Raw genomic sequence first — 161897 nt, 5'->3', positions numbered from 1 at the left:
AGCCATATTCGGTGGCAGCAAAAACTCCTGATCGCGCACCACCGGACGATACGAACGAGCCATACCTCATCGTTTCGTGCTCACCGGCCAACACAAAGGACATCCATCGGCATTTCGCAACAGCCACCCAGCGATCGTTTTCACGCACAAATGCTCACGCGCCTGCGGCGAGCCTCGGCGACAGAAGTTGTCGCGCGCCTGCGGCGAGCCTCGGCGACAGAAGTTGTCGCGCGCCTGCGGCGAGCCTCGGCGACAGAAGTTGTCGCGCGCCTGCGGCGAGCCTCGGCGACGGAAGCCCACCCGCTCGCCGCCACCACCCTCTCCGGCGTGACCCTCAAGAAGAACTGCACCAGCGGGCCGATCCCGAATGCGTAGAGGACGGTCCCGACGCCGACCGTTCCGCCGAGTAGCCAGCCGACCGCCAACACCGTCGCCTCGATCGAGGTGCGGACAAAGCGCACCGACAACCCGGTGCGCTCGACCAGGCCGGTCATCAGCCCGTCGCGCGGCCCCGGTCCGAGGCCGGCGCCGACGTAGAGGACGGTGCTGACCGCGTTGAGCACCAACGCGCCCACCATCATCGCGATCCGCACCGGCAGTGACGTGGGCGTCGGCAGCAGCCACAGCGCGGCGTCGACCGTGATCGCGATGACGACGACGTTCGCCACGGTGCCCACACCGGGCCGGTTACGCAGCGGAATCCACGCCAGCAGCACGACCACGCCCACGACCGCCGAAGCCACGCCGATCGTCATCCCGGTGTGCCGGGCCAGCCCCTGATGGAAGACGTCCCAGGGGTCCAGTCCTAGCCCGGCGCGCACCATGACCGCCATCGAGAAGCCGTAGCCGGTCAAGCCGACGAGAAGGACCAGGCCGCGAACGACCCCTCTACGCATGGTGGGGGAAGCGCGCCTTGATGAGTTCGAGTTCGCGGGCCATGCGTTCGACGTCGCGGTCGTCATAGTCAGCGCGCGCGACGGGCTGCTGCCACGCCAGGGTCGCGGCGAGGCGGCGACTCAAGCGAGGTATCCAGTTTAAGCTCATAACCTCCATCGTCGGTTCCAACTGGCTTGCCTTTCAATAGCCAGTCGGTCAATACTGGCCTGTGATGACACCTGAAATGCCCGCCCGAACGCTCAATGTGGATCTTCTGGCCCGCGAATTGGGTAACTGGCGGACGTCCAGTCGGAGCGGACCCGCTTACCGGGGTCTTGCCGACGCCCTTCGTCTGCTGATCATCGACGGACGCGTCCCCGTCGGCGCACGCGTGCCCAGCGAGCGCGCACTCGCCGACACGCTGCGGGTGTCACGCACCACGGTCACCGCCGCTTACACCCAGCTGCAGGAGGACGGATATCTCGTCGCGCGCCGCGGCGCCCGCAGCACCACCGCGTTACCCGTCGCACCTGCAGCGCGCGTCGAGCCCGCCGCGCCGTCGGTGAGCCTAGCCGCGGCAGCGTTGTCAGCTCCGGCCGCCGCGGTGATGGAGGCCTTCACAGAGGCGACCCGCGACGTCACGCCCTATCTGCACGCGCCGGGACACGAACTCGTCGGCGTTCCCGCGCTGCGACAGGCGATCGCCGAAAGGTACTGCGAGCGTGGGCTTCCCACTGAGCCGGACGAGATCATGGTGACCACCGGGGCGCTACACGCCATCGGCCTGATCCTGACGACATATGTTCAGCCCGGTGACCGCGTACTCGTCGAACAACCGACGTACCACGGCGCGCTGTCCTCGATCGCAACCGCAGGCGCCCGCCCCGTCCCGGTCGCGATGACCGAAACCGGCTGGGATTTCGACGCGCTTCAGAACGCGCTGCACCAGATGTCGCCGACGCTGGCGTATCTGATCCCCGACAACCAGAACCCGACGGGTATGACGATGCCCGCCGCGGAACGAAAACGGCTGGCGCGCCTCATCGCCGAGACCCCTACCCGCACCGTCATCGACGAGACCATCCTCGACATGTGGCTCGACGAGCCCGCGCCCGGCCCGGCTGCGGGTGAGATGACGTCGCGGCGCGATCTGGTGCTGACGGTCGGCTCGATGTCGAAGTCGTTCTGGGGTGGGCTGCGGGTCGGCTGGATCCGTGCGGAGCGCGCCACCATCGCCACCATCGCCGCGCTGCGACCGTCGATCGACATGGGCACGGCCGTGCTCGAGCAGTACGCTGCGGCAAGGCTTCTCGCCCGGCACGAGGAGTTGCTGCCGGAGCGGCGCGAGATCTTGCGCAGCCGTCGCGCATATTTGCAGTCGCTGCTGAGTCAGCACCTGCCCGACTGGGAGCCCGGCCCGGGCGCCGGCGGTATGTCGTTGTGGGTGCGGCTGCCTGCCCCGATGAGTACCGCGTTGTCGGCGGCGGCCTCCCGGCTGGGCCTCGACCTGCCCGCGGGCCCGCGGTTCGGGGTGGACGGCACCCTCGAGCGGTTCGTCCGCGTGCCGTACGCGCTACCCGAGGAGCAGTTGGGTGAGGCGGTGGAACTGCTGGCGCGGGCGTGGCGCAGCGTCACCGGATTGTCGGCGCCGGAGCCGACGACCGTCGTCGTCTAGCGACGCTCCGCGTGGGCCCACGCGCAGTCCGTGAGCGACCGTGTTTGTCCCGCGACACGCCGCATTCTCGCGTACAAATGTGGTCGCTCGCGCCCCACGAAAGGCCCTGTTCAGTCGGGGATCTCGACGCGGCGCACCACACCGTCGACGGCATCGGCGGCCTCGATCTCACCGCGCGTGACACCGAGAATGAACAGCACAGTGTCCAAGTACGGCTGGCTCAACGACGCGTCGGCGACCTCCCGCAGCGCCGGTTTGGCGTTGAACGCCACACCCAGACCCGCGGCGGCGAGCATGTCGATGTCGTTGGCACCGTCGCCGACGGCCACCGTCTGCTCCATCGGCACACCGGCCTGCTGCGCGAAATCCCTGAGCGCCTTGGCTTTTCCGGCCCGGTCGATGACGGGGCCGATCACCCGGCCGGTCAATTTGCCGTCGACGATCTCGAGTTCGTTCGCGGCGACGAAATCCATCATCAGCTCATGGGCCAGCGGTTCGATGACCTGACGGAAGCCGCCGGACACGATGCCGCAGTGGTATCCCAGCCGCCGAAGCGTGCGCAGCGTGGTACGGGCACCGGGCGTCAACTCGATCTGGTCGGCGACGTCGTCGAGCACGGACGCGGGCAGGCCGGCCAGTGTCGCCACGCGCCGGTGCAGGGATTCGGCGAAGTCGAGTTCGCCGCGCATGGCGGCTTCAGTGACCTCGGCGACCGCGGCCTCGGCGCCCACCTTGGCCGCCAGCATTTCGATCACCTCACCCTGGATCAGGGTCGAGTCGACGTCGAACACGATGAGCCGCTTGGCTCGTCGCGTCAGGCTGAAATCCTCGAGCGCGACGTCGATCTCCTGGGCGACCGCCACGCGCGCCAGCGTCTGCTGCAGTTCGTCATAGACCGCGCGCGACGGCACCGAGACCCGCAGCTCCAATCCCGTCACCGGGTAATCCGATATGCCACCGATCGTGTCGATGTTGACCTCGAGCCGCGCGAGTTCGCGGGCCACCACCCCGAACTCCTCGGCGGTGATCGGACGACCGAGGACGACGATCGTGTGCGTCGACGGTTCCCGCATGACCGGCTCGCCGTCGCTGCGTTCGATCGTGACGTCCAGGCCCACTTCGCGGATCGCCGCCGTCAGGGCGTCACGAAGCTCGGCGCTTCCCGCGACTTCCGCCGATCCCGCGACCAGCACACCCAGGGTCAGCCGGCCGCGAATCACGACCTGTTCGACGTTGAGCAGCTCGACCTGGTGACGCGACAGCACCTCGAACAACGCCGAGGTCACGCCCGGCTGGTCGCGGCCGGTGACCGTGATCAGCAGCGATGCGCGTTCGCGTGATTTACCGGTCATGCCGCAATCGTGTCAGGTACGAACGTTCGCGTCGTCCAGCCGGGTCACATCGCCGTCCGCGGGCCCATGGCTGCGTCCGACGTGTGCCTCCGCGCGCATCCGCTCCACCATGTGCGGGTAGTGCAGCTCGAACGCGGGTCGCTCCGAGCGGATTCGGGGCAGCTCGGTGAAGTTGTGCCGCGGCGGCGGGCACGACGTCGCCCACTCCAGCGAGTTGCCGTAACCCCACGGATCGTCGACGGTCACCGGCTCGCCGTAGCGCCAGCTCTTGAAGATGTTCCACACGAACGGCAGCGTCGAGATGCCCAGGATGAAGGCGCCGATGGTCGACACGACATTGAGCGTGGTGAACCCGTCGGTCGGCAGGTAGTCCGCATACCGGCGCGGCATACCCTCGTCGCCCACCCAGTGCTGCACCAGGAACGTGACGTGGAACCCGATGAACGTCAGCCAGAAGTGCAGCTTGCCCAACCGTTCGTCGAGCAACCGGCCGGTCATCTTCGGGAACCAGAAGTAGATTCCGGCGTAGGTCGCGAACACGATCGTGCCGAACAGCACGTAGTGGAAGTGTGCGATGACGAAGTAGCTGTCGGTGACGTGGAAGTCCAGCGGCGGGCTGGCCAGCAGCACGCCCGACAGACCGCCCAGCAGGAACGTCAGCAGGAACCCGATCGAGAACAGCATCGGTGACTCGAATGTCAACTGGCCCTTCCACATCGTGCCTATCCAGTTGAAGAACTTGATACCCGTAGGCACGGCGATCAGGAACGTCATGAACGAGAAGAAGGGCAACAACACCGCACCCGTGGCGTACATGTGGTGTGCCCACACCGCGATCGACAGCGCCGCGATCGCGATGGTCGCGTAGATCAGCGTGGTGTAGCCGAAGATCGGCTTGCGGCTGAACACCGGGAAGATTTCGCTGACGATGCCGAAGAACGGCAGCGCGATGATGTACACCTCGGGGTGGCCGAAGTACCAGAACAAGTGCTGATACAACAGCACACCGCCGTTGGCGGGATCGTAGATGTGCGCGCCGAGATGCCGGTCGGCCGCCAGCCCGAACAGCGCGGCGGTCAGCAACGGGAAGGCCAGCAGCACCAGGATCGACGTCACCAGGATGTTCCAGGTGAAGATCGGCATCCGGAACATCGTCATACCGGGTGCGCGCATGCACACCACAGTCGTGATCATGTTCACGCCACCGAGGATGGTGCCCAGACCCGAAATGGCCAGACCCAGGATCCACAGGTCACCGCCGGCGCCCGGTGAGTGGATCGCGTTGCTCAGCGGCGCGTACGCCGTCCAGCCGAAGTCGGCCGCACCACCGGGGGTGATGAAACCGGAGATCGCGATCAGGGCGCCGAACACGAACAGCCAGAACGACAGGGCGTTCAGCCGGGGGAACGCGACGTCGGGGGCACCGATCTGCAGCGGCAGCACCAGGTTGGCGAAGCCGAACACGATTGGCGTCGCGTAGAACAGCAACATCACCGTGCCGTGCATGGTGAACAGCTGGTTGAACTGCTCGTTGGACAGGAACTGCAGTCCCGGCATCGCCAGCTCGGTCCGCATGAACAGCGCCATCAGCCCGCCGATGAAGAAGAAGATGAAGCAGGCGACGCAGTACATGATGCCGATCATCTTGTGATCGGTGGTGGTGATGAGCTTGTAGATCAGGTTGCCCTTGGGGCCGAGTCGCTCCGGGAACGGACGCCGTACCTCGAGTTCTCCGATAGGGGGCGCTTCGGCTACCAACAGGTCCTCCATACATCCAGGTCGGGACATCCCGGGGTTGTCTCGATGAATCCTAGCGGGCCTCCGATCATGAATGCTCGGGGGTCCTACAAAGCGTCGTAATCGGCCAGCACACGGCTTTCGGCCCGGGAGCTGGCCGGATGTTACCGTCGGCGACGTGTTGATCGGCCGAGCGCGCAGGGCCCTCGTCGCCGCCAGGATGCTGGGCCTGGCCGCGCTCGCGACCGCGGTCGGCATGACCGTGATGAGCGGCTGCGGGTCCCCCGATGGGGAGTCGTCGGACACCGCCGCCCCGCAGACGATCGTCACCAGCACGACGAGCATCGCCGGCGCCGGGGTGCTGGGCAATCAGCGGCGCCCCGACGAATCGTGTCCGGCTGAACCGGCACCGGTGGACCCGGGACCCCCCGAGCGCATGGTGCGCCACGCCGCGGGCGAGACGCTGGTACGCGCCGACCCACAGCGCATCGTGGTGCTGTCGGGCGACCAGCTCGACGCTCTGTGCGCGTTGGGACTGCAGTCACAGATCGTGGCCGCGGCGCTGCCCGACGGCTCCGATAGCCAGCCGTCGTACCTGGGCCAGGTCATCCACGACGTGCCGGGCGTCGGCACCCGCAGCGAACCGGACCTCGACGGCATCCGCGCAGCCGCACCCGACCTGATCCTCGGTTCTCAGGCGTTGACGCCGGAAGCCTTCGGGCCACTGTCCGACATCGCGCCGACGGTGTTCTCCGGCCCGCCCGGCGCGGCGTGGCAGGACAACCTGCGCACCGTGGGCGCCGCGACCGGACGACAGGACGCCGCGAACGGGTTGGTCGAGGGATTCGAGCGCGCGGCCGACAAGACCGGCGCCGACAACGACGCCACCCACTTCCAGGCGTCGGTCGTGCAGTTCACCGACACCACGATGCGCGTCTTCGGCGTCGAGACCTTCCCGGGCAGCGTGCTGGCCGATGTCGGCGTCGATCGCCCTGTGACACAACGCTTCACCGACAAGCCCTACATCGAGGTGGGAGTCACCGACACGGATCTCGGAGACAATCCCGACCTGTCGATCGCCGACGGCGACATCGTCTACGTGTCCTTTGACTCGCCGTCTGCGCGCGACCGCGCGCCCGCGGTGTTCGAGAGCGATGCGTGGAAGAAGCTGGGCGCGACGCGGGACGGCCGGGTCTTCGCGGTCAACAACGAGGTGTGGCAGACCGGGGAGAACATCGTGGCCGCACGCGGCATGCTCGCCGACCTGCAATGGCTCAACGCTCCGATCAATTAGCGTTGTCGGCGTGTTCCACGTCCTGAAATCGACCTATCTGCAACCGCCCGAGGTCGTCAACGAGACCCGGCCCGCCCACCTCGAATGGCTCAAGAACGAGGTCAGCGCCGGCCGGATCGTGTTGGCGGGCCGCCTGGAGGACGAGTCGGGCGCAGTTCTCATCACCGGCGACATGGATGCCAAGCAGGCGCAGGACGTCGTCGACCGTGATCCCTATACGGCCGCCGGCGTCGCGCGATACGAACGGCTGTCGTTCAACGGGGCGTTCCGGGCCACCGGTCTCTAGCGGGCCTGGGAGAAAATTCACAGCTTCGGCAGGAATCATCGGGGTAAGCGGCCCTGTTGGTCGTTGCAGGCCGGTCGCAGTGTCAGCGACGGCTTTGTCGATAGTCGATCGGAACGAAAAGAAGAAGGTCGTAATGAGCACCGTTGCCGCATATGCCGCACCGTCGGCGTCCGAACCACTGGTCAAGACCACCATCACCCGACGCGAGGTCGGACCGCACGACGTGGCGTTCGACATCCACTTCGCGGGCATCTGTCATTCCGACATTCACACCGTCCGCGACGAGTGGGGCCGCGCGAACTATCCCGTGGTTCCCGGGCACGAGATCGCCGGTATCGTCACCGAGGTCGGTTCGGAGGTCACGGGATTCAGGGTCGGCGACCGCGTCGGCGTCGGTTGCTTCGTCGATTCCTGCCGCGAATGCGCGCAGTGTCGCGCGGGCGAGGAACAGTACTGCGCCAAGGGCATGGTCGGCACCTACAACGCGATCGGTCGTGACGGTGAGCCGACACAGGGCGGCTACAGCGGCGCGATCGTGGTGGACGAGAACTATGTGCTGCGCATCCCCGACAGCCTCCCGCTCGACGCGGCGGCGCCGCTGCTGTGCGCAGGGATCACGTTGTATTCGCCTCTGCGCCACTGGAATGCGGGTCCAGGAACCCGCGTGGCGGTCATCGGTCTGGGCGGGCTGGGCCACATGGGCGTCAAGCTCGCGCACGCGATGGGCGCACATGTGACGGTGCTGAGCCAGTCGCTGAAGAAGATGGAGGACGGGCTGCGCCTTGGTGCCGACGAGTACTACGCAACCTCTGACCCGGAGACGTTCTCCACGCTGCGCGGATCGTTCGACCTGATCCTGAACACGGTGTCGGCCAACCTCAACTTGGGCCGCTATCTCGGACTGCTCGCACTCGACGGCACGATGGTCGAGCTGGGTATGCCGGAGCAGCCCATGTCGGTACCCGCCGGCGCGCTGATCTCCGGACGGCGCCGCCTCGCCGGCTCACTGATCGGCAGCATCGCCGAAACGCAGGAGATGCTCGACTTCTGCGCCGAGCACGGCGTGCGACCCGAGATCGAGGTCATCACACCCGATTACATCAACGAGGCCTATGAGCGGGTGGTGGCCAGCGATGTGCGCTACCGCTTCGTGATCGATACGCAGTCACTGCGCTCATAGGACCGGTTGCCAGACGCCGTAGGGCCGATCAGAATTGGCGAACGTCTCCGGCGTTGACGAAAAGTCCGTGACCGGTGGCGTCATAAGTGATGCGGGTCCGCAGATTCTCGTCTTGAATGGTCCAGCCGTCGACGTGATATGTCTGCCCGGCGTCCACGACGATGTCTCCGCCGGGGGTTTCGTTCGCTGCGGGGACGACGCCCCGCTCCCAGTACATTTGACCGGTGCCACGCACAACGGCGAGGTTGAGCCGGTTGTTGAATTTCGATGTCTCCCACGGAGCCTGACCCCATGGTTGGCCGTCGACACGCTGACATACCACTATCGGTCCACCGCCGCGCTTCACGTCGTCAGCACTCACCAGGCAGCGGATCGTGCCCGACTGGAGAAGCACCAGCTGTCCCGTATCGGCCGCCGCCGGCGGCGCCAGGACCACCGCACCGAGAATCGAGAGACCCAAAGCCGTCACTGCCCGCCGAATCATGCCCGTCTCCACCGTCGTGCTACGCCATTACCTTCAGCCGGGAATCGTCTCACGGGGCTGATCGTGACAGGCCGATTTCCTACGAAGTCGGCCGGTCGGTGCATGTTTCGAGGTCCCAGTCCTCGTCTTCGGCCACACCGGCCGTGCCGACCACGCAGCGCAACCCGATAAATCGAGCTCCGTGAGCCGTCCCCTCCGCGGCTCACGGAGCAGAGTTGACGCTATGCGCTGCCAGGTCCAGGGAATATAGGGATTTCCCTGGCCTTGGCGGCGACGCGCGGCTGCTGTCCTTCAGAGTTCGCGCCCCGCGGTGAGGCGGGCGTGGACGACGCTGATGCGATCGGCTGGCAGACCGGCTTGTCGGCACATGCGCGCGACGGTTTCGGCGGTATCGGAGCGGAAGACTCCGTAGAGAATCTCATCGCCGGCCGCGGCCACCGTGATGATCAGTTCGATGGGCTCGCCCTCGGCGACCATCCCCCCCGCGCTGTGCTCGAGTGCGGTGGTGAGGGCCTCGAGGTCCGAGGTTCTGAGCCGCGGTTGATACCACTCGGTGAGGAAGCAGCGTTGCCGGTCGAGATGAGTGGTCACCACCGGAGACTATTGATTACCGACGATTTAAGTACCAGGGATTTCCCTGGTATTGGCGTCCGGCAGATGAGTGTGCAGCTGGGAGCGGGAGCGGATGCCGAGTTTTCGGTAGACATTGCTCAAGTTCATCTCGACCGTCTTCGGCGATATGAAAAGTTCTGCAGCGATCTCCCGGTTGGACAACCCGTCTGCGGCACGGCGCGCAACGCGCTCTTCGGCCGGTGTGAGGCCCGCGCCACGAGTCGTACTGCGCTTCAGATGGTTCAGCTCGGCGGCGGCGCGACGCAGCCACAACGGTGCACCGAGCCGTTCGAAAGCGTGATGGGCGGCCACCAGGTGGTCCTCGGCCGGCTTTCGGTGGCGTCGTCGCCGCTGTATCTGACCCAACACCAACCGGGTGCGGGCCGTCTCGAACGGCATGGGTAGTTCGCGGTGGTGTTCGAGCGCGGTGAGAGCCGTCGCCTCGGCAGCCGGCAGATCGCCTCGCGCGGCAAGCCATAGACAGCGTCCTCGCGCGCCGGTGGCGAGCATCCACGGCCGCTGGAGTCGGTTCCCGTTCGTTTCAAGGGCCTCGATCAGCGGCTGCGCCTCGTCGAGTCTGCCAAGTGCGGTCAAGGCTTCGATGGCGTCGGGAAGGTAGCCGCCGCTGATCAGCTCGGTGTCATGGGCGGGGTCGAACGTGCGCAGCAGTGGCTCGAAGGCATTGATCGCCGCGGTGTAGTTCCCGAGCGAGGTCTCGAGGAATCCGAGGCTGGTGAGAGGCGATCGGGCCAAATAGATTCCGCCGGTTGCGTGCGCTAGGGCGATCGCCAGGTCCGCCGCCTCGCGGGCTTCTTGTTCACGTCCGGTGTGGGCGGCGACTGCAGCGCGGCAACTCGCCGCGAACACCCGGGGGTGGTGGCCGTCGATCTCTTCGGCTCGTCGGGTCGCCTCTTCGGCGATCGTGGCGGCATCGTCATATCGACCTGACCAGATGTTGATCATCGTCGCCTGGGTGTCGACCCAGATCGCGTCGATCTCGTTGCCTCGATCGGCGGCGTGCTCCCTCAGGGCCTGTATCACCTGCTGTGCCTGCTGCAGATCGCCGGTGCCGGCGTCGATCACGGCTTTGACCGCGTCGGCTCGATGGTGGACGTGGCCAAACGGTGTGCTGCCTTGCAGGCGGAGGGCCTCGGTGATCGTGTGTTCCTCGACGCCTCGCCCGTACTGGAAGTGCAGCATGGCCGCCAAGGCGCGCGCTTGGCTCTGAAAAGCCGCGTCGGGAATCTGGTCGGCGACGTCGACGGCCTCCCGTGCGTAGGCGAGCGCCTGCTCGAAGTCGCCCGTGATACCGGTGGCGGGTGCGAGAGTCATCAGCGCCTGCAGTCGAAGGTGGGGGCTTTCGACAGCGTCCTCCAAGCCCCGGGTCAAACCCTCCACGGCGGCGGTGAACGAACCGTCGTAACCGTCGATCGCGCCCTGCAGAATCACCACCGCACCGCGGATGGCACCTGGCGGAAGGTCGTCAGAGAGTCCCTTGAGGTGCTGGCGCGCCGCGGCGATGGCACCGGCGTCGAAGTGATAGCGCGCGGCGAGGATCCGCCGTATGGGGTCGTCACCACCGAGCGCGATCGCAAGTTCGACGAGTTCGGCTGCGGCGGTCGGTGCCCCGTGCTCGCGGGTCGCGATTGCGGCGGCGTCGAGGGCCGCCAGAGTTGCCGGGTCGGCGCTGGTAGCCGCCAGCGCGAGATGGCGGGCCTTGAGTTCCGGTGCGTCGACGAGCTCAGCCAGTCGGCGGTGCATCGCTCGGCGGTCTGCAGGTTGGGCGGCGTCGTAAACGCCGGCCGACAGCAGGGCATGCGAGAACTCGATGGCGGTCCCGACGACGGCGACGACGTGTGCGGCCTCCCCGCGTTCCAGCAGTTCCACGACGCGTTCTTCGTCGACTCCCGTCGCTTGGGAGACCATCGCAACGGTCGGTTTCGCCGCGCAGGCGGCGGCGAGCAACAGCGGGGCTGCCTCCTGTTCCAGTCCTTGCAGCCGGGCCGCGACGATCGCGGCCAGCGTCTCCGGAAGCGTCCCGTCGATCCCGCGACCGTCTTCCACGGCTCGGACCAGTTCCAGGGCGTAAAACGGGTTGCCGCCGGAGATTTCTTGGATTCTGCGCATTTGCGGGCGGGGCAGGACTTTGCCGTGACGTTTGGTGACCAGCGCGTGAAGGCCGCCCATGGTCAGTGGCGTCATATGGACGCGGCGGAGGGCGTCCGGATGAGCCATCTGCAGCCGTATCTGCGCTTCAAGGGATCCGGGCTCTCCGCTGCGGGTGGTGACGAGGACGCCGATCGGTCCCTGCACCCGCCGCGCTACGTACCGGATGGCCGTGGCGCTCGGTGTGTCGAGCCACTGCCCGTCGTCGATCGCGATCAGCACCGGTGTCCGGGCCGACAACCACTGCACCACCGACTGAAACGCCGCCGCCGCACCCCGTTCGTCGGTCGCAGCGGGCGCATGATCGTGAAGCAGAAGGCCGTTCACCGTCGCTCGCTGCGTCGAGGACAGACACTCGAATGATTCGTGATCGACACCTGCGAGGAGATCCGAAAGGGCAGCGAAGGAAAACGTCACTTCGCCCGGATCACCTTGTGCTGTCATGACTTTGAACCCGCGAGCCGAAGCGGCCCTGACAGCGTCACGATACAGCGTCGTCTTGCCGATTCCCGGTTCCCCGTCGATGATCAGCCCCGTCGCAGAGACGGCAGCGCTGTCCAGAAACGCTGTCACCGCGGACTGCTCGGCGAGTCGAGTTACCGAGTGCGACCCGCTGAACTCCACGTCAGACTGGCTCGGACCGCCCACCAACATCGGCGCCCTTCCCCCGTCCCCTTCGCTGATCGGTTGTGACGCCACGATAAGCCACAACGGAGCGGGGTTCGCCTTTTCTCGATAGATCCGTGAGCGCTGAACGTGGTCCGGGCTACCGGCACACACGCGCCCTTTCGCATGAGCCGGCTCCGGCTGCGGCTGCGCACGCGACTGGCACACGAATGACACTGCAATGCACGGCATGTCGGACGGTTTGGTAACCGCCGCACCGCACCGCCAGGATTCCTGATGGCGAGCGCATCTCGCGGGTGTAGGCGACGAATACGCGTTTCGGGTGACCGGCGTAATCTGCCGTCGAACGGAGTCGCGCAGCCCGTTGTTTGAAGTGATGCGCCGCGCGCTCGCCATGGTCAGTTCGGCGAAACGAATGCGCTTTCCGACGCGGGATAATTGCACCCGCTGCGCGTAGCGTTGACGTCATGGCGCCGACGTTGCCGGGCTTCGACGAGTGGCTGAATGCCGCTCTGATCGAGGAGGCAGACAGGGTCGGCGAATCCATCGAGACATACATCGGCCGCGCCGTCGCCGCTCGGATGATCATCGAACGGGCGCGCCGCGGTGAGGGCGATGTGCGCGAACTCATGGCGCACGTCAAAACGTTGAACCTGGACACGCACGACCCGGTCACAGCCCTCGCCGAGGGTGCCGTCATCTCCGACCCCGACCGACTGCGCGCGCTCTATGACAGTGGTTTGCTCAACGCGGAACGCGCCCGCAGCCTCGACCGCATCGTCGGCATGGTGGTGGCCGCGGTCGGGGTGCCGTCAGCCGCGGTGACACTGATCGATCGCGACACCCAGTACATGTGCAGCGCAATCGGTCTGACCGGCGAAATGGCGGTCAGACGGCAAGGCCCTTTGAAGGGTTCTCTCGGACGCGAGGTTCTCGTCACCGGCAAGCCGCTCGTCGTCGCCGATGCCCGGAAGGAACCGCTACTGCGCGACCATTGGGCGGTGAAGGAGGGTGTCGTCGTGGCTTACGCGGGCTTCCCCCTGACGGACGCCCAGGGACACACGATCGGCACGCTCATCGCCTGGGACACCCGGCCTCGCCAATGGATGCCCGGCCATGTCCAGGTGATGGAGGACTTCGTTATGGTGCTGCGCGCGCGCCTGTTCGGCGTCAATCCAGACTGACCTCGTAGCCGGCTAGAAGTCCCAGTCCTCGTCTTCGCCTAGGTTCCTCCGCCGGGCAGGCATGTTCCTCCGAGGGCTGCCGAGCACCAGGCTCTGCTGATTCTCGATGGACCGACCGGGTAAGGCTCTATGTTGGGTTGGCTCGGGCGCCGCTCACCCTCGGTTCACGATGGCGGTTGGATGAACAACGGCTGACAGCGCTCCGGAGCTTCCCTTCGCTCGTGGCGCCGCCAATTCAGTGAATGCCAGAATTCGTCTGCGCCTTCGCTGAACGCAACCAGGCGGCGGTCGGGGTGCAGCTGCGCGAGGCGGTCAACGACCTCCCGCCCGATGCCCCGACGTCGGTGCTTCTCCGACACTTCGATCAGTTCGATCTGGAGCGCTGTCGCCCCCAGTTGTGGCGTGTCCACGTAGTACTCGATATAGACGACTTCATCGAGCAGCACCCGGGCCACCTCGACACTGTTTAGGCGCGCCTGGAGATGTCGGTGATCGTCTCCAGCCCTCACCCTTGACCACCAGGCCGCATTGAACCCATCGTGCTTGGAGTACGATGCCACGCGATTCAACTCAAGTAGTTCCAGGTCCACGACAGGCATTGTGGACCCACGAGGGTTGTGGTCGGCAAGGTCCTTCCGCTGCCCATGCTTTGCCTCGTGGCGTTGCCTAGTAAGGCGGTGGTACGCCCACTTGGCCATCTCGCGGTTACGGCCATCGGACCACGTCACGAGTCCATCATCGCGGTGTTTCCGATACGGCGCGTCGTCGGGCTTTTAGAGATCGGGGTCGGTCGTCTCACCCTCGTCGTCGAAGGGGATCAGTTTCTCACACAGCCACAGCAAACCGTCATCTTCAACCGTCGCCGCGTAGCCACGATGGCAGCGATTAACAGGTGTGGCACCGCGAAAGTCGCCGAAGGGATCGGGTTCGCGGTCGGCGGCCCGCATGAAAGCGACGGCTGAAAGCTTCCAGCCCAGTGAGTTGGTCATGTATCCCAACCCCGCCCGCTGGGCACGGATCGTCTCCTCCGGGTGTGGCCAGTAGGGTCCGCGGTCGCGGCCATACTTCAGGAAGACGTCCACGTGAATTACGAACCCTTCGGCGGGGATCGGCAGAAGGCCACGCATCGTCGCCTTCTCCTTTGGCCAGTCGGACCCCCCCGCCGGGGGCACACCGGCAACAAATAGATCATGTTCGGTGCTGAGACGCACGATGTGGTCCACGTTCTCGGCGACGCGTCGACCAGTGAAATAGTGAGGAAGGTCGCTAGGGTCGGTAAGCCAGCGGCCCCCGGCCCGAGCGGAGCGGTTCTCGAACTCCGGATCAACCTCCATCTCCGGCGTTCTGATTAAGTCGAACCGGTAGTGCTCCTCGCCTGGATGACGCTCATCCGGCCCGTGAATGGTGACCTTGGCTCGCTGCATCGCCCGGTTCATAGACTTGATGTAAAACGACGTAGTCGATGTCTCGATCAACCAGTGCCAGCACTCGATGGCGGTGCCGTCGTTGGTCGCCCAGAGAAACTCGATGGCGCGGTGCTCATCCATTCCCGGGTACAGCGGGTCCTCAGTCATCCCTTTCCTCCGCGATCGCTCCCGACTGTCATGCTCAGCATCGCATCCCCGTTAGTACCTGGAGCTTCCGAAACCGCTGACGAGTGCCCCGGCCATCCCAAACGAAACGTCACAACCCCACTGCGCTACCCGATCGTCGTAACATCGACTTGTCGGCGGCGATGTTTTCGGCAGGCGGGTCAGATGTGGGGTAGCTGCCGGTCACGCTCGCAACCCCGGAGACGAGAACTCATGAGCAGACCCAACAGAGTGTCGTCGACACTTCCCACAGTCGGGCGGCGGCTCATAAAGTTGGTGTACTGCGTGCTGGCACTCGGCCTAGTGAATGCCCTCGGTGCATCGCCCGCATTCGCTGAGCCAGGCACCAGGTTCGACGCCCGCGACAATCCGACTGCCGACCTACAAGTTGGAGTAGATGTCTTGCCGGGCATGTGGGTCGGCACGAACGTCGAGGAATACGACTACCCCGGCAACTGCTCGATCATGACGTTTCGTGACTACCCGCCTCGATACACAGAGGACGGAATTGGCGACTGGCTCATCTCAGATATCGGTCAGCCCATGACATACCGGGTCACTCCCGGAGGCAGTGTCAGGTTCGGACGAGGTTGCGTTTGGGTCTGGGTGGGTCAGTAAGAAGATGTTGGTCAGGCGGCTGGCGTTTGCCACCACGGCACCAGGCCCAGCAGGGTGTCGATGACAGACCACCGTCTTGACCGAAACGACATCACTGATCATGACACTTGACCTCCCATCGCCCGTTCATGCCTGACCAGTACGTCTCGCCTCCGTTGTCGATCAGACGGACTGCTTCGGTCTCAGACATGTTGAACTGCTGCGTTAGCCATGCAACGGCGTCGTTGACCTCGAACGGCATCTCGCCGCTGGTTCTATCAAGCTGGCGCTGGTTCTCCGCGCAGAACGCTTCACCGGGTGTCTGCGCGAAGGCGACCGGGAGAGAGGCGACGGCAACCAGACAGCTCAGCGCGGCGGCTGTGCTTACACAAGTTTTCTTCCATGTCATGTCGAACTCCAGCGATAAGAAGTGTTGCCCGGCCCCACACCGGGCGGTCCCCTTGGGGAAGTATGAGGCCGGCGGCTCCCCAGCACTGCCGTTCGGGGGACTGGCCTCCTAGACGCGGTGATACTCGCACAGTCGTCGTCTTAGCTATCTCCCGCAACTGCCTCGAGATCGTCGAAAAGACCTGACATCATGGCCTCATGAAGCGGAGGCTCTTCGGCTGCCTGCTGGCCGTCCTCAGCATCAGCCTGGTCACTGCTGGCCCGGCGTCGGCCAGCGAGGACGCCTTCATTGAGGCTATCGACTCCATCGACTACTACGCGGTCAATTGCCCCGAGTGTGCCGAGGAGGCATTGGAAGTCGGTTACCGGGTGTGCGACGCCTTCGATGCGGGTGGTGGTGCTCAGGGCGCTGTCGCAGAAGTGCTGCGGTCGTACAACGGGCCGGGAAGCCATCCGGGTTACTACGCACACCTGTTCGCGCAATACTCGGCCTATGAGTTGTGCCCGCAGCACAGCGACGTCATCGGGCAAATTTAGGTTGACTCAGACACCGCCACCGCACCACTGACATGGTCTCAGCCTCTCCATGACCTTCGTGGCGATCGAGCGATACCTTCTTGCGCCGGACGACATCGATCCCATAGTCCCCGAGAACGCGATCCGCCATGCGGGCGTCCTTCCGCCCACGCCTCGGATTGGCGTCTACGCCTTGATCCGGAAGGTCTCGGAACCCATCTTCGTCGAAGAGAATCTCACGATCACTGCGTGTGGTCGGTGGGCACGAATCTGCCTTCACGAACGTTTCGACCCGCAGGACTCCCGGTCCTGCTTGGACTGCATCGAAGCCCTCTGCCTTTGAGGCTGCGCAACCATGATGACCTACGAGGGCATCCAGAAGTACTCCTATTAGGTCGTAGCCGACGTCAACCGATCGCCACAGCCTCATACAGGTACCGATACAACGTCGCCCGGGACACCCCGAGGTACTTCGCGATGTCCTTGACGGTGTGGCCATCGTCCTTCATTCGCCGAGCGGTGGCGATGTGCTCGGCGTCGGTGACCTTCCGGGGGCGACCAAATCTGGTGTCGTTAGCCCTCGACGCCCGCTTGAGCGCCGTTCGCTCCTTGATTAGTTCGCGCTCATACTCCGCGAGTGACCCGAGGACGCCGATCCTCATCCGGCCCGCTGGAGCGGAGGAGTCGATGCCGTCGGTGACCGAGACCCGGGTGACGCCTCGGTCAGTCAGGTCCCGCACCGTCTCCAAGATGTGCAGCATGTTGCGCCCCAATCGGTCGAGCTTCCACACCACGACGGTGTCGCCTTCGCGAACGTAGTCCAACAGGGCAGCTAGACCGGGACGGTCATCGCGCGCACCAGACATCACGTCCGAGAACACCTTGGTGACCCCAGCGGAGGGCGAGCGCCTCGTTCTGTTGGTCAAGCGTCTGCGCCACGGTCGAGACGCGGGTGTAGCCCATCCGGGTGCCCGCCGGGTTGCGGGACCCGCTCTCGCCGTGACTCATATTGGTTTGCACGCGAGTATCGAGACATCTATTTCCGAGACCAACATTCGAGACACCACGACCTGGTGCTCCGAGCGATGCGGGGCTTAGGAGCACCCAGTCTCGAATGTGATCCATTTTGAGACAGCAACGTTTGGATCTCTGATACGCCGCTCTACCCCCGTTTGAGGCAGGCGCCGCTTCTTGGCTCAGACCTCAGTTGCCGAGTCTGGCTCGTCCGGCGTTTGCAATTCGAGGTTCTGTTCGGTTGGATGTTCGGCTTCTGCCGCTGCGCGAGAGTACGGACCTTGGTCAGCCAGGCCACTAATCAACAGCCGGATGCGCCCCAGCGAGATGAGGGCGAGAACGAGAGTAAGGCCTAGAACGGCGTGCACCACCAGGCCAAGAATAAAAGGAAAGCTGCAAGCTTTTGGTTCCACCAACATCAGTGAGGTGATCGCAAGGGCGATGGATGCTGCCCCGATAGCAGCGAAGGATGCGACGTTCGCTGGCTTGAGTCCGGTTGGTTGGTCTGACACCCGTGAAATCCGGTCGCCAGCGCCGGAGCCGATCTGGTTTTTCTCCTTTTCACTGAGTCCCTGGGCAGCCTCTAAGAGTCGTCGCTCCAGAATCTGGATCGAATTTACGCGGACAGAGGCTAGTACCAACAGCTGAGTCTGGTAGCAAAGCAGGCCCCATAGTGGCGCTCCGATGAAGGCGAGTGCCCAAGGGTTCTCTACAAAGTCAGTTGCAATCGCTGCGGCAACCAGCGCACCGTATGTGGTGATTACGTACAGCAAGGTCATGTTCGCTTGGTAGATGGCAGACCCATCGGCTCGGTCGGCTAAGTAAATTGTGGTAATCGGGTCATTGGCCATCTGTATAGTTCCGCCCCTGAGTAACACTAGTCCGCCCGCAGACTAGCGGGCCTCCGCTCGTCGAGAACGGTATTCCGAGTGGCCTCTCTACGCATTCTTCATCGGGCCGCGCGGATGGCTGTCTCAGACGCCCTCCCCACAGGTGAGCTACGCGGATGCCGGGCTATTGACGATACCGGTGATGTTCCAGACACATAGTCGTTGCACAACCCTTGAGATCGATACCGCTACACGCGAGATTTCCCTAAGATCGCTTCATCCAACATGGTCCACCATGCGACGCGAAGATTGGCGATGCACGCTATTCCGACGGTGGTCGCCCCTTCCGATGAAAGCCATAATGACGCCAGAGATAGATGAGCTCGTTTTTTGCAATCCACCGCATCGCCCACAGGCGATTGTTCTTCTCCTTCAGCGGCGTAGCGCGGGGTTTTCGTGGCCTAAGACGCTCTTCCTCGATGTCGTATTGCCAATCACGGCCATATACATCACGGAACTCGATGTAACTCTTAAAGCCCGCCATAGTAACCCAATCAAGACCGACGGAGGCCGAAGCTCCAGGTTCGATCTTCGTCGCGAACATGTTGCTCTGAGTCGCTTCTTTCGGCCTATCCCTACCGTGGCTCCTTTTCGCAGCCAGATAGAACTCGTGGGACGGAAAAGCAGCAAGCGTCGGACCACCGAACACAACTGCGCCGCGATAGTTACCGGATCGAGCCGCCGACCACAACGATCGAGGCTTCGGTATCACTCTGACACCGACGATTGGCTTTTCCGAGCGATTGTGCACCTCATACACACCGCTGCCAAGCCCAAAGTATATGAGCGACGCTTGAGCCCACTTCTCCTGTCGCCTGCCCAAGGCGTAGGCAACAGCGGCGATCAGCGCTGCGAGGCCCGTGGCCACGGCCCCGACCCATGCTGCTGCATCACCCCATACATCTGCACGAAACGGATAGTGCGCAAGATCGCCTAAGTCGAACCAATCGGACGTTGCAGCCACCCAGTTCACCGGAAGAATTGTGCACGACCGTCACGCAAACTGGCGGAGAGGCGCACCACACTCCACGCTGAGCCAATTCCAGGCGGATCGACCGTCACATTGGTTCTCGCCGTAAGCTGGGGCCGCCGCCCCCACAGCGCCAGCGAGAGTGCGGGGCCACCTCGGACGTGCTGAATTGCTCTCCATGACTCGATGGCTCACTAGCACTCAGGCAGCTTCCGAGTCGTCCGTGAGCGTGTCCGAGATGTTCAGCGCTATGTACATTGGCCGCCTGCGTGTGCGTGTCCGCAGGATGGGCGGCGACTCTCGCATCACATCGTGCCGAATCTTGCGGTTCGACCGTGACTCACTGAACTGGTCGGGCTTGGACCTCAAACCGTTGACTGACGAGGAGTATGACGCGATGGCCGATGAAATCCCGTGCTGGCTGACAATCAAGCAGGCGGCTGCGTATTACCAGATCAGTCAACACACCGTGCGGAAAATGATCTCGATTGGTGATCTGAAAGCCAAGCGTATTGGCCCCAAAATGATTCGCATTGAACGAGACTCGCTGTTGGAGTTAGGTGATCAAAGATCTTCCCGCCGCTGAAAGGCGCGACACGAGAATCGGTTGTAGCAACAGATGACAACTCCTGAGTTCGGGACTGGAGCCTGGCTCTCATATACCGACTGAAAGCCGTGAGGTCACACGATACTACCGGTCTGTGTCGTCCTTCGGCATCTCGATGTCAACGACGCCTCGCCGCAAACGTTGTTTTAGGACGAACCATTTCAGAGCTTGTCGTCTGCGCCATCGCAATCGTATCCGATCATCGCGGGTGGCTATGTACTCATTCCGTTGTCCCCGAATCTCATCTCGCAGCAGGTTGTTCAGGTCTATGGCGAGCCCGACGCTCAGTTGAAATCGCAGATCGTCGAAGGTTTCCCAGTCTTTCTCGCGTATGGCACGCCTAGCTCCGTCGACAACCCCTTCCATTTGTGCGAAATGGTCGACGACGAGGGGGCTACCGAAGAGCCTCACCCTCATCACTGTGTCAAGGTCAGGAGAAGGTGGATCGTCTCGAAGACCTCGATCACTCCAGCCGTAAATTGTGTGGACCCATTCCTGGAGTTTGAGATAGGTGACCGTCCTTTCCTGCCATAGGTTCTGTTCCCGTATCGCTGACCGCTGGGAACAGTAGGTCACGATCATGCTGACGATTGCCGTGGTCGTGCTCGCCGCTACCGCCAGCGCAGCAATAGCCACCTCTGCGCTCATCGGCGGGAGGTTCGGTTTAGGGTCCGCCGAAACGAAAGGGCGCTGGATATGGCGGGACGCAGGACCTTGAGGGCCTCTTGGCGGGGCAAGCGGAGGTGCTGGACCAAGTAGACCTCGCCCATGCCCCCGGACCCGAGCAGTCGCAGGACCCGGTATCCCGCGAACGTCTCGCCGATCCGCAACGGCATGGGCGAATGTTAGCCGCCGCCAATTTGTAGGCTCACCGATTCAGCTGTCACTGGGTGTCTCGGGGCTGTGATGAAGCCGATGACCGTCACCGGGACTGACTTTCGTGAAGCTCGTAACCCGGCTATTACGAGACTCGGTCGGTACCGATCGGCGGAATGAACTCGGCGTGAACACGTTGGAGATAGTCTCTGCTGGTTTGATCAGAAGACACCAGCTCAAGAGCAGCCTGAAATGCCTGGATTCGTCGCTGTGCTTGGTCTAGGAGCTGGCCCCAGGTGCCGACCCAAATCCGGTAGCGTGAGTTGCTCACAGTTAGGCCTTGGCGAGACGGGTCACTGTATAGGCCCCTGACGGCTTCGTCGATGTCGGTTCCCACTAGCCAGAAGTCCCACGAGTGCGGTGCCCCTACGACCTCCGGGTGCGTAGTAATCGCGGACGCATAGTTGTTGACCTGACTGAATTCGACCATCGTCAGCGTCTTGGGTCGCTTGAGTTCGACGACGAGGTGGCGGGTGCTCTGACTCTCGGGCAGGTGGCGCGAAAATGCCATGTCCACGCGACCGCGCTTGCCATCGGGGAGCCTTACTGGCCCAGACGCGAACTCGACTTCGCTGTTCGCTTCGGCAACGAGGGTTCGCACAAGCCGTGTGAGGCCAACTTCGGAGAGTGCAAGACCCCACTCGTCGCCGAAAATCCACGGCTCATTGACCAACATCGGATGTAGCTGGTCGACCTCTCGGAATTGGGTCCTCGTCGCATTTGAATACAACAACTCTCGAAGACCATGGATGAAGTCGGCGCGATCCGCCACAGTCTGCGCTGACCGAACGATGGAAGCGAGCTTAGTGCGTTCAAGCAGGTCGACGAGGACCTCCTGCTCCTCGTCCGTTAGCTCTAACACCGAGGACAGAATCTTCTTGGTATGCGCCGGCTCGGAGCGTGTCGCTTCCTGGAGTAGTCGAAGAGATAGCTTCTTCTGTTTGACGTCTCGACCGATCGCCGGGCTTGCAACCACTGCCACGATGTCGAAGATTTCTCTCTCGACTTCTTCGGTCGCGCTGCGTGCGTCACCCTCGTATGGATAGACGCCTTCCGCCTTCCACTCTGCGAGAATGCTTCCCTTCTGCTCTTCAAGACGACGCTGTAGATAATCGATGACTGCCCTGTTAGCCGCAGCGAGGAGTTCGCCGTGCTGAATGTCTGGTGCCCGTAAGTCGGCCTGACCCATTAACTCTGGATCCCGAAAACCCTCCCATTGGAGGTATGTAGTCCAATTAAGCGGTGTTGGTGGCAGTCGGCTGAGCTTATAGTCCGAAACCACGCCGCCTCGGTCGTCGCACAAGAACATCGTCTTCGATCGCATGTCCGCCCCCCACTCGACCAAGCGGAGACGCGGAGCAGCTTTGCCATGCAGGACAGACGGATCGAGGTCACCGAGGTCAAGGTCAATATCAGAAACGATGTGGACAGTCGGATTCAGGGGTCCGTTCCGGAATGAAACGTCGACGTCGGGCATCGCAAGAAGTGAAGGCGCCAGCCGGGCGGTGAGCTGCAATGGAAAGCCCTGTTCGACGATGCCTGCGACACGTGGGCTCTGCCGCAGCACCATTTCCACTGTGGTGCCTCGTGGTCCTTGAGATGACCACGGTCCATCGAAGACAAACTGATCAGGGGAATCTCGTCGGCCACGAATCTCGACCTCGGAGTAGTCTGGGTCTGCCTGCGATCTTGACCGCCAATTAACACGATCAGCGATGCTGTACCCGAGAAACCGTCCTCTGCCCAGCTGCCCGTGCAGTGGCCGGTTCAGTTCCGGTGAGAATCGCTTCGTCCGCTTCCAGGAGTCGCCGTGGGTTAGGAAGAACTCTTCGATACGGTCAGGTGGCATCCCCGAGCCGTTGTCGCTGACGACGAGTTCTTCTGGCGCTCCTAGATCTCCGATCGCGACAGTTACCTCGATTGTGGTCGCATCGGCATCGAGAGAGTTCCAAACGAATTCCGCCACTACGTCGACCGCGCTCGCTCGCTCAACGTAGCTGAGGATGGTGTCTCGACCGGCGCGCACCTGCTTGGTCTCCACGGCGCTAGCGTAATGAGCGGCCACGACAAAAAGGGGTAGCCGGGCCGATGCGCCGTCGGATGGACCCGTGTCGACCCGGATCGTGCTGAGATGCGTCCTGCGTGCACGAGTCGGGTGCGGTCCGCGAGGTAGAGGGAGTCGTCAGGAAGGGCGTGATAGCTACGAAACTCAAGTGGATGTCTGAAGGCGTTGCTTCTGACAGCAGCGCCATATACGTCGTCGATTCCAACATCCTGCTGGCTGATCCGTCGCTGGAAGGAATCGCTTGGACGCGCTTGCGGCTGCTCGTCCAGTTCGGGCCGCTGTCAATCGTGGTCCCCGAAGTGGTCGTCCGTGAGGTCGCTCGACGTCGGTACAAGACCTTGAAGCGCTTGCGCAGCGAAGCCGCCACGAAGTGGGGCGAAGCGCTCGCTGCGCTTTGCGCTGCAGGTCTTGAACTACCCGACGGTCTGCCAACGGTAAGGGAACTCCGTAGCCGCCCGATTCAGACTGCCGAACAGCTGGCTGATCGGCTACGCAACGAGTTGACCGAAATGGGAGCTGTCATCCGCCCCGTGCCTACTGCGATCGATCACGACACACTGGTCAACTGGTCCCTTTCGGAGCATCCGCCGTTCGACTCGACTGACAAGGGGTACAGGGACGCGCTGATCTGGGTGACGGTGCGAGAAGTCACTGCCGAGGCGCACTCGGGTTGCGCGGTTGTCTTCGTCACGAATGACAATGACTGCTGCGACGGCAAAGAGGCAATATTGCATCCCGAGCTGACGCAAGACCTAGCTAGTGTCACCGCCAACATGGTTTCGATTGCGAAGTCGATCGATGACGCAATCTCGATTACAGCGATGGACAAAGTCTTGACCGAACTAACGGAGCCGCCACTCGATCTACCGAGTCGTACCGATCAGATTGGAGCTAGCATCGATGCGGCCTGCCAGAACCTTGTGGGGAGTGAACTATTCGATCATCTTGACGTGATGCTGGACCGCGAGCTTGATGAACCGACCGCTTTAGAGGTCTGGCCCGACCTGACAACTCTTAGTCTTGACATTCATGAAGTGTTCGAAGGTGGTACCGAGATCGGTGAAGCAATTGTCGACGCGGAGATCGGTTATGAGGCAACCGTTCTGAAAGAGGACAGCGATGGACCGAACGCGAGTTGGACTGTTGTTGATGAAGAGTATGACGAAGACGCCGTCCTCGTAAACGGCGAGTTCGTCGCCGAAATGACATTCAGCTTCGTCATTGACGATGGAGGTGTCCAGGCGATTGAACTAGTTTCTGTCGTCCGTCGCCCGCAGTAGGCATTAGGCCGCCCCAGGCGGTCACTAGCTTGATTGACGATTGATCATCCAGATATTGGGCGGTCCTGAACCGCTAGTCGAACTCACTTCACCAAGGTTCCTTAACGTCTCGCCGATGCCAACCCCCGGTGACAACGCTCGAGTGCGTAGCCTGCGCGGACGGATCGGCGCTTATGAATCCTGGGCCAGGACGCCCGACCGAGCGGCGCGCTCCTGGCTGGCGTACCTCGACATCGTTAGGGCATCCCGCACTTCTACCGCAACCCTTTAAGGGGTTTTCGCGCTCGCCGGGGTCCGGCGCGGTCGCGGGCGGCTCATCCGCAGAGATAGGTCGTGGCGATCGCCATGTAGGTCGCCATTTCTTGCTTCGTGGACGCACTAGCGGACTTCGTGTCGTAGCCATGCTCCTCGTAGAAGGTGGCGATAGCCTGCTCGCGATCACTCGGGTACTTCTTCAGTACAGCGCACGCCTCATAGCCGTATTTGACCACGGGGCCACCGACCGTCCATGCCGATGGGTCACCCATATACGCGCCGTGGCTACCGGGGATCATGCTGTAGGAAACATGGTTAGGTCCATCGATCGGCGTTCCGTCTAGCGCCGCCAGAAAACTCTGCTCGCGAGCGCGGGCAACCCCCGGCGACGCCTCGCGTTCAGGAGCCTCGCGTGCAGGAATCGAAGACGGCGGCGTGGCTGGCGGAGGCGGGGGTGCGCTGCTTGGGGCAGGCGCCAGCGGACTCGATGTTTCGGTCAACGTGCCACTCCTGGGCGGCATCGTTGAGCCGCTCGATCGGCGTTCGTCCCAGGGCCGCCACACCATGGCGATAAAGCCAACCAACAGAACGATCACAACGATGCTGGCCAGGGCGAGCCGGATGCGTGGAGATGCGCGGGCTGCTGGTTGAATAGGTAATCCGGCAGCGGACGTGGACACAGACTTGCTTGGCTGGCGTGCGGCTTCAGTAGTGGCGTTCGCGGGCGCGCCCATCCTGGAGGACTCGTCGCCCAGGGCCTGCGCGAATGCCGAACAGGAAGGGAAGCGGTCGGAGGCGTTCTTGCTCAGTGCTATTTGGAGTACGTCATCGAGACCAGCGCAGCCGGAGCGGCTGTCGCCCAGCGTCGGCGGGACCGTGTTGAGGTGTCTGCTTATTACCACTGCTGGGTTCGAGTACGGGAACAGCTGGGCTCCGGTCAGGAGGTGGTAGGCGGTGGCGGCGAGGGCGTATTGGTCGACCCGTCCATCCATCTCTTCGCCCAGCAATTGCTCAGGGGCGGCGTAAGCCACCGTGCCCACCGTCATGTTGGTTGTGGTGATGCCGCTGATCTCGTCTAGCGGTCGGGCGATGCCGAAGTCGGCGAGGAAGACACCCGGGTCATCGCTGTCAAGGGCGGTGACGATGATGTTGGCGGGCTTGACGTCACGGTGCAGCAGCCCCTTCCGGTGGGCGTAGTCCAGCGCACTGGCAACTGCAGTGATGATCGACAGGACGATGTCGACCGGCATGCCTGCCGGGTACTTCTGCTCCAGCAGGTAGGCGACGTCGGTGCCGTCGATGTAGTCCATCGCGATCCACAACTGGCCGTCATGCTCGCCTCGGTCGTGGATCCCGACGATGTGGGGATGCCGAAGTCCTGCGGCTAGGTCGGCCTCGCGGATAAACCGCTCGCGGAAGGAAGGATCACTCGATATGTCCGGGCGGAGGACCTTGAAGGCCTCTTGGCGGGGCAGACGGGGGTGCTGGACCACATAAACCTCGCCCATGCCTCCGGAGCCGAGCAGCCGCAGGACCCTGTATCCGGCGAATGTCTCCCCAATCCTTAGCGGCATGGCATCCAACTTGTCGTCGTCGCTGCCACCACTCTTTACCCGCCGCAGGTCTGCATCAGGATCTTTCCCCTCTGTTCGCCACCTATCAGCGCTTCACGGACCTGAGGTGACTGCGGGTTCGGTGTAAACATCACCGTCGGTGTTGATCACCAATCCGCCTCGGCTGACGTCGTACCGGGTGCCATTGTTCGTCACAGTAAAGCCCGATGCGGTAGGCATTGCACCATCAATATCGATCCTGGCTCCGTCCTTAAGACGCAGCCCTTTGTAGGTATAACCGCCAGTGCCATGGTCACAAATGGCGACAGCCGATTGAGTGGTCTGGAGCGTCAGCACTGCGCGGTGTGGGCAGCGGAGACTTTCGTAGTTGGACTGGTAATTCGCGCTGGGCGCAGAATCGGAGGCGGTCGCCACGGGGGGTGGTTGTGGTGCCGAAGCTTGCCCCGGCTCAAGAGTCCAGGTCTGACAATTCGAAGATTTGAAGGCCCGGTCGGTCGGCAGTATCTCGATGACTTGCGGACCGGTGCTGTTGTTGTTGTCGATGATGTCGCTGGTATCGAGGCTTCTCAACCTGGCCCAATAACAAGCAGAGCCGCCGGGCGTGCGGTACATGCCCGGCAGGATGTCGGTCCCGACCAAGTAGGTGCCATCGGTCTCGATCACGGACTTCGGACCCGTCGGCGTCGGGCTGACTACCGGGGTGGGTCCGCTTGCGAAGTCAGAAACAGTGGGCGGACTTGCTGGCGCAGTGACAGTGACTGTGGAGGTCGGCGGGGACGTGGTACTGCAGGCGGACACAGCGACTCCGAGCGCCATCAGGCCGATCTCGATCGATATCAGTCCATTTCGATTCATAGCGCTACATCTTCGTGGTTCAGCACAGGTGCATAGTTGCGGCGTCGTAAACGGTCGGAGCGTCGACGTGAGATACACGGAGTCCGTCACCGTGACTGAGGTTGTATTCGATGGTTGCGCGAGACCGTCCTTGTTCGACTTCTCGACAGACCCACGTTCCGGTCCAAACAGCCTCTACAACGTCGTCGAACTGGTACCGGCAGTCCTCGCCAGTGCCGCGATCGTGTGGGCCGTTACATGGGTGCCCGTCGCGGTCGATTAAACCAGCGGCCCTTAGGGCATCGCCGTAAGCCATCGTGTCGTAGTCGGCAGATGCCCTCGGAGCGAGGCCAAACGCGAGCGATCCCGCCGCTAGACCTAGGAGCACCACTCGGGTGATCTGTGTGGAGTTCATGTCGTTCCTAAATGCGTCTTTCAGGGCCGGTAGAGAACCCATACACCCTCGTGGGAGGGACACCAGATCAGGTGACCGTCCGGTGAGCTGGCCATCATGTTGGTCATCTCTGAGGCGGCGCACGGTTCACCCATGTTGCGGATGCCAGTCGGCTCGACGGAGCGAACCCAACCCATTTGAGTGCAGATGATCTGGCCGAGTTCCGGGTCGTATGCAAGCTTGTTCTGGTCGTTGCATGCTTCGCCGAGTACTGGCGCAACCGGTACCTGAGCAGGTGGTGCTGTTAGCCCTACCGGTGCGAGCCAAAGGGACGCTGCCGTCAGCGTCACCCCCAGCGCAAGACAGCGGTTCCTCCGCAATGTCCGAGCCGCCGATTCTATGCCCGACGACCCCCGTTCTGGGCCGCCACTTGCCTCAACGGACCGGTCAGAGCGCATGGTCGATGCCTCCATGACGTGAGCAAGCGCCTCTGGAAGTGACACTGGATGAGTAGGTCCCATCGGCGCACACGAACGTCGCACTCTCCGGGGGCTGTGAGGAGTCCGTGGGCCGAAGGATGCAATCACCCTGCGAGTTCTCGTACTCGTCGCTGGCACAGCTGGCGATGAACGAGACTGATGCGGTACCGGGGTCAGTTACCGTGGCGGTTGCGAAACCCCCGAGCGCAGCAGCGGTCACGGCAGCCGCTATCAGCGTCTTGCGAAGCATTATGACTCCTGAATTTGCTACTGATGCTGTGGCGCACCAGCCCCGTCTGGTTCCGCCTTGATCAGAACGGTAGGGCGTTCCTAGAAATTTGGAATCAGGGGTTTCCCTATAACTTGTTTGCTGGCTCCGAAACTCGCTCGTCAAACGCAGCCGACTGTGGTGCCGTCCGGATCGCCTGCGAATAGGTGTCCGATGGTCCGGGGGACTTAGTACGGTCCTCCCATGCAAACCGCGAGCCCTGCGTCAGAGGACTTCCGCAGTGTTGTCCTCCGAGGCCGCAATGTGGCCTCCTTCAAGTTCGCCCTCGCGAAGTCCATCCTGTCATTGGCCGAGTCGGGCGCGACGTCAGCTTCGCTGGAGGAATTGGCGGTCCCGTTCAGTCGTGAGTTGTGCGCCCACATCCTGCGGGTGGACACACAGTCGACATCTGCCACGAGCCGGTTCCTCGATGCGTGCCGTCATTTCAACGCGGGCATCATCACTCCCGTGGAACTGGTGACCACCACTGCGCTGCTCGGCTTCGAGAACTTCATCGATGCCTTCCACGTGGTCGGCACCGGCGATGTTGAGACCCGGTTCTTCCACGACGAGCGCAAGCAGTCGCTGCGCGGCATCCGCTTCACCGACGAGTTGCTCGCCATAGCCTCCAATGCAGACGCGAAGCAGCCGCTGGAGGCCGAGGCTGAGTCGCGCTGGCGGCTGGTCGAAAGCACCTGGCACGAGAAGCGATTGACCGGCTCAACCCTGCGGTAGTCTACGACCGGCCGTCCGAGATGATCGTGCGCGGCATGCGCCGCTCCATCACCTGGGTGCGACCGGGCCTGAGCGGGTACAAAGCCGGGGCATGCTTTTATTGTGGCGCGCCGGTGACCCCTCTTCTCGGCCTCGAACACTCCGCCGATGTCGACCACTATTTTCCGCACTCCCTGATGGCACGGGGTACTTGACGTCTCTTCGACTGAGGGTCGGCCCGCGCGGCGGAGCGTGGCGACCAGTACAGGTGTTGGAGGATCTATCACTTCGCCTAGGTGCACGGCCAAAGCACTGCGCTCGAAACCTGACCGTCCCTGCCGGAGCAGGTGATCGACCCGGTTTGGCAAGTTCCCGCGCCATGTTCGAACCTCGCCGGTCAGCTATCCCATCAGTCCGACATGGCCAGTAGGAGCAGGACCACTGAACTGCGGGTTTAGAAGTCCCAGTCCTCGTCTTCGGTGACGACGGCCTTGCCGATCACGTAGCTGGACCCCGACCCGGAGAAGAAGTCGTGGTTCTCGTCGGCGTTGGGTGACAGCGCCGACAGAATCGCCGGGTTGACGTCGGTCTCGTCGCGCGGGAACAACGCCTCGTAGCCGAGGTTCATCAGCGCCTTGTTGGCGTTGTAGCGCAAGAACTTCTTGACGTCCTCGGTCAGGCCGACGCCGTCGTAGAGGTCTTGGGTGTACTCGACCTCGTTGTCGTAGAGCTCGAACAGCAGCTCATAGGTGTAGTCCTTCAGTTCGGCCTGCTTGGCCGCGTCCTCGAGCGCAAGACCGCGCTGGAACTTGTAGCCGATGTAGTAGCCGTGCACAGCCTCGTCGCGAATGATCAATCGGATCATGTCGGCGGTGTTGGTCAGCTTGGCCCGGCTGCTCCAGTACATCGGCAGGTAGAACCCGGAGTAGAACAGGAAGCTCTCCAGCAGCGTCGAGGCCACCTTGCGCTTGAGCGGCTCATCACCCTTGTAGTACTGCATGACGATCTCGGCCTTGCGCTGCAGGTTCGGGTTCTCCTCCGACCAGCGGAACGCGTCGTCGATCTCGGCCGTCGAGCACAACGTGGAGAAGATGTTGCTGTAGCTGCGTGCGTGCACCGACTCCATGAACGCGATGTTGGTGTAGACGGCTTCCTCGTGCGGGGTCAGCGCGTCGGGGATCAGGCTGACCGCCCCGACCGTGCCCTGAATCGTGTCGAGCAGCGTCAGGCCGGTGAACACCCGCATCGTCAGCTGCTTCTCGTGGTCGTTGAGCGTGTTCCACGACGGAATGTCATTGGAGACCGGCACCTTCTCCGGCAACCAGAAGTTGCCCGTCAGCCGGTCCCAGACCTCGGCATCCTTCTCGTCCTGGAGACGGTTCCAGTTGATCGCCGAGACACGGTCAATCAGCTTCATGCCATCACTCACGAGAACCCCATTTCACCTGGTCTTTGGTCCGCTTGACGCGGTTCTGTCGCCCGACATCGACACTACCCCTGGGGGACGACATCCACGGCTAACACAACATCGTGTGTTGGCGTGTCGTTCCCGCCGACGAGTTACCGCTGCCGCCCGTGGGCATTCTGATCGACTCTGCGCGCTGTTTCGGCCGAAATCGCGATCTCGGCGCACACTAGGCAGCCAGCGACGCGCGCTGCCCGCCGAAGAACCGATACTCCGATTTGTCGAACTTGCGGGTGGCCAACCAGTACTGCCATGTCATGCCGCTCCACAGCGTCCGGTTCACGCCGTGCTCGTCGAGATACCAGCTCTGACAGCCGCCGGTGCTCCACACGGTCCCGGACAGTTCGTCCTGCAGCTGCTCGTTGTAGCTGTCCTGCGCCTCGCGGGTCGGCGTCAACGCCTGCGCGCCGGCCCGGTCGACGGCCGCGATCGCCTGCGCGGCGTAGCGGATCTGCGACTCGATCATGAACACCACCGAGTTGTGCCCCAGCGCGGTGTTGGGCCCGAGCAGGAAGAACAGGTTCGGCATGTCGGCGACCGTGATGCCGCGCAGCGCCGCGATGCCCTCGCGGTTCCAGCGGTCCACCAAGTCCTCGCCACGCGGACCCTTGATGTGGACGTACGTATAGGAGTCGGTGACGTGGAATCCGGTGGCGAACACGACGACGTCGGTTGCCCTTTCGACGCCGTCGGCGGTGACGATGCCCGTCGGCGTGAACCGCGCGATGGCGTCGGTGACGACATCGGCCTTCGGGTCGGCGATGCCGCGATAATAGGTGTCGGAGTTCAGGATTCGCTTACAACCGGCCCGGTAGGTCGGAGTCAGCTTGCGGCGCAGCTCGCGGTCCTTGATCGACTTGTTGATGTTCCACTTACCCAGCAGCTCACCGATTTTCAGCAGCCGCGGCTCGCGGGTCATCGCGAAACCGACGCCCTCGTGGATCCAGTAGATGGCCGCCCGCATCAGTTGCCGGGTGCCGGGCACGTTGGTGAACAGGTCGCGCGCCCATCGCGGAATCGGGTTGTTGGGCCGCGGCATCACCCATGCGGGCGTGCGCTGATACAGGTGCAGCGCGCCGACGTCCTTGACGATCTCCGGCACGATCTGAATCGCACTCGCACCGGTGCCGATCACCGCGACCCGTTTGCCGTTCAGATCGACATCATGGTCCCACTCGGCGGAATGAAAAGTGGCGCCGGCGAATTCGTCGAGCCCGGGGAATTCGGGGACGAACGGGATGTGCAGGCCGCCCGCACCGGAGACGACGAACTGCGCGACGAACTCGCGGCCGTCCTTGGTGAACACGTGCCAGCGCAGTTCGTTGTCGTCCCAATGGGCACGGTCGACGTGGGCGCCGAACCGGATGTAGCGACGCAGCCCGTATTTGTCGGTCACGCCCTTGAGGTAGTCGAAGATCTCCGGCTGAAACGACCACATGTGACGCCAGTCGGCCTTGGGCTCGAACGAGAACGAGTACATGTGCGACGGGATGTCGCAGGCGCACCCGGGGTAGGTGTTGTCGCGCCAGGTGCCGCCGATCTCGTCGGCCTTCTCCAGCATCAGGAAGTCGACGTTCTGACGTTGCAGCGCAATGGCCATTCCGAGACCGGAGAAGCCGGTGCCGATGATCAGTGCCCGGGTGTGCACCGGTTGTTGGGCAGTGGTGTCCTCGGCCGTCTGCTCGGCAACGGTCATGGTCTCCCCTATTACCTCAGTTGACGCGTGCACCCTCCGTGGTGGGCACATCCTGGGAACGCCGGTACTGGGTACTTTCCAGTCTCCGGTCCGCGCGAAGTGGTGTCAACGCCGGAGTCAGGCGACGGGCTGCTGCTTGCGAACGGCGGTGTTAATCGGCTGGTCAGGGTCAATCTGGATGCCGAGCAGCTCGGCGGTGCCGTTGATCGCGCCCACCATGATCGTGGTCATGTGCGCGACGAACTGATCGGCGGGCATGCGGCGGGTGCCGTCGTCATCGTCGCCCAGCCACCAGTCCGTCGCCGATGCCGCGGTACCGAAGATCGCATACGCCGCGAGCTCGAAGGCTGCCGGATCCGGCGCCAGATCCTTGAGTTCCTCGCTGATCATGTCGGCGACGGCGAGCGTGATCTCGCTGCCCCGGTTGACGGTCGTCATCGCGGCTGCTGACTTGTCGGCGAACCGACCCTGCAACAGGAACCGCACCACGTTGGGATGCTGCTCGACCAGCTCGACGTAATGCCCGACGCCACGCCCGACGATCTGGCGCGCGGAGTCATGCTCCACATCGATCGACGGGATGATCGCCGCCCACAACATGTCTCGCATGCGCTGGCCGATCTCGCCGAACATGTCGGACTTGTCGGTGAAGTGGCGGTAGATCTTGGGTTTGGCGGTGCCGGCCTCTTCGGCGATCTCGCGCACGCTGACGTTGGGACCCAGCCGGTCGATGGCGCGGAAGGCGGCGTCGACGATCTCGGCGCGCACCTTTTTGCGGTGCTCGCGCCAGCGCTCGCTGCGGGCGTCCACCTTGACACCCGGCTCGCCACTCGACCGTGGCCTGCCCGCTCGTCGCACCCGGTCACTCTACCGCTCAAGCACTGCTGACCAGCTCAGACCACGTCGCATGCGTTTCCGGGCGCCACCTCTGGGCAACTCCGTCCGACAAGAGAGGCAGACGCAGCGCGGGTAATATCGCTGCGACAGCCGATCGACGAGACGAGTTTCATGACGCAGCAATACGACCTGGTCATCGCAGGTGGCGGGCCCTCCGGCTCGGCAGCCGCGTGGCAGGCCGCTCAGACCGGCGCGAGGGTCGTGGTTCTGGACAAGGCCGAGTTCCCGCGGGCCAAGCCCTGCGGCGACGGGCTAACCGCCCGCGCGGTGAGTTATCTGCAGAAGATGGGACTGGCCGACGAGGTGGCCACCTATCACCGGGTGAATCGCGTGACGGTCTTCAGTCCGAGCGAGTGGGAACTGTCGTTCCCGAAGCGGCCCGGTATGCCCGACCACGGCCACACCGTCAGTCGCGAGCGCCTCGACACCACGCTGCTCAAGCACGCCGAGTCCGCGGGTGCCGAGGTGCGCCAGGGCGCGGAGGTTTCCGGGCCGATCCTCGAGAAGGGTCGCGTCGTGGGAGTGACGCTCAAGAGCGGCGAAAAGGTCTACGGCGACGCGGTGATCGCCGCCGACGGCGCCTACTCCCCGATCAAGCGAGCCCTCAAGATCGACTCCGAATACAACGGCTACTCGGCGATCGCGATCCGCTCCGAGATGCACGCCAACCGGCCCGACTCCGACAGCCTCGACATCTATCTCAAGCTCGTCTTTGAGGGCGATCAGCTGCCCGGGTACGGCTGGGTGTTCCCGATGGGCAACGGCATCTTCAACATCGGGCTGGGCTACGTCAACAGCTACAAGAACTGGCAGTCGATCAACGCCACGCAGTTCCTCGGCGATTTTCTCCGCACCCTGCCGCGTGACTGGGACCTGCCGCCGATCGAGGAACTCAAGAAGAACAAGAGCGTGCGGGCGTGGCGACTGCCCATGGGGTTCACCGCGTGGCCGCCGTGGCGCCCGGGCGTCCTGTTCACCGGCGACTCGCTGGGTGCGGGCAAACCGGCCTCAGGCGCGGGCATCTCCAAAGCGCTCGAATCCGGCTTGGCCGCAGGCGAATGCGCGATCGCGGCCCTGCAGAACGGCGGGCCGGACGACTTCACGAACTACGCGCAGCGCATGGAGGCCGCGTGGGGCCGCGAGTATCGCCGCGGCCGCTACATGCACAAGTTGATCGGACAACCCAAGCTGGCCAACGCCGGGGTGAAGCTCATCGACAACGCGATGTTCCGCGACCGGATGCTCAAGGCTCTCTACAAGAAGGCCCAAGGCCCGCAGCACACCATCAAGTGAGACCGTAGGCTTGGCTCACTTCTTGGCGACGACCGTCAACAACACCGCCGAATCCTCGAGAGCGGCAAGGCTGTGACGTTCGTGCGGTATCGGGAGGTAGTCTCCTGCGCTGCCCTCCACCGAGGAGCTCACCGACCGCAGCTGCACCCGGCCTCGCAACACCAACAGCGTTGCCTCCCCGGGGCTTTCGTGGTCGTCCAGGCCATGGTCGGCGGTCAGTGCCAACACGGTTTGACGTAGCGTGCGCCCGCTGCCGCCGTACACGGTCTGCGCGGAACGGCCCGACGAAGCGGCCTTCGCGGCGGCGAGTTGCTCGTCGGCGAGCTGTTGTAACGACAGCGCGGTTGTCGCGGTCATGCGTCTTCCCTTCTCGCCCCGACATTCACCGTTCGGGGCGCAATATCAAACTGACTTCGCACGAGCCACCGTGCGGGTCGGGCGTCACCGACGCCTGATAGCGGGCACCGACGGCGTCGGCGTTCAGGTTGATCACCTCTTGGATGAGACCCTCCTGGATCCCGCGTACGACTTCTGGCGCCGACGCGGCCACCTCGGCCAGCGGGCACGTGCAGATCTGCACCGTCACTTCGCCGAACGAGGTCAGCAACGAACGAACCTGAAAGCCCAGTTCGTTGAGGGTGGCGACCACCATGTCGGCGATTGTGGCCTCGGGGCGCCTGCGGGCCAACCGGACCCGATGGGCCAGGTCCGCACCGATCCGGTGGGCACGTTGTTCGCGCTCCTGCGCCGTTCCGCCCAGGTGGGCGGCGAACAGCGAGACGATGTCGGCGTAGTCGAACCGGGGCGCCGGTTCGTACGTGAGCCGCGGTCGCCCCGCTCGACCGGCCTTGGCCGTGTTGCCCCGCCGGATGAAGCCCTGCTCCTCCAGCGTCGTCAGGTGGAAGCGGGCCGTGGTGATGTGGATCTGCAGCGCGTCGGCGACTTGTTGGGCGTCGACCGGGTCCGCGGCGTTCTTCAGCAGGCTCAACACTTTCTGGCGCTGCTGGCCTGCCGCCCGTTCCGGCTGCGCATCGAGGTCGTGGCGCGACACTGGCATGGTTCGAGTCTGTCACGTCGTCGGCACGACACCGACCACCGCAACCGCGGTCAGTGCGCGCCGATAGCGGTGGAACGTCTTGCGCATACCGATGACCCGCTTGCGCGCGGCAGGCCTGCCGACCAAGTTGCCGACGATGCGTAACGCACCGGTGAGCCCCTCGTCGGCCAGGACCCGCGCTGGATTGAGCAGCGCCATCTTCGCGTGGTCGACGGTCACGACCTCGAATCCGGCCTCGGTCAGCAGCGCCACCCATTCCGACGTCGTCAGCGGCCGCGCGTTGACCTTGATCGCGCGCGCCATGTCGCGCCGGATCTCGTCCTTGGTGTCCTGCGGGAGGTCGTCGGGCTGCAGGCCGAGTTCGTGGATCGCGTAGCGGCCGCCCGGCCGCAGTACTCGGAAGGCCTCGGCGACGATCGCGCGCTTGTCGCGGTCGCCCTGCATCGTCAGCATCGCCTCGCCGATCACCACATCGGCGCTGCCGGAGGGCAATCCGGTCTCGGCGGCGTTGGCCACCACGACCTTGCCGTCGACGGGAGCAACAACGGCGCGCACCGTCTCACTGGTGGCGGCGGTGTCGTCGACCCCGACGTAGGAGCGCGGTTGTTGGGCGACGATGTCGGTGGCGGTGCGGCCCAGTCCCGGACCGAGCTCGACGACGTCGGCGCCGTTGATCTTGGCGGCAGCGAGCAGTCGGCTGGTCAGCTCGAGCCCGCCAGGCCGCAGCACTCGCTTGCCCAAGCGGGCCAGCAGCCAGTGGCCCGGCAGGTCGGCATCGGACCGTTGCGCGAGCGGAAGTGATTCTTTGCCTGTCATTTTTGGATTGTCCTTCCCACGGCGGCGATCACGAAGATCGCCGTGAAAACTGAGCATGCGTAGAGCAGTGCGCCGGTCTGGCCCCACGGCGGCGTGAGCACGGTGTCCTGTCCGGTGGCGTACACCGCGTTCAACAGTGGCATGAAACGCTGGAGCGTCGCTCCGCTCGGCAGATAACCGGCCGCGGTCTCGGCGACAAACGCCCACAACAGGATGCCGCCTACCGCGGCGAGCGGCGAGCGGGTGAGGGCCCCGACTCCCACACCCGCCCCCGCCGCGAACAGCGCCAGCACCGGCACCGTCCACAACAGTCGCAGCCCGACATCGTCGGTCAGCGACACCGGTCCATAGACCATGGGCGCCACGGCCGGCAGGCCCGCGAGCACGACGACGAGGGTCGCGCCGGCCACGAGCGCGCCCAGAGCACCGTAGAACACCCACCGGCCGAGCAACACCGGCCAGGCGTGTGGCATGGCCAGGCATACGTGTTCGCCTGCGCCGTAGCGGCTTTCAGCGGCCTGACCGTCGGCTCCCGCAACGGCCACCAGCGCGACGGTGATCGTGATGACCCAGTAAGCCGCGTTCGAGGTCGTCACCTGCAGCACCGAGATCTGGCCCGGGATCCGCGCGAACGACTCCGCGACGAGCGCGATGCCGAACGTGATCACCACAGGGACGATCACCGCGGCGGGCGCCACCACCGTCCACAGCCGGCTGCGACCGCCGGTGCGAATGATCTCGGCACGCGCGCTGCGCGCCACCGCGACGGCGCTCACGCGCACTCCAGCAGGGTTTCCTCGAGCCATTCCCGGGCGTCGGCACCGTTAGGCGTCAACTGCGCCAGCTTGCCGGCGGCCTGCATCCGGCCGCGGCTGAGCACGGCGACGTGGTCGGCGGTCAGCGCCACTTCGCCGAGCAGGTGGGTGGCGACGACGACCGTGCGGCCCTGGTCGGCGAGCCGACGAAGCAGTGACCGGAACCAGACGATGCCGGGAACGTCGAGACCGTTGAGGGGTTCGTCGAACAGCAGCGTCTGCGGGTCGGCCAGCAGTGTGGCGGCGATGGCCACGCGCTGGCGCATGCCCAGTGACAGCCGGTCGATGCGTATCGAGCGGTGGTCGTGTAGTTCGGTCTCGCGGACGACCTCGTCGAGGCGGGCGCCGTCGATACCCGAAAGCGCTGCGAGCCAAGACAAATGGCGTTGCACGGTATGGCGGGGGTTCATGGAGGTCGGACCCAGGTGGAATCCCAGCAGGCGATGGTCGTGACCGGGGCGACATCCGCAGACGGAGATCGTTCCGCTGTCGGGACGGATCAGCCCGGCGAGCAACCGCAGCAGCGTGGTCTTGCCCGCACCGTTGAGGCCGAGCAGCGCGGTGACGGCGCCGGCGGGAAAGGTGACGGTGACGTCGTCGACGGCGCGGTGCGGTCCGAACGACTTCGTCAACCCAACGACTTCGATCACGCGGACATCATTCGAAATTGCACGGGATCGGCAGGCCGAGAGTCTTGATGCCGTTGCACAGCGACTTGCTCGCCAGCTTCCACTGACCGTCGATCCGGCGCCATTCGGCTTCTACGCGCACGGTCGGCGCCCCCTGCCTACTGGCGTTGATGATCGCGGTGTGGCGATCGCCGTCGTGGGTCTCGGGACCGGTCACCGCGCTCGAACCGCGCGGCGGGCGGAAGAAACCGATCCGGTAGACCATCTTCGGCACCACCACCGCCCGCTCGCCGCCCTCGAGCTGAGCGGCCTTGACCGCGTCCGGGGCGGGAGTGCCGACCAGCAGCCGGATCTGCGCATCGAGTTCGGCAAGAGTCGGGACCTCGGAGGTGATCGCGAATTCATGCGCGGGAGCGGGCTGAGCATGCGCCGCGGGGGCAAATGTGGCGGCGGCGATCGTCGCGGCCGCGAGAACGCACAAGCGCTTGAGCATCATCCGGACTCCTATTTAGAGGAAATCTTTGCGGTTAATGTAGGCGTCGAAGTGAGATGAGGCAAGCCTTACCTGATCAACTACGGGAGCTGTCGTTCGGACACGGCTACAGTTGCGCGCTGTGGGGTCTTCATCACTGCGATTCACCCTCGCTCGGCGGACCCTGTCAGCGATCACCTTTCTGCTGCTCGGTTACGTCGCAGTCCTAGCCCTCCTACCGGAACTGCGTGACAGGATGCCAGCGGGACTGCGCTGGTTCGGGGAGCCGGCCTCATGGGTTTCCATCGCGATCGTCACCGCGCTTCTTATCTTGTTAGGCCTGCTCATTTTTCAGGCGCACGGAGTCCGGCACACAGGGGCGCCGTTGGCGGTCGTGGTCGGCCTCGCGCTGATAAGTCTGACTCTGGCGCTCGCCGCGTACTGGGACTGCCACGACGAATCGCACCCGAGGTTTTTCACACCGTTGATGTGGACGGCCGGCGTCGTCAAAGGCGGCACCGGTGATCAATCGCTCAATTCCGGGACGTGCCCGTCGCCTACGCCCGTGGCGCTCGAAATCGCACGGCTGTGTGCCCTTTTCGCGGTTTTTCTCAGTGTCGTCGGCGTGGCGCTCGCCCTTTTCAGATCGAGAATGGACCGCCTCCGCGTCTACTTCGCTCGATCGGTAACCGCACTTGTCGGAGTCGACGAGGATTCAGAGCCGATGGTCAGCGCCATCGCCCGCACTCTGGGGCACAGCAGCACCCTGGTGGTCGTTACCTCGGTACCGGACACGCAATACGTGAGCGCGGCCCGCCAGCATGGGGCACGCATCGTCACCACCGACTTCGCCCGAGCCGAAGCACTCGCCTCTCTGCCGTTCTGGCACAAGCTGGACCGGCTCTACCTGCTATCGATAGATCCGTCCAGCAATGTCCAACGCCTCGGAATAATCACGAAGCGGCTGAGCGAAGTTGTTCAGCGACAACGGATTCCACTCATCGTCCGGATCGATGACCCGTGGCAAGCGATCGCTTGGCGGGCGCAGCACTTCGGCGGCGCGGAGACGCGCTGGGCAGCAGATACGGTGGGCAAGTACGAGGTGACGGCTCGTCGGCTGCTCGACCAAATCGTCGCCGACCCCCAAATCGAGCGCATCCTGGTATGCGGTACCTCGCCGTTGACGTTGGCCCTGTGTGCGGACATGGCACAACGCCAGTTGGAGCAGGACTACTATTCCGCGCCCGACGCTGCGCCGCTGCCGCGGCTCACATTGATCTCCGAGAACGCTGAAGAGTATCGGCACGACCACGAGTATCTGCGCGAGCAACTTGGCCTGCCGCCTCGCCGGCCCACTGTGGAGGCGCTCAATGAGGATCCATCCGTTGCTCAAGTGATGTCGATGGTCGGCGCTCAGAACGGCCGAGACACCACCGCCGTGATTTTGGTGGACGGGGCGACCAGTGAGGTCAGCAAGGGCACCCGCCTGGCCGCACGGTTATTGACCACGCCGATCTGGGCTTGGGACCCGAACGCAGGGGGGTCGGAGAGTCCGGTCTCGCTGGTCGGAAGGCTGCGCACGTACCGATTGAGCATGGACCTGCCGGGCGGACAAGCTCACGATGCGTGGGAACGGGCGGCCCGACTGATTCACGAGCGCTACGCCGCCGCCGCCGGTCATGCAACTCCCGCATCGGCGCCCTGGGTTGAGCTCGACGAGTTCTACCGGGGCTCGAACCGCCGCCAAGTCCAGAACGCGTTGTGGATGGTCGAAAAGATCGGCGGCCATACGTGGAACACCTTCGGCAGTCCACCTGATTCGCTGTCGATCACCGCACTCGGCGAGAAAAATCCACTCGAACAACTCCTGCTGATGGGATTTGATCGCGAGACAGCCATCGCGATGGCCCGCGCCGAGCATGAGGACTGGTGTCGCTACTACGTCAGGGCCGGCTGGAAGTTCGGAACCCCGCGGGACGACTCCCGCAAGGTTCACGACAAGCTAGTGGACTGGTCTGTCATCGAGGCCGATGCCGCGTTACTGGACAAAGCGCTGGGCAGCCTGGCCGGCACTCTGTTGAAGCTGCGTGAGTTGGGTTACCGGTCAAGACCGAGGGACGACGCAGCTTCGGCTCGAGACGGTGACGACGACCAATGGCGACGGTTTCGCCAGACGGGCACCGTCATGGCCGAGCGACGAGACGAGGCGTGGACGTGGAAAACTCGCTCGGGCCAGACCATGCAGGCCAGCGCCGGGGATTGGGCGGTCAAGGATTCGGCAGATGGGCAGCTGTGGTCGGTTCGCGACGACATCTTCCGCGCCCGCTACGAGCACGTCGACGGCCGCTGTTGGCGACGCTATGGCACGGTCGAAGCACGACCGGCACGAGACGGCGAGATCGTTGACACCCTCGAAGGGCCCGTAACTGCCGCTGCCGGCGACTGGGTAGTGCGCGGCGAGCACGGGGATCACTGGCCGGTTCCCGGTGACGAGTTTGCGCAACGATACGAGGGCCCGCTCCCGCCGTAGTTGCTGAGTTCGATATCTTGTCGCCCCGCGAAAGCCGATCGTGGTAGTTTGCGGGTGATTCGCTGCCGTTGAGGCTCGCGGCGAAACATTTGCCACGCCATTCGGCGAGGGGGTCTGTATGGGTTCCGTCCTGAGGGTGAGAGCCGCGGCGGCCACGCTCGTCGCGGGGGTGGCGGCCATCGCGAGCATGATCTGAGATGCGCTACGACGGCTTCATCTCGTATTCGCATGCGGCAGACGGCCGGTTGGCGCCGTCGTTACAGAAGGCGCTACAGCGACTTGCCAAGCCGTGGTACCGGCGGCGGTCGCTCGAAATCTTCCGTGACGAAACGGGTTTGTCGGTCGATCCGCACCTGTGGGGAGCCATCGTCAAAGCACTCGATGACGCCGCCTGGTTCGTCCTGCTGACCTCGCCACGAGCGGCGCAGTCCGAATGGGTCAACCGGGAGATCGAGCACTGGAAGGCCCATCGCTCCGTCGACCGGATCCTGCCGGTGGTCACCGACGGGCACTGGGAATGGGACGAAGCCGCAGGCGACTTCACCGAGGACTCCGATGCGGTGCCGCCCGCGCTTCGCGGGGTATTCACCGACGAGCCTCGCCATTTGGATCTGCGCTGGGCGCGGGAAGAAGAACAACTTGAGTTGCGCGACAGCAGATTTCGTAATGCGGTCGCGGAGATCGCCGCGCCGATGCACGGCTGCACCAAGGACGAGATCGAAGGTGAGGATGTCCGCCAGCACCGGCGAACCGTGCGCATCGCCTGGTCGGCGGCCGCCACCCTTGCCGTTCTGACCGTTGTTGCCGTCGTGGCAGGCACCATTGCGGTCTACAACGCCAACCGCGCCGAGCAACGGCGGATCCAAGCCGAAGCTCAGCGACTCGCGGCCCAGAGCCAGACGGAGCTCGAACGGCCCGACCTCGCTTTCCTGCTGGCCGCTCAGGGGTACCGACTCGATCCGTCCGTCAGGACCGCGAGCGCTCTACTCACGGCCGTGGCGAATATGCCCGAGATCAAACAACGCATCCCCACCGCCTCGCCGGTGACAGGGGTAGCCATTTCCGAAGCAACCGATCGCGTATGGATCGGTACGGCCGACGGTGACGTCATTGTTCATCGCTTCTCGGACGGCACGGAACTGGCCCGGTCGGATGCACATTTCAATCGCGAGGTCGTGGCGATGGCCAGATCCGGCGACGACTCCGTTGTCGTCACCGACGGCACGGTCATCGCCACCCTCGATGGCGCGGCTGCCACGACGTCACTGCGCACCCCCGACCAAGCGGTTCTCAGCCTTGCTGTGGATGCGTCGGGCCGCATCGCGGCGGGCACCGTCAGCGGCGGGGTTCTCGTCTGGGAGCCTGACAACACCCGGGCGGCCACGACATTCAGGGGGATCGTCGACGGCACAGACGGCGAGTATGCGTGGATCACCGCGCTGGCCTGGACACCCGACGGCGACCTGATTGTGGCGGGTCAGGACGGCGGCCTTCGCCGCTTCAACCCCGCCACGCCCGAGACCCCGGTCTGGCACCAGCAAGACACCAGCGATCCCGGCGGGTGGGTGTCGGCAGTCACCGTCGTCGACGACGGCACCATCGTGACCGGCGGCACCGACGGCTCGACCGGGTTCTGGGATGCCGCGACGGGTGAGCTGACCGACGCCGGCCGGGCCTCGATGCACCTCGACTCGGTGCGCGCCCTCGCGGTCACCGGTGACCCACCCGAAGAGGGGTCTGTGGCGTCGGTGAGCGACGACGGCTCCCTGCTGTACTGGAACCATCTGGTGGGCACGCCGCCGCTACCCCCTATCCGAGTCGACGAGCAGGCCGCGACCTCGGTCGCGTGGGATCCCGCCAACCCGAGCCACGGCGTCACGGGCGGCCAAGCTGGGGGCGCCTTGCTGTTGGACTACGGTGAGGATCAACGTCGTCCGCTCGCCCGCACGCCGAAAGATTTGGGCGATGTGGCGTCTGTGGCGATCTCAGCATCAGGTGACCGGCTGGCCTTGACCCGTGTCAAGGACTGGCGGGAAGGCCGCGAGGGCAGTATCGAAGTCGTCAGCGAACTGTTTATGACCGACCCTGACGAGGTGGCCGCCACCGGCCCGTCGGCGGTGATCGATGCCGACGTCAACAAGCTCGTCTTCACTCCGGACGGCTCGAGGTTGCTGGCCGCCACCGATGACGGCAGCGTGGCGGTGTGGGATGGCAGCGTCCCTGAGGTGACCCTGACCGCCGTAGCCGAAGATCAAGCCGTGAACCGGCTCGCCGTTTCCTCCGATGGCGCCACCGTCGCCACCGGCGCGCTCGACCTGAACACCGAATCGCTCGACTCGGCAACTGTGCGAACCTGGCGGTTGGACGGCAGCAAGCTCGTCGAGAAGGACCGTATCGACAACATGCCGTATGGCTATGGGCTGGCATTCACACCGGACGGCTCGCGCCTGATCGTCGGCGGCGCCAACAAATTGGTAGTCGTCCCCCTGGATGGCGGGGACACGGTCACGGCCGAGTTCCCGGACGACTCAACACGTTCGCTGGCCGTCTCCCCTGACGGCGCGACGGTCGCAGTTGGCCTGTTCAGCGGACCCGTACGGTTGGTCGACACGCAGACCGGCAAGGTCACCGGGGACGATCTACGGGTGGCAAGTCGGGTGAGCGACATGGCTTTTGATCAAGACGGCAAGAATCTCGTCACGGTCTCCGAAGACGGCAGCCTGATCATCTGGGATGTGGCCAGCCGGTCCAGGTTGGCCGACCGGCCCCTAATAGCGGTTGAGCGTAGCGCCGCAGGAGCCGGACGGTTGGCGACAAGCCTCGGAGTTGCTCGAGACGTCGCCGTCACTGCGTCAAACGCGGACGGGCGACTGGCGATCTGGTCGTTGAACCCCGATGATTGGATCGCCGAGGGGTGCGAGGTGCATCGACGGGACCTGTCCGAAGCCGAAAAGGACCGCTTCGACCTCGAAGGCGCCGACCCTGTGTGCGTCGGTTAGGGGCTTGGGAGCCGGGGGCAGACCGCGGGTGTAACCCTCGTTCCTCACGCCGGCTCTACAACATGCAGGACACGCAGCCCTCCACCTCAGTGCCTTCCAAAGCCATTTGGCGCAGCCGGATGTAGTACAGCGTCTTGATGCCCTTACGCCAGGCGTAGATCTGCGCCTTGTTGACGTCGCGCGTGGTGGCCGTGTCCTTGAAGAACAGCGTCAGGCTCAAACCCTGGTCCACATGTTGGGTGGCCGCGGCGTAGGTGTCGATGACCTTCTCGTACCCGATCTCGTACGCGTCCTGGAAGTACTCCAGGTTGTCATTGGTCATGTACGGCGCCGGGTAGTAGACGCGGCCGATCTTGCCTTCCTTGCGGATCTCGACCTTGCTGGCGATCGGGTGGATCGAGCTGGTCGAGTGATTGATGTAGGAGATCGACCCCGTCGGCGGCACGGCCTGCAGGTTCTGGTTGTAGATGCCGTGCTGCTGCACCGACTCCTTCAGCCGATTCCAGTCCTCCTGGTCGGGGATCCGGATGCCGGCATCGGCGAAGAGCTGACGAACCTTGTCGGTCTTGGGCTCCCACACCTGCTCGGTGTACTTGTCGAAGAACTCCCCCGACTTGTACTTCGACTTCTCGAACCCCTTGAACGCGCTACCCCGTTCGATCGCAATGCGATTCGACGCCCGCAGCGCGTGATACAGCACGGTGTAGAAGTAGATGTTCGTGAAATCCACACCCTCTTCGGATCCGTAGAAGATCCGCTCGCGGGCCAGGTACCCGTGAAGGTTCATCTGGCCGAGGCCGATGGCGTGAGAGTCGTTGTTGCCCTGTTCGATCGACGGCACGGACGTGATGTGCGTCTGATCGCTCACCGCGGTCAGCGCACGGATGGCCACCTCGATGGTCTGTGCGAAGTCAGGCGAGTCCATCGCCTTGGCGATGTTCAACGAGCCCAAATTGCACGAGATGTCCTTGCCGATCTTCTTGTAGGACAAGTCCTCGTTGAACTCCGAGGGAGTCGACACCTGCAGGATCTCTGAGCACAGGTTCGAGTGGGTGATCTTGCCGTCGATCGGGTTCGACCGGTTCACCGTGTCCTCGAACATGATGTACGGGTAGCCCGACTCGAACTGCAGCTCGGCCAGGGTCTGGAAGAACTCTCGCGCCTTGATCTTCGTCTTGCGGATCCGGCTGTCGTCGACCATCTCGTAGTACTTCTCGGTGACCGAGATGTCGGCGAACGGCAAACCGTAGACCCGTTCGACGTCATACGGCGAGAACAGGTACATGTCCTCGTTCTTCTTGGCCAGCTCGAACGTGATGTCGGGGATCACCACGCCCAGACTCAGCGTCTTGATCCGGATCTTCTCGTCGGCGTTCTCGCGCTTGGTGTCGAGGAACCGGTAGATATCGGGATGGTGGGCGTGCAGATAGACCGCACCGGCGCCCTGGCGTGCGCCGAGCTGATTGGCGTAGGAGAACGAGTCCTCGAGCAGCTTCATGATCGGGATGACGCCCGAGCTCTGGTTCTCGATGTTCTTGATCGGTGCGCCGTGTTCCCGAATGTTGGTCAGCAGCAACGCGACTCCGCCGCCGCGCTTGGACAGCTGCAGCGCCGAGTTGATGGAGCGTCCGATCGACTCCATGTTGTCCTCGATGCGCAGCAGGAAGCACGACACCGGCTCGCCGCGCTGCTTCTTGCCCGAGTTGAGGAACGTCGGCGTGGCCGGCTGGAAGCGGCCGTCGATGATCTCGTCGACGAGCTTCTCGGCCAGCGTGGTGTCACCGGCGGCCAGGGTGAGCGCCACCATGACTACGCGGTCCTCGAAGCGCTCGAGGTACCGCTTTCCGTCAAAGGTCTTCAGCGTGTAGGAGGTGTAGTACTTGAACGCACCGAGGAACGTCGGGAACCGAAACTTCTTGGCGTACGCCCGATCCAGCAGCGTCTTGACGAAGTTACGCGAGTACTGGTCGAGTACCTCACGCTCGTAGTACTCCTTCTGGATCAGGTAGTCGAGTTTCTCGTCCTGGTTGTGGAAGAAGACCGTGTTCTGGTTGACGTGCTGCAGGAAGTACTCGCGCGCGGCCAGCACATCCTTGTCGAACTGAATCCTGCCGTCGGCGTCGTACAGATTCAGCATCGCATTGAGCGCGTGGTAGTCCGTCTCGCCCGGCAGCGTTGCCGGCGCGGACGTTACAGGCTCTGCAGCTGTGACGGTTGGTGACACGTCTGGTCCTTCCAAAAGTCTTCCAAACCCGAACGGACGGCGGCGACGTCGTCCGGGGTTCCCATCAGTTCGAAGCGGTACAGGTACGGAACGCCGCACTTGCGGGACACGACATTGCCCGCGTAGGCGAACTCGGCGCCGAAGTTGTTGTTGCCCGCGGCGATGACGCCGCGGATCAACGACCGGTTGTGTTCATTGTTGAGGAACGCGATGACCTGTTTGGGCACATAGCCACCGTCGTTGATGTCCGGCGTGGCCCGCCCACCGCCGTAGGTGGGCAGAACCAACACGTAGGGTTCGTCGACCTCGATGCGCCCATGCAGCGGGATCCGGATCGCGGGCAGGCCCAGCTTCTGGACGAAGCGATGGGTGTTCTCCGAGACACTGGAGAAGTACACGAGGTTGCTCATCACGCACCCCCCTTTCTGCCCGTCGAGTACCCGTAGGCCGGCTGAGCCGCTTAAGCCGTTGCCGCGACCGCTCCGAGTGCCTTGATGCGGTCGGGCCGGAAGCCCGACCAGTGCTCGTTGCCGGCCACGACGACCGGGGCCTGCAGGTAGCCCAGGGCCATCACGTAGTCGCGGGCTTCGCTGTCGAGGCTGATGTCGACGGTCTCGTAGGCGATGCCCTGCTTGTCCAACGCCTTGTAGGTGGCGTTGCACTGCACGCATGCGGGCTTCGTGTACACGGTGATCGAGTGCTGAGTCATCTGCGGTTCGGCTCCTCTACAACTGGCCCTGCACGCTGGCTGGCAACTGGTCGGACACTTCTTGTTGCCGAGATTCATGGAATTTCAGCAACCCGCAGACCCGGAAAATTCCTGCCGTCCGAGGCCGCCGCCGCCGTGTCTGGGAAACCCATACAACCGGGGTCGGGGGCTCCGGCCGACCCTCGGAAAGCTTGGGAATCGTGGGGCCTGTCGGTGCTTCGAAACACTACACCTAGTGTCCGACATTGCGAAGGAATACCAGATGTTCTGAATAACAATTCTGGAATTCCCAGGTCGTAAGCTCTTTGTAGCGGCGCGCCTCGGCGTGTCGCACGTCACACCGAGGGCGTGTCGCACCCTCCGCGCTAGATGTGGCCAGCGATGCGCCAGATATAGCAGCCGGTACCGACATAGCTGCCGAACGTGGAATCCCGCCAGCAAAGCCGCCGTGAGCTTCTCAGACCCCGAGCCGACGGCCCTGTCCGCGCCAAACGGTCAGCCGATTTCCGCGACCAGTTTCCCGATGACGTCGCGCAGGTTCGCCGCCACCTCGGCGTTCTCCCGCGGATGCCTCCCGTCGAAGGACTTGCTCGGCACCGACAGCTTGAGATCCTCGATGACCCGCGGTCCGGCGATGGCGAAGCTCTTACGGGTCTCGTCATGCGCCCACTGGCCGCCGTACTGCCCGAGGGCCGCGCCGACGACCGCGAGCGGCTTGTCCTTGAGCGCGCTGTTGCCGTACGGCCGCGACAACCAGTCGATCGCGTTCTTGAGCACGCCCGGGATGCTGCCGTTGTACTCGGGGGTCACGACCAACGCGGCGTCGGCATCGGCGGCAGCTTGGCGCAGCGCCGCCACGGGGTCGGCCGCTCCCCCGCGTTGGGTGTCGTTGTCGATGTCCTCGTTGTAGAACGGCAACTCGCCCAGCCTGTCGAAAAAGTCCAGACGAACACCGTCGGGAGCGGCTTCCAGTGCGAGTTCGACCAACTGCCGGTTGATCGACGCCGCTCGCAGGCTGCCCAGCAACACCAGCACGTTCGCCTTCGCAGTGTCCGACATCTTTCCAGTCCCTTCAATCGCCGATGAAAACATTCGCACAAGAGAACCGGACTGCGGTCCGAATAATTCCGTCTGAACTAAACTGCTGACATGGCCGCCCCTCGTCCGCTCAACGAGCTGCCGGTCACCGACCAGAGTCCCCAGGAACGCGGTGACGCTGCGCGCAACCGCACCTTACTTCTGGACGCCGCGCGCCGTCTCATCGCCGATCGGGGTGCCGACTCGGTCACCACCGACGACATCGCCACCGCGGCAGGCGTCGGCAAGGGCACCTTGTTCCGCCGATTCGGCAGCCGCGCCGGGTTGATGATCGTGCTGCTCGATGAGGACGAGAAGGCGCACCAGGAAGCGTTCCTGTTCGGTCCGCCGCCTCTGGGTCCCGGCGCGCCGCCGCTGGAGCGGCTGCTGGCCTACGGGCGGGATCGGTTGACGTTCGTACACAAGCATCACGCGCTGCTCTCCGACGCCAACCGGGACCCCCAAATGCGGTTCACCACCCCCGCGACGCTGCACCATCGCCACGTTCGGGTCTTGCTGGAGTCCGCGGGCACGACCGGCGACCTCGATGCACAGGCCGCCGCGCTGGTGGCATTGCTCGACGCGGACTATGTGCAGCATCAGCTCCAGGAGCGCGGCGCGACGATCGAGTCGCTCGGTGACGCGTGGGAGTCGGTGGCGCGCAAGCTGTGCGGCCGATGAGTGCGTGCGCGACGAGCAGAAGGCCCCGATGAGACGCTGGGTCCTGCATGTCGATCTCGACCAGTTCCAGGCCGCCGTCGAGATCCGCCGCAAGCCGCAACTGGCCGGGCTGCCGATCATCGTCGGCGGCAACGGCGACCCGGACGAGCCCCGCAAGGTCGTCACGTGCGCGTCGTATCCGGCCAGGACATACGGCGTGCGGGCGGGCATGCCGTTGCGCAGCGCCGCCCGCAAGTGCCCGGATGCGACGTTTCTTCCGTTTGACACCGATGCCTACGACGAGGCCTCCGAGGAGGTCATGGGCTTGCTGCGCGACTTCGGCCATCCCGTGGAGGTGTGGGGTTGGGACGAGGCCTACGTCGGCATCGAGCTGGATGACTCGCAGAGCCCGTTCGAGTTCGCCGAGCGGATCCGCGAGGTGATCGCCGCCGAAACGGGTCTGTCGTGCTCGGTGGGGATCAGCGACAACAAGCAGCGCGCCAAGGTCGCGACCGGCTTCGGCAAGCCGAGACGGGAGCCCGGTGACTCGGCGGGGGTGTACCAACTCACCGACGAGAACTGGATGGCCGTGATGGGCGACCGTGAAGTCGACGCGCTCTGGGGAATCGGCCCGAAGACGGCGAAGAAGCTTGCGACGATGGGCATCAGCACCGTCGCCGACCTCGCCGGCACCGACGCGACCGTGCTCACCGAGACTTTCGGCCCAACCACCGGGCTGTGGATCCTGCTGCTCGCCAAGGGTGGCGGAGACACCGACGTCAGCGCCGCACCATGGGTGCCGCGGTCGCGCAGCCACGTCATCACCTTCCCTCGCGACTTGACCGAGCGCGACGAGATGAACACCGCGGTCGTCGATTTGGCGCGGCAGACGCTGAACGAGATCGTCGAGCAGAATCGGGTCGTCACCCGGGTGGCGGTGACGGTGCGAACCAAGACCTTCTACACCAGGACCAAGATCCGCAAGCTCCCCGAACCCACAGTGGACGAAACGCAGATCACGCGAACGGCGCTCGACATACTCGCCCAGTTCGAACTCGACCGGCCTGTCCGGTTGTTGGGCGTGCGACTCGAACTGGCGCCGCCGGAAGGCGGGTACTGAGGTGCTCACCACGGTCGCCATCCGCGGATACCGCTCGCTGCGCGAGATCGTGCTGCCGCTCGCGCAGCTGACCGTCGTCACCGGCGCCAACGGGACGGGGAAGTCGTCGCTGTATCGGGCGTTGCGCCTGCTCGCCGACTGCGGCCGCGGTGAGGTGATCGGATCGCTGGCCCGCGAGGGTGGGCTGCAGTCGGTGCTGTGGGCGGGTCCCGAAGAACTCGGCGGAGCGCGCCGCACCGGACAGGTGCAAGGCACGACGCGCACGGGTCCGGTGTCACTCGAACTGGGTTTCGCCACAGATGACTTCGGATACCTCGTCGACCTCGGTCTTCCTCAGATGGCGGGCCATGAATCGCTGTTCTCACTCGATCCGGAGATCAAGCGCGAGGCGGTGTTCGCGGGCCCCGTCATGCGCAACAGTTCGACCCTGGTGCGCCGGACCCGTGACTACGTCGAGGCGCGCGCCGAAAGCGGACGCGGATTCGACAAAGTGACGCAAGCACTTCCGGCCTACCGCAGTGTGCTCGCCGAATACGCCCATCCCGGTGCGCATCCGGAGCTTGCGGCGGTGCGGGACCGGTTGCGCAACTGGCGCTTCTACGACGGCTTTCGCGTCGATCCCGCGGCGCCCTCCCGACAACGCACCGTCGGGACCCGCACGCCCGTGCTCTCCGACGACGGCAGCGACCTGGCCGCCGCGATCCAGACCATCATCGAGGCAGGTCACGACGACCTGCAACGGGCCATCGCCGGGGCCTTCGATGGCGCGACGGTGACGATTTCCGTGCACGACGGGCTGTTCGATCTGCAGCTGCATCAGCCGGGTATGCTGCGGCCGCTGCGGGCCGCCGAATTATCCGACGGCACACTGCGATTCCTTCTATGGGCCGCTGCGCTGCTGAGCCCGCGGCCACCGTCGCTGATGGTGCTCAACGAACCGGAGACATCCTTGCACCCCGACCTGGTGGGCCCGCTGGCGTCGCTGATCCGCGCCGCGGCCGACACCACGCAGGTCGTCGTCGTCACCCATTCCAAGGCCCTACTCGGACACCTCGACACCGTTCCCGTCCGCGAGGACCCCGAGAGGGAGGCGGCCGCAGTCGAGATCCCGTTGTACAAGGACCTCGGCGAAACACGGGTCGAGGGCCTCGGCATGCTCACCATGCCCGCGTGGGACTGGGGTAAGCGCTAACCCCGTTGCGCCGACGGTCGCAGCGCCTTGGTGAATAACACGTTCGCCCCGCGCATCGCGACGCTGTACGGCCACCACAACGTGCGCTTGAACAGATAGAGCGCCCTGATGTCGGCCGAGGTGTAGATCAGAAACCGGTTGCGCCGCACGCCTTTGAGGATGCACTCGGCGGCACGCTCGGGCGAGACCGCGTGCCCGCTGAAGCGATCGGTCCACTTCTTGACCCGTGGGTCTTCGCGGTCGACGCCGGCGATCTGAACCGTCTGCACCAGAGGCGTTTTCACCGCCCCCGGAACCACCACCGACACGCCGATGCGGTGGCGGGCCAGATCGAAGCGCAGTACCTCGGACATGCCGCGCAGCCCGAACTTGCTCGCGCTGTAGGCCGCATGCCAGGGCAGCGCGACCAGCCCGGCCGCCGAGGACACGTTGACGATGTGGCCGCCCGTGCCTGCCGCGACCATCCGCGGCACGAACGCCTCGATGACGTGGATCGGTCCCATCAGGTTGATGTCGACCATGGACTTCCAGTGTTGGTGCGTCAGCGTCGAGACGGTGCCCCACGCCGATACCCCCGCGATGTTCATCACGATGTCCATCGCGGGGTGACGCGAATGAATGTCGTCGGCGAACGCGACCACCGCGTCGTAGTCGGAGATATCAAGAGCGCGGTACTCGGCCACTTCGGCACCCAGGGCGCGCGCGTCGGCGACGGTCTTTTCCAGACCTTCGGCGTCGCGGTCGGTCAGATAGAGCTCGGCGCCCTCGGCGGCCAGCTTCAATGCGGTCGCGCGGCCGATGCCGCTGGCGGCCCCGGTCAAAAAACAACGCTTGTTCGCATACCCGGTGTGCGCCATGGCGGTGAGGATACTGACCCTCGGCCTTACCGCTGGCCGGACGGCTGCATGTGCCCCCAGAACGCCGCCACCCACAGCCGCTCGAGGGTGTCCACGGCCCGGCGGGGGTCGATCCCGCGGCCGACGAACGTACTGTCGTGCGTCAGCGTCATCGTCGTGGTCGCGGCCAGTGTCCGGACGAGCGCGGGCAGGTCACCGGAGATCGGGCGCGCGTCGGCGTCGTTCTCCAGCAGCGCGATCAGCTTGTCGATGATGCCGTCGTAGAAGTCGTCCATCATCTCGCGGATCTTGGCGTCGGTGTTGCGCGCCACCGCACACGCGGTCAGCACCGGGTCGTCGTTGGCGTATACCGCTGCCGCGCTGCCCACCATCCGTTTCGCGAACGCCTCGGGCGTCTCCCCCGGCTCGCGGGGTGCGAAGTGGTGGGTGAGGCTGTCGAGCATCTCGCCGGCGCCCGCCAGGATCTCGGCGAGCACCGCGTACTTGGAGTCGAAGTAGAAGTAAAACCCGGAGCGGGCGACACCGGCGTATTCGCTTATGGCGCTGACCGACAGATCCGCGAACGGCTGTTGCTGAACCAGGTCGCGCACGGCGCTGAGGATCGCGTCACGCTGCCGGTCACCGCGGCTGCGACGCGTTTGCGATGCTGGTTGGGCGCTCATCGCCCTAGACCTTTGCACCGCGCCGCGCCAGAACAAAACTTGACATGCGTCAAGTCTGCCATCCAGGATGGTGATGAGAGTGACAACGGCCACATTCCTTTGCATCAGGAGCTCGTGAATGACCGCGACGATCAGCACGACGGACTATCTGCTCGACCAGGCCAAGCGCCGGTTGACCCCGTCGTTCAACAACTTCCCCGGCATGGGAATCGTTGAGCGCAAGCTGCTCAACACGGATTTCCCACAGAAGCCGATGGCCGAGCCGCCCCCGGGCAGCGATCTCAAGCCGGTGATCGGCGACGCCGGTCTGCCGATCCTCGGGCACATGATCGAGATGTTCCGTGGCGGACCGGACTATCTGCTGCACGTCTACCGCAAGTACGGCCCGCTGTATTACGCCGACTCGCCTGCGCTGCCCGCCGTCGCGGCGCTGGGCCCCGACGCCGCGCAGGCCGTCTACTCCAACCGCAACAAGGACTTCTCCCAGCAGGGCTGGGTTCCGGTGATCGGGCCGTTCTTCCATCGCGGCCTGATGCTCCTGGACTTCGAGGAGCACATGTTCCACCGGCGCATCATGCAGGAGGCGTTCGTCCGCTCCCGGCTGGTCGGATACCAGGAGCAGGTCGACCACGTGGTCTCGCAGGTGATCGCCAACGACTGGGTCGTCAACGACGGGCGCTTCCTGATGTACCCGGCGATGAAGGAACTGACCCTCGACATCGCCTCGATGGTGTTCATGGGCCACGAACCCGGCTCCGACAAGGAGCTGGTCACCAAGGTCAACCAGGCGTTCACCACCACGACCCGCGCCGGCAACGCGATCATCCGCAAACCGGTGCGCCCGTTCACCTGGTGGCGCGGTATGCAGGCCCGCAAGCTGCTCGAGGAGTACTTCGAGGAGCGGGTCAAGGAACGCCGCGGCAAGGACGGCTCGGATCTGTTGACGGTGCTGTGCCACACCGAGGACGAGGACGGCAACAAGTTCTCCGACGAGGACATCGTCAACCACATGATCTTCTTGATGATGGCCGCGCATGACACGTCGACCTCGACGGCGACGACGATGATCTACCACCTCGCCAAACATCCCGAGTGGCAGGAGCGCTGCCGCGAGGAGTCCGATCGCCTCGGAGACGGGCCTGCCGACATCGAGTCGCTGGACAAGCTCGAGTCGCTGGATCTGGTGATGAACGAGTCGATCCGCCTGGTGACGCCGGTGCAGTGGGCCATGCGTCAAACCGTGCGCGACACCGAGCTGCTCGGCTACTACCTGCCGAAGGGCACCAACGTCATCGCCTATCCGGGGATGAACCACCGGCTCGAGGAGTTCTACCCCGACCCGATGAAGTTCGACCCGTTGCGGTTCACCGAGCCGCGCAACGAGCACAAGCAGCACCGCTACGCGTTCAGCCCCTTCGGCGGCGGCGCGCACAAGTGCATCGGCATGACCTTCGGCCAGCTGGAGGTCAAGACAATCCTGCACCGGCTGCTGCGCAAGTACCGGCTCGAACTGCCCCGCCCGGACTACACGACCGAGTGGGATTACGGCGGCATGCCGGTGCCCAAGGACGGCATGCACATCGTGCTGCGTCCGCTGCACTGACCCGTCGTTGCCGCGAAATGGCATTCCAGCAGCGATTGTTCGAGTGACGGCCTGCCGGAATGCAATTTCGCGGCGCTCAGGCGGCGGGTCAGATCAGGACGCCACCAGCAGGCGATTGGCACACGCGATGACGGCGCTCAACGCCGACTGCGTGGCGTCCTCGGACAGCCCCATCGCCCACTCCGAATTCAGCCCGTCGGAGCCGCGGATGAAGGTGGCGGTGCGCTCACCGGCGCGCACCTGGTGAAAGGCGGTCATCTCCACCGAGATCCCGCGGTCGTAGAGCATCGAGGTCAGTGCGGCGACGGGACCGGGCGCGGCCGCTGTCGTCGTGCAGATGCGGTCCCCGATGGCCAGCGTCGCCTGATAGTTGCGCGGGCCCAGCCGGTGAGCGGGGCGACTGCCGTCGGCGCAGCTCCAGTTGCCCAGCCTCACCGGTCCCGACGTGGGCGCGTACTCGGCGAGAAAGGTGTCGAAAGACATCGCGTCGGCCTCCTCGCGCAGACCGCGGGGCGGCGGGGCGTCGAGACAGGCCGCGAACGCCGACGGTGCGCTGGTAGCGGATTGTGTTGCAAACGAGGTCATGTGCCGGTCTTTTCTTCCAAGAGAAGTGACCGACTACGTAGCGACGACCCACAGCGAGGGGTCGGTCAGATCAGACCCCGCTGCGGGTTGCTACTACGAGTCGCCTCGGCACGCGTTCGATCGTAGACAACCACCGACCGGGCCGCAAAGAAAAAACCGTTCGCAAACTGACCGTCGGTCCTTCGCCTTCCGACTGTCTTTCTGCGCGGAGGACCGCTGGGAGTGGTCCGACCCCGTCACCAGGATGCACGGCTATCCGCCCGGGAGGCCGCACCGGCGGATCCGCGGCCAGGGCGGCGAGCGCAGCAACGCCTGCTGACTGACGGCGGCCGAGCGAGGCAGATCACAGCGCCTTGAATCTTCGGACGCCACGTGCTGGCCGTAGCGTGACCTTCGATGACGTGGGCCCTGCTGTTCGCCGCCGGCGTTCTCGGCGGGCTCACCGGCAGCATCGCCGGGTTGGCTTCGGTGGCCACCTATCCCGCGCTGCTGCTCTTCGGGTTGCCCCCGGTCACCGCCAATGTGACGAACACCGTGGCGCTGGTGTTCAACGGCATCGGCTCGGTGTTGGGGTCGCGTCCAGAACTCAGGGGGCAGGGCCGGTGGATCCTGCGCACCGCACCGATCGCGGTGGTCGGCGGTGTGGCCGGCGCCGCGCTGCTGCTCACCACGCCCGCCGAGGGCTTCGAGAGATCGGTGCCGATTCTGCTCGGTGTCGCCTCAGTGGCGATCCTGCTGCCCCGCCGGGCTCCCGGTGACGAGCCGAGCACGGGGCGTCGCCGTGCAGCGGTGGTCATCGAGGCGAGCGCGGTGTTCCTGATCTGTATCTACGGCGGCTATTTCGGTGCGGCCGCGGGTGTGCTGCTGCTGGCGCTCCTCTTGCGCACCGGCCACGCGTCGCTTGCGGAGGCCAACGCGGGCAAGAACGTGATCCTGGGTGTGGCGAACCTCGTGGCGGCCGTGGTGTTCGCGATGCTGGCGCCGGTGCAGTGGGGTGCGATGTTGGTGCTGGGCCTGGGCTGTCTGATCGGCTCCCGGCTCGGGCCGGTCGTCGTGCGGCACGCACCCGCCGGGCCGTTGCGTGTGATGATCGGCGCGGCCGGCGTGGCGCTGGCCGTCCAGCTGGCGATCGACACCTACGCCTAGAGCTCGAAGGGGCTGTCGCCCTTGATCACCCGCTTGCCGAGGTCGATGAGGTTCTGGGCGTTGGCATGCAACCGCTCCCCCGCGTCCCGGCTCGCCTGACCGATCAGGAACCGCGACCAGGTGCCCTCGATGACGATCCCCAGCTTGAAGCACGCCATCGCGACATACCAATCGAGGCTTGATGTTTCGCGGCCACCGGCTTCGAGGTAGGCGTCGAGGAGTTCGCGACGGGTGGCCAGTCCGCCGAGCGCGGCGAGCTCTGCGCCCGCGGTGATCGTGTTGGTCTCCAACGGCCAGCAGATCAGCATCCAGCCCAGATCGAGCAGCGGATCGCCGATCGTGCACATCTCCCAGTCGACGAACGCCGCCACCTCTGGCCTGTCGCGACGCAGCAGCACATTGCTCAGGTGCGGGTCACCGTGCAGGACACCCGGCCGACCCTCCGGCGGCAGGTTCGACGCCAGCCACTCGGCGAGTTCGGTCACGGCAAGCGACTCGGGGTCGTATCGGTCGTGGCGGTAGCTCTCGAGCAAACGGAGGAACTGCGGAACCTGGCGCTCCAGAAAGGATCCCGGCCGTTTAAGCTCGGCGAGCGGGCTGCCCTCCCACTCGACCTGCCCGAGCGCGGCCAGGCTCGCCGCATACGACAACCCCACTTGATGGCGCATAGCCGGATCGCGCACGTAGGCCTCCGACATGTCATCGCCGGGGTTGAAGCCGTCGACCACTTCCATCAGGTAGAAGACCACGCCGAGGACGCTGAGATCCTCACAGCCGGCGATGAATCCGGGATGCGGCACCGGTGTCCCCGCCAGCGTCCGCAACGCCGCGATCTCGCGCAGCATCGTCTTGTCGCTCGTCGGCCGCGGATGTGCCGGCGGTCGACGAAGCACCATGGGCCGGTCGTCGATCAGCAAGCGCACCACGATGTTCTGCGTCCCGCCGGTCAGCGGTTCGACGTCGCTGACCGTCGTCCCCAGACCCTGCGCGCGCACCCACTGCTGGAGTGCGGCCTGGTCGTCGTGGCTCAGTGTCGGAAGTTGATGCGCGTCGTCGGGCATGCAGCCATCGTGTCAGGTCGGTCGCGGAAGCCGCACGGGAGTCGGCCGCCTCACCCTATCAGCGATTTCGGTGTAGTTGGTGGCGGTGAGCGCAACCAACTACACCGAAATCCCGCTTCTACTTGGGGGCGAAGCGCTGGCCCGCATCCAGGCGCAGGCACTGGCCGTTGAGCATCGGGTTCTCGACGATCGCGGCCACCAGCTTGGCGTACTCCTCGGGCTTGCCGAGCCGCTTCGGGAACGCCGCGTCCTTGGTCAGTGCCTTGGCGAACTCGTCGGGAATGCCCTCGGTCAGCCCCGTGGCGAACAGACTCGGCGCGATTGCCAGCGCCCGGATGCCCAGGCTGCCCATGTCGCGGGCCATCGTCAGGCACATCCCGGCGATTGCGGCCTTGGACGCGGTGTAGGCGACCTGCCCGATCTGGCCCTCGAACGCCGCGATCGAGGCGGTGTTGATGATGACGCCGCGCTCTTCCTGCTCGTCGTCGACGAGGTCCTGCTGGCTCATCTGCCAGCCGGCCAGCCTGCTGATGTTGAACGTGCCGATGAGGTTGAGGTCCACGCACTTACGGAACGTGTCGAGGCTGTGCGGACCGTCCTTCTTGACCGTGCGCTCGGCGGCGCCGCCGCCGGCCGTCGTCACGATGATGTGCAGCGCGCCGAGCTTGTCGATCGCCTGCTGCAGCACCTTCTCGGTGCCCTCGAAGTCGGTGACGTCCACCTCGAAGAAGGAGGCGCCGATCGCGTCGGCAACTTCCTTGCCCTTCGACTGCGGGCGGTCCAGAATCGCCACGTCCGCGCCGCGTTGAGCCAGCAACTCGGCCGTCGCCTTGCCGAAGCCGGACGCTCCGCCGACGACGATGGCCTTCTTGCCAGAAATCTCCACCTGGGTCTCCCCTTTCCAAAAAGAGCTCGATTCGTAAAGCAACCTAGCTGACGTCACCATTCGGTAAGCCCGTCGGGTCGCCAACGTGAGTACTTTGAGCGGCATGACGTCGCGCAGCACCAAGGCGATGGGCGGCATCGCAGCGGCCGCCGTCGCGCTGGGCGTGACCCAATTGCTGGCGGTCTTCGTCGGGCCGCGGGCCGACTCGCGTACCGCCGTCGGGTCGGCGGTGATCGACCTGACGCCCGCCCCGGTCAAAGAGTGGGCGATCCAGACCTTCGGGATGGCCGACAAACTCGTCCTGTCGATGCTCGTGCTCGCGGTGATCGCCGTCGTGGCCGCCGCCACCGCGGCGCTGGAGACCCGGCGCTTCCCGATCGGCAGCGTCGCGATCGTCGCAGCCGGCGTCGCCGGGTGCGCAGCGGTGCTCTCGCGCGCGGGGGCGACGCTGTTGGACACCCTGCCCACGGTGGTCGGCGCCGCGTGCGGCGTCGCGGTGCTGCGACTGCTGACGTCGGGGCGGTTCACCGACGACGGGCAGGCCGCCACCGACGAGGGACCCGATCCCGGCCGACGGCTGTCGTTGCTCACGCTGGGCTTCCTCGGGGCGGGCGCGCTGACCGGAGTGGGTGGCGTTGTGCTGTCGCGCCTCACGACCTCGGTCTCCGGTGACCGCACGGCATTCGCGCTGCCGCCGGTCGACGTCGCCGCTCCCCCGATCCCCGCGACGGTGCAGCCGAAAGGTGTTGGGCTGCCGTCATTCGTCACCAACAACGCTGACTTCTACCGGATCGACACCGCGCTGAGCGTGCCGCAGTTGAGTCGCGAGAGCTGGCAGCTGCGGATCCACGGCATGGTCGATCGCGAAATCACTTTGCGCTTCGACGATCTCGACCGATTCGACGTGGTCGAGAAAGTGGTGACGCTCACGTGTGTATCGAACCCGGTCGGCGGTGACCTGATCGGCAACGCCACGTGGACGGGATACCGCGTGTCAGACCTGTTGGCCGAAGCCGGGATTCACCGTGACGCGGACATGGTGCTGTCGATGTCGATCGACGGGTTCACCGCAGGCACTCCGGTCGAGGCGCTCACCGACGACCGAGGCTCGCTGCTGGCGGTCGGCATGAACGGCGAACCGCTGCCGACCGAGCACGGCTATCCCGCCCGCCTGGTGGTTCCCGGGTTGTACGGGTATGTCTCGGCGACGAAGTGGGTGGTCGACCTCGAGGTGACGCGGTTCGACCGCGCCCAGGCCTACTGGACCCGTCTGGGGTGGTCACCGCGCGGGCCGATCAAGACCGAGTCGCGGATCGACGTGCCGCGCAGTGGTCAAGACGTGCCCCGCGGGGCGGTGACATTCGGTGGCGTGGCGTGGGCGCAGAACCGCGGGGTGCGCAACGTCGAGGTGCGCGTCGACGGACCCGCCGGACAGGGCGATTGGCAACCGGCCGAACTCGGCGCCGCCTACTCCAACGAGACCTGGCGGCTGTGGAGTTTCCCGTGGCAGGCCGCTCAGCCCGGACCGCACACCATCACGGTGCGGGCCACCGACAACACCGGCGCGACACAGACCGCCGCCATCGCCCAACCGATCCCCGACGGCGCCACCGGCTGGCACAGCGTCGACTTCGAAGTCACCTAGTTCTCTGCTGCGAGCGACCGTTCAGTGTTTGTTCCTCGACACGCCGCTAATAGGCGTGCAATCGCGGTCGTCCCCTACTGGCGTGTGGGCCCACGCGTCCGACGGATGGCCTTTCGCGGCTCAACAATGTCGGACCGGCGTGACAGGCTGAACCCGTGCAGTTACTCGACGTCGCGACGGCGTCCGCCGAGGTCGGTGCGTCCTCGTCGCGGCTGGCCAAGACGGCCAGAATCGCCGACCTGCTGGGCCGCGCCGGCGACGAGGACGACGCCGACCAGGTCGCGGTCGTGGTGTCGTGGCTCTCCGGTGAGCTGCCGCAACGGCAGATCGGTGTCGGGTGGGCCTCGCTGCGCTCGCTTCCGCCCCCGGCGGAGTTCGCATCGTTGACGGTGTCCGATGTCCACGCGCGGTTCACCGAGATCGGGCAGGTCGCGGGCAAGGGCTCGCAGGCACGGCGCGCCGAGCTGCTTGCCGGACTGTTCGGCGCCGCGACCGCAGAGGAGCAGACGTTCCTGCGTCGGCTGCTGGGCGGTGAGCTGCGCCAGGGCGCACTCGTCGGCGTGATGGCCGATGCAGTCGCCAAGGCCGCCGGCCTCCCGGCCGCCGCGGTGCGCCGTGCCGCGATGCTTGGCGGCGACCTGCCCGCCGTCGCGGCCGCCGCCCTGACCATCGGTGAAGCCGCGCTAGAGCGTTTCACGCTGACGGTCGGCCGTCCGGTGGGCCCGATGCTGGCGCAGACGGCAGCCGGCGTGGCCGAGGCACTCGAACGTCTCGGCGGCACAGCAGTTTTCGAAGCGAAGCTGGACGGCGCCCGGGTACAGGTGCATCGGCGAGGCGATGAGGTGTCGATATACACCCGAAGCCTCGACGACGTGACCGCGCGCCTCCCGGAGGTCGTAGACGCCGCGCTGGCGTTGCCGGTCACGACCGTGATCGCCGATGCCGAGGCGATCGCACTCAAACCCGACGGACGCCCGCACCGCTTCCAGGTGACGGCATCGCGATTCGGTCGCTCCGCCGACATCGCCGCCGCCGCGGCGGCCCAGCCTCTGTCGGTCTTCGTGTTCGACCTGCTGCACGTCGACGGCGTCGACCTTCTCGACAAACCGGCCTCCGAGCGCATCGAGGTGCTCGACGCGCTCGTCCCGAAGCTGCACCGCGTCGACCGCCTCGTCACCGACGACGTTGAACAGGCGCGCGAGTTCCTCGAGGTGACGCTGGCCGCCGGCCACGAGGGCGTGATGGCCAAGTCGTTGACCGCGCCGTACGAGGCGGGCCGACGCGGGGCCGGCTGGCTCAAGGTCAAACCCGTGCACACCCTCGACCTGGTGGTGCTCGCGGTCGAGTGGGGTTCGGGCCGTCGCACGGGTAAATTGTCCAACATCCATCTCGGCGCGCGGGATCCGCAGACGGGCGAATTCGTCATGCTCGGAAAGACTTTCAAGGGTATGACCGACGCCATGCTCGAATGGCAGACCACCCGGTTCCTCGAGTTGGCCGACGGGCCGACCGATGGCTCCGGCTCGATGGCCGGCTCGGCCGGCCGTGTGGTGCGGGTCAGACCCGAGCAGGTCGTCGAGATCGCGTTCGACGGCGTGCAGACGTCGACGCGCTACCCCGGCGGGATGGCATTGCGGTTCGCCAGGGTGCTGCGCTACCGCGACGACAAGAGCCCCGTCGAAGCCGACACCATCGACACGGTGCGCGCGTTCTACCAGCGCGGAAGCTGAAGCCCGCGGTTTTGACACGTCGCCGGCGCCGCCGATGAAAGGATCGCCACATGGCATCTCCGACCGCCCCCGCAGAGCGCACAGAGGAAACCCAAGGCGACGTCACTTATATCCGCACCGTCAAGGACCTGCCCCCGGTCGCGATCATCGACCGGTCACCGATCACGGTTCGGCACCGGATCATCTTCGGCGTCATCGCCCTGCTCGGCGCGGTCGCGTGGGCGGTGATCGCGTTCTTCCGCGGGGAGACCGTCAACGCCGTGTGGTTCGTCATCGCCGCGATCTGCACCTACGTGATCGGCTTCCGGTTCTACGCCCGGCTCATCGAGATGAAGATCGTGCGTCCGCGCGACGACCATGCCACTCCCGCCGAGCTTTTCGAGAACGGCACGGACTACATGCCCACCGACCGGCGGGTGTTGTTCGGACACCACTTCGCCGCGATCGCCGGCGCGGGCCCGCTCGTCGGACCCGTCCTGGCTATGCAGATGGGTTACCTGCCGGGAACCATCTGGATCATCATCGGCGCGGTCGTCGCGGGCTGCGTCCAGGACTATCTCGTGTTGGCGATCTCGACGCGCCGGCGGGGCCGCTCGCTGGGACAGATGGCCCGTGACGAACTCGGGACGATCGGCGGTGTGGCCGCCATCGTCGGCGTGCTCGTCATCATGGTGATCCTGCTGGCGGTGCTGGCCCTGGTGGTCGTGGGTGCGCTCGCCGAGAGCCCGTGGGGCGTCTTCTCGATCGCCATGACGATCCCGATCGCGATCTTCATGGGCCTGTACCTGAGGTTCCTGCGGCCGGGCCGGGTGTCGGAGGTGTCGCTCATCGGCGTCGCGCTGCTGCTGCTCGCGGTCGCCTCCGGCGGGTGGGTCGCCGAAACCGCCTGGGGCACGGAATGGTTCACGCTGTCGAAGGTGAGCCTGTCGTGGGCCCTCATCATCTACGGATTCGCCGCGTCGGTGCTGCCGGTGTGGTTCCTGCTCGCGCCGCGCGACTACCTGTCGACCTTCATGAAGGTCGGCACCATCGCCCTGCTGGCAGTCGGCATCGTGCTCGCCCGCCCAATCATGGAGGCCCCGGCGATCTCGGCGTTCGCCGCTGAGGGCACCGGTCCGGTGTTCGCGGGATCGCTGTTCCCCTTCTTGTTCATCACGATCGCGTGTGGTGCGCTGTCGGGCTTTCATGCGCTGATCTCGTCGGGCACCACCCCGAAACTGCTCGAAAAAGAAGGCCAGATGCGCCTGATCGGCTACGGCGGCATGATCACCGAGTCGTTCGTCGCGATCATGGCGTTGATCACCGCGGCCATCCTCAATCAGCACCTGTACTTCGCGATCAACGCGCCCGCGGCCTCGACCGGTTCCACCGCCGAGACCGCCGCGGCCTACGTCAACAGCCTGCCGATCGACAGTCCGCCGATCACCGCCGAGCAGATCACTCAAGCCGCCGAGAGCGTCAGTGAAGAGTCCATCGTGTCGAGGACCGGCGGTGCTCCCACACTGGCGTTCGGCATGTCCGAGGTGCTGAGCAAAGTGTTCGGCGGTGACGCCCTCAAGGCGTTCTGGTATCACTTCGCGATCATGTTCGAAGCGCTGTTCATCCTCACCACCGTGGACGCGGGCACCCGGGTCGCGCGGTTCATGCTCTCCGACGGTCTGAGCAACCTCGGAGGTCCGCTGCGCAAGCTGAAGGACCCGAGTTGGCGTGTGGGAGCGTGGGTCTGCAGTCTGCTCGTGGTGGCGGGCTGGGGCAGCATCCTGCTGATGGGCGTCACCGACCCGCTCGGCGGCATCAACACGCTGTTCCCGCTGTTCGGTATCGCCAACCAGTTGCTGGCCGCGATCGCCTTGACGGTCGTGACCGTGGTGGTGGTGAAGAAGGGCCTACTGAAATGGGCTTGGATACCGGCGATCCCGTTGCTGTGGGATCTGATCGTGACGATGACGGCGTCGTGGCAGAAGATCTTCTCCGGCGATCCGAAGGTCGGCTACTGGACTCAGCATTTCCAGTACCGCAACGCGAAGGACGCCGGTGAGACGGCATTCGGCGCGGCCAAGGACGCCGGCGAGCTCGACGCGGTCATCCGCAACACGTTCATCCAGGGCACACTGTCGATCGTGTTCGCGCTGCTCGTGCTGATCGTGTTCATCACCGGGGTGATCATGGTGATCCGGACGCTTCGCGGCACCGCACCGCCGACGACCGAGGACGAACCGGTGCCGTCCCGGATCTTCGCGCCCTCGGACCTGCTCATGACCAAGCCGGAGAAGGAGGTGGCCAAGCAGTGGGACGCGTTACCAAAAGCGCACGCAAAATCGGCTCGTACTGGCGCACCTTCGTAGGCGACCTGATGGGCGACACCCACTACCGGCGGTATGTCGAGCACCGGGTGCGGACCCATCCGGGTGAACCGGTGCTCTCCGAACGGGACTACTGGCGGATGCGGCACGCCGCAGCCGAGGCCAATCCGGGTGCGCGCTGCTGTTAACCCGGCCGTCGGCCTCGCCGGCTAGCCCGAGGCGACGACCCCCTCGGAAATCCAGGGTGCCGCAGTCGTTTTGGCGCTCCGGAACGCGCTGGGGACGTCGTCGGTGACGGCCCACGTCGCGGCCAATCGGCCCATGCCTACCGCGTACGCACAATGCACGCCGAGTTCGACGAGTTCCTCTTCGGTGAAGTGGCGCCGAAGGTCGTCGTACACGGCATCGTCGATCGCGAGGTGGTCGGTGGCGAACAAGTCGGCGAACCGCAGCGCGCTGCGCTCGGCGTCTGACAGGTCGTCGGCCTCCTCGGGACGTTCCAGTGAACAGACCGCTTCCTCGGTGAGCCCGGCATCGACCGCACTCTGGTAGCGCACCGACATGCAACTGCGGCACTGGTTGTGGAACGCGATGCGCAGTCGCACGAGCTCGACGAGCCTCGGCGACAAGGTGCCGCTGGACTGCAGCGCGGCCCGAAGCGAGCCCAGCGCGGCAGCGACGTCGGGCCGATGGCCGAGTATCGAGGCCACGCCGAGGTTGATCCGATCACCTTGGCCCAGATCGTCGGTCGGAATCGCAGCAAAGGCCGTCGACGGCACAACTCGGGACATGGCCACCTCACATCGCAGCGGTTCTCGGGTGGGGCCACGATATCTCGCGCGGTCGCAACCGTGGGTCAAACCAAGCGCGGGACAACAACCGATTCGGCGAGTATCCGGGCTTCCGCTCAGGCCGTCAGTGAATACCGGATCGGCAGGTGTTTGAGCCCGCCGACGAAGGTCGTCGCCACATACTCGGGGCGGCCCGCCAACTCGACACCCTTCAGGCGGGGCAGCAGCTCGCTGAAGAAGCTGTTGACCTCCATGCGTGCCAACGCCGCCCCCAGGCAGAAGTGCACGCCGTACCCGAAGGCGACGTGCTTGTTCGGGTCGCGGGCGATGTCGAAGCGGAAGGGATCGTCGAACACGTCCTCGTCACGGTTGCCTGAGACATAGGACAGCAGAACCGATTCGCCTGCCGCGATCGGAACGCCCCGCACGGTGGTGTCCTCGGCGGCCGTCCGCATGAAGGCCTTTACCGGCGTCACCCAGCGGATCATCTCCTCGACCGCCAGCGGCATCTTGACGAGGTCGCGGCTCAGCTTGTGGCGTTGTTCGGGACTCTCGATGAGCGCCAGCATCCCGCCGGAGATGGTCGCGCTCGTGGTGTCGTGCCCCGCTGCGGCGATGATCGCGTAGTAGGAGATCGTGTCGATGTCCGACAGCGGTTCGCCGTTGATGGTCGCGTTGGCGATCGCTGATGCGAGGTCAGCGGTCGGGCTCTCGCGGCGCGAGGCGGTCAACGCGGTGAAGTACTCGAACATCTCGACCAGCGCCGACATCTGGTCGGCCTGGTCCGCACTCCGCTTGAATTCGTCGTCGTCACTGCCGAACAACTCCTGGGTGAGCTTGAGCATCAGCGGGAAGTCCGACTCCGGGATGCCCAGCAACGACATGATGACGTAGAGCGGGAAGTTCACCGCGACCTGTTGGACGAAGTCGCACTCGGTGCCGATGTCCAACATTTTGTCGACGTACACCTTGGCGAGTTCGTCGACGCGGATCTTCAACGCGCGCATCGCCTTCGGCCGAAACCAGTCGGCCCCGATGGCACGCACCACGCGATGCTGCGGATCGTCCATGTGGATCAGGGTGCGTACGCCGATCGCCGCCTGCTGCTCGTCGCCCTCCTCGGTGACCAATACCGGCCGCGGATGATTGGTGAACAGCGTGTTGGCCCGCTCGATGTCCATGATGTCGGCGTGCTTGGTGATCGCCCAGAACGGGCGGTAGTTCGGCACGTCGACCCACGAGACGGGCGCGTTGGCGCGCAGATGCGTCAGCGCCGAATGCAGTTTGGTTTCATCGGTGTAGGCCTGCGGGGTGGCAAACACCCTGGCCGCCTCGTCCATAATCGGTGTGCTCACAAGAACTCCTCTGCCGAACCGTCACCTGCCGCGCACTTCCTCCAGCACGGCAGCTATCGTCGTTTCCTCGATCGAGCGCGGAAATCCGATCATCACCCGGTCGATCACGCCGTCGCACCGGTCTGCGATCTTGGCCGCCAGCTTGTCGATCGGGGCGACCACCGCGAATGCCTCCAGAATCTGGTCGTCGATCAGCGTACCCATCGCGTCCCACTCGCCGGCGAGGCTGAGCCGGTGCAGTTCGTCGTGCAGATCGGACCACCCGTGCAGCGCAAGCACTTTGCGATAGGCCGGGGTCGACCCGTAGAAGGCGATCTGCTTGCGGGTGGCGACGGCGGCGTCGGTGACCTGGCGCTCGTCGGCGCCGGTCACTACGAAAATGGGACACGACACCTGAAAGTCGCTGCGCCGCCTGCCCGATCGGGCCATACCGCGTTCGAGCGCCGGGATGGTGACCTCTTGAAAGTAGCGTTTGGTCGTGAAGGCGTGGGCCAGAACGCCGTCGGCGACCTCGCCGGCCATCTCGGTCATCGCCTCACCCACCGCGGCGATGAACACCTTCGGGAACCCGTAGTCATGCGGTTCGGGAGTGAACATCGGCGTCATCAGCTTGTGCGTGTAGAAGTCGCCCTCGAACCGCAGCCGCGAACCGTCGCGCCAGCATGTCCAGATTTCGCGCATCGCGTGCACGAATTCGCCCATGCGGCGCACGGGCTGGCTCCACGGCATGCTGAACCGCTTCTCGATGTGCGGCCGGATCTGTGAACCCAGCCCCACGATGAGCCGGCCCCGCGAATAGTCCTGCAAATCCCAGCCGATGTTGGCCACGGTCATGGGGTTTCGGGCGAACGCCACGGCGATGCTGGTGCCGAGATCGAGGGTTTGGGTGTGCTCGGCGGCGAGCGTCAGCGGCAGGAACGGGTCGTGGGCGACCTCGGCCGTCCAGCACCCGTCATACCCGCGCCGCTGCAGCGTGCCCGCCGTTTCGGCCACGTCGGCGAGTCGACTGGAGACCGCCCCGTCGACCTTCAGGCCGGCGCCGCTAAGCATGGTCGTAGACGCTACAGTAAGCGATTCAGTATGGTCAACGAGGTCATGCCGGTGCGACGATCGCCTATCCATGGACAGGAGTTGTGATGACCAAGGCCGAGGATTGGCATGCCACGCTCGACGAGCTGTCGCGGCGACGTCAGACCGCCTACGACATGGGCGGCGCCGAACGGGTCGCCAAGCACCGCCACAAAGGCAAGCTCGACGCCCGCGCGCGCATCGAGTACCTGCTCGACAAGGGCACCTTCCGCGAGTTCGGCACCCTGGTCGGCGGTGACATCGCCGCCGACGGCATCGTCGCCGGCTCCGGCTATCTCGACGGCAAGCCGGTGATGATCGGCGCCGAGGATTTCACGACACTGGCGGGCAGCATCGGCCCCGGCGGAAACGCCAAGCGGTACCGATTGGCGGAGCTGGCCGTGCGCGACAAGGTGCCGCTGGTGATGCTGCTCGAGGGCGCGGGCTTTCGCCCCAGCGGCGAGCACTACGGCCGCACCCCGACCGACCTTCTCGCGCAAGCCCAGTGTTCGGGCAAGGTGCCGATGGTCGCCGGTTTGCTCGGGCCGTCGGCCGGGCACGGCGCGCTGGTCGCTCCGGTCTGCGACTGGACGATCATGAGCCGCCAGGGCGCCATCTTCACCGCGGGCCCTCCCGTGGTGAAAGAGTCGACGGGCGAGGACATCTCGAAGGAGGACCTCGGCGGTCCGACGGTGGCCCTCGCCAGCGGCGTGATCCACAACCTCGCCGAGGACGACGAAGCGGTGCTCGACGACATCCGCCGCTACCTGTCGTACTTTCCGGCCAGCGCGTGGTCGTATCCGGATTCGCTTCCCGCCGATGAGGCGGCCGCCCCGCGGAACACCCCGGAGCTGCTCGAGCTTGTGCCCCGCGGCAATCGGCGCGTCTACGACATGCGGCGCGTGCTCGACGTCGTCTTCGACCGCCCCGACTGGTTCGAGGTCCAGCCGAAGTTCGGGCCGGCGATCATCTGCGCGCTGGCCCATCTCGGCGGCCACCCCGTCGCGGTGGTGGCCAACCAACCGCAGGTCATCGCCGGTTCCATCGACGCCGACGCCGCGGACAAAGCGGCACACTTCATCACCGTCGCCGACTCGTTCCACCTGCCGATCGTGTTCCTCGCCGACAACCCGGGGATGCTGCCCGGGAGCCGCTCGGAGAAGGCCGGTGTGCTGCGCAGCGGTGCGCGGATGTTCGCCGCGCAGACCGCCGCGACGACGATCAAGCTGCACGTCACACTGCGCAAGGCGTACGGTTTCGGCTCGATGGTGATGTCGCTGTTGGGGTTTGACAACCAGAGCGCGACGTTCGCCTACCCGGGCGCCACGATGGGCGCGATGAGCGCGGCCGCACTCAGCAAGGCCTCACACGCCGCCGAGGATGTCGAGGCGCGGCTTCGCCAGATGGAGGTCGAGGCGTCGTTCCGGTCGGCGGGTCACCTCGGTTTCGACGACCTGATCCATCCCGAGGAGACCCGCAACGCGCTGCTGTGGGGGCTGCAGCGGGCGGTCTACAGCCGCCAGGCTGCCCCCGAACCGGTCGCCCGCACGGTCATCACGCCCTGAACCCAGTCCGCGCTAACCCCAGTCCGCGCGAGCGAGCCTGTCTGCACACGACGCGCCGCCCTTTTTTTCCGCGAACGCGCACGCTCGCGCAGTGGTGAGCGTGCAAATCGCGCGCACTTTTCGCGGCGTGGCGTGTACAGACACGCACGCTCGCCACAAGAAGCGCTGTGGGGTTACTCAGAGGCGCGGTAGGCGGCGATGATCGGTTCCAGTTCGTCGGGCGTCGCGCCGTGCATGATCAGCGCGTCGGCGCCGTAGTCGAACTCCTTGCGGATGCGCTCGACGCACTGCCGGGCCGATCCGGTGGCCGACGGCTCCAGCCATTCGTCGGGGATCAGGGTCGCGATGTGTTCGATCTGCTCGGCCGACGCCTTGTGGTCGATACCGCCGGGGATCGACTGGACGACCTTGTCGTCGCGGAAGCGTTGCAGCACAGCGGGATCCCAGCCGTTGGTGCTGACCAGGAGATCACCGTAGCCCTGCAGGTACGTGGCCAGCCGGGCCACCGTCTTCTTCAACCGCAGCTCTTCGGGCAGATGGTCGCCGACCGTGGCAAAGCATGACCACACCCGCACGCTCGACGGATCGCGGCCCGCCTTCTCGGCGGCGTCCTTGACCGTCTTCACGGCGCGCTGCAGGGTCTCGGGAGTGAAGTAGGTGTGCAGGACGACGTCGTCGAACGCCCGTCCGCCCAGCGCCAGCGTCTGCGGGCCGAACGCCACGATCGCCAGCCGGATGTCTTCGCGGAAGTCCGGGTCGAGGAACAGCACCTGATACTTGCCGATCGGTCCGTCGTGGTTGAAGATCACCTCGCCGTTCCACAGCCGACGCATGACCTGGGCGAAATCCTCCATCTGCGCGGTCGTGACCGACGGGATGCCGAACGCCGCGTACATCGCCGCGACCCCCCGCCCGATGCCCAAGGTGAAGCGGCCGCCCGAGAGGCGGTGCATCGTCGTGGCCCACGATCCGGTGATGAGCGGATGACGTGTGTTGTGATTCGTTGCCGCCGTGGCGATCTGCATGCGCGACGTCACCGCACACGCCGCACCCACCAGCGACGACGCTTCCTTGACGTTCCAGCGTTCGGAGATGAACGCGGTGCCGAACCCGAGCTCCTCGCCGCGGCGAGCCTCGTCCATCAGCGTGGCCGGGCCCTCACCCCCGGCGCCCGCCAACAGGTAGTAGCCCAGCTCGTCGAGCACTTGCTTGGTCACGCCCACACTCCTTGCTTGTAGCCGCAGTTCCACACCTCGACGATTCTGCCGTCGACCACCCGGAAGACTTCCATACTGCCGATCGTGGTCTGCGTCCCGTCCTTCATCGTGATCGGTGACTGGTAGACGATCGCGACGTGCTCACCGTCGTCACCGGCGACCACGAGGTTCAGGTCGAAGCGGATGCTCTCCGACACCTGCCACATATCGACCACCCGTCGCACCGCCTGCTCGTGCGTCAAGACATGCGCCGGCTCCCCCACTTCGTGGCGAATCACCGTCTCGCCCAACAGTTCCTCGGCCAGTGCAAAGTCCGCCTTGTTCCACGCCACCAGGTTGTACAACTCCACCACCTCGCGTGCGGACCGGCTCATGAGAACACCTCCAGGGCGTCGATGGCATCGATCGCGGCCACGGCGCGGTCGGTGAGCGTCAGGCACAGTCGCCGGGACCGTTCCGGCAACGCGTCCCACCCGTTGAGCGTGATGACCGGCAGCACCATCAGATAGACCGCGGCGAAGCGGTAGTGCCGCCACGCCTCCTCGAAGTCGTATGCAGATCCGTGCGCGGCGACGTGGTCGAGGTACTCACGCAGCAGCGCCTCGTCGTGGCCTTCCCGGACGTCGGTCGGCAGGCCCTGAGTGACGAGGTACGCGATGTCGGCCGCACCCGCGCCGCGGGCGGTGAACTGGAAGTCGACCACCTTCATCCGGTCGCCGGAGAAGAAGAGGTTGTCGGCCCGGATATCGCCGTGCAGCACCATGTCCCGTTCGGCGAGCACGGGCAGCGCCGCGACCGCGCGTTCGGCGAACCGTTCCGCGAACGCCGCCACCCCGGGCGGGACTCGCACCGCGGTCTGCGCACGGTAGATCTCCCATCCCGGCCCGAACGCCGGAAGCAGCAGGTCCCTCGCGATCGGGGTGTCGATGCTCGGAAACTGTTCGAGCACAGCCGGTTCGCCCGACCACGCATGCAGGCCGGCCAGTTCTCCGATGCAGGTGCGGGCCCGGTCCATCGTCAGCCCCGCCAGGTGATCGGCGTTGTCCCACTCCGAGAGGTCCTCGAGCAACAGCACGAATTCGACCCCGTCATCGGCCATCCGGGCGGTGTACACCCGCGGTGTGTCCATCGGCGCCCGCCCGGCGACGTCACGGTAGAAGGACACCTCGCGCCGGTAGCCGCCCAGCAGCTCCATCGCGCCGCGCGCCTCCGACACCGCGGGAAGTTTGGCGATCAGCGTGGACGGCACCGCCGCGCCGGTCAGGTGCAGCCGGTACAGCAGCGACGAGAAACCGCTGTCCATCGCGATCTGCTCGGCGCGGACGTCGTCGACCGTCGCGCCGTCCAGCCCCGCGTCGGTGCGAAGCGCCTCGGTCAACCACGCGGCGTCGATCTCGTCGATTCCGCCGGGCACCGCGGCGGCCGTACTCGCCGTCATCGCGCCCCGCTCCCGCTGACCGCCCTGAGGAAGCGTTCCGACGCCCGCTGCACACCGCCCGCGAACAGGTGGCCGACGTGGCTGCCGCGGTGCCAGTACAGTTCGCCGCCCCACCGCTCGTGCAGTCGCTCGGCCGGCTCGCGTCGCGCCATCTGGTCGTGCCACGCCCCGACGATGAGCCGACGCTCGGGCGGAGCCGTGGGCTCGACGGACTGGTAGTCCACGACCGACATCACGCGTTCGACGGGCTCTGACCGCAACAGGTCGACCGTGTCGTGCACCGACGGTCCCCACCGCCCCAGGTGTGCGGCGATCATCGCGTTGAGCCCGAAGATCGGCGTGTAGACCGCGACGGCGTCGACGTCTTCGAGGTGCGAGACCAGGCCGGCCACGGGGCTGCCCATCGAAACCCCTGATACGGCAATCGCACTCGCCTGCGGCCGAAGCCAACGGAGCACCGCCCGCACCTCGGACACCACCCGGATCATGCCCGCCAGGTTGTTCAGCGGATCCATGTTCGGATATGTCGGCCACCGGTCGCGCCGCACCCCGCATCCGGGTTGCACCGGCAGCGCAATGTTGTACCCGAGCTGTTCCTGCAGCCGCCGCGCCCGCGAGAACACCAGGTCGATCGGCAGCCCCTGACCGGCGCCGTGCACCCACACCAGCCACGGCCGCGCCTCGTCACCGCTTCGGCACAGATGGACCACCGCCGTGGCGGGACCGCCGAATCCCTGCAGCGACGACGGCAGGTGGGGGTCGTGCTCGAAGCTCAATTGTTCGTATCGGGATCGGCCGAACCGGCGGTGCCGGATCATTCTGGGCCGCAGCGCATCCGGCTCGACGTGCACACCCCCCATGCCCAAGCCCTCTAGCTCCTCAGCGGCGGCGGCGCAGGACTCGACCGTGCGCTCCAGCCGCGGTGGAGGTGCGGTCAGCGTCATTCCCGTCAGCGCCAGTTCGTCGAGCACGACCTCACCGAGTTGGCGGGCACCGCTGCGCGACAGCGGCTTCCAGTCGCCGGGTCCGGCCACCGCGGCGTGTGCTCTGGGCACCACGCCCGCGAAGTCGCGCCCGACGCGGTACGCGCGTTCGGCGGGTCTCATGCCAGCTTGAACCCGGCGTAGCCGGCGTCGGCGACCTCGTCGCAGCGGCGCCGGTACTCGGGAATGCCCGCGGTGTAGCCCATGTACATCCGCTTCTTGCCCGGTACGTTGCCGCCGTTGTACCAGGAGTTGCACGACGGATGGTCGAGCACCGTCGGCGCCACCAACGACGTCGCGTGTTCGATCCACTCGCGTTGCGCGTCGGGCAACGCTTCGATGCTGCGATACCCCTTGTCCTTCAGGTACCCGATGCAGTCGCCGATCCACTCGACGTGCTGTTCGAGCGCGGTCACGAAATTGCTTGCCGGGGCCGGGCTTCCGGGCGCCTGGATGATGAACAGGTTCGGGAAGCCCGCCACCGCGATCCCCAGGTATGCGTACGGCCCCTCGGTCGTCCAAAAGTCGCCCAGGGACAGCTCGTCGCGCCCGGTCACCGCGATCCTCGTCATCGCCCCGGTCATCGCGTCGAAGCCGGTGGCGTAGATGATCACGTCGAGCTCGTGGTCGCCCTGTTCCGTGCGGATGCCCGTCGAGGTGACCTCCACGATCGGACCCTTGCGCAGGTCAACCAGCGTCACGTTGGCGCGGTTGAATGTCTCGTAGTAACCCTGGTCGATGATCGGACGCTTACATCCGAACGGGTGCGTCGGGGTCAGCGCCGCCGCGGTCTCGGGGTTCTTGACGATGCGCGCCACCGCCTCGCCGTAGAGTTTGGCCGCCATCTGGTTGGCCTCGATGTCGAAGAACACGTCGCCCCAGCTGAGCGCGCCGATGATGCCGCCCTCCTCGACGGCGCGCAGTTGCTCCTCGCGAGAAGCCGACTTCAGCGGCGGTTTGGTCATCATCTCGAACATCACCGAGAACGCGCTCAGCCGGGCCGCGCCCACCGCGTGTTCGCGTTGCGCGGCGCGGATCTGGGCGTAGTTCGCCTTCAACTCGTCGAGTTCGCCGTCGTCGAAGGGGCGAACCTCCCACGGCAGCGTATAGGCCGGCGAGCGCTGAAAGACGGTGAGGTGGCCGGCCTGTTGAGCCACGACCGGGATCAGTTGTACGCCAGTCGAACCCGTCCCGATCACGCCGACCCGCTTGCCAGCCAAGTCCACGTCGTGCTGCGGCCACCGACTGGTGAACAGCGAGACACCCTCGAAGGCACCCATGCCGGGGATCTCCGGCTCCTTCGGGACCGACAGGATCCCCGTCGCCGCCACGACGAACGGTGCGACGAACACCTTCCCGTCCGCGGCCCGCACCTCCCACTCGGAGGCGGTCTCGTCGAAGGTCATCGCGGTGACCTCGGTGTGGAACCGGATGTCGCGGCGGAGATCGAGTCGGTCGGCAACGAAGTTCAGGTACGCCTCGATCTCGGGCTGGCGCGGCATCGTCTCGGTCCACACCCACTCCTGCTCGATCTCCTCGGAGAAGCTGTAGGAGTACTCGATGCTCTCGATGTCACAGCGGGCACCGGGATACCGGTTGAACAGCCATGTGCCCCCGACGTTCTCGGCCTTCTCCAGGACGATGGTGCGCAGCCCCTGCTCACGCAGTCGATGCAGCGCGTACAGCCCGGAGAACCCGGCCCCGACGATGATCGCGTCGAAGCGGGTGGAATCGGATGTCGTCACAGGTGGGCCCTCACGTCCAGGAAGTGGAGATACTGTAACTATTACAGTATTGCGCCGGACCGCAGGCGGATTTCGGTGAACACGACCGGATCGTCGCTGTTCCTGAAACCACTACTGTAAGCTCTTCCATTACTACGCGGATATGGGAGGCGGCGCGGCATGAAAGTACCGTTCACCTGGAAGGTCACCGGTTGGTTCATGATCGGCTGGTCCGCGGAATTCCCCGCGGGCGAGACGCGGCCGCTGCGGTACTTCGGCGAAGACCTGGTCGCCTACCGCGACGAGGCCGGCGAGCTGCACATGCTTTCTGCGCACTGTCGGCATCTCGGCGCGCATATCGGCCACGGCGGCAAGGTCGTCGGCGATTGCGTCGAATGCCCCTTCCACGGTTGGCGGTGGGGCCCGGACGGCACCAACCGCTACATCCCCTACCAGCCCGACCGGCCCAACAAGGCGCTGCGTCTTCGCGTCTTCCCGGTGCGCGAGCAGTACGGCTGCGTGTTCGCCTGGCATCACCCCGAAGGCGAGCCGCCGCGGTGGGAACTGCCGGACTTGTTCCACAAATTTCCGCAGTTCCCGACCGCAGAAGACGCGTATTATCGCCCGTACCCAGAGTTTTCGAGCCGCGCAGAACGCGAGCCGGTGCATCCGCAGATCGTCGCGGAGAACGGCCCCGACAGCGCGCACTTCCACTACGTGCATCACGCGACCGTCACCCCGAAGTGCCTCAACTGGGAGATAGTCGATGAGGAGTGGCGGTTCCTGACCGGGTGGCCCGACGCCTCCAGCGACGATCCGGACAAGATGGCGCTCTACATCCACAGCCACCTGTCCGGTCTCGGGTTCGCGATCAGCGCGTTCGAGGGCTCGTCGAACCACCGGCTGATCTTCGCGTGCACTCCGGTCGAGGACGGCTACTCGGACATGTTCTATTCGATCTGGTGGCCGCGCCTGCCCGGTGACACCTCCGACGTCCCGCCCGAGGAGGTGCGCCGCAAGGTCGAGCGCCAATTCATGGGTACGGTGTGGGACGACCTCAACATCTGGCGCTACCAGGAATACATCGAGAACCCCGCGTTGTCCCGCACGGACGCGAAACCGTATATGGCGCTGCGGAAGTGGGCGACACAGTTTTACGACGTCCCCGCAACGGTATGAAGCCCGCGGTAGCCGCGCAGTGACCGACACCGAGGACCACATCCGCGAATTCGCCAGGGTCAAACCGACTCTGGGTTCTCCGGAGATGGGTCGGTTCATCTCCGCGCTGCGGAGACTGCAGAACATCACGGTCTCCACCGATCCGGACGCCGTGCTGTGGAACGACTCGGCCGCACTGCTCGAGGACATGTGCGAACGTCTGGAAGCACATAAGGCTCCCGCGGGCGTCGCCCCCGCCGGCCGGGCTGCCAATCTGCCCGGCAACGGACACCCGCTGATGCCGCCGTGGCAGGTCGTGACGTCCGGGCCGGACGAGGTCACGATGCGCGGGCATTTCAGCCGCTTCCACGTCGGAGGCAACGACGCCGTGCACGGCGGGGTGATCCCGCTGTTCTACGACTGGCACTTCGGCATGGTGGTCTCGGCGGCCGGCCGCCCAGACAGCCGCACCGCGTACCTGCACGTGGACTACCGGCGAGTGACGCCGATCGAGGTACCGCTCGAGGCTCGGGCGTGGATCGATTCGGTCGAGGGGCGGAAACTGTTCGTGAGGGCGGCGATGACGGACGCGGACGGCAACGTACTATCCGAGGCCAACGGTCTGATGATCAAACTGCTTGCCCACCAGCCTTGAAAGGCACCCCGGAAAGAAACAATGCCTGTGACCACACAGTTCACCGTCCCGGCCGCCGCCGACACCGTCGCCGCCGTGATCGGCGACCGAGAGTTCATCGTCCAAGGCGATCGCCGATACACCTACGCCCAGGTCGTCGAGCGGGCCAACCGCCTGGCCGCGTTCCTGCACAGCCGCGGGCTCGGTTGCCATGTCGAGCGTTCCGAGCTCGCCGGCCACGAGGTGGGCCAGGACCTGCTGGGCATCTACGCCTACAACGGCCCGGAGTACATCGAAGGCATGCTCGGCTCGTGGCGGGCCCGGGTCGCACCGTTCAACGTCAACTACCGCTACGTCAAGAACGAATTGCAGTATCTGCTCAACGATTCCGGGGCCGGTGCGCTGCTGTATCACGCGACGTTTGCACCCCGTGTCGCCGAGGTGCTACCGGGGCTGCCCGACCTTCGCGTGCTGATCCAGATAGCCGACGACTCGGGCAACGACCTGCTCGACGGTGCCGTCGACTACGAATCGATCGTCGGCGACGGCACCGCGGTGCTGCCGCCGATCGAGCCGTCCCCCGACGACCTCTACGTGCTCTACACCGGCGGTACGACGGGCATGCCGAAGGGCGTGCTGTGGCGGCAGCACGACATCTTCATGACCTCGTTCGGCGGACGCAACATGGCCACCGGCGAGCTGATCACCTCGCTAGACGACATCGCCGGCCGGGTCGCCGAAGGCCCGGGCACCAAGATCCTCACGCTGCCGCCGCTCATGCACGGCGCCGCGCAGTGGGCTGCGATGACCGCGATGACCACGGGACAGACCATCGTGTTCATGGCCAACCCCGGCAGCCTCGACGCCGACGAGGTGGTGCGCACGATCGAGCGGGAAAAGGCGCTCGTGGTGCAAGTGGTCGGCGACGCGGTGGCACGTCCGCTCGCCGATGCGATCGAGCGCAGTTCGGCCGACCTCTCGTCGCTCGCTGTGGTGGCCAACGGCGGAGCGCTGCTCACCCCGACCGCCAAGCAACGGCTCATCGACGTGAAACCCGGCCTGATCGTCATGGACGGCGTGGGGTCCTCGGAGACCGGCATCCAGATGAACCACATGTCGGCCCCCGGTGCGGTGTCGACCGGCCAGTTCAACGCGGGTCCCGATACCTTCGTCGCCGCAGAGGATTTCACCGCGATTCTCGAACCCGGCCACGAGGGCATCGGCTGGCTGGCGCAGCGGGGCTTCGTGCCGCTGGGCTACAAGGGTGACGCGGACAAGACCGCCAAGACCTTCCCGGTCATCGACGGGGTGCGGTACTCGATCCCGGGCGACCGCGCCCGCCACCAGGCCGACGGATCCATCGAGTTGCTGGGCCGTGATTCGGTGACCATCAACTCCGGCGGCGAGAAGATCTTCGCCGAAGAGGTCGAGACCGCGCTGCTGTCACATCCCGCGGTCGCAGACGTCGTGGTGGCGGGCCGGCCCAGCGACCGGTGGGGCCAGGAGGTGGTCGCGGTCGTCGCGCTCAGCGAGGGTGCCAGCGCCGACGCCCAGGAACTCATTGACCATGCCGCGAATTCCATTGCGCGCTACAAACTTCCGAAAGCGGTCGTGTTCCGGCCTGTGATCGAGCGCAGCCCCGCGGGCAAGGCCGACTACCGGTGGGCGCGCGAACAGGCGATCAGCGAGGCCTGACCCACCTCAGGCCCGCGTCGTGGATTCTGCGCTGGCCGACATCCACTCCCTGATCGCCGGACGGAGCCAGCGTCGCAGATGTTCGCGCAGTTGATCGGGCGTTCGCGGCGGCTCACCGGGATTGGTCAGAAAGGACTGCACGATCCGCAGCGCCCACTCGACGAGTTCGTCGAGAGCGCCGGGGGCGGGGCTGAGCCGCGTCCAATCGATCGCGGTGTACTCGATCAGTACCGAGGTACCGATCTGGCGTGCCGCCTCAGATGTGACGCTGCGCAACAGATTATGCGACGGTTCGTCAAGAAGGACCTGCAGATACGGCTCGTCGGGCACCGCCGCGACGGTCTGCACCACTCCCTCGATGATCGCGTCGGCCACGTCGTCGAAACCGCTGAGCCGCTCGGCCAGGCGCTGCAGGAAGCGGTGGGTCCCCTCGACCGCCGCCGCCCGTAACAACGCCGTCGTGCTTGGGAAATAGCGGTAGACCGTCGCTCTGCTGACCCCGAGTTCGGTCGCGACGTGAGCGATCGTGGTCTGCCCGCCGCGCTCGGCCACGCACCGGTGGGTGGCCACAAGAATCCGCGCCGCCGCCTCTTCGTCGCTTTTGGGCGGTTCGCCCGACCACCCGTGCGTGCGCATGCCAGCGAATGTACCCCGGCGCCGCGACCGGGCCCTTTACAACGACGATACACTTCTGCTACGACTGTATCGTCAGAGTCTCGGTACGGCTGACGATAGAAGGGCCGGTATTGGCTGTGGACGTGGACAAGATCCCGCAGTACGAGGTCGCGATCATCGGCGCCGGCCCCGGCGGCATCGCCGCCGCGTACAAGTTGCGGCAACGCGGCATCACCGACGTGGTGATCCTGGAACGCGGCCACGACTTCGGCGGCACGTGGCGCGACAACCACTACCCGGGACTGGCGGTCGACATACCGATCCTGTGGTACCAGCTGTCGTTCGCTCGAAACCCGCGGTGGAGCCGACTGTTTGCGCCGGGACCGGAAATCTATCGGTACCTCACCGACACTGCCCGTCGATGCGGGCTCTATCCCCTCCTTCGCCCGAACTGCGAGGTCCTGACTCAACGCTGGGACGCCGGCAACGCGTTGTGGCACCTGACCATCCGCGACCACGAGCCGGTAACCGCCCGGTTCGTCATCAGCTCGGTCGGCGGCTACATCAATGCGCGTCCGACAAGCGATCTGCCGGGCCTGGGCGAATTCACCGGAAAAGTGCTTCGCCCCAACGCCTGGGACGACGACTACGACACGCGGGACAAGCGTGTGGCGGTGATCGGCACCGGATCCAGTGGCGCACAGATCGTCTCCGCACTGTCGGGCCACGTCGCCACCCTCGACGTCTACCAGCGCACCCCGAACTGGATCCTGCCCAGACCGGACTTCGCGATCGCCCCTGTGTGGCAGACACTCCTTCGTGTCCCCGGGGTCGCGGCAGGCCTGCACAACCTCGGCCGGGCCGTGTTCGATCTGTTCCTACTGATCCCGATCGTGCATCTGATGGCACGTGTCCCGGACGACGCGCTGGCACGCCTGCTCAACGCGTACGACGCCGCGACGCGCTTCGCGTACCGCGCGTTGCTACGTGCGGTGGTTCACGATCACTCGACCCGGCGACAGTTGCTGCCGTCGCACGGCATTCTCGCGAAGCGTCCCATCATCTCGAGCAGTTACCTGCCGGCGTTTAATCACCCCGACACGCAGTTGATCACCACACCGATCGAGCGCATCACCGCCACGGGTGTTCGCACCGTCGACGGCATGGACCGTCCTGCCGATCTCATCGTCACCGCCACGGGATACGAACTGTGGACCGACCCGGAGACTTACCGCCGGGGGACGGTGCTCGGCAGTGACGGCTTCGATCTCGCGGATGATTACCGGGACAACGGATTACGCAGCTACGGCGGTACCGCCCACCCGAAGCTCCCCAACCGCTGGGAGATCGTCGGTCCGCTCGCTTTCGTCGGGGTCGGGTGGACTGATTTCGTGGAGACCATGGCCGAGCACGCCGTACGGGTCATCGAGGCCGCCCGCAGCCGGGGCGCCGACGTCGTCGCCGTCCGCGAAGCCGCCTTCGAGGGCTGGACGGCGCGGATGCGGGCCGCGGGCAAGGCCCCGCGGCTCTACTACACGCGGTGCAACGCGGATGTGCACAGCTACTACGTCAACTCGCACGGAGACACCGTGTACCACCGTCCACAGACGATCGCCGGATCACTGCGTTTCGCCTACCGCCCGCCGTTGCGCGATTATCACTTCGAACGCCGTGAGATTCCCGCCGCGCCTTCCCGGGTACTTTCGTGACCGCGGCGATGGACTCGCTGTTCACGACGGCCAGTGCATTACGCGATTCCAGCACGATGATTGCCCGCGGGGTGTTGCGTGATTTGCGTCGAACACCGACGCGCAGCGCCGATCCGGCCGTCGCGCGCACCGACTTCGATCCGACCGATCCAGCGGTGATCGCCGATCCGTACGACAGGCTGGCCGAGCTGCGAAGGCACCGGGTGGTGGTCAACGAGCGCCTCAACGTCTGGATGCTCGCCCGCTACGACGACGTCGTGACTGCTGCCCGCGCGCACGACGTGCTCTCATCGAGCTCCGGAATTCTGTTGCGGTCTGCCCCGTTACCGGGTGTCGTCAGCACGGACGAACCCGACCACACCCGGCTGCGCAGGGTCACCGCGCCGGTTTTCACGCCGGCCGGTGTGAGAAGGCTGCAAACGGCCTTGGAGCAATTCGTCGCTCCCGGCGTGCGGGCGGTCGCGAGCGGTGGTGTGGTCGACGTGGTGCCTGCCCTGACCCGTCCATTGCCGATCTCGGCGATCGCGATGCTGCTCGGCATCGATCGATCTCGCTGGCGCGACTTCGCCCGGTATTCAGACGATTTCACCGCCATGTTCGCCGCGCGTTCGCTGGCCGGGATCACCGGCTCGACCACACGCGCGCTGCCCGGCATGCTCGCCGTGCGCCGCCTGATCCTTGCGGAGCTGAACCGCCGCGCTCCCGGTGACGACGATGTGCTGGGCCGGGTGAAGGCGGCGCTCGAGGACGGTGACATGTCCATGCTCGAGGCGTTGATAGCGGCGATCATCCTGTTGGTGGCCGGTAGTGAGACCACCACGAACCTGCTGGGCATCCTGCTGATGGAACTGGCCCGCAACCCCCGCCTGTACGGGCGGCTTCGGGCGCAGCGCGACCTGATTCCCGCCGCTATCGAGGAGGCGCTGCGCTGGGGCTCCCCCGTGCAGTGGGTCGCGAGGACCACCACGGCTCCCTACCCGGTGGGTGGGGTGACCATTCCCGCACACGCGCGCGTGGTGCTGTTCTACGCAGGCGCCAACCGGGATCCCGAACACTTTGAGAATCCCGACGAGTTCGACATCGACCGGGGCGCGATCCGCCATCTCACATTCGGCCACGGCGCCCATTACTGCATGGGCGCGCATCTTGCGCGCCTCGAGGCCCAGGTGGTGCTCAATCAGATCTTCGACGCCGTCCCGCGTCTCGAGGTGGCCGGACCCGTCGTGTGGACGACCACGCCCTCACTCTCGGGTCCGCGGTCGGTGCCGGTGCAAAAGCGGAGCGAGGCGGCATGAGCGGGCAATGCACTGACGACATCGAGATACTGGCGAACAAGCTGGGATTCAGCTGCGAGCAGGCGGCGCCGGTGCTGCACCTGCGCAACCCCTTCGGATTGGCCAACTGGACGTTGCCGGTTCTGGAACTGCTCATCGTCGTCGGTGCCGCGCTGGCGCTGTGGTGGGCGGTGCGCCGGCTGCGGCGTGACGGCGACCCGGTGAACGTTGTGCTCTGGTTCGCGACCGTTCTGTACTTGTTGATAATCGAGCCGCCACTGTACTTCCCTACGGCGTTCGGTGTCGCGGACACGATCGGAGCGGTGTTCGCGCACAACGTCTTCACCGTGCAGTTCCTCTACGACCGGTTGCCGCTCTACATCGTCGCGCTGTACCCGGCGATGGCGATGCTCGCCTACGAGATCGTTCGCAGCCTCGGCGTGTTCCGCGAGCGCGGGATCGTCATCGGCGCGATCTGCGTCGGCTTCGTCCACCATTGTTTCTACGAGGTTTTCGATCAGCTCGGCCCGCAGCTGCGGTGGTGGACATGGAATGAGTACACCCCCATCAACCAACCCATGCTGGCGTCGGTCCCGATGGCCAGTGTGCTGCTCTTTGCGACCGTGGGGCCGGCGGTGCTCACCGCGATGGTCCTGGCGCCCGTCGGCGGCCGGGGGCGCACGATCGGCACGACGGGCTTGGCTCTGCGTACCCTGTTGGCCGCGGTGCTGATGCCGCTGGCGTTGGTCGTCGTCAACATCCCCATCGCCCTGGCCGACCGCGGAGATCCCGGCGGCGCCCTGCGCTGGGCCGTCTACATCGTGTACCTCGTGCTGTTCGCGGTGCCCGCGCTATGGGTGCTTGTACCACAGGTGCGCGCCCGTGGCGCTGAACCGAACCTCTTCGTGCGCATCTTCGGAACGAGCTATCTGGCGGTGCTGGCCGCGTTGTGGATCGCCGCCTTACCAGACCATTTGGGCGGGTCCGACGGCGTGTCCGCCTCGCTTACCCCGAACGGCAGCATCCCGCACGCCGCAGCGTGTTTCGCGGTGGCGGCGGTGCTCACCGCGTCGGTCTCAGGGCGGCGCGGACCCACACCTCCAAGTCCCGACCCAGCGCCGCACCGAACCGAGGTGACGTCATGACCGATCTGCAGATCCGTCGAATCCGCTTCGCCTTCGACGATCCGATCCCGTTCAACTGGAATCAGGCCAACCCCGCCTTCTCGACGTATATGAACATGGTGTCGATCATGGCCATCTGCTTCGAGAAGATGCTCGTTGCCGCTGTGCGCGAAGCGATGCCCACGATCGCCGATGCGGAGGTGGCCGCGCAGGCCGATGCGTTCCTGCGCCAGGAAGCCCAGCACGCCAGCGCCCATCGCCACCATGTGCGTGCGCTGATCCGAAGCCATCCCGGGCTTCAGCACACCCTCGACGAGGCCATCGCCGCATACGACGAACTCACCGCCACAACCTCGCTGCGCTATCGGCTGGCCTATGTCGCCGATCTCGAAGCGACGTTCACGCCGTTCTTCAAGATGCTGTTGGACAACGAGGACACCCTGTTCCGCCCGGGCGACGATCGGGTCTCCTCACTGCTGCTCTGGCACTTCGTGGAAGAAGTCGAGCACCGTAGTTCCGCGCTGATCGTCTACGACGCCGTAGTGGGCGACAAGGCGTACCGGATGTTCGCACTGCCGCGCATCGTCCGGCATCTGCTACAGGTGACGACGTTGATCACCAACGGCATCAACGACCATGTGCCGCTGGCGGAGCGGGCCATCGACACCAACACCATCAAGCCGTACTACAGAGTGCGTCAGCTCATCCGGGGGCAGAGGTTGACCGGTCTTCCAGACATCCGCCCGGCGCTACACACCGTCCCCTGGAAACAGAAACTGGTGACCGCATCGCGAGTGCTGATGAGCCAGACCCCCATGCACGACCCCGCACACGCGCCCACCCCAGGGTTCGCCGACGAATGGATCACGCGCTACAACCGCGGCGACGATGTCTCGCGGTGGTACGCAAGCCAGGCGAGCTGACCGCTTCACGGTGAGCGCCGGAGTCGACGCCTGGTCCGGTTGCGCGCCAGACGCAGCCCGAGCGCGGTCGTCGCCCGCATCGACGCGGTGAACGGCGGCGCCGCGCGTCCGGTGATGGTGAACGGCAGGTCGGTCCCGACGACGGTGCGGTGGTGGCTGAACGCGTCGAACCCCGCCTTGCCGTGGTAGGCGCCCATCCCGCTGCGGCCCACTCCGCCGAACGGTGCCGCCGACGGAATCATCTGCGCGGCGAAGTCGTTGCGTGCCACGCCGCCGCTGCGGGTGTCGCGCACGAAGCGCCGAAACTCGCCGTTGTCAGGTCCGTACCAGTACGCGACCAGTGGTGACGGGCGCCGATTGATGTAGTCGATCGCCTCGTCGAGGCGCTGGTAGGCCCGCACCCCGAGCACCGGGCCGAAGACCTCTTCGGCGGCGATCGCCATCCGGTCGTCGATGTCGCGCACGAGGGTGGGGGCGATCTTGCGGGCCGCGCGGTCGGGCAGAACCTCGCCGTCCGGTGCGACCACCTCCACCCGCGCCCCTTTTGCCCGCGCGTCGTCGACGAGGCCGACCACCCTGTGGAAGTTCGCCTCGTTCACCGCCGAGCAGTAGTCGTCGTTGTCGACGATCGCCGGAAACATCTGCCGCCACGTCTGTTTCACGATCTCGACGAACGCATCGATTCGATCGTCGGGCACGAAGACATAGTCGGGGCAGACGCAGACCTGACCTCCGTTGATCATCCGTGAACGCGCGATGCGGGCTGCGGACCGGCGCAGGTCCGCGTCCCGCGCGACGACGACCGGGTTCTTGCCCCCGAGTTCGAGCGTCACGGGTACCAGGTTTTCGGCGGCCGCCCGCTGCACCAGCGCGCCCACGGAGGGCGAGCCGGTGAAGAACAGGTGGTCGAACGGCAGTGACGAGAACTCGGCTGCGACATCAGGTCCGCCGGTCACCACATCGAGTTCGGTGGGATCGAAGTACTTCGGCGCCGTCGACTTCATCAGGGCCGCGGTGTGCGGCGTGATCTCCGACATCTTGATCATCACTCGGTTACCCGCCGCGAAAGCCGCTGCAGCGGGCAGCACCACCAGGTTCAGCGGGAAGTTCCACGGCCCGATGATGCCGACCACGCCCAGCGGTGACGGCTCGACCTCGGCCCGAAGACCGAACAACGGGCCGGCTCGCATCAACCGTGTGGCTCGCATCCACTGCGCCACATGGGCTCTGGTGTGCTCGATGACCGAGATCATGCCGAGGATCTCGGTGAACAGCGAGCCGGCCTTCGGCCGGGTTCCGTAATCGGTGTTCATGGCGTCGACGAACTCGTCGGCGTTGTCCAGCACAAGCGACAGCAGTCGGTCGATGCGATGGCGCCGCTCGGCAGCGCTGGGCGGACCGTCGGACAGGAACGCGCTCCGTTGGCGCTCGAGCGCGGCTGACATCGCGTACCGCGCGGTGCCCTCGGCGGTGCCCACCTGAATTGTGCTCTCGCTCATCACACCACCATCGCCAGAAGAGATTGTCTGCGGGACCCGAATTGTTTACTGTCGTGCTTACAGTCGGCCGTTCGAATGGTACGCCGACGCCGGTCTGCCGCGAAGGGAATGCACGAGATGACCGAAAAGCGCAAAGTCGTCGTGATCGGTGCGGGGTCGGGTATCGGGGCGGCGGTCGCGACGCATTTCCACGACCGCGGCGATCACGTCCTCGCAGTCGATGTCCGCGACCACCGAACGCCGGCCTCCGAATCCGCGCGTTGCGATCTGCGCGATCCGGCCGCCATTCGCGGCCTGCTCGACTCGATCGGGTCGGACTGGGACATGGTGGCGCACGTCGCCGGCGTCCCCGGTACGGCGCCGCCCGCCGATGTGCTCAAGGTCAATTACCTCGGCATGCGACTGGTCGTCGAGGGCATGCTCCCCCGAATGCGCCGAGGCGGATCGATCGTCGCGGTCGCCTCCACCGCCGCGCTCGGATGGGACCAGCGCATCGACACCCTGACCGGACTCCTCGAACTCACCGACGCCGACGCCGTCGAGCGCTGGCAGGCCGAGCAGGATCCGGACTATCCCGTGTACAGCACCTCCAAGCAGGCGGTGATCCTGTACGCCAAACGGCTCGCGGGTCCGGCGTGGACCACCTACGGCGTGCGGATCAACACGGTCAGCCCCGGACCGGTCGAGACGCCGATCCTCACCGACTTCGAGCAGACCATGGGCAAGGAGGTCTTGGACATGTGCAAGGCCACCGTCGGGCGGCACGCCTCGGTCGACGACATCGTCCCGGTGATCTCGTTCCTCGGGTCCCCGGAGGCGCGGTGGATCACCGGCCAAGACCTCCAGGTCGATGCCGGCTTCGTCAACTCGATGCTCGCGGGCGCACCGGTGCAACTTCCCCAGCCAGCACCTATCGTCACGTAGCCCTATACTGTAAGCTTTACAGTACCCATGCTCGTTACCTGTCCGGACCAGACGAGGGAGATCAATCGTGGATAGCCCCGTACAGGACGCCACGGTCGACGAAACCTTCGACCTGCTGCGAGACCCCTACCCGATGTTCGCGCAGAAGCGGCGGGAAACCAGCGGTGTCTTTCGCGGCAGCGTCATGGACTGGTCCCAGGCGCCGGAGGCGATGCCGGAAAACCTCTATGCGGCCGTGTCTTTCGATGCAGTCAACCGGGTCTTCCGCGACGGCAAGGTGTTCAACTCACACATCTACGACAACACCATCGGCCTGTTCATCGGGCCGACCATCCTGGCGATGGAGGGTAAGAAACACTGGGACCACCGCAACCTGGTGTCCTCGGCGTTTAAGTCGAAGTCGTTGGCGCGCTGGGAACCCGAGGTCGTGCGCCCGGTGGTCACCGCGCTGATCGATGAGTTCATCGACAACAGGAGCGCAGACCTGGTTCGGGAATTCACATTCGAGTTCCCGACCCGCGTCATCTCCAAGCTGCTTGGCCTGCCCGAGGAGGACCTGCCGTGGTTCCGTAAGCGGGCCGTCGAATTGATCAGCTACCACGTCCGGTACAAGCGCGCATTCGAGGCGTCCGCCGCGCTGAAGGATTACTTCCTGGCGCAGATCGACAAGCGCAGGTCCAAGCCGACCGAGGACATCATCGGCGATCTGGTCACCGCCGAGATCGACGGCGAGAAACTCAGCGACGAGTCCATCTACTCGTTCCTGCGGCTGCTGCTGCCCGCGGGGCTGGAGACAACGTACCGGTCGTCGGGAAACCTGCTGTACCTGTTGCTCACCCACCCTGAGCAGTTCGCAGCGGTACAGGCCGACCGGGAGCTCATCTCGCCGGCCATCGAAGAAGGCCTACGGTTTGAGACGCCGTTGACCACCGTGCAGCGCTACGCGACCGAGGAAACCGAGCTCGGAGGTGTCACCATCCCCGAGGGTTCGGTGATCGACGTATGCATCGGATCGGCCAACCGCGACGAAAACCGGTGGGAACGCTCCGAGGAGTTCGACATCTTCCGCAAGCGCACACCGCACATCTCCTTCGCGGCGGGCGAGCACACCTGTATGGGACTGCATCTAGCGCGCATGGAGACCCGGGTCGCGATGGAATCCCTACTGGACCGGCTGACCAACATCGAACTCGTCACCGACGACAACCCCCACATCGCCGGCCAACCCTTCCGCTCACCCACGGCGTTGCCCGTGACGTTCGATCCGGCCGGTTGATCCATGGCCAAAGCCGCGGGCGGCCGTACCCGCCGGCGCCGTGACCGCGGCTCCATCAATGCCGAAGAGATCCTCGAGGGCGCACTGCAGGTCGCGCAGGAGGTGTCGATCGAGAACCTGAGCATGCCGCAACTCGCCAAACACCTCGGCGTCGGCGTCACCAGCATCTACTGGTACTTCCGCCGCAAGGACGATCTTCTCGACGCGATGACCGACCGGGCGCTGGAGCGGTTCGAGTTCACGGTACCGACCATCTCGGCGTCGAATTGGCGAGAGTCGTTGCGCGACCACGCCTTGACCATGCGTAAGCGGTTCCGTGCGGACCCCATCCTCTGCGATCTGGTGCTGATCCGCGGGCAGTTCGGACACCGTGCGATGCACGGTGCGCTGCAGAAACTGGGGCAGCCGATCGGGGCGCTGGTCGAAGCGGGGCTCACGGTCGACCAGGCCGCCGAGACGTATGGCGCGATTTCGGTGCACATCCGGGGTTCGGTGGTTCTCGAGCGACTCCAGGAGCGTACCGAGGGCTTCCCCTCTCAGCGCGACGACGGCGGCCGCTACATCGGGTTCGCCGACGACATCGACTTCGGCTACATCCTCGACAGCATCCTCGACCACGCCGAAGCGATCATCGCGGCGGCGTAGCGCTGTTCTTCGGTGCGCGGTAGGCCACCGTTTTCGACTCGAGGTACTGTTCGAAACCTTCGACGCCGCACTGTCTTCCGACACCGCTGCTTTTGAATCCGCCGAACGGCGCATCGGCCCCGTAGAACATGCCCCCGTTCACGCCGAACGAACCGGTGCGGATGCGACGGGCGATCCCCATCCCGCGCTCCAGTGAGCGCGACGAAACCGCACCCGCCAATCCGTATGCGCTGTCGTTGGCGATCCGCACCGCCTCGTCGTCGTCATCGAACGACATCACCACCAGCACCGGGCCGAATACTTCCTGCTGCGCGATCGCCGCATCGTTGCCGACGCCGACGATCACCGTCGGCGCCACGTAATGCCCGTCCGCCAGATGGTCGGGAAGGTTTGCGACGGGCCCGCCGCCCGCGGCGATCTCGGCACCGTCCGCGCGGGCCTGCTCGATCGCGTCGAGGACCCGCTTCTTCTGCGCGGCGCTGATCACCGGCCCCACCAACGTGTCGGGCTGGACCGGATCGCCGACCGGCACACCCTGATAGGCGGCGGTGACCGTGGCGACGGCCTCGTCGTAGCGCGACCGGTGCACCAGCATGCGCGTCGTGGCCGCACAGGCCTGACCCGCGTGCACGCACACTCCCACCGCCGACCCGACGATCGCCGCGGGCGGGGCGTCGTCGAGCACGATCGACACTGACTTGCCGCCCAGTTCCAGAAACATCCGCTTCATCGTGTCGGCGCCCTGCCGCATCAACCGCTTGCCGACGTCTGTCGAGCCGGTGAACGAGACCATGTCGACGCGGGGGTCGGTGCCGAGCAGCCCGGCGACGTCGTTGGACGGTGTGGGCACCACGTTGACGACGCCGGGAGGGATGTCGGTGTGCTCGGCGATGAGCCGGCCGAGCCGAGTGGCGTTCCACGGCGTGTTCGGATCCGGCTTGAGCACCAGAGTGTTTCCGGTCGCGAGCGCGGGCCCGAGCTTGTTGAGGATCACCTCGATCGGGAAGTTGGACGGGGTGATCGCGGCGACGACGCCGACCGGCTCCTTGATCACCGTGCGCACGTTGCGCTCGCCGAACAGCCCGCCTCCGTCGAGCGTTCGCTCCCATCCGAAATCGAGCATCAGCCGGGCGGGGTACCGCAGGCCGTCTGCCAACGGCCAATCCAGTTGTGCGGACCGGGTTGTCATCACCGGAGCGCCGACCTCGGCGATCAGCTCTTCACGCAGCTCCTCCTGCTCGGCCTCGATCGCGAACTGCAGCTGATCCAGGCAGCGCGCGCGCAGGTGTCGATTGGTGGCCCAGTCGGTCTCGTCGAAAGCGCGACGGGCGGCGGCGATCGCGCGATCCATATCCTCGGCCTCAGCGGCGGCCGTGCTGCCCAACAGTCGGCCGGTGGCCGGGCTCAGGTTGTCGAATTGCGCGCCGGAGGCCGACGACACGAGCTCCCCGTCGATGAGCATCCGCGATTCGGCGCGTCCCGCGGCTCGCTGGCCGACGTCGATGCTGGTCTCGGTCGGTTCCTCTGGATTCCTGGCGGAGCTCAAGCGGCTACCTCGTAGACTCTCATAGCGGGACGACTAACTGTAATGCTTACAGTAAGTTTATACAACAGCCGGAGCGCCGGGTATGAGGAGCCGATTTTGGTCAAGGTCATGGAGGGCGTGCGCGTCCTCGAGGTCGCACAGTTCACCTTCGTTCCGGCAGCGGGAGCGATCCTCGCCGACTGGGGCGCCGACGTCATCAAGGTCGAACACCCAGTGCGCGGCGACACCCAACGGGGGTTCATCAACATGGGCGGATTCCAACTCGACCCCAACCGCCATCCACTGATCGAACACCCCAACCGCGGTAAGCGCAGTGTCGGCATCGACGTGTCGACACCCGAGGGTCAGGAGGTGCTCTACGAGATCGCCAAGACCTCGGATGTCTTCCTCACCAATTACCTTCCCGCGCAACGACAGAAGAACAAGTTCGACGTCGAGCACATTCGCGCCGCGAACCCCGACATCATCTACGCGCGCGGCAGCGCATACGGCGACAAGGGGCCCGAGCGCGACACCGGCGGATTCGACGGCACCGCCTTCTGGACCCGCAGCGGGGTCGGGCACGCCTTGACCCCCGAGGAAATCGGCGGGGCGCTGTCACAGGGCATCCCGGCGTTCGGCGACTCGATCGGCGGGATGAACATCGCGGGTGGTATCTCGGCCGCACTTTTTCACCGGATGCGTACCGGTGAGGCGGTCGAACTCGACGTCTCGCTGCTGAGCACGGCATGGTGGGCCGGCGGGGCCAGCGTGACACAGGGCATGGAGACCGGCGAGACCATGCGCTCGCTGATGCCGGATGCCGCGGGCCCGAGCGTGAATCCGTTCATGGCAAACTATCTGACCTCCGACGGCGGCACGATCAACTTGTGCATCGTCAGCCCGACCGGTTACATCCGCGACGCGTTCGAGCATCTAGAACTGCCAGAACTCGCCGACGATCCGCGTTTCGGCGACGTGATGCCGCTGATCGAGAACGCTGCCGCGGCAGTCGAATTGATTCGCGAGAAGATCCGCAGCAAGCCTTTCGAGTACTGGCGTCAACGGCTGAAGACCATGAAGGGCCAGTGGGCGCCGTTCCAGAGCTTCCTCGATCTGACCACCGACGAGCAGGCGCTCGCCAACGACATGGTCGTCGAGGTCGAGGCGGCCGACGGGGGCGAGCCCTTCAAGGTCGTTCGCGGCCCGGTGCAGTTCAACCACGAGCCGCTGGAGACGACGCGCGCACCGCAGGCCAGCGAGCACACCGAGCTGGTGCTGATGGATATCGGCATGGACTGGGACCGCATCGAGGCGCTGAAGGAAAAGGGCGCGATCGCCTGACCTCCCCTAGTTGCGCGAGCGCGCGTGTCTGCACACGAAACACCGCGCCACAACAGCACTTTGCGCACGCCGGGCGCCCCGTGAGCGTGCGCGAAATGGCGAGGATGTGGCCTGTCGGCAGCAGACGCACGCTCGCGGAGTTACGGAACCCGCTCGACCCGTATGGGCACGCCCGTCAGCCACGCCATCCCGGACAGCGCCTCGACGTCGGCCGGGTCGCTGGATGTCAGCTGGTTGACGTTCGCGCCGCCGGCCCGGTTGGCCAGCCGCCAGCTCCCGGTTCCCTTGTGCCCCCAGCCGTGTGGCACCGCGACGACCCCGGGCAGGAGGTCCTTCGTCGTCAACACCGGCACGGTGATCGCGCCGTACGGTGAGGCGATCCGCACGTCGTCGCCGTCGACGATGTGCTGCTCGGCCGCGTCGTCGACATGCATCAGCGCATGCTGGCGACGGTCACCCCGCATCAACAACGGCGAGTTGTGCATCCACGAGTTCTCCGAGCGCGGCTCGCGCAACCCGATCATCCGCAGCGGGTAGCCGTCGGGCAGCGCCCGCCGCGACAACTTGTCGGTCTCGGTGGCAATCCCCTGATGCGCCAGCCGAACCCGGCGCGACAGATAACCGACCGCCTCGCGCAACACGCCCGTGCGGATGTGCGGTGCGACCACAACGCCGTGCGGATGCTGCTCGGTCAGCCGTCGCAGCGTCAGCCCGCCGCGGCGCAGACCGAACCTGTCGCCGCCCTCCGACATCCGGATCAGGGCGTCGATCATGGCCCGCGGCGATGCCTCGGATCCTAGAAACTGCACGAGCTTTCGCATTCCGGAGAATACCGCGAACGCAGGCACTCGACGGGCCAGCCGTCGAGCCAGCTCCTCGACGATGTCCCACTCTCCGCGGGCGTCGCCCACCGGGGCCAGCACGGCCTCGGTCGCTTGGCGAAACGGCGTGGCCTGAAACCCTTGGAACGTATACGGGAAGTCGTCGCGCTCGTACATTGTCGTCACCGGCAGGATATAGTCGCACTGCGCGCTCGTCTCGGTGACGTAGAAGTCGAGCGCGACCGACAGCTCCAGCTCACCGAACGCCGCCTCGAGTTCCTCACCGTTGGGCACCGACAGCACAGGATTGCCTGCCGAAACGAACATCGCCCGGATCTGGCGCTCGCCCGGTGTTGTGATCTCCTTGGCCATCAGCGCCGCAGGCTCCGAACCGATCGCGCTCGGGATCGCGCCGACCCGCGAGCGCTTCCGCCGGTAGGACCGGCGCATCACGGCACCCATCGCCACGTTCTGCCACTTCTGGCCGACGGTGTGCATAGAGCTGAACACCGAACCGCCGGGCACGTCGAGATTGCCCGCCACCAGGTTCACCGCGTCGATCAGGTACGTGGTCAGCGTGCCATGGCTGCCGACACAGGTGCCGAGCCTGCCGTAGATAGCCGCGCGCGGTGTGCTCACCAGGTCACGCGCCAAGCCCCGCACGCTGTCCGCGTCGATCCCGGTTCGCGCTGACGTCGACTCCGGGGTGAAGGGCCTGCACAGGTCGCGCAGCCAGTCCACGCCGTCGGCCTTGCGTTTCACCGCGGCCACGTCGACCAGGCCGTCGGCGAACATCACGTGCAGCAACGAGAGCAGCAGCAGCGAGTCGGTGTCCGGCGCGATACCGAGCCACTCGAACGCCACGGCGGTCTCGCTGCGCCGCGGGTCGACGATCACCACGCGTCCACCACGCTTGACGATGTCGTGCATGCGGTCCTTGATCCGCGGCGCGGTCAGGAAGCTGCCGTGTGACACAACCGGATTCGCGCCCATCATCACCAGCAGGTCGGTTCGCGTCAGATCTGGAATCGGCACCGACGTGGGAACCCCGTAGAGCAACTGGCTCGCGATGAGCCTGCTGTTGGTGTCTTGTGAGGACGCGGTGAAGTAGTGCCCGTGGCGGCCGAGACCCTTCATGAACAACAACGCCGCGAAAGTGTGCGCGTAGCTGAAGGCCCCCGGATTGCCCATGTACCAGCCCACCGCGCCGGAGCCGCGGCGACGCACGATTCGCGACAGGCGGTCGGCGATGTCGGCCATCGCCTCATCCCACGTCACCTCTTCGAAGCCGGACGGCCCGCGACGCAGCGGCCGCGTCACCCGGTCCGGATCGTTGACGACCTCGGTGAACGCGATGCCCTTCTGGCACGCGAAGCCGGCCGACAGCGGATGTTCCTTGTCCGGTCGCAGCGCCACCAGGCGACCGTCCTCGACCGTCGCGATCATTCCGCACAACGGCTCGCAGATCCGGCAGAAGGTCGGCTTGTTCTCGATGACCGGCGCCACGCCGATTACGATACTGTAAGAGTTACAGTTACACGTCGGATCGGCGTTGACCAGAGAGGATCAGGCATGCACGACGTGGCGATCATCGGTGTCGGACTGCATCCCTTCGGGCGTTTCGAGGGCAAATCCGCGATGGAGATGGGGGTTGACGCGATTTTCGCCGCCGTCGCCGACGCCGGTGTCGAGTGGAAGGACGTGCAGTTCGCCACCGGAGGCAGCTGGACCGTGGCCAACCCCGACGCGATCGTCGGCATGGTGGGGCTGTCGGGAATCCCGTTCACCAACGTGTTCAACGCCTGCGCGACGGCGGCCAGCGCAGCCAAGGTGTGCGCCGACGGAATCCGGTTGGGCGACTACGACATCGGCATCGCGATCGGGCTGGACAAACATCCGCGCGGCGCGTTCACCGAAGATCCCGCCCTGGTCGGCATGCCGCGCTGGTACGCCGAGAACGGTCAGTACCTCACCACCCAGTTCTTCGGGATGAAAGCCAACCGCTACCTGCACGAGCACGGCATTTCCCAGCAAACGCTGGCCAAGGTGGCGGCCAAGAACTTCCGCAACGGCGCGCTAAACCCCAACGCGTTCCGCCGCAAACCCATCCCCGAAGACCAGATCCTCAACTCGACGATGCTGAACTATCCGCTCACCCAGTACATGTTCTGCGCACCCGACGAGGGAGCGGCCGCGGTCGTGATGTGTCGCGCCGACATCGCCGAGCGCTACACCACCAAACCCGTGTACCTGCGCGCGGTCGAGGTCCGGACCCGCAAATACGGTGCGTACGAGGTGAACACGACGTTCGCCCCCGTCGAGGAGGACGTCGCGCCCACCGTCTACGCAGCAAAAGCCGCCTTCGAAAAGGCCGGTGTGGCGCCGCAGGACGTCGACGTCGTCCAGTTGCAGGACACCGACGCCGGTGCCGAGATCATCCACATGGCCGAATGCGGCTTCTGCGCCGACGGCGACCAGGAGAAGCTGTTGGCCGACGGGGCCACCGAGATCACCGGTCCGCTGCCGATCAACACCGACGGCGGGCTGATCGCCAACGGTGAGCCGATCGGTGCATCGGGCCTGCGTCAGATCCACGAGTTGGTCCGCCAATTGCGCGGCGAAGCCGGCGACCGCCAGGTGCCCGGCGAGCCGAAGGTCGGCTTCGCGCAGCTTTACGGCGCACCCGGAACCGCCGCCGCGACGATCCTGACGAGGTGACCATGACCCAGTTCACCGATGCGCCGATCTTCGACGCGGACCAGCACATGTACGAGACCGCCGACGCGCTGGTCAAGTATCTACCCGACAAGTACTCGCGGGCCGTGCAATTCGCCCAGATCGGTCGGCACACACGAATCGTCATCAACAACCGCGTCAACGACTTCATCCCCAACCCGACATTCGAACGGGTGGCCGCGCCCGGTGCCCACGAAAAGTTCTTCGCCGGTGAGAACACCGACGGGCTGACACTGCGCGAAATGCAAGGCCCGGCGATCGAGGCACCGGCCGCGACCCGTAATCCGGTGGACCGCATCGCCGAACTCGACCGGCAGGGCGTCGTCGAGGCGCTGAACTACCCAACGTTGGCCAGCCTGATCGAACACGCCACCGCCGACGATCCCCAACTGAGCCTCGCGGTCATCCATGCGCTCAACCAGTGGATGGCCGAGCACTGGAGCTTCAACTACGACGACCGGATCTTCTCCACTCCGATCATCAACCTCTCCGAGGTCGACGGCGCACAGCGCGAACTGGAGTACATCCTCGACAACGGCGCCAAGGTCGCGCTGATCAAACCGGGACCGGTTCGGGGGCTGCACGGTTGGCGCTCACCGGCGCTGCCCGAGTTCGACCCGTTCTGGCGCGACGTCGAAGCGGCCGGGTTACCCATCGTGTTGCACGCCAGCTATCCGCCGCTCGACGACTACGTCGGGCAGTGGGAACCGCCCTATACCCAGAACTTCATGGCGCAGAGCGCGTTTCGGTGGATGGTGCTGGGACACCGCGAGATCGCCGACATGATCACCGCCCTGATCTGCCACGGCACGCTGACGCGCTTCCCAAAGCTGCGCATCGCCAGCGTCGAGAACGGCAGCTCGTGGATCGAGCCGCTGTTCAAGGACTTCGGTGATCTTTACCGCAAGATGCCGCAGAACTTCGGTGAACATCCGCACGACGTGTTCCGGCGCAACATCTGGGTGAGCCCGTTCTGGGAGGGCTGCGTGTCCGACGTCGTCGACACCGTGGGCTGGGACAAGGTGCTGTTCGGTTCGGAGTACCCGCACCCGGAGGGGCTCGCGGAACCGAAGGGGTTCTGGAAGTACGCCGAGGGCATGGACGTGCGTCGCACCTATGACTTCATGGGCGACAACGCACGCCGGTTCATGGGCCTGCCGATCGCGAACCCGGACCTGGACGCGGTCAGACCGCCCGCGCTGTCGAACGCCTGACCGCGGGAGACGCACAGTCACCGCGGGGTGAGCGTGCGTGCAGTGTCGCTCGTGACCGGCGTGTCCTGTGCAGACTCGCACGCTCGCGCGGGAGGACATGGCGTGGCAGAGTGCGCGTAGCCTCCCGGGAAGGAGCCACCAATGCCCACGATCACCACGAACGACGGCGTCGAGATCTTCTTCAAGGATTGGGGGTCGGGTCAGCCGATCGTGTTCAGCCACGGTTGGCCGCTGTCGGCCGACGACTGGGACACGCAGATGGTGTTCTTCCTACAACACGGATACCGTGTGATCGCCCACGACCGCCGTGGGCATGGCCGCTCCGCTCAGGTCGCCGACGGCCACGACATGGACCACTACGCCGACGATCTCGCGGCCGTCGTCGAGCACCTCGATCTGCACGACGCGGTCCACATCGGCCACTCCACCGGCGGTGGCGAGGTGGCGCACTATCTGGCTCGGCACGGGCAGTCGCGTGCGGCCAAGGCGGTGCTGATCAGTTCCGTACCGCCGCTGATGGTCAAGACGGACGCCAATCCCGGCGGCCTGCCCAAGGACGTGTTCGACGATCTGCAGGCGCAGTTGGCGGCGAACCGCTCGGAGTTCTATCGCTCTCTGGCCGCCGGCCCGTTCTACGGGTTCAACCGCCCGGGCGTGGAACCGTCGGAAGCGATCATCGAGAACTGGTGGCGCCAAGGCATGATGGGTGGTGCCAAGGCGCATTACGACGGCATCGTCGCCTTCTCGCAGACCGACTTCACCGAGGACCTGAAGAAGATCACCATTCCGGTCCTGGTGATGCACGGCGACGACGACCAGATCGTGCCTTACGAGAACTCCGGTCCGCTGTCGGCGAAGCTACTGCCGAACGGAACCTTGAAGACCTACCCCGGCTTTCCGCACGGCGCGTTCGTCACCCACCACGACGTCATCAACCCCGACCTGCTTGAGTTCATCCGGTCCTGACCGCGGGCGGCTCACTTCATCGCGCGGCGGGAGGCCGCCATGATGAGCTTGCGCACGCGGGCGGAGATGTACACGGCGACAATGCCGTTGAAGACGTCTTCGCGCAGGCGCGTCAAGGTCGAACTGGTGAAGCGCCACTGGCCGTCGATCTTCTCGTAGGTCTCGTGATAGTGGCCGTAGCCGCGCAGGTTGACGCCGGGGCCGAAGCGCACGACGTCTTCAAGAGCCCATACGCCGCGTGCCGTCGTCGGTGAGGTCAGCTCGATCTCAGGGGCGTGCACCTGATGGACGGTGACCTGACTGCGCAGGCTCTTACGGGTGAACGCGACGAAGTCGTCGGCGCCACGGATCACCTTCCCACCGGCAGGGGAAGTGTCGCTGAGGAAGTCGTCGGCGAACAGTCCCCGCCACGCCACCCAGTCCTTGGTGTCGAGGAGACGACAGTAGCGGGCCTTCAGTTGTTTGATCGCCTCGATCTCGACGAGGTCGGCTTCGGTCATCTCGTGGTCATCTTGCGGTCGTCCTCTTCGCCTGTTCGACGTAGAAATGCGCGGCCCGCTCGAGCGACTCGGCGGTGGGCCGCGGGTGCCAGCCGAGTTCTCGGGTCGCCTTACCGTGGTCTGCAGGCGCCATGATGTGCAAGAGCCGAATACCGGTTGTGTTGATCGGGAGTTCTCGCCGCAACAGTCGGGCCAGCGCGCCTGCGACCCGCACCGCCGCGTAAACCACGGGAAGCGGGACTCCGAATCGCGGTCCTTTGGCCCCGACCGCCCTGGCCGCCGTCGTGAGCATATCGCGCATCGGCATGTAGCTCTCGGAGATGATGTAGCGCTCGCCGACCGCGCCGCGCTCGCCGGCGAGCAGGAACGCCTCGGCGACGTCTTCGATACCGACGACCTCGGTGGACACGCCTTTGATGTAGGCCGGGATCTTGCCGAGCGCCGCGTACTGCACCATCAGCCCCTGGTGCGGTTGCCAGTCGCGGGGCCCGTACGGGTTGGACACGTTCATCACCACGGCGGGAAGGCCACGGTCGCGGGCGTAGGACAGGACCAGTTCCTCGGCCTGGCGGCGCGATTCGATGTACGCACCGCCCTTGTCTCCCCAGTCGAAGGGCATGTCCTCGGTCACCGGGCGGCTCCCGTCGCCGAGCGCGATCGTGCCGATGGTGCTGCAGAAGACGAACCGGTGCAGCCCGGCCTTCGCCGCGACGTCGAGCACGCGGCGCAGGCAGTTGACGTTTGTCTCGAACAGCGGGGCCGGGTCGCTCAGATGGAATCGGGTGTCGACGACGCAGTAGTAGACGACGTCACGGTCGGCCATCGCCGCGCGCAGCGCTTCCTCGTCGTAGAGATCGCCGTAACAGCGTTCGACGTCGAGGTCATCGATCGCCACCGTCGAGCTCGTCTGACGCAGATACACCCGGACGTCGTCGCCGCGTTCGGCGAGTTTGCGTGTGACGTGCGAACCGACGAAACCGCTCGGGCCCATCACCAGCGCGCGGCGGGCGGGCGGTGTAGCTGTCGGGGGCGTTTCTGTCATTCTCTCTACCTCGCGAGCGACCGGAAATTGTCACCTTGTCGCGGCGTGTCGTGTGCAAACGCGGACGCTCGCGGAATCAAGGTCAAGAGGCTTTCTTGGCCGGCGGGGCGTATGCGGGCTTGCCGAGGCCGAGCACGTACTGGGCGATCATGTTGCGGAACACCTCCAGCGTGCCGCCGTAGATCCCGACCAGCGGCGCGAAGCGGTACACGTATTCGGCCGCGCCGTCGTCGGCGGCACCGTCGGTGCCCAGCGGCAGCGAGGCCGCAGTACCGAGCAGATCCATCAGATCGGGTGAGATGTCGCGCATCGCCTGCGCCAAGGCCACCCGACCGAAGATGCTGGTGGCCGAGAACGACGCCTCCATGCGGGCGACGCCGCGGCCCAAGCGGTATGCGACCGACCCATCGTCGATCAGCCTGCGGCCGTTGGGATCCGGTTCCGTGACCTTGGCTGCGGCCTTGTCGACAGCGGCGGCCATGGTGTTGGCCTGGTGCATCATGATCGAGACGTCCTGCAGGCCGTCGGCGGCCGCCTCGACGGCGCCGTGTTCGACGTTGAGCGGTTCGCGCACCACGGTCCAGCCGTCGTTGACCTCACCGAGACGGTACTTGTCGTCGACGCGTACGTCGCTGTAGTAGACGATGTTCGTCCGGTCGCCGTCGACGGTGCGGATGCCCTGGATCTCGATGCCGGGCGAATCCAATGGAACCAGAAACATGGTGAGGCTCTTGTGTTTCGGTGCGTCGGGGTCGGTGTTGGTGATCAGGAAGACGTACTGGCAGTTGTGCGCGCCGGTGGTGAACATCTTGGAGCCGTTGATAACCCACCCGTCGCCGTCGCGCACGGCCCTGGTCTTGCACGTGGCCACGTCGGATCCGCCCTCGGGTTCGGTGTAGCCCAGGCAGAGCCGGACCTCGCCGGTGTACACCCGCGGCATCACCTCGGCCTTGAGTTCGGGTGAGCCGAACTTGTCGACCGACCGCGCGATCATGGCCGTGGTGCCGAACGTCACCCATGGCACGTGGGCGCGGCGCTTCTCCAGCTCCCAGATGCGCCGCCGAACCCGGTTGAACCCGCCCTCGGACTCGGGCTTCCATTCGCGGGCAAGGTAACCGGCCTTGCCCAGCGCCAAATGCACGCCCTCGTCGAAGTTGTCGCCGGTCTCACGGTCGCGCCGGATGACGTCGTCGGTGACGATCTCGCGCAGGAAGGCGCGCGACTCCTCGAGGAACGCCTGGTCCTCTTCGGAGAGTTCGACTCGTGAGAAATCCATTACTTGCCCTCTCCACTCTCGCGAGCCGCGACGATCCCGGCGATGTACTTGGCGGCGGCGGCCGGGTCTCCCCCGGCGAGCGCCCACCCGCGGGCACGCAGGAGGTACGCACTGGCGGCGGCCTCCGCCGACACCCCGAGCCCGCCTTGAACCTGCACCGCCATCGTGGCGGCCTTGGACGCCTCTTCGGCCATGAACACGAACGCCGACGGCGCCAGTTCGGGCCGCTCGTCGGGTTCGTTGTCGAGGAACCATGCGGCGCGCCGGGCCAGGTTGCGCCCGCCCTGCACCGTGATGGCGATGTTGGCCAGTGGATGCGAGATCGCCTGCAGTGTCGAGATGGGCACTCCGAGGGTGTAACGCGACTTGGCGAACTCCGCGGCGATCGTCATCGTCTCCTCGACCAGACCGACGAGCGCCGCTCCGGTCAGCACCCGCCATTCGTCAAGTGCCCGTTGATACTCCGCGAGCGCGTCGGTCCCGCTGGCCAGGACGGTGCGGGTGTCTGCGGCGGCCGGGTCGATCCACGCCATGGGCAGTCGGCCGATGTTGTCGACCTTGGTGGGTCGTGTGGCGAACGTCAGCTTGACAATGTCGTCACCGTCGCGCAGCACGATGTGGTCGGCAACCGATCCGCTCGGCAGCAGGCGCACACCAGAAGCGCTGTCCTGCTGCGGGTCCAGCCCCACGATCTGCGTACCACTCACGATGTCAGGGGCGGTCGCGCCGAGTCGGCCGAGCAGGCGCGCCGCGCTCACGTGGTCGATCCAGGGCACCGGCGCCAGAGAGCGGCCGATCTCCTCGGCCACCAAGGTCAGATCGACCAGCGTCGCTCCGTCGCCGCCCACGTCCTCGGGCAGGGCCATCGTGGTCGCGCCCATCGTGCACAGCCGCTCCCAGAGGCTCTTGTCGAAGCCGGATGCCTCTGCGGCGCGGACGGTCTCGATCGAACAGTGCGTCTTGAAGAAGTCCTTGTACGCCGCCTGCAGCGCCTGGTGATCATCCGACAGGCTGTAGTCGAGCCTGCGCAGTTCGTAGCGGTCCATCACTGCTCCTCGTCGGCGCCGAAGAAGAACTCCTGCGCGTTGTTGTACAGGTAGTTGTCCAGCACCTCGGCCGGCAGGTCAAGCGCGAGCGCCTCGGGCACGACCCGACGCATCTTGAGCACCGGCCAGTCCGACGCGTAGATCACCTTGTTCGGTCCACGGGTGCGCATGTAGTGCAGCAGGCTGTCAGGCAGCCGCTTCGGCGACCACGCCGACGTCATCAGGCGAAGGTTCTGGTATTTGATCAGCAGGCGGATCGCGACGTCCCACCACGGGTCGGCGCCGTGGATCATGCACAGTTTGAGTTCGGGGAATCGCACGCAGACGCGGTCGAGGTGGATCGGGTTCTGCACCTCGCCGGGGATCGGCGGGCCGGGTATCCCGGTGTTGACGCACAGCGGCAGCCCGAGTTCGGCGCACTTGGTGTAGAGCGGGTAGTACACGGCGTCGCTGGGCGGGTATTGCCCGTCACCCCAAAAGCTCGGTCCCACCGCCGCATACGCCACCGGCAAGTCGTTGACGACGGACGCCAACTCGCGCAGCGACGGGATCGGGCGCAGCAGGTTGACCCCGCCGATCGCCAGCGCGAACCTGTCGGGTCTGGCGTCGACGAACTTGCGCGCCGTGGTCGAGGGTTTGGCGATGCTGTCCATCAGGATCGCCTTCTGGACCCCCTGCTCGTCCATCTCCTCGAGCAGTTCGCCGAGGTCGACGGGGGCGAACATCGACTGTGGGCCCTTGAAGTAGTCGTCGCGGACCTTGAGCATCCATGTCGGCTGTTGTTCGGTCTCGCCGAAGTGGACGTTGACCAGACAATCAATGGCCCGTGTGCTCATGCGCTCACCTGTTGTGTCGCAGCGGCTTTGGCCCAGCGGTAGTCGGGCTTGCCGTTTCCAAGCCGACGCACCTGGTCGACGAAGATGAACTCCTTGGGCGCCTTGAACCGGGCCAGGCTCGACGTGCAGTGCGCGTGCAACGGCTCGTGAGCGGTTTGGGCGCCGTCGCGCAGCGAAACGAGCGCCACGATCTCCTCACCCCACCGCTCGCTCGGCCGCCCCACCACCAGGGCATCCGATATCGCCGGATGCGCGCGCAGCACCTCTTCGACCTCCTCGACGAACACCTTCTCGCCTCCCGTGTTGACGACCAACGAATCGCGTCCGAACAACCGCAGCGTGCCGTCGGCGGCCAGCGATCCGCGGTCACCCGAGATGACCACGCGCTGACCGTCGACCACCGGGAAGGTCCGGCGCGTCGCCGCCTCGTCGTCGAAGTAGCCGAGCGGGATTCGGCCGCCGCGGGCGACGAAGCCGATCTCGTCCTCGCCGGGCTCGAGGAAGCGGCGGTAGTCCTCGGACAGCACCAGCGCGCCCTCGCGCAGCTCGAAGGTCTCCTTCTGCTCGCCGCGCTGGCTGCGACCGAATCCGACGTTGCCGGTCTCGGAGGACCCGTATCCGTTGATGAGGGTGATCTGAGGAAGCAACTCCAGCAGGGCGCGTTGATGTTTCGGATTGGTGGCCGCCCCGCCGGTCCCGATCGCGAACAAGGACGACAGGTCATAGGAGCCGCGACGCAGCTCCTCGACCAACGGTGCCGCGTAGGCGTCGCCGACCATCGTCATCAGCCCGACCTTCTCCCGCTGGGCGGTTTCCAGCACCGCCCGCGCGTCGAATCGCGTTCGGTCGTAGAGGATCACGGGCAAGCCGTTGAGCAGGGCGGCGAACGCCGTCCACATCCCCGCCGCATGCATCAGCGGCGAGACCGCGAACCAGGCCTGACCGCCGTGCGCGACCTTGGCGTGGATCTCGTCGACCGACTCGTGGTCGGCCCCGTTCATCGAGATGACGTAGGTGTCGCTCTGGCGCCACATCACGCCCTTGGGCCTGCCGGTTGTCCCGCCCGTGCACACCATCATGACGTCATCGGGCGAGGCGGTGATGTCGACGTCGCTATCGCCTTGCGCGAGAACATCATCGAGTGTGATGGCGTCGGCGAGCTGTCGTACGTAAGCGTCGTCGTCGATCTCGATCAACAGGTCCGCCGAAGCGGGCGGCAGCACGTCGGCGAACTTCGGGCCGAACGACCGGTGGTAGATCACCGCGCGCGGACGCAGGTAGTCGAGGAGCTCGGCGACCTCGCGCGGGGTGTAGTTGTAGTTGACGTTGACCGGAACCGTCCGGGCCTTCAGACATCCGATCACCATGTCCGGGTACAGGTCGTTGTGCATGAGCAGCGCGACCCGGTCCTGTCCGCACTCCCAGTTCTGCAGATCCGCGCGTTCCCGGTGCGCGCCGAACCCCTGACCGGCCAGGAAGTTCGCTAGCCGGCGGGTGCGCTCTGCGGACTCGCCGAACGTGCTGCGCCGGTCACCGCAGACCGTCATCAACCGGTCCGGCGCGGCCTGCGCGATTGCGTCGAGGACCGCCCCGATCGTCCACTCGCTCATCTGCCAGCGCCCCCGAGGTTCCCGTTGTGCGGTTTCATCCGCGACACGCGGCCATGTCCGGATGAAACCGCACAGTGGCGCCTGATTCCGAATCCGGTCGGCATCACTTGGCCGTCACGGTCACGCCCAGCAGTTCGAGAGCGTTGTCGCGCATCACCTTTCGAGTGTCCTCGTGGCTGAACTCCGGGAACTGCGGGATGTCGGCGGTGAACGAGGTGGGATCCGCCAGCCCCTCACCGTGCGGCCAGTCCGACCCGAACAGGATCTTGTCGACGCCGATGGTGTCGGCGAGCAGCTTCACGTCGTCCTCGTAGTACGGCGCGATCCACACGTTGTTGCGCAGCTGCTCGACCGGATCCTCCTTGTAGTGGTACGGCGCGTTGTTGGCGGACTTCTTGAGCCGCTTGATGAGCCGGTAGACGAAGTAGGAGCCGTTCTCGATGCTCACCACCTTGAGCTTGGGGTGGCGGGTGAACACCTGATGGACGATCATCGAGGCGATGCTGTCGTGGATGGCGCGGTCGTCCATGATCACCATGTCGAGCGGATCGCGCCTACCGAAGCCCTTGAACACACCGCTGCCACCCCACAGCGCCGGGATCGCCATGTAGCCCGAATCCGACAGATGGAAGACCACGGGGACACCGGCTTCGGCCAGGCGCGCCCACACCGGGTCGTGCAGCGGATCGCCGAGTGAGCGCGGCCTTACTTCACCCGGCACCGGCGCCGGCCGCACGCACACCAGCTTCGCATCCCGGCTCAGCACGAAATCGACTTCCTCGACGGCCTTCTCGGGGTCGGCCAGCGAGATGATCGGCGCCGCGATGATGCGGTGATCAGGCCGGTCGAACCCCCAGTCCTCGTCGAGCCACAGGTTGAAAGCATGGACTGTCGCCATGGTGGCCGGGATGTCGTGTTTGAGGCCCTCCTCGACGCCGCACGCGAAAGTCGGCAGCATGAACACGGTTTCGAGGTTCTGCTTGTCGAGAATCTTCACGCGTGCGTCGCGGTTCTGGTACTCGGGATGATCGGCCAGCCGGTCGACCTTCATCAGCGACGCCGGATCCACACCTTCGGGTATCTCGCCGCGGAACAGGAGGTCCAGGCAGCCGGGTTCAATGATCGGGTCGAACGTCGGGTTGGGGATGAAATGGTTGATCACACCGCCGAACACCGCGTAGGTGCGTTTTCCGTCGCTCAGCATCTGCACGCCGCGGCTGCGGAATTCTTTGGGCAGGTGCCGGGTGCACGCGTCCAGCGGTTCGTAGTAGTGGTTGTCCACGTCGATCGCCATGTAGTCCAAGGGCTGTGGTGCGCTCACGACGCATCCTCCTTCTCAGGTTTCAGGGGCGGAAAGTTCGGCGGGCGCTTCTCGAAGAAACTCGTGATGCCCTCGAGGAAGTCGGGTCGGGTCATCGACTCGTGCATCAGCTTCTCGGCATGGTCGCTGGCGTCGAAGACATCGCGCATGCTGTCTGCGTACACCTGTTGTTTGATCACCGCCAGTGAACTGGGCGCGCAGTTGGCGGCCATGTCCTCGGCGTAGCCGATCGCGCGGGCCAGCAACTCGTCCGGTGCCACCACCTCGTTGACCACGCCCAGTCGGGCGGCCTCGTCGGCGAAGAACACCCGCCCCGACAGCAGCAGGTCCATGGCCACCCCGGTGCCGACAATGCGCGGCAGGATCCACGAGATGCCGTATTCGGCGATCAACCCGCGCCGGGCGAACGACGTGGTGAACTTGGCGCCCTCGGCCGCGAACCGCACGTCGCACGCCAGGGCCAGCGTCAGCCCCATGCCCGCGCAGGCGCCGTTGATCGCGGCGATGACGGGCTTGCGCATGCCCATCACAAAATGCGGATGCCGGGCGCCGACCAGCTTGCCGACGTCGGTGTCGGCGGTGGCATCCACCGTCGCGGCGCTGATCGTCGTCAGGTCCCCCATGTCGGCCCCGGCACAGAACGCGCGGCCGCTGCCGGTGACCACGATCACGCGCACCGCGGGGTCGGCCTCGGCGTCGTCCATGCGTTCGTAGAACGTGCCGGCGAGCCCTCCGCCCCACCCGTTCATCCGGTCGGGCCGGTTGAAGGTGAGCAGCGCGACCCCGGTGTCGAACACCTCGTAGCGGACCGGCGCGGCCTCGGAGTCGGAGTGGGCGTCGGCGACTTGGTCAGGAGCGCTCACCCAGCAGTCCCCTTCCAGCGGCGCAAGCTCTGTGAATGCTCATACTGTACACCTATCGGTAGCGCCTTCCGCAACCGTCGCTCAGCTAGTTGTCGACCAGCCCGAGCCGCCGATACGCGGTGTCGATCTGGGCTTTCGCCTCGGCGGGTAGGTGGGCCTGCGGCGGCCGGGAGTGCGGATACTCCCCGATCGGCAGGCCGAGCACCGACGCCGCGTACTTGAACGCCCCTCCCCAGTGGGTGAAGTAGTCGGGCCGCCCGGGATAGCAGGTGAACCACGAACCCATGTCGAGGTCGAACCGGTCGAGCCCGGACTCGCGCGCGTGGTCCATCGCCTCGACCAGTTTGTCGTTGACAATCAGCTCCCAGTACTCGCTGAACACGCGTCGCTCCGGGGTCTCGAACAGGTAGCCGGCGGTGCCGAGCTGCGCGGGGCACACGATGCCGTCGCGCAGCCAGCCCGCGCGGTAGACGGTCTTGTCGCACTCCCACACCGCGAGATCCGGCGCCAACTCGTGCAGCATCCGGCTGGCCATCGGGCGGAACGCCCCTTCCTTCGTCGCGCAGACCGCCGGAATCTGGTCGTAGATGGCGGCGCTTTCGGCCGGCGTCAGGACATAGCCCGACGACGGCGAATTGAACATGCCCAACGCGATGTCGGTGCGGTCGGCGATGTAGCGGAAGAAGTTCAGTACCCCCTGCCCGCCGTGCGCCTCCATCATCGGTGTCTGGATGTAGACGATGTCGGCGCCGGCCTCTTGCGCGTGACGCGTGAGCTCGAGGCAGTCCTTGGCAGCCGTCGCCGCCGTGCACGCCTGCACGACGACGTCGGGGTTGGCGGCGCGGCCCTCCTCGATCGCGATCTCCAGCAACCGCTTTCGCTCGTCGATGGTCAGCGCCCAGAACTCGGCGATACCGCTCGTACACCACAACAGCGGATGGTTCAACGTACCGACGCAGTGCCGCACCAGCGTCCGGTAGGCGTCCCAGTCGATGTCGTCACCGTCGACACCGCGAAACGGCGTGTACAGCGAATCACCGATCCCGCGCAGATGATTTCGAGCCCACTCCCGGGCGTCCTTCGCCGAAGCCACGATGACCTCCTCAGCCGATTCCGATGAACCCCACGCGAAGGCTCAGGTGAAATCTGAGCCCCCGTCGACATTGACGTTGGCACCGGTCATGTACGAGTTGCGGCGGGACGCGAGAAACGCGACCACGGGCGCGATTTCGTCGGGCAAACCCGCGCGCGGGAGATGCGCCGGATGGCCGAAGTGCTCGCCGATGGCCGACATCAACGCGTACGGATCGTTGCCGTCGACGCCCACCGACTCGGCCCAGCCGATCAGCGCCTCGGAGGCGATGCTGCCCGGAGAGACCACGTTGACCATGATCTCGTCGGGGGCCAGCAGCAGCGACAGGTTCTTCGAGATGCTCGTCAGCGCCGCTTTGGCGGCGGTGTAGGCGGGCAGGATCACGCTCTGCCGTTGCGTCGAATGGGCGGAGAAGTTGACCACGCGCGCCCATTCGGCCGCGCGCAACAGCGGTAGCGCCGAGCGCACGCAATGCACCATGCCCATCACGCCGCTGTCGAACGCGACGCGCCACTGTTCGTCGGTCAGGTCCTCGAAGGTGCCGACGGCGTCGGGGCCGACGGCGTTGATCAGGATGTTGAGTCGCCCGTCCCAGCGCTGCGCGACTTCGTCGAAGGCTCGCTGCACCTGATCGGCGTCGGTGGTGTCGGCGCTCAGTGCGAGCGTGTCCGGGCTGCCGATTTCGGCAAGGGCCGTCGCCGCATCTTCGAGGACATCCGGCGTCCGCCCCACAACCGCGATCCTGGCCCCGTCCTCGGCCAGGCAGCGCGCCGTCGCAAAGCCCATTCCGCGCCCGCCGCCGACGACGACAGCGGTGGCGTCCTTCAGCCCGAGGTCCATGCGGCCTTTCGCTCACCCGATTGCGTAGAAAAGCTTACTATAGGACTTACAGTAGAACAGCGGAATCCACGTGGCGGCCGGTGACGGAACGGCTCCCGGTATGGTTGACGGCAACGGCGCAGCCGCGACACACCTGCATTGGCGCAGATCAGGGGCGGCTGACGGTACATTCAGGTCCACCAACCCGCTTTACGGGGGGTGCGCGCGGCTTATTCGATGGAGGTGCCCTAGGTGGCAAGGCAGGCGACCGCGGAGAAGCGTCAACGACGCGAGCGCGGATCGATCAATCCCGACGACATCATCAAGGGCGCCTTCGAACTCGCCGAAGAGGTGGGCATCGACAACCTGTCCATGCCGTTGCTCGGCAAGCATCTCGGCGTCGGCGTCACCAGCATCTACTGGTACTTCCGCAAGAAGGACGATCTCCTCAACGCGATGACCGACCGCGCGCTGCGCCAGTACGTGTTCGCCACGCCATATGTCGAAGCCAAGGACTGGCGTGAGACGCTGCGCAACCATGCCCACACCATGCGAAAGACGTTCATGGGCAACCCGATTCTTTGCGACCTGATCCTCATCCGGTCGGCGCTGAGCCCCCGGGTGGCCAAGCTCGGCGTGCAGGAGGTGGAGAAAGCGATCGCCGGCCTGGTCGAGGCAGGCCTGTCGGCCGAGGACGCGTTCGACACCTACTCGGCGGTCTCGGTGCACGTTCGCGGATCCGTTGTGCTGCACCGCCTTCGGGAGAAGAATCGGGCCGCCAACGAGGGCCCCAGCGATCTCGAGGACACCATGAGCATCGACGCCGACAGCACACCGCTGCTGGCGTTGGTCACCGAGAAGGGCCACCACATCGGGGCGGCCGACGACAAGAACTTCGAATTCGGTCTCGAGTGCATCCTGGACCGGGCGGAACGCCTGATCGATGACGCCGGCGCGAAGTCGGCGAAGAAGGCCGCCCGCAAGCGCTAGATGCGGGTTCGGTGTAGTTGGTCGCGCTCACCGCAACCAACTACACCCAAGCCTGCTAGACCTCGACGACGACCGCGCCGCCCTGGCCGCCGCCGGCACACATGGCCGCGACGCCGATTCCGCCGCCGCGCCGCTGCAATTCGTAGACCAGCGTGGTGACCATCCGCGCACCCGATGCCGCGATGGGATGGCCGAGACTGCAACCGCTTCCGGAGAAGTTCACCAGCTCCTCGTCGATGCCGTACTCGCGGCACGCCGCGATCGGCACCGACGCGAACGCCTCGTTGATCTCCCACAGCGTGACGTCGGACGGCTTGAGTCCGGCGCGGTCGAGCACCTTGCCGATCACCTTCACCGCGCCGAGCCCGCAGTCGCGCGGGGGCACACCCGCTGCGGCCCAGGCCTTCACGGTGGCCAGCGTGGTCAGGTTGTTGGCGGCGGCGTAGTCGCTGTCGACGAGCGCCACCGCGGCGGCCGCGTCGTTGGTGCCGCTGCTGTTGCCCGCGGTGATCGAGAAGCCCTCGATCTCGGGGTGCAGGGGCTTGAGGCCGGCCAGCTTCTCGGCCGTGGTGTCGCGGCGCGGGTGCTCGTCGACGCTGAATTCGGTGACCGAGCCATCGAACTGCTGCACCTTCAGCGGCACGATCTCGTCGACGAACTTGCCCGCGTCGATCGCCGCGATCGCGCGCTGGTGCGACCGCGCCGCCCAGGCGTCCATCTCCTCACGCGTGATGCCGACCGACTGCGCGGTGTTCCATCCGACGGTGATCGACATGTCGCGCGTCGGCGCGTCCGGCGTCTCGACGTGGGTGGGCGGCATCCACTTCTCTTCGAACTTCAGCTCAGGGCCCGGGATACGCCAGTTGACCAGCGGCGTCATCGACAGCGACTGCACACCGCCGGCGATCAGCGCACGTTCCATACCGGAGCCGATCTGCGCCGCGGCGTTGCCGATCGCGGTGAGGCTGCCCGCGCAGTGCCGGTTCACCGACTGGCCCGGGACATCCGGCAGCCCGGCCGCGTCGGCCGCATAGCGAGCCAAATCGCCTCCGCCATAATGGGATTCGGCGAAGATCAGATCGTCGATGTCGTTGGGGTCGATACCCGAGCGACGGATCACCTCCGGCAGAACGGCGGTGATCAGCGTCTCCGGCGGAGTGTTGACCAGTGTCCCCTTGAAGGATCGACCGATCGCGGTCCTGGCGGCACCGACGATGACGGGTGTTCCCATGTTTCTACCTCGGGTTTCGACGTTAACGACGTTACAAAACTAGCAGCCAGTGTAGCGGACCCCGCTACTCGGGCTCGGGTACGTGGAAATGCTCGTCACGCAGCCGGAAGGCCTCCTTGGTGCCGTGCTGCGCGCGGGTCTTGACGAAGTTGAACTCACCCTCGGCGAACTGCAGGTTCGTCCCGTACGCGTGGAACAGGTAGCTCGCCACTTCCTCGCCCTGGTAGGCCTGACTCTGCTCGACGAGGCGGAACGCCTCCTTGGCGATCACGATCCCGTCGGCGGGCATCTTGGCGGCCTTCTCCGCCCAGTACCGGGCCCGCCTGGTCACCTGGTCGGCCTGGCAGGTCTCGGTGAAGACGCCGAGATGTTCGATCGAGCCCGCCTCGATGATGTCGCCGGTCAGCAGCAGCCGACGGACCAACACCGGGCCCAGCCGGTGGAAGAACATGTGCAGGCTGCCCAGTGCGGGGCCGAGGAACCGGGTGGCGGGCATGCCGATCTTGGTGGTGCGGGCGATGACGGAGATGTCGGTCATCAACGCCATCTCGAAGCCGCCGCCCAGCGCATAGCCGCTGATCTCCCCCACCGTGACTTTCGGAAAGCCCATGAAGTTGTGGTAGAAGCCGAAGGTCTTGCGGTCCACCGTGAGCCGGCGCCGTTGACTCGGGCGCCGCTTGGCCTGCGGCGAGTCCTTCTCGCCATACCAGCCGTACGCGTTGTTCATGTCCGCGCCCGTGCTGAACACCCCTTCGGCGCCGCGCAGCAGCACGACGGTGATGTCGTCGTCCTCGGCGACCTGGTCGAGGTGGCGGCCGACGGTCTCGCGCATCGCCGCGTCGTAGGAGTTGCGCTGGGCGGGGTTGTTCAGCGTGATGGTCGCGATCCGCTTGTCGCGGTCGACGTCGAACAGCACGCGGTCATCGGCGGTGGTCATGGGGTGTCCTCACTGAACGTCGGAAATGAGCTTGGCCTCAATGGTTTTGTCCGTTCCGGCCGCGAGCGTGTTGCGCCGTGCGACCGCAAGGTGGTCGGCGGCCAGTCGCGCCGCGCGGGCCTGGTTGCCGTCGCGGATCGCGTCGAGCAGGCGTTGGTGATCGCGCAGCGCGGCCCGCATCGTCTTGTCGTTCATCGGATCGGCGCCCGTCTCATCGCCCCACACCGACGACTCGTGCGCCGACCAGATCAGCTCCAGCGAGCCGATCAACAGGATCATTGGCTCGTTGCCGCAGCGGGAGACGATCGTCTCGTGAAACCGCCGGGCATTGGGGACATACCGCGACGGGTCGTCGAAATCGTCGATCTGTCTCTGTATCTCGTCCTCGAGGTGGGGCACGACCTCGGTCATGCGGTCGGACCTGGCCGCGCACATGCTCGCGCAGATCGGTTCGAGGTGCAGCAGTGCGCCGCTGACATCCGCGGGAGTCGCCGACCGGGCCTGCAGCACCATGCTGATCATGTGGGCGGTGCGGTCCGCCGACGGCTGATGCACGACCGCACCCCCCATGTTGCCGCGCCGTACCGAGATCAGGCCCTCCGTCTCGAGGATGTGGATGGCCTCGCGCAATGCCGGTGGGCTGACGCCGAACTCGGCGAGCAGGCCGTCCTGCGATGGCAGCACGTCGCCCTCTTTGAGCCGCCCGGACAGGATGTCGTCGCGCAGCCGCGCAGCGATGATCTCGGCCACTCGGGGCTGACGGATCCTGTGCGCGCTGGTCATCTCGGCCGGCGCTTCCCGAATTGGAACACCGACAGCCGCTCGGGTGAGGACGCCGACGTGTTGAACTCACCGATGCACAGCACCTCCTCGCCCAGCAGCAACCGGGCCGTCGATGTCACGCGGCCGTCGGCCTCCACGCGCCGCACGTCGAATTCCAGCTCCGTGAGGATCGGCGTCGGCCTGCGGAAGGTGACCGTCAGCGAGCGGGTCTTGCCCGTTCGGCCCATGGCGCAGCTGTGATGCTGCGTCACGCAGTCGAAGAACACGGCGAGAAACCCACCGTTGACCAATCCTGGTGGACCTTCGAAGACGACCGGGAACGTGACCCTGCCCGACGCGGAGTCGGCGTCCAATGCGTCGATGGCGTATTCGGGAAACGCCGGGTTGTACGCGCCGACGTCGAAGGCGTGGTCGAGGTATACCCGCTGCGTCTCCGCGGCGTCGGGGCCGATGCGCGGCGTCATATCGGTCGGTGCGGCGGCGGCCAATTCGCGTTCCCAATCACCGATCTGGCGCAGCATCACGTCGACGGTGGGATGGTCGTGTTCCAGCGACAGCAGCAGGCCGCTGAGCCGGCGCAGGGCACCCGCGGCCGCGACGGTCTGCGCCAGCGGTTGCTCGCCGTAGCTCGGCGTGTCCTGTGCCATCGATGGCCTCTCGTCGGCGGCAACGTCTTTTCGACCGCTGTCCTTGCTAACTTGTACAAGATAGCAATACTGTATGTCTAACCGTATAGCTCGAGATTGGCGGATTCAACGGTGACCGATGCGGCTGACGACGGCGTGGTCGAAACCTCGCGCGACGGCGCGATCCTGCGTATCACGCTGAATCGCCCTTCGCGGCGTAACGCGTTGAGCCGCAGCATGACCGACACGCTCGTGGCGACATTGACCGCAGCCGCCACCGACGATTCCCTACGCGCCGTCCACATCCGTGGCGAGGGGTCGGATTTCTGCGCCGGGGTGGACTGGGTAGCGTCCAACGCCGGTGAGCGGCGTCCCCGCACCGGAGATATCCTCCGGCGCCAACCCCACACCGCGCACCGAGTGGTCGAACTGGTCCACACGCTTCATCTACCGGTGGTGTGCACGGTTCGCGGCTGGGCCGCCGCGCTCGGTTGTAACCTGGCGCTGGCAGCCGACTTCACCGTGGCCGCGAAGGACGCCGTGTTCTGGGAGCCGTTCCTCGGGCGCGGTTTCAGTCCCGACTCGGGTTCGACCTGGCTGCTGCCCCGCCTCGTCGGGCTAGCGCGCGCCAAGCGGATGCTGCTGCTGGGCGAGAGGGTCAGCGGCGCCGACGCGGCGCAGTGGGGTCTGATCCACGCCGCGGTGCCGGAAAACGAATTATCCGCGGTGAGCGACGAACTCGTCGAGCGGTTGGCATCCGGGCCGACCGTCGCGATGGGCCTGGCCAAACAATCCATGCACTACGGTCAGCACGCGTCGCTTTCCGACACCATGATCAGGGAGCTCTACAACGTCGAGTTGTCCTGCCGGACCACCGATTTCAAAGAAGGACTGACGGCGTTCCGCGACAAGCGCCCGCCGGAATTCCAAGGGCGCTGACGAATAGGAAGACGATGTCCCCCACTTTCGAGAACATCACCTACGAGGTCGACGGGCACAAGGCCACGATCACCTTGAACCGGCCCAATGCGCTCAACGCGCTGAGCCCGCGCATGGTCTCAGAACTTCGCAACGCCTACGACGAAGCCGAGAACGACGACGACATCTGGATCCTGATCGTGACCGGCACGGGCCGTGCGTTCTGCACCGGCGCCGATGTCGGCGAGATCCCCGAGGACGGCAGGGTCATCTACGAGCGGCCGTACCTGTCCACCTACGAACAGTGGGAGGCGCCGCAGGAGGGCACACCCCCGTTCCGCCGCATGGCCAAACCGGTCCTCACTGCCGTGAACGGGTTGTGTTGTGGGGCAGGACTGGACTGGATCACCACCGGCGACATCGCGATCGCCTCCGACAAGGCCACATTCTTCGACCCACACGTGAGCATCGGTCTGGTGGCCGGCCGCGAGATGGTCCGGCTGGCCAGGATCCTGCCACGCAACATCGCGCTACGCATGGCGCTGATGGGCAAGCACGAGCGGATGAGCGCCGAACGGGCATACGAGCTGGGCATGATCAGCGAGGTGGTGGAGCACGACCGACTGTTGGAGCGCGCGCACGAGATCGCCGACATCGTCAACTCGAATGCCCCGCTCGCGGTCCGGGGTACCCGGCTGGCCATCCACAAGACGCTCGACCTGCCGCTGCACGAGGCAGAGATCCTCGCCGAGACGTTCCGTGAGCGGGTGGTGCGCACCGACGACGCCGCCGAGGGCCCCAAGGCGTTCATGGAGAAGCGCACCCCGAACTGGCAGTGTCGATAACATGTCGGAGCCGTCGTTCGAGACCATCCTCGTCGATGTGGACGCCACCGACCACGTCGCGACCATCACGCTGAACCGACCGGAATCGCTGAACGCCTTCAACCGCACGATGTGTGAGGAGATGTCGCAGGCGTGGCAGCTCGTCAAGACCGACGACGCGGTCAACGCGGTGGTGCTTCGCGCGGTGGGCGACCGCGCGTTCAGCGCGGGCCTGGATATCAAGGAGTCCTACGGCCAGCCTCAAAACGTGTGGAACCATGAGGATCCCGGCGAGCACCTCAGCCCGAAGTGGCAGAAGATGTGGAAGCCGGTCGTCTGCGCGGTCCAGGGCATGTGCACAGCGGGAGCGTTCTATTTCCTCAACGAGGCCGACGTGGTCATCTGTTCGCAGGATGCCACCTTCTTCGACTCCCACGTGAGCGCAGGCCTGGTGTGCGCACTGGAACCGATCGGGCTGATGCGACGGGTCGGCCTCGCCCAGTCGCTGCGTATCGCGTTGATGGGCAACGACGAACGTGTCAGCGCCGCCACGGCTCTGCAGATGGGCTTGGTGACGGAGGTGGTTCCCATCGACCGCCTGTGGGCGCGCGCACACGAGATCGCCGCCGGCATCGCCGCAAAGCCGCCCTCAGCGACACAAGGCACCGTCAAGGCGATCTGGGAGTCGCTGGAGAAGCCCTATCGCGCAGCGATGGAACAGAACTTGATCTACACCCGACTGGGCAATCCGCTCGGTCAGGCCGAGTTGGCCCAAGCGCCAACGCCCACGCGATCCGAACCGAGGATCCGCTGATGGGTGAGCACCCGCTCAGCAGACGCATTCGGGATGTCCTCGCGCTCGACGCGGACGCGCCCGCCATCGAATACGAAGGGCAATGGGTCACCTGGGGTCAGTTGCACGGACTGGCCTCGCAGGTCTACGGGGTCGGGGTAATGGGGCGCCAGGTCGGAATGCTGTTGCGCAACACGCCCGCCCATGTCGCGAGCTTTCTCGGTGTCCTGCTCGGTGGGGGCACCGTGGTGGTCGTCAACCCGTCGCGCGGCGACGATCGCATCAGGGCTGACCTCGATGCGTTGGCGCTGCCGGTGGTGATCGGCGAACAGGACGACCTGACACGGCTGGTGCGCACCCCGGGCACCGACATGGTGGCGATCTCGACGGTTCGCGACCCCATCCGTTGGACCGCGGCCCGCGCCCTGGTGCCCGAGGAGAACCGCATCGGCGTCGCGGTGCGGATGCTGACCAGCGGCACGACCAGTCCGCCCAAGCGGATCGATCTGACCTACGACATGTTGGCCCACAGCGTGATCGGCGAAGGCTTCGACGAGGCGCCGCCGCCGAAGCGACTGCGAAGCGGGGTGGCCATCGTCAACGCCCCGCTGGTGCACATCGGTGGGGTGTTCCGGGTGCTGCAGTGTGTGTGCGAGGGGCGTTCGTTCGCCCTTCTCGACCGCTTCGAACTGAACCGCTGGGTCGACGCGGTGCGGCGTCACCGTCCGCGCGCGGTGTCCCTTGTGCCCGCGGCGCTGCGCACGGTGCTGCACTCGGACCTGACCCGCGACGATCTGGCCGGCATCCAGGCGGTCACCTCCGGCACCGCACCACTGTCCGCCGAGGACGCCGACGCGTTCACCGAGAAGTTCGGCATACCGGTGTTGACGTCGTATGCCGCAACCGAGTTCGGCGGCGGGGTCGCCGGCTGGACGCTGACCGATTACCAGCAGCACTGGCAGACCAAGCGGGGCAGTGTGGGAAGGGCCAGCCTCGGCGCACAACTGCGCGTCGTCGACGACGACGGTCACCCCCTCGGCGTCGATCAGCCCGGCCTGCTCGAGGTCAAACCCGGCCAACTGGGTCCCGCAGCGGACTGGATGCGCACCACCGACATGGCGCGCATCGATGCCGACGGGTTCGTGTGGATCCTCGGACGTGCGGACCAGGCGATCATCCGCGGCGGTTTCAAGGTCATGCCCGACGATGTGCGCAGAGCGCTGGAGAGCCACCCCGCGGTGCACAGTGCCGCCGTCGTGGGTAGACCCGACGAACGACTCGGGGAGACGCCGGTGGCGATGGTGCAGCCGCGCGAACCCGTCGATGCCGCGACGCTCGAGGAGTTCCTGCGAAACCGCCTGGCACGCTATGAGGTTCCCACCGCGATCGCGATCGTCGAGCAGATGCCGTGCACGCCCTCGGGTAAACCCGACCTGAGCGCGGTCCGGCAACACTTCGAGACCGGAGCCACCGCCGGCCATGGCTGACCGCACCGTCGGGTCGGTGCTGCGCGCGCAGGCCGCTGCGCGGGGCGATCAGCCGCTGCTGATCTGCGATGCGGACCGGGTGAGCTATACCGACGCCGAACGCCGGTCGGCCCGGCTGGCTCGCGGGCTGATCTGTCTCGGCGCGGGCAAGGGCACGCACGTCGGCGTGTTGTATCCGAACGGGTCGGCGTTCGTCGTGGCGATGCTGGCCGCCGCGCGGATCGGCGCCGTGGTGATCCCGGTCTCGACGCTGGCGACCGCACGGGAGATGCGCGAACAACTCGCCCACTCCGACGTCGAGATCCTCCTGGCCACAGGGGCATACCGATCTCATGACTACCGGCAACGGCTCGCCGACGTCGAGGGCATTCCGCTGCTCCGTCACGTTCTCGTCGACACCGAGCCGACGGAGTTGGCCGACACCGACCTGCTGGCCGCGCTCGAAGACGATGTCGAACCGTGCGACGAATTGGCGATCATCTACACGTCGGGGTCGACCAGCGCACCCAAGGGTGTCGTGCACACGCACGCCGGACTGCTCGACCACCAGATGGTGCTCAACGAGATCCGCGGGCTGACCGCCGAGGAGAAGCTGTTCAGCAATTCGCCGTTCTTCTGGATCGGCGGCTTCGCCTACTCGGTGCTGGCCACCTTGCTGGCCGGCGCAACATTACTGTGCTCCAACGCCGTGGATGCCGGCGAAACCCTCGATCTGCTGGAGGCCGAGAAGCCGACGATGACCAACGGTTTCGTGGCCGGCATCGCGCACCTGGCCCGGCACCCCAGCCTGCCGAGCCGTGATCTGTCGTCGATCAGGCGAGGCAACCTGTACCCGATCATGGCGCCCGACGTCCGGCCCGCCGATTTCGAACTGCGCCACACCATGCTCGGCATGACCGAGTCCGGCAGCGTCATCCTCGCCTGCGCCGACGAATCCGATCAGCCCGAGCACCGGCGCGGATCGTTCGGCAAGCCGGTTCCCGGATTCGACGTCAAGGTCGTCGATCCCGATACCGGAGCGCCCGTGCGCGCCGGCTCCGTCGGTGAGCTGTGCGCCCGTGGGCCGTTCATGATGCAGCGGTATTACAAGCGCAGCCGGGAGGAGTGCTTCGACGCCGACGGCTGGTTCCACACCGGCGACCTCGTTCGCACGGACGCCGACGGCTTCTTCTACTTCGTCGGCCGCCGCGGCTCGATGATCAAGACCGCGGGCGCCAATGTCGCACCCGCGGAAGTGGAACGGGCGATCGCGAAGGTGACCGGCGGCCTCGTCGCACACGTGATCGGCCTCCCCGACGCCGAACGCGGCCAGCTGGTCGCCGCGGTCATCGCGCTGCACGACGGTGCGTCATTCGACGAGGCCGGATGTCGCCAGCGGCTCAAGACCGAGTTGTCTGCCTACAAGATCCCCCGGCGGTTCGCCGCCGTGCCCGCTACCCGCATCCCGGTGTTGTCGAGCGGAAAGGTCGACTTGTCTCGATTGGCAGAGGTTTTCGATGTCTGACACGATCGACGCACTGGTCCGACTGCGAGCCTCCGAACATGGCGACAAGCCGGCGGTGATCGACCCGTCGGCCAGGATCACCTATTCCGATCTCGACGCCGCCACGCGCGAGCTGGCCGCCGCCTTCGTGGCCGTAGGGGTGGGCAAAGGCAGTCGGGTCGCGTTGATCATGCCCAACAGCGTCGAATGGGTGCGGATCGCGATCGCGCTGACCCGCGCCGGCGCGGTGCTGGTGCCGTTGAGCACGCTGTTGCAGCCACCCGAACTCGCTGCCCAGCTCCGCGTGGCCGCTGTGCAGTTCGTGGTGTCCGTCGAAGAGTTCCGCGGCCACCACTATCTCGACGACATCCGGGCCGAACGCGCCAACCTTCCCGCCCTGCGCGAGGTTTGGCACGCGGACCGGCTGCCGTCGGGCGGCGCGGCGCCCGTCGACGAGATCGCGGCCGCGGTCACCCCGAGCGACACGCTGGCGATCATGTTCACCTCCGGCAGCAGCGGCCCACCCAAGGGTGTGATCCACTCGCACGGCAACGCCTTGGGCGCGGTGCGATCCGGTTTGGCGGCGCGGTGCATCTCCGCCGACACCCGGTTGTATCTGCCGATGCCGTTCTTCTGGGTGGGCGGGCTGGCCGGCGGCCTGCTGTCCGCGTTGCTGACCGGTGCGACGCTGGTGACCGAGGAGATGCCCCGCCCGGAGACGACGCTGCGCCTGATCGAACGCGAGCGCGTGACGCTGTTTCGCGGCTGGCCAGATCAGGCGGCGGCGCTGGCACGCGCGAACGCCGCTGTGGGAGCTGATCTCTCGCAGCTGCGGGTCGGCAGCATGGAGGCGTTGCTGCCAGCCGAGCAGCGCGCGGTCCGCGGCGCCCGGGCCAATCTGTTCGGTATGACCGAGTCGTTCGGACCGTACTGCGGCTACCCCGCCGACACCGACATGCCGCGCTCGGCATGGGGCAGTTGCGGAAAACCCTTCGACGGCATGGAGGTTCGTATCGTCGACCCCGACAGCGGCGAGCCGGTGCCCACCGGGACCATCGGGATGATCCAGATCCGCGGGCCACACGTCATGCGGGGTATCTGCCGCCGGAGCCGGGAGGACGTGTTCACTCCTGACGGCTTCTACCCCACCGGTGACCTCGGACATCTCGACGACGACGGCTTCATGTTCTACCACGGCCGCAGCGACGACATGTTCAAGGTCAGCGGCGCGACGGTGTACCCCAGCGAGGTGGAGCGCGCGTTGCGGACCATCGACGGGGTGCTGAACGCGATCGTTACCGACGTGGCAGGTGCCGTCGGTGCCGTCGTGGTGTCGGAACGCCCTGTGGACGAGCTGCGCGCCGAGGCCCGAAACCGGTTGAGCGCCTTCAAGGTCCCGACGGTGTGGCTTGTGACCGGCAAGGACGACGACATCCCCCGCAAGGCGTCGGGCAAAGTCGACGTCCGAGCGCTGCGCGAAATCCTGCGCGAGCAGGTCAGGTGACCACGCCTCGCTCTGTGAGGTGCTCGATCAACGGCTTCGCGCCTGCGGCGAGGTGTTCAGACATCTCGGCGCGGGCGAGGCTCTCGTCGTGCTGTTCCAGCGCGGCCAGCAGCCTGCGGTGATGATCGTTCGACTTCTCCGGCCAGCCCGCGATGACCGGGAAGACCGACTCGGGGGCGTACCGGGTGATCTGTGACATCAGCTGGGCCAGCTTGGGTGAGTCCGCGGCGACGTTGATGGCACGGTGGAATTCGTGGTTGAGCCGTACCGCCCGCTCGTCGTCGGCGGCGGCGTACGCCGCTTCCAGGTCGGACTGGATCTGCTTAAGGTCGCGCAGCTGATCGTCGGTGATGTTGGCCGCGGCACGCGCCGCGAGCTCACCACCGATGTGAGCCTGCACATTTGACACGTCGGTGAGGTCGCGGCCGGTCACCGGCAGTACGACGAAACCGCGCCGCGGCTGTTGGGCCAGTAGCCCTTCGGCCTTCAACTCGAACAGCGCCTCGCGGACCGGGGTGACGCTGATGCCGAGCTCGGCGGCCAGTTGCTCCAGCCGCACGTACTCGCCGGCGCCGTAGGTACCGTCGAAGATACGTTTGCGCACGAAACGTGCGACGTCCTCGGCGAGTTGAGGCCGGAAGGCGAATTCGGGCGCTGTCACCGTCACACCTGATAGTCGGCGAGCAATCGCTTGCTGATGATGTTCTTCTGGATCTCGCTGGTGCCCTCGCCGATCAACAGGAACGGCGCGTCGCGCATCAGCCGCTCGATTTCGTATTCCTTCGAATAGCCGTAACCGCCGTGGATTCGGAAACTCTGCTGGGTGACCTCCGAGCAGAATTCGCTCGCGAGGTACTTCGCCATTCCGGCCGCGACGTCGTTGCGTTCCCCGGAGTCCTTCAGCCGGGCGGCGTTGACCATCATCAGATGGGCCGCCTCTACTTTGGTTGCCATCTCGGCCAATTGGAAGGCGATGGCCTGGTGCTCGGAGATCGGCTTGCCGAACGTCTGGCGCTGCTGGGCGTAGCGGACCGCCAGTTCGAACGCGCGGATGCCGACACCGCACGCCCGCGCCGAGACGTTGACCCGGCCGACCTCGATTCCGTCCATCATCTGGAAGAATCCCTGCCCCGGCGCCTCGCCGAGGATGTCGTCGGCCTTGGCCACGTAGCCGTCGAAGATCAACTCGGTGGTGTCGATGCCCTTGTAACCGAGCTTGTCGAGCTTGCCCGGAATGGTCAGGCCCGGCGCGACTTCCCCGTAACCGACCGGCTTTTCGACCAGGAATGCGGTCAGGTTGCGATGCGGTTTGTCGGCTCCCTCGTCGGTGCGGACCAACACCGCGACCAGGGTGGACGTGCCCCCGTTGGTCAACCACATCTTCTGACCGTCGATCCGGTAGGTGCCGTCGTCGTTGCGGGTGGCCCGCGTCCGGATCGCGGCGACGTCGGAACCGAGTTCGGGTTCCGACATCGAGAACGCGCCGCGCGTCTCCCCCGTCGCCATCCTCGGCAGGTAGTGCTGCTTCTGCGCGTCGGTGCCGTGCTGGCGCAACATGTAGGCGACGATGAAGTGGGTGTTGAGCACACCGGAGATGCTCATCCAGCCGCGCGCCAACTCCTCGACGCACAGCGCGTACGTCAGCAGCGATTCGCCGAGGCCCCCGTACTCCTCGGGGATCATCAACCCGAACAGCCCCATCTCCTTCATCGCATCGACGATGGCCTGTGGGTAGGTGTCGGTCTTCTCGAACTCCGGCGCGTTCGGGATGATTTCCTTCTCGACGAATTGCCGTACGGTGGAGAGGATTTCGGCCTGCACATCGGTCAATCCCACCGTCTGCGCGAGTTTGGTCATGCGTCGACCCTCTCGAACACCGCGGCCAGCCCCTGCCCCCCGCCGATGCACATGGTCTCCAAGCCGTAGCGGGAGCCGCGCCTCGTCAGTTCGCGCGCCAGCGTCGCCAACATTCGACCGCCCGTCGCGCCGACGGGATGCCCGAGCGAGATTCCCGAGCCGTGCACGTTTGTGCGTTCGGTGTCCGCCGCGCCGAAACTCCACTCCCGCATTACAGCAAGGGCCTGAGCGGCGAACGCCTCATTCAGCTCGATCAGGTCGATGTCGGCCAACGACAGTCCCGCCTTGGCCAGCGCCACCTCGGTGGCGGGCACGGGCCCGATCCCCATGACGTTGGGCGCCACGCCCGCCGAACCCCACGACACCAGCCGCACCAGCGGCGTCAGCCCCAGCTCTTCGGCTTTGTCGCGCGTGGTCACCACGCACATCGATGCGGCGTCGTTCTGGCCGCTCGCGTTGCCCGCGGTGACGGTCGCGTCCGGATCCTGCTTGCCGAGAACAGGTCTCAGCTTCGCCAGTGATTCGAGCGAGGTGTCGGGTCTCGGGTGCTCGTCGGTGTCGATCACCTCTTCGCCTTGCCGGGTGCGCACCGTGACGGGGATGATCTCCTCGGCCAGGATGCCGTCTTTCTGGGCGGCCACCGCGCGACGATGAGACGTCACGGCGAGCTCGTCCTGCTCTTTCCGCGAGATGTCGTACTGCCTGCGCAGGTTCTCGGCGGTCTCGAGCATCCCGCCGGGCACCGGATAGTGCTTGCCACCGGCGGTGGTGCGCCCGCGGGCCAACGAGTCGTGCAGCATGACGCCGCCGGGCGCAGGGCCCCACCGGACGTCGGTCGAGTAGAACGTCACGTTGCTCATGCTCTCCGCGCCACCCGCGACCACGACGTCGTTGTCGCCGTTGGCGACCTGCAGACACGCCTGGATAACGGCCTGCAGACCCGAACCGCACCGCCGGTCGACCTGCATACCGGGCACGGTCACCGGCAGCCCGGAGTCCAGCGCCACGACGCGGCCGATGGCGGGCGCCTCGGCGCTCGGATAGCAGTGACCCAGGATCACGTCCTCGACTGCTTCCGGCTCGATTCCGGTGCGCTCCAGCAGACCCTTGAGTGCGGTGACGCCGAGGTCGACGGCCGTGAGCGACTTGAACATTCCGCCGTAACGGCCGATCGGTGTGCGCACCGGTTCGCAGATGACGGCCTCGCGGGTGCTCATAGGTGTCGTCCCCCGGTGATCTCGAGAACGGTCCCGGTCATGTACGAGGACAGATCACTGGCCAGGAACAGGGCGACCTTGGCCACCTCCTCCGGCTCACCGGCGCGGCCCATCGGCACCTCGGCCAGCTTCTGGTCCCACGCCTTCTGCGGCATGGCCTCCGTCATCGCCGAGCGGATCAGTCCCGGCTGAATCGCATTGACCCGCACCCCGAGATGGGCGAGTTCCTTGGCCGCGGCCTTGGTCATACCGACGATGCCTGCCTTGGCGGCCGAGTAGTTGGTCTGGCCGATCATGCCGACCTTGCCCGAGATCGACGACATGTTGACGATCGAGCCGCGCTTGTTCTCACGCATGATCGGCGCCGCCGCCTTCAGCCCGTTCCATGTGCCTTTCAGGTGCACGGCGATGACCTGATCGAACTGCTCCTCGGTCATCTTGCGAAGCGTCGCGTCACGGGTGATCCCGGCGTTGTTGACCATGATGTCCAGCCCACCGAACCGCTCGACGGCGGCGCCGACCAACGCCTCGACGTCGGCGCCCTTGGTGACGTCACAGCGCACCGCCAGCGCGAGATCCTCGCCGCCGAGTTTCCCGGCCGCCGCTTCGGTGGCGGCGAGATCCACGTCGCCAAGCACCACCCGCGCGCCTTCGGCGATAAACCGTTCGGCGATCGCGTATCCCAGGCCCTGCGCGCCTCCGGTCACGACCGCCGTCTGTCCGGTCAACAGCGACACCTGATCACCCCTTCCACTGGTCAAGGCCCACCCGGGGCCGCGTCAATCGAACATCATATTTCATATATGATCGCCCCCATTCGATGGGCCGACCGGTCACACCGCGCGCGTGCTCGCCGCGACTTGCAGCGACGCTCGCGCGAGCAGATGAGGACAAGGAGCACAGGATGGCGACATCCGAAGTCAGCGACGAGGACTTCCAGGAGATCCTGGCGCAGACCCGTCACTTCGTCCGCACCGCGGTGATCCCCCGTGAGCAGGAGATCCTGGCCGGGGACCGGGTGCCCGACGACCTTCGCGAACAGGCCAAGAAGATGGGGCTCTTCGGCTATGCGATCCCCCAGGAGTGGGGCGGGCTGGGGCTGGACCTCTCGCAGGACGTCGAGCTGGCGATGGAGCTGGGTTACACCTCGCTGGCTCTGCGCTCGATGTTCGGGACGAACAACGGCATCGCGGGACAGGTCCTTGTCGGATTCGGCACCGACGAGCAGAAGGCCCGCTGGCTCGAGCCGATGGCCACCGGCGACGTCGTCGCATCGTTCGCACTCACCGAGCCCGGCGCGGGCTCCAATCCGTCGGGACTTCGCACCAAAGCCGTTCGGCAAGATAGCGATTGGGTGATCACGGGTCAGAAGCGGTTCATCACCAACGCCCCGACCGCCGACCTTTTCGTCGTGTTCGCCCGCAGCCGCCCCGCCGATGCGGACGGCGCGGGCATCGCTGTGTTCCTGGTGCCCGCAGACGCCGCCGGTGTCCAGGTCGGCGCCAAGGACGCGAAGATGGGCCAGGAGGGCGCGTGGACGGCGGACGTCAGCTTCGACGACGTGCGTGTGCCCGCCGAAGCACTCGTCGGCGGTAGCGAGGACATCGGTTATCGCGCCGCGATGATCTCGTTGGCGCGCGGACGCGTACACATCGCCGCATTGGCGGTCGGGGCCGCGCAACGCGCGCTCGACGAGTCGGTCGCCTACGCCGCCACCGCGACCCAGGGAGATACACCGATCGGTAACTTCCAGTTGGTGCAGGCGATGCTCGCCGATCAGCAGACCGGCGTGATGGCCGGCCGTGCACTGGTCCGCGACGCTGCGCGCCAATGGGTCACCGGCGAGGACCGCAGGGTGGCACCGTCGGCGGCCAAGCTGTTCTGCACCGAGATGGCAGGTGATGTCGCCGATATCGCGGTCCAGATCCACGGCGGCAGCGGCTACATGCGCGAGGTTCCCGTCGAACGCATCTATCGCGATGTCCGGCTGCTGCGACTTTACGAGGGCACCAGCGAGATACAGCGTCTCATCATCGGGTCCAACCTCGTCAAGACCGCACAGAAGGAGCGCTCGTGAACAGGCTCACCGACAAGGTCGCGTTCATCACCGGCGCCGCACGGGGTCAGGGTCGCGCACACGCCGTCCGGATGGCCACCGAGGGCGCCGACATCATCGCCGTCGACATCGCCGGAAAGCTTCCGGACTGTGTGCCTTACGACCATGCAACACCTGAGGAACTTGCCGAGACGGCCCGGCTGGTCGAGGCCACCGGTCGCCGCATCCTCACCGCGCAGGCCGACACCCGTGACGCCGAGACCCTCAACGAGGTTGTCGCCGAAGGGGTTGCCGCATTCGGCCGGCTCGACGTGATCGTTGCCAACGCGGGTATCTCGCCACCGCAGCTGTGGGACGAGATCACGCCGGAGGACTTCCGCGACGTGATGGACATCAACGTGGCAGGAACCTTCAACGCCGTTCGGGCCGGCGCGCAGCACATCATCGACGGTGGCCGGGGCGGGTCCATCATCCTGATCAGCTCGGCTGCCGGAATCAAGTTGCAGCCGTTCATGGTTCACTACACCGCGAGCAAGCACGCCGTCACCGGCATGGCCCGCGCCCTGGCCGCCGAACTCGGAAAGCACTCGATCCGCGTCAACAGCGTGCACCCCGGCCCGGTCAACACCCCGATGGGTTCGGGCGACATGATCACCGCGATCGCCAAGGTGATGGAGACCAATCCGTCGCTGCAGCACATGATGACGCCGTTTCTGCCGACGTGGGTCCTGCAACCCGAAGACGTCGCCGAGGTGGTGTGCTGGTTGGCCGGCGACGAGTCGAAACACATGACGGCGACGGCCATTCCGGTGGACCAGGGCTCCACCCAGTACTGAATCAGCGGATGAAGCGCACGATCGACTCCGCAACGGCGGCAGGCTTTTCCGAGCCCTCGATCTCGATCGTCGTGGTCATCGTCGACTGCACGGCACCGTCGAGCTGGTCGATCTTCGTCAGTTCGCCCGTGGCGCGGATCTTGGCGCCGACCTTGACCGGTGTGATGAAGCGAACCTTGTTGTAGCCGTAGTTGATCGCCATCGCGATGTTGCCGACCGTGTACAGCTGATGAGAGAAGTACGGGAGCAGCGACAGCGTCAGCAAGCCGTGGGCGATCGTCGCCCCGAACGGCCCGTTGGCCGCCTTCTCGGGGTCGACGTGGATCCACTGGTGGTCCTCGGTCGCGTCGGCGAACAGGTTGACGCGGTCCTGGGTGACTTCGAGCCATTCGGTGGGGCCGAGCTGGCTGCCCTCGGCCGCGATGAACTCGTCGAGGTCGCTGAACTTCTTCACTACTTCTCCTTCGTACCGGCGACAGAATTCGGCTAGAAGACGACGGTCTGGTTGCCGAATCGAATGATGCGGTCCTCACAGTGCCACAGCACCGCTCGGGACAAAACAACGCGTTCGACGTCCGATCCGAGGCGGACCAGATCTTCCACGCCGTGCCGATGGTCGACCCGCACCACGTCCTGCTCGATGATCGGGCCCTCGTCGAGGTCCTCGGTCACGTAGTGCGCGGTGGCGCCGACGAGCTTGACCCCTCGCTCCTTGGCCCGCCGATACGGCGCGGCGCCTATGAACGCTGGCAGGAACGAGTGGTGGATGTTGATGAGCGGGCACCCGACCTCGGTGATGAAGGCCGGCGTGAGGATCTGCATGTATCGCGCCAGGACCACCAGGTCGACGTTGCCGCGCAGCAACTCGAGCTGGCGACGTTCGGCATCCTCGCGGACTTCCCTACTGGCCGGTACGTGGATGAACGGAACCGAGAAGGGCCGGACCTGATCCGCGAGGTCGGGATGGTTCGAGATCACCATGGCCACGGACATGTCGAGCTCGCCACGCCGGTTGCGCCACAGCAGATCGAGTAGGCAGTGGTCTTCTTTGGAGGCCATGATCGCCACCCGTTTAGGTTTCGCGGCTTCGGTGAGCCGAAAGTCCATACCGAATGGTACGGCGACCTGTGCGGCGAATTCGCGTTCGAGCTCATCGCGTGCGGCGGTCAGGCCGGGAAGGTGAAAAATGGTGCGCTGCATGAATGTGCCGCCCGACTGTTCGGTCGCGTGCTGATCCAGCGACACGATGTTCGCGCCGGCGGCGGCCAGAAATGCGCTGACGGCCGCCACCAATCCCGGCCGGTCCACACAGCGAAGCAGCAACCTGCCCACATCCTTAACGGGCAGGTTCCCTGAACCCGGACTCGGATATCCCCCGGTCACCTCTCCCAGCGTGGCACTAGGCCGTCACAAGCGCAGGTGAACCACCACATCACGGGTTTGCGAACCCTAATCCGCGGGTGGGTCCCAGCCATTCCGCAGCGGGTCTGCACTAATTAGCTGCATGCGATCCACCGCACGATACCGGACATCTTTTTCGCGCCGACAACACGCTTTTTCACAACAAGATCACTGCGCTTCCTGGTAATAAAACCGCACTCGGCGAGATACTCATATGGATGTGGGAAATCCACACGTAATCAGCAGCGACCTGACATGGGAACTGCCCGATGATCGGACGATTATGACCATTGCACAAATCCAGCCCGCCACCGATGTCGCCACCAGTTTGCGACAGACTCCCAGTTTCTGGGATTCGGAGACCGACTGCACGATCACCTTTGCACACCCCGCGGTCGAGCCCGAGCTCTGGCGGGATTTCGTGCACGGGGCGACGCGCAGTTACACCAAGCACGGTGTCGCAAAAGCACTCGACATGGAGGCGTTGCACACCGGCTCGGACACGATCCTGTTCGCCGCCTGTGTCGACCGATCGGGAAAGGTGGTCGGTGGCCTCCGGGCGAAAGGGCCTTATCAGTCGGCCGACGAGGCCCATGCACTGCTGGAGTGGAAGGGCCAGCCGGGCTTCGACGCGGTGCGGAAGATGATCAGCGACCGGCTACCATTCGGCGTCGTGGAGATGAAAACCGCATGGGTGACTGACGATCCCGATCGCAACCGTCAGCTCACCTACGCCATCTCCCGAACACCGCTGCATGCGATGGGGCTTCTCGACATTCAGTTCATCGTCGCGACGGCGGCCTCGTATGTGCTCAAGCGATGGCTCTCGTCCGGCGGCATTCTCGCAACGAAGATTCCTCCGACGCCGTATCCCGACGAGCGTTATGAGACCCGACTGGCCTGGTGGGATCGTGCGACGTTCGCCAAACATGCCGACCCCAAACAGCTTTCGTTGTATTTTGCCGAACAGCAGATGCTGGCTCCTGTTCACAAGGCGGTCGGGTTATCGGCCGCCACCGGGACCGAGCGGTGATCGGTGGGGACGGCGATCCGAGTTGGTGCACCGCAGTAGTTCTGCGCGCCGACGATCCCGTCCTCGCCCAACTGCAGTCGGATCCGAGCATCGCAATCACCGACGGTGCAGCACACCAACAGCAGGTGCTGCGCGAAATGCGGCCATCACCGCCGGAAGACGTTCTCGCTGAACCGATCCGATGGGTCTACTATCCGTGGCGGCGGGCCGCGGCCAGCATCCTCGGCCCAAGAGGTTTTCGCCGTGTGCGTCTGGATCGCAATCGCAACCTGATCACGGCCGCCGAACAGAAGAAGCTCGGTGGTCTCACCGTCGGCGTCGTCGGCTTGAGTGTCGGTCATACGATCGCTTACGCGCTCGCGGCTCAAGGACTGTGCGGCGGCTTGCGGTTGAGCGACTTCGACGACATGGATCTGACGAACCTGAACCGGGTGCCCGCCTCGGTGCTCGACATCGGTGTGAACAAGGCGGTCGTGTGCGCCAGAAGGATCGCCGAACTCGATCCGTATCTGCCGGTGCGCGTCGACGTCGCCGGCGTCAATGAGCGAACCGTGCACGAGTTCCTCGACGGCCTGGACCTCGTCATCGAGGAATGCGACTCCCTGGACGCCAAGCTGCTGGTCCGCGAGGCCGCACGCGAGCGCGGGATCCCGGTGCTGATGACGACCAGCGATCGCGCGCTGCTCGACGTCGAGCGGTTCGATCTCGATCCGGCACGCCCGATCCTGCACGGCCTCGTCGGAGACATGGACGCGGCCGGCCTGGCGAATCTCAGCAGCACCGACAAGCTGCCCTACTCGCTTCGACTGGCCGAGGCCAGCCAGGTTTCGGCCCGGATGGCGGCCTCGCTGATCGAGGTGGGACAGACCCTCTCGACGTGGCCGCAGTTGACCTCCGAGGTGGCGTTGAACACCAGCCTGGTCGCCGAAGCGGTCCGGCGGATCGGCCTTGGCGAGCACCTCCCCTCCGGACGGGCGCGGATGGACATCGCCGAAGTTTTCGACCGCCTCGACACCCCGGTCGTGCCCCTCGGCGACCACCCGGTCGACGACCCTGCCGAGGACCGGGCGAACCGGGCGACGGACGCGATCGCTGCCGCCGCGCAGCGCGCGCCCTCGGGCGGCAATGCGCAGCCCTGGCGGATCGAGGTGACCGCTGGATCGGTGACCGTCGCGTTGGACCCGCGATTCACCACGACGATGGACGTCGGTCTGCGCGCCAGCGCCCTCGCGGTCGGCGCCGCGACCTTCAACGCCCGCGTCGCGGCCGCCGCCCACCAGATGACCGCACAGGTGCACTACGGCGCCGGTGACGAGGCTTCACCGTTGGTCGCGACGGTGCATCTCGCACCCGGCGACGACCCCGGACTCGCATCGCTCTACGAGCCGATGCTGGCCCGGGAGACCAACCGGCGTCTCGGCAACGCCGCGCCGATCCCTAACGACACGATCGCGGCCCTGGTCGCCGCCGCGGAGGCCGAAGGCGCCCGGTTGAGGGTCCTGACCGACCGGCCGGATCTCGAATCGGCCGCAGCGATTCTGGCCGCCGCCGATCGCATCCGATATCTGACTCCGCACCTGCACGCCGAGATGTTCGCCGAACTGCGGTGGCCCGACTCGGCCTCGCTGGACTCCGGCATCGACGTACGCACACTCGAGCTCGCTCCCGCGGACTTGGTGATGCTCGACGTCCTGCGCCGGCCGGAGGTAATGGCCCACGTGAAGGAGTGGGACGGCGGGCGGGCCCTCGGCGACGACACCGCGCGCCGGGTGCGGGATTGCGCCGGTCTGGCGGTCGTCTCGGTAAGCGGGCACCGCCTGGCCGACTACGCACGCGCCGGGGCGGCCGTCGAGTCGGTGTGGATCCGGGCCCAGCAGCACGGGCTTGCCGTACAACCGGTTTCACCGCCGTTTCTGTATGCGCTCGACACGCAGGACCGCCGCCGGGTCTCGCCCGCTTTCGCCGACGACCTCGCCAGGCTGCAATATGATTTTCGGCAACTCGCGGGAACCGGTATGGATGAGTCACAGGCGTTGACCCTCAGGTTCACCTACGCAGCCCGCCCGTCGGTCAGAAGCCGGCGCCGCAGTCACTACCGTCGCGACAGCGCCGACGGCGTTAGGGAGGGTTAGTGCCCAGCAGTCTCGAGAACCTCGTCACGTCGGTCGCCACGCACCTGATGGGCGTGAACGCCGCGACGCAGGTGGAGGTGAGCCAGCGTGTGCTGGCCGACCTCGTCGAGTACCTCGGCGTCGACGTCAGCTTCCTGCGCCACAACGATCACCGGATCCGCGCGTCCGTGCTGGTCGCGGAGTGGCCGGTCCGCCCGGGGATGCCGGATCCCGACCCGTTGGGCGTGGTGTATTTCGCCGACGCCGATCCGGTGTTCGCCCGGTGCGAGCATCAGAAGGAACCGATCGTGTTCCGCCCGGAGCCCTCGACCGAGGAGTACCAGCAGACCATCGCCGAGGGCAGACAGGTCCCGTCGACTTCGATGGCCTGCGTCCCGATGCTGTCGGGTGAGATCACCTCCGGCGTGCTCGGATTCGTCAAGTTCGGCGACAGGGACTGGACGCCCGAGGAACTGAACGCGCTCAAGGCGATCGCGTCGCTGTTCGCTCAGGTTCAAGCGCGGGTCGAAGCCGAGGATCGCCTGCGCTACCTGGCCGAACACGACGACCTGACGGGATTGTGCAACCGGCGGGCGCTGCTGGCGCACCTGGACGCCCGTCTGCAGCAGGGACAACCGGGGCCGGTCTCGGTGCTGTTCTTCGATCTGGACCGGTTGAAGGCCATCAACGACTACCTCGGCCACACCGCCGGGGACTGGTTCATTCGCGTCCTGGCCGAGCGGTTGCGCCAAAGTGCCGACGACGGCACCTTCCTCGCCCGGCTCGGTGGCGACGAGTTCGTGGTCGTGCCCGCTGGACCGACGGACGTCGACACCGCAAGGGAACTGGCCACTCGGCTGCAATCGACGCTCAACGAGCGGGTGGCGGTCGACGGCGAGACGCTCACCCGCACCGTCAGCATCGGTGTGGCGCTGGGCGAGCCGGGCCGCGACAACACCTCAGACCTCCTGCGGCGCGCCGACCAAGCGGTGTTGACCGCCAAGGCATCCGGCGGCAACGAGGTAGCGGTCTTCACCGATCAGATGTCGATGGAGTCCGACTTCCGCAACGACATCGAGCTTCACCTGCACAACGTCATCGAAACGGGCGCCCTTCTCCTGCACTATCAGCCCGAGGTCAACATGCGCACCGGCGAGATCCTCGCCGCCGAGGCGCTGGTCCGCTGGGAGCATCCGACGCGCGGTCTGCTCGCGCCCGGCTCCTTCATCGGGGTGGCCGAATCGATCAACCTGGCGGGCGAACTGGGTCGCTGGGTGTTGCGGACGGCGTGCCGCGAGTTCGCCCAGTGGCGCACCAACGGTGTCGGCCGCGACGCGGTTTTGCGGGTCAATGTCTCGCCGGTCCAGCTGGTGAGTGACGGATTCGTGGAATCGGTCGCGGCGACTATCGACGAATTCGGCCTCGACGGCGGATCGGTGTGCCTGGAGATCACCGAGAGCGTCGTGGTGCAGGACATCGAAACCACCCGCAAGACGCTGGCCGGCCTCAAACAGGTCGGCGTACAGGTCGCCATCGACGACTTCGGCACCGGCTACAGCGTGCTCTCACATCTGAAGTCGCTGCCCGTCGACACCCTGAAGATCGACAAGAGCTTCGTCCGCGAGTTGGGCCACAATCCCGGCGATCTCGCGATCGTGCGCGCCATCATCGCCCTGGCCGAGGCGTTCGGCCTGCAACTCGTCGCTGAGGGTGTGGAGACCGAGGAGGCCGCGCGCACCCTGCTCGAACATGGATGCCACCGGGCGCAGGGATTTCTGTTGTCGCGCCCGCTGCCGGGCGCCGAGATGCAATCGCTACTCGCCCAGGGACGGGTACCCGTGGACTTTGCCGCATCGCCACGACCCTGAGTGGCGGTACGTCTCACGAAGATTGGCCGGTAGCCGGCGACCGCGCGCATGGCACGCCGCACCGGACACTGCCGGCGGTTCGGAGGTGAGCACCTCGACGCGGCCGAACCTGCTGGCACGCTGTCCGACGAGGCAGACACGCAGGATGTCGCCGGACACCGACCGCGGATCGATTTCGGGGAGTTGTACGGCTCCGCTCGTGACCGTGACACCGTGCCGAGCCCGGACCGCCATCGGCCCGTCTGAAGTCGCGAACACCGCGCCCACCGCGACGCCCTCCTCGAAAACCAGGCGTTGCAACGCATGGTCGGAATGCACCTCGATGTCACGGTCGGCCACACCCGTGGTGAGCAGATCGAGTACAGAGGCCGAGAGCTCACCGGAATCGGCGGACAGCGCACCGATCTCGAGGACCTCGAGGATCTGGCCATCGGACGCCTGAACGGTCGTCGCGCTCCAATCCGGAAGCCGGGTCGAGAGGTAACCGAACGGCGTCGCCAGACATTGGGCGGCCCATTCCCGCAGGCGAGCCCCGACGAATGGCGCAACCGTGCGACCGCTATCGGCGGGCACATGCGAGGGCACGGCGCGGATCGGCACGCCGACATCGTGGGACTGACCGTGCAGCGGCCCCAGGTCCGACGTCATCTCGGCGAAAAAGTGGCGGGTGCACTCATCGGTCGCGTTCGTACCGAACCAGTTGTGCTCGGCGACTCCCCAGTCCGCGATGAACACCTCACCACCGAGTTCGTCGAGTGCGATGGCGTGTGCGAGCCCAGCCGCGCCGGCACCGGCACACACCACGTCGACTTCGTCGTCCCACTGCACCGTTAACTTCTCCAAGGTCGCTGTGACTTACAGTCCGGCCACATACCGATGCGGGATTTTGCGCATCACACGATGATTCAGGCCGTTTTCGAAAAGCTGCCATTGCCCGTACGGCGTTTTCGAGGGGTTTGCCAGTACAGGCAATGGCAACGCGATAGGAAACAACGTGCGCGCCGCCGAACTTGTCCGGATGCGGTGAGCGCCGAACGCCTGCGACGCGGTGAGACCGACGAGCGGCAATACGCGTCGCCGCGAACCGAAAGTCATCACGGCAGGTACTTTACATACTTTTTGGATGTTATGGGCGTCTAACTATGACTTAAAGTTTGGCGTGTCGGACACAACAATTCGACGTGCAAGATTCTGGAAAAGTCAGACGAAAAGATTGCAGAGAAATCGAAGGCGGCGGACGAACAGGTGGCCATCCGCGTTGTCGCATACAGCTAACTGGAGAGAATTCGTCGAACCGGGGAAGTGGATGGAAGAATTGCAGGGTTGGTTAATTTCAGGCAAACGAGGCCCCCACTGAACGCCGTTCCCCCACCGGCCGACCAGGTTGATCGACGGTCGGACTCGACGCGGCTCCAGATCTTGCGTGCGGCGTCTCGTCTGTTCGCGCGCAGCTCGTACAGCCGGGTCAACCTCGACGACATCCTCACCGACGCGGCGGTCACCAAGGGCGCGATGTACTTCCACTTCCGCTCCAAACACGCGCTGGCGTCGGCGATCGTCGAGCTCCGCATGGAGGAAGCGCGAGCCTCGGTCGACGAGGTGCTGGCACGACGGTTGTCCGGCCTGGAGACGCTCATCGATATGTCGTTCCGGCTCGCGGTCGACGACATCGGCAGCGAGGTGGCCAGGGCAGGATTGAATCTCCTGGAATCCATCGGACGTACCGACGGCTTGCAGCCCGACATCCTCCGACGGTGGGTCGAGGGTTACGCGAAGGTCATCGACAGGGCGGTCGCCGAAGGCGACATCCGCGACCACGATGACGCCGAAGCGATCGGCCGCCTCCTGGTTTCGGTGTACATGGGCTTACGGCAGACCAGCGATCTCGACAACCCCGAGCGCTTCATGCGCGACCTGCAGTCGGCCTGGATGTTGCTCCTGCCCGGGCTTACCGCCCCGGACCGCATCTCGTATCTCGCCGAGTTCGTCAAGCGACGGACCGCGGTCGCCATCAAGACGGCGGTTCCATTAGATGATCTATGATCCCCGACCAGGCCGTCTCCAACCGGATGGGGCCGTCGGAGCATCCGGAGGTACCGGCGATGGTGCGCCAAGCGCGATCTGAAGCCACCCGGCGGCGGATCATCGATGCCGCGGTGGAGCTGTTCAACGAGATCGGGTATCCCGCGACCAGCCTGGGCGACATCATCGATCGCGCCGAGATGACCAAGGGCGCTCTGTACTACCACTTCGACTCCAAAGACGCGCTCGCTGCCGCGATCATCGACGAGGGCAGCACGATCCTGTTCGAGGCGTTCGAGAAGATCAGCGAGTCCTCGGCGCCCGCGCTCGAACGCATCATCCACTCTTGTTTCGTTGTCGCGGACCTGCTCGCCACGGACATGGTCGCCCTAAGCGCCACCCAGTTGCGGCGCGCATTCGGGGGGTTCAGCCAGGCCAACGCACGTATCTTCGGCCGCTGGCTGGACGAGATAGCGTCGAGCGCGGCGCTGGCCATCGAGGAGGGCGACGTACGTCCCGACCTCAATCCCGTCGCGGTCGCCGAGACGGTTGTCGGATCGATGACCGGGGCCGAACTTCTCTCCAGTTCAACCTCGTTCGGCGCCGACGTGATGGAACGCCTCGGGCGCATCTGGGAGATCCTGCTGCCGGCGATCGCGACCGCGGAATCACTGAGTTACTTCCAGCAGTATCTGGCGCGAGAAGCCCTACGCCACGGCGCCCGCCCGGCTGAGGCTTAAAGTTCGTCGACCCAGAGTCGTTCGGTCAGATCCTGGAACGTCGCCAGCGCGACCGGGTCGCTGCCGCGCCGCAGGGCCGACTTGCTCATCCTGGCCCGCACGATCGAACCGTCCCGGTGCAGGAGTTCGACCACCAACTCCTCGTGCGCACGCATCACCGACACCGCAGACTCGTCGGCGGGCAAGGTGTGGAAGATCTGATGAAAGTGCAGCTCGCGCAGCGCGTCAGCGCCGTAGCCGACCATGTCGGCGAACGCCTCGTTGGCGAACACGATCGCCCCGTCTTCAGCGATCGCCAACACCGGCACCGGTAGGCGGTCGAGCACCACCAACGCGGGTAGCTCCCCGAGAACAGCCGTCGGCGATTTCGCAACCTGACCGTCTCGTCGTCGCTCCACGGATTCAATTATGCAGTCGTCGCAATGTCCTCGTTCCGCTTATTGCCGCGGAGCGCCCGTTCACTTAACGCCCCCGGAGGGCCACATAGTCAACTAGGTTTACTGTGTAGAGCGTCAAGAGACAGGGGATCGACGATGGACCTGAAGTGGTCGCCGGCCGACGCGGCGTTTCGTGACGAGGTGCGCAGCTTCCTCGACGAGAAGCTGACACCGGAGCTCCGTCGCGCCGGCCGCCTCATGACCAGCGTGTACGCCGACCATGATGCGAGCATGGAATGGCAGGAGATCCTGCACGAGCGGGGCTGGGCCGCGCCGGCCTGGCCGGTCGAGTACGGCGGCTGTGACTGGAGCCTGACCCAGCACTACATATTCAGCCGGGAGTCCACTCTGGCGGGCGCGCCGTCGCTGTCCCCGATGGGCATCCGCATGGTCGCCCACGCCCTGATCAAGTTCGGAACCGACGCACAGAAGGACTTCTTCCTGCCGCGCATCCTCACCGGCGAGGTCTTCTTCTGCCAGGGTTACTCCGAACCCGAGGCGGGGTCCGATCTGGCCGCGCTGTCGATGGCGGCGGTCCTCGATGAATCGGCGGGCGACCTCGTCTGCACCGGCAGCAAGATCTGGACGACGCACGCCCGCGAGGCGAACTGGATGTTCGCGCTGGTGCGCACGTCCAGAGGCCAGAAGAAGCAGCAGGGCATCACGTTTGTGCTGATCTCCATGTCCTCCCCCGGCATCGAGATCCGGCCGCTGGTGATGACATCCGGAGAAGAAGTACAGAACCAGGTCTTCTTCGACGAGGTGCGGGTCCCCACGACAAACGTCCTCGGCAAGATCGACGACGGGTGGACCGTCGCCAAGTACCTGCTGGAATTCGAACGCGGTGGCGGGGCGTCGTCACCGGCACTGCAGGTGATGGCGCAGGAGATCGCCACCGTCGCGGCCACTGAACCGGGTCCCGGCGGGGGCCGACTGATCGACGACCCCGCCTTCGCCCACAAGCTGGCCGACGCGCGGATCCGCACCGAGGTGCTCGAGATCCTCGAGTACCGGGTGCTGGCAACCGTGGCCGAGGGTAAGAACCCCGGCGCCGCGTCGTCGATGCTCAAAGTGCTCGCGACCGAGTTGAGTCAGGCGATCACCGAGCTCGCCATGGAAGCGGCCGGACCGCGGGGCCGCGTCTACCAGCCGCACGCCACCTGCCCCGGCGGGCCGATCGCCGAGTTCGAACCGCCGCCGGACGGATATCTCAGCGGAGAACCCTGGCAGGCGGTCGCACCATTGCGCTACTTCAACGACCGGGCCGGCTCGATCTACGCCGGCAGCAACGAGATTCAGCGCAACATCCTGGCCAAAGCGGCGCTGGGACTCTGAGGGGCTTGATATGGACTTCAACCTGAGCAAGGAACAAGAACTGCTGCGCGACGGCTTGAACAAGTTCTTGTCGAGCCGATACGAGCTCGAGAGCAGCCGCGCGGCGGCGAAGACGGGTTCCGGCTGGCAGCCCGACATCTGGTCCGGGTTCGCCAACGAGCTCGGGATCCTCGGTGCCGCCTTGCCCGAGGACCTCGGCGGAATCGGCGGCGGGCCGGTGGAAGTGATGGTCATCGCCGAGGCACTCGGGCAAGCGTTGGTGGTCGAACCGTACGTGGACACCGTCGTCGTGTCGGGTGGCCTGCTGCAGCGTGCCGGCGGCGAGCCGGCCTCGGCGTTGCTCGAGCGGATCGTCGAGGGAAGGGCCATCGTGGCGCTCGCGGCGAACGAATCCGAGTCCGGCCACAATTGGGCCGACGTGACGACCAGCGCTGAGCGCGACGGCGACGAATGGGTGCTGCGGGGGTCCAAGATCGTCGTCGCGAGCGCACCTCTGGCCACCCACCTTCTGGTCACCGCGCGCACCGCCAGCGGAATCTCGCTGTTCCTCGTCGATTTCGAGTCGGCGGGAGACGCTGTCGCGGCCCACCACTACCGCACCATCGACGACCGCAGGGCATCCGACCTGACGTTCGACGGGCTGCGGCTTCCGGCCGACGCGCTGCTCGGCGAAGAGGGCGCGGCATGGCCGTCGCTGGCTCAGGCACGCGACGAAGGTGCGGCCGCGGTCTGCGCGGAAGCGGTCGGGTGCATGCGGAAGGTCCTGGCGGACACCGTCGAATACGCCAAACAACGTCAGCAGTTCGGGCAGCCGATCGGCAGCTTCCAGGTGCTGCAGCACCGCATGGTCGACATGTACATGGAAGTCGAGCAGTCGGTGTCCGCCACGTACCTGGCGGTCCTCAACCTCGAGGCCGAGCCGGATGTGCGGGCGCGCGCGGTGTCGGCGGCCAAGGCCACCGTGGGCCGGGCCGCGCGGTTCATCGGACAGCAGTCGGTGCAACTGCACGGCGGGATGGGGATGACCGAGGAACTCGCGATCGGCCACTATTTCAAGCGGCTGACCGCGCTTCAGTACGAGTTCGGCACCACCGACTTCCACGTCACCCGATACGCGGAGCTGACCAAGGCCTGACCGTCGCGGCGGCATGAGGGACCAAAGGCCCTGTCCACATGGTCGGTTGAGGACGTAACGTCGAAATCAACAACCGCCATGTGGTGAAGGGAGAAATCATGGCTGCCGGTCCGAGCGGAATTCTTGTTGGCGTCGACGGATCACCGGACTCGGAGGCCGCCATTCGTTGGGCGACTCACGAAGCCCTGTTGCGGGACCAACCGGTCAGGTTGCTCCATGCGATCACCCCTGTCGTCGTGACATGGCCGGTCGCGTATCTGGAAGCCAGTTACATCGAGTCGATGGAATCCAACGGCCGCGACATCCTCGACTCGGCGCAGAAAACCGTGCAGGCCGCTGCGGGCGACAAGGCGCCACCGGCCATCGAAACGCAGATCATGAACGCCGCGGCGCCCGCCGCGCTCGTCACCGCCTCGCGCGACGCATACATGACCGTGTCCGGGTCGCGGGGCCTCGGTGTTCTCGGCCGAGCCTTTCTCGGTTCGGTCAGCAGTGGCCTGCTGCACCACGGGAAAGGTCCCATTGCGATCGTGCGCACCGACGACGCGGCCGCAGTCGACACCAGTGCCCCCGTCCTGGTCGGCATCGACGGCTCGCCTGCCTCCGAAGACGCCACGGAATTGGCGTTCGACGAGGCCTCCAGGCGGAATGTGGCGCTTATCGCACTGCACGCGTGGAGCGATGCCTCATTTCCCTCCATCGGCAACGACTGGGAACGCTACGAGGACGGCGGGCACCGGGTCTTGTCCGAACGCCTCGCCGGCTGGCAGGAACGGTATCCGGATGTGGAGGTGCAGCGTCGGATCGTCAGCGATGACCCCGCACGACGGCTCGTCGAAGCGTCGGGTGAGGCCGCGCTCGTCGTCGTCGGCAGCCGGGGCCGCGGCGGATTCTCCAGCCTCGTTCTCGGCTCCGTTGCGTCGAAGGTGGCTCAGTCGGCCAAGGCGCCGGTGATCGTCGTGCGGCCGCGGTAGAGCTATCGCGCGGCCGCCGCGTCGTCGAGCTGAAGCTCGACGTAGGCCGTGACGACGTCGGTCAACGCGCGAAGCTCGCGACCGACGTCGACCGGTTCCTCGACGACCATCTTGGCCACCATCGCGCCCATCAGCGTGGTCCAGATCAGGTTGCCCACCGCGTCGGCGTGTTTCTGGTCGAGACCCTCGGCCACGAAGCGGCCGAGCCGGGTCAGTGTGGAGAACAGCTCGGCCAGGTGACGTTGCTGAGCATCGGCGCGTCCGGTTCGGGTCGCAATCAAGATCTCCAACGCGGCAATGGATGTCGGACTCAGGAACGCGTCGGCGACCGCGTTGATCACCAGCTCGGTGCGCGCACGTCCGTGGTGCTCCCCCAGTGCGGCCTGAACATCGTGCAGGCAGGCCACTAGTTGTCCGAAGCCCTCGTCGACGACGGCCATCAACAACCCGTCCCTGTCACCGAAGTGGTACTGGATCACCCCCCAGGTCACACCCGCGCGTTCGGTGATGTGCTTGGCGCTCGCCGCGGCGAATCCCTCTTCCAGGACGCAGCACACCGTTTCCTCGATGACGAGCGCGCGGGTCCGATCCGCTCGGAGCTGCTTACCGTTCGGCGGGCGGCGCGGCGCGACGTTGGCGGCCTGCGGCATTCCCTACCTCTTGAAGCGGCCGGCGAACCCGCGCAACGGCAGGTTGGCACTGGTGATCAGCCCCGGCGGTGCGGCCACGACCGACCGGATGGCATGCAGCGCAGGCATTCCCGTGACCGTCATTCCGATCGAGGCGAAGGCCTCGGGGTTGGACAGGTCCACCCCGGGCTTCGGGAAGATCATGTGCTTGTTGTACACGCACGGGTCGCCCTTGATCTGGGTGATATAGCACCCCTTGATATCCCAATGCGGGTCGGTGTGCGGTGTCATCTGCCATTCCAGATGCGTCTCCACCCGCGGCACCCCGTCGACCATGCCCTGGTACTTGATGTAGTTCCCACCCAGTGAGCCCTTCGGCAGCTGATACCAACCGAGGTCCACATCCTTTGTGCAGGCGCCTAATTCGTAGCTGAACTTGACCTCGTCGAGTTTCAGATCGAAGCAGTCGGCCATCATCAGCACGCTGTCGGCGAAGACCCGGGTGTACTTCTCCAGCTTGCCCGGGATATCGGGATCGTCGACGGGCTGGCCGTACCCGACCTCGATCCAGGTGTCTTTGGAGTGATGGCACGACACGTCGACCGACTCGATCGTGGTGACGTTCTCGATCTCGGCGACGTCGGCCGAACACACCACGCCCAGAATCTGGTTGAGCCCGGGGTTCATGCCGGTGCCGTAGAACGTGGAACTGCCCTTGCGGCAGGCGTCCTCGAGGAGTTGGGACACGGGCTTGCCCGAGGGATGCGGATGGTTGGTGTCGCGGTGCCAGCCGGTGATCCAGTCGGCCGTGGTGACGATGTTGATGCCCGCCTCGAGGACTCTGATGTAGAGGTCCTCGTCGGGGAACACACCGTGGAACGTCAGGACGTCGGGTTGGGCGGCGATGATCTCCTCGATCGTGCCGGTGGCGCGCACCCCGACCGGTCCGATGCCGACGATCTCACCGGCATCCCTTCCGACCTTTTCGGGGGTGTAGCAGTGCAATCCGACGAGTTCGAGATCCGGATGCTCCCCGATCCGCTTGATCATCTCGGTCCCGAGGTTGCCTGTGGCCACCTGGAACACACGCGTCGGGCGGGCGAATTGTGCGGTCATCGGGTCGAACCTTTCTCGGACGACGTTGCGGCACCGGATGTTTGAAGGTCCGCGGCATTGCCGCCGCGGCCGTCGGGATAGAACTGGGTCGCCCACTTGCGTAGCGCGGTGAAACCCTCGTACTCGGCGGTCGCCAGCGCGGGCGGGTCGGAATAGCGCTGGTGCGACCAGATGTGCACGTCCTGAGTGAACTGGCGGATGACTTCGGCGCCGAACTCACCTGCCTTCTCCTCGGCCCGTTGGTCGTCGCGGCCGGGGGTGCGGCCGATGTAGACCATGAACCGGACATCCGACGTTCGGTCGTCCACGGGGGTGATCGCCGAGATCGTCCGGTTGTCAACCATGCCCCAACTCTTGGTCACCGCGATGCCGAGGCCGCCGTTGATGGCTTCCACACCGCTTCGCACGTCGTCGATCGACTGGGATTCGTCGCCTTCGAAGGTGATGGTGAAGTCGACATACGACCACGGCTCGGCGAAGTCGTGACGAGTGAAGACGGGGATGATCGGTGTTTTGTGCACGAACTTGAAGTGCGCGAAGTCGACGCCGTTCTCGAGCACGTACTGAGGATGCAGTTCGAGTCCCTCGCGGAAGAGGGTCATCGGCGGGTAGTAGTCGGCGGCGGTGCTGGTGTCGCCGAAGCTGCCGAAGATGTCCGGCGCGTCGAAATATGGTGCCCGTCCGTCGATGTCGTGCCAGATGTAGATCGAGTCGTTGCGTTCGGCGACGGGGTAGCTGCGGATCCGCCTGCCGCGGTTCGGGCGGTCCTGGTACGGGATACAGACATTGCGGCCTTCGGTGTTCCACTGCCAGCCGTGAAACGGGCACTCGATGACTTCGTCCTCGACGTGGCCGCCGTATCCGAGGTGCGCTCCAAGGTGCTCGCAGTAGGCGTCCATTACCACCGCTTGGCCCGAAGACGTTCGCCACGCGATCATCTCACGGTCGAAGTACTTCATCCGCCGGACATCGCCGGGGTTGAGCTCTGCCGACCACGCGACCTGGAACCATCCGGTCGGCTTCATCGACAGGGGTGGCTTGGCCATCGACGTCCTCTCGGGCTGCGCTGCCACTGGGTCTCGGTCCGACAAATGATAGAGCACTCAATGTAAATTTGGCCAGGGTGATTTCGTTGCCGGCGGCCCTCACGCAGAATGACCTGGTGACCAACCGAATCCAGGAGCTCCTCAGCGTCGACTTCCCCGTCGTGCAAGCGCCCATGACCTACATCGCGCGCGCCGAGCTCGCCGCGGCCGTCAGCCAGGCCGGCGGCCTTGGCATGATCGAGACGCTGACCGAAGACGGCCGCGCCGATCTGTACCGAGTGCGTGACCTCACCGACAAGCCGGTCGCCGCCAACCTGATGATCCAAGGCTGGAAGGCCGACCCGTCCATCGTCGACACCCTGGCCGCGGCCGGGGTGAACCACGTCTTCACCTCGGCAGGCGATCCCGCGTTGTTCACCGCACGCCTGCACGACGCCGGCATGACGGTCGTGCACGTCGTCGGATCCCTCAAGGGTGCGCGCAAGGCGGCCGATGCCGGCGTCGATGCGTTGGTGGTCGAGGGCGTCGAAGGCGGCGGGTTCAAGTCGCTGCTGGGCGCATCGACGATGGTGCTGCTTCCGTTGGTCGCCGAGAACGTCGACCTGCCGATCATCGCAGCGGGCGGCATGTGCGACGCACGGTCGGCGGCGGCGGCGCTGGTACTCGGCGCCGAGGGCGTCCAGATGGGGACCCGGATGCTGGCCAGCGTCGAGGCGGCCGTGCACGCGAATTTCAAGGAGGCGATCGTGACGGCCGACGACTCCGGCACCGTGCTTCTGGCCATCCCCGGCAACCCGACGATGCGCGTCCTGCGCACCGGGCTGGCCGCGCGCGTCGCGGCTCACGAACCGGGCGCACGCTTGCTGGGCAAGATCACGGAGCTGTACTTCGACGGCGATATGAACGCCAGTGTGGCCAACACCGGTCAGGTCTCGTCCCGGATCCAGGAGCTTCTGCCGGTCGCGGACATCGTGCGGCGCACGTGGACCGAGATCGATGCGGCGTTGACCGACGCCAAATCGAGGATGTAGCAGCCGGCGGGCTAGGCGACGCGCTCGTGGCTGCGCGCCACGCGTTCGGCTTCCGGACACACCGCGCGTTTGGTGCGCGGCCCACGGGCGCGCTGACGGAGCGCGACCATGGAGCCCGAGCGGACCACCCCCAGCGGCCCCGGGCCGGCGAACCGCGCGATACCGGAGACCCGCAGAGCGACAGCGGCCTTCGCCTGCCGGTAGCCGACACGGATGCCCGCCGCGGCGACGATGAGCAAGGCGGCGACACCCGGCAACGCCACGGCAGCCAGCGCCGTCAGCGATGCCGGAACCAGGACCGCCTCGATGACGTGCTCGAAGATCGACTTCGCACTCGCGGGCGCGGCGGCGGTGGTCAGCGGAACCGTTCCCGACACCGAGAGCGGCTGGACGGTGTCAGTGGTGGCCACCTTGCCCTGCACCGGGCGCGGGGCCATGGTGCCGAACAGCGATCCGGTGCCCGCGGGGGCCACGGGCCGCGTGGCTTCGCCCGGATGCGGTCCGACCAGGTTTCCTCCGGTCGGGGCGTTCACCTTCCTGGCATCCAACGTGCCGCTACCACCGATCAACGATTGGGGCGGACCGGACGAAGCGGGGATGCCCAGCATCGCGTAGAAATCCGAAGGTACCCGCGTGACTGCGCCCGTCACCGTGGTCAGCATGGTCTGCAGCGAGGTGATCGCATCTCGGATCGGCGTCTTCGATGTCTGCAGCGCGGCGAGCGACTCCGACCACGTCACCATCGCGCCGTTGATGGTGACGAACGCGTTGGTCAGCGGATCGGCCGTCTTGGCTTCCGGCGTCACCGGGGTGTCGACCTGAACGGCGGGCGTCGTGTCGGCCTGCGGGGCGGGCGACGCTGCGGCGTCGTCCGCGGCGGAGTTGGAGTCGGGTTGAGTGGCCGAACCGTCCGCGGGCACCGTCGGAACCGGAGCCTCGGCGGCGGGTTCGGTCTCCGTCGTCAGTTCCTGGGTCTCGGGGACGATTCCGCTTTCGGTCGTCTGCGGCCCGACGCCGAGTTCGTTCCCCTGTGGCTCGGCGGCGGTTGTGGTCTTGGCTTCCTCGGCGGGCGCGGTCTCGGAGTCGTCCGCGGTCAGCTCGGTGTCCTCCGCCTTGGTCCCCGTGGTCGCGGTGGTGTCGACGCCGCCCCGCACGATGGTCGTGGGGCGGGTGAATCCGTTTTGCCGCGACGGCGACTGCCGGGAGAAATCGGGAAGGCGGAGCCGGAAGCGCCGATCGATCTTCGGAGTGGACTTGGTCGCCGTCCCGGTGGTGGCGCCCGATGTGTCCGAGCCGTCGGTGCCGGTGGTGGACCCCTGGCTGGACCCGGTCGAGCCGCTCGTTCCCGCGCCACCGGTGCTACCTGAGTCGTCAGCACTGGCGACGGCACCGCCGCCGCCAAACAGCAATCCGGCAGCGAGGACACAGACACCCGCCGTGAGGCGCAAAGGTGACGTGGGAATGATCGCCTCCGTCCGAAAAGAGAACCCTCGTTGAGAGAGGGTTTGATAGACGATTGTTACACAGAATTAGCCTCGCAATACAGCGCTATTGGTGACGATTGCGGCCGGCGCGGTGCAAATCTTTGCCGACTGAAGAACCATCGCGAATGGCGGCTCAAGATCAACGCCGCCGCGACCGGTTCCGAACCTTCGGTTTCAAATCGCGACGGCTGATTCGCTCGGCGGACAGCGGGTCGGTTTCCGACATCATCGGGGCAGGTCGCCGGTGGTGACCGCGCGGTCTTGACATCGCGACGTCCGCGACGGAGACCCTCTCAGCGGTGCTCCCACTCCGACCGCGAGACTGATCCGGCCGACAATTGATCTTGGTGGTCTTTTGGTAGCCGGAAAAACGGTCCGCTGATCCAAAGACGCGCCGTTTTAAGCGGACAGTCTAAACAGCCCAGGCGCGGACGAGCGCTGACAGACTGTCCACGAACCGGTGGCGTGTGACGGCACCGCTCCAGTGAGGTCCGGTGGAAGGCGGAACGCAGATGACGGTGAGCGCTGACGAAGGTGTGCGAGACAGCCGGGACAGCGACACCGAGAAGGAGGGGGTCCACTACGACCCCTACGACGCCGACCTCAACCGCGACCCCTACCCGATGTTCTCGCGGATCCGTGAGCACGCACCGCTCTATTACAACGCCGAGCACGACTTCTATGCGCTGAGCCGCTACGCCGACGTCGACGCGGCACTGCTCGACCACGAGACGTTCAGTTCGGCGCGCGGGGCGGTCCTGGAGATCATCAAGGCCGGCCTGGACATCCCGCCCGGCACGCTGATCTTCGAGGACCCGCCGATCCACTACATCCACCGCAAGCTACTGTCGCGGATCTTCACTCCCAGGAAGGTGAACGCGCTCGAACCCAAGATCCGTCAGTTCACCGCCCGCTGCCTGGACCCTTTGATCGGCGCGGGCCGCTTCGATTTCGTCAAGGACCTCGGCGCTCAGATGCCCACGCGGGTGATCGGCATGCTGCTCGGCATTCCGGAGGCCGACCAGGAGCAGGTGATCGAACACGGCGAGTCGACGATCCGCACCGAACGAGGCGGCAAGATGACCGACAACCCCGACGGCCCCATCGCCACGGGTCAGGTCTTCGCTGATTACATCGACTGGCGGGCACAACATCCCAGCGACGACATCATGACCGAACTGCTCAACGCCGAGTTCACCGACGAGACCGGGAGGCTGCGGCGACTGGGCCGCGAGGAACTTCTGCTCTACCTGCAGGTGATCGCGACGGCAGGCAGCGAGACCACCACCCGGCTGATCGGCTGGGCCGGCAAGTTGCTCTCCGATCACCCCGACCAGCGGCGCGCGTTGGTCGCCGACCGGTCAATGCTGCCTGCGGCCATCGAGGAGGTCGTGCGTTTCGAGCCACCCGCCCCGCACGTCTGCCGATATGTCACCCGCGACGTGACCTACTACGGCGAGACGGTGCCCGCGGGCAACGCGATGATGTTGATCGTCGGCGCGGCCAATCGTGACCCGCGACGCTTCGGCGCTGACAGCGAGCGGTTCAATATCAATCGGCCCCCGCGTCAGCACCTCGGCTTCGGGGTCGGCACGCACTTCTGCCTCGGCAACGCGCTCGCACGATTGGAAGGACGTATCGCGCTGGACGAGATCCTTCAACGATTCCCGGACTGGCACGTCGACGTCACCGATGCCGAGCTCAGCCCGACGTCCACCGTGCGTGGATGGGAGTCGATGCCTGCCGTGGTGGTTTGACGGAGAGCGATACGCACGAAGATCAGAGTCTTCGCCCCTGACGAATTCGACTGCGTCGGAGGCGTTCAGCTGCCCGGCTACGCGGGCCACCTACCGGAGGTAACACAAAGTGGAGGAAGCGAACATGCCAGAGTACGACTACGAAGAGATGAAACGGGAAGCCGAGCAGCACATCCGGTTCGAGAAGGACCGCAAGAACCGGATCGCCTACATCACGTTCAATCGGCCCGAGGCGCAGAACTCGACGACGATGGGCATGCGCCAGCTCTACGCCGACATGATCCACAAGTGCAACGTCGACGACGACGTCAAGGTCGTCGTGATCCGCGGCGAGGGCGATGATTTCGGCAGCGGTGGCGACCTTCCCGAACAGCGGGGCATGCTGGAGAACCCGGGCATGCCGCTGCTGCACGAACTCGCGATCAACGACGACGACGTCAAGTACCCGCCCGGCGGTTCGTATCGCTACCTGTCGACGGTGACCGATTTCTACGCCAAGGCGCGTGCAGGCAACCGGCCCCTACAGGAACTTCGCAAGGTCAGCATCATCGAAGCGAAGGGGTATTGCTACGGCTGGCATTTTTATCAGGCCGGCGACGCCGATCTGGTGGTCTCCTCCGACGACGCGCTGTTCGGCCATCCGGCGTTCCGTTATGTCGGGTGGGGACCGCGGTTGTGGTGGTGGGCCGAGACGATGGGCTTGCGCAAGTTCTCCGAAATGCTGTTCACCGGCCGGCCGTTCAACGCAAAGGAGATGTACGAGTGCGGCTTCCTGAACAGCGTTGTGCCCAGGGACCAGCTCGAAGCCGAGACCGAGAAGTACGCGCTCGCCTGCTCGAAGTCGCGCCCGACCGACACGGTCGCGGTGCAGAAGACCTTCCTCGAGCTGTATAAGCAGCACAAGGGCGAGTACTTCGGCAGCCTGTTGACCGGCATGGTCGAGGGAATGCTGCCGATGATCCAGAACGACCAGCGCAACGATGTCGATCTCACCGAGGGCACCTTCGAAAAAGGGCTCAACAACGTGGTCAAGGACAACGACATGAACTTCCCGCCGGAGTGGCGGCTGAGCCGGTCGGGACGTAACAAGCCCTGACCGGCATGTCGGCGCTGACCGGCTTCCGGATCGTCGAGGTGGCAGAGCGGGTCGCCGGCGAATACTGCGGCAAGCTGCTGGCCGATCTGGGTGCCGATGTCGTCAAAGTCGAACGGCCCGGGCGGGGCAGTCCCACCCGGGCCATGGCGCCGTTAGTCGGTGGCGAGGACGGTCCCGAACGCAGCGCGCTGTTCGCCTACCTCAACACCAACAAGCGATCGGTCGAATTCGACACTGCCGCAACACATGAGCTGATCGCGACCGCCGACGCGGTGATCGACGACCACAGCGCGACCTGGGCCGCCGAGCACGGATTGTCGGCCGCGGAGGTCGCCCGCCGCCATCCCCACGTGGTGTTCTGTGCCGTCACGCCGTTCGGCCTCACCGCACCGGCGGCGCTCGACAACGCTGTGAGCCTGAACGTCTTCCACGCCAGCGGGTGGGGGTACCACACCCCCAGCCACGCCGATCCCGACCGGCCGCCGTTGAAGGGACCCGGCCGGTTCCTCGCCGACTACGAGGGCGCGCTCGACGCCGCCCTCTGTGTGATGTCGGCGCTGTTCGAGCGGATGCACACCGGCCGCGGCGAATACATCGACGTATCACAGCAGGCCGTCCTGGTGTCGCGCGCGGATTGCATCCTGGGCCGGTTCGTCACCGGGGAGATCGCGCCACAGAACCGCCGCGACGACTACGACCAGGCGGGACCCGCGACGTTCTTCGCCTCGCGCGACGGCTTTGTCTACCTCTACATGACCAACAGCACGCACTGGTTGGGCCTCAAAACGCTGATGGGGGCGCCGGCGTGGCTCGACGAATTCGACAGCGACTGGCTGGAATTCGGCGTCACACCGGGGCGGGTCGCCGACTTCCGCAGCGGCTTCGCCGACTGGATGCGCGACCGGCCCGGCGAGGACACCGCAGAAGAGGCGCAGCGACTCGGCGTACCCCTGGTGCCGGTCAACGGCGCGGCCGAACTCCTGCGCTCACCGCAGTACCGGCACCGTGAGTTCTTCTGCGAAGCTACCCATCCCGTGCTGGGCACGAGCGCCTACCCCACCGTGGGTTACCGGCTGAGCGCGACCCCGGCCCGGATCACTCGACCCGCACCGACGCTCGGCCAGCACACCGACGAGGTCCTGGCCGGACTCTCCAGCCCGCGCACCCCGCCCGCGGTGCGGAACCCGCAACTCAAGGCCCACGGTTCCCGGGGTGGACCGTTGCAGGGTGTGCGGGTCGTCGAGCTGACCAAGGTGTGGGCCGGGCCCTATGCCGGCAAGATGCTGGCCCTCCTCGGCGCCGAGGTGATCAAGGTCGAGTGCTCGGCCACTCCGGAGGAGATGCGCGCCTACGGCGGCACCGACATCAACCACGCGCCTTATTTCCTAAGCATCAACCCCGAGATCCTCAGCGTGGACCTCGACATCAAGACGCCCGGCGGCCGGAACGCGCTGTTGGCGTTGATTTCTCGCAGCGACATCGTGCTCAACAACCTGCGGCCAGGCGCGATGGAGCGGCAAGGCCTCGGATACCGGGATCTGACCGCGCTCAAATCCGACATCATCTCGGTGTCCGTCAAAATGTGGGGCAACGACGGGCCGCTGGGCCATCAGACCGGCTACGCGCCGTGTTTCGCCGCCCTGGCGGGCCTCGCCTCGCTGGTCGGTTATCCGGGCGGCCCTCCGCTCGGGGCGAGCATGCGTTACGGCGATTCCACCGTGGGTGCGGCCGCGGCGTTGGCCGCCGTGGCGGCGCTACTGCACCGGGAGCGCACGGGGCAGGGCCAATTCGTCGATGTCTCCGCCGTCGAGGTGCTCTCGTCGATGGTGGGCGACTGCCTTTTCGAGCAGAACCTGACGGGCCGGCTGTTGGGACCCGACGGCAACCGCCACGCCGACATCGCGCCGCACGGCTGCTACCCCTGCGCGGGCGCGGACTGGATCGCGGTCGCCGTCACGGACGACGATGCCTGGCACCGTCTCTGCGAGGTACTCGGCGCCGATGAGCTCGCCGCGCGCTATCCGACAATCGCCGCGCGACAACGCGATGCCGAGGTCCTGGATGCGCAACTGAGCGCCTTGACCCGGGAACAGGAGGCGGGCGGTCTCGCCGAGCGGCTGCGCTGCGCCGGTGTGCCCGCGACCAAGAGCGCGACCGCCACCGAGGTGATCGGTGACGATTTGCTCTGGGACCGCGGCACGTATCGTTTCGTGTCCGACCGGGTCGAAGGCCAGCGGCCGGTGCTGGGGCCCTCATGGCTGATGACCCGTCCCGCACGCATCGAACGCGGCGCACCGAACCTGGGGGAACACAACGACTACGTGCTCGGCGACATCCTCGGGCAGGAAGTGAGGAAAACGTGACCGCGTTGGCCGGGACGGTGGCGCTGGTGACCGGGGCCAGCAGCGGGATCGGCGCGGCAACCGCCCGTGCGCTCGCCGCCGAGGGCGCCTCGATTGCACTGGTGGCGCGGCGGCGCGACCGGTTGAACGCGCTCGCCGATGAGATCGCGGCGGCAGGTGGCACAGCCCTGGCCGTGCCCGCCGATGTGACCGACGCCGATCAGGTGGCCGCCGCGGTGGCGATGACCGTCGACGAGTGGGGCCGCCTCGACACGTTGGTCAACAACGCCGGCTTGTTGCGCATGGGTGCCGCCGCGCACGCGCCGCTGGCCGATTGGGATGCCCTAGTCTCGGTCAACATTCGGGGCGTTTTGTACGCCACGCGAGCCTCGCTCCCCCATCTGATCGCGGCGGCCGCTGATTCGCCGCGGGGTGTCGCCGATATCGTCACGATCAGCTCGACGGGCGGGCGGGTGGCGCGGCCGGGAACCGCCGTCTATTCGCTGACCAAGTTCGGCGTCAACGCGTTCAGCGAGGGCATCCGCCAGGAACTCGTCGGCAACCGGGTCCGCGTGGGAATCGTCGAACCGGGAACGGTCGAAACCGAGATCTTCGATCACCTTGACCCGCAGGCGCTTACGGCTCAACAGGCCAGGACGTCCGGAATGGTCAAGCTGAGGCCCGAGGACATCGCCGACGCGGTGACGTACTTGGTGACACGTGATAGGCGCGTCGCGGTCAACGAGATCCTCGTGCGAGCGGCGGAACAGACATGGTAAAGGTCGACTGGGTGCACGGTGACGCCACCGGCCTCGCGTTCCCCGCCCACCCCGAAGCGCTGCGCAAGGGCGGAACGGAGTTCCTCACCGAGGCGTTCCGCGCTTACGGTGTCTTGTCCGAAGACAACGAAGTGGTCGCGATCGAGCGCTTCGACCTGGTATCCGGCGGCAGCACCGGGCGCAAGGCCGTGCTGAAAGTGCGGTACGCGCGCGAGCACCCCGACGCGCGCACCGACCTGTTCGTGAAGTTCTCCCGCGACTTCGACGATGCCGTGCGTGATGTCGGGCGCACCCAGATGGAATCCGAGACTCGGTTCGCGGCGCTCACGCGCGCTGCGGCCTTTCCGATCGCGGTGCCTGCCACGGTGTTCGCCGACTTCCACCGCGAAACCGGCACGGGGTTGATGATCAGTGAGCGGATCGCGTTCGGCACCGGTGCGATCGAACCGCAGTACCACAAATGTCTCGACTACGAGATGCCCGAGCCGGCAACGCATTACCGGGCGTTGTTGACCGCGGTGGCGCGGCTGGCGGGAACCGAACGGTCGGGTCGGCTGCCCGCCGATCTGCTCGCGCAGTTCCCGGTGGACCTGCGGGCGGCGACCGTGGGCCAACCGCCGGTGTACACCGCCGATCAACTCGAGCGCCGACTGCGCCGGCTCGCCGAGTTCGTCGAACACCACGAGGGCCTGTTCGCACAGAACGTGCGCTCGTCGTCGTTCCTGTCTCAGATGACCGCGGATGCACCGGAGTTGATGAGGCGCGAAGCAGACGTGTGGCAGCAGCTGAGCGGAGATACCGACTACCTCGCGCTGTGCCACTGGAACGCCAACGTGGACAACGCCTGGTTCTGGCGCGACGACGATGGCGAGTTGCACTGCGGGCTGATGGACTGGGGCTGCGTAAGCCGGATGCACGTGTCGATGGCGGTATGGGGATCCCTGTCGGGAGCCGAGACATCGCTGTGGGACGACCATCTCGACGAGCTGCTCGAGATGCTCTGCAGGGAGGTGCTCGCAAGCGGTGGGCCGGTCCTCGACCCCGCCACGGTGGAGCGTCATCTGGTGTTGTACGCAACGCTGATGGGCGTCACGTGGCTGCTCGACGTGCCTGCGTTGATCCGCAAGCGGCTTCCCGACGCGGGCCCGCATACCACACGCACGGACCCGCGCATCCGGTCCGACGAGAGCGTGCGCGCGCCGTTGCAGATGCTGATCAATGTGCTGAACCTGTGGCAGACCCGCGGCTGGGCAGCGAAACTGGCTGGGCCTTAACGCATCAGCGCACGCACCTGTTCGCGAGCGAAGAACTCCTGGTCCTCACCCCACCCCTGTCGGCCGTCCCACCGCCAGTCGGTCAACGTCCAGAACGTCATCCGTCCGGGCCAGCCGAGCCAGCGCAACGCGGTACGCACCTCGCCTTCGGCGTGCAGGGCCCGGCCGTGGTCATCTTCGGCGTCGAGCACCACCCGTGCGGGGGCGCCCGCGCGGCGGTCGAGCACGCGGCGCGCGCCGGTGACGAGTTCGCCCACCGTCCCGTCGCGCAGCAGGTATCCGCCGATCACACGGTCGACTCCAGAGCGGGTCGCCATCGTGATGGCGTGCCAACTCGATTCGGTGTCGGCGATGGCCCACAGGTAGTCACCGGACCGGCGGGCACCCGGGCGGTGCGGACCCCAGGTGCGGTCGCGCATCGAGAAGCAGTCGATGTCGAAGCGCTCGCCGTTCAGCGTCGCGGTGCCCCGCATGCGGCCCGGTTGGTCGAAGTGGCAGTGCTGCGGGGATGCCTCGCCGAGGACGTGCGGCGCAATCAGCGACGTCCACTCCAGATCCAGGTCGAGCCCCAGCTCCGAGTAGGACAGCCGGTAGCGGTGCATCGGGTCTTCGACGACGTGACGCAGCGAGTTCGGGAGCTGGAAGTCGGTGAAATCCAGTGCCCCCGTGGGGGGTTGGATCCAGCGCCAGTCGTAGAACAGGCAGTCGTAGGTCTGTTCGCCACTGGGGTCCCACATCGCGGGCCCGCCGCCGCTGGTCCCGGTGCGGACATCGTGGTAGTAGTACACGAACCCGTTGACGTCTCGTTCGGGGATCGCGAAGTTGAACCACCCGCTCTCGTTCCAGTTCGGGTCATCAGTGGCGGGGTGGAAGACCTCGTCGGCTGCGGTGATCGCGGCAGTTGTCATGGCGCTCAATCCTGGTAGGTCACGGCGGTCAGCTTCTCGGACAACTGCCACAGCGCCGGGCGGTCCTCGGCTCGGTGCACCGCTCCCGGTACCTTCGCGTAACCCACACCGCCGCCCGCGGTCTCGTAGAAGCCGCGTGGACCGTAGTAAGCACCGCCTTCGGCGTCGGGTGATGTCGCGGCGTAGAGCGTCGGTTTGATCCCCTCGTCGACGTCGAGCCACATGAACGGCAGCAGGCGCCATGTGGCCCTGGTGAGCCGGGCGTTCAGGGTGGGTTTGTCCCGACCGTAGGAAGCGCCGCTGAGCAGGTTGGTCTTGCTCAAGCCGGGGTGCGCGGCGTTCGACATGACGCCCCATCCGTGTGCGCGGCTGCGTTGATCGAGCTCCTTGGCGAACATCAGCTGAGCCAGCTTGGCCATCCCGTACGAGCGCATGGGCCGGTATCCGTGTTCCGCGTTGGGGTCGTCGAATGTCAATCCGCGCTGCGTGGCGGCGATGCTGCTGACGGTGACCACGCGCGCGGCTTCGGCCGCCCGCAGCAGCGGCAACAGGTGTCCGGTCAGGGCGAAGTGGCCGAGATGGTTCGCGCCGAACTGTAATTCGAAGTTGTCGTCGGTCGTCTGCCGCTGCGGCGGTGTCATCACGCCGGCGTTGTTGATGAGGATGTCGATCGGACGACCTTCGGAGGCGAGCCGTTCACCCAGGACCGCGACGCTTTCCAGCGACGCCAGATCCAGCTGTGCTATGCGTGTGCTGGCCTGCGGGACGGCCTGGCGGATCTGCGCGATCGCGGCCTCCCCTTTGGCGTGGTTGCGGACCGCCAGGACCACGTCGGCGCCGGCCGCCGACAGCTCGCGCGCCAGCCCGAATCCGAGACCACTGTTGGCGCCGGTGACCACGGCAAGGCGACCCGACAGATCGGGCACGTGCAGTTCGAGCCCGCGGCTCATTGCGAGTTCCTCGAGACGGTCCGGCGGACAGGCGCCTGCCACAGGCCGGTGATCGCGTCGATGAGCCCTTCGGCGGCCCGCGGCCAGGGCGACCTCGCGAGCGGACCGTGTTGCGCCAGCGCGCCTTCGTGCTCGGCGCAGGTGTGCATGAGCAGGTTGCGCGCCATCACGATCCGTTCGAAGCGGACCCGCTTGGGCAGTTCGGCGAGGCATCCCGTGATGCCGTCGATCACCTGCACCAGATGCGGGGACGAGAGGGCGTCCTTGGTGACGACCTCGCGGTAACTCGGGTCGGCCATGGCTTGTGCGGCGAAGCGCGCGTACCAACTCGGATTGCCGAGTTGGTCGAGGTGTTCGGTCAGCGGACGCACCAGGCAATCGACCCAGTCCCGCAGGCCGGCGGACGTGCCGAGCTCGGCCAGCATCCTGGCGCGCAACTGTTCGATCGGCACCCGATGCTTGCTCTCGATCGCGCGCAAAAGGTCGGTGCGGGTGCCGAAGTGGTAGCAGACCGCGGCGTTGTTGCCCTGCGAAGCCGCCTCGCTGATCTGGCGGTTGGACACGGCGTGCATACCCCGTTCGGCGAAGAGGCGCTCGGCGGCGGCGAGCAGTACTTCGCGCGTTCCTTCCGATCGATGTCCACTCAAGGGCCGGGCTGCGGTCACCGACCCAGTAGACACGGGCCTCACCATTAAATCAAGCGATTGATTTAGCGCCTCGACGGCGGTGTGAAGCTCGGTGTGAAGCTCGCGAGACGTACCGGAGGGTCGCGGAATGCCGGGCTACCACGACCCTGGCGTACAGTTCGCGAGTTCGTCAGGCTGCTTGCCCCGGCCCCGTCGGCACACGACGATGAGACGATGCCGGCGTCAGCGCGCGTTCTCGTGGCCGGGTCCGGGTTCGCCGGACTGTGGGCCGCCCTCGGCGCGGCACGCCGCCTCGACGAACTCGGCGTGCGCACGGTGGACGTCACCGTCGTCAGCCCGAAGCCGTATCACGACATCCGGGTGCGCAACTACGAAGCAGACCTCACGCCGTGCCGAATTGCGCTGTCGCAGTTGCTCGATCCCGTCGGCGTCGGGCACGTGTGCGCGGAGGTGACCGCGATCGACCCGGCGGCCGCGACGCTGGGCACCGCCGACGGAGCGACGTTGAGTTATGACCGCCTCGTGCTGGCGGTGGGCAGTCGCGTCGTCAAACCCGACATTTCGGGGCTGGCCGAGTTCGGGTTCGACGTCGACACCTACGACGCCGCGCAAGAACTGCACAGGCACCTTCGCACGCTGCGGGCCGACGACCCGGCGTCGGGGACGGCCGTCGTCGTCGGTGCGGGCCTCACCGGCGTCGAAACGGCCAACGAGCTACCCGCGATGCTGGCTGACGCCCTCGGTCCGGAGTCGTCACCGCGGGTGGTGCTCGTCGACCGCAATGCCCGCGTCGGGTCGGACATGGGCGAGTCGGCGCGCCCGGTCATCGAGAAAGCGTTGCGCGACAACGGTGTCGAGGCCATCACCGGAGCGGGCGTCACCGCGGTCGGCGAGCGCAGTGTCACCCTGTCGACGGGTGAGGTGATCGAGACGGCCACCGTCGTCTGGTGTGCCGGTATGCGCGCCCATCCGCTGACCCGTCAGCTGGGTGTGCCGCTGGACCGGCACGGCCGCATCCGGGTCGACGACTATCTCCGGGCCGAAGGCGTGAATGGCGTGTTCGCCGCGGGTGACGTGGCCGCCGCGCGGATGGACGACGAGCACATGTCGGTGATGTCGTGTCAACACGGCAGGCCGATGGGTCGGTATGCGGGCTACAACGTGATCGGCGACCTGCTCGGCCTGCCCATGCGGACGCTTCGGATTCCGTGGTACGTCACCGTCCTCGACCTCGGTCCGGCCGGTGCGGTGTACACCGAGGGCTGGGACCGCCGCGTCGTGAGCACCGGCGCGACGGCCAAGGCGACGAAGCGGATCATCAACGGCGAGCGGATCTATCCCCCGCTGACCGGTGACCGTGCGGCGCTGCTGGCCGCGGCGGAACCGGAACTGCAGACGGCGCCCGCGTACGAGCAGTGACTACTTGCCGTTTCGCTCACGGTGCTTGCAGCCCGGCCAGCAGCACGGGCGACGCTTGCCTTCTTCGAGCTCTTCCTGGGTGCGGCGGATTCGGCGTTCGCGGGTCTTCTCCTGCTTGGCGTCCTCGACCCAGCAGATGAACTCGTTGCGCGCCAGCGGCGTGATGTCGTTCCAGGCCTCGAGCGCGGTGTCGTTGGCGAGCAATGCCTTACGCAGATCGGTCGGCAGCTTGTGCACCACGCCACCGGAGACTCGCGAGCTTCCCATGGGCGCAGGATAGACGGCGGGAAGGCAGACTGGCCGCATGCGGTCGGGTTTGACCATCGGAGAGTTCGCCACGGTGACGCATCTGAGCGTGCGGACGCTGCGCCGCTACCACGAGGCCAAACTGCTCGAGCCCGCCTTCGTCGACCCGTATACCGGGTACCGCTTCTACTCCGCCGAACAGATACCGACCGCCCAGGTGATCCACCGGCTCCGCCAGCTCGACGTGCCGCTCGCCGAAGTCCGGGCCATCCTCGACACCGAGGATCCGCAGCGGCGTGCCGAGGTGATCGCCGGTCATGTGCGCCGACTGGAAGCCGAGCTGGACCGGACGCGCGCCGCGGTCGTCTCCCTACGCCGGTTGTTGAACCCGGAGCCTGCCGACCTGGATGTCGAGCTGCGGTCACTTCCCGCCCGGCGGGTCGCTGCGATCACCGGTCTTGTCCGGCTCGACGATTCGCTTGCGTGGTACGACGCGGCGATGGCCGAACTGGATGCCGCGTTCCCCGAAGCCGAGCGCACCGGGCCGCCCGGCGGGCGGTACGCCAACGAACTGTTCACCCAGTCCGTCGGGACGATGACGGTCTTCCGGCCGGTGCGCTCCCCGCGAGCGTCCGGCCGCATCGAGGTCGTGCAGTTTCCGCCCGTCGATCTCGTCGTCGCCATCCACGAAGGTCCGCACGACGATCTCGACGTCACCTACGGCCGTCTCGGAGCCTGGGTGGTGCACAATGCGCTCGCGGTCGACGGACCGATCCACGAAACCTACGTGGTGGGCCCTCGCGACACGAGCGACCCGGCCCGGTGGCGAACCGAGATCGGCTGGCCGGTGTTTCGGGTCGCCCCAGATCTCACTTGATTTCCGCGTCAGCTTTCAGGTGGGAAATCCGCTCCTCGGGACAGCTTTTCGTGTGCTCGGACCTCGGCGAGGGCTTCTTCGAGTGTGCCCACGACGGTGTCGTAGCCGCCGCTGCCGAGGATGAGCCGCCGGGGCGGCGGGTCTTCGGCCATGGCCGCGACGACGGCGCGCACCCCGCGTCGGGGGTCGCCCGGCTGAGCACCGTCCTGTTCGGCCATCGTGTCGCGCACCTGCTCGAGCAGAGTGCCGTACTCGGGAATGGACTCCTCGATCGGTTCGTGGCCGAAGCCGGCGTAGGCACGGGTCCGAAACGCTCCGGGTTCGACCGCCATGACGCGGATGCCCAGCGGTTCGACCTCGTCGCGGAGAACCTCGGTGATCGCCTCGATCGCGGCTTTCGTTGCGCTGTAGTGACCGAAGCCGGTGACGCCGCGCAATCCGGCGACCGAGGACATGTTGACGACCCATCCGCTGCCCCTGGCACGCATACCGGGCAGCGCCGCGCGAATCACCGACAGCACCGCGAAGAAGTTGAGCTCGAACATCTTTCGGACCGCGGCGTCCGCCATACCCTCGATTGACCCGAACCAGCCGCGGCCGGCGTTGTTGACCAGGACGTCGATACCGCCGAAGTGGTCCTCGGTGGCGCGCACCGCCTCCCGCACCTGCTCGGTGTCGGTGACGTCGAGCGGCAGCACGAGGACGCGCTCGCCGTGCTGTTGCGCCCAGTCGGTCAGCTCGGCCGGGCGGCGCGCGGTCAGCGCGACACGGTCGCCGATCTCGAGAGCGGCGTCGGCGAACGCCATCCCGAACCCGCCCGGGGTCCCTCCGGTGATGAACCACGTCCTCGTCATGGTTCGATCACCAAGCGGCTGATGAGTTCGCCGTCGAGAGTGAACCGGAAGTGCAGGTCTGCCACGCCACCGGGAAAGTCGCCCTCGAGGTGCTGGAGGACATCGAGGTGTGCGCCGCCGAGGCGGGTCGCGCTGACGAGTTCGGTGCGGTAGGTGTATCCGCTGGCGGCGTTGCGCAGCCAGTCGGCGATCTCACCGTGGCCGCGGTAGGTGTGCCCTTCGTCGGTGACGGTGGCGTCGACGGTGAAGGCCGTCAGCGCGGTCGTGCCGTCGCGGTGGGCGGTGAGATAGGTCGCGACCGCCCAGGGCAGTTCGTCTCGTCCAATAGCGGTGCTGTCGCTCTGTTGCATTGCCATGCGCCCATCTTCGAGTCTCCCCCAGGGAGAGGGTCAAGACGATGCGGCACCGGGGGCTTACAGTCCCATCGCGTCATACCCGCCCGCATTGGGTACTAGAGGCGCGACACTAACGGCACCGGTGCCATACGAAGATTCCAGGAGAACAGCGATGTCGACCGACACCAACCAGAAACCCACGACCGTATCGGCGGCCAACGTGGCCGCCATGTTCTTCGACCGCGTTGGGAAGTCCGCCGACCGGGAGGCGTTCCGCAGGCGTGATGGGGATCGGTGGGTTTCGCTTACCTGGCGGGAGGCCGCCGAACAGGTAGAGGCGGTGGCGGCCGGGCTACTGGCACTGGGCATCCAGCCCGAGGAACGTGTCGCGATCGCCTCGAGCACGCGGTACGAATGGATTCTCGCGGATCTCGCGGTCATGTGCGCCGGAGCGGCCACCACCACGGTGTACCCGACGACCAACGCCCCCGACACCGCCTACATACTGAGCAATTCGGAATCTCGCGTGGTGTTCGCCGAGGACGAGACGCAACTGGAGAAGCTCAAGGAGCGGCGCGACGACCTGCCGCGCCTCGAGAAGGTGGTGCTTTTCGACGGTGCGGGTGACGGGGACCAGGTCACCACCATCGCCGAGTTGATCGACGTCGGAACCAAGTACCTCGCCGATCACCCCGAGTGCGTGCGGACAACCGCGGACTCGATCAAGCCCGAAATGTTGGCGACACTGATCTACACGTCCGGGACGACCGGCAAGCCCAAAGGTGTGAGGCTGCCGCACCGGGCATGGGTGTACGAGGGCAACACCATCGCCGACTTCGGCATCCTGGGCGAGGACGATCTGCAGCTGTTGTGGCTGCCGCTGGCCCACGCGTTCGGCAAGGTATTGATCACGGCCCAGCTGGCATGCGGCTTCGCCAGCGCGATCGACGGCCGCGTCGACAAGATCGTTCCGAACATGGCCGAGGTGAAGCCGACGTTCATGGGCGCTGCGCCGCGCATCTTCGAGAAGGCCCACGCGAAGGTCACCTCCTCTCAGGAGGGTGTGAAGGAGAAGCTCTTCGAAGCCGCCTTCGCCGTGGGACGCAATGCCGACCGGCACCGGCTGAAGGGTGAGGACGTACCGCTTCCGCTGAAGATCGCGCACGCCGCGTTCGACCGCTTGGTCTTCAGCAAGGTGCGCGACGTGTTCGGCGGACGCATCAAGTTCTTCATCTCCGGCTCCGCTCCGCTGAACCGCGAGATCGCCGAATGGTTCCACGCCGCAGGCCTGTTGATCCTGGAGGGCTACGGCCTGACCGAAACCGCGGCCGGTGCGTTCATCAACCGGCCCGACAACTACAAGCTGGGCACCGTCGGGCAGGTGTTCGACGGCACGTCGGTGCGTCTCTCCGATGACGGCGAGGTGCAGGTGAAGGGCCCGTGTGTGATGGACGGGTACCACAACCTGCCCGACAAGACGGCCGAGACGTTCACCGACGACGGGTGGCTGCGCACCGGAGACCGGGGCAAATTGGACGAGGACGGCTTCCTGACGGTCACCGGCCGGATCAAGGAATTGTTCAAGACCTCGGGCGGAAAGTACGTCGCGCCGCCGGCCATCGAGGGCAAGTTCATGGCCCTGTGCCCGTATGCGGGCCACATGCTCGTCTTCGGCGAATCCCGTAACTTCTGCGTCGCGCTGATCACGCTGGATCCCGATGCACTGTCGGGATGGGCCGAACAGAACGGCCTCGGCGGCAAGTCCTACTCGGAGCTGGTGAAGTCGGATGCCGTGCGGCGCATGGTCGGTGGCTACGTCGACGAACTCAACTCGCAGTTGAACCGATGGGAAACGATCAAGAAGTGGGAGCTGCTCGACCACGACCTGTCGATCGAAAACGGCGAGCTGACACCATCTCTGAAGGTCAAGCGGGGCGTCGTCGAAAAGAACCATCAGGAACTGCTTGACTCGTTCTACTCCTGAGCGGTGCATCGCCGTAGACGTATTGCCACTCCACACTGTCGGCGAAATCCGACACCGGCAATGTCGTTGGCTGCAGTGGTGTGGGGACTGCCAGCTGTCGCGGCCGGGTGGTCCGGCGGCGAAAGGCACGGCCCGTCGGCAAGCGCCGCCAGCCCTGGCCGGCGGCAGGACCCGATAGGGGCGGCCGCCGCGGGGTAGGGATTGTGGAGGGTTTCATACCGGAGACGTCCGCGCTAGTATTTTACACAATCGTAGCTTGTAAAAAGTAGCGGGAGGTCCGGATGAATGGCCGTCGCCGCAGACACCAGGCCGGTCCACGACGCCGACGGGGCAGGTCGCGATGCGCCGCTGACCAGGCGCGACGACACCTGCCGTCCCTGCAGGGTGTCGCGGTCGCGGGCGACGAAGCGCGGACTCCGGCGATGGTGCCGCTTCGGCCACAACGGGTTTCTACTCACGAAAGACGCTGTATTGCAGCAGCTTCCGTCACCAACATCCGAGCGCGCACGCGCGTGGCCGACATGCATCGCGCCTTCGCCCCTGAAGCGAACCGAAGTATGACCGACTGACCGCCCGGCCAGCCGGTCCACACCGTCACCACCGCGTGTGGACAGGAGGGAACCCATGACCGCCGAAGCACCTCCCGCGGTTTTGGAAGCTCGTCGCCCATTTCCAGCCCGCGTCGGCCTAAAGGGCACGCTGGTCTACAAGCTGCTGACGACCACCGATCACAAGCTCATCGGGATCATGTATGTCGTCACCTGTTTCGGGTTCTTCTTTGCGGGCGGCCTGATGGCGTTGTTGATCCGTACCGAGTTGGCGAGCCCTGGGCTGCAGTTCCTGTCCAACGAGCAGTACAACCAGCTGTTCACCATGCACGGCACAATCATGTTGCTGTTCTACGCCACTCCGATCGTGTTCGGCTTCGCCAACCTTGTTCTGCCACTGCAGATCGGCGCACCCGATGTCGCGTTTCCCCGACTGAATGCGTTGTCCTACTGGTTGTTTCTGTTCGGCGGTCTGATCGCCATGTCGGGGTTCATCACGCCGACCGGTGCCGCGGATTTCGGCTGGACCGCCTACACCCCACTCTCGGATGCGATTCACTCGCCCGGCGCCGGTGGCGATCTGTGGATATTGGGCCTGGCCGTAGGTGGTTTGGGCACGATTCTGGGCGCGGTAAACATGATCACAACCGTGGTATGCATGCGCGCGCCCGGCATGACGATGTTCCGGATGCCGATCTTCACCTGGAACATCCTCATCACATCCATTCTGGTGTTGATGGTGTTTCCGTTGCTGACCGCCGCGTTGATGGGGTTGGCGGCCGACCGGCACCTGGGCGCCCATGTCTACGACCCCGCCAACGGTGGCGCGATCCTGTGGCAGCACCTGTTCTGGTTCTTCGGCCACCCGGAGGTCTATGTGGTGGCGTTGCCGTTCTTCGGCATCGTCACCGAGATCGTCCCCGTCTTCGCGCGCAAACCCATGTTCGGCTACAACAACATGGTCTTCGCGACGATGGGCATCGCGGCCCTGTCGATGGCGGTGTGGGCCCATCACATGTTCGCCACCGGTGCGGTGTTGTTGCCGTTCTTCTCCTTCATGAGCTACATGATCGCAGTGCCGACAGGCATCAAGTTCTTCAACTGGATCGGCACGATGTGGAAGGGCCAGTTGACTTTTGAGACACCGATGCTGTTCTCGGTCGGGTTCATGGTGACCTTCCTGTTGGGTGGCCTGTCGGGAGTGATGCTGGCCAGTCCGCCGATCGACTTCCACGTCACCGACACCTACTTCCTGGTCGCGCACTTCCACTATGTGCTGTTTGGCACGATCGTGTTCGCCACCTTCGCGGGCATCTATTTCTGGTTCCCGAAGATGACCGGTCGACTGCTCGACGAGCGACTCGGCAAGCTGCACTTCTGGCTGACGCTGATCGGCTTCCACACCACATTTCTGGTGCAGCACTGGCTGGGCAATGAAGGTATGCCGCGCCGGTATGCCGACTACCTGGCGTCCGACGGCTTCACCACGTTGAACGTCGTCTCCTCCGTCGGGTCGTTCGTCCTCGGCGTATCGATGATCGTGTTCAGCTGGAACGTGGTGAGAAGCTGGCGCTTCGGCGAGCCGGTCACCATCGATGACCCCTGGGGCTTCGGCAACTCGCTGGAGTGGGCCACCAGTTGCCCGCCGCCGCGGCACAACTTCACCGAACTGCCGCGCATCCGCTCCGAACGCCCGGCGTTCGAACTGCACTACCCGTGGATGGTCGACCGCATGCGCGCTGAAGCTCACATCGGGCGCCGTCACGATACCGACGCAGTCGCTCACCGCTGATCCTCAGCGTAAACAGGCTCCGCAGGCCAGGCCTACGTCGAGGCATGCGCTGATAGCCGCTGCTGCGCAACGTGACCCGAATGAATACCTCTCGATCGAATTTAGCGTCCAATGTGATCGCACAACCTCTAGTTTTTACAACTGCTTATTGTGTAAACTCGAGAGCATGACCTACGTCATCGGCAAGAATTGTGTGGACGTCATGGATCGGGCGTGCGTCGAAGAGTGCCCGGTGGACTGCATCTACGAGGGCGGCAGGGCGCTGTACATCCATCCGGATGAGTGCGTGGATTGCGGCGCCTGCGAACCGGTGTGCCCTGTGGAGGCGATCTATTACGAAGACGACCTACCCGCCGACGAACACGGGCACCTCGCCGACAACGCCGCATTCTTCTTCGACACGTTGCCCGGACGCGAAGCGCCGTTGGGCTCCCCCGGTGGTGCGGCCAAGCTCGGCCCGGTGGCCGCCGATGCCCCGTTGGTGGCAGCGATGGTCCGACAGGACCAGCCATGAGCGGGCGACGCGAAGACGTGTTCGCGTTGCTGCGGACCGCAGATGCGGCGTTGAGCATCGCCGAGATCGCCGAGCGGTTGGATATTCACCCCAACACCGCGCGGTTTCACCTCGACGCATTGATGCAGTCCGGTCGGGTGCAAGCCGGGGAGGCCGACCGCACCAAGCCGGGACGGCCCCCGCTGATGTTTCGCGCGGTCGTAGGCATGGACCCCGGCGGCCCGCGTGACTATCGGACGCTGGCCGCCGTCCTCGCCGATGCGCTCGCGCGTCGGCCCCAGCCCGAGCGTCAGGCCGTCGCCGCTGGGCGCGCGTGGGCCCGCCATGTCGCCGAGCCCGGCAGAACACGCAGCCGCCGTCAGGCCGTCGACCAGCTTACAAATCTGCTATCCGATCTGGGGTTTGCCCCCGAGAAACGCTCCAGCACAACAGGTCTCGATGAGATCGGGTTGCGCAACTGCCCATTCCTGGAAGTGGCGGGCGAACGCCGCGATGTGGTCTGCCCAGTGCATCTCGGGCTTATGCAAGGCGCCCTAGAAGTCTGGGATGCGCCCTTCACCGTCGACGAGCTGACGCCGTTCGCCGAACCGGATCTGTGCGTGGCGCATCTCGCCTCGACAACCGCGGCCTCGTCATGAGGGCCACGCACACCGCCCAGCGCCTGGTGGTGGTGCCGCGCCGCCCTCCCGACGCACAAAAGAGGAAGCAGAGGTAGAGACCATGAGATCTGTTCCGTTGCAGGTTCTTGCCGACGAACAGCTCGGCCGGGCACGCCGGTTCGGGGGCCGGGCCGCCTATACCGTTCACGGCGGCCCCGATCACGGGCTACGCCAAACAGTGGTCGCGCTGACCAGAGGCCTCCGGTTACGCCAAGAAGCCGATCCGGCCGAGGCGACCCTTCAGGTGCTGCGGGGACGCGTGCGGCTGAGCACCGTCGACGACCGCTGGGATGGCGTCACCGGCGACCAGCTCACCTTGCCCACCCGACGTCACTACCTGGATGCGCTGCAGGACTCGGTCATCTTGCTCACCGTCCATGCCGACGAGCCGCACACCGCCGCATCACCGGATGCCGTACTGCACAAATCGAAGAGACCGGCATGACCGCGCGCCTGGAGCGCGCATTGCGGCCACGCGCGTCCGTTCACCTGCGCGGGCTGTGCGAGGTCGACCTCGACACCATCGCCTGGGAATTCCTCGGATCGGAGTTCACCGGTCTGACGTACGCTGACTGGCCGATCGAGCGCCGGGTGAATGCCTTTCTCGCGCACCGCGGCATGACAGACCTGCGCGACAACGGCGACGCCTGTGTCGCGGTCATGCAGCATCTGCTGGCCAATGTCGGAGCGGCGTTGCGCGACGGGACTTTACCCACCGCAACGTGGGAGACCTCACGTCGTGACCGCGCAACCAAGCCCACCGGCAGTCCACGACGCCAGACGTAGGAAGCCGCCCGCGAAGACAATGACCGCCATACGCATCCAGCGCACGACTTCCGGGGGACCGTGCATCTTCCGATCCGGTCTGTATCGCCGTGACACGCTGCACTCGCACCGGTACATCCTTGACCACACATCCGTGGCAGCAACACATTTCGCGCGGTATTTGCCTTCGCGTCAGCTAGTAGCGGCTCGCCGCCGCCTCAGTGAATGCTCTGCGCTGCGCCAACGTTCGACCCCATCCACTGACGCTTCAGCCCGCTCCTCTCCCCGGCCAGCACCAATCGGGTCTTCTCCTCGGCAGGAATATTTGTTCGACGTGATCTAGCCATCCCCCAGTCAACCTCCTCAACACCGGCCGCGTTGTGGATACGCAGGCCTGCCAGGAAGTTTGAGTCCAGGGTTTGTCAGTGGTCGAATGTATGTTCGAGGCATGTCGGGAAGCGACCTGCAGGACGCGATCACCGCTTTGCGTGCGGCCTACGAGAAGGTGGCCGCCTGTGATGTCGACTTGCTGACCCGCCCCGATCTGGTCACGGCGCTTGATGAGCTCGAAGGTCTCGGCTGCCAGTTCCCCGCGATGAGTCACCGCTTGCTCGCCCGCCTGCAGACCGAGGCGACGCCGCAACAGATGGGTGCCAAATCGTGGAAAGAGGTGTTGAGGGTCC

General features: G+C 65.8%; 148 protein-coding genes and 2 pseudogenes. 68 read left to right on the top strand and 82 right to left on the bottom strand.

What is annotated here, in order from left to right:
* Positions 1–140 precede the first annotated feature (140 nt).
* Together yczE and CEX87_RS27845 are read right to left on the bottom strand one after the other, a co-directional pair.
* Positions 141–896 (bottom strand): membrane protein YczE, encoded by a 756-nt coding sequence (gene yczE / locus CEX87_RS15475; protein WP_094288003.1) that lies wholly within the window; start codon positions 894–896, stop codon positions 141–143.
* Positions 889–1020, bottom strand: coding sequence for a hypothetical protein (locus CEX87_RS27845; protein ID WP_269845542.1), 132 nt, complete (start codon positions 1018–1020; stop codon positions 889–891). The genes yczE and CEX87_RS27845 overlap by 8 nt, the downstream gene beginning before the upstream one ends.
* A gap of 88 nt (positions 1021–1108) precedes the next feature.
* On the opposite strand from CEX87_RS27845, the gene yczR reads away from it, so the two are divergent.
* A complete protein-coding gene (yczR, locus tag CEX87_RS15470; protein ID WP_094288001.1) occupies positions 1109–2551 on the top strand; it encodes a MocR-like transcription factor YczR in 1443 nt (480 codons plus the stop codon).
* Between the two features lie 110 nt (positions 2552–2661).
* Here yczR and serB read toward each other — a convergent pair whose 3' ends face one another.
* Positions 2662–3903 (bottom strand): phosphoserine phosphatase SerB, encoded by a 1242-nt coding sequence (gene serB, locus CEX87_RS15465; protein ID WP_094287999.1) that lies wholly within the window; start codon positions 3901–3903, stop codon positions 2662–2664.
* Positions 3904–3915: 12 nt separating this feature from the next.
* Positions 3916–5661 carry an aa3-type cytochrome oxidase subunit I gene (gene ctaD / locus CEX87_RS15460; protein ID WP_064398845.1) on the bottom strand — a complete coding sequence of 582 codons (1746 nt, stop codon included), beginning with the start codon at positions 5659–5661 and terminating at the stop codon, positions 3916–3918.
* Between the two features lie 199 nt (positions 5662–5860).
* On the opposite strand from ctaD (CEX87_RS15460), the gene CEX87_RS15455 reads away from it, so the two are divergent.
* From CEX87_RS15455 to CEX87_RS15445, 3 genes are all read left to right on the top strand, one after another.
* Complete coding sequence (locus tag CEX87_RS15455; protein ID WP_197696788.1) at positions 5861–6934, top strand: iron-siderophore ABC transporter substrate-binding protein; 1074 nt, start codon at positions 5861–5863, stop codon at positions 6932–6934.
* A gap of 10 nt (positions 6935–6944) precedes the next feature.
* Positions 6945–7220 carry a YciI family protein gene (locus CEX87_RS15450; RefSeq protein WP_094287995.1) on the top strand — a complete coding sequence of 92 codons (276 nt, stop codon included), beginning with the start codon at positions 6945–6947 and terminating at the stop codon, positions 7218–7220.
* Between the two features lie 133 nt (positions 7221–7353).
* A complete protein-coding gene (locus tag CEX87_RS15445) occupies positions 7354–8400 on the top strand; it encodes an NAD(P)-dependent alcohol dehydrogenase (RefSeq protein WP_094287993.1) in 1047 nt (348 codons plus the stop codon).
* Between the two features lie 28 nt (positions 8401–8428).
* Here CEX87_RS15445 and CEX87_RS15440 read toward each other — a convergent pair whose 3' ends face one another.
* The 3 genes from CEX87_RS15440 to CEX87_RS15430 form a co-directional block, all read right to left on the bottom strand.
* Positions 8429–8884, bottom strand: a complete 456-nt coding sequence (locus CEX87_RS15440; protein ID WP_094288015.1) for a hypothetical protein — start codon at positions 8882–8884, stop codon at positions 8429–8431.
* A gap of 291 nt (positions 8885–9175) precedes the next feature.
* The gene (locus CEX87_RS15435; RefSeq protein ID WP_126315879.1) at positions 9176–9475 is read right to left on the bottom strand and encodes a hypothetical protein; all 300 of its coding nucleotides are present in this window, start codon (positions 9473–9475) and stop codon (positions 9176–9178) included.
* Between the two features lie 27 nt (positions 9476–9502).
* On the bottom strand, positions 9503–12316 hold the full coding sequence (locus CEX87_RS15430) for a helix-turn-helix transcriptional regulator (RefSeq protein WP_269845543.1): 2814 nt from the start codon (positions 12314–12316) through the stop codon (positions 9503–9505).
* A 452-nt stretch (positions 12317–12768) separates the two neighbouring features.
* On the opposite strand from CEX87_RS15430, the gene CEX87_RS15425 reads away from it, so the two are divergent.
* Positions 12769–13473: a GAF domain-containing protein gene (locus CEX87_RS15425; protein WP_231987786.1), complete on the top strand. Its 705-nt coding sequence runs from the start codon at positions 12769–12771 to the stop codon at positions 13471–13473.
* 164 nt (positions 13474–13637) lie between these two features.
* Here CEX87_RS15425 and CEX87_RS15420 read toward each other — a convergent pair whose 3' ends face one another.
* From CEX87_RS15420 to CEX87_RS15405, 3 genes are all read right to left on the bottom strand, one after another.
* On the bottom strand, positions 13638–14063 hold the full coding sequence (locus CEX87_RS15420; protein ID WP_142301100.1) for a GNAT family N-acetyltransferase: 426 nt from the start codon (positions 14061–14063) through the stop codon (positions 13638–13640).
* A gap of 183 nt (positions 14064–14246) precedes the next feature.
* Positions 14247–15047, bottom strand: coding sequence for a hypothetical protein (locus CEX87_RS15415; protein ID WP_094287985.1), 801 nt, complete (start codon positions 15045–15047; stop codon positions 14247–14249).
* 727 nt (positions 15048–15774) lie between these two features.
* Complete coding sequence (locus tag CEX87_RS15405) at positions 15775–16071, bottom strand: hypothetical protein (RefSeq protein WP_094287981.1); 297 nt, start codon at positions 16069–16071, stop codon at positions 15775–15777.
* 197 nt (positions 16072–16268) lie between these two features.
* On the opposite strand from CEX87_RS15405, the gene CEX87_RS15400 reads away from it, so the two are divergent.
* Complete coding sequence (locus CEX87_RS15400) at positions 16269–16607, top strand: DUF732 domain-containing protein (protein ID WP_094287979.1); 339 nt, start codon at positions 16269–16271, stop codon at positions 16605–16607.
* A gap of 386 nt (positions 16608–16993) precedes the next feature.
* Here CEX87_RS15400 and CEX87_RS15390 read toward each other — a convergent pair whose 3' ends face one another.
* From CEX87_RS15390 to CEX87_RS27120, 3 genes are all read right to left on the bottom strand, one after another.
* The gene (locus tag CEX87_RS15390; RefSeq protein ID WP_332888955.1) at positions 16994–17452 is read right to left on the bottom strand and encodes a recombinase family protein; all 459 of its coding nucleotides are present in this window, start codon (positions 17450–17452) and stop codon (positions 16994–16996) included.
* A 330-nt stretch (positions 17453–17782) separates the two neighbouring features.
* Positions 17783–18379 (bottom strand): hypothetical protein, encoded by a 597-nt coding sequence (locus CEX87_RS15385; protein ID WP_142301099.1) that lies wholly within the window; start codon positions 18377–18379, stop codon positions 17783–17785.
* Between the two features lie 373 nt (positions 18380–18752).
* Entirely contained in the window at positions 18753–19463 is a 711-nt protein-coding gene (locus tag CEX87_RS27120) for a hypothetical protein (protein WP_142301098.1), read from the bottom strand.
* A 220-nt stretch (positions 19464–19683) separates the two neighbouring features.
* Here CEX87_RS27120 and CEX87_RS27380 point away from each other — a divergent pair, with 220 nt between their 5' ends.
* Complete coding sequence (locus CEX87_RS27380; RefSeq protein ID WP_198957230.1) at positions 19684–20046, top strand: helix-turn-helix domain-containing protein; 363 nt, start codon at positions 19684–19686, stop codon at positions 20044–20046.
* Between the two features lie 105 nt (positions 20047–20151).
* On the opposite strand, the gene CEX87_RS15375 is transcribed toward CEX87_RS27380, so the two are convergent.
* The 3 genes and pseudogenes from CEX87_RS15375 to CEX87_RS15365 all read right to left on the bottom strand — a co-directional run bounded on the left by CEX87_RS15375 (position 20152) and on the right by CEX87_RS15365 (position 22984).
* Positions 20152–20715 (bottom strand): hypothetical protein, encoded by a 564-nt coding sequence (locus tag CEX87_RS15375; protein ID WP_094287971.1) that lies wholly within the window; start codon positions 20713–20715, stop codon positions 20152–20154.
* Positions 20716–20726: 11 nt separating this feature from the next.
* Positions 20727–20903, bottom strand: a pseudogene (locus CEX87_RS27595) (serine/threonine protein kinase); the annotation flags it as partial.
* A 125-nt stretch (positions 20904–21028) separates the two neighbouring features.
* Entirely contained in the window at positions 21029–22984 is a 1956-nt protein-coding gene (locus tag CEX87_RS15365) for an ATP-binding protein (protein WP_158220777.1), read from the bottom strand.
* Between the two features lie 176 nt (positions 22985–23160).
* Here CEX87_RS15365 and CEX87_RS15360 point away from each other — a divergent pair, with 176 nt between their 5' ends.
* The gene (locus tag CEX87_RS15360) at positions 23161–24288 is read left to right on the top strand and encodes a PIN domain-containing protein (protein ID WP_142301097.1); all 1128 of its coding nucleotides are present in this window, start codon (positions 23161–23163) and stop codon (positions 24286–24288) included.
* A 314-nt stretch (positions 24289–24602) separates the two neighbouring features.
* Here CEX87_RS15360 and CEX87_RS15355 read toward each other — a convergent pair whose 3' ends face one another.
* The 3 genes from CEX87_RS15355 to CEX87_RS27980 form a co-directional block, all read right to left on the bottom strand.
* Positions 24603–26117, bottom strand: a complete 1515-nt coding sequence (locus CEX87_RS15355) for a serine/threonine-protein kinase (RefSeq protein WP_094287963.1) — start codon at positions 26115–26117, stop codon at positions 24603–24605.
* Between the two features lie 93 nt (positions 26118–26210).
* Positions 26211–26780: a hypothetical protein gene (locus tag CEX87_RS27590; RefSeq protein WP_233151393.1), complete on the bottom strand. Its 570-nt coding sequence runs from the start codon at positions 26778–26780 to the stop codon at positions 26211–26213.
* A gap of 1012 nt (positions 26781–27792) precedes the next feature.
* Positions 27793–28074, bottom strand: a complete 282-nt coding sequence (locus CEX87_RS27980) for a DUF3761 domain-containing protein (protein WP_094287962.1) — start codon at positions 28072–28074, stop codon at positions 27793–27795.
* Between the two features lie 222 nt (positions 28075–28296).
* Between CEX87_RS27980 and CEX87_RS15340 the strand changes: the two genes are divergently transcribed.
* Positions 28297–28827 carry a hypothetical protein gene (locus tag CEX87_RS15340; protein ID WP_142301096.1) on the top strand — a complete coding sequence of 177 codons (531 nt, stop codon included), beginning with the start codon at positions 28297–28299 and terminating at the stop codon, positions 28825–28827.
* A 433-nt stretch (positions 28828–29260) separates the two neighbouring features.
* On the opposite strand, the gene nrdF is transcribed toward CEX87_RS15340, so the two are convergent.
* The 3 genes from nrdF to CEX87_RS15325 form a co-directional block, all read right to left on the bottom strand.
* Positions 29261–30223, bottom strand: a complete 963-nt coding sequence (nrdF, locus tag CEX87_RS15335; protein WP_064415334.1) for a class 1b ribonucleoside-diphosphate reductase subunit beta — start codon at positions 30221–30223, stop codon at positions 29261–29263.
* 217 nt (positions 30224–30440) lie between these two features.
* A complete protein-coding gene (locus CEX87_RS15330; RefSeq protein WP_094287958.1) occupies positions 30441–31967 on the bottom strand; it encodes a flavin-containing monooxygenase in 1527 nt (508 codons plus the stop codon).
* Between the two features lie 117 nt (positions 31968–32084).
* A complete protein-coding gene (locus tag CEX87_RS15325) occupies positions 32085–32825 on the bottom strand; it encodes a TetR/AcrR family transcriptional regulator (protein ID WP_064398418.1) in 741 nt (246 codons plus the stop codon).
* A 150-nt stretch (positions 32826–32975) separates the two neighbouring features.
* On the opposite strand from CEX87_RS15325, the gene CEX87_RS15320 reads away from it, so the two are divergent.
* Positions 32976–34157 (top strand): NAD(P)/FAD-dependent oxidoreductase, encoded by a 1182-nt coding sequence (locus CEX87_RS15320; RefSeq protein ID WP_064427327.1) that lies wholly within the window; start codon positions 32976–32978, stop codon positions 34155–34157.
* A gap of 15 nt (positions 34158–34172) precedes the next feature.
* Here CEX87_RS15320 and CEX87_RS15315 read toward each other — a convergent pair whose 3' ends face one another.
* The 6 genes from CEX87_RS15315 to CEX87_RS15290 are packed head-to-tail and all read right to left on the bottom strand — an operon-like array spanning position 34173 to position 37967.
* Positions 34173–34514, bottom strand: coding sequence for a cupin domain-containing protein (locus tag CEX87_RS15315; protein ID WP_064425142.1), 342 nt, complete (start codon positions 34512–34514; stop codon positions 34173–34175).
* Positions 34515–34539: 25 nt separating this feature from the next.
* A complete protein-coding gene (locus tag CEX87_RS15310) occupies positions 34540–35214 on the bottom strand; it encodes a helix-turn-helix transcriptional regulator (protein ID WP_064417663.1) in 675 nt (224 codons plus the stop codon).
* A 12-nt stretch (positions 35215–35226) separates the two neighbouring features.
* A complete protein-coding gene (locus CEX87_RS15305) occupies positions 35227–36030 on the bottom strand; it encodes a class I SAM-dependent methyltransferase (protein ID WP_064417662.1) in 804 nt (267 codons plus the stop codon).
* Positions 36027–36836 (bottom strand): ABC transporter permease, encoded by an 810-nt coding sequence (locus CEX87_RS15300; protein WP_094287956.1) that lies wholly within the window; start codon positions 36834–36836, stop codon positions 36027–36029. Before CEX87_RS15300 ends, CEX87_RS15305 begins: the two co-directional genes overlap by 4 nt.
* Positions 36803–37495: an ABC transporter ATP-binding protein gene (locus tag CEX87_RS15295; protein WP_064417660.1), complete on the bottom strand. Its 693-nt coding sequence runs from the start codon at positions 37493–37495 to the stop codon at positions 36803–36805. Before CEX87_RS15295 ends, CEX87_RS15300 begins: the two co-directional genes overlap by 34 nt.
* A gap of 7 nt (positions 37496–37502) precedes the next feature.
* Positions 37503–37967: a hypothetical protein gene (locus tag CEX87_RS15290; protein WP_064398824.1), complete on the bottom strand. Its 465-nt coding sequence runs from the start codon at positions 37965–37967 to the stop codon at positions 37503–37505.
* Positions 37968–38670: 703 nt separating this feature from the next.
* Here CEX87_RS15290 and CEX87_RS15285 point away from each other — a divergent pair.
* Together CEX87_RS15285 and CEX87_RS15280 are read left to right on the top strand one after the other, a co-directional pair.
* On the top strand, positions 38671–40476 hold the full coding sequence (locus CEX87_RS15285; protein WP_233151392.1) for a hypothetical protein: 1806 nt from the start codon (positions 38671–38673) through the stop codon (positions 40474–40476).
* Positions 40477–40673: 197 nt separating this feature from the next.
* Positions 40674–43475, top strand: a complete 2802-nt coding sequence (locus CEX87_RS15280) for a TIR domain-containing protein (RefSeq protein ID WP_094287954.1) — start codon at positions 40674–40676, stop codon at positions 43473–43475.
* Positions 43476–43530: 55 nt separating this feature from the next.
* On the opposite strand, the gene nrdE is transcribed toward CEX87_RS15280, so the two are convergent.
* From nrdE to CEX87_RS15260, 4 genes are all read right to left on the bottom strand, one after another.
* Complete coding sequence (nrdE, locus tag CEX87_RS15275) at positions 43531–45648, bottom strand: class 1b ribonucleoside-diphosphate reductase subunit alpha (RefSeq protein ID WP_174523481.1); 2118 nt, start codon at positions 45646–45648, stop codon at positions 43531–43533.
* Positions 45649–45665: 17 nt separating this feature from the next.
* Positions 45666–46109, bottom strand: a complete 444-nt coding sequence (nrdI, locus tag CEX87_RS15270) for a class Ib ribonucleoside-diphosphate reductase assembly flavoprotein NrdI (protein WP_064398397.1) — start codon at positions 46107–46109, stop codon at positions 45666–45668.
* 50 nt (positions 46110–46159) lie between these two features.
* Entirely contained in the window at positions 46160–46408 is a 249-nt protein-coding gene (locus CEX87_RS15265; RefSeq protein ID WP_064348903.1) for a redoxin NrdH, read from the bottom strand.
* A 495-nt stretch (positions 46409–46903) separates the two neighbouring features.
* Positions 46904–47467, bottom strand: coding sequence for an NAD(P)H-dependent oxidoreductase (locus CEX87_RS15260; protein ID WP_064417656.1), 564 nt, complete (start codon positions 47465–47467; stop codon positions 46904–46906).
* Between the two features lie 90 nt (positions 47468–47557).
* Between CEX87_RS15260 and CEX87_RS15255 the strand changes: the two genes are divergently transcribed.
* Genes CEX87_RS15255 through CEX87_RS15245 form a run of 3 tightly spaced genes read left to right on the top strand, consistent with a single transcriptional unit; the run spans position 47558 to position 50457 of the window.
* On the top strand, positions 47558–48166 hold the full coding sequence (locus CEX87_RS15255) for a TetR/AcrR family transcriptional regulator (RefSeq protein WP_064398393.1): 609 nt from the start codon (positions 47558–47560) through the stop codon (positions 48164–48166).
* Between the two features lie 28 nt (positions 48167–48194).
* On the top strand, positions 48195–49265 hold the full coding sequence (locus CEX87_RS15250) for a DNA polymerase IV (RefSeq protein ID WP_094288014.1): 1071 nt from the start codon (positions 48195–48197) through the stop codon (positions 49263–49265).
* 1 nt (position 49266) lies between these two features.
* On the top strand, positions 49267–50457 hold the full coding sequence (locus CEX87_RS15245) for an AAA family ATPase (protein ID WP_064417655.1): 1191 nt from the start codon (positions 49267–49269) through the stop codon (positions 50455–50457).
* Here the strand turns inward: CEX87_RS15245 and CEX87_RS15240 are convergent.
* Entirely contained in the window at positions 50454–51314 is an 861-nt protein-coding gene (locus CEX87_RS15240; protein ID WP_064398389.1) for an SDR family oxidoreductase, read from the bottom strand. The genes CEX87_RS15245 and CEX87_RS15240 overlap by 4 nt on opposite strands.
* Before the next feature lie 26 nt (positions 51315–51340).
* The gene (locus CEX87_RS15235) at positions 51341–51976 is read right to left on the bottom strand and encodes a TetR/AcrR family transcriptional regulator (protein WP_094287952.1); all 636 of its coding nucleotides are present in this window, start codon (positions 51974–51976) and stop codon (positions 51341–51343) included.
* Positions 51977–52094: 118 nt separating this feature from the next.
* On the opposite strand from CEX87_RS15235, the gene CEX87_RS15230 reads away from it, so the two are divergent.
* Positions 52095–53579, top strand: coding sequence for a cytochrome P450 (locus CEX87_RS15230; protein WP_094287950.1), 1485 nt, complete (start codon positions 52095–52097; stop codon positions 53577–53579).
* A 93-nt stretch (positions 53580–53672) separates the two neighbouring features.
* Here CEX87_RS15230 and CEX87_RS15225 read toward each other — a convergent pair whose 3' ends face one another.
* Positions 53673–54164 (bottom strand): hypothetical protein, encoded by a 492-nt coding sequence (locus tag CEX87_RS15225; RefSeq protein ID WP_064398382.1) that lies wholly within the window; start codon positions 54162–54164, stop codon positions 53673–53675.
* A 396-nt stretch (positions 54165–54560) separates the two neighbouring features.
* On the opposite strand from CEX87_RS15225, the gene CEX87_RS15220 reads away from it, so the two are divergent.
* Entirely contained in the window at positions 54561–55310 is a 750-nt protein-coding gene (locus tag CEX87_RS15220) for a sulfite exporter TauE/SafE family protein (protein WP_094287948.1), read from the top strand.
* Here CEX87_RS15220 and CEX87_RS15215 read toward each other — a convergent pair.
* Both CEX87_RS15215 and CEX87_RS15210 read right to left on the bottom strand, forming a co-directional pair.
* The gene (locus CEX87_RS15215; RefSeq protein ID WP_064425134.1) at positions 55307–56371 is read right to left on the bottom strand and encodes a phosphotransferase family protein; all 1065 of its coding nucleotides are present in this window, start codon (positions 56369–56371) and stop codon (positions 55307–55309) included. The genes CEX87_RS15220 and CEX87_RS15215 overlap by 4 nt on opposite strands.
* Positions 56372–56489: 118 nt before the next feature.
* Positions 56490–57257 (bottom strand): SDR family NAD(P)-dependent oxidoreductase, encoded by a 768-nt coding sequence (locus tag CEX87_RS15210; protein WP_064398373.1) that lies wholly within the window; start codon positions 57255–57257, stop codon positions 56490–56492.
* Between the two features lie 103 nt (positions 57258–57360).
* Between CEX87_RS15210 and CEX87_RS15205 the strand changes: the two genes are divergently transcribed.
* The 4 genes from CEX87_RS15205 (at position 57361) to CEX87_RS15190 (ending at position 63123) form a co-directional block, all read left to right on the top strand.
* A complete protein-coding gene (locus CEX87_RS15205; protein ID WP_064398371.1) occupies positions 57361–58902 on the top strand; it encodes a molybdopterin-dependent oxidoreductase in 1542 nt (513 codons plus the stop codon).
* 155 nt (positions 58903–59057) lie between these two features.
* On the top strand, positions 59058–60632 hold the full coding sequence (locus tag CEX87_RS15200) for an ATP-dependent DNA ligase (RefSeq protein ID WP_094287946.1): 1575 nt from the start codon (positions 59058–59060) through the stop codon (positions 60630–60632).
* Positions 60633–60682: 50 nt separating this feature from the next.
* Positions 60683–62977: a carbon starvation CstA family protein gene (locus tag CEX87_RS15195; protein WP_094287944.1), complete on the top strand. Its 2295-nt coding sequence runs from the start codon at positions 60683–60685 to the stop codon at positions 62975–62977.
* Positions 62920–63123, top strand: a complete 204-nt coding sequence (locus CEX87_RS15190; protein WP_094287942.1) for a YbdD/YjiX family protein — start codon at positions 62920–62922, stop codon at positions 63121–63123. Before CEX87_RS15195 ends, CEX87_RS15190 begins: the two co-directional genes overlap by 58 nt.
* 21 nt (positions 63124–63144) lie before the next feature.
* On the opposite strand, the gene CEX87_RS15185 is transcribed toward CEX87_RS15190, so the two are convergent.
* The 3 genes from CEX87_RS15185 to CEX87_RS15175 form a co-directional block, all read right to left on the bottom strand.
* Complete coding sequence (locus tag CEX87_RS15185; RefSeq protein WP_064398366.1) at positions 63145–63726, bottom strand: carboxymuconolactone decarboxylase family protein; 582 nt, start codon at positions 63724–63726, stop codon at positions 63145–63147.
* 116 nt (positions 63727–63842) lie between these two features.
* Positions 63843–65066: a cytochrome P450 gene (locus CEX87_RS15180; protein ID WP_064398363.1), complete on the bottom strand. Its 1224-nt coding sequence runs from the start codon at positions 65064–65066 to the stop codon at positions 63843–63845.
* Between the two features lie 36 nt (positions 65067–65102).
* Positions 65103–66131 carry an LLM class F420-dependent oxidoreductase gene (locus tag CEX87_RS15175; protein ID WP_094287940.1) on the bottom strand — a complete coding sequence of 343 codons (1029 nt, stop codon included), beginning with the start codon at positions 66129–66131 and terminating at the stop codon, positions 65103–65105.
* Positions 66132–66217: 86 nt separating this feature from the next.
* On the opposite strand from CEX87_RS15175, the gene CEX87_RS15170 reads away from it, so the two are divergent.
* Entirely contained in the window at positions 66218–67714 is a 1497-nt protein-coding gene (locus tag CEX87_RS15170) for an acyl-CoA carboxylase subunit beta (protein WP_094287938.1), read from the top strand.
* A 173-nt stretch (positions 67715–67887) separates the two neighbouring features.
* Here CEX87_RS15170 and CEX87_RS15165 read toward each other — a convergent pair whose 3' ends face one another.
* From CEX87_RS15165 to CEX87_RS15145, 5 genes are read right to left on the bottom strand one after another with little or no spacing between them, the layout of a single operon-like run.
* Positions 67888–68964, bottom strand: a complete 1077-nt coding sequence (locus CEX87_RS15165) for a TIGR03857 family LLM class F420-dependent oxidoreductase (RefSeq protein ID WP_416171913.1) — start codon at positions 68962–68964, stop codon at positions 67888–67890.
* A complete protein-coding gene (locus tag CEX87_RS15160; RefSeq protein WP_064398356.1) occupies positions 68928–69305 on the bottom strand; it encodes a nuclear transport factor 2 family protein in 378 nt (125 codons plus the stop codon). The genes CEX87_RS15165 and CEX87_RS15160 overlap by 37 nt, the downstream gene beginning before the upstream one ends.
* On the bottom strand, positions 69302–70369 hold the full coding sequence (locus tag CEX87_RS15155) for a phosphotransferase (RefSeq protein ID WP_064417644.1): 1068 nt from the start codon (positions 70367–70369) through the stop codon (positions 69302–69304). Before CEX87_RS15155 ends, CEX87_RS15160 begins: the two co-directional genes overlap by 4 nt.
* Complete coding sequence (locus tag CEX87_RS15150) at positions 70366–71475, bottom strand: hypothetical protein (protein WP_064417643.1); 1110 nt, start codon at positions 71473–71475, stop codon at positions 70366–70368. The genes CEX87_RS15155 and CEX87_RS15150 overlap by 4 nt, the downstream gene beginning before the upstream one ends.
* Positions 71472–73097 carry a flavin-containing monooxygenase gene (locus tag CEX87_RS15145; RefSeq protein ID WP_064398352.1) on the bottom strand — a complete coding sequence of 542 codons (1626 nt, stop codon included), beginning with the start codon at positions 73095–73097 and terminating at the stop codon, positions 71472–71474. Before CEX87_RS15145 ends, CEX87_RS15150 begins: the two co-directional genes overlap by 4 nt.
* Positions 73098–73256: 159 nt before the next feature.
* Here CEX87_RS15145 and CEX87_RS15140 point away from each other — a divergent pair, with 159 nt between their 5' ends.
* The 3 genes from CEX87_RS15140 to CEX87_RS15130 are packed head-to-tail and all read left to right on the top strand — an operon-like array spanning position 73257 to position 76563.
* Positions 73257–74255, top strand: coding sequence for an aromatic ring-hydroxylating oxygenase subunit alpha (locus CEX87_RS15140; RefSeq protein WP_064417641.1), 999 nt, complete (start codon positions 73257–73259; stop codon positions 74253–74255).
* Between the two features lie 19 nt (positions 74256–74274).
* Positions 74275–74889: a PaaI family thioesterase gene (locus tag CEX87_RS15135; protein WP_064427313.1), complete on the top strand. Its 615-nt coding sequence runs from the start codon at positions 74275–74277 to the stop codon at positions 74887–74889.
* A gap of 21 nt (positions 74890–74910) precedes the next feature.
* Positions 74911–76563, top strand: coding sequence for an acyl-CoA synthetase (locus CEX87_RS15130; protein ID WP_094287936.1), 1653 nt, complete (start codon positions 74911–74913; stop codon positions 76561–76563).
* A gap of 6 nt (positions 76564–76569) precedes the next feature.
* On the opposite strand, the gene CEX87_RS15125 is transcribed toward CEX87_RS15130, so the two are convergent.
* The gene (locus CEX87_RS15125) at positions 76570–77199 is read right to left on the bottom strand and encodes a TetR/AcrR family transcriptional regulator (RefSeq protein ID WP_094287934.1); all 630 of its coding nucleotides are present in this window, start codon (positions 77197–77199) and stop codon (positions 76570–76572) included.
* Between the two features lie 116 nt (positions 77200–77315).
* Here CEX87_RS15125 and CEX87_RS15120 point away from each other — a divergent pair, with 116 nt between their 5' ends.
* From CEX87_RS15120 to CEX87_RS15105, 4 genes are read left to right on the top strand one after another with little or no spacing between them, the layout of a single operon-like run.
* Complete coding sequence (locus CEX87_RS15120) at positions 77316–78887, top strand: flavin-containing monooxygenase (protein WP_233151396.1); 1572 nt, start codon at positions 77316–77318, stop codon at positions 78885–78887.
* Positions 78884–80182, top strand: coding sequence for a cytochrome P450 (locus CEX87_RS15115; protein WP_233151391.1), 1299 nt, complete (start codon positions 78884–78886; stop codon positions 80180–80182). The genes CEX87_RS15120 and CEX87_RS15115 overlap by 4 nt, the downstream gene beginning before the upstream one ends.
* Positions 80179–81306, top strand: coding sequence for a hypothetical protein (locus CEX87_RS15110; RefSeq protein ID WP_094287930.1), 1128 nt, complete (start codon positions 80179–80181; stop codon positions 81304–81306). Before CEX87_RS15115 ends, CEX87_RS15110 begins: the two co-directional genes overlap by 4 nt.
* Entirely contained in the window at positions 81303–82208 is a 906-nt protein-coding gene (locus CEX87_RS15105) for a metal-dependent hydrolase (RefSeq protein WP_094287928.1), read from the top strand. Before CEX87_RS15110 ends, CEX87_RS15105 begins: the two co-directional genes overlap by 4 nt.
* A gap of 5 nt (positions 82209–82213) precedes the next feature.
* On the opposite strand, the gene CEX87_RS15100 is transcribed toward CEX87_RS15105, so the two are convergent.
* Positions 82214–83653, bottom strand: coding sequence for a coniferyl aldehyde dehydrogenase (locus tag CEX87_RS15100; RefSeq protein ID WP_233151395.1), 1440 nt, complete (start codon positions 83651–83653; stop codon positions 82214–82216).
* 171 nt (positions 83654–83824) lie between these two features.
* Between CEX87_RS15100 and CEX87_RS15095 the strand changes: the two genes are divergently transcribed.
* The 3 genes from CEX87_RS15095 (at position 83825) to CEX87_RS15085 (ending at position 86552) form a co-directional block, all read left to right on the top strand.
* A complete protein-coding gene (locus CEX87_RS15095) occupies positions 83825–84631 on the top strand; it encodes a coniferyl-alcohol dehydrogenase (protein WP_094288012.1) in 807 nt (268 codons plus the stop codon).
* Positions 84632–84698: 67 nt separating this feature from the next.
* Complete coding sequence (locus CEX87_RS15090) at positions 84699–85907, top strand: cytochrome P450 (protein ID WP_094287924.1); 1209 nt, start codon at positions 84699–84701, stop codon at positions 85905–85907.
* Positions 85908–85910: 3 nt separating this feature from the next.
* The gene (locus CEX87_RS15085) at positions 85911–86552 is read left to right on the top strand and encodes a TetR/AcrR family transcriptional regulator (protein WP_094287922.1); all 642 of its coding nucleotides are present in this window, start codon (positions 85911–85913) and stop codon (positions 86550–86552) included.
* Here CEX87_RS15085 and CEX87_RS15080 read toward each other — a convergent pair.
* A complete protein-coding gene (locus CEX87_RS15080; RefSeq protein ID WP_235630336.1) occupies positions 86536–88014 on the bottom strand; it encodes an aldehyde dehydrogenase family protein in 1479 nt (492 codons plus the stop codon). The genes CEX87_RS15085 and CEX87_RS15080 overlap by 17 nt on opposite strands.
* Before the next feature lie 192 nt (positions 88015–88206).
* On the opposite strand from CEX87_RS15080, the gene CEX87_RS15075 reads away from it, so the two are divergent.
* A complete protein-coding gene (locus CEX87_RS15075; protein ID WP_064398338.1) occupies positions 88207–89421 on the top strand; it encodes a CaiB/BaiF CoA transferase family protein in 1215 nt (404 codons plus the stop codon).
* 140 nt (positions 89422–89561) lie between these two features.
* Here CEX87_RS15075 and CEX87_RS15070 read toward each other — a convergent pair whose 3' ends face one another.
* A complete protein-coding gene (locus tag CEX87_RS15070; protein ID WP_094287920.1) occupies positions 89562–91748 on the bottom strand; it encodes a molybdopterin-containing oxidoreductase family protein in 2187 nt (728 codons plus the stop codon).
* A 66-nt stretch (positions 91749–91814) separates the two neighbouring features.
* On the opposite strand from CEX87_RS15070, the gene CEX87_RS15065 reads away from it, so the two are divergent.
* The 3 genes from CEX87_RS15065 (at position 91815) to CEX87_RS15055 (ending at position 95158) form a co-directional block, all read left to right on the top strand.
* Positions 91815–92960, top strand: a complete 1146-nt coding sequence (locus CEX87_RS15065) for a thiolase family protein (RefSeq protein WP_094287918.1) — start codon at positions 91815–91817, stop codon at positions 92958–92960.
* A gap of 2 nt (positions 92961–92962) precedes the next feature.
* Positions 92963–94192, top strand: coding sequence for an amidohydrolase family protein (locus CEX87_RS15060; protein WP_094287916.1), 1230 nt, complete (start codon positions 92963–92965; stop codon positions 94190–94192).
* Positions 94193–94333: 141 nt separating this feature from the next.
* Entirely contained in the window at positions 94334–95158 is an 825-nt protein-coding gene (locus tag CEX87_RS15055) for an alpha/beta fold hydrolase (RefSeq protein WP_064398332.1), read from the top strand.
* 11 nt (positions 95159–95169) lie between these two features.
* Here the strand turns inward: CEX87_RS15055 and CEX87_RS15050 are convergent, their stop codons facing one another.
* The 10 genes from CEX87_RS15050 to CEX87_RS15005 form a co-directional block, all read right to left on the bottom strand.
* On the bottom strand, positions 95170–95658 hold the full coding sequence (locus CEX87_RS15050; protein WP_064398330.1) for a nuclear transport factor 2 family protein: 489 nt from the start codon (positions 95656–95658) through the stop codon (positions 95170–95172).
* Between the two features lie 7 nt (positions 95659–95665).
* Entirely contained in the window at positions 95666–96700 is a 1035-nt protein-coding gene (locus tag CEX87_RS15045; protein WP_064398329.1) for an NAD-dependent epimerase/dehydratase family protein, read from the bottom strand.
* 82 nt (positions 96701–96782) lie between these two features.
* Positions 96783–97976: an acyl-CoA dehydrogenase family protein gene (locus CEX87_RS15040; protein WP_094287914.1), complete on the bottom strand. Its 1194-nt coding sequence runs from the start codon at positions 97974–97976 to the stop codon at positions 96783–96785.
* The gene (locus tag CEX87_RS15035; RefSeq protein ID WP_064417628.1) at positions 97976–99022 is read right to left on the bottom strand and encodes an acyl-CoA dehydrogenase family protein; all 1047 of its coding nucleotides are present in this window, start codon (positions 99020–99022) and stop codon (positions 97976–97978) included. Before CEX87_RS15035 ends, CEX87_RS15040 begins: the two co-directional genes overlap by 1 nt.
* Positions 99022–99858: an amidohydrolase family protein gene (locus CEX87_RS15030; protein ID WP_094287912.1), complete on the bottom strand. Its 837-nt coding sequence runs from the start codon at positions 99856–99858 to the stop codon at positions 99022–99024. Before CEX87_RS15030 ends, CEX87_RS15035 begins: the two co-directional genes overlap by 1 nt.
* On the bottom strand, positions 99855–101468 hold the full coding sequence (locus CEX87_RS15025; protein ID WP_064398319.1) for an acyl-CoA synthetase: 1614 nt from the start codon (positions 101466–101468) through the stop codon (positions 99855–99857). Before CEX87_RS15025 ends, CEX87_RS15030 begins: the two co-directional genes overlap by 4 nt.
* A 103-nt stretch (positions 101469–101571) precedes the next feature.
* Positions 101572–102762 carry an amidohydrolase family protein gene (locus CEX87_RS15020; RefSeq protein ID WP_094288011.1) on the bottom strand — a complete coding sequence of 397 codons (1191 nt, stop codon included), beginning with the start codon at positions 102760–102762 and terminating at the stop codon, positions 101572–101574.
* Positions 102763–102785: 23 nt separating this feature from the next.
* Entirely contained in the window at positions 102786–103652 is an 867-nt protein-coding gene (locus CEX87_RS15015; RefSeq protein WP_094287910.1) for an enoyl-CoA hydratase, read from the bottom strand.
* A gap of 85 nt (positions 103653–103737) precedes the next feature.
* Entirely contained in the window at positions 103738–104745 is a 1008-nt protein-coding gene (locus CEX87_RS15010) for a dihydrodipicolinate synthase family protein (RefSeq protein ID WP_094287908.1), read from the bottom strand.
* Between the two features lie 42 nt (positions 104746–104787).
* The gene (locus tag CEX87_RS15005) at positions 104788–105585 is read right to left on the bottom strand and encodes an SDR family NAD(P)-dependent oxidoreductase (RefSeq protein ID WP_094287906.1); all 798 of its coding nucleotides are present in this window, start codon (positions 105583–105585) and stop codon (positions 104788–104790) included.
* A gap of 231 nt (positions 105586–105816) precedes the next feature.
* On the opposite strand from CEX87_RS15005, the gene CEX87_RS15000 reads away from it, so the two are divergent.
* Positions 105817–106554: a TetR/AcrR family transcriptional regulator gene (locus CEX87_RS15000; RefSeq protein ID WP_064425114.1), complete on the top strand. Its 738-nt coding sequence runs from the start codon at positions 105817–105819 to the stop codon at positions 106552–106554.
* A gap of 55 nt (positions 106555–106609) precedes the next feature.
* On the opposite strand, the gene CEX87_RS14995 is transcribed toward CEX87_RS15000, so the two are convergent.
* From CEX87_RS14995 to CEX87_RS14980, 4 genes are all read right to left on the bottom strand, one after another.
* Entirely contained in the window at positions 106610–107785 is a 1176-nt protein-coding gene (locus CEX87_RS14995) for a thiolase family protein (protein ID WP_064425113.1), read from the bottom strand.
* Between the two features lie 64 nt (positions 107786–107849).
* Positions 107850–108722 (bottom strand): enoyl-CoA hydratase/isomerase family protein, encoded by an 873-nt coding sequence (locus CEX87_RS14990; protein WP_064425112.1) that lies wholly within the window; start codon positions 108720–108722, stop codon positions 107850–107852.
* 9 nt (positions 108723–108731) lie between these two features.
* Positions 108732–109505: a FadR/GntR family transcriptional regulator gene (locus CEX87_RS14985; protein ID WP_064425111.1), complete on the bottom strand. Its 774-nt coding sequence runs from the start codon at positions 109503–109505 to the stop codon at positions 108732–108734.
* The gene (locus tag CEX87_RS14980; protein ID WP_064425110.1) at positions 109502–110152 is read right to left on the bottom strand and encodes a hotdog family protein; all 651 of its coding nucleotides are present in this window, start codon (positions 110150–110152) and stop codon (positions 109502–109504) included. The genes CEX87_RS14985 and CEX87_RS14980 overlap by 4 nt, the downstream gene beginning before the upstream one ends.
* A 111-nt stretch (positions 110153–110263) precedes the next feature.
* Between CEX87_RS14980 and CEX87_RS14975 the strand changes: the two genes are divergently transcribed.
* Genes CEX87_RS14975 through CEX87_RS14950 form a run of 6 tightly spaced genes read left to right on the top strand, consistent with a single transcriptional unit; the run spans position 110264 to position 117140 of the window.
* A complete protein-coding gene (locus CEX87_RS14975) occupies positions 110264–111070 on the top strand; it encodes an enoyl-CoA hydratase/isomerase family protein (RefSeq protein WP_064425109.1) in 807 nt (268 codons plus the stop codon).
* A gap of 14 nt (positions 111071–111084) precedes the next feature.
* A complete protein-coding gene (locus CEX87_RS14970; RefSeq protein ID WP_064425108.1) occupies positions 111085–111894 on the top strand; it encodes an enoyl-CoA hydratase/isomerase family protein in 810 nt (269 codons plus the stop codon).
* 1 nt (position 111895) lies between these two features.
* On the top strand, positions 111896–112687 hold the full coding sequence (locus CEX87_RS14965; RefSeq protein ID WP_064425107.1) for an enoyl-CoA hydratase/isomerase family protein: 792 nt from the start codon (positions 111896–111898) through the stop codon (positions 112685–112687).
* Positions 112687–114153: a class I adenylate-forming enzyme family protein gene (locus CEX87_RS14960; protein ID WP_094287904.1), complete on the top strand. Its 1467-nt coding sequence runs from the start codon at positions 112687–112689 to the stop codon at positions 114151–114153. The genes CEX87_RS14965 and CEX87_RS14960 overlap by 1 nt, the downstream gene beginning before the upstream one ends.
* Positions 114146–115657 (top strand): class I adenylate-forming enzyme family protein, encoded by a 1512-nt coding sequence (locus tag CEX87_RS14955; protein WP_094287901.1) that lies wholly within the window; start codon positions 114146–114148, stop codon positions 115655–115657. Before CEX87_RS14960 ends, CEX87_RS14955 begins: the two co-directional genes overlap by 8 nt.
* Positions 115650–117140, top strand: coding sequence for a class I adenylate-forming enzyme family protein (locus tag CEX87_RS14950; RefSeq protein ID WP_094287900.1), 1491 nt, complete (start codon positions 115650–115652; stop codon positions 117138–117140). The genes CEX87_RS14955 and CEX87_RS14950 overlap by 8 nt, the downstream gene beginning before the upstream one ends.
* Here CEX87_RS14950 and CEX87_RS14945 read toward each other — a convergent pair.
* The 4 genes from CEX87_RS14945 to fabG are packed head-to-tail and all read right to left on the bottom strand — an operon-like array spanning position 117133 to position 120951.
* Positions 117133–117801 (bottom strand): GntR family transcriptional regulator, encoded by a 669-nt coding sequence (locus CEX87_RS14945; protein ID WP_064398808.1) that lies wholly within the window; start codon positions 117799–117801, stop codon positions 117133–117135. The two genes, CEX87_RS14950 and CEX87_RS14945, sit on opposite strands and share 8 nt — an antisense overlap.
* A gap of 2 nt (positions 117802–117803) precedes the next feature.
* The gene (locus CEX87_RS14940; RefSeq protein ID WP_064398286.1) at positions 117804–118997 is read right to left on the bottom strand and encodes an acyl-CoA dehydrogenase family protein; all 1194 of its coding nucleotides are present in this window, start codon (positions 118995–118997) and stop codon (positions 117804–117806) included.
* Positions 118994–120214, bottom strand: a complete 1221-nt coding sequence (locus tag CEX87_RS14935; protein ID WP_064398284.1) for an acetyl-CoA C-acetyltransferase — start codon at positions 120212–120214, stop codon at positions 118994–118996. The genes CEX87_RS14940 and CEX87_RS14935 overlap by 4 nt, the downstream gene beginning before the upstream one ends.
* Positions 120211–120951, bottom strand: coding sequence for a 3-oxoacyl-ACP reductase FabG (gene fabG / locus CEX87_RS14930; RefSeq protein WP_066842918.1), 741 nt, complete (start codon positions 120949–120951; stop codon positions 120211–120213). The genes CEX87_RS14935 and fabG overlap by 4 nt, the downstream gene beginning before the upstream one ends.
* 167 nt (positions 120952–121118) lie before the next feature.
* Between fabG and CEX87_RS14925 the strand changes: the two genes are divergently transcribed.
* Both CEX87_RS14925 and CEX87_RS14920 read left to right on the top strand, forming a co-directional pair.
* Positions 121119–122291 carry an acyl-CoA dehydrogenase family protein gene (locus CEX87_RS14925; protein ID WP_094288009.1) on the top strand — a complete coding sequence of 391 codons (1173 nt, stop codon included), beginning with the start codon at positions 121119–121121 and terminating at the stop codon, positions 122289–122291.
* Positions 122288–123106, top strand: a complete 819-nt coding sequence (locus CEX87_RS14920) for a mycofactocin-coupled SDR family oxidoreductase (RefSeq protein ID WP_064417611.1) — start codon at positions 122288–122290, stop codon at positions 123104–123106. The genes CEX87_RS14925 and CEX87_RS14920 overlap by 4 nt, the downstream gene beginning before the upstream one ends.
* Position 123107: 1 nt before the next feature.
* Here CEX87_RS14920 and CEX87_RS14915 read toward each other — a convergent pair whose 3' ends face one another.
* Both CEX87_RS14915 and purU read right to left on the bottom strand, forming a co-directional pair.
* Positions 123108–123560 (bottom strand): MaoC family dehydratase, encoded by a 453-nt coding sequence (locus CEX87_RS14915; RefSeq protein ID WP_064398279.1) that lies wholly within the window; start codon positions 123558–123560, stop codon positions 123108–123110.
* A gap of 32 nt (positions 123561–123592) precedes the next feature.
* The gene (purU, locus tag CEX87_RS14910) at positions 123593–124498 is read right to left on the bottom strand and encodes a formyltetrahydrofolate deformylase (RefSeq protein WP_233151394.1); all 906 of its coding nucleotides are present in this window, start codon (positions 124496–124498) and stop codon (positions 123593–123595) included.
* 292 nt (positions 124499–124790) lie between these two features.
* On the opposite strand from purU, the gene CEX87_RS14905 reads away from it, so the two are divergent.
* The 3 genes from CEX87_RS14905 to CEX87_RS14895 are packed head-to-tail and all read left to right on the top strand — an operon-like array spanning position 124791 to position 129519.
* Positions 124791–125540: a hypothetical protein gene (locus CEX87_RS14905; protein ID WP_064398275.1), complete on the top strand. Its 750-nt coding sequence runs from the start codon at positions 124791–124793 to the stop codon at positions 125538–125540.
* Positions 125537–127672 carry an Rv1355c family protein gene (locus CEX87_RS14900; RefSeq protein WP_094287899.1) on the top strand — a complete coding sequence of 712 codons (2136 nt, stop codon included), beginning with the start codon at positions 125537–125539 and terminating at the stop codon, positions 127670–127672. The genes CEX87_RS14905 and CEX87_RS14900 overlap by 4 nt, the downstream gene beginning before the upstream one ends.
* 47 nt (positions 127673–127719) lie before the next feature.
* The gene (locus CEX87_RS14895; protein WP_064427333.1) at positions 127720–129519 is read left to right on the top strand and encodes a putative bifunctional diguanylate cyclase/phosphodiesterase; all 1800 of its coding nucleotides are present in this window, start codon (positions 127720–127722) and stop codon (positions 129517–129519) included.
* Here CEX87_RS14895 and CEX87_RS14890 read toward each other — a convergent pair.
* On the bottom strand, positions 129466–130347 hold the full coding sequence (locus tag CEX87_RS14890) for a hypothetical protein (protein ID WP_094287895.1): 882 nt from the start codon (positions 130345–130347) through the stop codon (positions 129466–129468). The two genes, CEX87_RS14895 and CEX87_RS14890, sit on opposite strands and share 54 nt — an antisense overlap.
* Before the next feature lie 27 nt (positions 130348–130374).
* The gene (locus CEX87_RS14885; RefSeq protein WP_142301095.1) at positions 130375–130617 is read right to left on the bottom strand and encodes a hypothetical protein; all 243 of its coding nucleotides are present in this window, start codon (positions 130615–130617) and stop codon (positions 130375–130377) included.
* A 321-nt stretch (positions 130618–130938) separates the two neighbouring features.
* On the opposite strand from CEX87_RS14885, the gene CEX87_RS14880 reads away from it, so the two are divergent.
* A complete protein-coding gene (locus tag CEX87_RS14880) occupies positions 130939–131562 on the top strand; it encodes a TetR/AcrR family transcriptional regulator (RefSeq protein WP_233151390.1) in 624 nt (207 codons plus the stop codon).
* Positions 131559–132281 carry a ScbR family autoregulator-binding transcription factor gene (locus tag CEX87_RS14875; RefSeq protein ID WP_318258833.1) on the top strand — a complete coding sequence of 241 codons (723 nt, stop codon included), beginning with the start codon at positions 131559–131561 and terminating at the stop codon, positions 132279–132281. Before CEX87_RS14880 ends, CEX87_RS14875 begins: the two co-directional genes overlap by 4 nt.
* Here the strand turns inward: CEX87_RS14875 and CEX87_RS14870 are convergent.
* A complete protein-coding gene (locus CEX87_RS14870; RefSeq protein WP_094287893.1) occupies positions 132278–132679 on the bottom strand; it encodes a PAS domain S-box protein in 402 nt (133 codons plus the stop codon). The genes CEX87_RS14875 and CEX87_RS14870 overlap by 4 nt on opposite strands.
* Before the next feature lie 135 nt (positions 132680–132814).
* Here CEX87_RS14870 and CEX87_RS14865 point away from each other — a divergent pair, with 135 nt between their 5' ends.
* From CEX87_RS14865 to CEX87_RS14855, 3 genes are all read left to right on the top strand, one after another.
* On the top strand, positions 132815–134053 hold the full coding sequence (locus CEX87_RS14865; RefSeq protein WP_094287891.1) for an acyl-CoA dehydrogenase family protein: 1239 nt from the start codon (positions 132815–132817) through the stop codon (positions 134051–134053).
* Between the two features lie 10 nt (positions 134054–134063).
* Positions 134064–135188: an acyl-CoA dehydrogenase family protein gene (locus CEX87_RS14860; protein ID WP_064398265.1), complete on the top strand. Its 1125-nt coding sequence runs from the start codon at positions 134064–134066 to the stop codon at positions 135186–135188.
* Positions 135189–135286: 98 nt separating this feature from the next.
* A complete protein-coding gene (locus tag CEX87_RS14855) occupies positions 135287–136162 on the top strand; it encodes a universal stress protein (protein ID WP_064398798.1) in 876 nt (291 codons plus the stop codon).
* Between the two features lie 2 nt (positions 136163–136164).
* On the opposite strand, the gene CEX87_RS14850 is transcribed toward CEX87_RS14855, so the two are convergent.
* Genes CEX87_RS14850 through CEX87_RS14840 form a run of 3 tightly spaced genes read right to left on the bottom strand, consistent with a single transcriptional unit; the run spans position 136165 to position 138953 of the window.
* A complete protein-coding gene (locus CEX87_RS14850) occupies positions 136165–136812 on the bottom strand; it encodes a TetR/AcrR family transcriptional regulator (protein WP_094287889.1) in 648 nt (215 codons plus the stop codon).
* Positions 136813–136815: 3 nt separating this feature from the next.
* Positions 136816–137907 carry an NAD(P)H-dependent amine dehydrogenase family protein gene (locus tag CEX87_RS14845; RefSeq protein ID WP_064425101.1) on the bottom strand — a complete coding sequence of 364 codons (1092 nt, stop codon included), beginning with the start codon at positions 137905–137907 and terminating at the stop codon, positions 136816–136818.
* Positions 137904–138953 carry a Rieske 2Fe-2S domain-containing protein gene (locus tag CEX87_RS14840; protein ID WP_064417677.1) on the bottom strand — a complete coding sequence of 350 codons (1050 nt, stop codon included), beginning with the start codon at positions 138951–138953 and terminating at the stop codon, positions 137904–137906. Before CEX87_RS14840 ends, CEX87_RS14845 begins: the two co-directional genes overlap by 4 nt.
* Before the next feature lie 113 nt (positions 138954–139066).
* Here CEX87_RS14840 and CEX87_RS14835 point away from each other — a divergent pair, with 113 nt between their 5' ends.
* Positions 139067–139984 carry an NAD(P)H-dependent flavin oxidoreductase gene (locus CEX87_RS14835; protein ID WP_198957231.1) on the top strand — a complete coding sequence of 306 codons (918 nt, stop codon included), beginning with the start codon at positions 139067–139069 and terminating at the stop codon, positions 139982–139984.
* 11 nt (positions 139985–139995) lie between these two features.
* Here CEX87_RS14835 and CEX87_RS14830 read toward each other — a convergent pair whose 3' ends face one another.
* Positions 139996–141393 (bottom strand): hypothetical protein, encoded by a 1398-nt coding sequence (locus CEX87_RS14830; protein WP_158220776.1) that lies wholly within the window; start codon positions 141391–141393, stop codon positions 139996–139998.
* A 587-nt stretch (positions 141394–141980) separates the two neighbouring features.
* Here CEX87_RS14830 and CEX87_RS14825 point away from each other — a divergent pair.
* The 5 genes from CEX87_RS14825 to CEX87_RS14805 all read left to right on the top strand — a co-directional run bounded on the left by CEX87_RS14825 (position 141981) and on the right by CEX87_RS14805 (position 148716).
* A complete protein-coding gene (locus CEX87_RS14825; protein ID WP_094288007.1) occupies positions 141981–143225 on the top strand; it encodes a cytochrome P450 in 1245 nt (414 codons plus the stop codon).
* A 124-nt stretch (positions 143226–143349) separates the two neighbouring features.
* On the top strand, positions 143350–144321 hold the full coding sequence (locus CEX87_RS14820) for an enoyl-CoA hydratase/isomerase family protein (protein WP_094288006.1): 972 nt from the start codon (positions 143350–143352) through the stop codon (positions 144319–144321).
* A gap of 5 nt (positions 144322–144326) precedes the next feature.
* Positions 144327–146684, top strand: coding sequence for a CaiB/BaiF CoA transferase family protein (locus CEX87_RS14815; protein ID WP_094287885.1), 2358 nt, complete (start codon positions 144327–144329; stop codon positions 146682–146684).
* A complete protein-coding gene (locus CEX87_RS14810) occupies positions 146681–147442 on the top strand; it encodes an SDR family NAD(P)-dependent oxidoreductase (protein ID WP_094287883.1) in 762 nt (253 codons plus the stop codon). The genes CEX87_RS14815 and CEX87_RS14810 overlap by 4 nt, the downstream gene beginning before the upstream one ends.
* Entirely contained in the window at positions 147436–148716 is a 1281-nt protein-coding gene (locus tag CEX87_RS14805) for a hypothetical protein (protein WP_094287881.1), read from the top strand. The genes CEX87_RS14810 and CEX87_RS14805 overlap by 7 nt, the downstream gene beginning before the upstream one ends.
* On the opposite strand, the gene CEX87_RS14800 is transcribed toward CEX87_RS14805, so the two are convergent.
* The 3 genes from CEX87_RS14800 to CEX87_RS14790 are packed head-to-tail and all read right to left on the bottom strand — an operon-like array spanning position 148713 to position 151266.
* Positions 148713–149624: a DUF7065 domain-containing protein gene (locus tag CEX87_RS14800; protein WP_094287879.1), complete on the bottom strand. Its 912-nt coding sequence runs from the start codon at positions 149622–149624 to the stop codon at positions 148713–148715. The genes CEX87_RS14805 and CEX87_RS14800 overlap by 4 nt on opposite strands.
* A gap of 5 nt (positions 149625–149629) precedes the next feature.
* A complete protein-coding gene (locus CEX87_RS14795; protein ID WP_094288005.1) occupies positions 149630–150574 on the bottom strand; it encodes an SDR family oxidoreductase in 945 nt (314 codons plus the stop codon).
* A complete protein-coding gene (locus CEX87_RS14790) occupies positions 150571–151266 on the bottom strand; it encodes a TetR/AcrR family transcriptional regulator (protein WP_094287877.1) in 696 nt (231 codons plus the stop codon). The genes CEX87_RS14795 and CEX87_RS14790 overlap by 4 nt, the downstream gene beginning before the upstream one ends.
* 168 nt (positions 151267–151434) lie before the next feature.
* Here CEX87_RS14790 and CEX87_RS14785 point away from each other — a divergent pair, with 168 nt between their 5' ends.
* Positions 151435–152640 carry an NAD(P)/FAD-dependent oxidoreductase gene (locus tag CEX87_RS14785; RefSeq protein ID WP_094287875.1) on the top strand — a complete coding sequence of 402 codons (1206 nt, stop codon included), beginning with the start codon at positions 151435–151437 and terminating at the stop codon, positions 152638–152640.
* Here the strand turns inward: CEX87_RS14785 and CEX87_RS14780 are convergent, their stop codons facing one another.
* Positions 152641–152907, bottom strand: a complete 267-nt coding sequence (locus tag CEX87_RS14780; protein ID WP_064398241.1) for a YdeI/OmpD-associated family protein — start codon at positions 152905–152907, stop codon at positions 152641–152643.
* 37 nt (positions 152908–152944) lie between these two features.
* Between CEX87_RS14780 and CEX87_RS14775 the strand changes: the two genes are divergently transcribed.
* Positions 152945–153763, top strand: a complete 819-nt coding sequence (locus tag CEX87_RS14775; protein WP_094287873.1) for a MerR family transcriptional regulator — start codon at positions 152945–152947, stop codon at positions 153761–153763.
* Positions 153764–153771: 8 nt separating this feature from the next.
* Here the strand turns inward: CEX87_RS14775 and CEX87_RS14770 are convergent, their stop codons facing one another.
* On the bottom strand, positions 153772–154617 hold the full coding sequence (locus tag CEX87_RS14770) for an SDR family NAD(P)-dependent oxidoreductase (protein ID WP_064417595.1): 846 nt from the start codon (positions 154615–154617) through the stop codon (positions 153772–153774).
* Positions 154614–154973, bottom strand: coding sequence for a DUF4440 domain-containing protein (locus tag CEX87_RS14765; protein WP_094287871.1), 360 nt, complete (start codon positions 154971–154973; stop codon positions 154614–154616). Before CEX87_RS14765 ends, CEX87_RS14770 begins: the two co-directional genes overlap by 4 nt.
* Before the next feature lie 151 nt (positions 154974–155124).
* On the opposite strand from CEX87_RS14765, the gene CEX87_RS14760 reads away from it, so the two are divergent.
* From CEX87_RS14760 to CEX87_RS14730, 7 genes and pseudogenes are all read left to right on the top strand, one after another.
* On the top strand, positions 155125–156936 hold the full coding sequence (locus tag CEX87_RS14760) for an AMP-dependent synthetase/ligase (protein ID WP_094287869.1): 1812 nt from the start codon (positions 155125–155127) through the stop codon (positions 156934–156936).
* A 624-nt stretch (positions 156937–157560) separates the two neighbouring features.
* Entirely contained in the window at positions 157561–159276 is a 1716-nt protein-coding gene (ctaD, locus tag CEX87_RS14755) for an aa3-type cytochrome oxidase subunit I (RefSeq protein ID WP_064398230.1), read from the top strand.
* 166 nt (positions 159277–159442) lie between these two features.
* A complete protein-coding gene (gene fdxA, locus CEX87_RS14750) occupies positions 159443–159790 on the top strand; it encodes a ferredoxin (RefSeq protein WP_064398228.1) in 348 nt (115 codons plus the stop codon).
* Complete coding sequence (locus CEX87_RS14745; RefSeq protein ID WP_064398227.1) at positions 159787–160428, top strand: helix-turn-helix transcriptional regulator; 642 nt, start codon at positions 159787–159789, stop codon at positions 160426–160428. The genes fdxA and CEX87_RS14745 overlap by 4 nt, the downstream gene beginning before the upstream one ends.
* Positions 160429–160510: 82 nt before the next feature.
* Positions 160511–160894 carry a cupin domain-containing protein gene (locus tag CEX87_RS14740; protein WP_064398224.1) on the top strand — a complete coding sequence of 128 codons (384 nt, stop codon included), beginning with the start codon at positions 160511–160513 and terminating at the stop codon, positions 160892–160894.
* Complete coding sequence (locus tag CEX87_RS27375) at positions 160891–161235, top strand: hypothetical protein (protein ID WP_174522716.1); 345 nt, start codon at positions 160891–160893, stop codon at positions 161233–161235. Before CEX87_RS14740 ends, CEX87_RS27375 begins: the two co-directional genes overlap by 4 nt.
* A 412-nt stretch (positions 161236–161647) precedes the next feature.
* Positions 161648–161897: pseudogene (locus CEX87_RS14730) on the top strand (HNH endonuclease signature motif containing protein); the annotation flags it as partial.

The sequence above is a fragment of the Mycobacterium lehmannii genome (genome assembly GCF_002245535.1).
In the GTDB taxonomy this organism is placed as follows: domain Bacteria; phylum Actinomycetota; class Actinomycetes; order Mycobacteriales; family Mycobacteriaceae; genus Mycobacterium; species Mycobacterium lehmannii.
Note: the sequence above shows the minus strand (reverse complement) of the source record. Positions and strands in the feature narration are given on the sequence as shown.

What these genes read in the sequence shown, in the direction of transcription:
- CEX87_RS15235 (WP_094287952.1), bottom strand. Translation starts at nt 51,976, where the DNA reads ATGAGCGCCCAACCAGCATCGCAAACGCGTCGCAGCCGCGGTGACCGG.
- CEX87_RS14905 (WP_064398275.1), top strand. Translation starts at nt 124,791, where the DNA reads ATGACCATTGCACAAATCCAGCCCGCCACCGATGTCGCCACCAGTTTG.
- fdxA (WP_064398228.1), top strand. Translation starts at nt 159,443, where the DNA reads ATGACCTACGTCATCGGCAAGAATTGTGTGGACGTCATGGATCGGGCG.
- CEX87_RS15360 (WP_142301097.1), top strand. Translation starts at nt 23,161, where the DNA reads ATGTCTGAAGGCGTTGCTTCTGACAGCAGCGCCATATACGTCGTCGAT.
- CEX87_RS15045 (WP_064398329.1), bottom strand. Translation starts at nt 96,700, where the DNA reads ATGACAGAAACGCCCCCGACAGCTACACCGCCCGCCCGCCGCGCGCTG.
- CEX87_RS15205 (WP_064398371.1), top strand. Translation starts at nt 57,361, where the DNA reads ATGACGTCGCGCAGCACCAAGGCGATGGGCGGCATCGCAGCGGCCGCC.
- CEX87_RS14790 (WP_094287877.1), bottom strand. Translation starts at nt 151,266, where the DNA reads ATGGTGAGGCCCGTGTCTACTGGGTCGGTGACCGCAGCCCGGCCCTTG.
- CEX87_RS27980 (WP_094287962.1), bottom strand. Translation starts at nt 28,074, where the DNA reads ATGCTTCGCAAGACGCTGATAGCGGCTGCCGTGACCGCTGCTGCGCTC.
- CEX87_RS15330 (WP_094287958.1), bottom strand. Translation starts at nt 31,967, where the DNA reads ATGACCGTTGCCGAGCAGACGGCCGAGGACACCACTGCCCAACAACCG.
- nrdF (WP_064415334.1), bottom strand. Translation starts at nt 30,223, where the DNA reads ATGAAGCTGATTGACCGTGTCTCGGCGATCAACTGGAACCGTCTCCAG.
- CEX87_RS15390 (WP_332888955.1), bottom strand. Translation starts at nt 17,452, where the DNA reads ATGTCTGGTGCGCGCGATGACCGTCCCGGTCTAGCTGCCCTGTTGGAC.
- CEX87_RS15065 (WP_094287918.1), top strand. Translation starts at nt 91,815, where the DNA reads ATGCACGACGTGGCGATCATCGGTGTCGGACTGCATCCCTTCGGGCGT.
- CEX87_RS14860 (WP_064398265.1), top strand. Translation starts at nt 134,064, where the DNA reads ATGGACTTCAACCTGAGCAAGGAACAAGAACTGCTGCGCGACGGCTTG.
- CEX87_RS15195 (WP_094287944.1), top strand. Translation starts at nt 60,683, where the DNA reads ATGGCATCTCCGACCGCCCCCGCAGAGCGCACAGAGGAAACCCAAGGC.
- CEX87_RS15075 (WP_064398338.1), top strand. Translation starts at nt 88,207, where the DNA reads ATGGAGGGCGTGCGCGTCCTCGAGGTCGCACAGTTCACCTTCGTTCCG.
- CEX87_RS15110 (WP_094287930.1), top strand. Translation starts at nt 80,179, where the DNA reads ATGAGCGGGCAATGCACTGACGACATCGAGATACTGGCGAACAAGCTG.
- CEX87_RS14765 (WP_094287871.1), bottom strand. Translation starts at nt 154,973, where the DNA reads ATGGCAATGCAACAGAGCGACAGCACCGCTATTGGACGAGACGAACTG.
- CEX87_RS15400 (WP_094287979.1), top strand. Translation starts at nt 16,269, where the DNA reads ATGAAGCGGAGGCTCTTCGGCTGCCTGCTGGCCGTCCTCAGCATCAGC.
- CEX87_RS15405 (WP_094287981.1), bottom strand. Translation starts at nt 16,071, where the DNA reads ATGACATGGAAGAAAACTTGTGTAAGCACAGCCGCCGCGCTGAGCTGT.
- CEX87_RS14925 (WP_094288009.1), top strand. Translation starts at nt 121,119, where the DNA reads ATGGCGACATCCGAAGTCAGCGACGAGGACTTCCAGGAGATCCTGGCG.
- CEX87_RS15355 (WP_094287963.1), bottom strand. Translation starts at nt 26,117, where the DNA reads ATGCCGCTAAGGATTGGGGAGACATTCGCCGGATACAGGGTCCTGCGG.
- CEX87_RS15005 (WP_094287906.1), bottom strand. Translation starts at nt 105,585, where the DNA reads ATGGACCTCGGGCTGAAGGACGCCACCGCTGTCGTCGTCGGCGGCGGG.
- CEX87_RS15040 (WP_094287914.1), bottom strand. Translation starts at nt 97,976, where the DNA reads ATGGATTTCTCACGAGTCGAACTCTCCGAAGAGGACCAGGCGTTCCTC.
- CEX87_RS15430 (WP_269845543.1), bottom strand. Translation starts at nt 12,316, where the DNA reads ATGTTGGTGGGCGGTCCGAGCCAGTCTGACGTGGAGTTCAGCGGGTCG.
- CEX87_RS15385 (WP_142301099.1), bottom strand. Translation starts at nt 18,379, where the DNA reads ATGACCTTGCTGTACGTAATCACCACATACGGTGCGCTGGTTGCCGCA.
- CEX87_RS15030 (WP_094287912.1), bottom strand. Translation starts at nt 99,858, where the DNA reads ATGAGCACACGGGCCATTGATTGTCTGGTCAACGTCCACTTCGGCGAG.
- CEX87_RS14760 (WP_094287869.1), top strand. Translation starts at nt 155,125, where the DNA reads ATGTCGACCGACACCAACCAGAAACCCACGACCGTATCGGCGGCCAAC.
- CEX87_RS15080 (WP_235630336.1), bottom strand. Translation starts at nt 88,014, where the DNA reads ATGCTCATCGACGGGGAGCTCGTGTCGTCGGCCTCCGGCGCGCAATTC.
- CEX87_RS15050 (WP_064398330.1), bottom strand. Translation starts at nt 95,658, where the DNA reads ATGACCGAAGCCGACCTCGTCGAGATCGAGGCGATCAAACAACTGAAG.
- CEX87_RS14985 (WP_064425111.1), bottom strand. Translation starts at nt 109,505, where the DNA reads ATGACCAGCGCGCACAGGATCCGTCAGCCCCGAGTGGCCGAGATCATC.
- CEX87_RS14740 (WP_064398224.1), top strand. Translation starts at nt 160,511, where the DNA reads ATGAGATCTGTTCCGTTGCAGGTTCTTGCCGACGAACAGCTCGGCCGG.
- CEX87_RS15255 (WP_064398393.1), top strand. Translation starts at nt 47,558, where the DNA reads ATGGCCGCCCCTCGTCCGCTCAACGAGCTGCCGGTCACCGACCAGAGT.
- serB (WP_094287999.1), bottom strand. Translation starts at nt 3,903, where the DNA reads ATGACCGGTAAATCACGCGAACGCGCATCGCTGCTGATCACGGTCACC.
- CEX87_RS15280 (WP_094287954.1), top strand. Translation starts at nt 40,674, where the DNA reads ATGCGCTACGACGGCTTCATCTCGTATTCGCATGCGGCAGACGGCCGG.
- CEX87_RS15160 (WP_064398356.1), bottom strand. Translation starts at nt 69,305, where the DNA reads ATGAGCCGGTCCGCACGCGAGGTGGTGGAGTTGTACAACCTGGTGGCG.
- CEX87_RS14800 (WP_094287879.1), bottom strand. Translation starts at nt 149,624, where the DNA reads ATGACAACTGCCGCGATCACCGCAGCCGACGAGGTCTTCCACCCCGCC.
- CEX87_RS15170 (WP_094287938.1), top strand. Translation starts at nt 66,218, where the DNA reads ATGACCAAGGCCGAGGATTGGCATGCCACGCTCGACGAGCTGTCGCGG.
- CEX87_RS14745 (WP_064398227.1), top strand. Translation starts at nt 159,787, where the DNA reads ATGAGCGGGCGACGCGAAGACGTGTTCGCGTTGCTGCGGACCGCAGAT.
- CEX87_RS14775 (WP_094287873.1), top strand. Translation starts at nt 152,945, where the DNA reads ATGCGGTCGGGTTTGACCATCGGAGAGTTCGCCACGGTGACGCATCTG.
- yczR (WP_094288001.1), top strand. Translation starts at nt 1,109, where the DNA reads ATGACACCTGAAATGCCCGCCCGAACGCTCAATGTGGATCTTCTGGCC.
- CEX87_RS14995 (WP_064425113.1), bottom strand. Translation starts at nt 107,785, where the DNA reads ATGGGAACACCCGTCATCGTCGGTGCCGCCAGGACCGCGATCGGTCGA.
- CEX87_RS15310 (WP_064417663.1), bottom strand. Translation starts at nt 35,214, where the DNA reads ATGCCAGTGTCGCGCCACGACCTCGATGCGCAGCCGGAACGGGCGGCA.
- CEX87_RS15215 (WP_064425134.1), bottom strand. Translation starts at nt 56,371, where the DNA reads ATGCCCGACGACGCGCATCAACTTCCGACACTGAGCCACGACGACCAG.
- CEX87_RS15340 (WP_142301096.1), top strand. Translation starts at nt 28,297, where the DNA reads ATGCAAACCGCGAGCCCTGCGTCAGAGGACTTCCGCAGTGTTGTCCTC.
- CEX87_RS14895 (WP_064427333.1), top strand. Translation starts at nt 127,720, where the DNA reads ATGGGCGTGAACGCCGCGACGCAGGTGGAGGTGAGCCAGCGTGTGCTG.
- CEX87_RS14855 (WP_064398798.1), top strand. Translation starts at nt 135,287, where the DNA reads ATGGCTGCCGGTCCGAGCGGAATTCTTGTTGGCGTCGACGGATCACCG.
- CEX87_RS14840 (WP_064417677.1), bottom strand. Translation starts at nt 138,953, where the DNA reads ATGGCCAAGCCACCCCTGTCGATGAAGCCGACCGGATGGTTCCAGGTC.
- CEX87_RS15375 (WP_094287971.1), bottom strand. Translation starts at nt 20,715, where the DNA reads ATGAGCGCAGAGGTGGCTATTGCTGCGCTGGCGGTAGCGGCGAGCACG.
- ctaD (WP_064398230.1), top strand. Translation starts at nt 157,561, where the DNA reads ATGACCGCCGAAGCACCTCCCGCGGTTTTGGAAGCTCGTCGCCCATTT.
- CEX87_RS14990 (WP_064425112.1), bottom strand. Translation starts at nt 108,722, where the DNA reads ATGACCACCGCCGATGACCGCGTGCTGTTCGACGTCGACCGCGACAAG.
- CEX87_RS15265 (WP_064348903.1), bottom strand. Translation starts at nt 46,408, where the DNA reads ATGACTCAGCACTCGATCACCGTGTACACGAAGCCCGCATGCGTGCAG.
- yczE (WP_094288003.1), bottom strand. Translation starts at nt 896, where the DNA reads ATGCGTAGAGGGGTCGTTCGCGGCCTGGTCCTTCTCGTCGGCTTGACC.
- CEX87_RS15140 (WP_064417641.1), top strand. Translation starts at nt 73,257, where the DNA reads ATGAAAGTACCGTTCACCTGGAAGGTCACCGGTTGGTTCATGATCGGC.
- CEX87_RS15180 (WP_064398363.1), bottom strand. Translation starts at nt 65,066, where the DNA reads ATGGACGAGGCGGCCAGGGTGTTTGCCACCCCGCAGGCCTACACCGAT.
- CEX87_RS14960 (WP_094287904.1), top strand. Translation starts at nt 112,687, where the DNA reads ATGGGTGAGCACCCGCTCAGCAGACGCATTCGGGATGTCCTCGCGCTC.
- CEX87_RS15095 (WP_094288012.1), top strand. Translation starts at nt 83,825, where the DNA reads ATGACCGAAAAGCGCAAAGTCGTCGTGATCGGTGCGGGGTCGGGTATC.
- CEX87_RS14875 (WP_318258833.1), top strand. Translation starts at nt 131,559, where the DNA reads ATGATCCCCGACCAGGCCGTCTCCAACCGGATGGGGCCGTCGGAGCAT.
- CEX87_RS15085 (WP_094287922.1), top strand. Translation starts at nt 85,911, where the DNA reads ATGGCCAAAGCCGCGGGCGGCCGTACCCGCCGGCGCCGTGACCGCGGC.
- CEX87_RS14785 (WP_094287875.1), top strand. Translation starts at nt 151,435, where the DNA reads ATGCCGGCGTCAGCGCGCGTTCTCGTGGCCGGGTCCGGGTTCGCCGGA.
- CEX87_RS15285 (WP_233151392.1), top strand. Translation starts at nt 38,671, where the DNA reads ATGGTCAGCGCCATCGCCCGCACTCTGGGGCACAGCAGCACCCTGGTG.
- CEX87_RS14935 (WP_064398284.1), bottom strand. Translation starts at nt 120,214, where the DNA reads ATGAGCACCCGCGAGGCCGTCATCTGCGAACCGGTGCGCACACCGATC.
- CEX87_RS15300 (WP_094287956.1), bottom strand. Translation starts at nt 36,836, where the DNA reads ATGGCTCGAGGAAACCCTGCTGGAGTGCGCGTGAGCGCCGTCGCGGTG.
- CEX87_RS14845 (WP_064425101.1), bottom strand. Translation starts at nt 137,907, where the DNA reads ATGACCGCACAATTCGCCCGCCCGACGCGTGTGTTCCAGGTGGCCACA.
- CEX87_RS15260 (WP_064417656.1), bottom strand. Translation starts at nt 47,467, where the DNA reads ATGTCGGACACTGCGAAGGCGAACGTGCTGGTGTTGCTGGGCAGCCTG.
- CEX87_RS15155 (WP_064417644.1), bottom strand. Translation starts at nt 70,369, where the DNA reads ATGACGGCGAGTACGGCCGCCGCGGTGCCCGGCGGAATCGACGAGATC.
- CEX87_RS15025 (WP_064398319.1), bottom strand. Translation starts at nt 101,468, where the DNA reads ATGAGCGAGTGGACGATCGGGGCGGTCCTCGACGCAATCGCGCAGGCC.
- CEX87_RS15150 (WP_064417643.1), bottom strand. Translation starts at nt 71,475, where the DNA reads ATGAGACCCGCCGAACGCGCGTACCGCGTCGGGCGCGACTTCGCGGGC.
- CEX87_RS15455 (WP_197696788.1), top strand. Translation starts at nt 5,861, where the DNA reads ATGCTGGGCCTGGCCGCGCTCGCGACCGCGGTCGGCATGACCGTGATG.
- CEX87_RS15035 (WP_064417628.1), bottom strand. Translation starts at nt 99,022, where the DNA reads ATGGACCGCTACGAACTGCGCAGGCTCGACTACAGCCTGTCGGATGAT.
- CEX87_RS15415 (WP_094287985.1), bottom strand. Translation starts at nt 15,047, where the DNA reads ATGACTGAGGACCCGCTGTACCCGGGAATGGATGAGCACCGCGCCATC.
- CEX87_RS15440 (WP_094288015.1), bottom strand. Translation starts at nt 8,884, where the DNA reads ATGATTCGGCGGGCAGTGACGGCTTTGGGTCTCTCGATTCTCGGTGCG.
- CEX87_RS14815 (WP_094287885.1), top strand. Translation starts at nt 144,327, where the DNA reads ATGTCGGCGCTGACCGGCTTCCGGATCGTCGAGGTGGCAGAGCGGGTC.
- CEX87_RS15290 (WP_064398824.1), bottom strand. Translation starts at nt 37,967, where the DNA reads ATGCTCAAGCGCTTGTGCGTTCTCGCGGCCGCGACGATCGCCGCCGCC.
- CEX87_RS15250 (WP_094288014.1), top strand. Translation starts at nt 48,195, where the DNA reads ATGAGACGCTGGGTCCTGCATGTCGATCTCGACCAGTTCCAGGCCGCC.
- CEX87_RS14770 (WP_064417595.1), bottom strand. Translation starts at nt 154,617, where the DNA reads ATGACGAGGACGTGGTTCATCACCGGAGGGACCCCGGGCGGGTTCGGG.
- CEX87_RS15055 (WP_064398332.1), top strand. Translation starts at nt 94,334, where the DNA reads ATGCCCACGATCACCACGAACGACGGCGTCGAGATCTTCTTCAAGGAT.
- CEX87_RS14805 (WP_094287881.1), top strand. Translation starts at nt 147,436, where the DNA reads ATGGTAAAGGTCGACTGGGTGCACGGTGACGCCACCGGCCTCGCGTTC.
- CEX87_RS15130 (WP_094287936.1), top strand. Translation starts at nt 74,911, where the DNA reads ATGCCTGTGACCACACAGTTCACCGTCCCGGCCGCCGCCGACACCGTC.
- CEX87_RS14980 (WP_064425110.1), bottom strand. Translation starts at nt 110,152, where the DNA reads ATGGCACAGGACACGCCGAGCTACGGCGAGCAACCGCTGGCGCAGACC.
- CEX87_RS27375 (WP_174522716.1), top strand. Translation starts at nt 160,891, where the DNA reads ATGACCGCGCGCCTGGAGCGCGCATTGCGGCCACGCGCGTCCGTTCAC.
- CEX87_RS14780 (WP_064398241.1), bottom strand. Translation starts at nt 152,907, where the DNA reads ATGGGAAGCTCGCGAGTCTCCGGTGGCGTGGTGCACAAGCTGCCGACC.
- CEX87_RS15225 (WP_064398382.1), bottom strand. Translation starts at nt 54,164, where the DNA reads ATGACCTCGTTTGCAACACAATCCGCTACCAGCGCACCGTCGGCGTTC.
- CEX87_RS15240 (WP_064398389.1), bottom strand. Translation starts at nt 51,314, where the DNA reads ATGGCGCACACCGGGTATGCGAACAAGCGTTGTTTTTTGACCGGGGCC.
- CEX87_RS15320 (WP_064427327.1), top strand. Translation starts at nt 32,976, where the DNA reads ATGACGCAGCAATACGACCTGGTCATCGCAGGTGGCGGGCCCTCCGGC.
- CEX87_RS15305 (WP_064417662.1), bottom strand. Translation starts at nt 36,030, where the DNA reads ATGACAGGCAAAGAATCACTTCCGCTCGCGCAACGGTCCGATGCCGAC.
- CEX87_RS15445 (WP_094287993.1), top strand. Translation starts at nt 7,354, where the DNA reads ATGAGCACCGTTGCCGCATATGCCGCACCGTCGGCGTCCGAACCACTG.
- CEX87_RS14940 (WP_064398286.1), bottom strand. Translation starts at nt 118,997, where the DNA reads ATGACCAAACTCGCGCAGACGGTGGGATTGACCGATGTGCAGGCCGAA.
- CEX87_RS15060 (WP_094287916.1), top strand. Translation starts at nt 92,963, where the DNA reads ATGACCCAGTTCACCGATGCGCCGATCTTCGACGCGGACCAGCACATG.
- CEX87_RS15020 (WP_094288011.1), bottom strand. Translation starts at nt 102,762, where the DNA reads ATGGCGATCGACGTGGACAACCACTACTACGAACCGCTGGACGCGTGC.
- CEX87_RS14825 (WP_094288007.1), top strand. Translation starts at nt 141,981, where the DNA reads ATGACGGTGAGCGCTGACGAAGGTGTGCGAGACAGCCGGGACAGCGAC.
- CEX87_RS14950 (WP_094287900.1), top strand. Translation starts at nt 115,650, where the DNA reads ATGTCTGACACGATCGACGCACTGGTCCGACTGCGAGCCTCCGAACAT.
- nrdI (WP_064398397.1), bottom strand. Translation starts at nt 46,109, where the DNA reads ATGAGCAACCTCGTGTACTTCTCCAGTGTCTCGGAGAACACCCATCGC.
- CEX87_RS15315 (WP_064425142.1), bottom strand. Translation starts at nt 34,514, where the DNA reads ATGACCGCGACAACCGCGCTGTCGTTACAACAGCTCGCCGACGAGCAA.
- CEX87_RS15220 (WP_094287948.1), top strand. Translation starts at nt 54,561, where the DNA reads ATGACGTGGGCCCTGCTGTTCGCCGCCGGCGTTCTCGGCGGGCTCACC.
- CEX87_RS14965 (WP_064425107.1), top strand. Translation starts at nt 111,896, where the DNA reads ATGTCGGAGCCGTCGTTCGAGACCATCCTCGTCGATGTGGACGCCACC.
- CEX87_RS15230 (WP_094287950.1), top strand. Translation starts at nt 52,095, where the DNA reads ATGACCGCGACGATCAGCACGACGGACTATCTGCTCGACCAGGCCAAG.
- CEX87_RS15175 (WP_094287940.1), bottom strand. Translation starts at nt 66,131, where the DNA reads ATGCTTAGCGGCGCCGGCCTGAAGGTCGACGGGGCGGTCTCCAGTCGA.
- CEX87_RS14970 (WP_064425108.1), top strand. Translation starts at nt 111,085, where the DNA reads ATGTCCCCCACTTTCGAGAACATCACCTACGAGGTCGACGGGCACAAG.
- CEX87_RS15100 (WP_233151395.1), bottom strand. Translation starts at nt 83,653, where the DNA reads ATGTCAGCCGCGCTCGAGCGCCAACGGAGCGCGTTCCTGTCCGACGGT.
- CEX87_RS14850 (WP_094287889.1), bottom strand. Translation starts at nt 136,812, where the DNA reads ATGCCGCAGGCCGCCAACGTCGCGCCGCGCCGCCCGCCGAACGGTAAG.
- CEX87_RS14955 (WP_094287901.1), top strand. Translation starts at nt 114,146, where the DNA reads ATGGCTGACCGCACCGTCGGGTCGGTGCTGCGCGCGCAGGCCGCTGCG.
- CEX87_RS14795 (WP_094288005.1), bottom strand. Translation starts at nt 150,574, where the DNA reads ATGAGCCGCGGGCTCGAACTGCACGTGCCCGATCTGTCGGGTCGCCTT.
- CEX87_RS14865 (WP_094287891.1), top strand. Translation starts at nt 132,815, where the DNA reads ATGGACCTGAAGTGGTCGCCGGCCGACGCGGCGTTTCGTGACGAGGTG.
- CEX87_RS15125 (WP_094287934.1), bottom strand. Translation starts at nt 77,199, where the DNA reads ATGCGCACGCACGGGTGGTCGGGCGAACCGCCCAAAAGCGACGAAGAG.
- CEX87_RS15105 (WP_094287928.1), top strand. Translation starts at nt 81,303, where the DNA reads ATGACCGATCTGCAGATCCGTCGAATCCGCTTCGCCTTCGACGATCCG.
- CEX87_RS15185 (WP_064398366.1), bottom strand. Translation starts at nt 63,726, where the DNA reads ATGTCCCGAGTTGTGCCGTCGACGGCCTTTGCTGCGATTCCGACCGAC.
- CEX87_RS14820 (WP_094288006.1), top strand. Translation starts at nt 143,350, where the DNA reads ATGCCAGAGTACGACTACGAAGAGATGAAACGGGAAGCCGAGCAGCAC.